This window comes from Labilibaculum euxinicum, assembly GCF_963678175.1.
Classification (GTDB): Bacteria; Bacteroidota; Bacteroidia; order Bacteroidales; family Marinifilaceae; genus Labilibaculum; species Labilibaculum euxinus.
The window spans coordinates 692,056-922,741 of sequence record NZ_OY782756.1; the positions used below are offsets into that span (position 1 = coordinate 692,056).

The following is a 230,686-nucleotide window of genomic DNA, read 5'->3' on the forward strand; positions in this document are numbered from 1 at the left end:
CCGCATTTTTGCCGCCTTAACAAATATGCTCAGGTTTTCAACTGTCTTTTTTTGACCTCGAAAATCACTAAATTCAAGAGGTCGTAATTTCTTTTCATACTCTTTTTCGTTGTCCGAAAAATTATTATCTCTGATATCCAAGTGATCCTCCATTAGAAGCAAAATTTGACTACATTCATTTGTAAACAATGAAGTGATTTATACAAAAAGGGTTACGGAAATTTATTGATAGGTCATCCAGAATAAGATTAAATCCTTTTCAAGGATAAAACTGAAGCTGCAAATTTATTTAAAGATCTAAACTTTTTAGCACTTTAAACAAATTATCAATTTCAAAAGGTTTCGCGATATGACCATTCATACCATTTCTCAGACATTTTTCTTCGTTGGCAATCATGATATCTGCAGTTAAAGCTATAATTGGAATTTTCTGACCATTCTCCAGATTTCGAATTGCTCTCGTTGCATCTAATCCATCCATTTCAGGCATCATGATATCCATTAAAATAAAATCGTAATTGCCTTGTTTAAACATCTCAATTGCCTCTATTCCGTTATTGGCAACATCAATTAAATAACCATATCGTCTTAAAGTAAATTTAACAACGGTTTGATTTAACTTATTATCCTCAACTAATAAAATGGAATAGTTTTTTGTTTCCCAGCTCATATTGTATTTCGTGGATTTTTCAATGCAATGCAAGATAATAAAATCATTACAAAAACCAGATATTTGATCGAACTAATGATTTGAATATATTTCAAGTTTAAAGAACCCAATTAACCCTTATCAACAAGTCTAATATTATTATTTATTTTTTAAAATTTCTTAAAAGAATATAATGATTAATATATCCTGTTAATACTGTTGGTAAGAGTTTCCGTATTTTATTGATTTTTAATTAAAATTAAACCTAGTAACAGGAAATGAACAGGTATTGTTAATTTTATCACATTTGATTTTCAGTGAAATACTAACGTTATTAACAAGTTGTTGATAACGATGAATATTAATAAAAATTTATCTTATTAATATTAACAGTCTGTTGAAAACCTGTTGAGAGATGTAAATCTTCAAATGAAAAATAAACTTGTAATGGAATAATATTTTTTCTATACAATCAGGAAATTGTATGATCCAAAGAAAAGATTGTAAAATTTAGTAAGGAAAAATCAACAGTATGTTAACTGAATGTGAACAAAAATGTTGATAGCTGTGAGATTATAATGTAAGTGTCAGATTTACAGTATTATCATTCATTGTTTTTATTCAGTTGGATGTAGATATATTAAAATCCCATTTTTTCAAGCAAATGAGTAATTTTAATTAGTTTTGTATCCTTAAACAATGAAATATTTTTGTGGATTTTAAAGAATAGATTAAAAATTAAACAATTTTTATTCTACTTTATTTTGAAAAATTACAAATTTGAAACGTCCATGCCAAATCGATTTTGACACACAGAGAGATAATTATTTCTGCATTGAAAGTTCGATATGGTAAATAAAAAAGAAATAACAAGTATATGAAAACACTAAAAATAGCTATTGCATCAGATCATGCAGGTTATCAATTCAAGAATAGGCTTGGAGAATTTTTAAAGAAAAACGGTTATTTGGTGACTGATTTTGGTACCGATTCGGAAGCTAGTATGGATTATCCGGATACAGCTCATCCATTAGCAGAAGCTGTCGCGTCAGAGAAATTTGATTTTGGATTTACTCTTTGTGGTAGTGGCAATGGAATTACCATGACAGCAAATAAGCATCAAAAAATTCGTGCGGCATTGTGTTGGAATTCTGAAATTGCTGAATTAGCAAGGTTGCATAATAATGCAAATGTGTGTGGAATTCCAGCTAGATTTATTTCTTACGAAGAAGTAGAAAAGATTGCAAAAATATTTTTATCAACTGATTTTGAAGGAGGTAGACACCAAACTCGAATAGATAAAATTCCTTTAAAATAGAGTGTTATTTTTTTGATAAACAGAATCTAAATAAGGAATTAAAGAATTAAAGATGCTTTATTAGTAGTAAATATTGTTATATTTGTGCTGATTGTTAGATGAATATGAGAGTAATACTAAATAGAAAGAATGTTATCGAATACCTGTAAATATGCAATTCGTTCAGTAATTTATTTATCGCTGAATGGCACAGAAGGAAAGAAAATTGGAATCAAAAAGATTTCGGAAGATTTAGAAATTCCCACTCCATTTTTGGGCAAAATATTGCAAAGTTTAGCCAGACAAAAATTGCTTACTTCAACAAAAGGGCCTCATGGTGGATTTGGTATGGGCAAAAAGCCATCTGAAATAACATTAATGAATATTGTTGAAATAGTTGATGGATTGGATATGTTCGAGAACTGTTTGATTGGTATGAGACCCTGTAAAACACACACAAATAAACAATCACCTTGTCCGGTTCATAATCAATTTGGAAGTATCCGACAAACCATTTATGATTTATTTAATGGAAAAACGATTGGTGAATTAATAGATGAAATGGGAACAGCCGAAGAATTTATTAGTTTATAATATTTTCTTAAAAAAAGATATCTTATTAAAGGGCTTGTGGTTCAACAGCAAGTCCTTTTGTTTTTTTAGCCAAGGATACATTATTATAGCAAAAACACCTCCTAAAATATCAGCGAATAAATCCCAATAATCGCCGCTTCTATGTACGAAATAGTTTTGCTGAAGGTACTCTATTAAGCCTCCGTAAAAGGCAATTAATAATAGTATAATTACTGCATTATAAATACGTTTTAATTTCGTTTGAATACTTAGCTCTGCAAATAAGAAAATTCCCATTATAAAGAACATTCCGAAATGAACAAGTTTATCGAAGTGTGGTATTGATATTAGTGGAGTGTTGGGAAGATCATCTCCAGGAATTGAGCATAGAATAAAAATGACAACTGCCCAAAGAATGTTTCTCCAAAATAATTTAGTATTCATAAAGTTTTGCTGAATTTTATTCAAAGGTAATACGCATTTTTAAGATTTTTATTTTTTCAGGAGAATACTTTCTTTTCTCTCAAAGGAGAATTTTCACTTTTAGGTGATTATAAAGAGGAAACAATTGATCCGCCACTTGTAAAATAGTGTATATTTATGATATGTAATTTTGAGTGTTTGTAGTTTTATACGGTAATTATTGGATACAAAAAAAGGAATCAATTTGATTCCTTTTTAAGTTAATATGCTGTTTTAATCAGTACTTTTTTAAGCTGCCCAGAAAAGAAATATCACTTGTAATTTTAGGTTCGCCCTTGTATTTAACCGAACCAATTCCTGAGATACTTACCCGAAGATCTTCTTCTACACAAACTTTACCACTTCCAACTCCACTAATATCAATACTGCCTCTTTTTACAATCAGATCGTAGGCGCTTACACTTCCTGCGCCGGAAATATCAATTGAAACTTCGTCGCATTTACCAGCTAATTTAATAGTTGAAGCACCACTATTATCAATTGTTAATCGATTGGCCGAAAGTTCTAAATCAGCAGAAGATGCACCGTTTATTTCAATATCTAGCTCATCAAAACGAAGCATTTGATCACACTTTAAAGAAATTGCACCATTGGCTTTTAATCCGCTAAGATGTTTAAAACCAATGTATAATTTTAATTCTTTTGATTTGTAAATACTCTTTTCGGTTGATATATAAAGTACGTCGCCCTTAACCCTGGTTTTAATAATATCCATAAGATTTTCATCCGCAACTACTTTTAGGCTGTAATCATCATCCTGAGAAAGAATAATAGTAAAGGCACCGTTAACTTTAATGGTTTCGAAGGTGCTTACTTCTCTTTCCTCTGTTTGCACATTTCCATTGCCTTTTACTCCATCTGCCTGAGCAGGAAATATACATATAAGGCTGATAAACAGAATCGATACTAATGAAAATATTTTTCTAATTGGATTCATAACTATTATTTTTAGGTATAAGTTCACTTTAGCTTTGTTGATATAAAGACGTTTTGGGAATATAAGTGTTGCATTTTTTCTTAACTGATTGTTTTAATAGCTAACAAAAGTTAACAAGATTTTTAATTATTCGTTTGTTGAAGAGGAAAATTTGTCAAATGAATTTACCTTGCAGAAAAATAGATTGATATGTCGGGAGTATATTTTCACATTCCATTTTGTAAACAACTTTGCCACTATTGTGCTTTTCACAAAAGTATTTCATTGCAGGCAAAAGATGATATGTTGGAATGCTTAAAGCTTGAATTAAAACTTAGAAAAGGATATTTAGGTGATACAAGTTTAAATACCATATATTTTGGAGGAGGAACACCATCGGTGTATCAACCAAAAGAAATTGAATCGTTGATTGATGAAGTGGCCAAGTATTTTACTATTGATGCTAATGCTGAAATTACATTGGAAGCCAATCCTGATGATCTTACTGAAAAATACCTGCAGGAGCTGAGTAAAACCAGGGTAAACAGACTTAGTGTGGGAATTCAATCGTTTCATGATGAAGATTTGATTCTGATGAACAGAAGACATACCGGTAAAGAGGCTTTTGATGCTATTCGCAGAGCTCAGAGTTTTAGTTTTGACAATATATCGGTTGATCAGATTTATGGTGTTCCCGGCCTGAGTATGGAAAAGTGGAAGGAGAATTTAGAGCTGGTTTTTGACTTGGATATTCAGCATATTTCATCTTATCATTTAATGTATGATCCGAACACAATATTTACAAAAAAGCTGGAAAAAGGACAGCTGGTTGAGATGGATGAAGAAGAGAGTTTTGAGCAGTTTAATTATTTGATTGATGAAGCCAGAAAACATGGTTTTAGTCATTATGAAATTTCCAATTTTTCGAAAGAAGGATATATTTCCAAACACAATTCAAGCTACTGGAAACAGAAAAAATATCTGGGAATCGGCCCATCAGCTCATTCCTACAATTTGGAGCAACGAGAATGGAATATTGCCAACAATTACAAATACATAAAAGCAATTAGGGAAGGTAAGAGTTTTTCTGAAAAGGAAGAATTGAGCGAACATGATCGATTTAATGATTTTGTTTTGACTTCGCTTCGAACTTATTGGGGAATGGATTTGGAATTGGTGCGTAAGGATTTTGGCGAAGATCTTTATCAGCATTGTATCACAAAATCTAAAAAGTATCTTTTATCTGATCATGTAAGACAAGAAAATAATTGTATCATTTTAAATGATAAAGGTGTGTTTGTTTCCAATGATATTATGTCCGATTTTTTTTGGATTGAAGAAGAATAATAGAATGTAAATACAAACGTTGTTAAAGAATATATAAATTACAATTCTATTTTGGATGAAAGCAATTACTTCTTTTTTACTTGTGTTTATTGTATTAGGCATTTCAAATGTTTATTCGCAAAACGATTCAATTCAGGGTTTGAGTCCAAATCATTTTAACAGGGTATTACAGCTAAATCCAGACGTTGTACTAATAGATGTAAGACCAAAGAAGGAATTCAAAAAAGCTCATATTAAAGGCGCTTATTTAGCTCAAAATTCTGAGGTGTTATTTCATTTGATTGATTCTTTGGGAACATCGAAAGTATACTTGCTTTATTGTAAGTATGGTGAGCAAAGTGTTAATGCCGGGAAGATGATTTACGAAAAGTATAAAATGTCTGCTTGTTCCCTGGAAGGAGGATTGGATGCCTGGCTTCAGGAGGGAAAAGAAATTGAGAATTGATATTATTTCTGCAGCAATAGGTTCAAACAGATTTGGTTTGAGTGAAAGGACAAAGTCAGGTCTGTAATTCTTAAATTGTTTTGGTACTATTTCTTAAACAATTGTTCAATTCTAAGTTTAGATTGTAAGAATTTCTGCAGCAATTGGTTCAAACAGATTTGATTTGAGTGACAGGACAGAGTCAGGTTTGTAATTCTTAAATTGTTTTGGTACTATTTCTCAAACAATTGTTCGATTCGAATTTTAAATTGTAAGAATTTCTGCAGTAATTGGTTCAAACAGATTTGATTTGAGTGAAAGGACAGAGTAAGGTCTGTGATTCTAAAACTGTTTTGATACCATTTCTCAAACAATTGTTCAATTCGAATTTTAAATTGTAAGAATTTCTGCAGCAATTGGTTCAAATAGATTTGGTTTGAGTGAAAGGACAGAGTCAGATCTTTAATTCTTAAATTGTTTTGGTACCATTTCTCAAACAATTGTTCAATTCGAATTTTAAATTGTAAGAATTTCTGCAGCAATTGGTTCAAATGGATTTGATTTGAAGGAGTAGGGCTGAGATAGATCTGGCAATTAGAGATGTCTTTCAAAAAATTGGAACATTCTAAACAGAGAAATAGAAACAAAACAAAAGGCAGATCTTCACAGATCTGCCTTTCCTAATTATCTGAATTTATAGTGAACTATTGTACAATAGTAGTTCCGTTGTAAGCTTTGTTCAAAGCATCCGACAACCAAGTTGGTTTTGCAGTACCAGCACCAGCACCTGTTGCATCAGTATTTTCGGTAACAGTTAGACCAGTAATGGCTTTTACATCGTTACCAGTTCCCATATCAACAAATTTAACATTGGTAACAACAATATCGCCAGCATCGATTCTAGCATGTGCGGCAGCATCTTTTGTTGCGTCATCAGCATAGAAATAGGCTTGAGCTTTGTTAGCTGCCAATCCGCCAATTACAATGTTATCAATGTTCATTTTACCAGCACCTTCTTTCAAATAGAATGGTTTTTCGCCCATTCCGTAAACAGTAAGGTTTTTTAAAGTAGCGTTGGTCATAGGAGTTGCAGTACCGTTATCACCATTGTTTGATCCTTCAATTCCTGATTTTGTAGAATTGATTGATAACCAATACTCTCCGGTTCCATTCCATCCGTCAGCGAAATCAATTCCATCATCTTCACTGTCAACAGAAACAAAGTGAGTAGCGTTTACAGTTCCACCAAAGAATTCCATACCATCATCACCACCTTTATAGGATACGATATAATCAAGAACAGTAGCAGAACCAACAGCGAATAAAGAAAGTCCGTTAAACTCTTTAGTATCGGTATATTTATAACCTGTATATTCCAAACGCAGGTAAGTAATGCTTCCTGAATTATCATCAGCAACATCGCCGCCGTAAGTTAAACCGGAAACCTCAGCACCAGCACTTGCATCGGCTTTGTTGGTTGGAGCGTATCCGCACAATACCAATCCACCCCATGCTTCTGCTTCTTCTTTTGCGCAAGTCATAACAACAGGAGCATCAGCAGTACCATTTACAAAGATTTGAGCACCTTGTTCAACAGCGATATAACGAACTGCAGCATTGGCCTGAGTTACTTCCGAAGCGATAATTACAGTTCCTGCAGGGATAGTTAATTTTGCACCTTTTTTAACAATTACAGGACCATCAAGAATATAAGTAGTATTGGCATCTAATGTTTTATCTGATGTGATATCTTCGTTTAACACCAAAGTAGCTTTTACTGCATCACCAAAAACAGTTGTTGTTGCATTAATTGTATTTAATGCGTCCGGCATCCAGTCTGGTTTGTTGATACCATTACCAGCTCCACTAGCAGAAAAGTTTTCTGAAACTGTTAAACCAGCTACTGTCTTAACTGTATTTCCTTCACCCATGTTTACGAATTTAACGTCGGTAACTTTAATATCACCAGCATCAATTCTAGCATGTGCGGCAGCATCTTTTGATGCATCATCAGCATAAAAATAAGCTTGAGCTTTTCCGTCTGCTAAACCACCAATAACGATATTATTGATATTCATTTTACCAGCACCTTCTTTCAAATAGAATGGTTTTTCGCCCATTCCGTAAACAGTAAGGTTTTTTAAAGTAGCATTGGTCATAGGAGTTGCTGCTCCGTTATCGCCGTTGTTTGATCCTTCGATACCTGATTTTGTTGAGTTGATTGAAACCCAGTACTCTCCGGTTCCAGACCATCCGTCAGCAAAATCGATTCCATCATCTTCACTGTCAACAGAAACAAAGTGAGAAGCATTAACGGTTCCACCAAAGAACTCCATACCATCATCACCACCTTTATAAGATACGATATAATCTAAAGTAGTTCCAGAACCAACACCGAATAAAGAAAGTCCGTTGAATTCTTTTGTATCGGTATATTTATAACCTGTATATTCCAAACGCAGGTAAGTAATACTTCCTGAATTATCATCAGCAACATCGCCGCCATAAGTTAAACCGGAAACTTCAGCACCAGCACTTGCATCAGCTTTGTTGGTTGGAGCATATCCGCACAATACCAATCCACCCCAGGCTTCAGCTTCTTTTACATCACTGGTCATTACAACAGGTGAATTAGCAGTACCATCAATATTTATTTTTGCTCCTTGTTCAACAGCGATGTAGCGAACTTCGCTGTTTGCAGAGGTTGGTGTTGTGGCTTCGATTCTTGTTCCCGCAGGAATTGTTAAAGTAGCTCCCGATTTTACAAGAAGTTTTCCTGATAACTTGTAAACTTTGCTGGCATCTAATGTCATGCTTTCGGTAACATCCCCCTTAAAATTTTCAACTGTAAATTTATCAAGCGGGTTGTCAGTCCCATTGTCATCATCTGAACAACTTGATAAAGCAATTATAGAAATCGCTAACATCGATAACAATAAATTTTTCATTTTTTCTTTTTTTTTAATTATAAAATGGAATTTTTTTAAAATGTATAGTTTACTCCCAAACTGAATTTCACTCCTTTTTTATGGTGTTTAACTAACCAGTTTTGGGTTTCGTTTTCCTGAATTCTATCTATATTCTGGTTTAATATATTTTTTACAGAGAGGCTTACACCGAACTTTTTTAATTTTGATTTTACAACAAAATCAAGATTGTGAATTTCCTTGTCTACCTGATTTCCCAGTGATGCATATCCAATTAGATTTAATCGGTCAGAAACATAATTGTAGGAAATGGTAGAGGTTATTGAATTAACAGTGTTCCAAGAATATTTATAACTTAAATTTGCATTTGCAATAAGCGGAGCAGCACCTTGCAATTCTTCTTTATCTTTATTGAAATTTGCATTTACAAGACCTTGAGATTGTTCGTTAATTTTTTCACTATCCAATGTCTGCTCAGTTTTCATTAAGGTAAGATTGGCAGTTGTGTATAATTTTTTAGCAGAATTTCCGGAAGAAATTGTGAAAATATCTTTTTTAGCTTCCAGCTCTACTCCATATACATAAGCCCAATCTCCTGTATTTGCATAGGTAAAATCGTTACTGGCTGATGCCATTACAAATTTGTTGATTGGGTCGACGATGTATTTACCAAAAACAGCAGCAGAAAATAATTCATTTGGTTTCGGGTATACTTCCCATTTCAATTCTCCATTGTAGTTTTTTGAAGGAGTTAAATATGGATTTCCTAATGATTCTTCGTCTTTATCTTGAAATGAGAATAAGGCAGTTTCTTTAAATTGCGGAAGCGTATAAGTTACACCTGCTGCAAATCGCAGGTTCGATTTATCAGTTAAAGCATATCGTAAAGATAGATCCGGTAATACGTTTAATTCCGTAAAATCATTTTTATCGCTTCCTAAAGCCGTATTGTATTCAATTTGCTGATAAACATTTTCAAGTCTGACTCCTAATAAAAGCAACAAGCGGGCAGTAAAGTTGTATTCCAAGGAAGCAAATCCGGCATTGATAGTCTGTTTTCCATCGTAGGTATCAAACACTATAAAATGACTTGATCTAACCCTTAAGTCAAACAGTTTATTTTGGAGACCTTCATTGTTAAAATAGGAATCAATATCATCAACATTAGTAAGTCTATTGTTCAAAATTTTATGATTGAACTGAACGGCTTCAAAGCTTCTTGTTTTGAATTTTCCAGAATAACCTACACTTAATTTTCCTTTATATCCGGCATCTTCAAATCCTTCTCCAAATTTGTAATCCAGATTAAAATTTCCTGCTATTTCATCTTCCACCAAGTCATGATAATATCTGCTGTTATTGGCCGGATCGTTGGTTGCAAATTCTTTTTCTGTATCAGTACCATTTTCCATGGTAATATATCTCCTGTCAGGTACAACGTTGTTTACGTTGTTATAGGTAACTCCCCAATGAATTTCTGTTTTAGAATTCAGTTTATGATCTCCCAGCAACTGATTTACGAGTACGGTGTTTTTTTCATATTCCATTTTACGAACAAGTGCACCCTCTTCAGCCAAATCTTTAATGTATCCTGTGCCGCTTCCAATCCAATCTTCCGAAGTATTTAAGAACATTGAGTTCAAATAAATATTGGAATTGCTCCAATTGTAATTTAAATTGATCATTCCGGTTGTTTGAGTATCGTATTGGTACTCCTCACCGGTTAAATCCTTTCTTAAATCATTACTGCCGTTTATTTTTCTTTCGGCAAGTTCTCCATAGTAGTATTCGTTATCGAATGACAATGTTCCAAAAACATTTAGCTTTGAATTTTCAAAATTGAAAGTTTTTCCTCCCGATAAGGCTAAACCTAAATTCGGATAGATTGTTTTCTCCTGAGGATTCCATTTGTTCTCAAATTTGTAATTTGAAAAATCAGTTGGATAATCTGAGTTATAAAATCCTGTCAAATTAGGTCCGTCACTCATATAGAATTTATCGGCATCCAGTGTGCTTGAGTTCAAACCTGTTTTTACACCTACTTTAAAAAAGTTTTCACCACTATGCTTTTTCGAAACAATATTGATGTTGGCACCGGCAAAATCACCTGATAAATTCGACATTGAAACTTTTTGAACATCAACAAATTCAATAATATCGGTTGAAAATAATTTTAAATCGATATTTTTAAACTGAGAATCGTTGGATGGTAAAGGCAATCCGTTTAGGGTGGTTGAGTTGTAACGATCCCCCAATCCACGAACGTTTAAACCATTAGTTCCTTCTTGTTTTGAAATTCCCGTAATTTTAGCAGCTGCAGCAGCAGCATCGGAAACACCTTGGTTGGCTAATTCCTGAGCCCCAATAGATTGTTTAATTATTGCAGATTTTTTCTGATCCAACAGCAATACAACTTCTGATTCTCGTTTCGCTTTGGCAAACACCTTTACATCATTTAACTCTACTGTTGAAGATCCCAATACAAAATCCACACTCACCGGGTTTCCCTCATTAACGGAGATGTTTTCTTTTGATAAGGTTTCGTAGGAAATAAAGGAACATTTAAGAGTTACAACGCCAGCTGGAATATTTGGCAGTGAATAATTACCGTCAAAATCGGTTACGGTTCCAATAGTAGTACCGTCTACATATACCGATGCTCCAATTAATGCTTCTCCGGTTTTTCCATCCGTCACATTTCCTGTTGCGCTTCCCTTTTGCGCAAATACACTAATTGATGAAATGCTTAGTAATAAAACTAAGATTACTTGTTTAATCATTTTTTGAAAAATAAGTCAATACGTTTTTACTTTCTAATCACATTGCGATGTTAGGGAAGAACTGTGATTAGAATGATAAGTGCGTTTTAAATAAAAATTATCAAATTAAACTGCTGGTGTTAATTTTAAGTTAGGGATTGATTCGTTTGTAAAACAAATGTGAAGTGAATGTAAAGATGATATTTACATTGATAATTGAGCCAGTAGGTAAGTCAAATGTAATTAGTGTGTTATTTATATTTGCTTCGTTATTATTACAATGAGATTGCGAAATTATTACAGTGTTTTTTTAAGACAGTTTTTTTGATTTATTTATTTTTTCGAGTAAAAATGATCGAAAATTTCTCTTGAAATACTTCTCACTTTTTTAAGACGAAATTATCGGGCTTAATTATTTTTATGTCTTAATTATTAAGATTTTATTAATATTTAAACAATTGAACTACAATAAGATTAATGAAAACTTAACATAGATTTCAAAGATTATCTTACTTTTATTTAAATATTTGCTGATCGAAAAAAGAGTGATTCAGTAATCCTTATTTTACGTCATTATTGTTGGTTTACTTACTTTAAATAGCGTTTTAAAATTTATATGAAACGTCTGTGACAAGGATATTTTGACACACGGGGGATAATTATTGGTACATGGCAAGTTCTCCCGATAAATTCGGGACAGGCTATATTGCAATTAAAAAACATATTATTATCATATGAAATTGATTTCATCAAAAAAGGTTACAGTCTATCTAAGTTTATTTACTGCATTGCTAAGTATATTACTATACGGGCTCACCTATTTTTTACCCTTTAATTTGTTGTATCTGATTATATTTACAATTATTACAGGTTTGCTGGTTTATTTCATGACAAAGTATCTCGTTGATCGATTTTTATATTCTAAAATCAGAATACTTTATAAAACAATTCATGATACTCAGTTAATTGATAAGGATTTAGCTGAAAAAGTTCAAAATACTGATGCTTTGCATGCTGTGGAAATGGAAGTGATGGAATGGAGCGAAAACAGGGGATCGCTGGTTTCACAATTAAAAAAACAAGAGAAATACCGAAAAGAATTTATTGGTAACGTCTCTCATGAGCTTAAGACACCTATCTTTAATATTCAAGGTTATGTTCTTACCTTGTTGGATGGAGGTCTGGAAGATCAATCCATAAATAGAATGTATTTGGAGCGAACCGAGAAAAGTATCAATCGTATGATTACAATTGTTAAGGATCTGGAAGTTATTTCAAAACTGGAATCAGGAGAATTAAAATTGTGTTTTGAGCGGTTTAATATCGTCGATTTGATAAATGAGGTGCTGGAGATGCAGGAAATTAGAGCTAAAAAGAATAATATAAAGCTCGTTTTTGCGCAAGAGAATGATAGTTCTAAATTTGTGTATGCAGATAAAAAGGAAATTTTCCAGGTTGTAAATAATCTGCTTGTTAATTCTATTAAATATGGAAAAAACAAAGGAACAACGCATATTGAAGTAATGAGTATGGATAAAACGTTTCTGATTGAAATTCGGGATAATGGTATCGGAATTGAACCTGATAATCTTCCCCGGATTTTTGAACGTTTTTTTAGAGTAGATAAAAGCCGGTCCCGAAATATGGGTGGTTCGGGATTAGGACTTGCAATCGTTAAACACATTATTGATGCTCATAACCAAACTATTAATGTTAGCAGCACGTATGGTGAGGGGGCAAGTTTTACATTTACACTGGACAAAGCAAAATAAACAAAACTAAATAACCAAAAGTATAATGGAAAGCAGTAATTACAAGATTTTATTGGTAGACGATGAATCTGATATTCTTGAGTTTTTGAGTTATAATCTGAAAAAAGAAGGTTTTCAGGTTGCCACAGCTGGAAATGGTGTTGAAGCCATTGAAAAAGCTAAAAAATTTCATCCTCATTTAATTATTTTAGATGTGATGATGCCGGAAATGGATGGAATCGAAACATGCGAAAAAATCCGTTCGATACCCGATTTTCAAGATGTGTTGATTTCTTTCTTAACTGCACGTGGAGAAGATTATTCTCAAATTGCCGGTTTTGAAGCAGGAGCTGATGACTATATCAATAAACCAATTAAACCAAAGGTATTTATAAGCCGGGTAAATGCTCTTCTAAAAAGATCAGGACGAATTTCTGATGATACTTCGAATCCATCAACCCGATTAATTACGATTGGGAATTTATCGATTGACAGGGAGCGTTATCTAATTATTCAAAATGGAAATGAGTTCTCATTGCCAAGAAAAGAATTTGAGTTGTTATTATTGTTGGTCTCGCGTCCGGAAAAAGTATTTACCCGCGATGATATTTATGCGGCCATTTGGGGCGAAAAAATTATTGTGGGAGATCGTACAATAGATGTACATATTCGAAAATTGCGTGAAAAAATTGGCGATCGTTTTATTCAAACGATTAAAGGAGTAGGATATAAATTTGTTGATGTAGATTAGGCATATGCCAGGGTGGCGATACTAACTTTTGCACCCTCGGCTTTTAATAGGGCATGAGCGCACGCCTCAAGGGTTGATCCTGTGGTTACTACATCATCAACCAATAAAATGTGCTTGTTAATTAGATTCGATGGCTCTATCAGCTCAAAGATGTTATCCACATTTTGCCATCGTTCTAATTTGTTCTTTTTAGTTTGTGATTCGGTATGAATCTTTCTGATTAAATTTTTTGAATCAGTAGGTTTCAGCATCGATTTTCCAAGGCCAAGAGCTACTAATTCTGCTTGATTGTATCCTCTTATTTTTTCTTTCTTTGGATGCAGTGGAACAGGAATAATAACATCAATATCTTTAAAAAATTCTGAATTTTTTAGACTTTCACCAAAGTGTTTTCCCAATGCAATTCCAATTTCTTGTTTATTGTGATATTTCAATTTGTGAATTAACTTCTGAAACTGACTTCCTTTACTAAATGTATAATACGAAGCGGCATAATTAATATTTACTCTACCCCAAAACAATATCGAGACAGGATTGTTTTTATTCAGATGAAAATCAGTCTTGGGTAAATGAAATAAACACCTGGTACATATTGTTGTTTCATTTTTAAAAAGATAACTACCGCAAGCCTCGCACAGTCTGGGGTAAAACAAATTGAGGAAATCATTAAACCATGTTGATATAGAAAGTTTTAATGTCATGTTATTTGAGCTGTAATAATTTCTCAATAAAAATTTAACTCTTACTTAATGGTTTGATAAGTTTATTCTAATCTTTTTCAGATTATACTGAGCTATATTTGTTTTGAAAAGAGAATGGTAAATAAAAGAGTTATTAATTACCTTCTAAAATAAGAAAATTAAGTTAATTAAAAAACATTTGAAGATTGAATGTTCATATTAAACTGAAATCAAAAAAAAATGAAAAAATTAGTATTCCTTTTTGCTGCGCTACTTGTTTTAGGTTTTGAAAGTCAAGCTGTAAATGTAGTTACGCCTGTGGGCGATAAAGAAATGGAAGTTGCCGAAATGGCAGCAATGACAACAACGAGTTTAACTGGTGTTGTTTTGGATAATGAAACTGGTGAAGCATTAACAGGAGTTGCTATCCGTTTCGAAGGATCAAATGAAACAGTTTACACAGATTTTGACGGGAATTTTAAAATTGCCAATGTTGTTCCAGGAAATTACAATATTTTATCAAGTTACATTTCTTATAGTGATAATAAATTAAAAGATGTAAATGTGAATGGTGTAAATAATGTTATTCGCCTGGTTCTTAAAAAGGATTAATTTTTATAGATGAGTAGAAAATTACCAATTGTTTTAGGCATTTTATTTTGTCTGATTACAAATCACTCTATTTCCCAGGTGATTAAGGAAGTTGAAGGATTGTATTACAATGCCACCGGAGATTTGTATACGGGAACATATACCGAATTTTACGAAAGCGGTAACAAACGAATAGAAATGAATTTAGTAGAGGGAAAGCGAAATGGAAAAATTACGCTTTACTTCGAAAATGAAAAAATTCAGGAGGTTCGTTCTTATTCGGACGGACTAATGGATGGTACCTGGATTACCTGGAACGATAATTCTGTAAAAATTGCGGAAGCAACTTATAAACGGAATAAAAAACACGGGAAATGGTATATTTGGGATGATAATGGTGTTAAAAGATACGAGATGGAATATAGTGAGGGTGAGAAAGTTGGAACCTGGTATATTTGGGATGAAAATGGAAATCTTCTAAAAGAACGTAAGTTTTAGTAAATTCACAATAATAGTTCTCTGAAGTCGCTTAATGAAAATTAAGCGGCTTTTCTCGTTTATTCTAATTGTTTGTAATGAATACATGAAAATTGTTAATAATTTTGCAATAGAAGCGTTAAACTATAACAATAGTAATCTGAAATAGAATAAAATTTAATGAATTCCTTTTTCCAAATAGTAGTAAATGTTAAAAACCGGCTGGTTCAATTTTTCAGTTTTCTTTATTCTGAATTTGTTGGTTTTTTGAGAAGGAATAAATATGGTGTGATGGGCACACTCGCTTTTCACATGCTTTTGATTATACTGCTTCTGGCCTTTAAACTGAATACAAAGAGAGAATTTTTAGAATCGGAAATTTTAATTGATATTCCTCCCGAAGTGGCCGAACAGTTTCTAAAAGAAGAGAAGGAAAAAATTGAAGAAGCCCTCGAAGAAAAAAAATCTGAAATCTCTAAAAGCGTAGACGAACTTCTTCGGTCAATTGCCGTAAACCAAAACGTTGCAAAATCGAAAACGGATCCAAAACGAAACGTCGATAAAATGATTGAAGAGATTCGAAAGGACTTGGATGATTATGGTTCTGACGATGCTGCAGATGGTTCAGGGGACTTAAAAGAGTTTAAAAAGGATAGTTTGACCGATGCCGAGGCAAAAGAAAAACAGAAGCTTTTAGATTCTTTGGAAAGTATTGAGTACAGTGGTCCAAGCAGTGTTTATTACAGTTTAGAGGGCAGGCATAAAATCTATTTGCCTATTCCGGTATTTAAATGCGAAGGCGAAGGCTTGGTTGTTGTTCAGATTGCTGTTAATCAGGCAGGAAGAGTGATCCAATCCAAAATTTTGAAACAAGAATCAGGAGTGCAGGATAATTGTTTATTTGATGCTGCATTACAAGCTTCCCGAAAAACCAGATTTAATATCAGTACGAGTAGTCCTCAGCAACAAATTGGTACAATTACCTACCAATTTGTAAAGCAATAAAACTGTTGTATTGGTTTACTGATATAGCATAAAAATATATTCTTGATTATTAAGCAATAATATATAAATTGGAAACTCATTTTATAAAAAAAAATAATTTCGCTATGAGCTTTTTTTTAGCATACAAACTTCGCAAAGCTTCTGATACTCTTGGTATTGAAAATAATAGAGATACTCTTAGAAAAGACTTTGAAGACTTTAAATCTTTTTCTGTTTCGGAGGAATTGAAAGATTATTATGATTTGGAAGCCTATATTCAGTCTGAGAAATTCAAATCAAACAGGAAAACAATAGAAAGTAAGTGCTATAAAAAGAGTGATCTTTTTAAGGATGAAAAGGATTTTAAACGTTTTCAGCGATCTAAAAAATTCAAGACTTATTTTCGATTAAAAGGTTCTAATGAATTAGCCACTTTTGAACTAACCAAAGTATCAGATGAAATTGCGCGATTCAAGGAGTTGGATTCTATTGTTCACTCTGCAAATTTTAATAAGAAAGAACAATTGGAAGAATTGAAGGAGTTTAAGCTGATGAAAAGTTCTCAGCATATTAAGGACTTTTTTAAGTTTGAAAAATCGAAATCCTATAAAATTTATAAAGAGCTTGAGGATTCGAAAGAACTGGAAGAGTATTTGAAATTAGAGGAAAAGATTAGTTCTGATGAATTCAGGGAAGAAAAAGCTGATTTGCTGGATAAAAAGAGATTCGAAAAGACCGATGATTATAAGAAGCTTCAGGAATATCTGGCTCTGAAGGAATCCGACAGATATAAAAAGTACTTTGAGCTTAAAAATAAAAATCCGTTTGAAGAATTAAAAAAATGGGAACTTAGCTTTTCTGAAGAATTTGATTCCAAACAATTGGATGAAGAGAAATGGATCAATAAATATTTTTGGGGTGAGGAATTGCTGAATAAGGGATATAGTTTAAATTCAGATTTGCACACTTTCACCGAAGGTAAAAATATAGATCACTCGGCTTCTTCAATTCTGCTGCAGGCGCGAAAAGAAAAACATCAAGGTTTGCTGTGGAACCCAACAATGGGTTTTGTGCCTAAAGAATTTGATTATACATCCGCAATTATCAATACCGGAAAATCATTTCGCCAAAAATACGGTCGGTTCGAAGCCAAAATAAAGCTTACAAATCCAAATCAGGTTATGCATTCATTCTGGATGGTTGCTGATAAAAATTCTCCTCATATAGATGTTTTAAAGATTTCCGGCGATGGAAAATTGTTGATAGGAAACTATTGGGGGAGTGAAAGCCAAATTCATTCAAAACATTTTAAAATAAAGGGAATTGACCTTTCGAAAGGTTATTTTATTTACACCTTGGATTGGAATAAAAATGAATTGGTTTGGAAAATAAATGATGTGGTGGTAAAAACTCAGACCGAAGGTGTTCCGCAAGACCCAATGTATTTAAATTTTAGTATGGGCATTACAAAAGAACAGGCAAACGTAAATGCTTCCCTCGAAATAGATTGGGTACGATGCTACAAAATAAAGGAATAAAAAAAGTGCCCCGGTTGCGGGCACTTTTTTAATTTAATGATGTTCCTACATTAAATACACTAAAGTAGTTATCTATTGAATCGGCAAGTTGAGATTTCAGGTCATCCAATTCTTCTTTTTCCATTTCTTCTTCATCCCAATAGGTAAGGACGATATTAAGGTAGTCTTTAATTAGTTCAGGAGATGTTTCAAGACCCAGGTCGCTTCTTAGCAACAGATTAAACTCGGCAAACCACAATAAGGCTATTTTGTGTTCATGAACAGTCCCTTCAACAAATGAACTTAAAGATTTAAATTCCAAAAATTTCTTGATGGTTCGTTCTGAAGCTAAATAATACAATTTGGTTCCTAATTCCAAAAATTCTTTCTGTAGTTTTTTAAAATTACTTTTACTTTTCTTTTCGCACAATATCTTCATGAAAAATGCATTAATCCGAAGAAATTCCTCACGTTTTTCGTTAGAATTATTTGCAGAAGTATGAGATTTGCTCAATTCATTTTTTATTTCAATCTCACCAGAATCCCTTGTGGTATTTCTCCTTTCCTGAATTAAAAAGGAAATTAAGAAAGCGAGTGCCGCCAAGCTTAAAATCTGTAATATCATTGAAGTGATTTCCATGAGTAGTGTTATTATAAAGATGGTTAATATAGTAGAATGTCTGTAACAAGTTTGTAATGAAAAATTTACGAATTATTATGTTCTTACACAAAACAAGAATGTCCGTTTTTATTTATCTATGTTTTTATTGGACAAACAGGCTGTTTTTCGAGACTAAAAAATGATTTTAAGTTTTTATAAATTTCCCAGTAAAATCAATAGAATCAGGCCTTTTCAGATTATGTTTACAGGTCATAATTTATATCATTTTCCTTTGGTTATTCAATCTTTATTTTGAAGCATAAATGAAATATTAGTTATCTTCAATTAAACAGTACGAGCATATGATATTTTATAAAAAAAAAGCTGACCCTTTGGCCAGCTTTAATTGGATGAATAGAATAAACTATTTTTTAGAAAACATATCGTATAAACGATGTTCAATTTGAGTTGAAAGGCGGAACATGACCGGCGCAATAATTAGTGTTAAAAAAGTTGCAAAACTAAGTCCGAAAATAACAGTCCACGACATAGGTCCCCAAAATGCAGTACTATCGCTGCCGAATGATAATTGCGGATCGAATTCACTAAACAAAGTGAAGAAATCGAAATTCATACCTACGGCAAGAGGGAACAGACCAAGAACTGTTGTGATTGCTGTTAGCATAACCGGACGTAATCTGGTTTTACCTGCTTTTGCGATACAATCAACCTCTTCGGCAGAAGTCAAATATTTGCGTTGGCTTCTGTCAATGGTCTCTATTTTGCGTTTCCGAAGCAAGTCAATGTAATCAACAAGCACAATTCCGTTGTTTACAACAATTCCGGCAAGTGAGATAATACCGATTCCCGTCATTAAGATGACGAATGGCATATTGAAAATACCTAAACCAAGGAATACACCGATTGTACTAAAGAGTACGGTAATCATTATAATTAGCGGCTTAACTGCCGAATTAAATTGTGTAACCAATATAAGGGTAATTAATGCAAGGGCAATTAATAAAGCCTGAGTTAAAAATGCTGATGTTTCATCCTGTTCTTCCTGTTCTCCGGTTAATTTGTGAGTGTATCCTTTTGGCATTTCGGAATCGGCTAAAACTTCCCTTATTTTAGCATTTATTTCATTGGCATTAAACCCTTCTTCTACGTTTGAGTAAATTGTAACAACACGTGTGTTATCAATTCTATTAATTCTTTCGTAGGTTGAACCATAGTTGTAGCTTGTAACAGCCGATATTGGAATCTGAACCATTTGGTTACTTACCGGACTCATTACATTAATTTTCTGGTTCATAAGAGAGGGAACGTCATATCTGTATTTATCTGCCAGACGGAGCATAATGTCATATTCATCTTCACCATCTTTAAATTTGGATACTTCCAAACCATATAAGGAATTACGAAGTGCACGTGCTACCTGATTAGTTGATAAACCAAAGCGTCTCACCTTGTCCCGATCGATATTAATCAGCATTTCTGGTTTTCCCTGGTCCAGATCTAGTTTCAATTCTTCAATACCGGCAATTCTTTCGTCATCTATTTTCTGTTTGATACGATTTGCCTGAACCAACAATTGTTCAAAATCATCACCTGAAACCTCAATATTGATTGGATGTCCAACAGGGGGACCTTCAGAATTTTTTTCAACAAATATTTTAGCACCGACAAAACCTTTAAAATTTGCAGTTAGTTTCTTCATTAATTCGGAAGTACTAACTCCACCTCTTTGTTTGTATTCAACGAACGAAATACTTGTTAATGATTTATTTGCTGAACGGGAACCTTCAAACATGCCGCCTTTACCTGAACCAACATTGGTTGAAATGGAACGAATGATATTTTTATAGGGTTCCATTGTTTTCTTTACAATTTTTTCAACCTCAACGGAAATTTCGTTGGATTTGTGAATATCAGTTCCCAATGGAAGTTCCATAGTAACGTAAACAGACTTGGGATCGTTATCCGGAAAGAAAACGACTAAAGGCTTGGTTCCAAAATAAAACATGATGGATACAATCATTAAAACAAAAGTTCCAAGAAAGAAAAGTAAGGGACGAATACCTTTAAGTGCATACCTCAGGGTTCTTTCATACGAGTTTTCGAGTGCAACCAGAAATTTTAACTGAAACCAACGTGCAAAAGGTTTTAGCACCAATAAATTTGTTACGATTAGTAAGCCTATGCATGCCAAAAGATTTGCCATGATATAAGTATCCAGCATTCCAAATGCTTTTGATACGTAGAATGGAAGTGAGGCAATTAGGAAAGATCCTGAAATAATAAGGAATTTTTTGGCGTCAATCTTTTTCGAAATATTATCGATTTTTACAAAACTAGCTGTAAATACAGGATTTAGAATTAATGCCACAAACAGCGATGATGACAATACGATGATTAAGGTAATAGGCAGATATTTCATAAACTCACCCATGATTCCACCCCAAAGCAATAATGGGAAAAATGCGGCAAGGGTTGTTGCTGTTGATGAAATAATCGGCCCTGCAATTTCACTTACCCCTTTTTTGGTCGCTTCTAGTTTCGAAAGGCCTTCTTCATGCAGACGATATACGTTTTCGACCACAACAATTGCATTATCAACAAGCATTCCCAATGCCAAAATCAAAGAAAACAGAATCATCTGATTTACCGTGTATCCCATTTGATTGAGAATAATAAACGAGATAAACATCGACATAGGAATTGCTAAACCTGAGAAGAGCGCGTTGCGCAATCCCATAAATAAATAAAGGATCAGGATAACCAATAACATTCCCATAATAATGGAATTTTCAAGGTCGCTTACCTGACCACGAACATCTTCAGATGTATCATCGGTAACCGTTACGAGCAATCCTCTTGGTAAATTCCCCAATTCTTTCTCTTTCGAGATAATTTTATAGATTTCATCGGTTGCAGCCAAAAGGTTTTCACCGGATTTTTTAGAAATTGAGAGGGAAACTACGGGATTGTTATTCAATCTTGAAATGGAAGAAAGTTCTTCGTATCCATCTTCAATTTCGGCAACATCCTTAAGATAAACCACTTTACCATTGGTAACTTTTACAATAGTATTTTCGATTTGCTGCATGTTGGTGTAATCGGCACTGGTACGAATGCTTCGCCGGGTGTTATCAGTGATTAAAGTACCTGCACTCACTGTAACATTTTCATCGCTGATGGCAGTCTCAATATCCTGAAAGGAAACACCGTTTGCTTCCATTTTGTGCAAATCGGCATTGATCTTAATTTCTCTTTCATCAACCCCTTTAATATCAGCCTCAGAGACTTCAGGCAAGGCTTCAAACTTATCTTGAAGATCTTCTGCAAATTGTTTTAATTCGTTCAATCCAAAATCGCCCGAAAGGTTAATGTTCAGGATTGGAAAATCAGCAAAATCTATGTCTTCAACAATTGGATCCGTATCCAAATCATCAGGTAATTCGCTTAAAGATTTGTCTACTTTGTCTTTTGTATCCTGAAGAGCTTGTTTTACATTTACATCAGTGTTAAACTCAACAACAATCAAACTCATATCCTGATAGGAGGCAGAAGACATTTTCTTAACTCCTTTTAAGGATTTTAACTCCTTTTCAATGGGTCTGGTTATCAGATTCTCGATATCAACCGGAGAGTTTCCCGGATAAGGAGTTGAAATTAGAATGTTCGGAATCACTACTTCAGGAAAATATTCCCGAGGCATACTTTGGTACGAAAACCAACCAAACATGCAGAGAATTGCAGTTAGAATAAAAATGGAATTCTTATTCTTTAATGCTCCGAATGTTGGTTTAAACTGCCTTTGATTTTCTTCGGCAGCGCCTGTATCTTTGATTTTATCCATTTTATTTGAAATTATTTGGTGCTAATCAGCGATCCGTTCACAACTTGAGAAAACCCATCTGTTATAATTTGGTCTCCTAGCGAAAGACCAGAATCAATCATCGAAACATTGTTGTAGGTTTTGGAAACAGTTACATATGTTTTTCTCGCCACAAGGTTTTTTCCCTCCTTTTTAGCTATGTACAGATAGTTTCCTTCAAAATCTTTTTTAATAATAATTGAAGGAACAACCATGGCATCCTGAACTTCATAATCCTTGATTTTCATTACAGAAATCAAATTTGGCTTGATCATGTGTTTTGGATTGTTAAGGTTGATTCGAATTTTGAAACTTCTGTTTGCAGGATCAATTACATTTGATGTGCGGTAGATATTTGCTTTGGTCTGGTAATTAATAGCCGGGAAATCCAGTTCTACAGCTTCTCCTGCTTTAATAAAATTTAAGAATGTTTCAGATACATCACCTTCAACATAGACTTTATCAATATTAACCAATTGAGCAAATGGAATAGAAGGTCCTGCTAATTCTCCTTTTTTCTGATGTATTTCATCAACAATACCATTAAAGGGAGCCATGATAATTGCCATATCTTTTTGAGCTTCCAAACCTTCCAGTTTGCGTTCGAATCCTTCTTTATTTGCTTTTGCCTGCAAGTATTCTATTTCAGAACCAATCTTTTGGTTCCATAAACGCTCTTGTCTTTCGAAGATTGTTGTGTTTAGTGCAAGATTGGTTTTTACCTCGTCAATTTGTTGCTGAATTTGAGATGTATTTAATTTCCCTAAAATATCACCTTTGTTCACATGCTGTCCTTCAGTTACATCAACAGAAATGATATTTCCGGCAGTTTCCGGAGTTATCGTTATGTTTTTATCGGCTTCCACATTACCGGTTACTTGTATATAATGTTCAAATTTTGATGTCGCTAATTTTTCAACAACCACATTTATCGTTTCTTCTTCGTTACTTGTACTTCGAATTTCATTTTCCAAATCTGCTATTTTGGTTTTCAAAATAGAAAGTTCTGATTTATACTGTTTTAATTGTTCGGATTTGTTCTCATTTTTTTCCGAGTTCTTTGCAGAACAGGCAAAAAGTAATGGAATAATACAGGCTATAAGTAAGTTCTTCATTTTATAATGTTTTTTGTAGGATGTTAGTATTACAATTTACCCAAGGCTTTTTCAAAGGCAATTTTCGAATTTAAAAGCGAGAGCGTTGAATTAATATATGCGGAATGCGAATCCAGGTATTGTTTTTCGTTTTCAGATAATTCTGTACTTGTAGATATTCCTTCCTTAAATTTGATTTGGGTTCTATCGAAAATTCGTTTGGCAATTTTTAAGCCTTCTATATCATTTTCATATTTCTCCTGAGCATTCAACAAGTTGGTAAAAGATAGAGTTACATCCATTTTAAGATTTTGTTGAGTCATCTCCTGTTGATTTTCCAGCTTCATAAAATTGATTTTCTCTTGCTTAATTCTTGAACGCTTTTGGCCTGCCGAAAAAATCGGCATTTTTAATTGAAATCCAAGAACTGATGATTTAAACCAGGGAACATCAGATCTGAATACATTGGTATAATCTGAACTGGTGTTTTTACCATAGTTGTAAAATGCCGAAATGGTCGGTAAATAAGCCGCTTTTTCATTTTTTATAATCAATTCCTGTGCTTTTAATTGGGTCTCAATAATTCTGAAATCAATATGATCAGACATATTAAAATTCGAAATTACCGGCGATTCTGTTCTAATAGGATCAACCAGTTCTTCCAGGCTATTGGTCAACTCAATTTTTTCATCAATTTCTATCCCTAAGCCAAATTTTAATATAATTAGTGAGGTTTGAATAGCTCTTTTGGCATCTGCTAATTGATTTTTATTTGTATTGAGCATCAGTCGAATTTGATCTACATCCAATTCTTCTCTAAAACCATTTTGGTGATACGCATCAGTTTCGGTTAGGAGTTTCTGATTAATTTCGAGATTTTCCTGAATGGTTTTGTAATTTTCTTCGGCAACCAAAACGGTAAAGTAGGCTTGAGACACAGTATTTTTAATCTCAATTTCTGATTTTTCTTTTTGATTCTGAGAAAGTTGTACAAAAACTTTGGCAGCCATTGTTCCAACAATGTAAGATCCGTCGAAAATTTTCTGACTAACACTAACTGAAGCAGAGCTGGTATATCGCTGACCAAATTTAATTGGAGTATAAGTTCCTGGTGTGCCTCCAAAAAATTCAGAAGGAAGCAAGGAAACTGATAAATTTAGATTATTGTTGTAATCAAGTGCTGCGTCAATTTGAGGCAAACCATCGGCAATCGTTTCCCAAACCTTTTTTCTGGCCACTTGCAAATCATATTCAGTTGATTTTATCGAGTACGAATTCTCCAAAGCGTACTGTTGTGCTTCGGCTAAGGTAAGTTTTAAGTTGGATTCAGTTTGTGCTTTTGCGGGAGTACCGAGTCCAATAAAAATCACCATTAATGCTGGTAGGATGTTTTTCATTGTATTATTTAAATTTATTTTTAAAATATTCAATTCCTTTATTTGTACAAATACCATAAAGATGATAGAGGGTCAGTTCTATGTGCATATCTTTATTAAAAACTTCATTGCTTGAAAACACCTGATATTCGGTTGTGTTAAGATTTAAATAAAAACTAACCAGATTTTTACTTATAAACAGAACATCTAATTCCGGCCGATACAGGCCTTCTTTAATTCCTTTTTGCAGATTGTAAATTATCTCTATTTGGAAATTTTTAATTTTCTCCTCTTTAATTTTTAACCATATTTCAGGGTAGTATTTTTTTAGATCATAGTCTAACGAATCACATTTTTTAAGAATCCTCTCGTTAATAAAATTAAAAAATTCAAAATACTGATCGAGTGCGTTTAAATTGATTATTCGATCAGATTTAAAGGAAAACTGAGGGTTTTTGATATCCCATTTACAAGCTTCATTTATTAATTCATTTTTGTTAGTGAAATAATTATATAATGTTTTTTTAGACATGCCCATTTTTGAAGCAATATCATCCATCCTTATACTTTTAATACCATATTGGAAAAATAAAGCCCAACTAGTAGTAATGATATTTGTTTTTTGCTCATTCATGCAGCAAATATAAATCAATAAAGAACTCTGGAAACTATCTTTGTGTTAAAAGTTTCCTTTCTTTGATTAACTCTTCTTAACACTAAAGTCATTTTAATTCTATAGGTTTATATATTGCAACAATAAAAATATAGATCTTGTTTTATTTCAGATCAACTTATTAGGTAACTCTTCATATTTTATCGGTAAAAGGATTGAGACAAGGTATTTTACAGGAAGGAGTCTTTGTGAACTAAATACTAAAACGTGAATTTTGTGGTTATTAAAGGAAAGATGATTTGAATGAAAAATTTATTAGGGCTCTTTTTGTTGTTTGTTGCCGGTAACAGCATCGCACAAGTTTCCTTGGTTGGAGGAGAACGTATTGATTATTTCAGCAGTTGGACTGAACGGGGAGCTAAGGTGGTTCCCTCGGGTGAAATACATCTAAGTGCATTGGCTGTAAGCAGATATGGGAATTATCCCAAAACGGAAATTAATTCTCAGTTATTACTGTTTCCATTTGCTCCTAATATTGGAGTAAAACATGAATGGTTCCGGCAAAACACAATTGTTTCAACCCAACACAGCTTTTATTATCCAACGCTTGGTCTTAAATGGGCAAGAAGTAGTGGATTTCAAGATCAAATCCCCGAGTCGGCAGTAATTCCGCATATTTTCACCTTTAGAAATGAATTGATTGTTAGTCATATAATTAATCCCCAGCCTAAAGATTGTTTTATTAAACTTCCCGATTTAGTACTTACAGGAAGGCTTGGTTTTGATTTTTCGTTAACAACAGGAGACTCTCAGTTACCATTACTGGATTATCATTTTTTATACCACAGAACAGCATCCTGTCATAACAGCCAAAAGCTTTATTTTGCAGGAGTAGAATTGGATGGAAATGTTTACCGGAATTTTAACTTTTCGATCAACGCAGATTATTATTCTATCGATTTTAATGGTGAATGGGCTGCTGAGAGTCAGGGGAAAATTCATTGGCACCGCGACAGTAAATTTTCTGTTTCGGGAGGGTACAAATTATACTACCTGAACACCAATTACGGGTCTCAGTTTTTAGCGATGCCGGTTATCGATTTTGTCTTTAAATTGAATCACACAACCCGCCTTCAGAATGGTTTATTTAAAAAATAGAAATCCATTCTTTAAAGGAATGGATTTCTATTTTTATTCGTGATACAAACTAGTGTACAAATATCTTTTTATATTTCTTTTGGGAGTTTTCTTAAATTCCTCGGGAAATACAATAACCCGTGATATTTTCATATAGGCAGGAAAGCTTTTGTTTAAAATTTGCTTGTCCTTATTAAGAGCTTCTTCAATTTCGTCTTTGTTTAATCCTTCTGCATCACAAGCTTCGTAATCCGGATAGATTAGTGCAATTAACTTATGATCTTTATCATCAGTAACAATTGATTCCTGAATAAACGGCATATTATTTAAGCATGCTTCAATTTCTTCCGGATAAATATTCTGTCCGGATGGACCAAGCAGCATATTCTTACATCTGCCTTTGATGTATATGTTATCGTCTTTATCAATGATTCCAAGATCACCTGTTCCCAACCAACCGTCTTTATCAAGGGCTTCTTTTGTAGCTTCAGGATTTTTGTAGTAGCCCTTCATTACGTTGGAGCCCTTCACCTGAATTTCACCTACAATATTAAACGGGTCGTCAGATTTGATTCTAACCTGCATGCGATCAACTACTTTACCACAGGAATGTGCACGAAATTTACTGTTTGAACTATAACTAATTAATGGACCACACTCCGTCATTCCGTAACCAACAGAAAATGGAAATTCTATTTTTAGAAGAAAATCTTCCACTTCTTTGCTTAAGGCCGCGCCTCCAATAATCACTTCGATAAATTTCCCGCCAAAGGTTTCAGTGAGTGAATTTCGAATCTTTTTGTAAATTTTCTTTTCCAGTAATGGGATCTTCAGCATCAGTTTCACTCTTCTGCTTTCCAATACAGGCAATATTCTTTTTTTATAGATTTTCTCCATTATAAGAGGAACCAAACAGATTAACCGAGGTTGTACTTCCTGAAAGGCTTTGGTAATTATTTGAGGAGTTGGTACTCTCGAGAGAAATATAACATGACAACCACAACAGAATTCGGTGAGGAATTCGAACATACAGCCGAATACATGTGCCAATGGCAAAAATGAAACGATCTTGTCCTGAGGACGAAAATCCATATAATCGAAGCCAATTTGTATATTCGAATACAGTGACTCATAGGCCAGCATTACCCCTTTCGAAAATCCGGATGTACCTGATGTATACGATAGAACTGCAATATCTTCATCTTTAGGATTGGCGTAATTCAGTTTGTTTTTATCTACCTTATTTTTTAGTGATTCTGCATTGGCTTTTTCAACTGCTTTTTTCAATTTGTCGCACGATGAACAAAAAACGTTATAATCCTCCAATGAAATAATACCTTTCAGTTTTTCAATTTTTGAATCATCAATTTTATTGAAAATATTTTCGGTTGTAAAAAGTAATGTAGATTCGGAATGATTAACGATGTGATGAATATCGCTGGAATTAAAATCAGGAAGAATGGGTACAATTACAGCTCCATAAGTTATGGTTCCCAAATAAGTAGCAGCCCAATTGTTTAAATTACGACCAATAACTGCAATTTTGTCTCCTTTTTTTATTCCTAACTCTTTAAAAAGAAGATGCATCCAATGTATTCTTTGAGCAACTTCCTGATAAGTTAAGGTGTCTTTTTGGTAATTGGTAAATGCTGGTTGCTCCCAGTTTTTATGTATGGCTTTTCGAATCTTTTCGATTAACTTATTCTCAATCATATACTTACTGATTATTTGAAGGCCTTAAAGATACTAATCTTGACAAAAAATCATAATCATACTTGTATTAAATTCCTTTGTGATATAAATAAGTATCATTAAATCAATCGTTTGCACTACTGCTTTAATGTTGAAAAAAAAAGGTATTTCAGTTTATTAAGAGAATAAATATCGAATTTGTCTTACGATTTTGGCTGATTATTTACTTAATAAGACCATAATTGAATCCAATTTTATATTTTTGTAAACTTATTATCTCATTAACCAGTAATATAAAATGGAACAGAAAAGAATTAAGATCAAAAAGCTGTTGATTTCAAATGAAGTTGGCAGTGAAGTAAATGTGAAAGGTTGGGTTAGAACCAAGCGTGGAAACAAGCAAATTAATTTTATCGCTTTAAATGATGGTTCTACTATTAATAATCTTCAGATCGTTGTTGATGTTCCAAATTTTAATGAGGATTTATTAAAGAAAATTTCTACAGGTGCAGCGATTTCTGTTGTTGGAGAGGTTATCGCATCGCAGGGAAGCGGACAAAGTGTTGAGATTTCTGCTACAAAAATTGAGGTTTTAGGTGTTGCCGATCCCGAAAAATACCCACTTCAACCAAAGAAACATTCTTTGGAATTTTTGAGAGAAAAAGCGCATTTACGTTTTCGTACCAGTACATTTAGTGCGGTTTTCCGTATTCGCCATGCAATGGCTTTTGCGGTACACGAATTCTTTAATAAAAAAGGTTTTTTCTATATGCATACGCCGCTTATTACAGGTTCGGATGCTGAAGGTGCCGGTGAAATGTTTAGAGTAAGTACTTTGGATGCTAAAAATCCACCTTTAAACGAAGATGGAAGCATTAATTATAAGGAAGATTTCTTCGGGAAGGAAACAAATCTTACAGTTTCCGGTCAGTTGGAAGGTGAATTGGGAGCAATGTCTTTGGGAGAAATTTATACTTTTGGTCCTACATTCCGGGCTGAAAATTCAAATACAACCCGTCATCTGGCAGAGTTCTGGATGATAGAACCTGAAATGGCTTTCTATGATATCACCGATAACATGGATTTGGCCGAAGAGTTTTTAAAGTATATGATTAAATATGCTTTGGATAACTGTATGGAAGATCTTGAATTTTTGAGTAAGAGATTAAAAGAAGAAGAAAAAGGGAAGAAAGCTGATGAACAATCAATGGAATTGATTGAGAAATTGAAATTTGTTTTGGAGAACGACTTTGTTCGTTTAACTTATACTGAGGCAATTGATATTCTTCGTAACTCTCAGCCCAATAAAAAGAAGAAATTTCAATATTTGATTGATGGTTGGGGAGCTGATCTGCAGTCTGAGCATGAGAGATATCTGGTAGAGAAGAAATTCATGAAACCGGTTATCTTGATTGATTATCCAAAGGAGATTAAATCTTTCTATATGAAACAAAATGAGGATGGAAAAACTGTAGCTGCTATGGATATTCTATTCCCGGGAATTGGTGAGATTATTGGAGGATCGCAGCGTGAGGAAGATTTGGATAAATTGGTGACCCGTATGAAAGAAATGAGTATACCTGCTGAAGATATGGATTGGTATTTAGATACCAGAAGATTCGGAACAGCTACTCATAGCGGCTTTGGGTTAGGATTTGAAAGAATGATGTTGTTTGTTACCGGAATGGGTAATATCCGCGACGTAATTCCTTTCCCAAGAACTCCAAAAAATGCTGAGTTTTAAGAGGGTAAAAACCAAATGATATTGAAAACCGTATTGCATATGTAGTACGGTTTTTTTGTGCTCTAAATTATGAATGTTGAAATTGAAATTTGGAGTTTTATTGGATGTTTTATCCTGATAAGCCAAAGCCTGACAGAATTATTTATTAAAAAAACGATAAACTAAGCTACTTATTTTGAGCATGCCTGTTGTGCTTAAGATTTTGATACTTACCACTTATGGCTTGAAAATTGTACTTGAGTGATGATCTTCTTGTAAGTTCACAAGAGAATATGTACCTTGCTTCATTCAAAAAAAAGAACGGAATCAGTATGCTAAAGCAAAGTTTACAGCAAAAGTTATTACAGAAATTATCGCCTCAGCAAATTCAGGTGATAAAATTGTTGGAGCTTCCAACTTTGCAGCTTGAAGAGCGAATTAAAAAGGAGTTGGAAGAGAATCCTGTTCTGGAAGAAGGAAATAATGAAGAGGATTATCAAGATGATAATCAATCTGATGAAGCTCCCGAGAAAGATAAGGATCAGGAAGAATTTTCTTTGGAAGATTATATGAATGATGAAGATACTCCATCTTATAAACTTTCTGCACAAAATTATTCGCAGGATGACAAGCACGAAGAAATCCCTTTTTCGGGAGGAACAACTTTTCATGAATTGTTGATATCACAATTGGGATTGCGCATTCTTACTCCTGAAAAATATGCTTTAACGGAATATCTGATTGGAAATATTGATGAAGACGGATATCTACGAAGAGAGATTGAAAGTATTGTGGATGACTTGGCTTTTTCGATGGGTGTTGAAACTTCTTATGAAGAATTAGTGGAATTGTTACGGGTAATCCAGGATTTTGATCCGGCAGGAGTTGGTGCACGCGACTTGCAGGAGTGCTTGCTTCTCCAGATTGAACGCAAAGGGAAATTTAATCCAGATGTAAAATTAGCTAAGCTGATTCTGAAAAAGAATTTTGAAGAGTTTACCAAAAAGCACTACGATAAAATTCAGAAGAGAGTTGGCGCAAGCGATGAAGATTTTAAATGTGCTGTTGACGAAATTTTAAAGTTAAATCCAAAGCCGGGAAGCACATTTAATAACCCATTAGATAAAGCATCGCCTACTATTATTCCCGATTTTATATTGGAAGAGGAAGATGGCGATTTGTTATTGAGCCTGAATTCACGAAATGTTCCCGAACTGCACATTAGCAGAGCTTATTCTGAGATGCTCGAGGATTATTCCGGTAATAAGAAAAATCAGTCGCGAGAGAATAAAGACGCCGTTATGTTTGTGAAGCAAAAGCTCGATTCTGCAAAATGGTTTATTGATGCAATTAAACAAAGACAAAATACATTGTTGATAAGCATGAACGCGATTATTGATTTTCAGCGGGAATATTTTCTGGAAGGTGATGAACGTAAACTCAGACCAATGATTTTGAAAGATATTGCTGAAATAACAGGGCTGGATATTTCAACCATATCACGGGTATCAAATTCGAAATACATACAAACTCATTTTGGTATTTTTTCCTTAAAATATTTCTTCTCAGAAGGTTTGCAAACCGATTCGGGAGAAGAGGTGTCGACTCGTGAAATAAAGAAGATATTGCAGGAGTGCATTGATAATGAGGACAAGAAGAAGCCATTAACTGATGATAAGTTAGCGGTTATTTTAAAAGAAAAATCGTATCTGATAGCCAGGCGTACTGTAGCTAAATACAGGGAACAATTAAATATTCCTGTGGCCAGATTGAGAAAAGAATTATAAATTTTGTTAAAGAATAAACGAGTTGGTGCAAAGACAATTATCTTTGCACCTTTGTTTTGTTAAAGGGCTTGGATAAATGATGTAATCTTTTTTCACATTTTCTATTCTGCATTTTAAATCTACTATTATGAATTTCGCTCGAATAATATCAGGAGTGGCACACCCAATGTTAATGCCATTAATTTCTGTTTTTGTAATATTTCATTCAGGAACTTATCTTGACTTTGCGCCCCATCAATTGGTACGTGTAATTTATATGATTGTAGTAATTTCAACGGTATTACTTCCATTAAGTATTTTGCCTTTACTGAAGAATCAGAATATCATTTCAGATATTGGTTTGGAAAAACGTCAGGAAAGGCTCATTCCCTTAGTATTAACACTACTATTCTACTTTTTAGGCTATTACATGTTGCTTAAATTTCCAATCACAAGGATCGTTGCTAATTTACAACTGGCTGCTATTATTTCTATCGTTATAGTTACTCTTATCTCAATAAAGTGGAAAATTAGTTTGCATATGGCAGGTATTGGGGGCTTTTTAGGAATGGTAATTGCATTTACCATACTTTATTCCAGTTCTCTAAAACTTGTATTTATGGTGGGGATTATTTTTGCAGGATTAATTGCGTATTCCCGGTTAAAATTAAACCTGCATACTCCATCTCAGGTTTACGCAGGTTTTATAGTTGGTTTAGTAACAATCTGTTCTTGTATGCTGTTAATATAAAATTCTATTATTTATTGGTGCAACAACCACAAATCCGGTGTTTTATTCAACTTCCGTAATCGAATCAGTTCTTTTACTGCAGTTTCTTTTTTATTAAATGATTGCATTACAACACGGAACTTGCCGTTTTGTTCCATTACAATACTTGGATATCCTTTTTGGTACAATTTACCTTTAAAATTTTCAGCCTGACTTAAATTATTGTAGCTGGCGGCTACAATGTGATAATCAAAAGAATTCCTGTTTTCAGCGATTTGCTCACTTGTAAATTTTGGATCTGGCTTGTTTGGTTCAGGTGTTAGTTCGGGAACCAATCGTTTTGCTGTCTGTTCTACAACCTTACCTTTTTCAATCGGAGTTATTGTTTTTTTATCTTTACATCCGGAAAAAAGAAGAAATACAAGAATTAAAAAGAAGTTAAATTTTACCATTTCGATTTCAAGTTTCAAATCATCGTTTAATATAAAGCCAGTTTTCTTTATGCTCTTCAGATGCTCTAGCCGATTTTAGTTCCTGAAAAGCAAGAGTGCGATCTGAAAAAGCTTTGTAAGAAACCCGGTGAAAACCATTTGCAGCTTCAAAAATTTCAGAATTATAACCATCCTTGGTTAATTTTTGCTGCAAACGTTCTGCATTTTTTATATTTTGAAAACTAGCTAAAATTAAAAAATATTTGTTCGGGACCTGTTCAACTACAGGTTTAAGTTTCTTTTTAGCTACTACGGGTCCTGCCTTGGTTTCAGTTTTTGATGATTCTTTTTTTGCCTTCACCTTTTCAGCAACTTCTTTTTTTACAGGAGTCTTTTTTTCATCCTTGCAGGCCGAGACACCAATTGAAAGAATGAGTGAAGCAATAAATACGGTTTTAATATATTTTTTCATAAGTGTAGGATTAATATTATAGTAACAAATTTACAATTTTATTAATGATTTCAATAATACTTCGTTTATTTGTTATTTCATTAGTGTCAGATCAACTTATTCGAATCGGGCTTTGGTTTCTGTCATTTCATAAAAACACGAATATTTTGCCAAAACACGAATGTAAGTATGAATTTTTGATTAAAAAAAGGATTCTTAAGTCATGCTTCGTGAAATATATTAAATTACAAAACAATTAAAAAATAAATGTATGAAGACAATCGCGTTGGTTGCTCACAATGAAAAGAAGAGTGTGATGCTTGCCTGGGTAAAAAGACATAAGGATGAGCTTAAAAAGCATAAATTAATAGGGACTACAAATACATCTGAATTATTGAATTCAGTTTTGGATCTTGAGGTTAAAGGCTTTGGTCATGGTCCTAATGGTGGAGATATTCTTTTAGCTGCTCAGATATTGGAAGGCAAGGTAGATGAAGTAATTTTCTTAATTGATGCCGAAACACCGCACGGACATGAGCATGATATTCAAACTTTAATAAGAACATGCGTAATAAATAATGTGCCAATGGCCTTAAATGTGGCTACTGCAGATTATTTGGTAAAACTTAATCAATCAGAGGCATAAAAGTGTTAACGTTAAATTAACACAAAGATAATGTTTGAGAAATATTAGCGTCTCCATGTGTTTGTATGTTTGCGGGGAATTTACGAACTTATAACATGGAGAACTTTTACTTAATTATTGTAGTAGTGCTTTTTGCACTGGCTATTTCTGACCTTATTGTTGGGGTTAGTAATGATGCCGTTAATTTCTTAAACTCTGCATTTGGCTCCAAGGCAGCCCCGCGTTGGGCGATTTTAGCGATTGCCAGTCTTGGAGTTTTGGTTGGAGCCACTTTTTCCAGTGGAATGATGGAAGTTGCCCGTAAAGGGATATTTCATCCCGACCAATTCTACTTTGCAGAAATCATGATCATCTTTATTGCGGTAATGCTAACGGATATTATTCTGTTGGATTTTTACAATACCGTAGGTTTACCAACGTCGACAACCGTGTCGATTGTATTCGAATTACTGGGTGCCGCTGTGGCTGTGGCCGTTGTAAAGATCATGAACTCTTCTGATCAGACAATACTTGACTTAGGAAGTTACATTAATTCGGCAAAAGCACTGGCGATTATTACAGGTATCCTGTTAAGTGTGGTCATAGCCTTTTTCTCAGGGGCTCTTGTGCAGTATGTTAGCCGTTTGATTTTCACTTATAAATTTGAAAAAACATTTAAGTATTTCGGAGCACTTTTTGGTGGGTTTGCAATTACTGCAATTACCTATTTCATTTTAATAAAAGGAGCCAAGGGATCTTCTTTTATAACGAAAGAAACTCTTAGCTGGATAAAAGAAAACACACTAACAATCATTTTTGTTTGTTTTGTAGGTTGGACAGTAGTTCTGCAGGCTTTGGTGTGGTTTGTCCGTTTAAACATCCTGAAAGTAATTGTTTTGGTCGGAACCTTTGCTTTGGCAATGGCTTTTGCGGGTAACGATTTGGTAAACTTTATTGGTGTTCCGTTGGCGGGTTTCAAATCGTTTCAGGCATTTATCGCAAATCCAGGTACAGATGCTTACGGAATGACAATGGAAATTCTAAACGATAAGGTGAAAACAGAAACTTATCTGTTGATTATTGCCGGTTTAATAATGACAATTACTCTTTGGTTTTCTAAAAAAGCCAGAACAGTTACCGAAACAGAAATAGGATTGAGTAATCAGAATGAAGGCGAGGAAAAATTTGGATCGTCTTTTTTTGCCCGTCTTTTGGTTCGACGTTCTTTGTCTGCAAATAGTAGCTTAAAAAGTATATTACCTGTTAAGTTTCAAGAGGGGATTCAAAAACGATTTGCCAAGCCTTCAGCTCCGGCAGGTATCGATAAAAAGGATGTACCTGCTTTTGATATGATTCGTGCTTCGGTAAACCTTACTGTTGCAAGCATCTTAATCTCTATAGGTACATCTCTAAAATTACCTTTGTCTACAACCTATGTTACATTTATGGTTGCAATGGGTTCTTCACTTTCCGATAGAGCATGGGACAGAGATTCTGCAGTTTACCGAATTACAGGAGTACTTACCGTAATAGGAGGTTGGTTTTTTACAGCATTTTTTGCTTTTACCGCAGCTTTTATTTTCGCAAGTTTAATTAATTGGCTTGGTGGATATGCGATCATTGGTTTATTAGTTGTAGCTGTTGCATTCGTTGTGCGGTCACATGTATTCCATAAACGCAAATCGAAGGGGCAAGACTCAGCCGAAGAAATTGACGAAGAAGATGCTTCTATTATTAGTAAAGGAGAGATTCTTGAACAGCTTACTCATGCAGTGTCGGTTGTAACCACTAAGATTCCTAAGGTTTATGCTAAAATTGTTAACGGTTTGGCTTTTGAAGAACGTGGTACTCTTAAAGAATCTCTAAAAAAAGTAAGGAAGCTCGACAAGGAAGCTAAATCACTGAAAGATCAGGTTCCTTTTGTTGTTCAGAAACTTTCTGAGGACAGTATAACAACAGGACCATTTTACGTTCAATTGCTTGATTACTTAAGAGAAATTGCTCACTCGATTAATTTTATTGCTGAACCTGCTTTCGATTATGTAGATAACAATCATAAATCATTGGTTCCTGAACAAATCAATGAGTTAAATATAATTCAAACAAAGCTTGAGGATTTCTTCAAAACCATAAACCGTTTGTTAAATGACAATGATTATGATTTAAATCAAATCGAAAAAGCTTTTGGAAAGCAAAAAGATTTACTGTTATCTTTAAGTAAGTTTAGAAAAGAGCAAATTAGAAGAATTAAGGCTGAGAAAGTTGGAACCAGAAATTCGGTTCTTTATTTGGGAATTATTAATGAAACCAAAAACCTTGTGCTTTATTCCGGAAATCTTTTGAAAGCATCACGCGATTTTACAACGACAAATGGCGTGATCGATCTAACAAATGACGATTTGTAATTAGACTATTGTTCAAACAATATAGAAAGGGTATCCTATTTTTTTGGATACTCTTTTACTTATTTTATTTTTCGCTCGAGAATGCCTTCCACATCAAAATATTTTTCAAATTCTTTCGTATGTGTTTCAATATACTCTTTAAAGCTTTTCGAGTTGGGAAATACCTTGTTAAACTGATCTTTTGATAAAAAGAAGACTTTGTAGCGATTCCCGGCAATTGGCTTGTAACGATAAATCATAAAACCCTTATCACTGTCTGCACCAACAAATTGCATATTAAAATAAACATTCTCGTTTACTTCCGACGAAAACATTCTAATGTTGATAATCGATTCAATATTCTTCGTTGAGTCTGCAATTTCTTTTAATTGAACAAGGTACTCTGTATCATTAAAAGGAATCACTTCGATATAACCTGATGCTTCTTCTTTTTTATTCTCGGAACTAAGAATCCATTCTCCCAATAAACTTTTTTCGATTACAGAATTACCCGAAGGCGATATTGGTACTTTCGATTCATAATGATTACAAGAAGTCAAAACTAATATTCCCAATAGTAGTAACAGCACTTGTTTTTTCATAACTCAATGGTATTTAATGAAGAAGTTCGAACAGTTTTTCCATTCCAACACTCGCCTTTTCTCTAATATAAGTAATATTTCTGTTTGATTGCATTAATGGCTGATTAGGATCGATAACATAAACAGGTGTTTTATTTGGAATATAGTCGATTAAACCTGCTGCCGGATACACATTTAATGACGTTCCAATAATCACAAAAACATCCGCTTTACTAACAATAGCCACCGCTTCGCTAATTGCCGGAACACTTTCGCCAAACCATACAATATGAGGCCTCAATGGTGAACCTTTTTCACAAGTGTCGTTTAAAGTTAGTTCCCAATGATCCAGATCATAAATTAATTCAGGATCAGCTGTACTTCTAGCCTTCTTTAACTCACCGTGAAGATGTAATACATTTGAACTTCCAGCTCGTTCATGCAAATCATCAACATTCTGAGTAACAATTTCAACCTCATAATGTTTTTCAAGTTCCGCAATAAGCAAATGTCCCTTATTGGGAAAACAATCAAATAACTGTTTACGGCGCTCGTTGTAAAATTGATGCACTAAATGCGGATTTTTTTTCCAGGCATGCGGACTGGCAACTTCCATTACATCGTATTGGTTCCAAAGACCACCCATGTCGCGAAATGTTCGGATACCACTTTCAGCACTCATGCCGGCACCACTTAATACAACCAATTTTTTCATACAATAAATAGATCTTTTCGACTCAATTTAGTCATAAAATAAGGTCGTTCAAAATTTATCAATTCGGGCAATTATCTCTTTAAACAAATTAAAGCAAGTATGAGCATATATTTATTTTGCTAACTTTTTAAAATCACTCCCCAAAAATCTGTCTGTTTGCTTGCCTTTTACCATATGGTAATCGAAATAATAAAACTTTGAGTCGCCGGCACCAACAAGTATTTTAAAACATCTGGCCTTGTTTTTAGTTTTTTCGGGGCCAACTTTATGCAAAAAGATAATATCGTTGTTCTTATTTCGAATGGCTTCCTCAATTTCATTGGCTTCTACCAATTTCACTTTTCCAGGATATATCTTTCGTATTTTAGTTGCGGAATTAACGTCATCATCCATTTCATTCTTTAGCAAATAGAGAGTTTTGTCTTTAGTTTCGGAACTGTTTTTATTGTAGTATTTCAGTATGTTTTCAGATATAATGTCAGGATTTTTAGTTACCAGCGCAATATGATTTTGCATAAACAGAACCAAAGAGGTGAGTTTATAAATGTAACTTTCTTCATCAACCCGCACATACGATAATGGGATTGAACACAGGTCAGGCATATCACCAATAACATTTGCCTGTCCTCCCAAAAGCAGACTTAAAAAATTGTATTTGGCCTTGGTTTTGTCTTTATTAAAAGTAACAATACTTGTTACTAAAAATGAATACTTAGGATTGAATCGTTGTTTTTCGAATTCTGCGTTCGAAATAAATTCATACTTGGTAATGGTCCAGTTTTGTTTAACCGCTTCTTTTATCTTGTCATTAAAATCGGAAAACAGATTATCTTCCAAAACCACAAGTGTTTTTGTGTTGTGAAATCTATTGTAGTCAGATGCGCTTGGCAAGTGTTCTTGTGGGAATGACAGGATTCCTGCCAGACAAATTGCGATTGTTATAATGATTCTATTCATGGTTTTACATCTTGATAATGTGTTGGCTTGCTTGTTTTTTATGGTTTTAATACAATTCAATTATTGAATTTAATCAAATAAATTATGTCCATCAAAATGTAGAACGAATTGTTGTTGGTATTATTTTCGATTCCGGAAGAATTTTCAAGAGAATGATTACATGGTTTTGTGATTGGGTTTAATTTAGAATTTCTAAAATCTGCCGATCTTTCCATTTTTATCAATCTTGTTTCCTATTTTTGTTGCTATGATTGATCAGTCAACTGTTGCACGAATTTTCGACTCTGCCGAAATTACCGAAGTAGTTTCCGATTTCGTGACTCTAAAAAAAAGAGGCGTTAATTTCCTGGGATTGTGTCCTTTTCATAACGAAAAGTCGCCATCCTTTACCGTTTCTCCTGCCAAAGGCATTTACAAGTGTTTTGGTTGTGGAAAAGGTGGAAATTCCGTGAACTTTATTATGGAACATGAGCATCTCGATTATGTAGGTGCATTAAAATATCTGGCGAAAAAATATCACATCGAGGTTGTTGAAAAAGAGCTTTCGCCCGAACAGGAACGACAAAAGAATGATCGGGAGAGTATGATGATTGTGAATTCTTTTGCTCAGAAATCATTTACCCAGAATTTGTATGAGCATGCTCAGGGTATGGCCATAGGAATGGGATATATGCGGGAACGTGGGTTTCGAGATGATATTATCAAGAAGTTTCAGGTTGGCTATTGTTTAGAGGCTTGGGATGCTTTTTCGAATCATGCTCTTGATTGTGGTTATAAAAAGGAATATCTGGTAAAAACCGGATTAAGCATCGAAAAAGAAAACCGATTGCTCGACCGCTTTCGCGGAAGAGTTATTTTTCCGATTCACGGAATTGCAGGCCGGGTTCAGGCATTTGGTGGTAGAATACTTAAAAATGATGCCAAAGCAGCCAAATATTTAAATTCCCCCGAATCAGAAGTATATCACAAAAGCCGGATTTTGTATGGTATTTTTCAAGCCAAGAAATCCATTGTGCAAAACGAAAAGTGTTTTTTAGTTGAAGGGTACACCGATGTACTTTCATTCCATCAGGCAGGAATCGAGAATGTTGTTGCTTCATCGGGAACGGCTCTTACTGCCGACCAAATACGTCTGATTAAAAGATTTACCAATAACATTACCATTATATACGATGGCGATGCCGCAGGTATTAAAGCTTCACTTCGGGGAATCGATTTGGTATTGGAACAGGAAGTGAACGTAAAAGTTTTACTATTGCCTCAAGGCGAAGATCCTGATTCATTTTCCAGAACTATGGGGGCAAGTGAATTAATGGAATACATCGAGAAGAATGAGAGTGATTTTATCGTTTTTAAAACCAATCTGCTTTTAAAAGATGCAAAAGATGATCCGGTAAAAAGAGCCAATCTCATTATTGATATTGTGCGTTCCATAGCCATAATTCCCGACGGTATTGTTCGGGCAGTTTATGTGCGTGAGTGTAGTAATATCCTAAATGTAGATGAAAGAGTATTGTATACCGAAATCAATAAAATAATTCATAGAGTAAAAGAAGATAGCTGGAAGAATGAACAAAGATCCAATTTACCGGAAGATCAGACTACAGATAAGTTGTCGGAGAATTCTGCATTTCTGCGTTCAGCAAATGAATGCGATTTGGAGGAGCGGGCATTGGTTCGAATATTGCTCAATTTTGGAAGTGAAATTCTCTATAGTCAGAAAGACGAAGCAGGAAATGAAGAGCAGTTGCTGGTTGGACAGTATATTATTACAGAGCTCTCCAATGATGAACTGGAATCAGTCAATCCATTGTATCAATTGGTATTCGATCAGTACGGTGAAAATATGGAAAAGGAAGCTTTCAATACAAAAACCTTCTTTCGCGATCTTCCCAACGAAAAAGTAAATCAGTTAGCTGCCGATATTCTTAGTGAACCCCATCAATTAAGTGGTTTGTGGACGCGTAATGAAAGCGTTGTTGAATCAGAGGAAATGAAACTGAAAGAGATCGTTCCTAAATTGGTGAATGAATACAAAGGGAAAAAGGTTCGTTTGTTAATGAAGGAGGTTATGCAGGAAATGCAGAAAGCTCAGGATACCGGTAATGCCGATCGAATGATGGAACTGATGAAGCAAAAAATGGTGCTCGATCAAATAAAAAATGCGATTTCAAAAGAACTGGGAAATCGAACCATATCTTAGAATTTAATAAAACACATATATATGAAGACCATATTTATTGAATCTAAAGAGCAAATCGACGAAATTATCAACTCATGCGATACCTGCTTTTTGGGAGTAGTCGATCCGGAAAACAAACCATATGTTATTCCTATGAACTTTGGCTTTCACGATAATTATATTTATTTACACGGAGCAGGCTTTGGAAAACTAATAGATTGTTTAAAATTGAACCCGGAAGCATGTGTTACTTTTTGCACACCTCCAGTTTTGGCTTATCAGGATGTTCACATGGCATGCAGTTACCGCATGAAAGGAAAAAGTGTTGTGGCACGTGGTCCTATCGAGTTCATTATCGATATGGATCAAAAAGTTGATGCGCTGAACATTACCATGGCTAATTATACAGATCACAAATTCACCTACAACACGCCAGCCGTTCGTAATGTAGAAGTATACCGTATGAAAATTGACGAAATTACCGCTAAGGAATTTGGTGCGTCGCATGGCAACAATTTCCCCTGGCAAATGAAAAGAGACAATAAAGAATCTTAAAAAGACCTATAATACAGCAAGCCTTCTCATCTCGGGGAGGCTTTTTTTTAGTTTAGGGCGTTTCCCTCATAAATTCGGGTCAGGCTTTCCGTTACTACTCCTCGCTTTACTCTTCTCTTATAGCAGCAAGTAAATTAATCAACCTGCCTCTTCCAATTTCTCAAATGATTTTATGCATCGCTGTGGGGTATCCACTTCAATCCTTAACGCAGCATATTTCATGTTTTGTTGTTTTTAATTATCCTTCACACTTCTTAGTACGGCTTTACAAATACCACACATATCTTTATTTCGAAGATTAAAGTAGTTTTATTTATCGGGTTATAAAATGCTTGTAATTTGGAACACGATCAGGAATCATTGGTTAATTTACTTTTTATAAAAAATAATTATTCATGTTATCAGTTAGTTAAGTTAATGTTTGGAAAAACTTTTTAAATGTATTAGGAATTGGGAAAAATAATGGTTTATCTTTGCACCGCTTTCAACGGAAAGTGAGCAGGGTTTTGAGTGATTTGGGGAGTAATTTTTTTATCACCGGAACGGGCTTTATTTTTTTTTGAAATTTTTTCACTTTGGGATTAGGATATAATGAAATAAATGATTTATCTTTGCACCCGCTTTGGGAGCTAACGAGCTCGTGAGACCCTAGGAAACTTGGGGATTACAGCGAAATTGTCCTGAAAAAAAAGTTGAAAAAAGATTTGCAGGTTTGGGATTTATTTCTTTATCTTTGCACTCGCTTTTAGAGACAGTAACGACTGTCTTGTTTAAGAATGAAATTTTAGAACAGGTTGCCTTTTTAAGTAAGGGGTATACAGCCGACAGAAGTTCTTTGAAAATATTGGAAACAACAAGTTAGGTAAATACAGGGAATAAAACCTTGTCAAGTAAGAATTACGATAACTATAAATACATCCAAGAGCAGAATTATAACAAAAGTTTTTATACAACGAAGAGTTTGATCCTGGCTCAGGATGAACGCTAGCGACAGGCCTAACACATGCAAGTCGAGGGGTATAGGCAGCTTGCTGCTTAGAGACCGGCGCACGGGTGAGTAACGCGTATGCAACCTACCTTTTACTGGGGGATAGCCCAAAGAAATTTGGATTAATACCGCATAATATATTTGAATCGCATGGTTTGAATATTAAATCTACGGAGGTAAAAGATGGGCATGCGTAGCATTAGTTAGTTGGTGAGGTAACGGCTCACCAAGACTATGATGCTTAGGGGGTCTGAGAGGATAGTCCCCCACACTGGTACTGAGACACGGACCAGACTCCTACGGGAGGCAGCAGTGAGGAATATTGGTCAATGGGCGCAAGCCTGAACCAGCCATGTCGCGTGCAGGATGACGGCCCTATGGGTTGTAAACTGCTTTTTTACAGGAATAAACTTTGCTACGTGTAGTGAACTGAAGGTACTGTAAGAATAAGGATCGGCTAACTCCGTGCCAGCAGCCGCGGTAATACGGAGGATCCAAGCGTTATCCGGATTTATTGGGTTTAAAGGGTCCGTAGGCGGGCTTTTAAGTCAGTGGTGAAATCCCGGAGCTCAACTCCGGAACTGCCATTGATACTGAAAGCCTTGAATTTAGTTGAGGTGGGCGGAATACGTTATGTAGCGGTGAAATGCATAGATATAACGTAGAACACCGATTGCGAAGGCAGCTCACTAAGCTAACATTGACGCTGATGGACGAAAGCGTGGGGAGCGAACAGGATTAGATACCCTGGTAGTCCACGCCGTAAACGATGATTACTCGTTGTGCACAATACACCGTGCGTGACTGAGCGAAAGCATTAAGTAATCCACCTGGGGAGTACGTTCGCAAGAATGAAACTCAAAGGAATTGACGGGGGCCCGCACAAGCGGAGGAACATGTGGTTTAATTCGATGATACGCGAGGAACCTTACCTGGACTTAAATGTAGATTGACCGGCTTAGAAATAGGCTTTCTCTTCGGAGCAATTTACAAGGTGCTGCATGGTTGTCGTCAGCTCGTGCCGTGAGGTGTCGGGTTAAGTCCCATAACGAGCGCAACCCCTATCGTTAGTTGCTAACAGGTTAAGCTGAGGACTCTAGCGAGACTGCCACCGTAAGGTGAGAGGAAGGTGGGGATGACGTCAAATCAGCACGGCCCTTACGTCCAGGGCTACACACGTGTTACAATGGCCAGTACAAAGGGCAGCTACCAGGTGACTGGATGCTAATCTCAAAAGCTGGTCTCAGTTCGGATCGGAGTCTGCAACTCGACTCCGTGAAGTTGGATTCGCTAGTAATCGTAGATCAGCAACGCTACGGTGAATACGTTCCCGGGCCTTGTACACACCGCCCGTCAAGCCATGGAAGCCGAGGGGACCTGAAGTACGTAACCGCAAGGAGCGTCCTAGGGTAAAATTGGTAACTGGGGCTAAGTCGTAACAAGGTAGCCGTACCGGAAGGTGTGGCTGGAACACCTCCTTTCTAGAGATTGGAAGTATTGTACTATAGGAATTGAGATTCGATAAGAGTTTTAGACTGTATTTCCTGACTGATTGTTTTCATAAATTTATTTATACCATAACCCATAGCGTTAGGGTGTTTTCACCGCTAAGCTGATAGGTAGTAATAGTCCTGTAGCTCAGTTGGTTAGAGCACTACACTGATAATGTAGGGGTCCGCAGTTCAAATCTGCGCAGGACTACTATTTAATTATCCATTAGGAGTTATTGATTACGAATAGAACGTAATTAAATGATTTGTAATTTGTAATTGGAGTGAAACGATTATGGGGGATTAGCTCAGTTGGCTAGAGCGCCTGCCTTGCACGCAGGAGGTCATCGGTTCGACTCCGATATTCTCCACAAAAATACGATGGTGTATTTAAAGTTCTTTGACATATTGAAACAAAATTAAAGTAGAAGTAACAAAAGTAAAGAAACAGGGATGAATTCCGGTAACGGGATTTAATTTTTGTTAACACAATAAGAAGTAATTAAGAGCGTATGGCGGATGCCTTGGCTCTCAGAGGCGATGAAGGACGTGATAAGCTGCGATAAGTCATGGAGAGGTGCAAATAACCTTTGACCCGTGAATTTCCGAATGGGGCAACCCACCTATTTTAATAGGTATCCAGCAATGGAGGCAAACCCGGAGAACTGAAACATCTAAGTACCCGGAGGAGAAGAAAACAAAAGTGATTCCCCTAGTAGTGGCGATCGAACGGGGATCAGCCCAAACCTATATTGTTTCGGCAATGTAGGGGTTGTAGGACTGCAATAAGAGAAATGGCGTGAAGTGGAAGTGTTTGGAAAGACACACCGAAGAGAGTGATAGTCTCGTACACGTAAGCAAAATGCCTCCAGCAGTATCCTGAGTAGCGCGGAACACGAGAAATTCTGTGTGAATCTGCCGGGACCATCCGGTAAGGCTAAATACTCCTGAGAGACCGATAGTGAACAAGTACCGTGAGGGAAAGGTGAAAAGCACCTCGAATAGAGGAGTGAAATAGTACCTGAAACCATACGCTTACAAGCGGTCGGAGCACCTTTTGGTGTGACGGCGTGCCTTTTGCATAATGAGCCTACGAGTTACTCCTCACTAGCGAGATTAAGGGCTTCAGGTCCGTAGTCGAAGCGAAAGCGAGTCTGAATAGGGCGTAAAGTTAGTGGGGGTAGACGCGAAACTTGGTGATCTACCCATGGTCAGGCTGAAGCTCTGTTAATCCAGAGTGGAGGGCCCAACCCGTTGACGTTGAAAAGTCTTGGGATGAACTGTGGGTAGGGGTGAAAGGCCAATCAAACTGAGAAATAGCTCGTACTCCCCGAAATGCATTTAGGTGCAGCGTCAGAGTCGAGAGTTATAGAGGTAGAGCTACTGATTGGATGCGAGGGCTTCACCGCCTATCAAATCCAGACAAACTCCGAATGCTATAACTTATATCTGGCAGTGAGCCCGTGGGTGCTAAGGTCCACGGACGAGAGGGAAAGAACCCAGACCATCAGCTAAGGTCCCCAAATGTATGTTAAGTTGAACTAACGAGGTGAGATTGCATTGACAGCTAGGATGTTGGCTTGGAAGCAGCCATTCATTTAAAGAGTGCGTAACAGCTCACTAGTCGAGCGATCTTGCATGGATGATAATCGGGCATAAAACATACTACCGAAGCTATGGATTTAGAATTTATTCTAACTGGTAGGGGAGCATTCCAGCGGCGCAGAAGCAGTGTGGTAATGCATTGTGGAGCTTCTGGAAAAGCAAATGTAGGCATAAGTAACGATAATGCGGGTGAGAAACCCGCACGCCAATAGACTAAGGTTTCCTGATCAACGCTAATCGGATCAGGGTTAGTCGGGACCTAAGGGGTAGCCGAAAGGCGAACTCGATGGACAACGGGTTAATATTCCCGTACCGGCTTTAACTGCGATGGGGTGACGAAGAGATGAAAGCACCGCGAACTGACGGAATAGTTCGTTGAAGACCGTACGTGATGAGAGATGCAGGTAAATCCGCATTTTGAGCTGAAAGTCGATAGTACTGCAATGCTACGGCAGCGCAGATAGTGTGCCTAATTTTACTTCCAAGAAAAACCTCTAAGCTTCAGGTTAAAGCTGCCCGTACCTCAAACCGACACAGGTAGTCAAGTAGAGTATACTAAGGCGCTCGAGTGATTCATGGCTAAGGAACTCGGCAAAATAGTCCTGTAACTTCGGGAGAAAGGACGCTCTCAGCGATGAGAGCCGCAGTGAAATGGCCCAGGCGACTGTTTATCAAAAACACATGGCTTTGCAAAAACGAAAGTTGAAGTATAAGGCCTGACACCTGCCCGGTGCTGGAAGGTTAAGTGGAGATGTTATTTTCGGAGAAGCATTGAAATGAAGCCCCAGTAAACGGCGGCCGTAACTATAACGGTCCTAAGGTAGCGAAATTCCTTGTCGGGTAAGTTCCGACCTGCACGAATGGTGTAACGATCTGGGCACTGTCTCAGCCATGAGCTCGGTGAAATTGTAGTATCGGTGAAGATGCCGATTACCCGCAACGGGACGGAAAGACCCCGTGCACCTTTACTGCAGCTTCACATTGATTTTGGGTAAGTAATGTGTAGGATAGGACGGAGACTATGAAGCGGGTTCGCCAGGACTTGTGGAGTCAACCTTGAAATACGTCCCTTTGCTTATCTGGAGTCTAACGTCTGACGACGGACAGTGTGTGGTGGGTAGTTTGACTGGGGTGGTCGCCTCCAAAAGAGTAACGGAGGCTTCTAAAGGTACCCTCAACACGTTTGGTAATCGTGTGTAGAGTGCAATGGCACAAGGGTGCTTGACTGTGAGACATACAGGTCGATCAGGTACGAAAGTAGAGCATAGTGATCCGGTGGTTCCGCATGGAAGGGCCATCGCTCAAAGGATAAAAGGTACGCCGGGGATAACAGGCTGATCGCTCCCAAGAGCTCATATCGACGGAGCGGTTTGGCACCTCGATGTCGGCTCGTCACATCCTGGGGCTGGAGAAGGTCCCAAGGGTTGGGCTGTTCGCCCATTAAAGTGGCACGCGAGCTGGGTTCAGAACGTCGTGAGACAGTTCGGTCCCTATCTGTTGTGGGCGTTGGAAATTTGAGAGGATCTGACTCTAGTACGAGAGGACCGGGTTGGACGAACCTCTAGTGCATCTGTTGTGGCGCCAGCTGCATTGCAGAGTAGCTACGTTCGGAAGGGATAAGTGCTGAAAGCATCTAAGCACGAAGCCTACCTCAAGATGAGATTTCCTTTAAGGGTCGTTGGAGACTACGACGTTGATAGGTTGCAGGTGTAAAGGCGGTGACGTCAAAGCCGAGCAATACTAATTACCCTAAAACTTTTGAGTGCGGTGTTCATTTCTGAATTTTTTCGGATGTTATTTTTACTTTGATTTTTTTGATATGTCTATGATATTATCTTGAGGGTGTAAGCTCAATATTAGATGAATGATTTTAGGTGTCTATTGCATCGGGGTTCCACCTCTTCCCATTCCGAACAGAGAAGTTAAGCCCGATAGCGCCGATGGTACTGCCAACAGGTGGGAGAGTAGGTCGACGCCAACTTTTAAAGAGTCTTGTTCCAATGGAATGAGACTCTTTTTTGTTATAAAGTATTTTTGTGCCGGATCGGTTTGGTACGATTAAGGAGTAGATCCCCAAAAAGGATCAAAAGAATTAAGGTGTTTATAGCAGCAGGGTTCCACCTCTTCCCATTCCGAACAGAGAAGTTAAGCTTGTCAGCGCCGATGGTACTGCCAATGGTGGGAGAGTAGGTCAACGCCAACTATTAAAGAGTCTTGTTCCAAAAAGGAATGAGACTCTTTTTTATGTGCTAAGATCATTGAAATTTGTTTTCCATATTGATATAAAGCCAATCGCGTCCTAAACGAATAAAAAAGAGAGAAAGAATTTAAGTATCTCAAAGTATCTTTGAGTTGCACAACAAAAACCACTTTCTCTCATGACAAATTTAAACTTATTCTCACAAATCATATCAAAATTAGTGGAATTGCAACAAAATTTGGTACAAAAAGGATTAGGCTGCCAATTTATAATATGCTCTTAATTCAATTTCTTTTTCTAAAGGTGTTTTATATCCTAAACTAGAGTGTATACTTTTAATATTGTACCAATTTTCAATATAATCGTATACATGGTTATATGCATGAGTAAACGATAAAAAGACACTGTCCCGCAAAGTGTGTAAGTGCTATTTCCAGGGTTAGACTTTAGTTAAGTCTGACCCTTTCTTCGAATATAGCTAAAAACTGATTAAGTATCACTCCCCAGTTTTGGATCGGCATCGTCCATTTTCTGGTCGCTTCCCTTGTGGCCAGATAGGCCGATTTCATTACTGCATCATCAGAAGGAAAGGACAATTTATTCTTTGTATACTTTCTGATTTTACCATTCAGATTCTCGATTAAATTGGTGGTATAAATGATTTTTCTGATCTCCAGAGGAAATTCAAAAAAAGCAGTCAATTCATCCCAATTCTCCCGCCAGCTCTTTACTGCATAGGAATATTTTGAATTCCATTTATTGGCAAAATCCTCTAAGGAAGCCTCTGCTGCATTTTTAGTAGGAGCACCATAAATGAGTTTTAGATCCATTGTAAACTCCTTCTTATCTTTCCATACAACGTATCTGCAGGTGTTTCGGATCTGATGAACCACACAGATTTGAGTTGTTGCCAGTGGGAATACGTTTCGAATGGTATCTGTGAATCCGTTTAAATTATCTGTTGCGGTAATGAGTATATCCTCAAGTCCACGAGCTTTCATATCTGTTAAAACACTCATCCAATAAGCCGAGGATTCATTTTTACCCAGCCATAGTCCCAAGACTTCCTTAAGTCCATCTCTTCGGAGTCCTACGGAAATGTAGATGGTTTTGTTGATGATCTTAGAATTCTCCCTCACCTTAAAGACAATACCATCCATCCAAACGATTAGATAAACCGGTTCCAACGGGCGGTTTTGCCATGCAACAATATCTCCAATTACTTTATCGGTAATACGGGATATCGTGCTGGCAGAAACATCAAAATTGTAGAGTTCCCGAATTTGTCGTTCAATGTCGCTGTTGCTCATTCCTTTGGCATAAAACGATACAATGATATTTTCCAGACCTTCAACCATACTGCCACGCTTGGGTACAATCATTGGGTTAAAACTAGCATCCCTATCGCGGGGTACAATGATTTCAGACTCTCCCAAACTTGTTCGCACTTTCTTGGTACCATAGCCATTTCTAGAATTATGCGCTATTGCCTTTTCGTGCTTCTCATAGCCTAAATGATCATCAAGTTCCCCTTCGAGCATTTTCTCAATGCCTCGCTTTTGAACCTGCATCAGAAAGTCATTTAGCTGTTTTCCTGTTTTGAATTGCTTTAAAATTTCATCGGTCAATAAATCTTTTGGTTCCATAATAAGTGTGCTTTTAATATGAGACTAACGTAAAGTTATTTCCAATTTTTTTCTTGAGCTAGAAAAGGGCTCCGAAAAAATCAGAATAACTTTACTTACACACTTTATGGGATACTGCTGATTTAAAACTCATTTCGGTATATCATTTCCGACTTAATGGTTTTAAAAAAGCTTTCAGCTGCGACATTATCCCAACAATTTCCCTTTCTGCTCATGCTTCTGTTTATCTTATTATTACCCATAAAAAGATCCCTTATTTTATTGCAGGCATATTGAACGCCTCTATCTGAATGAAGTATAAATCAATGTATTATTTGTCGTCGCTTACGTGCAGTATTCCATGCCTTAAGAACCGTGTTTTCATATGTCATATCCTTACTTAATGACCAACCAACAACTTGTCTGTCCGCTAAATCAATCATTGTTGTTAGGTAAATCCACTTGTCATTAACTCTTATATAAGTAATGTCAGACACCCATACTTTACCTAGCTGTTCAACTTTAAATTGTCGATCCAGAGTGTTTTTTTCGATCTTATAATGATGCTTAGAGTAAGTTGTATTAACAAATCGTTTTTTAAGTTTGAATCGAATGTTTTCTGTCTTTATTAGTCTGGCAACATAAGCTTTGGATATTTTATATCCAAGCTTCTCCAATTCAGCCTGAATACGAGGACTTCCATAAGTTTGTCTACTGTCATTAAAAATCCTTTTAATCTCATTTACCAAAACAGTTCTTTTTGAGTATTTCTTTTTAGCAAGTTTAACAGACTTCCAGTGGTAATAAGAATTCCGGCTTACTTTTAAATACTTACACATCTTCCCAACAGAATATGTTTTTTTATGCTTATACATAAAATCATATATTAATTGTCGCTCTTGGAGAAGATGCTTACCGCCTTTTTTAATATATCACGTTCCAATTTAGTTTCTTTTAGTTCTGCCCTTAACTGGGCTATCTCTCTTTGTTCCGGACTTAGTGAAATATTGCCTTTCCCTGTAAAAGATTCTTTGGCGCTCAAATTTTCTCTAAGCCACCTGTGAATCATATTGGCGTTTAATCCTTAATTTTGAGATGCTTGCCGTGCGCTTTGTCCCGATTTAAGTAGATTCACGATCATCAACTTAAAATCTGTTTCATAATGTTTTGCCATAATTTAAATATAAGAATTTCGGGCGTAACCATTGTACCAACAAATGTAGCAGGTCCAGTAATTCTTCATGAGTTAAAATGAATAGGTGATCTCTCTCTCTCTTTTCAATCAAAAATAGTTTGTTCAATAGCAGGATAAGATTTAAAGATACAAGCTTTCATTTTCTTGTTTTATTATTCTCAGGGATAGATAATTTCTAATTGATATTTTTTTAATTAAGATGATGAGTAAGTCCATTCCCAATTTTGTATAAGAAAGAATAGAGAAATTGGTCGGGCTATCCGCTAAATCTTTTACTTCGTTCCTCGTTAAAAGGATATCGCTTCTATCCCTAATGGAGGGATCTCCCGATCATCAGCGAATAATGTTTTACTCAGCACCATCAGGAATCATTGGTTAATTTACTTTTTATAAAAAATAATTATTCATGTTATCAGTTAGTTAAGTTAATGTTTGGAAAAACTTTTTAAATGTATTAGGAATTGGGAAAAATAATGGTTTATCTTTGCACCGCTTTCAACGGAAAGTGAGCAGGGTTTTGAGTGATTTGGGGAGTAATTTTTTTATCACCGGAACGGGCTTTATTTTTTTTTGAAATTTTTTCACTTTGGGATTAGGATATAATGAAATAAATGATTTATCTTTGCACCCGCTTTGGGAGCTAACGAGCTCGTGAGACCCTAGGAAACTTGGGGATTACAGCGAAATTGTCCTGAAAAAAAAGTTGAAAAAAGATTTGCAGGTTTGGGATTTATTTCTTTATCTTTGCACTCGCTTTTAGAGACAGTAACGACTGTCTTGTTTAAGAATGAAATTTTAGAACAGGTTGCCTTTTTAAGTAAGGGGTATACAGCCGACAGAAGTTCTTTGAAAATATTGGAAACAACAAGTTAGGTAAATACAGGGAATAAAACCTTGTCAAGTAAGAATTACGATAACTATAAATACATCCAAGAGCAGAATTATAACAAAAGTTTTTATACAACGAAGAGTTTGATCCTGGCTCAGGATGAACGCTAGCGACAGGCCTAACACATGCAAGTCGAGGGGTATAGGCAGCTTGCTGCTTAGAGACCGGCGCACGGGTGAGTAACGCGTATGCAACCTACCTTTTACTGGGGGATAGCCCAAAGAAATTTGGATTAATACCGCATAATATATTTGAATCGCATGGTTTGAATATTAAATCTACGGAGGTAAAAGATGGGCATGCGTAGCATTAGTTAGTTGGTGAGGTAACGGCTCACCAAGACTATGATGCTTAGGGGGTCTGAGAGGATAGTCCCCCACACTGGTACTGAGACACGGACCAGACTCCTACGGGAGGCAGCAGTGAGGAATATTGGTCAATGGGCGCAAGCCTGAACCAGCCATGTCGCGTGCAGGATGACGGCCCTATGGGTTGTAAACTGCTTTTTTACAGGAATAAACTTTGCTACGTGTAGTGAACTGAAGGTACTGTAAGAATAAGGATCGGCTAACTCCGTGCCAGCAGCCGCGGTAATACGGAGGATCCAAGCGTTATCCGGATTTATTGGGTTTAAAGGGTCCGTAGGCGGGCTTTTAAGTCAGTGGTGAAATCCCGGAGCTCAACTCCGGAACTGCCATTGATACTGAAAGCCTTGAATTTAGTTGAGGTGGGCGGAATACGTTATGTAGCGGTGAAATGCATAGATATAACGTAGAACACCGATTGCGAAGGCAGCTCACTAAGCTAACATTGACGCTGATGGACGAAAGCGTGGGGAGCGAACAGGATTAGATACCCTGGTAGTCCACGCCGTAAACGATGATTACTCGTTGTGCACAATACACCGTGCGTGACTGAGCGAAAGCATTAAGTAATCCACCTGGGGAGTACGTTCGCAAGAATGAAACTCAAAGGAATTGACGGGGGCCCGCACAAGCGGAGGAACATGTGGTTTAATTCGATGATACGCGAGGAACCTTACCTGGACTTAAATGTAGATTGACCGGCTTAGAAATAGGCTTTCTCTTCGGAGCAATTTACAAGGTGCTGCATGGTTGTCGTCAGCTCGTGCCGTGAGGTGTCGGGTTAAGTCCCATAACGAGCGCAACCCCTATCGTTAGTTGCTAACAGGTTAAGCTGAGGACTCTAGCGAGACTGCCACCGTAAGGTGAGAGGAAGGTGGGGATGACGTCAAATCAGCACGGCCCTTACGTCCAGGGCTACACACGTGTTACAATGGCCAGTACAAAGGGCAGCTACCAGGTGACTGGATGCTAATCTCAAAAGCTGGTCTCAGTTCGGATCGGAGTCTGCAACTCGACTCCGTGAAGTTGGATTCGCTAGTAATCGTAGATCAGCAACGCTACGGTGAATACGTTCCCGGGCCTTGTACACACCGCCCGTCAAGCCATGGAAGCCGAGGGGACCTGAAGTACGTAACCGCAAGGAGCGTCCTAGGGTAAAATTGGTAACTGGGGCTAAGTCGTAACAAGGTAGCCGTACCGGAAGGTGTGGCTGGAACACCTCCTTTCTAGAGATTGGAAGTATTGTACTATAGGAATTGAGATTCGATAAGAGTTTTAGACTGTATTTCCTGACTGATTGTTTTCATAAATTTATTTATACCATAACCCATAGCGTTAGGGTGTTTTCACCGCTAAGCTGATAGGTAGTAATAGTCCTGTAGCTCAGTTGGTTAGAGCACTACACTGATAATGTAGGGGTCCGCAGTTCAAATCTGCGCAGGACTACTATTTAATTATCCATTAGGAGTTATTGATTACGAATAGAACGTAATTAAATGATTTGTAATTTGTAATTGGAGTGAAACGATTATGGGGGATTAGCTCAGTTGGCTAGAGCGCCTGCCTTGCACGCAGGAGGTCATCGGTTCGACTCCGATATTCTCCACAAAAATACGATGGTGTATTTAAAGTTCTTTGACATATTGAAACAAAATTAAAGTAGAAGTAACAAAAGTAAAGAAACAGGGATGAATTCCGGTAACGGGATTTAATTTTTGTTAACACAATAAGAAGTAATTAAGAGCGTATGGCGGATGCCTTGGCTCTCAGAGGCGATGAAGGACGTGATAAGCTGCGATAAGTCATGGAGAGGTGCAAATAACCTTTGACCCGTGAATTTCCGAATGGGGCAACCCACCTATTTTAATAGGTATCCAGCAATGGAGGCAAACCCGGAGAACTGAAACATCTAAGTACCCGGAGGAGAAGAAAACAAAAGTGATTCCCCTAGTAGTGGCGATCGAACGGGGATCAGCCCAAACCTATATTGTTTCGGCAATGTAGGGGTTGTAGGACTGCAATAAGAGAAATGGCGTGAAGTGGAAGTGTTTGGAAAGACACACCGAAGAGAGTGATAGTCTCGTACACGTAAGCAAAATGCCTCCAGCAGTATCCTGAGTAGCGCGGAACACGAGAAATTCTGTGTGAATCTGCCGGGACCATCCGGTAAGGCTAAATACTCCTGAGAGACCGATAGTGAACAAGTACCGTGAGGGAAAGGTGAAAAGCACCTCGAATAGAGGAGTGAAATAGTACCTGAAACCATACGCTTACAAGCGGTCGGAGCACCTTTTGGTGTGACGGCGTGCCTTTTGCATAATGAGCCTACGAGTTACTCCTCACTAGCGAGATTAAGGGCTTCAGGTCCGTAGTCGAAGCGAAAGCGAGTCTGAATAGGGCGTAAAGTTAGTGGGGGTAGACGCGAAACTTGGTGATCTACCCATGGTCAGGCTGAAGCTCTGTTAATCCAGAGTGGAGGGCCCAACCCGTTGACGTTGAAAAGTCTTGGGATGAACTGTGGGTAGGGGTGAAAGGCCAATCAAACTGAGAAATAGCTCGTACTCCCCGAAATGCATTTAGGTGCAGCGTCAGAGTCGAGAGTTATAGAGGTAGAGCTACTGATTGGATGCGAGGGCTTCACCGCCTATCAAATCCAGACAAACTCCGAATGCTATAACTTATATCTGGCAGTGAGCCCGTGGGTGCTAAGGTCCACGGACGAGAGGGAAAGAACCCAGACCATCAGCTAAGGTCCCCAAATGTATGTTAAGTTGAACTAACGAGGTGAGATTGCATTGACAGCTAGGATGTTGGCTTGGAAGCAGCCATTCATTTAAAGAGTGCGTAACAGCTCACTAGTCGAGCGATCTTGCATGGATGATAATCGGGCATAAAACATACTACCGAAGCTATGGATTTAGAATTTATTCTAACTGGTAGGGGAGCATTCCAGCGGCGCAGAAGCAGTGTGGTAATGCATTGTGGAGCTTCTGGAAAAGCAAATGTAGGCATAAGTAACGATAATGCGGGTGAGAAACCCGCACGCCAATAGACTAAGGTTTCCTGATCAACGCTAATCGGATCAGGGTTAGTCGGGACCTAAGGGGTAGCCGAAAGGCGAACTCGATGGACAACGGGTTAATATTCCCGTACCGGCTTTAACTGCGATGGGGTGACGAAGAGATGAAAGCACCGCGAACTGACGGAATAGTTCGTTGAAGACCGTACGTGATGAGAGATGCAGGTAAATCCGCATTTTGAGCTGAAAGTCGATAGTACTGCAATGCTACGGCAGCGCAGATAGTGTGCCTAATTTTACTTCCAAGAAAAACCTCTAAGCTTCAGGTTAAAGCTGCCCGTACCTCAAACCGACACAGGTAGTCAAGTAGAGTATACTAAGGCGCTCGAGTGATTCATGGCTAAGGAACTCGGCAAAATAGTCCTGTAACTTCGGGAGAAAGGACGCTCTCAGCGATGAGAGCCGCAGTGAAATGGCCCAGGCGACTGTTTATCAAAAACACATGGCTTTGCAAAAACGAAAGTTGAAGTATAAGGCCTGACACCTGCCCGGTGCTGGAAGGTTAAGTGGAGATGTTATTTTCGGAGAAGCATTGAAATGAAGCCCCAGTAAACGGCGGCCGTAACTATAACGGTCCTAAGGTAGCGAAATTCCTTGTCGGGTAAGTTCCGACCTGCACGAATGGTGTAACGATCTGGGCACTGTCTCAGCCATGAGCTCGGTGAAATTGTAGTATCGGTGAAGATGCCGATTACCCGCAACGGGACGGAAAGACCCCGTGCACCTTTACTGCAGCTTCACATTGATTTTGGGTAAGTAATGTGTAGGATAGGACGGAGACTATGAAGCGGGTTCGCCAGGACTTGTGGAGTCAACCTTGAAATACGTCCCTTTGCTTATCTGGAGTCTAACGTCTGACGACGGACAGTGTGTGGTGGGTAGTTTGACTGGGGTGGTCGCCTCCAAAAGAGTAACGGAGGCTTCTAAAGGTACCCTCAACACGTTTGGTAATCGTGTGTAGAGTGCAATGGCACAAGGGTGCTTGACTGTGAGACATACAGGTCGATCAGGTACGAAAGTAGAGCATAGTGATCCGGTGGTTCCGCATGGAAGGGCCATCGCTCAAAGGATAAAAGGTACGCCGGGGATAACAGGCTGATCGCTCCCAAGAGCTCATATCGACGGAGCGGTTTGGCACCTCGATGTCGGCTCGTCACATCCTGGGGCTGGAGAAGGTCCCAAGGGTTGGGCTGTTCGCCCATTAAAGTGGCACGCGAGCTGGGTTCAGAACGTCGTGAGACAGTTCGGTCCCTATCTGTTGTGGGCGTTGGAAATTTGAGAGGATCTGACTCTAGTACGAGAGGACCGGGTTGGACGAACCTCTAGTGCATCTGTTGTGGCGCCAGCTGCATTGCAGAGTAGCTACGTTCGGAAGGGATAAGTGCTGAAAGCATCTAAGCACGAAGCCTACCTCAAGATGAGATTTCCTTTAAGGGTCGTTGGAGACTACGACGTTGATAGGTTGCAGGTGTAAAGGCGGTGACGTCAAAGCCGAGCAATACTAATTACCCTAAAACTTTTGAGTGCGGTGTTCATTTCTGAATTTTTTCGGATGTTATTTTTACTTTGATTTTTTTGATATGTCTATGATATTATCTTGAGGGTGTAAGCTCAATATTAGATGAATGATTTTAGGTGTCTATTGCATCGGGGTTCCACCTCTTCCCATTCCGAACAGAGAAGTTAAGCCCGATAGCGCCGATGGTACTGCCAACAGGTGGGAGAGTAGGTCGACGCCAACTTTTAAAGAGTCTTGTTCCAATGGAATGAGACTCTTTTTTGTTATAAAGTATTTTTGTGCCGGATCGGTTTGGTACGATTAAGGAGTAGATCCCCAAAAAGGATCAAAAGAATTAAGGTGTTTATAGCAGCAGGGTTCCACCTCTTCCCATTCCGAACAGAGAAGTTAAGCTTGTCAGCGCCGATGGTACTGCCAATGGTGGGAGAGTAGGTCAACGCCAACTATTAAAGAGTCCTGCCCGTGAAGGTGCAGGACTTTTTTTATTATTATATGAAGTCGTATTTCTGATCCAATGATTTGGGATCAATTCAAATATAAGGTGGAGTAAGTTTTTTTATGCATATATTTTAGCTACCCTAAAAAGGAAGAAGTTAATATCTCTCACCCCTCTAAGTGATGCCCTGAATGCTTTCAGTTTTGCATTGAAAGATTCTGCCGAAGCATTCGTATTGTGATTATCAAAGTAGTTTAAAATACCTTGATAATGATCTTGGATAGTGTTTTTAATACTTCTGAATGATTTAAATCCAGTCTCTTCAACCTTTCTAAACCAATGAGCTAATTTTGTATAAGCAATACCTTTTTCTTTGGTTTGTGTAAATATCAATCTCAGGTTATGAGTTAACATGTATGCTTCTTTCATGTCAGGATATTGGGCAAATAAAATTTTTGCACGTTTTTTCTGACTTCTTGTCCAATTGTTTGCAGATTTAAAAAGTAAATACCTGCTTCTTGCCAAAAGTTGCTTTTTAGAATCCCCATTATCAAATACGGCCGGCTGATATTTCTCTTCCCTGTAATTAGCTTCTCTGATCGCTTTAGATTCTTCATTTAGAGCATCCCAACGATGAGCTATCCGCATTTGCTGTAAACCGTCATAAGCCAATTTCTGAACATGAAAACGATCAATTACCCTGCTTGCTTTGGGAAAACTGCTTTGTACGATTTTATTCATGCTTCCCGCCATATCCAGAGTTACTTCTTCGACTAAACCTCTAATACTCTTAGGAGTCTTCTTTAAGATGGAGATGATATTTTCAGATTGAGTCCCTTGAATCATGGCAACCAATGCTCCTTTTCGGCCTTTTGCTGCTTTATTGGTAATTATTGTATAAAGCTCTCCATTGGTTAAGGCTGTTTCATCAATACTTAGCTTAGTACCAATATTTTCAGGAAAAACCATCCACTTGTGAGCATGAGATTTCTGATCCCATTGATTAAAATCACTTAAGTGTTCTTTGTATTGCTGAGAAAATTGATTCCCATTGATATGATAATGTTTTTCAAGGCTTTTACTGCTGATCGGGTATTTGTCCAAATAATTCTTTTAAAAAAGAAGCGAACCCTTTTGTATATCGAGCTCCCTTTGCTATCAAATCCCAATCTCTGCTTACAATCTGACCCGTAGAACAAACGAGCCACTTCCTTTTGCGAACATGCAAGTAAACCATGCGTTCCCGAATAGGGTAATCTTGAATCACCACTGCTGACTGAAAACCTTTTGAAGTCAGCTTTTCTGATGAAAATTCTTCTGGGAATTGATGTAATTCATCCAGATGAACATCCAATCGATTTTCATCAATAATAACTTGAGTGATCTCAAAGTAGGAAAATATCTCTTCTGGTAAAATTGCTTGAAGTAAGAGGGTGTAGTGATCTTTTGTTGAATCCATCGTCTAAATTTTAGACAACAAAATTAAATTATTCCTTTTGAACCACCTGATATTTGAATTGATCCTAAATAATACAAGTCAATTTAAGACATAAAAAAACACCCAATTTTACGATTGGGTGTTTTTGTTGGGGGTGGGCCCACATGGGCTTGAACCATGGACCCCCTGATTATGAGTCAGGTGCTCTAACCAGCTGAGCTATAGGCCCGATGAAAACAAGACGGTAAAAGTATTTTATTTACCTTTGTTTTGCGAGTGCAATGTTACATATTTGTATTGAATTATTCAATATTTGAAACCATTTTTTTATGCAAAAATACAATTCAATCCCAAATATAGTTTTCGATTTTGGAGGTGTGCTCCTTAATATTAATACGGATCAGGCAGTTAAGAGTTTTAAAGAAATTGGACTAACTGATATTGATGTGGTAAAAAAAGAATATCAAACTAATGGTTTGTTTGATCGTTTGGAAAAAGGCATTATAAATGCAGATCAGTTTAGACTTGAAATTCGTGAGCACATTGTTGGGAAAGTTACCGATGAGCAAATTGATGCGGCGTGGAATTCTATGCTTCTAGATCTTCCTTATGAGCGATTAGAGATGCTTGAAAAGCTTAAAAAGAATCATAGGATATTTCTATTGAGCAATACAAATATCATTCATTGGGAAGCTTATATGGGAATGATTAAAAATGTTCATGGTGTCTGTCTTTCCGATTTCTTCGAAAACGATTATTATTCCCATAATATGGGATTGAGAAAGCCAGACCCTCAGATTTATACAACTCTTCTTAAAAAGGAAGGATTAATTGCTTCAGAAACTTTATTTATTGATGATATGATGGTTAATACTGATGCGGCTAAATCTGTAGGTATGAAAGCTCATTATTTAAATTTGGAAAAAGGAGAAACAATTCTTGATTTATTTTAAAGTAAAGGGTAATCATTTCTTGCGGAAACTTCCCATTGTATTGTCATAATTGATGTAATACAATCCATTTTGCAGACCTTCCAATTGTATTTTATTGCCAAAGCCTTTAAACACAATATTTCCGTAGTTATCGTATATTTCGTAAAGAGTTTCATTGGTGAATAGTAATTCATCTTTTACTTTCTCGGGACCAAATGTAATTGCAGGGAAGGTAGATTGATATTTAATATCTGAGGAATAATTAGGTGTTCCAGTGTAATCGACCTGATAAATTCTGAAAATATTTTTTCCCGAGTGAGGGCGAACATTCAGTTGATATTTATTTAATTGAGGGGTTCCAATTCCTTCTACTTCACCAATTGTGATCCATTTGTTCCAACGATATTGTTGCACGATAAATGGCAATGAGCCCCGTTCATCCTTAGTAGCCCAATTCAGGACTCCTTTTTTGTCAATTGCAGCACTTTGCAAACGGAATGAACTTACAGGTTTAATTGCTTCTGGATTAATGATTTTGGGTAAACATCCATTTTTATAGTAAAGTGCGATATTTATCTTTTCACCTATTTGGAAATTAAACTTAGATAAATCGATTTCAAAAGCGCTGCTGTTAATTTCATCAGCAGAGTTTTGACCATTTACAGTTACCTCGAAAACACAAAATCCCACTCCTGAGTCAGAGAAAGGGTTCATTACGTAAACATTTTTGCCTAGAAAAATTCCGCTTAGTTCGAGTTTATCTCCGTAAGCAAAATTAAAAAGGAAAAGAAAAATGAATAGTATGACTTTGTTTTTCACTATGTAAAATAATATTGATATAACTGCAAGATACTAAAACAAAGAGCGATAAAAAAAAGTTTGAAATGGTTTATTTATGAATCCAATCTCCATGAGCTTTAATGATCTCTGTAAGTTCATGAATGGCATTTTCCCTCGGTATATTTTTCTTAATTAATTCGCGTTTTTTGTACAATGATACTTTTCCCGGCCCTGCTCCTACATAACCATAATCTACATCACCCATTTCGCCGGGTCCATTTACAATACATCCCATTACAGCTATTTTCAGATGGGTTAAGTGAGAAAATTGTTTTTTGACTTCTGCAACAACATCATGAAGCTGGAATAGGGTTCTTCCGCAACCAGGACAAGAGACAAATTCCGTTTTGCTTGTTCTTACCCTGGCGGCCTGCAAAATCCCAAATGCTGTTGAGTTGACATCTTCATGGGAGAGATCACCTTTATTATCAAGCCAGATTCCATTTCCAAATCCATCAAAATACAAGCTTCCTAAATCAGCAGAAGCCTTTAAATGAATATCTTCCAAGTTTGATTCTTCAAATGATCTTTTGAAAATTACAGGTGCTTTGCATTTAGATTGAACCAATCGGAAAGCAAAAGCTCTTTGTTCTGCAAATGCATTTTGATGCACTGATGAGCAGACCAAAACGACTTTTGGATTCTTGATTATTTCCTGAATAAACCCGTCTGATAAATCAGAATAGCTACATTCAACAAAAAAGATATCTGTGTGAAAGAAGGAAAGGTTAGTATTTGTAAATTGATTTGCCTGAAACAGAGGATAGGTGTTTTCAGCATAATTATTGGCCATTTCCCAGCATTCCTGATCTACAATTATTCCTAATTCTTTTGGATAGTCGGCAAAAATGGCATCAAAACCATTTACAAACAAATAATCGCTGGCTAACTTGCCTTTTTCCCATTCAAATGTATCTTCATTTAAAATGTAGCCGGCTTTCTCTGGCAGATCAGTTGAAATACATTTTTCATGGCTGGCATCCGTAACCACTACAGGAACTTTTTGGCTTCCAATATTCCCAATCAGAGATGTGGATCTTTTATAAAAATCAAAGAGATTGATGTCTGTATTTTTAACCGGTAAAATTGGCGCATGACCAACTTTTTCAGAAACGTAATCGACTAGTTTTTTTCCTACCGGAGATTCTATTTCCGGATCTTCGGTAAGTGATATCCGAATGGTATCGCCAATTCCATCATTTAATAATGCTCCTGTTCCAACGGCCGATTTTATCCGGCCATCTTCACCTTCACCAGCTTCGGTTACACCCAAATGCAGGGGATAATGCATATTCTCATTTTCCATTTCACAAATCAGCAAACGAACAGTTTTTACCATCATTACTGTATTGCTCGATTTAATCGAGATGGCAACATTCTGAAAATTCTGCTCCTTACAAATACGCAGGAATTCTAAAGTGGCTTCCACCATTCCACGTGGCGTATCTCCGAACCTACTCATAATCCGATCAGATAAAGAGCCATGGTTGGTTCCAATTCTAATTGCGGTATTGTTTTCCTTGCAAATGCGAAGTAAGGGAATGAATTTATCTTTTATTTTTTCAAGGTCTTCCTGATATTTAGTTTCTCCATAGTCAATACTAGTAAAGTCGGCTCGTTTATCAACAAAGTTCCCCGGATTGATACGTACTTTATCAACATATTTTGCGGCAATTAATGCGGCAGCAGGATTAAAATGAATATCAGCAACCAAAGGAGTATTGTATCCTCTTTTTACCAATTCTTCTTTGATGAACTTCAGGCTTTCGGCCTCTTTTGTTCCTTGGGCAGTTAATCGAACGTATTCTGCTCCCGATTCTATCATTCTGATGGATTGTTCAACACTCGCTTCAATATTATTGGTATCGGTGTTGGTCATCGATTGAATTCGAATTGGATTTGTACCACCCAGCGCAGTGTTTCCGATTTTGGATTCTGATGATATGCGTCGAGAGTAGTTAAACAGATCTTTGCAAAAAAGTTGATGTTTCGGGAAACTCATTTTTTAGGTTTTAGTATTGAAATACAAAGGTAAGTGATAAATTTTATAAATTTGGTGAACCTTTGGCACGAAGCTTTGCAAGAAATACAATAATTTGCTTTGAGAAACTTTGTGTTGCATTTGGCGACTCCTTTGTGGTAAAAATGAAACAGATTCTATGTCAGTAAAAGTTCAGGAAGTAAGCAAATTATACGGTAAACAAAAAGCTTTGGACAATTTGAGTTTTGAAATTATTCAAGGCGAGATTGTTGGATTCTTGGGACCAAATGGCGCGGGAAAATCAACAATGATGAAAATTATTACTGGTTATATTCCCCAAACTTCAGGCTTGGTAGAGGTAAACGGACTGGATGTTAGCATGGATTCTCTTGAAATTAGAAGACAAATTGGTTATTTGCCCGAACACAATCCATTGTATTTGGAAATGTATGTGAAAGAATATCTCGGTCATGTGGCATCTATTTATAAATTAGGTAAAAGTAAGGCCAGGCGAATTGCCGAAATGATTGATTTGACTGGATTGGGAACCGAACAGAATAAAAAAATAGCTTCTCTTTCGAAAGGATACCGCCAAAGAGTGGGAATTGCTCAGGCCTTAATTCATGATCCGAAGGTGCTGATATTGGATGAGCCGACTACCGGATTGGATCCAAATCAGTTATTGGAAATCCGAAAATTAATTATTGATATCGGCAGGGAAAAAACCGTGATGCTTTCGACGCATATCATGCAGGAAGTAGAAGCTTGTTGCCAGCGGGTTTTAATTGTAAATAAAGGAAAGTTGGTGGCCGATCGGAATATAGATTTTCTTGCGTCCGCAAAATCATCTCATGTGGTCGAAGTTGAATTTGCTTCTGAAGTATCTTCAGACTTATTGCAGGAAATTAGCGGAGTGAATGAAATTGAAGTCCTTGGCGAAAATCGTTACTGTTTTGTTTCCCTAAGAGATATCCGTAAAGAGGTATTTCAATTTGCCGTATCTAAAAGTCTGGTGATTTTGGAGATGAAAACCCGATCGGAGAATTTAGAGGATATTTTTCATGAACTCACTTTGTGATTTTGTTTGTTTTGATGTAGCTTTAATTTTACAGAAAAAACAATATGAAGGAAAATGAAATTACCGAAAAGATAATTAAGGCTGCAATGAAAGTACATACTGTTCTTGGGCCGGGATTATTAGAATCAGCATATCAAGAATGCCTGTTTTACGAATTACAAAAATCAGGTTTAAAAGTAGAGAAAGAAAAAGCTCTTCCGATAAGTTATGATGGTGTAAAACTGGATTGTGGTTATCGACTTGATTTATTTGTGGAGGATCAGGTTATTGTTGAGTTAAAATCAATTGACTCATTTAAAGATATTCATTTGGCACAAACGCTAACCTATTTAAAACTTGCCAATAGAAGACTTGGGCTGATGATTAATTTCAACGTTGAAATGTTAAAGTATGGGATTAAGAGAGTTGTTAATGGGTATTAATCTTTCTATCCCGGTTTCTATTAGTAGCTATTTGAATTTTAGCTGTTTTTGCCCTCAGTGTCCCTCAGTGCTCTTTGTGGTAAAAAGTTAGTTTGTACTTAGCCACCCTTCCGTAAAAAAAAGACTGACCACAGAGAACACGGAGTATCACAGAGAAAAAAAACGAATTGGTTTAATTCTCATGCTTTTATTTTAAGTCTTGTCTTCCTCTGTGTGTCTTTGTGTTCTCTGTGGCAAAAGGTTAGTTTACACTTAGCTTCACCTTTCCGTAAAAAAAGACTGACCACAGAGAACACGGAGTATCACAGAGAAAAAAAACGAATTGGTTTAATTCTTATGCTTTTTTTTTAAAAGTTTTGTTCTTCCTCTGTGTGTCTTTGTGTTCTCTGTGGCAAAAGGTTAGTTTACACTTAGCTTCACCTTTCCGTAAAAAAAGACTGACCACAGAGAACACGGAGTATCACAGAGAAAAAAAACGAATTGGTTTAATTCTCATACTTTTTATTTAAGTCTTGCTCTTCCTCTGTGTGTCTTTGTGTTCTCTGTGGTGAAAAGTTAGTTTGTACTTAGCTTCACCTTTCTGTAAAAAAAGACTGACCACAGAGAACACGGAGTATCACAGAGAAAAAAAACGAATTGGTTTAATTCTTATGTCTCTGTGGCAAAAATTGAAATCCTCACTATAATTAAGACTTATAGCTCTTTATTGGCTCGGAAGTCCCTGTTTTTCAGTTGAGGCTTTTGTTAAAATGTTGTAAAAGTGGGTCTTTAGTTTTGTTTCTTTCCGAAATAATACTTTCCTTTGCCCCGAAATAAGTGGAAAGATTTGGCTGCTTGCAACCACAGAAAAAAATGCTAAATGGTGAACTATGTGCTTTTCTGCATGTAGACAACCAACCATTGCTTTCCTGTATCGTGTACATCATTATTTAGTTAATGATCTTAAACAACATTGCCTGTCGGTTTCATTCATGCAATTGATGATATCGGCATCACAACTAATTATTATTAAAATATTATGGGATATTTATTCACATCAGAATCAGTTTCTGAAGGACATCCGGATAAGGTTTCTGATCAAATTTCAGATGCATTATTGGATAAGTTTTTGGCTTTCGACCCAAACTCAAAAGTTGCTTTGGAAACCTTGGTTACTACCGGACAGGTGGTTCTTGCCGGTGAAGTAAAAACCAAAACCTATATCGATGCTCAGGAAGTAGCTCGTGAGGTAATTAACCGCATTGGTTATACCAAAAGTGAATATCAGTTCGACGGCACATCATGTGGTGTATTGTCTGCAATTCACGAACAATCAGCTGATATTAACCGTGGTGTAGATCGCGAAGATCCAATGACACAGGGAGCAGGCGACCAGGGAATGATGTTTGGTTATGCATGCAGGGAAACCGACGATTACATGCCTTTGGCTCTTGAGCTTTCGCATCGTTTGCTGATAGAATTAGCAGCTATTCGCCGCGAAGGAAGAGAAATGACCTACCTTCGTCCCGATTCAAAATCGCAGGTTACCATTCAGTACGCCGATGATGATACCATCGAAAGAGTACACACGATTGTGGTTTCTACTCAGCACGATGATTTTGGCCCGAACGATGAGTTGATGCTGGCTAAAATTAAGAAAGACGTTCGCAATATCTTGATACCTCGTGTAATTAAGCAATTGCCGAAGCGTATTCAGGTGATGTTTGATGAAAACTTTATTTTGCACGTAAATCCAACAGGAAAATTCGTAATTGGCGGACCTCATGGTGATACCGGTTTAACTGGCCGTAAGATAATTGTTGATACTTATGGAGGAAAAGGCGCTCACGGGGGTGGTGCATTCTCAGGAAAAGATCCTTCGAAAGTTGACCGTTCAGCAGCTTATGCTGCCCGTCACATTGCCAAAAATTTAGTGGCTGCAGGAGTAGCTGATGAATTGTTGGTTCAGCTTTCATACGCAATTGGTGTTGCCGAGCCTGTAGGGATTTATGTAAATACCTACGGAAAATCGAATCTTAGCCTTACCGATGGTCAAATTGCTGAGAAAGTTACTGAGATTTTTGACTTACGTCCGGCTGCTATTGAGCAACGATTGAAATTACGCAACCCTATTTACGAAGAAACAGCGGCCTATGGTCATATGGGACGCACACCTCGTATGGTAGTGAAAAAATTTGAATCTCCTTACTTTGATGGCGTTGAGCTTGAAGTGGAATTATTCACTTGGGAAAAATTAGACTACATCGAGAAAGTAAAAGAAGCGTTCAATTTGTAAACAACAACAAATACAATATATACAAAGCCATTCCATATTATTTGGAGTGGCTTTTTTTACGCCAACTATTTAAGGAGTAAAATTTATTTGGGGGTTCCCCTGCGGGGCGGGCTTTTCGTTCCAACTCCTCACTCGTTCCTCGTTGCGGGGTTTCCCTTCCCCCGAAAGCTTTCGGGGCCCTAACCCAAAACCCAGTTTCAACATGGCACGAAACATTTTCCCTCCCCATTTAAAGGAAGCTTTGTTAAGTATCTGGTAGTAAAACACCATAAATTAATAAACTAGTGCTAAAGAATAACAATCATCCGATGGCAATTAATAATTTGATATTTTCAAATAATAATTCGAGACCTTCAAATAAGATATTACTACTTTCAAATAACATTTTATCGAAATCAAACCCTATTTTATTCCCAATAAGTAATATTCTGATACTAAAATACAGCAATATCAGTTAATTATTGTTAGCTTTATTCCTGTCACAATAAGAATATTGTGTTGTCAAGCTAATTCATAAATGAATCATTATGAGACGAAAAGTTAAAAATTCAGTTGCTATTAACGAACTAATTAGGTTCGAAATGAAACGACAAGGATTAAGCGCTCCTGAACTTGCACATAAAATGAACATTGGGCTAAACTCCATGTATCATATTCTAAAACGACCAAGCATGCAAATCGATCGTCTTTGGGAAGTTTGTGAAGCACTGCAATTGAATTTCTTTAAAGTTCTGGCTGATGAAATAAACATTACTAATCCTGTCGATCCACAAATGGATCAATTGCAGCAAGAAAATAAAATGCTTCGAGAAGTAATTCAACTTTTGGGTGGTAACAAGTAAATCACAAATTGTATTTAAATGCTTAAAATATGTGGTTGTCTAGTGTGTCTACTTCAAACTTAGATTTGAATATGCTGTGTTGCTATAAAATAATTATTTACAGTTAGAAACAGTAAAGGTAGATCATTCGATCTGGCTTTTTTCATTTGAAAGTATTCTTTACTATAAAATTATTAGTTTTATTGACTAATAAAAATGTCTTTATGAGTCGAATAATTCTTACTAGTTTTTTCCAATTGATTTGCTGTTTTTCTGTCTATTCTCAGGAAATTCGTGACAAAGTTTTAATCAAAAATGATACTATCATCTTAAATCGAGATACGTTGGTTATTGGTATGACAGAGTTGAGTGATATTTTAACAAAGTCACAGATAGATTCCTTAGGTTCGCCTTGTATCGTGCATTGGGATGGAGATTGTGATTCAGGGACAGATTATGAGTACTGGATTGAAACAAATAGTTATGAAATTGTTTGCATACAAGATTCACTGAATAAATATATATTAAAAACAATTTCAATTAAAAACACCAATAATACTTCATTGTTTTTCGAGGATGGATTGAATGCAAATAAGCTTACTAAAAAGGGAATACTAGATTTAGGATTCATAAAAGAAAAGCGATATAAACAGAAAAAAAATGTGGCTGTTTATAAAAAAGTAGGGATTCATTTAACTGTTAAAGAAAACCTCGATAGTCTTTTAATTAAGTCAATTCATTTTCATCCTAAGAGTTGGGATAAACACCTAAAAATAGAAACATTAAAAGGAGAGGTCAGAAATACAGAAGGAGAATCTCTACCAGGAGTATTATTCTTAGCTTATAATCAATTTGATTCTTTAAAATATTACGAAACTACGGATTTTGATGGAAAATATTATTTCGAGATCGATAGTATTAAAAAAATTGATGTCTTCAATTTTAATTATGAACCTCAAATCATAAAAGTCACAGATAATAAAGATCAAACAATCAATTTTAAGCTAAAGAAAAACACATATTATCTACCCGATTTAATTGTTGCTAAAAGCGGTGAAATTCGAATTGATTCAACTTGTTACCTAGATCAATTTCCAAAGGTTAGAGATTCTTCAAAGATTAATGTTTGGCTTGTATGTGAGTTTTCGAATTTTAATCCATTGATTTCTAATTTACCTTCTGCGATTGGAGGTCTGAGAAATTCCTATGTAACATTAGTATCATCTTTAAATAGTAAAAGGAAACTGAGAAAATGTGAAGCAGAAGTGTATTTCGTAATTGATAAATTTGGACAAACTAAGCTCATTGATATTATTTGTGATGACAAGATAAATAAAGAATATTTGGCCAGATATATGGTTGATACGTTTAAATGGACTACTGCAAGATGGCGGGGGAGGCGAATTGATTCTAATTGGAGTCTCAAAATTATTTTTGAATAACCGTTGCTATATTGTTACGACTTTTTGTTTGGGGTAGTGCTTCAACGTATCCTCAATACTCTTCTCAACAGGAATAAACTCAAAATTCAAAGCCTCTTTTATTTTCTGGTTCGAGTAGTATTTTATATTGTGAGATGCCCGGGCAGTTTCTTTTGTAAATCCGGAAGACTTAAAAAGGAATATTCTTTTTAGATAAGCGAGTCTCCAGGCAATTTCGGTTAATTTTTCGTTTGCAAATTTAGCAGGATCTTCAATTCCCAAATATTTAGCAATGGTTTTTAAAATAAATTCATAGCTGCAATTCTCGCTGTTTAGAACAAAGCGTTCATTTGCAATGTCACTTTCCATCAATTCTATCATCGAACGACTTACGTCACGAACATCAACATAACCGGTAATTCCTTTGGTATAGTATTTTAAACCTTTGGCAACGGTTTTAAACAGAAGAGAACTTCCCTTATCCCATTGTCCGGGACCAATAATAATTGACGGGTTCACAATCACAGCATTCAATCCTTCTTCTATTCCTCTCCAAACCTCCAATTCCGATTTAAATTTACTGTTTGAGTAGCCCGATCTTTTTTCTTCCGGACTCCATGGAGTTTTTTCAGAAACGGTATTTTCTCCTTCCTCAGGAGAACCCAAGGCCGCAACGGAACTTACCATGCAAAATTTTCTAATATTTGCATTCAGGCAAGCATTTACAATATTTCGGGTTCCTTCCACATTAATATCCAGCATGTTTTTACCATCTTCCTTCTTAAAAGAGACTAAGGCGGCACAATGGTACACATCTTCAATTCCTTCAAGAGCATCTTCCAGCGAGAAAGGATCCAGCATATCTCCATCGAACCATTCGATGGTATCAAACAGTTTATCAGCATTTTCTGCATAGAAAGAAAAAGTGGTTCGTACCAATCCTGTATTACTGTTTTTTCGTTTTAGTGCACGAACTTTATTGCCTTTCGAAAGTAAATCGAATAGTAAATGCGAACCAACAAGACCAGTTCCACCGGTAACTAAAATCATAGAATATTATTAAGTAAATATCCCCGAAAAATTAGGGGGATGAATTAAAGCATGAAAAATGAAACCTATTTCGGCCAGTTTAATTTAATGGTTTGTGTCAATTGAGAGTGAACACTTAAGGGGACCGGGCTGGTTCCTGCAACGCTTTCAATAATTTGTTTTTCCTCTGCAGTATATTTTTTATTCGGGAAATTGAATTCAACTACAACTTCATCAACTCTTCTCGGATCACTCGCCATAATTTTAGTGATATCCAGCTCGGTTCCGGTAATGTCAATATTGTTATCGCGGGCAACAATTCCCATAATGGTCATAATGCAGGAACCCAGTGAAGCGGCCAGCAAATCGGTAGGCGAAAATGCTTCTCCTTTTCCTTGATTATCAGTTGGTGCATCGGTTAAAATTTTATTGCCCGATTGCAAATGAATGCACTCAGTCCGTAAATCGCCAAGGTATTTTGATTTGATAGTTGTCATGCTGTTTTATATTTAGTGAAGTGTGTAATAAGCAATTTTTGTTCTGTGAATTTAAGAATTTTAAAATAGATAGTAAAACCCTCATAAGAGTTAGATAATAAAATTCACTTTAATTGGAACTTCTAGGATTAGAAGTTAAATTCCTTGTTTATCTTATGTTTTTTCAATTGCATCAGAAAGAATTTTGAGTTCAGTATGTTAGATATTTATGTTTTTTGTCATGTGTTTTATTTTTTTTTATGAAAATAAGCCAAAGGCTTGTCACCCTAATTTCTGATTTTCCTGTTATTATACACAGTGTCGGAAAAATTTATACTAGCAAATGAAAAATATATTTATTTATTATTTAGCGTTCATGATTGGACCAGGTATTTTAATGTATTATTTATTGTCTAATGAAAACAACGTTGGGTTTGTAATAGCTATATTGATCTATGCTTTAATATATAGACCTATCATTGACGGATTACGTTTAATATCTAAGCAGGTAATTACTAAGAGACAATCATGGAAATTATTTATCCCTTTTTGGCATGTTAAATGGATGAAAGAGTTATATCTACCTTAATAGAGGTAGTATAGCTATTTTTGATTACTTCTTAGATAAGACACACATATAATAAAGCTATGGTTAGATGAAGTAAGGCCTGATAAATGGATCTCCTGAACAGCAATGTTTAGGAGATCTTTTTTTTTCCACTTTCAGATTCAAACCGAAAACAGATCTTATAATTTCGAATTATAAGCAATCAGCAAAGTCTCTAAAAAAATCAACTTTTATTGCTGATTAAATAGAGCTTAGTCCCTTGATTCTACAATCACTATGACCATCAATTCTTGTAATTTTTCTATATTTGTAAACTTTTTATAACAGATAAGATAATTTTAGTCGGAATAATGTCGGTAGACATTTGTCAATCAGTATCTAATTTGCACAGATTAATGATGAATACGAATGTGAATCGGTATTAGCGAATACAAGATAAATTTTACAATAAATGAGCACTAAATTCCCAGAGTACAAGAATCTTGATCTATCACAGGTCAACAAGGATATTCTAAAAGATTGGAATGAAAATAATACATTCGAGAAGAGTTTGCAGACTCGCGAAGGCAATCCCACTTTTGTATTTTATGAAGGACCACCTTCGGCAAATGGTATGCCGGGTATCCACCATGTTATGGCTCGCGCTCTTAAAGATATTGTGTGCAGATACAAAACTTTGAAGGGATTTCAGGTGAATCGTAAAGCAGGATGGGATACTCATGGTCTGCCGGTTGAGCTTGGTGTTGAGAAAGAATTGGGAATTACCAAAGAAGATATTGGGACTAAAATCTCGGTTGATGATTACAATCTGGCCTGTCGTACCAATGTAATGAAATATACCCGTGAGTGGGAAGATTTAACCTCAAAAATGGGGTATTGGGTAAATATGGAAGAGCCGTACATTACCTACGATAACCGTTACATTGAAACACTTTGGTGGTTGTTGAAACAACTGTTTGAAAAAGATTTATTATACAAAGGATATACAATCCAACCGTTTTCTCCTGCAGCAGGTACGGGTTTATCAACTCATGAGTTAAATCAACCTGGCTGTTATAAAGATGTGAAAGATACTACAGCTGTTGGTATGTTTAAAGTGACCCGCGATGAGAAAAGCGAATTCCTTTACGAAGGAATAGATTGTGATGCTTATTTTATTGCATGGACAACTACTCCATGGACACTTCCTTCGAATACCGCTTTGGCTGTTGGTCCAAAAATCGAATACATTCGTGTTCGCACTTTTAATCCGTATACAGGAATTCCTTGTGTGGTTATTCTGGCTAAAAATTTGTTCTACAATTTCTTTGATAAAAAATACGAAGGACTTGAATTGGGAGAATATGAAGTTGGCGATAAGCGTTTAACCTACAAAATGCTTTCGGAACATGTAGGAGCCGATTTGGAAGGTCTTCGCTACGAGCAATTAATGCCTTTGGTAAAGCCTGAAGGTGATGCTTTCCGCGTAATTTTAGGTGATTTTGTTACAACAGAAGATGGTACAGGTATTGTTCATATCGCTCCAACTTTTGGTGCGGATGATGACAGGGTTGCCAAAGTGGCTGGTATCTCACCATTAATTCTTCGCGATAAAGAAGGTAAAATGCAGCCAATGGTTGATCGTACCGGTAAGTTCTTCAAAATTGAAGACTTGAGCGAGGAGTTTGTAAAAGAATTTGTGAATGTTGAGGCTTACGGTGAGTATGCCGGTCGTTTTGTGAAAAATGCTTACGATTCAACTTTAACAGATGATGATGTGACTTTAGATATCGACATTGCTGTTGCCTTAAAGAAAGAAAGTCTGGCTTTTAAAGTTGAGAAACATATTCACAACTATCCACATTGCTGGAGAACAGATAAGCCAATTCTTTACTATCCATTGGATTCATGGTTTATTGAAACTACAAAAGTCCGCGATCGTATGATCGAACTAAATAAAACCATTAACTGGAAACCTAAATCAACAGGTGAAGGTCGTTTTGGAAAATGGTTGGAGAATCTGCAGGATTGGAATCTTTCCCGTTCCCGTTATTGGGGAACTCCACTTCCAATTTGGGTAAGTGAGGATCGCGCTGAAATAAAATGTATAGGTTCAGTTGCAGAATTGAAAGCTGAGATTGAAAAATCGATGGCTGCTGGTTTCATGACTGAAAATATTTTGGCTGATTACATTGAAGGTGATAACAGCAAAGAGAATTACGAGAAATTCGATTTACACCGTCCATATGTTGATGGTTTGATTTTGGTGAGTGAGACTGGTCAAAAATTGGTTCGTGAGCTCGATTTGATTGATGTTTGGTTCGATTCAGGAGCTATGCCATATGCGCAGCAACATTATCCTTTCGAAAACAAAGAGAATTTCGACAAGTTGTTCCCAGCTCAGTTTATTGCCGAAGGTGTGGATCAAACACGTGGATGGTTCTTTACTTTGCATGCCATTGCAACCATGTGTTTCGATGGAGTTGCTTTCGAAAATATCATCTCCAACGGTTTGGTGCTGGATGCAAAAGGCAATAAGATGTCTAAACGTCTTGGAAATGCAGTTGATCCATTTTCAACCATTGAAAAATATGGTTCGGATCCATTGCGTTGGTACATGATTACCAATGCTCAGCCTTGGGATAACTTGAAATTTGATTTAGGTGGTGTGGAAGAAGTTCGTCGTAAATTCTTTGGAACACTTTACAATACTTATAGTTTCTTCCAATTGTATGCGAATGTTGATGGATTTACTTATTCTGAAGCTGACGTGCCAATGGAACAGCGTCCTGAAATTGATCGTTGGGTTCTTTCTCTGTTGAACTCCTTAATTAAAGAAGTTGAAGAGTGTTATGAAGCCTACGAGCCAACTCGTGCCGGTCGTGCAATTCAGAATTTTGTAAATGAAAATCTATCAAACTGGTACGTTCGTTTGTGTCGAAAAAGATATTGGGGCGGCGACTATTCTACCGATAAAATTTCTGCTTACCAAACTCTTTACAGATGTTTAGAGACTATTTCTGTATTGGCTTCACCAATTGCTCCTTTCTATATGGATCAATTGTTTAAAGATCTGAATTCAGTTACCGGTCGTTTTACTGAAGAATCGGTTCATTTGGTGAATTTCCCTAAATACGATCCGGAAGTAATTGATTCTGAATTGGAAGAAAGAATGGATATGGCACAGAAGATTTCGTCAATGTCACTTGGATTGCGCCGTAAAGTGAAAATACGTGTTCGTCAGCCTCTGCAAAAGATTATTATTCCAATTCTTGATGATTCTATGGTGCCTCAGTTAGAGGCTATTAAGAATATCGTTCTTTCAGAAATTAATGTGAAGGAAATGGAATTCATTACCGATACAACAGGTGTTTTAGTAAAAAATATCAAGCCTAACTTTAAGACCTTAGGGCCAAAGCATGGTAAGATAATGAAACAAATTGCTGCTGAAATTGGTAAAATGAATCAGGAAGATATTCTTGCTTTCGAAAAGGCAGGTAGTTACACAATTGTGGTAAACAATGAAAATGTCAGCCTGACTCCTGAAGATGTAGAAATTGTTTCTGAAGATATTCCAGGGTGGTTAGTTGCCAATGAAGGGAAACTTACTGTTGCAATGGACGTAAACATAACCGAAGAATTACGTAAAGAAGGAATTGCCCGTGAGTTTATCAATAGAATTCAGAATTTAAGGAAGGACAGTGATTTTGATGTAACCGATAAAATTAAGCTTCAAATTATGATGCATGATTCTATTAATGATGCTGTACTTGCTCATAAAGAATACATTGGAACACAAACTTTAGCAGTAAGTATTGAATTAGTTGAAAAATTAGCTGATAATGAAGCTAAAGCAGTGGAGATTGAGCTGGGTGTAGAGAGCTTTATTAAGATTGAAAAAGTTAGTGAATAATCGATTTTTTGTTATCTTTAAAAAAAATAGAAACAATGGCAGAAAAGAAGCGATATACAGACGAAGAGTTGCAGGAATTCAAAGATTTGATTAATGCTAAACTTGAGAAAGCAAAAAAAGATTATGTGACTTTAAAAGCCGTAATCTCGAATAGTTCTGGAAATGATACTGAAGATACTTCACCCACTTTTAAAGTGTTGGAAGAAGGAGCTTCTGTATTGTCGAAAGAGGAAGCAGGACGTTTAGCTGAACGTCAGGCAAAGTTTATTTCTCATCTTGAAATAGCTTTAATTCGCATTGAAAATAAAACCTATGGTATTTGTCGCGAGACAGGTAATTTAATTGCTAAAGAAAGACTTCGTGCTGTTCCTCATGCTACGTTAAGTATCGAGGCTAAAAACAAACAGTAAGATCTTTTATTGAATATATCTTAATGATTGGAAGAATATTCTTCCAATCATTTTTGTTTACAAATCAAGGTTTCTATTTATTTGGAATCTGAAATAGATTAGCTGTTAACGATTAAATAGTGAATATGTCTTTATTTAAAAAATCGATAGTACTTATTGTGCTACTTCTTGTTTTGGATCAGGTAGTAAAAATTTGGATCAAAACTCATATGATGCTGGGAGAAGAGTATTCGGTATTCGGGGATTGGTTCTTGATTCATTTTATTGAAAACAATGGAATGGCCTTCGGAATGGAATTAGAAGGTCAGTGGGGGAAAATTCTTTTAAGTTTGTTTCGAATATTTGCTGTTTGCGGTATTGGGTGGTATCTGTACGATATCTCGACTAAGAAAGCGCCTTTGGGATTAGTGATTTCAATTGCTTTAATTTTTTCCGGAGCAATGGGTAACATTATTGACAGTGCATTTTATGGATTAATTTTTAATGATAGCTACTATCAGGTTTCAACTTTTATGCCCGAAGGGGGAGGCTATGCATCCTTTTTACATGGCAAAGTAGTTGATATGCTTTATTTCCCTCTTCTGGAAGGAAGATTTCCTGAATGGTTACCCATGTGGGGCGGAGAACATTATATTTTCTTTCGTCCGGTTTTTAATATTGCCGATTCATACATAACAATTGGTGTTACTTTTATCCTTTTGTTTCAGCGAAAATATTTCATGAAAGAGCATAAATAAAAAAATAATTTATATCAATAAAGTAAGTATAAAAGCCCGTTTAGGGCTTTTTGTATTATTAATAAGCAAGTACTCCCTGACAAATTCCTGATTCGTTAAAATTTCCCTGTGACTTTTTTTTTGTACAAAACATAAATTATTATTTGCTGATTGTTTCAGATTGTCTTATATTTATTATTAAACTCATGTTTATGATTACATTTCTTGATTGAATTGTAATTAAAGAGTTTGTGTGTTAATAAAGACTACTACTAACGACTAGCAATTGTAAATTTATGCAAATACCATTCATTTCTATCAAACGGGAAATACTCTCTTAATGGTAGCTTTTTTTAATTTTTATCTGAATGATGTATGTAAGAACACTTCTGTAGCATACTTAAAGTATTCGATATTGCGCAATTGTTATATTAAATTGACTAAAGAGTATGAAAAGTAAGATCCGAATTTTAATAGTTGAGGATGAATATGCCATTGATGAAGGAATTCTGAATTGCTTAAACGATATGGATTACGAGATAGTTAAAACGGTATTTCATTCCAAAGCAGCTCTTGAATTTTTAGTGAGTACCGAAATCGATATTGTTCTGATTGATGTAAATTTGGACGATGATCTTAACGGATGTCAATTAGCAGAAATCATTAAATGTGAATTCAGAATTCCGTTTATATTTCTCATTTCAACTGTTGGGCAAATTAGTATAGAAAAGCTAAAGGAGGCGAATCCAAGTGTAATAGTATTGCAAAATCCGACATTAAATCAAATACATTTTTCATTAACACTTGCAGTGAGTAATAATGAGAAGTTGAATTACTCTTTGGGCGAAAATAAAGAAGAAAATTTAACCTTGGATCATTTAAATAATTGTCTGTTTTTAAAAAAGAACAATCATTTTGACAGGGTCAATTTCGAGGAGATATTTTGGTTAAGAGCTGAGAATAACTATACGGTAATTCATACAACAAAAGGAGACTATCTATACTCAACTGTTCTTAAGAAGTTTACAGCAAAATTGCCGGGAAATCAGTTTATTAGGGTGCATAGATCATATATAATTAATCTCACTAAAATTGATGGTTTTGAAGGGAAAATGATTATAGTTGATGGTGAGCACATTCCTGTTGCAAAAACTTACTGCAATAATGTGTTTGATTTATTACATACCATATAATTATCAGTTCCCAACCAGTAAAACTGATCAAACAGAACAGCAGGAAATGATAGCAGAAATAAGAACGGCAAACAAGTTATAGTTCTTATTGAAACGAATCGAAGAAGAGACATGTAACATTACCGAAACAGTTGGTACAATTAATCTGAAATATCCAGGTATATTCTTAATTATTTTTTGTTGAATTATTGGAACTGGCTGTTAGAAGTATCAAAAGGAGTTTCAGGAATTGAAAAAGAGGCAGTTTCGTAGTTATGAGACAGCCTCCTTTTTAAATTAAGCGATTTACGTAAGTATTTTAGGCTTAGTTTTACTGTGCCGGTCTTGTGTTTATATTATAATATTAAGCCTCGAGCCATTAAAGTTATCCTGTTTCTTTGGACCATCCATAAGATTTTTTAACTTAACATCTACTAATTTCAGAAATCCGGGGAATGTCGTTTATAGGTTGATAAATTTCAATCATTGCAACCGTGGTAGGAGCATTTGGAGAGACTTCTTTAGCATTGCAAATGAATCTGAAGTTGGTTCCGCCAACAATTTGGCAAGCTACAGCGAAAGGACTATATTCAACTCCCACCAGATCCTCAGTGGCTTTTTGAAATATATCTTTAGCTTCTTTTGAAATCTTTGTGCTATACGGAGTATAAGCACCTGTTGTTACTTCTGATTTTTCCATCTTCGTTGTTTATTAATTATTGTATTGCAGGATATAATTCCTAAAAACAAATCACTAGTGTCCCATTAAAATCGGGACGTTATTATTAATTAAACAAATTTGGCTCATTAAACCTAAAACGTTCTTTGTCATTTTGAAATTTAGTTCTCTCAAATAAGTCACGAAGGTGAGTTTTATCTGTTAAAGAAATACTCAGAATCTGCAAAACCTCATATGTACTTCTGTCAAGTTGCATGTCTTTTTGGACGATCGCCACCAAACAGTAAGTGCACATGGCAACGTAGATCTGAATCCGAACAGCATTTTCAGTAGTTCCCCAGAATTTCTTGATTTTCAGATGTTGCTTTAGCCATTTGAAGAAAAGCTCGACTTGCCAGCGGTTCTTGTAAAGTTCAGCAACTTGAAGTGCAGAAATGTGCATTGTATTGGTTAAGAATACAAGCTCACGCTTTTGTTCTTCATCCCAATATCTGACCAATCTAAGATGTTCTGGATAGTATTGCTTGGGATAAAATCCAGTCAATTCAATCGTTACATCTGAAAGCACATTCTTTGGCAATCTTCGTTTCCATTTGATTATCTTATATTGAAGGTTCTTCTTTGCTCTGACAACGAAGAAAGCTCCTATCTGATGAATCTTATACAACATTTTGAAGTGATTATATGCACGGTCAAATATGTAATATGAGCCTGATTCATAAGGAATTTTTTTCATTGCAGTAGAATCGTGCACAGAAGCTTCTGTAATGTGAAAGAAAGCGGGAATCTGTGTCTCTACATCATATAATGTATGCACTTTGATTCCACCTTTTTTCTTGCGAAACTTCGCCCACCAGAATACGGAAAGGCACAAGTCAATTGTCGTTGAATCAAATGCGTAGATATTGCCTTCAAGTTTGAAGATGTCAGAAACTCGTTTTAGTCTGGCTTCATTTACCAGATTGTAAGCATACTCTTCAAAAATGTGATAATCTCTGTCTTGATTGGCTCTGGCCAGAGATGATTTTGAGATATTCTTGCCCATACCCAAATGATAAGATTTGGAATGGTGAGCATCAAGAGCGACAATCAAATCTCTCAGACTTTCACGATTTGATAATTGCCCGAACATCAGAGCAAGCAATTGGTTCCAACAAGTGAAATGTTTCACGTATTTGTCACCTTCATACTTGCGAACGATGTAGTTGAACTTATTCCTATCAAGGAATGATGCTAACTGAGCGAAAACGTATTTATCCTTATGCATTTGCTAATCTCTTTAAGAATAGCAAAAGTGTAAATTGAAATCCGTTTAATCGAAAAAAGCCTGTAACAAACTAAATTTCAAATATTTCAAAGAACATTGTAAGACTTTAATGGGACAGTATTGAAAACAAATATTAAGTTAACAGACTTGTGAAAAAAATTAAATGAGTGGATGGTATGAATGTTTTAGTGAAAAGCCAGTATTTTCGAGTAAAAAAATAATAGTGATTCTAATCGAACCTATAAAAGATATTTTATAAATGAAATTTGGTTTTATTTTTTGAGAACTTGAATCGTATTATAAGCAAAAAAGCCCGTTAGGGCTTTTTTATGATTTAGCTTGATTGGCTTTCCTTTTTCGTTGTGCTTTAAAGTATAATATCTGACTGCGTAAACTCCATATTCCACCAGCTATTATAATGAGGAATATCCATTGTTTTCTGCCCCATCCTGCATCTCCAAAAATACCTTTTGACAGCATCACTAGAGACATGATTATTAACAGGCTTGTTACAAGTGCTGCAACATGTCCAACTGCGGCATTCTCTTTCTGAATGCCTGTGGTGCAAAAGTACAGTATAAGTCCAAAGAAAGTAGGAATCAAGGCTGTAAATTGCCAATCTCCTGCATCAAAGTACCTTGCTGTAATTCCAATTAATCCAACAAGTATTAGGATTATAGAATAAACTTTATTGATTTGATATGCTTCTTTCATGAATATTATTTTTATTTAAATCAAATTAAAACACTAAAATACAAAAACTCATGAACAATCAAAACAGTTTCATCATTTGAATATTGATTACAAAATAGAAAGCATAAGAAAGGCCGCCACTCCTGACAGCCTTTCTTGGACAACCTTAAAACTCAACCATGTATTGACTATCGTACCGCGATTACCAAATACTTTGAAGATTTCCAGAATTCAACCGGATCTAGAATTGTAATGCCTTCAACTGTTTCAACTCCCTCAACCTTATAAGAGTTGCTTGGATGATTTGTTACAAAACTAATCTTCTTCCCGATGACAGGAATAGTAGTAACTTTGGTGATATCAATTTTTTCAAATTCACTTGTATTAAAATCTTTATTAAGAACTGCTGTTTTTCCAATTCCGATAAATCCACCGTCTTTGGTAATTACATTTTTCTCTTGTAATTCTTTGCTGGTTCCAAATATATAGTAAGCTGTATTTAGTTCGTTTGTTGCGTTTTCAATTACTTTTGTTTTGTTTTCGTTTTCAGTATTCAAAGCCAACACAGTTCCATTTAGCTCAGTCACTTGTCCATTTAAGTTATCTACTTCAATGTTCAATTTAGCTACTTTGTCATTCAGAACAATAATTTCACCTTCTTTAGCTTCCAATTCCGTTTTTAAACGATCAGTTAATTTGCGTAGCTTAGAGTTTTGATACCAGCTATTGTTTAATTTTTTGTCTAATTCTTCAATTTTTAATTTGTTTTGTTCTAACAGATTATTGATTGAAGTTAAATCACTTGCAATTTTTTGTTTTTGAGATTGATTAGGATTCTCAGAGTTAACTGCAATAATATTTTCTTTTTGCTTAATCATTTCAAGATTTTCTTCAATTGAATTTAATGATCCAATAAATTCATTAATTGAAGAATCTTTTTCCTGAGCCATTACAGTTAGTTGCTGATTTTGCTCTCTTAATTGTTTTAACTCTTTTTGATTACACGAGATAAACAATGGAACAATTAGCAATGCTATAAGAATACGTTTCATAAATTAGTTTTTAGAGATTAGGTTTCATTATCTTGTTTCTATTACATATATGAATATCATGCCAAGATTGTACACCAAAGGATATTATTCATCTATTCATTGCAACTCACATATTATCAGTATTTAATGTACGGTTTCATTTTTGCGGATAGATTGCTGTTTTAGAGTTGAGGAATCGGAGTTGGGGAATATTTCCCCAGTTCATGGGTATAAAATACCCAAAAGGTTAAGGGTTGTTTAAAGGAATGTGTACCAGTATTTTGAGCACGGACTAAAAATATTCTTATTAACTTTACCTTAAAGAATTTAAACCTTACGGTGATATAAGAAAACAAATAAATTCAAATGGTGTCAGAAAGTAGAAGTAATATAAAGGTAAAAGTAGTTGCAGGGTACATATTTGTATTCCTGGCTATTTTTGCTTCTGTTTTAATTGCTTATCAGTCTTATAATAAACTTTTGGATTCTGTGGATTTCTTATCGAAACCAGATGCTGAGATTGCCAGAATGAATCGAATTCTCACCAATTTATCGGAGGCTGAAAATAAGATCAGAATTTATTCCTTAACAAAGAAGGAACGCTATTTGGCTAAATATGCTGATAATATTATTGAGATACAAAGTGATTTGGATTCGCTGAGATATTATAGTGATGATAGTAGTAAATCGTTTCTTTTAATTGATTCAATGAATTATTTACTAGAGGAACGTGCTGATAAATTAGAGAGGTTTGTTGAATTAAAAAGATCAAAAGAGAAGGAAAATCTTTCTCAAAAAGCGATGGAGCAACTTAGTGAAGTCTCTGATGCCACAAAAACCAAAATTAAGACTACCACAACTACTACAACGTTTTTGGATACAGTTGTTAGTCCTGCTGAGGTGAAGGAAAAAAAGAAGAAAGGATTTGTTGCCAGACTTTTTAGTGGCAAAAAGAGTGAGACCAAAATAGATTCGATTGAGACTGTAATTCAACGAACTCAAATTCAGATTGATACAAGTTATTTGCCACAAGCCGATAGTTTGTTGCGCAGTTTGGAGACTATGTTACTTACTGCTCAGGCCAAAGAGCGATTGAACAGAGAGATTGTTTCGAATGAAGAATTGCGGTTAGTTGAGGAGAATTCTTTAATGTGGGACAAGATTAAAATTTTATTGCATCAGTTGGAAAAGGAAAGATTGCAGCAATTAACTCATGAATCGGATAGCGCAAAAGAGATTGCCAGTAATTCAATATTTATTATTTCTGTGATCATTATTGTTGGATTTATATTGGGTATTTTGTTTATTATTTTCATTCTTACTGATATCACCAAAAGTAATTTTTATAGAAAAGAATTAATTGTAGCTAAAGGGAAAGCGGAAAAGTTGGCAAAAGTGAAAGAAGATTTTTTAGCCATAATGAGTCATGAAATAAGAACTCCTCTTAATGCCATCTTAGGTTTTACAAATCAGCTTGATAAAACAAAATTAGAAGATCAGCAACAGGGATTCGTACGGGTTCTTAAAAACTCTTCGAAACATTTACTTGGCTTGGTCAATGAAATTCTCGATTTGTCGAAAATAGAAGCTGGAAAACTGCATATTGAAAATATTCCGTTTCAGCCGCATTCACTGGTTTTTGACGTATACGATGTTCTGAAAATTAATGCTGAAAACAGGGACATCGATTTTACTTGGGAATACGATGGTGATTCTCAGATTAATTTAGATAGTGATCCGTTTCGAATTAAACAGATTCTATTGAATTTGGGTAGTAATGCCATAAAATTTACTCCCAAGGGGGCTGTTAGAATCAAATCATCGGTTATTCAAATCGATAAGTACTTTATGTTCGAAGTAAATGTAATTGATACCGGAATTGGAATTGATGAGAATAAATTAGAAACAATTTTTGAAGATTTCAGTCAGGCAGATTCGTTTTCGGCAAGGAAGTATGGGGGAACAGGATTGGGTTTGGCAATTAGCAGAAGATTATCACGATTGTTGGGTGGTGATTTGTTCGTAGAGAGTAAGCTGGGTGAAGGATCTTGTTTTACTTTGCGAATACCGTTATTGGAATCGAAAGAAGAGGTGACTGAGCATAAAGGATCAAGAGAGGTTCAAATTCCTGATTTTTTAAGGCAAAAATCCTTTTTGGTTGCAGATGATGATCCGTACAGTTTATTGTTGCTGAAAACCATTTTTGCCAGTTGGGGCTTGCAGGCAGACTTTGTGGAAGATGGATCTAAGGCCTACGATTTGATCAGGCAAAAAGATTACGATCTGATTCTTACAGATATCCACATGCCTGAAATGGGCGGAATTGAGCTGTGTAAAAATATTAGAAAATTGGAGCACACCAAAAAATCTGAAATTCCAATTATTGCTTTAACTGCGAATGTGAGAGAGTCGGATTTAAAACAGTATATACAATCGGGAATGACAGATTGTCTTGTGAAACCATTCGATGAGGCTATTCTGATGGAAATGCTTCGAGATTTATTTGGTAATGCGAAAGAAGAGAGAATTGAATTAAAAGGTTCTGACAAAACAATGTCGGATGATCTTTTCGACTTAACTCAAATTAAGCAATTTACCTCCGATGATCAGGGATTAGTTAATCAGATATTGGAGCAGTTTATTGTTTCTGCACACGAAAATGTCGATTTATTGAATAAAGCTTTGATTGATAAAAATTATCTGGCTATTGGTGAAATTGCTCATAAGATGCTTTCTTCGTTTAACCAGCTTAGGGTTTTAATTGTGGTTCCTATTTTAACGCGATTGGAAACCATTCTTCATAAAAAAGAAAATGCTGAGATAAACCACGAAGAGATAAGAGAGTTGGTTGCAACTGTTACAGCTAACACAAATTTAGTAATATCATCTATTCGTGATGAAATTATTGCCTAAATCTATTTTTATATATCGATTCCGTATTGTTTAATCTTATTGTATAAGGTTTTTCTGTCGATATTAAGCATTCTGGCGGCTTTCGATTTGTTATAGTTCACCTTTCGGAGCGTGGATACAATTAATTCCTTTTCGTTTGCGGCCTGAATTAATTTAAGATTGGAACCTTCCACAACAAAACCACTGTTGGCATTGTCATTTAAGATTTCATTGGGTAAACTGGTTAGTTCTACTTTCTTTTCAGGACTAAGTAAAACAGATCTTCTTATAACATTTCGAAGTTCTCTTAAATTGCCCGGCCATGAATAAGATTTGAATTTTTCCAAAACCTCGGAGCTAAATCCTGTTATTTCTTTATTCAGCTCATTATTGGATAGTTCGAGAAAATAATTCGAAAACAGTTCAATGTCTTCAATTCTGTTTCGCAAGGCAGGAACAGTAATTTTGAATTCGTTTAAACGATGGTAAAGATCTTCTCTAAAGTCTCCATTATTTACTGCTACTGATAAGTCTTCATTGGTAGCAACAACAATCCGGACATCGACATCAATATCTTTATTGCTTCCAATTCTACGAACTTTACGTTCTTGCAAAGCCCTTAACAGCTTCATTTGAATTTCATAGGATAAATTTCCTATTTCGTCCAGAAACAAGGTTCCCCCCTGAGCTGATTCAAATTGACCTTCTTTATCGTTTATTGCCCCTGTAAATGAACCTTTTATATGACCGAACAGTTCGCTTCCTGCTAAATCTGTAGATAAAGCACCACAATCAACGGCAACAAAAGCTTTCTTTTTTCTTTTACTGTCAAAGTGAATTCTTCGGGCCGCAATTTCTTTTCCAGTACCGCTTTCACCTTCAATAATAACTGACATATCTGTGGGTGCCACCAATTTAATGTATTGGTCAATTTGTAAGGAATTTGGACTGTTTCCACTTACAAATTCAAGCCCTTCTTTGTTCTTTTTTTCTTGTGAATTTTTAGAACTTTTAGGTTCTTCTGATTTTGCAAGAGCAGAATTGATTTGCAAGAGTATTTCATCCGGGTTAAGCGGCTTGGTTACATATTCAAACGCACCCATTTTTATTGCACTCACAGCGGTTCTTATATCAGCATAAGAAGTCATAATAATCACAGGAACATGAGGATGCATTGATTTTATTTTTTGGAGAAGTTCCAATCCATCAAAATCCGGCAAACGGAAATCACTTAATACAAGATCAAATTGATTAATCTCCAGCTTTTTTAATGCTTCTCCGGCAGAAAACACAGTATCTGCATCAAAGTTTTTACGCTTTAACAAGCCCTGAAGCATCAGGCAAATAGTTGGATCATCATCAATTATCAATATCTTTTTCATGCGTAACCTTACCTTTATTTAATATGTGCGGGTTTCAATCAAAATTACATAAAAAGAGTGGATGAATGAAATGATGCCTCTCATTTTATCATTTATTAAGAAATGTGTTTTATTAAGTTGATTAACAAAAGAAAAAGGACGGATTTCAAATGGGAGATCCGACCTTGCTTTACGTTTTTTTGAATTATATATTTTTCTCAGAATCAGCTAATACAAAATCAAGTTGCTTGGCAATTAAATTTGCTTTGGCAACCAAAATTTCAACTTTATCTCCTAATTGATAAATTTTACGATGATTGCGTCCAACAATACAATAGTTGTCCTCGTCAAATTCATAGAAATCATCTTCCAACTCACGAATTGAAACCATTCCTTCGCATTTATTTTCATCCAATTCTACGTAAAATCCCCACTCGGTAACACCTGATATAGTTCCTGTAAATTCCTGACCAAGATGTTCCTGCATGAATTCCACCTGTTTGTATTTTATGGATGCACGTTCAGCTTGTGCTGCTTTTTGTTCCATTTCACTGCAATGTTGACAATACTCTTCGTATTTCTCTTTGTTTACCGATTTAGCACCCGAAAAGTATTTCTCCAGTAATCTGTGAGCCATCATATCGGGATATCTTCTAATTGGCGATGTGAAGTGTGAGTAATAATCGAAATGTAATCCATAGTGACCAATATTCACAGTTGAATATTCGGCTTTTGCCATGGAGCGAATCGCTAAAGTTTCTACCAGATTTTGAATGGTTTCACCTTTTACATCGTGTAATAGAGCGTTTAGCGAACTGGATATTGCTCCCGGATTTGTTGTCTTTAAACTGTATCCGAATTTTTGAATAAATTGGTTAAAAGTATTTAGTTTTTCAGGATTTGGCTGGTCATGAGTTCTGTAAACAAATGTTTTAGCAGTTTTGCCTTTTGGTACACGTCCAACAACTTCAGCAACACGTTTGTTGGCCAAAAGCATAAATTCCTCAATCAGCTTGTTCGAATCTTTTGATTCTTTAAAATAAACGCGTGTTGGTTTACCCGTTTCGTCAATTTCGAATTTTACTTCGAAACGATCAAAATCAATTGCTCCTTTTTTAAATCTTCTTTTGCGCAGCAATTTAGCCAGTTTATCCAATTCAAGAACTTCTTCACTAAAATCTCCTTCTCCGGTTTCAATAATATCCTGCGCCTCTTCGTAGGTGAATCGTCGGTTCGAATTAATTACGGTTTTACCAATCCATGTATTGATTACATCTGCGGTATCATCCATTTCGAAGACAGCCGAAAAAGTTAATTTTTCCTCATTGGGTCTCAGGGAACAAATTCCGTTCGATAAACGTTCCGGTAACATTGGAACCACACGGTCTACCAAATAAACAGAGGTTGCTCTGTCAAAAGCTTCTTGTTCAATGATACTCCCTTTTCTTACGTAATGTGTAACATCAGCAATGTGAACACCAATTTCCCAGTTTCCATTCTCTAAAGCCCGAATCGACAACGCATCATCAAAATCTTTCGCATCGTGCGGATCGATGGTGAAGGTTGTGGCCTCTCTGAAGTCTCTGCGAAGAGCAATTTCTTCTTTTGTGATTACATCGGATATTTCCTCCGCTGCTTCGTTTACATTTTCAGGGAAAATATGAGGCAGATCAAACTCAGCCAGAATCGCATGCATCTCGGTGTTGTTATCACCGGGTTTACCCAAAACAGTTGTAATCTGACCAACCGGATTTTTCGATTTTTTAGGCCATTCGGTTATTTGTGCAATTGCCTTATCGCCATTTTGTGCACCATTTAACTTTGCCAAAGGAATAAAAATATCGTATGGCATTTGTTTGCCCGATGAAACCAGGAATGCATAGTTTTTAGAAACATCTACGATTCCTACAAAAGTGGTTTTCTTTCTTTTAACGATTTCAACCACTTCGCCTTCGGGTTGCTTGCTTTTTTTACGTGCATACAAGGAAACTTTAACGATATCGCCATGTAAAGCTCTGTTTAAATTTGCCTGCGATACAAAAACATCTTCTTCAATTTCTTCCGAAACAATAAATGCAGATCCTCGCGCAGTCATGTCTACTTTGCCCGTAATATTGCCGATTTTCGATTTCAATTTGTATTTTCCTGTCGAAATTTCACTTAAAACCTCTAAATCAACCATATCGCAAAGAATTCCGACTACAAGCTGCTTTGTGCCCATGTCTTTAATTCCCAATTCACTTGAAATTTGTTTGTAATTAAGTGTTTTAGTTGGGTTTTGAGCGAATATTCCATCAATTAGTTTTGAAAGACTTTGGCGGTTATGTGCTGGTTTTCCTTTTCTATGTTCTTTTTTATTTTTTTTTGACATTCTTTTAATTTTGTAATACTACTATTGGATTGATCCTGTATGAGCTTATAGTTGAAAGTAATAATAAAAAATATATTTTGATTGTTTAAAACAATATTACATGATTAAGATTTTATAATTAGTCTATAAACTGTATTTATTCTATCCAAATTTGATCAATCTCTATATAATTCTTGTTGTTATTTCCTTTTGTTGATTTTCCTTTACATTCAATGAGGAAGGTGAATGTTTTCAAGTAATCTTGCTGATGACGGTAATCGCAATTTAGGATATTGGATAGAATATTTTATGTCACAAAGATAGTGAAGGAATCTATATAGACAATAAAAAGAGTGGATTATGATTGAACTTACTGTTGTATTGTTGATTTTAAGCCCAAACTTTTGAGTTGAAAGGAGTTTTATTCACGTAGTTTATTCCTTGGTAAAGTTGGGAATCTGGATAAAATGGTGCCTGTCTATCAGAATTCTAAAGTTATTCGCAAGATATTTTATGGCGAGCAATAATTTTTTATAATTTTACACACCCAATAGAATTTCGATTATATTACAGTTATGGAAAATAAGTTGTTCATTTATAATACTCTAAATCGTAAAAAAGAATTGTTTGAACCCATTAATGCTCCCCATGTTGGGCTGTATGTATGTGGTCCTACGGTATATGGTGATGCGCATTTAGGTCATGCCCGGCCAGCAATCACATTCGATTTGGTTTTTCGTTACTTAATGCATCTTGGATACAAAGTACGCTACGTTAGAAACATTACCGATGTAGGGCATTTGGTGAATGATGCAGATGAGGGCGAAGATAAAATTGCCAAAAAGGCTCGTTTGGAACAACTGGAGCCAATGGAAATAGTGCAGTTTTTTACCGATCGCTATCACAATGATATGGATGATCTGAATGTATTGAAGCCAAGTATTGAGCCTCGTGCATCAGGACACATTATTGAGCAAATGGAGGTGATTGATAAACTGCTTGCGAATGGGTTTGCTTACGAGAGTGAAGGTTCTGTCTATTTTGATGTGAAAGCATACAGCGAAAAATATGACTACGGCAAATTATCAGGAAGAAAAATTGAAGAGCTGCTCTCAAATACACGGGATTTAGAAGGACAAAGCGAAAAGAAAAACAGTTTTGACTTTGCTCTTTGGAAAAAAGCGACTCCTGAGCATATTATGCGTTGGCCTTCGAAATGGAGTGATGGATTCCCTGGCTGGCATTTGGAATGTTCTGCAATGAGTCAGAAATATCTGGGCGCTAAATTTGATATTCATGGTGGTGGATTGGATCTGCAGTTTCCGCATCACGAATGTGAAATTGCTCAATCCACAGGAGCTAACGGACACGAAGCCGTAAAATACTGGATGCATAACAACATGATCACCATCAATGGTCAGAAGATGGGTAAATCATTGGGAAATTACGTGAATTTATCTTCTATGTTTTCAGGAGAGAATGATGTACTGGAACAGGCATACAGCCCGATGACAGTTCGCTTTTTCATGTTGCAGGCTCATTACCGCAGTCCGCTGGATTTTTCGAACGATGCGCTTCAGGCAGCAGAAAAAGGTTTTAAACGTTTGATGACAGCTGTTGCAACGATAGATAAAATACAAGCTTCGGCTTCTTCTTCCAATTCGGTTGAGGAATTAAAGACAAAGTGTTACGAGGCATTAAATGATGATTTTAACACACCGATATTAATTGCTCACTTGTTTGATGGAGTGAAGATGATTAATTCATTAGCTGTTGGAAAGGAAACGATTACTGCTTCTGATCTTACTGTTTTAAAGGATTTGTATCACAATTTGGTGTTTGATGTGTTGGGTTTGAAAGATGAAGGTGAATCAGGAGGGAATAACGAGATACTCGATAAGGTTGTCCGTTTGCTGCTTTCGACCCGCGACGAGGCCAAAAAGAATAAAGACTGGGCTACCGCTGATAAAATAAGAGATGAATTGACCAATTTGGGCATTGTTGTAAAAGACACCAAAGACGGTTATGAATGGGAAATCTTAAAATAATACAAACTGTCCTGACTGATCAGGGCAGTTTTTTTATTTTTTAGCTAATTTTAAAGCTTGTAATACTAAAACTAATTGTTGTTTTCACTGATCGTTTTATCCTAAAAGAATTACCATGAATACTCACTCTTTTTTATCGCTTGTTTGTTTTTTGCTGTTAGTCTCGTGTAATGGCAAGAGTGTAAACAATAATAAGTTTGCCGATAAAAGCTTTGATGAGCAGACAGAAAAAATGACAATGATTGTTAATAGTTTGCGCTTAAAACAACCGCATCGGGGTGATTTATATACCATGGGAGGAGATGTTGAAATTGAAATGACTCCCAGAAATAGGGCGGCCGGAATTGATTCTGTTCAGTTTTGGGCTGATGAGACTTTAATTGGAAGTTTGACCGATGAGCCATGGACAATGACTTGGGTTCCTGAGGATCAAAAAATGGGGAAACACGATCTGAAGGTGATGGCTTATCATGAAGACGGGACAATTGGTATTGTTTCTACATTTATATATTTGAAAACGAATATCCCTCCTGTTGAATATTCATATGAAATAATTAATGAGTTTCCCCACGATAGAGGTGCTTATACCCAGGGATTGTTTTATCATGAAGGATTTCTATATGAAGGAACAGGGCAAAGAGGCGAATCTACTTTGCGAAAGGTAAAACTTGAAAATGGTGAGGCCCTGTCGGTTAAGAATTTAGAGCAGGAATATTTTGGCGAAGGCATTACGTTTTCCAAGGGAAAAATTATTCAATTGACATGGAATGCAAAAAAAGTTTTTGTTGTTGATCCTGTAACTTTTGAAAAAGAGGATACTTTTGAACCCAACACGTCCAATAATCAGGGCTGGGGAATTACATCAGCTAACAATGAGTTGATTCTTTCGGATGGGACAAATGTGCTGACAGTTCTTGATGCTGATAATTATAGCAGGAAGAGAATAATTGAAGTGTATGATAATTCGGGAATGGTAACCAATTTAAATGAATTGGAATATATAAATGGAAAAATTTATGCCAATGTTTGGCTTACCGACCGCATTGTAATTATAAATCCGGAAACGGGAAGAGTGGAAGGAAATTTAAATCTAGGTAAGATTTTAAAACTAGCCGATAAGAGAATATTGATAGAGGGAGATGAGGTATTAAATGGAATAGCCTGGGATTCTATTAATAATCGTTTGTTTGTTACAGGGAAAAGATGGCCTAAACTTTTTGAGATTAAAATAGATAAGAAATAAGCTCTTTTTTTCAACCTGTCCCAATAATAGTAAGTTAAAATCCTCCTGATTTAAGCTAACTTACCAATGATGACAAAAATTATTTTAGCTCCGGATAAATTCAAAGGCTCTCTCACCGGAATGGAATTTTGTGATGCTGTTGAGAGAGGGATCAGAAAACACACTTCTGATGTTGAGATCATCAAACTACCGTTGGCCGATGGTGGCGATGGTACAATTGAAGTCCTGAACTTCTATCTGGAAGGAGAAATGAACTCCATCGAGGTTCACGATCCGCTGCATCGAAAAATTACTGCCTTTTATTTGTATTCTGAAAAGAAGAAGACTGCTTACATTGAGATGGCAGAAGCTTCGGGAATTCGTTTACTGAAAGGCGATGAGGCAAATCCGATGCTGACAAGCACTTATGGAACCGGCGAATTAATTAAAGATGCGTTGGACAAAGGTGCAGAACACATTATTTTGGGTATTGGCGGAAGTGCAACCAACGATGCCGGTTTGGGCATGGCTCGGGCATTGGGTTATGTCTTTTTCGATGAAAATAATTGTGAGTTGAAAGGTGCCGGCCAGGATTTAATTCAACTTTATTCTATTGATCATTCAGCCGTACATCCTAGATTAAAAGAGGTGAAATTCGAAGTTGCCTGCGATGTTGATAATCCACTTTACGGAGAGAATGGGGCAGCTTATATCTATTCTCCGCAAAAAGGAGCTGCACCTAAAATGGTACTTGAATTGAATGCCGGGTTACAGCATTTTAACGAAGTAGTTAAAAAACAATTCGAACTCGATTTACAGCTAATAAGTGGTGCCGGCGCAGCAGGCGGATTGGGTGCCGGTTGCATTTTGTTTTTAAATGCAGCCTTGAATCCGGGTATTGATTTAATTAAGAAAGAGGCCAATTTTGATGCACTGATTAAAGGTGCTGGCTGGATAATTACCGGAGAAGGAAAATTGGATGAGCAAACATTCTCGGGAAAAGTAATCCGCGGTGTATTGGATTCCGTTACTGATCAAAAACTGGCAATTTTTTGTGGATTGCTTGATTTGGATGAGGCAAGAGTAAAGGAAATGAATATCGATTGCCTGTTCGAAGTAAGCAAATATGCTGCAAGCACAGATGATTCTATAAAAAACGCAGGTATTTATCTTGAAAAAGCAGCGGAAGCTTTAGCGAAGACATACTTATAAAGAAATTAAAGCAGGTTGGTATAGGTTTTGACAGATTGCACTTTATTTTTATTGTTAAGTGAAGTCTGTTATTTTTTATTTTCAATATTCCAAGCCTGTCATACTCTGACTGGACATGCTACTTTTGTTGGTACAATAGGTTAAGCCCGAAATTCTTATATTTAAATTATGACAAAACATTATGAAACAGGTTTTGTTGTAATTCCAGCACATGTCTGCCTGCGCCTATAATCTTAAAAAACTACTGAAATTCGTGACAAAAAATACTGATATAATGGTTAATAAGGCCATTCCCTGTTTTTCTATTGTAACGAATCAATTTGGCTCGTTTAGCTTCCATCTTATTTTTTAGAAATATTTTTTGGTTGTGCAACGGTTACTTTTGTTATGCCTTGTTTATTCTTAGATTATCAAATCCATGTTATGAGTCCAATTATTCCATTGCTAAAAAGGTAAATTGTAAATGCTAAATTGAAAATAGCTGCTAAGGCAGAATGATAATAGAATAACTTAGACATTTTTACATTTCGATTCTTGAAAATATAATAAACAGACCACAAAGAAGCCAGTGCAAAACCAATAGTCCCAATGAAAATTAATATAGAAAGTGGGCTCATATTTCCTAACAAATTAAAAGCATCTAGTTGGGTTTGTAGGCTAGTAAAGATTGCAATAGCAATTCCTACAATAATAGAGGTACTGACCATAGGCCAAAGGCAAATCCACAGTGCAATTTTGTCTTTTTTCTTACCAAAAAGATAAATAATTAGTCTTAGAAATATAAAAACAAGCACACTTACAGGAACAATTAAAAATGCATAAAACAGAGTAAGTAATGTATACGTATAAATAGGCGATATCTTTTTTAACAAGCCCATATTTCCATTAAGAACTTCTCCTTCTATAGGGTCCTCTGTTTGAAATATTACAAACTTATTTGAGTATTCAGATACAAACTCCTTGTTCCCATCTGAATAAAATTTATTAGTATATTGCTCTCCTAGCATACTTTTCACATACAAAGTATCTTTCTGGTGCCAGAATTTATGAATGCTTTTGATTTTTTTAAAGAACTTGATGCAATCAAATTTAGAATTGACGGATATGTAATAACCCGTAAGATCCTGTGTTGATTTATAAATGTTTCTTTTACATTTAGTAATGTCTTGTGATAAATCCTTTGTTTGGTATTCTTTAATTAAATTAGATATTGAATAAATTACATTCTGATTATTATCGTTTATCATGACAGCAAAGCCCATATTATGTTCTGGTAGATAACAAAAGTCTGCATTACTGCCAGGAACACTTCCTCCGTGTCCACGATAGATAAAATTATTGTAAGGTGAAGCCAGATTTGCTAATCCATTACGTGTTAATAGCTCCGATTTTTCAGTATGTAAGCTTTCATTTTTTTCCATTCTCTGTAGACTACTCTCTGATAGCAGCTGAACACTATCTATTTTTCCTCTATTAATAAAAAAATTGAGCAAGCCAACCAGCTCTTTGGGTGAACCTGTAAGTGCTGCCGAAGGTCGATACAGAGTATGAAAATATGGCAGTGGCACCCCATTATCGTATCCTTTTGCACCTGTTTTTTGATATTGTTCAGACTCACGAAAGGTCATGTTCTTCATACCCATAGGCTTGAAGAAATATTTAGTAATATAATCTTCATACGTCATGCCCGAAACTGTTTCTACAATATAAGCTGCTATGCTAACAGCAAGATTGCTATATTGAATCCGTGTTCCTGGAACAAATTTCACCTCTCTGCCTCTCGGATAATATTCAAGTGATTCTTTCAGTGTTTTAGGTTTGGGGTCGTTATAACCTAACTCGGCCAAACTCCAATCATTTAAGCCTGATGTATGTTCCAAAAGATTCTCAATTCTAATTGGATATTCAGATTCCCAAGGATTTTTTATTTCTAAATTAGGAAGTATATCTCTAACCTTATCTTTTAAATTTAAACGTCCCTCTTCCTGTAATTTTAGAATAGCTATGCCAACAAACAGTTTTGAAACTGAGCCAAGTCGAAACATGGTATTTTCATTAACATCAAGATTTTTCTCAACATCAGCTTTACCAATCCCTTTTAATAAAACTATAGAATCTCCAGAAACCATTGCAACACCTGCTCCTGGAGTATTCGTTTTAATTAATATCTTCTGAATTGATCTTTGTAATTCACTTAGCGTTTGTGGCTTGTCAATATTACTACCATTCTGGGCAAAGCTTAGTGATACACTAATAAAAAGCAGCACTAAAATTGTAAATGTATTTTTTTGGATTTTCATTTTTTTATAGATGTTTTTCTTTAGTTTTTGACGTTTGGATAAATGAGGCCTAACGTCAGTCAGCCTAAAAACTGATCAAACTGCTCATTTAATACTTTTAGCGATACTTCCATTTCACTTATGTCATCTTCTTCAGGAATGTTAATTTCAACCCCTCGTAATTCATTTCTATTTAAAAAAGTAATCCAATAGTCAGGAATTTTGGTCATTTGGTTCTATTTTAAATGTTTGCTGACGTAAAAGTGTATTTACCGACCTATATAGGGCGGTAATGAACACTTATTATATTAAGTATGTGAATCTACAAAACAATAATCCGTATTCAAAGAATATCCAATACTATTTTACAGAGCATTATACACAAGGAGAGCTGGTGTTTGTGAATTTTGACGCTAGGATAGAGTACCTTTTCTTAAAATAACAAGCCAGTTATGCTCAGACTTAATTCAAGATTACAGACACAGCTATTTGTGCTAGTTAGGAGGAATGAACTCCAACACACATCTTTTGGATTGTAATTGCTTATTTCGCATTGCCCCACGAGACCGTTCTACGGATAGATGGCATTCTGCATCGCTACAGTCTATGTTTTAATTTTGAAATGACTACCTGCATAGCTGCAGATACCCTTTTTGCAATAAAATGATCACCTGTATTGTTACAGATGCCCTTTTTACAAATAAACGACTACCTGTAGTAGTTCAGGGTCTCATTTTGCGGTTAAAATGAGCTTGTAAGAAATTAGGGGACGATTTTACGCTTCGGTGGCTGTCTGTACGAGCTTAGAATGCCTTTTTACGGCTCAAAACGAGATCGCAGAGTTTTACCATCTTATAATTTGAATTCACATTCGTTTTCCTTTTTACTCCGCAATATCAAGATTCCCTTTGTTATTCTTGAAGAAGGAATTTTTGGTGTTTCGCAGGCCGTCGTAGCTTTCCAGAATTCCCTTAACGCTGCCAACCAGCACTTTTGCTTCCACCATAATTGGAATTCGGTTGTCGTCGTTGCTTAGCCAAACGGTCATGTCTTCGCCGCCTTTAAACATGGTGCCTTCAACCAAAAGGGGCGAGAATTTGAGGCATTCGAAACGTTCGCCTGAATTTGCCTTGATGGTTTCCAATCCGCGATAGCGAATATAGAGGGAGTGAATTTCGTTATCGATCAGCATCGAAATCGGAATTTTATCTCCTTTCTTGTATTTCGAGAAATCGAGATTCCGAACGTAGTACGCAACCGATAAAATATCGAAAGTGCAGGGCTTGTTTTTCAGCGTATCGTGCTTTACAGGCTTATCTCGTTTCTGAATTTGCGACCTAATCTGATTTTTTTTGTAATCGAACCAATACTCGTGATGAGCATCGTATTTGGCCTCATGAGTTCGTCTGTCGAAGTAGAGTGGAGCAAGAGTTTTAGCGTCGGCATAGCAGGTTAATGTGTCTCTAAGCTTAAAAAACCAGTCAAATGCTTTTGTGTTTCGGCCTTCTCCTTTTATTTTGAATACCTCTTTATTTTGAAACTGGCCTGCTTTAACAGACAGTTCAACTTCACCTGCAGCAACCCAAATAAATCCCCAGTTGTAGTAACCTCTGAAAACTAATTTTTCACCCGATTGAAAAGCGAAATTTTTTACCACACATTGTGCATTCAGACCAAATGTTCCCATTAGCAGAATTAGAACCATAATTGTTCTTCTTGAAAAAATACGGTACTTAAGTGAGGCTAAAAATTTCATTCGTGAATTTTCTTGATACTTAATCCTTGACACTTGTTCCTTACTTATTAACCTTGCCAATCTTATTTTCGATTGCTTCTACTTTGGTTTTTAAGCGATTATGTTTGTTTTTCTGAATATCGATCGTTATAGTAGTATAAACACGTTCTGAATCTTCCGCTAAAAGATCATAACAGCGGTTTACAAGCGCTAAAGCTTCCGGTAACGCATCAGTCTCAATCAGCGTTCCCATTGCTGTTAGCTGGTAGCTAATACCGCTTTCGCGGATCAACTCAATAACCTGACTAACTTGTTTGCTTACGCTATCACCTTTGTCGGTTGGGAAAATAGCAAATTCCAGAAGTACTGACATATCTAATTGTTGTTTTTGGTTCTTGTTTTCTTTTTATTTTTTTCAGCATCTTTCAGTAATGCTTTTTCAAGCTTTTTCTGCCTTTTTTGCTCAAGTTCTATTAAATGCTGATTGAAATTGATTTCCGGACCATTTTCCGGAATATAAATACGATCTTCCACATCGAAATACGAACGGACTTTAATTTCTTTTCTAAAGTAATGAACCATTTCAGGCTGAAGACCTTCTTTGTAATTACCGGTGTCCCATTTACCATTGTCGTTCTCATCAACAATTAATTTAATGATATAGGTGTCAGGAGCTAAATAATCGAATATTACGGTTTGGTCGGAATAAATCCTTTTTGCCTGAACAATCCCTTCACTTTTGTTGTTTTTTAATAGTTGAACAATCAGTGGTTTTTTTACATTGGATACATTCAATAATATTTTTCCGTAATATTCTTCTTCCCGGGTTGTAATTTTCCCATTGTATTTATCGCTGTACAAACCATAAATATTTCGAAATGCGGTTGAATCAAACTCAACCTTATATTGGGTTTCTGCTTTCCAGTCAATTTTAACATGATAGCGAAGAATATCAGCAGAATCCTGCTCTATTTTATAATCAACAGGAATTAGTATTGTGTCCTGAAGTTGATACAAATGAATACTGTCTTTATTGATTTCGGCTAGAGGTTCATTAAAATCAATAATTACATCTTTGTTTAAATCCTGCGAACTACTGGCATTCAATTTAAATCCATAGGTAGGAATTTTAATTTTTGCCTGTTTCTTTTTATTCCTCGAAGCTTTTGCTTTTTTCGGAGCCTTATAATTTAATTTAACTGTATCGGTAAAGCTTACAAGTTTACCCAACGAGTCAGTTTTCAAATATTCCAGTTTCGCCAAAAGAGTATCTCTTTGGTAAATAGTCGAATCGGTTATCCAATAGGAAAGAGTATCGTTTGTTCTATTTTTTTCAAGCAAAAACCAATTTGGATTTTCATCAACATCAACATCAACATCAATAAAATCAATCTTAAGGCTATCAGTTCTTTTCGAGTTAAAATCAAAATAGATTTGTTCTCTGCGATCTCTTTTATAAGTGGTAAGGTATTGAAGAGGATTTTCTTCATCAAACATTCTAAGGTAAATATTTGACGGTTCTGTTTCCATCATTTGTCTTACTACAACGGAGTCGGCATTAATGCTGTCTAATTGTTCGTAAGTATGCATTTTTGGCGTAATAATGTCATTGCTGAAACCAATCATTTCGCCGGGGCCATTGTACAGAAAATCGCGGTTTCCATCAACAATTGCAAATAGCTTGTAGTCTCCGCTGCTTAAATTGTTCAGTTGAAAATAACCTGCCGAATCGGTTTTAGCAACATAACTTGGAATTACTGTAAAGGGTACAGAATCATTCGTATTTAAGTAAGCCATTACCATGGCTTTTTCAACCGGTAATTGATTGAAGGAATTGTCTAATTTTCCTTTAATGCTTAATGAATCCAGTTGGTTACCCGTTGAGAAAACAAATTGATATTCTCCCAAAGGATTCCCTTCATTATTATCGGCAATGCCATTTCCAAAATCGAGAGTATAGGTGGTGTTTTCACGAAGTTTCTCTTCTAACTTCACGTAGATAGAACGACCTTTTAATTTCACCAAAGGTTTCTTTTTTAGTGGTGGAGAAATTGTGAAATTTGAACTTATATCTTTTAGCTGAACAAATTCATCAAAGAAAATTTCTATTTTTCCACCTTTAAAGTTTGTTGAGTAGTTTTGAGGCTTGGTCAATGTAACCTTTGGAGCTGTGTGATCAAGAGGCCCTCCGGTAGGCATTCCTTTTCGTGCACAAGAATATAATAGGGCTGAAATTGCAAATCCCGCAAGGATATAAAAAGCTATCTTTTTCAAATTGATTATTTTTGATTATTAGGCAACAAAATTACAAAGATTCAAAACAAAAATAAGTTAATAAAAGTAAAATGGAGGACTCCTTACAATATTCCGTGTTAAAAAGAGATAAATTTCTTGAAACAGCGGCAAATACTCAATTCGATTTTGTGATACTAAGTGTTGGTATAAAGGAAGTTCTGTTTGCTCTTTTGGCGACTGTTAACGGATATAAATGCGCCATTTTAACCGAAAATGATTTTCAAGAATCTTTGCACCCTATTGTTGATACTTCGGAAAGTACACATCCATTAGTTCTTGCTTTTCGCAACCGCTTTCCTCATTTAATTTTACCCGATGAATATTTAAAAGTAAAACGAAACGCTTCAAAATGGGAAAAAATATTTTCGGGAAGTATTCGCAATAAGGACATTTCAAAATATGAACCGACTCTTACTACAGAAGCAGATGATGCTGTTTACATTAATAAGGAATTTAAGATCTCAACAAATCGCTTGTTACTTTCTTTACTGAAAAGTGCAGTTCAACAAGGAGCTGTAATTCTAAATCATGTTACAACTGAGATTAAAAGCAACTCTGAAATTGTATGCTGCGATAAAGTAGATGCAAATTCTAAAACGTATGCCATTTCCTATCAATCTTTGCTTTCCTTTTCAGCGATAAATAAAACAAAAACCAAGACCGAAATCAGGTTCTGTTTGCATAAAAAAGGCTTATTCTTAAAACGAAGTCTGAAGTTTAGTCTGGATGGGGTTTTGATAAGAATGGTTAGATATCAGGATTATTTTATGATTGTTTGCGATTCACAATCGGATAACAGGCAATTTGTCAGAATGATTCTTCAGGAAATAAACCGAATTGTGAAATGGGAGAATGAATTTAATGAAGATGATATCATCAGCTCAGAATTAGTAGAGACATCATCGAATAATTCTTTGAAAAATCACCTTACGGATTTTGCCAAAGTTGTTGAAAATAAGCTTTCCATTTCTTTGTCTCAATTGCAAAAGCAAATTTCATCAATGCCGGTTATCGATGCACAATTTGAAGGGAAAACAGAAATACAGCAGTTAATCGAATTTGGAGATTACCGTTTTGATGAGGCAAAGCAAACCGGTGTGCACCCGGTTCCTTTTAAAAATATGTTTTACCGGTTTGGTTCAGAAATAGAGGAGCTTACAGAAAAAGCTTACGAATTACGCGCTCAATTTGGACCCGGAAATGATTTGTGGGTTTACGTTCAGTTTTGGTATTTGTATCAGAACGAGATGGTTTGCTCCAAAGAAGATTATATTTCCCGAATCAGAAAATCTAAGCCTGTTTTGGACTCCGATTTGGTTGCTTCTGAAGATGTAATAGAGGAGTATTTCAATCGCCTTAATGAAAAACATGTTAAGTAACATGGTTGGAGTCAATGAATACCAACATATAGGTATTGTTAAACGAATCCCGACTTTCTACTTTTGAGCCGTAATGTTAATGCCAATTTAATTCGGTAATGAACGGTTTTCGAAAAATAAAAATAGCGATTGTAAGTATACTGCTCCCGGCAATGATTTTGTTGGCGGGTAATGCTGTTTTTAATTGGCACGTTCATAGACAAGTTGATGGAACTTTAATTGTTCATGCTCATCCCTATCAAAAACCAGGGAGTTCTAACGGAACAGCAAATCATCATCATTCTTCTCATGAATGTTTTTCACTGCAGCAATTTACGAGTTTCCTGTTCTTGCTCGGTTCAGTTTTATTTATAGCTGCATTAATAGGAAAATCTTATGAAATTAGTAATGTTTACCACCTTTTTATTAAGAAAGGAATTATAAGTTCTCTTCTTGACAACAGGGCTCCGCCTGTTTTCCAGTAACACCTTTATTATTATTACCTGAAAAGGTCCATTTAAAATTTGAGTATGTAACTGTTTCCTGATACTGTTTGATAGTATGAGGGAGTGTTGTGTATATCAATAAATACAAACATCAAAAAAATATACCTTATAATGAGACTACTAACTCATCTAACTATTGGCATTGCTATGCTAATTAGTGTGGCATTTTCTGTTTCTGCCGAAAATATTACTTCAAGTGTAAAAGGCAAAGTGATTGACAGTAACAGCAGCAAACCCATTCCTTATGCCAGTGTTGCTCTTGAAGGATCGAGCATGGGAGCAGTAACAAATTTCGACGGCGAATTTGTAATCGAGAATGTTCCTGTGGGGCATTATCATGTAATTGCTACTTGTGTGGGATACAAATTGGACAAGAAGGAATTGGAACTAAAAGGAGGAAAGAACTCTGTTCTTGAATTTAAAATAGCAGAAGATTTTATTGGCTTGGATCAGGTTGTGGTTACGGCCGATCGAAACAGAATTCAACGTAAAGATGCTCCTGTTGTAGTAAATTCTATATCTACTAAGTTGCTGGAGCAAATATCATCAGCAAACCTGGCTGATGGTTTGGTTTTTTCTCCTGGTTTGCGTGTAGAGAATAATTGTAACAATTGTGGTTTTTCGCAAGTAAGAATGAATGGTTTGGAAGGACCATATACGCAGATATTAATTAACAGCAGAGCTATTTTCAGCGGATTGGCCGGAGTATACGGATTGGAACACATTCCGGCAAGTATGATTCAGCGTGTTGAGATTGTACGTGGAGGTGGTTCAGCTCTTTTTGGAGGGAATGCAATTGCCGGTACAATTAATATCATTACAAAAGATCCTGTTGCCAATACTTTTAAAGCAGGAGTGAAATATGGAGCTGTAGGTATTGGTGTTGATGGTGGTGGAGATGCTGCCAGTGATATGACTGCCGATTTTAATGCGTCAGTTGTTTCTGAAGATCATAAAAGCGGGATGTTTATTTTTGGGATGAACCGTGAGCGCGGTGATTGGGATGCGAATAAGGATGGTTATTCCGATATGGTTAAATTGAAAAATATAAGTGTCGGTTTACGTGCTTATCATCGTCTTTCAGATTTAGCCAAATTGACTTTGGAATATCATGTAGTTGATGAGTACCGAAGGGGCGGAGATCAGCTAAATTTAAAGGCTCATGAAGCTACTGTTGCCGAAGAAGTAAGTCATCGTATTAATTCAGGAAGTTTGGCCTGGGATCAATATCTTAATCAGGATCGAATCAGTAAATTGTCTGTTTATGCTTCGGGACAAAGTATCGATAGGGATAGTTACTATGGAGCTGCCACTATTTATGACGAAAATGGTGCGAAATTATCTACACCAATTCCTGATTATGGTGCTTATGGTCAAACCGATGATTTGGCTGTTTCTGCCGGAGTGCAATTCTTTACAAAGTTTGATAATTTATTTTTCGCTCCTGCAGATATCACTCTTGGATTGGAGAATGTTTACAACAGTCTGAAAGATGATAAATTGGGGTATTATGATTTTACAAATAATGAATTTGTTAAAACAACCAAAATTGCCGATCAAACATCAAATACTATAGGTGCATTTGCTCAAAGTAAATGGGATTTAGGTGCTGTAAAATTTCTATTGGGTGTAAGAATGGATTCCTATGAAATTAAAAATTCTGCGGAAAATTCCAATTATTCAAATACAGTATTTAGTCCCAGAGCTAACGTGTTATTCGATATCTTTAAAGGTTCGCAATTGCGGGTTAGTTATGCAAGAGGTTTTAGAGCTCCGCAAATTTTCGATGAAGATTTACACATTGAAGCTTCAACGGCCAGAAGAATCACACACGAATTGGCTGACGATTTAACAGAAGAGAAATCAAACAGTTATACTGTATCCTGGGATTACACCAAAGCCTTTGGTAAAATGCAGACCTATTTTCTTGCAGAGGGTTTTAATACTCAGTTAATCGATCCTTTCTTTAACGAATTTAGTGAGGTAGATGCGACAGGAAACATGGTTATGCTTCGGAAAAATGCCAATGGAGCGGTTGTTCGGGGGGTAAATTTTGAATGTAAACTGGCTCCATCCTATAAGTTGGATTTCCAAATGGGACTAACATTGCAATCCAGTAAATACGATGATGCTGTTGATCAGGGAGAGGATGAGGATACAGCCAATACTACTACTGATGATATTTTAAGAACACCAGAGCAGTATGGCTATTTTGCAATGAACTGGAAACCTCTTCATGAGTTTACTGCTACATTATCAGGATCATATACCGGACCAATGAATTTGATTCACTTAAGTGGAGGAGATGATAAATATGGAAATGAGATTCAGGAAAGTTTAGTGAAATCAGATCGTTTTATGGATTTGGGAATCAACTTTGCTTACCATTTCGATTTAGGAAGTGATGTGAAGTTACAGTTTGATTTGGGGATGAAGAATATTTTTAATTCTTTTCAGGATGATTTTGATTTTGGCCCGTCCCGTGATGCAGGTTACGTATATGGTCCTTTAAATCCCAGAACAATCTATTTTGGTGTGAAATTGGGTAACATCCTGTAGAAGAAATCTACTTAATAAAAAAAACCACAGGGTTAGTTTGGTAACGGGGCGCATTCTTTAACAGGATGTTAGCTCCGTTATTTTGTTTATAAATTTAGAGTTTCGAAATTTGGTTTGTTTATTGCTCTGGTTCAATTGACAATTGTATTTGGTTTTTACAATGCATTGATTCTATTCATTATTGATGAGCATCATGTACTCAAACAAATATGAATTTGAGAATACTATTAAAAAAAAGATAAGTAAATTTGTTCGAATTAATTAAGTAGAGTTTTTATGGCAGAGATTAAAGGTAAAAGTAAAAAAGACAACATTTATATTGGGGTATTGTCAACTTTAGGGGTAATTCTTGTGATTTTAGCGGTTATGTATTATATGGAACATAGAGATAATAAGCGCTATATCTCCGAAATTACTACCGAGAAAATAAGTTTGGAAAACGAATTGAAATTACTTTCACAGGATTACGATTCTCTGCAAACGAGTAACGATACTTTGAATGTTCAGCTGAAAATGGAACAGGAAAAGATAAATGAACTTTTGGATCGAATGAAAGTATTTCGAAACAATTCTTATTTCGAAATTAATAAATACAAAAAAGAGTTAGGAACTTTAAAAGGAGTATTGAGAGATTATATTGTTCAAATTGACTCTCTAAATACACGCAATCAATTGCTTACAGCTGAAAATGTTAGGGTTAAGAAGCAGATCGATTGGGTTAAAGACCGAAACACCAAGCTCGAGGAATCAACTGAAACAATGAAAGAGGTAATTAGTAAGGCGGCTACTCTTTCATTAGTAGATCTTGCTTGTTCTCCTATAAATAGAAAAGGCAAAGAGGTGAAAAAGATTTCCAAAACGGAAAAACTGGTCACCAATTTTACGATTCAAAAGAATGTAACTGCATCAACCGGGGCTAAAGCAATATTTGTGCGCATTACCCGACCTGATGAAGTTGTTTTGGGTAATCCGGAAAATCTTTTATTCGATTTTGAGAATACTAAACTTAGCTATTCTGCAACGCGAGAGATTGATTACGAAGGGGAACAGCTTGATGTTGCTGTATTCTGGGATAATGATGGAAGTCTTATTGAAGGAGAATATAAAGTGGATGTTTTCGCTGAAGGAAACCATATTGGTTCAGCTAAATTTTTGATGAAATAATTGCTGAAACTACAGAAATGAAAAAAAACCATCCTTTGCGGGATGGTTTTTTTGTTTCGTAGGTTTTGACTCAGAAAATGATCATTTAAAAATGGTTCTCGATCCAAAAGCTCTAAAGCCAACTAAAATTGAAACGCAGCCACTTTCAATCCGCTCCTTTTTTTGATCTTCTGGGACTAGAACACGAATTACAAAATCATCAGTACTCTCAACCATAAAATCCCACAGGTTTGTGTGATCTTCATCAGCATTATCATACAATAAGTTGTAATCAGTATCAAAAAGCTGAAATTGAATTTTACCAAGGCTCTCTTCTCCTTCAACCAGAATTCGATATTCCTGATCCTTATAAAAAGTAAGTTGCAATTCAGCAGTTTCACCTTCCGATAACACCGCATTATTTAATTGCCCGTTAAACGTATAAGGTGTAAGTTTCGGAATGCATTCCTTTTTGGTGTATTCGTTACACTGCGCAAGCACAATATTTGGCAACGCGAATAAGTAAAAAATAAATAATATGGTTTTTATAGTCGTTTTCATCCCAATCGTTTTAGTGCTCCCCAATCCTATAATTCGGTAATCGTTTCTCTTATTTTGCTGTTAATTTCTTTTATTTCTCTGATTGTTTCGTTCGAAGCAGTTAGAGTAACCTGATTTTTTATAACTGTTTTGCCGTCTTTGGTTTTAATGCTCGATGCAGAAGATTTAGTCTGTGATATTTCCTGAAATTTTGCATCAAGTTTCTTTAAATCCGGCAGAATCTGATTTATTTTATAGTTATCTCTATATTGATTTAGTAAACCAATTAAGTTTTTTACAGAATGTTTTTGCTGTGAAATTAAGTTGACCATTTCCTTTTGAGGATTTTTTAAATCAACAATATTTGTTGCCAGATACAGGGTTTCAATCCATCCACCAAAAACAATTAAAGCAGCAACACCACCCCTTTGATTTTCTTTCAGATAACTGTCCGATTTTGTAAAAGTTTCGGTAATAATCTGAAGCAAAGAATCTTGGTTTTCAATATTTTCTTCCATTCTTCGGGCAGTAATTCTCTCCTGCTCTTCAGGAATTCCCAAATCGCGTGTAAATTTCTTGATTACGGCTAAATATCTTGCCGCATCCTGAAACTGTTCATAAATCCGAATGTAACTTAAATCTGCACCGTAAATACCAATGTTGATAGCCACATCTGCTTGTGATAAATAATTATCTGCATTGGAAACCGGATTCATTAAATCGGGTTGATAAGGAAGGTTCATTTTTTTGATAATACCAGTCACTTCAATTGGGCTTGGTACATTGTAAAACAGAGTTTTAACCGATTTAAACTCCTTTTGTTGTGGTGCAGTTATCTCAGGTATTTTATCAGCTGAGGGTTTCTTATTTTGACAACCAAAAGTTAGCACTGATGACATGAAAAAAAGAATGAAACAGCTTATTTTAATAGATGTTTTAAACATAGATTTATTGTTTTCTCTTAGGTTTTATTTTGTAATAAACTTAAAGTTATACTTTTAGAGAGTAATTGCAAATAAAAAAGAGATATAAGCAATTATTGTAAAAAAACTTCTGGAATGGAGAAACAAAAGATATTTGCAGACGTAATAATGAAGTTAAAAATCTTACCTCACAACAACAATAATTCCTTTTCTATTGGGCTTTTGGAGGGTAAAATGTTTTTATGAAATTTACCTCAGCTCCCGTTGAGCATTAAAAATGAATTTCAGGAACCGATAGCACCTCATCGTTTTACGAAGATAAAATATTAACCGCTGATTTGTGTTTTAAATCCGGCATCCTCTACTTTTTGTGCAATTTGCTGCAATTCTTCCATTGATATTTTCTCCAGATTATCACTTGGCGTATCCCTCGAAATGGTATAAATCATCACCTCTTTAGGTTGGATTTTTTGCAGGTGCGTCAACCAGGCTTCTATCTCTTCTTTGGTTGTATTGTCTATAATTTTACCCTCGTATTCTCCTCTGATAAAAAGGGTTTGGATGATTAAATTGCCATCAAATTTTGAAAGAAGTTCAACCGTATTATTTAGATTGAACTTTCCAACCGGCTGATCTAAATTGATTATGGTTTCTTCTGTTCCGCCATCCAGCTTTAAAATGTTATCATCTACCTTATTTAGAGCTTCGAATACCGACTTTTTGTGAATCATCGATGAATTGGAAAGGACAGCGATTCTTGCCTGTGGAAATACTTGATTTCTAATTTCGATTGTGTAATTAATGATTTCGCTAAATTCAGGATGAAGTGTTGGTTCACCATTTCCTGCAAAGGTAATTACATCCAGATCTTCATTATTGGCTTTCATCAGGCTCAATTTCTCGAATAGACTTTCTTTCACCTGATCTTTAGGATGAAAGTTAATTTTCTGTTCAGAGTGATCCGGATTCCAGCCACATTCACAATAAATGCAATTAAAACTGCAGAGTTTGCAATCGTTAGGCAATAAATTAATACCTAATGAAACCCCAAGTCTTCTGCTTTTTACGGGGCCGAAAATAATTTTATCGAAGAGAAAAGTAGCCATTTATACGTTTTTTTTGTTGCCCAAATTTAGATAAATTCCTGAGTTGATCCATTAAAATAAAGAGTTTAAATCGTGGAGTTAATTCGCTTTGATTAAACAAGGACTTTCAGTTCGCTTGCCGTGTTAAATTTCTGATTGGAATAATCAAGATTTGTGAGCAGGTTTAAGCCAGGTTTTTTACCAATTTTAAGACTTCCAAATTTATTTTCAATCTGTAGATGTTTTGCTCCGTTTATGGTTCCCCATTTAATCAATTCCCAAAACGTAAGTGCCGGCAGAATTTCCTGCAAAGCTTTTAATTCCTCAAAAACAGATAGTTTCAAATGCGTTCCAAGTGACCCTGTTCCAATGCAGTATCGGCTCATTTCACTTGCAGCAGGTATAAACCCATTCAATTTTTCTAAGATCATCTGATTCAACAGAATGGATTGGGTTGGATTTAGCTGCTTGTTTGATATTGGGATTTGTAACGAACAGTTTGATTCTGTAGCGTTACTATCAGAAAAATACAATTTAGATTTTCGTTTTTGCTCAGCATGATCATTTACAGTAAAATAGTCTGCCACAGCAACAGTTCCATAAGCTTCTAATTGATTAATCCCTCTTTGTACTGCAGTAGGAGTAGTTTCTTTTTTGAGTAAGCTCTTTTTAAGTGCAGAACCAAAATCATCCTGCAAACATTTTTTGAAATCATTTCTTGAAAAAGAAGAAATACTGAGTAAGGTAAATACATCAATAAATCCGGGAATAATTACACCACTGTAGAATTCAAGATTTTGAATTTCTTTAAATTGTCCCTTCGTATCAATTATATCGACAATATAATTTTTCTCATCAAGTACAATAATTCCATTTTTTAGAGGAGTAGCTGTAACTGGAAAAATATAGTTCGCCGCTATTTTTCTCATCGCACACGCCTAAGGTTTTGTTCCTCATCTTGCTTTAATTCTTTAATCACCTGCAGAGAATCAGGTCTAATCTGCGGATTGAAAATTATGATGTCCTTAATTTCGAAATGCTGAGTAAACTCAACAAGATCATTTTCTCCGGCAAATAAGTTGCCACGTAGCTCTGTGTAGCTCGAATCCGGATAGGACAAACTTAATTCATAAGTGTTAAATTTCATTTCTTTAGCAATTGGCCGTGGCATAAAGCTTACTTTATGTTCTTCGCCCAAACTATCCTGTTTCCAAAAATAAGCCTCCAATTTAGGTTTATCTGTTTGATCATCCTTAAATATTTTAATTGAAGCTTTAATAGTGTAAATACCTTTTTCTTGAACTGGAATCGCAAAGTCAACTTGGTTTTTATCTTTTTCAGGAACTCTCCAATTCTGTTTTTTTGTCCAAAGGTTTACAGTGTCTTGTTCCAGTTTTTTATTTTTAACCTCAATACGATATTGAGTTTCAAGTCGGTTAAGTGAATCTATAATCACATCGTAAATTTGGGTGAATCTTTTCGTATCGTTAGAATAATAGGATACGCAGGAATCAAATTGATCACGGGTGATATTGTATTTCTGAAAAATAGAATTGTAATAGTAGCTGGGGCGATAATTATCTCCAGAGCGATAAATATTCTGGGATTCTAAAGTTCCATCAATAATATGAATATCAATAAGCATCTTAGTGAATTGATCTTCATTTAACTGAGGAGTATTTTTATTATTTTTTTTGCAGGATATCAAAAAGGTGAATGCACAGCAAATAAAGAAAAGTAGTATTTTATTCATGAATTATTTCTTGTTGATCTGAAAGCAAAGATAATAAATCGAATAGAATGTTCGAGTGGGATTTCTACTAGCTTATTTTTTTAATCTTTTTATACAATTCCGAAGCAAAGACAAAATCATTTAAATCCTTATTGTCGGTATTAAATATTTCATCTTTGGAACCTTCCCAAACTTTGTTCCCCTTGCTTATAAAAACAATTTTCTCTCCAATTTCCATTACCGAATTCATATCATGAGTATTAATAATGGTAGTCATATTATACTCTTTTGTAATTTCCTGAATAAGATTATCAATCAAAATAGCAGTTACAGGATCTAAACCGGAATTGGGTTCGTCGCAAAAAAGATATTTTGGATTCAAAGCAATTGCTCTTGCAATGGCAACACGTTTCTGCATACCACCACTAATCTCGGCAGGAAACAGGTGATTTGAATTTTGTATGTTAACACGGTTTAAGCAGAAGTTTGCACGATCTTTTTTTTCTTTTTCATTCATATCCGAAAACATATCCAAAGGAAAAAGTACATTTTCTTCAACACTCATAGAATCGAATAAAGCCCCGCCCTGAAATACCATGCCCATTTCCTTTCGAATCTCTTTTCTTCCCTTCAGATTCATGGATGTAAAATCTCTGTTGTTGTAGAAAATACTACCAGAATCAACCTCATGAAGACCGATGATTGATTTAAGTAAAACTGTTTTACCGGATCCGCTTTGTCCTATAATAAGATTGGTTTTACCAGCCTCAAAATTGATTGATATATCATTCAACACTTTTAAGTCGGCAAAGGATTTATTTACATTACTTACAGTGATCATTTTAAAAGGATTTGTGTGAGAATCACATTAGCAAGAAGAATAAGAATACTGCTGTTTACAACAGCTTTTGTGCTCGCCCTACCTACTTCCAGTGCACCTCCTTTTACGTAATATCCATAGAAGGATGGTATTGCTGTTATTATAAAGGCAAAAACAGCTGTTTTTATTAGGGAATAGGTAATGTAATAAGGAATAAAAGCATATTGCACGCCATCAATATAGTCGGCTAAATTAACTGTACTTGTTAGATAACCAGCAAGTAATCCACCAGTTATTCCTACAAACACGCTTAGCACGTATAGAAATGGATTAATAAAAATTGCCGCTATAATTTTGGGTAAAACCAAATGATTGGCAGAATTGATTCCCATGATTTCCAAAGCATCAATTTGTTCAGTTACCCGCATCGAGCCAATTTCTGAAGCTATGTTTGAACCAACTTTTCCAGCTAATATCAAACCAACTATCGTCGATGAGAATTCAAGAATCATTGATTCTCTTGTTGTATAGCCAACCAAATAATCCGGAAGTAAAGGATTAAGCATATTGTATGCCGTTTGCAAGGTTATAACGGCTCCCATAAATAGTGATATAATAACAACAATCCCAATGGAATTGATTCCGAGTTTATCAATCTCACGGATTATTTGTGAAAATAAAGTCTTGCCTTTTTCTGGTTTTGAAAATACCAATACAAGAAATCTTGAGAATTTTCCTACGTTTTCAAACAAGTTCATAGTTATTTTGTTTACGATAAAATTACAAATTATTTGTTTACCATCTTCCAGGATAAGTGTATCTATTGAAATTTCTATTCTTTTTTGATTTAATAAGGCTTTTCAGTATTTTAGGGTATAATTTTACTACTCTGAATTCCGATTTAATTTGGTATGGATTCAGTTAAATAATTTCCAATGGATAAAAATAATTATTGCGTAATTATGGCTGGGGGCGTAGGCTCACGTTTTTGGCCTTTAAGTAAAAATAATAAACCCAAACAATTTCTTGATATTCTTGGTACAGGTAAGACTCTAATTCAATTGACTTATGAGCGGTTTGCATCCATTTGTCCGGCAGAGAATTTTTTCGTTGTAACCAATGCTAATTACAAGAATCTTGTTCTTCAGCAGCTCCCAAATATAAATGAAGATCAGGTTTTGTTGGAGCCAATAAGAAGAAATACTGCACCTTGTATTGCTTATGCCAATCATAAAATACAAAAGCGAAATCCGAATGCATCAATTATTGTAACACCTGCAGATCATTTAATATTAAATGAGACTAAGTTTTTAGGAGTTTTGTCGGAAGGAATTCAATTCGTACAAGATGGAAATAAATTATTGACATTGGGTATTACTCCCTCAAGACCGGAAACCGGTTATGGTTATATTCAGGTTTCAAATAAAGCAGTTGAGAATTATTCTGATGTGTATCCTGTAAAAACATTTACAGAAAAACCACACCTTGAATTGGCAAAAATATTTCAGGAATCGGGCGAATTCTTTTGGAATTCAGGGATATTTGTTTGGAAACTTTCAACAATACAGGATGCATTCGATAAGTTTTTACCGGATATAAAAAATCTGTTTGAGGCCATATTAGATAAACTTGACACTGGGGAAGAACAAAGTTTTATTGATCAGATTTATCCAAAATGCGAGAATATTTCTATTGATTACGGAATTCTTGAAAAGTCTGAAAGTGTATTTGTGTATTGTTCTGAATTTGGTTGGTCCGACCTAGGAACTTGGGGCTCACTTTACGAGCATACTGCTAAGGATAATAATCAGAATGCAATTCAGGGCGAAAATGTGATGCTTTACGAATCAAAAAATTGTCTGGTAAATGTACCGAATAACAAATTGGTTGTTGTGCAGGGCTTAAAGGATTACATTGTTGTTGAGACTGATAATTCTCTGCTCATATGTCGTAGAAGGGATGAGCAGGAGATAAGGAAAATTGTTAATGATGTGAAAATAACAAAAGGGAAAAAATTTGTATAATAAAAAAAGGACCTTACAGGTCCTTTTTTTATATCAGTATATTTTTTTAGAATTCCCAAAGATCATGTTCAAATGTGAAAATCTCATTCTTAATTCGTTCTGCTTCAAGCATTGAGTTTAAACCAACAGTGTATTCACTAATCTGACGATTGTTGTGAACATTGGAGATTTGTGAAATAAAACTCGAAAAATGTCTTTTTAAGAACAAATCATCGAATGAATAACGAGCGGCATCGTTATTTGGATTAAACACTTCGTGAGAAGCAAGCAAAGGCCGGGCTTCAGGAAAATAGATCCAAAACAGTTTTTTCTGTTGAATACCATCTAACTCTGAATCGCCATCTTTTATGTATTCACGAATTGGACAAATTCCAATGATCCGAACCTGTAGAGTCGATGTTTGTTTGTCGAAGAACCACTGTTCTTTCACCATATATCTTTTTACATCATCTGTATGCATTTCACCGGGAAGAATTTTTTGTTCAAGTTCTCCTGTCAATCTATTGCGTTGCATGATCGTATCATTTTGGGCATCAAACTTCGAACGAATCTGATCAATCGTCATAGGAACCTTAAATTCATCATCGTTTGTCTCGTAAGCAGTTAAGCCTTCATTTTCAATCCCATACATCAATAGATCGATTAAACTGTAGCGGTCATCTTCTGGTGTTGTGGGATAATACATAGGAAGGTTCATTTTTTCCCGTAAATCCACGAATCTCCAAACTAACTTCGACCACATCACATCTGACTCACGTATATTTGAGTAAGGGATAGGTTTTCTGTTTTTGATATGATTTTTTGAATAAACACTTGTTGCATTTGTTTGTGCACTGGAATACGAGGCACAAATCAATACAAGACCAATTATTAGTAATAAGCTTTTCTTCATCATATATAAATTTTATTACTCAATTCTAAATGAAATTGTAGGTAAGTCTCTGGTTACACCATCCGGACCAACCGCCCTAATATCTTCAATATATAGTTTCTGACTTCTTTTTAAATTTTTAAACATTTCAATCTGTTCCTTTGTAAATACATCCGATCTGGATTCCTGATCAACAGTAAAGCCTTTAACGATTGTAGAAACAGTAAAGCCGGTAATCTTAAATTTTAAGTCGAAATCAAAATGATCCATAACCGCATCAACACCTGTTTGTGCCAAGAGCAGATTCTTTTTAATTTTACCTCCGCCTAAATCTGCAACTTTAGCAATAGGATCTGGAATTGGTTTCACTCTAAAATCAACAGTACGTAACGGTCTCCAACCATCCTCAAATTGCGCTTCAACCAATACTTTCGCATTTTTAAATGCTACTTTAGGTCTTGCAACATAAGCATCGCCTTTTTTAACCAAACTACCATTATCCATGCTTGCACGCACTCTGTCTGATGTAAAACCCGGAGCAGAAACGCTTACCGGATTGTCAACACCAACATAGAATACATTCATTTTGGTGGCAGATACAACAACATTAGGTTCTGCTACAATATAACTTGATTTAAACTCGTATTTTTTGTCAATTCCAGACGGACTGGTGTACGTGATAACACCTCCCCATGTTACTTCTCCAACCTTATCTGCTTTTGCAGTATAAACCCCTCGGCCATCTTTAAAGTTCTTAATTGCGCCCTCTCGGTCAATTACTATTTTAGGGTTTTGTGTTGTGTCAATAGCAGCAAGAAAAACCTGAGCTTCGTAGGTGTCACCTTTTAAAATGTAATTTGAGGGTGAAAATACTTCTGCCCTTAATTTATTGAATTTAAAGGATTCTGCTTCAATTTGATTGAATAAATAACTAACAATATCCGATTCGGTACTGCGTATATCTGTCTGAATTTTAGAAAGAAGTGTGACTGCTCCAATTAATGGCGTATGTGAAAATTGTAGAGACTCCCAAGAGTAATTAGGATCACCTTTTGTCATCTTTTTTGGTTTTTCAGTATTCAGAGTTTTCATAATTGCTTTACGCAAAGTAGAATCCTTTCCTGCAATGTGACTTAATACCAAATTACGATAAGAATCAATGGCTTCTCTTAAAATTTTACCCTGTCCTCCAATAATCATAATTTCAGGAGGCACATCCAAATTGTCTCTACTCTCGATGTTATTCATATCGTATTCAGGACCATCTGCAGTTTTAACGATTCTATGTTTCAGAGAATCGATTAAATTTGATAATTTATTTGATTCGGATTTTATCTTGTTAGCATTATCCCAAGCTTCCTGAACTTTAGCCGGGTTTGCTTCCAAGGCAATTAGGAAATCCTTATATTTATTTTCATTTTTTTCTTCGAAGGTTTGAATGGTTTTAGCCAAACCATTATCAATAATCGTGAAAGCATTAAGGACTTCGTTTGATACATTTATCGCTAACATTGCTGTCAGGAATAAATACATCATCCCAATCATTTTTTGCCGTGGCGTTTCTTTACAATTCGTTGCTCCCATTTCAGCTTAGCTTGACAGTTAAATTAATTTTTCTTTCTTACATCCATGGCGCTCAGCATATTACCGTATATGGTATTAAGCGCGGCAAGATTTTCGTTTAACTGTTCGGTTTCTTTTTTGTAAGCTTGTGCATTTTGTAGAGTTACAGTAAGAGTTTCAAGAACTTTACCCAAATCCTGATGTACAGTTTTCGAATTAGTTATTTGCTCGTCACTTTGTTTTAGCTGCAACTCGTAAATCGCGTTCAGTGATGACAGGTTATTATTCAATGTTGACATGGAACCATTATACGTATTGCTGTTTTCAGAAATTTTATCAAATCCGGTTTGCAACGATTTATCCATATTTTGATAGGACTCCAACAATTTATTTCCTGAATCGTTCACATTTTTAGCGAATCCTTCACCTGATGAAGAAACAATATTTGCTGTTTCCTGATAAGAATTACTTAATTTTTGAGCTGAATTAGATATTTCTTCTGTTGATTCAGCGTATCTATTAGAAAATTCTCCAACAGAACTTGATGCTTTCTGTATACTTTCAATGTAACCATTGGTTGCAATAGCTGCTTCTGACAGGTTTGAAAGGTTTTCTGCAACATTGGTTAATTTTGCAAGCCCTTGACTTAAATTCGATATTTTGTCCGGATGAACACTCATTTTCTCTAGGAATGATTGTAATTGTTCCAGTCCTTCAACCTGAACACCGCCTCCGGCACCACCTTCTCTTGGTTCCAATCCAATTAATTCCGGATATACTAAACTCCAGTCTGGTTGCTCGTGCGGTGGTTCAAAAGCTGAGAAGAAAAAGATAATAGCCTCTACAGTCATACCAACGGTAAGAAGTTCTCCTGCATATGGGTAATGTTGTATTTTGAATAGTGCACCAATTAAAACTACGGAAGCACCCCAGCCATATACATAGCCCATAAATTTTTTCCATCTAGGAGATTGAACAAGTTCGGTAATATTCATGATCAGTTAAGTTTGAAAAGGTCTAAAATAAATAGTCTACGGGTAATATTATTTACCTAAATGAGTTCTGACACAACGGAATCCGATATAAGATTTTGCAGTATCCTGATACTCGTATGTTCTGGTTGCACACTGCAAATAGTATCCTATATCTTTCCATGATCCTCCTCTGGTAACTTTTCTTTTTAAAGCTGGTGGATCATCGGGTAATGCATTGTATTCATAATTTGGATTCATATCATGAGTAAATGAATAGGCTGACTCATCGTAAGCTCCTGAAGTCCATTCTGCAACATTACCTGCCATATCATATAATCCAAATTCATTTGGCTCGTAGCTGCCAACAGGCAGGGTTACAAGACCTCCATCGTCTACGTAATTTCCGCGCAGAGGTTTAAAATTGGCAAGAAAACAGCCTTGGTCGTTTCTTGTATAGGGTCCACCCCAAGGATACATATTTAATGCAATGCCTCCTCTGGCAGCATATTCCCATTCCGATTCTGTAGGTAATCGATAATCCTGAACAGGATAATCCCCTTCTGCTTTTAATGCAGAATTGTGAAAACGGGTTCTCCAGATAGAAAATGCAGACGCTTGTTTCCAGGAAACTCCAACTACAGGATAGTCATCATAACCAGGATGCCAAAAATATTGTTTTGTCCAAGGTTCGTTATATGAGTAGGTAAAATCCTGAATCCAGCATAATGTGTCCGGGTAAATATTAAGGGCTTCTTTCATGATAAAAGAAGAGCGGTCTTCAATTTTCTTACGGCCTCCTTTGTAATCATCAACCATTCCTTCATATTCTCCTGTTTCATAATTATAACGGTTCGATTTTTTTGCGGCTTGCTGAAGATCAACCCACTCGTACTGATATTTTAGTTTACGAGAATCAATTTCTTTATTTCTGAAAAATCTTTCGTTAACAGGCAGATACATGTCTTCCAGAATTTCAGTATATTCTTCATTATCCCATTCCAATCTTTCGTCCCAATTAATAAAAGGAGGATCTATTGGATTGCCATTGTCATCTTCAGCAATTAAGAACTCTTCGAATTGTTGTCCTAATAATTCGCGTGCAATAGAATCTCTGACCCAATATACAAACTGACGATACTCATTGTTTGTAATTTCGGTTTCATCCATCCAATAAGATTCAACAGATACGGTTTTAGCCGTAGCATTAAGTGCCCAAGCTACATCCTGATCATTCGGACCTACAGTAAAGCTTCCGCGTGGAATCAATACCATACCATATGGTTTAGGTTCAAACCATTTGCCTCTCTGACCCGCACCGGTAAGTTCTCCGTTCCCAGTGTTTTTACCACAACTGGTTAAGAACAATAAAACAATTACACAAAGTGTTGTAAGTAGTTTATTCATAGTGGTTTTATAAATTATACTGATTGTATAGTTTTTCTAATTAATATTACAAAAATCGAATGCTCTTATATTTTTGATTTCGTTTTTCCAATTTTGTACTGAATCGATAAGCTAATAAAAACTCATGCGATCCTCTTGCAATTTTTGAGGTTGAAATGTCGTATGCATATCCAATTTGAATACCATTATTAAACAAAACTCCCAACATTCCAACAATGGCGTCATCAACCCTATATGAAACGCCTCCCCAAATCTTTTTATTGTATCTGATGTTCGTATTTAAATCAAATTGAGACACTACGGCATCAGTTTTGTAAAAAAACGAAGGTAAAACTTCCCACGATTCATTTAATTCGTATCGATATCCTGCCATTGCATAATAATGACGCGCAAGATAGGTTTCAATATTTTCATTATATCCAATATTGGGTTTGTTCAGATGGCTTACGGAAGTTCCTACATAAAAGTTGTCTGTTTTATAATAAATTCCTAGTCCTAAATCAAAAACCATTTTACTGTCATCTACACTTGAAGAGCCCAAATCGTCATCGGGTGTAGAAAAACCATCTCCGTCGGGAACAAACCATTCTCCTTTAAGGGAATTGTTTTGAAAACCGAAACTGAACCCAATATTTAAAGAACCTTCACCAGTTTTTTTTTGATATGCATAACTAAAACGTATGCCGGTATTCTTTTCGAAACCTAATTTATCGCTTAGTATGGTTAATCCAATACCATGATCTGTTCCCATAAATGTAACTGGTGTGCTTATATTAAACACAGTGGTAACAGGAGCATTTTCGAAACCAACCCATTGTTGACGATTAATTGCCGACACAAATATATCCTTGTCTGCACCAGCAAATGCAGGGTTTACAGAAAGAATATTGAACATGTTTTGACTGAACTGCGGATCTTGCTGAGCCTTTATTGATAAGGTGTTGCAAGACAATAATATGAAGAAAATAATTTTTTTCATGTAATACATTATGGTTCAGTAACGGTCAAAAACTGTGAGGAGTAAAGTAAATAAAAATAAATGTGCCTTACAAGTTTTATCAGAGGTTCAGGTGCATTAATCAATAATTTTTACGGTTCTATTTAAAACTTAATTTTTTTAATTATAACATTAAATTAAATAACAGGAATGGTAATCTACTTGTGTGGATTAGAGTTTCCCATATTTTATTGTAAGTCTTATTTACGAGGGTTTTATTGTTTTGTTAAGAGTTTTTATAAATTTTAATATGAAATTAACAATAAGATAAGATTATAGATTGTTTGAATTTAATTGCATGGCAATAAAAAAGGGCTGTCTGTATAGAAAGACAACCCTTAACTTTTTTTTTATTTTTTTACCTTTTTCGCTGCAACAGTTTTCTTTGTTGCTGCTGCTTTCTTTTTGGGCGGTGCTTTTTTAGTTGTTTTCTTCTTAGGTGCCGATTTAATAATTTTTAAGCAATCCTCATAACTTAGTGTCTTTGGATCCTCTAAATCTTTAGCCAGACGGTAGTTTTCCTTTTGGTAAGAAATATAAGGTCCCCAACGACCGTTAAGAATTTGCAAATCTGCATCTTCATCAAAGGATTTGATGTGTTTCAATCTGTCTTTCTCTTTTTTTTCCTCTATAAGAACGATTGCTCTTTCCAAATCAATTTCCATCGGATCATCTACATCTTTCTTTAAAGAAGCAAATTTTCCATCGTGACGAACGTATGGACCAAACCGACCAATTGCAACGACTACTTTTTTGTCTTCGTATAGACCAAGGTCTCTGGGAAGCTTAAATAAATCGATTGCTTCCTCAAGTGTGATTGTTTCCAGGTGCTGGCCGGTACGAAGGCTTGCAAATTTTGGAGCTTCAGCGTTTTCATCATCAGAGCTTTCTCCTAGTTGTGCCATTGGACCATATCTTCCAATACGTACCAATATTACTTTGCCGGTAGCTGGATCGTTACCAAGAATTCTTTCTCCTGTTTCTCTTTCGGATTCTTCAAGAGTTTTTTCTACGGTGGCATGAAATGGATTGTAGAATTTTCCAATCATTTCGTACCACACAAGTTTCCCAACAGCTATGTCATCGAATTCTTTTTCCACATCTGCTGTGAAATTGTAATTCATGATTGTTGTAAAGTGCTTATTTAAAAAGTCAGTAACTACCATTCCTATATCTGCAGGAAAAAGCTTTTTGTTTTCAGCTCCGGTTATTTGAGTCTTGGTTTCTTCGGATATGTTATTATTTGAAAGCGTTATTATTTCATAGCTTCTTTCTATTCCGTCTCTGGATTCTTTTACAACATATCCACGATTTTGAACTGTGGTAATTGTTGGGGCGTAAGTTGATGGCCGGCCAATTCCAAGTTCTTCTAATTTCTTCACTAAGCTGGCTTCGGTATATCTTGCAGGACGATGGGTAAAGTTCTGAGTGGCATTCATTATTTCTTCGCGAAGTAAATCGCCAACTGCAACTGTAGGCAGAAGTGTTTCTTCTTCTTTCTGATTTTCATCATCCGAAGATTCCATATACACTCTAAAGAATCCATCGAATTTGATCATTTCGCCAGATGCTACCAACTCTTTATTGTTTGTTGAGATGCCAATCTTAATATTCGTTTTTTCAAGCTTTGCATCAGCCATCTGAGACGCAATGGTTCGCTTCCAGATTAAATTGTACAAACGAATTTCATTAGATTCGCCTGAAATTTCTTCTTTGTTTAAATAGGTAGGACGAATTGCCTCGTGAGCTTCCTGCGCTCCTTTGTTTTTTGTTTTATACCTTCTGATTTGAACGTATTCGGAACCATGACGTCTGGTGATTTCTTCCTTAGCTGCTGTAAGTGCAGTTTCTGCAAGATTTACCGAGTCAGTTCTCATGTAGGTAATATTTCCAGCTTCATAAAGGCGCTGAGCAACAGTCATTGTTTGTGCTACTGAAAATCCGAGTTTTCTGCTTGCCTCTTGTTGAAGGGTAGAAGTTGTAAATGGTGCTGCCGGTTTACGGGTAGATGGTTTTTTCTCGATATCATTAACCCGGTACTCTGCATTTTTGCAGCTATTTAAGAATTTAAGAGTTTCCTCTTTTGTCGAAAATCTTTTAGGAAGTTCTGCTTTTAGCGTTTTTTCATCACCATTCTTATCGGTTACGGTAAGAAGAGCAATAATTTTAAAATAGGATTCAGAGGTAAAGTCAATAATTTCCCGTTCTCTTTCAACAATTAACCGTACAGCAACCGATTGTACCCGTCCGGCTGATAATTGTGGTTTAACTTTTTTCCATAAAACAGGAGAAACTTCAAAACCAACCAATCTGTCCAGAATTCGTCTGGCTTGCTGTGCATTTACCAAATTCACATCAATATCACGTGGATTTTCGATTGCATTTAAAATTGCTTCTTTTGTAATTTCATGGAAAACGATACGTTTTGTATTTTCTTTTTTAAGCTTTAATACTTCGTATAAGTGCCATGCAATTGCTTCTCCCTCGCGATCCTCATCAGATGCGATCCAAACCGTAGAAGCTTCTTTCGCTAATTTCTTTAATTCAGCAACTACCTTTTTTTTATCTGTGGAAACAATATAATTGGGGGCGAAATTATTCTTGATGTCAATTCCAAAATCTTTCTTCTCTAAGTCTCTAATGTGCCCAAAGCTAGACTTAACAACAAAGTTTTTGCCTAAAAACTTTTCGATGGTTTTTGCTTTTGCAGGGGACTCGACTATTACTAAATTCTCTACCATACTTGTATCTTTACTTTGGAAAGTTTAGGTTAAAATTTTTGCAAAGTAAAACAATAAGGAAGCTAACTTCAAAATTTAATGATGATTATTTTGAAATTACCTTTTTCATTTATCTAAAATAATTCTAAATCAATAGAAGGTGTACCTCCAATAATTGTTCGAATAATATTTGCTATTTTTACAGCACAAATTAAATTAATTGATTTAAAATGTCAGAAAGAAACACTGAGTTTAACTCGGACAACGAACCAATTTCGAAAATACAAATGTTTAAAAAGCCATTGATTATTTTTTGGTCTGTTTTTTCGATATGTATATTAATTGCAGTACTTTTTTTTGCCGGTGTTTCAAATGGGACATTTGGCTTTATGCCTTCGTTTGAAGAATTGGAAAATCCTAAAAACAGTTTGGCAACAGAAGTGTATACAGTAGATGGAAATTTAATTGGTAAATTCTATTTTGAAAATCGATCTTTTGTTGAATATTCCGAATTGTCTCCATTTTTGGTAGATGCATTAATTGCTACGGAGGATGTGAGATTTAATGACCATTCGGGAATTGATGTGCGTGGTTTAGGTCGGGTAGCAAAGGGATTGATTACTGGTGATAGAAGCGCTGGAGGAGGGAGTACAATTTCTCAGCAATTGGCTAAAATGTTATTTCCGCGAGAGAGTTTCGAGAAGAAAATGGAGATTGTTTTCAGGAAATTTCGTGAATGGGTGATTGCGGTAAAGCTGGAGCGAAGCTATACCAAAGAGGAGATCATGACCATGTATTTTAATAAATTTGATTTCTTAAACCTGGCGGTAGGTGTTAAGTCGGCAGCAAACGTATATTTTAATACAACACCGGATTCTCTTAAGATTGAGCAAGCTGCTATGCTTGTAGGTATGGCAAAAAATCCATCATATTTTAACCCGTTGCGGCGACCTGAATTGACATTGAACCGACGCAATGTTGTTTTATCCCAAATGGTAAGGTATGATTACTTATCGAAAATGGAATTTGATTCATTGAAAAACCTTCCTTTAGGAATCGATTTCCAGAAGGTGGATCACAAAAGAGGAATGGCTCCCTATTTTAGAGAGTATCTGCGTACTTCTTTAACCGCAAACGAGCCATCAAGAGACAGGTATCCATCTTATGCTGATCAACAATTTGTGAAAGATTCGATAGAGTGGAAAACCAATCCTTTTTATGGATGGTGCAATAAAAATGTAAAAGCAGATGGAACTCCATACAATATATATAAGGATGGATTAAAAATATATACAACCCTTGATTCCAGAATGCAGCGATATGCGGAAGAGGCTGTGGTTGAGCATTTAGGATTGGATTTGCAAAAGGCATTTAACCGGGAGAAAGAAAATCACAAATATCCGCCTTTTTCTGATGATTTATCTAAGGAGGATGTAGATCAAAATATCGAAACTTCTATGAGAAGAAGTGAAAGATACCGCGTTTTAAAGAAAAATGGCATGAGTTTGGATTCCATTCGATTGGTATTTAAGAATCCAACGAAAATGAGAATTTTCACATGGAAAGGAGAAAGGGATACCATTATGAGTCCAAATGATTCCATGCTTTATATGAAGGGATTTTTACGTGCTGGATTTATGTCGATGGAACCTCAAACCGGGGAAGTGCGTGCTTATGTTGGAGGACCAAATTATGAACATTTCATGTACGATATGGTTAATGTGGGTAAGCGGCAAGTGGGATCAACTATAAAGCCATTTTTATACACTCTTGCCATGCAGGAAGGCCTGGGGCCTTGCGATAGGGTTCCCAATATCCCTCAGACTTTTATTTTGCCGGATGGAACACCTTGGACATCAAAAAATTCCACTGATGCCAGGAACGGTGAAATGGTGACTTTAAAGTGGGGGTTGGCTAATTCGGTGAACTATATATCTGCTTGGGTTTTGAAACAAACCACACCGGAATCGGTTGTTAAAATGGCTCATGAAATGGGTGTTATCAGTGAAATTGATCCAGTCCCATCTATCTTTTTAGGAACCTCAGAAATTACTGTATATGAAATGGTTGGCGCGTACTCAACTTTTGTAAATAAAGGGGTTTACATTAAACCAAGTTTCATCACTAAAATAGAAGATCACAAAGGAAATGTACTTGCTCAATCGGTTCCTCGAAAACATGAAGTAATGGATGAGCGAACAGCCTATTTAATGACAAATTTATTGCAAGGTGTTGTTCAGAGAGGAACCGGAGTCAGATTGAGATATAAATATGGTTTGATTAATCCGATAGGAGGCAAAACCGGAACGACACAGAATCATTCGGATGGGTGGTTCATGGGAATTACTCCTGAATTAGTTTCCGGTGTATGGGTTGGTGCCGAGGATCGTTCAGTTCATTTTGAGGGAATTTCGCTGGGACAGGGAGCAAACATGGCATTGCCAATTTGGGCTCTTTATATGCAGAAGGTTTATGCTGATAAAAGTTTGGGTATTACTCAGGGGGATTTTGAAAAACCAAGGGGTGTAAGTATAAATCTGGATTGCGATGATGAATCTAATGAATCGAATAACAAAGAATTGATAGAGTCGGAGAATGAAGATTTCTTTTAGATTTTCAGTAAATTTTTAGTTGGAAGATCAATAAAATTTCTTTAAAATTGTAGTGAGATTCAGGTTCCCGAAAGGGAATAATAGGGAATCCTGTTTAAGCAGGAGCTGTCCCCGCAGCTGTAGATTCCGGTTCGTTTTTCGAATCAGTATTTTAAGCAATAAAACCACTGTTCCTGATGGAATGGGAAGGTGTTTAAAATTGGAATAAGCCAGAAGACCTGCCTGAGATCATGGATTTTAGCTTTCGGTGGAAAAAAGCGGAAAGATTCAGTTTATTTCTTTCTTATTCCGACGCTATTCGATTCGAACTGCCATACTCGAATCAACAAAATTCATAGTAACTGTTAAAGGCCGAAACTTGCGTTTCGGCCTTGTTTTTTTATCTGAAAAGGGTCTGGAATACTTCTCCAACCTTGCTTACCAAATGAATTTTTATTTTAAATTTTGAAGTGTCAAGTCCTTTGGAATTGTGCTTTGGAATGAAAATTTGCTTGAATCCCAACTTCTCAGCCTCACTAATTCGTTGATCTATTCTACTAACAGGTCTAATCTCTCCGGATAAACCTATTTCTCCCGAAAAACAGACTTCCTTAGGAATAGAAACATCTGTACTCGATGATAGTACAGCAAGAATTACTGCCAAATCGATAGCAGGATCGTTTACTTTAATTCCTCCTGCAATATTTAAGAATACATCCTTGGTTGAAAGTTTGAATCCGGCTCGCTTTTCCAAAACGGCTAAAAGCATGTTTAAACGACGAAGGTCGAAACCTGTTGATGATCGTTGAGGGGTTCCGTAAGCTGCAGAACTGACCAAAGCTTGTATTTCTATTAGAAACGGACGCATACCTTCTATCGATGCAGAAATAGTTACACCGCTAAGGCTTTCATCTTCATGTGAAAGAAGAAGCTCTGATGGGTTCGAGACTTCGCGGAGTCCGTTGTGCTGCATTTCATAAATTCCCATCTCGGAGGTGGAGCCGAACCGATTTTTTGTAGATCGCAATATTCGATACATGTGGTTTTGATCTCCCTCAAACTGAAGTACAGTATCCACCATGTGCTCTAAAATTTTAGGACCGGCTAAATTTCCATCTTTAGTGATGTGGCCAATTAAAATTACAGGCGTTGACGATTCCTTGGCAAATCTTAATAGTTGAGATGTGCATTCTCTGATTTGTGATACACTGCCAGGTCCTGCTTCTATTGATTCTGTCGCAAGGGTTTGAATGGAATCAATAACTATAATATCCGGAGTGGTATTTTTTACATGAGAAAAGATATTCTCCATGGATGTTTCGCTAACAATCAGACAGTTTTCGTTATCTGAATTAATGCGGTTGCCACGGAGTTTTATTTGTTGGGCACTTTCTTCACCTGACACATATAAGGTCGTATAACTTTTTAAATTCAGGGCAATTTGAAGTGCAAGTGTTGATTTGCCAATTCCTGGCTCCCCACCAATTAATATTAACGATCCGGGAACAAGGCCTCCCCCAAGAACTCTATTTAATTCTCCGTTTTTAGTGTCGAATCGTGATGCTTCCGACGAAGATATTTCAGATATTTTTTGAGGTTTGTTTTTTTTGTTCTGCCCATTGATTCCTGTTATTGTTGTTGATTTTACAACAACTTCCTCAACGAAGGAATTCCATTCTCCGCAAGAGGGACATTTTCCTACCCATTTTGTAGATTCTACTCCACAACTCTGACAAAACCAGGCACTTTTTGTTTTTGCTTTGGTGGCCATGCGTAATCAGTTAGTAATTATTAAGAATTCTTGAGATTGATAATTATTTAAAAAGTCTGGTTTGCTTCTTTTTAATCTCTATCCTTTTTCCTTTATTTTATTAATGATTCCGGTTGAAGAGAATCCTTCAATGAAATCAAGTGTTTTAATTTCTCCTCCTTTGGCTTTTACTATATCGTATCCAACAATGTCTTCCGCATTGTAATCGCTTCCTTTAACCAAGATGTCAGGCTGAACAAAATTAATTAGTTCGTAGGGTGTTTGTTCATCAAAGTAAATTACCATGTCTACAAAGCCTAATGATGCCAATAGAAAAGCTCTTGAATATTCATCAATAATTGGTCGGTCAGGACCTTTTAGTTTTTGAACGGAGGCATCAGTATTTAAACCAATAATCAGTTTATTACCCATAGAGGCTGCCGAAGCTAAATAGTCTAGATGTCCGCGGTGAACCAGATCAAAACAGCCATTGGTGAAAACAATTTTATTTTCCTTGAATCTCCAGGTTTGAAGGAGGTTAAAGGCATTTTTTTTATCAGATATGATTTTATTTTTTACAATATCAAGTTTATTCATTGGGCTGACTTTATTTAAAGCTAATAATTTACAAGTATAGAGTATCGGAAACAAAGTATCAAGAATAGCGATCAAATTGTTCAATCTCTATTCTGTAAGTAAATTTTAATATTTGAATTGTTTTATAGTGGCAAGGCCATAAAAAAAGGGCTGATCGGTTAGAACAGCCCTGTACTTATTAAATACTGTAATTTAAATCAATTTGTTGGTCGCAGTATCAGGAAAAACCAAACTAGGTTCCCATAATTTTGCTTCCTCAAATTCCATAGATGCATAAGAGATGATGATAACAATATCACCAACAGCACATTTTCTGGCGGCAGGGCCATTCAAGCAAATGGTTCCGGAGCCTCTTTCACCACGAATAACATAGGTTTCCAATCGTTCTCCGTTGTTTACGTTAACAATTTGAACTTTCTCATTTTCAATTAGATTGGCTGCATCCATTAAGTCTTCATCAATGGTTACACTTCCAACATACTGAAGATCAGCACCAGTTACTGACGCTTTGTGAATTTTCGATTTACAAACTTCAATGTACATATCGTTTTTTAACTAATTTTAAAAAGTAACGTTATCTATCAGGCGGGTTTTCCCAACCTGAACTGTAATACAACCTATCTTATTATTTGACTCATTCCAGTCGTTAATCACCTCAAGGGTTGTATCGTTAACAATCTCAAAATACTCGACTGAAAGATAATTGTTTTTATTGATTTCTTCAACAACCCATTCTTTCAATTGAGAAACACTTAATTCCGCAGCTAAGTTACGAGCTTTAAATAAAGTTTCAGAGATTTTACAAGCATTTTTTCTCTGATCTTCAGAGAGCAAAACATTCCTTGAGCTCATGGCTAAACCGTCCTTTTCCCTGATAATAGGGCAGGGAACGATATTAACATTTAACTTAAGATCTTTTGTCATCTGCTTAATAACAGCTACTTGTTGGAAATCTTTTTGTCCAAAGTAGGCATTTTCAGGGCTTACGATATCGAAAAGTTTGCTAACAACCTGAGCAACACCATTGAAATGACCCGGACGTTTTTTCCCTTCCATAATCTTATCAAGCACACCGAAATCAAAAATTCTGGTGTCAGGTTCAGGATAAATTTCATTTACTTCCGGAATAAAAATTAGGTCTGGTTTGCAGGCCGAAAGTTTCTCCAAGTCCTCTTCAATAGTTCTTGGGTAAGTCAATAAATCCTCTGGATTATTGAACTGTGTTGGGTTTACAAAAATACTAACAACCGTAATATCATTGTTTTTTACAGATGTATTTACAAGAGACAAATGCCCCTTATGAAGAGCTCCCATTGTAGGAACAAATCCGATTGTCTTTCCTTCTGCCTTCAACTTGCTGATTTTACTTTTAATCTCAGCAACAAGCTTTACTATTTCCATCCCTTGAATTGTGTCGGTAAAATCTAATTGATTTTTATTTGAGACTGCAAATAAAATAAATAAATATAAAATGGAGAAATATTAATTGCATTTAATTGTATTGTAGGAGCTTTAAGCTTCGCTTTCGGACAGGTATGTTAATTATTTTTACTAATTTTGCGCAGATAATCTGTATTATATTATTAGCGACTATATGGAAAAGACAAAAGTATTGTTTGTTTCACAAGAAATTACCCCTTATCTTCCTGAAACTGAAATGTCTGCAATAGGCAGATATCTACCTCAGGGAATCCAGGAAAAAGGAAAAGAGATCAGAACTTTCATGCCCAGATATGGATGTATCAATGAGAGAAGAAACCAACTACATGAAGTTATCCGCCTTTCGGGAATGAATTTAATAATTGATGATACAGATCATCCATTAATTATTAAGGTTGCCTCGATTCAAGCGGCTCGTATGCAAGTTTATTTCATTGACAATGAGGATTATTTTCATAGAAAAGAGATTCTGTTAGATGAAAACGGAGATGCTTTTGAGGATAATGATGAAAGAGCTATTTTCTTTGCAAGAGGGGTACTTGAAACAGTTAAAAAATTGAGATGGGCGCCGGATGTGGTACATTGTCAAGGTTGGTTCACCGGTTTGGTACCTTTGTATTTGAAAAAATCATTTAATGAGGATCCGTTATTTACTGAAACAAAGGTTGTTTTCTCCATGTATGATGATGAGTTCTCAACAAAATTCAGCAGCCGGTTTAGAGAAAAGTCAATTATTGAGGGAGTTAGTCAGGAGGATGTTAGCATTTTAGAAGATGCGAGTTATGTTGCACTTCATAAATTAGCAATTGATCAGTCTGATGCCCTGATTATGGGAAGTCCTCAGATAAACGACGAAGTGATGGCATATGCGGTTGCTTCAGGAAAACCTTTTCTGGAGTATAAGAACAAGGATGAATATGTATTGGCTTACTCAGAACTTTATGACGAATTAGTAGCAGAATAGTTACGATTTACGATATATTCAAAAGGTGTATTTAAGCATTTGCTTACTTACACCTTATTTTTTATTCTTTAATATACTTTAAGAAGTTTGGAGAGCTTTCTAACTTATCGTATTTTTAGCTGGATTTATGATAATTCATTCGGTGATGCCTATTTTGATGCTAACTCATTGATTGCAAGATTATTTGATGAATTGTTTTTTAACAAGTTTCGCGTGGTACCGAAACTGAAATATTTGTATTTATGTGTGGAATAGTTGGTTACATTGGGGATAAGCAGGCTTATCCTATACTCATTAATGGTCTTAAAAGATTAGAATACAGAGGGTATGATTCTGCAGGAGTTGCTCTTCGTACAAATCGGACTCAGGTATTTAAGTGTAAGGGAAAGGTTCAGGATCTGGAAAATCATGCAAAAGGAAATGATGTTTCGGGAACCATTGGAATTGGACATACCCGTTGGGCAACTCACGGAGAACCTAACGATGAAAATGCTCATCCTCATAGTTCGATGAATAAAAAATTTGTAATTATTCATAACGGAATTATTGAAAACTACTCAACCTTAAAGGATAAGCTGATTAAAAGAGGATATGCTTTTCAAAGTGATACAGATACAGAAGTTCTGGCAAATCTGATTGAGTATATCTATTTGAAAGGTGAAGTTTCTGCAGAACTGGCAGTTCGATTGGCTTTAACAAAAGTGGTTGGAGCTTATGGTTTGGTTGTTATTTGTGATGATGAACCAGATAAATTGATTGCGGCCAGAAAAGGAAGTCCATTGGTGGTTGGAGTTGGAAACGGAGAATATTTTCTTGCTTCGGATGCTACACCAATTATTGAATATACTAATAGTGTTATCTATCTGAATGATAATGATGTTGCGATTATAAGCAGAGATGAATTGGTTTTAAAAACCATTCAGAATGACAAATTAACTCCCCATGTTCAACAACTGGATTTGGATATTGAGCAAATTGAAAAAAACGGATACGATCATTTCATGCTAAAAGAAATTTTCGAACAGACCAGCTCTATTCATGATACTATTCGAGGACGAATCTCTACCGCAAATAAAGAAGTGTTTTTAGGTGGAATAAATGATGTTATTCCGCAATTGGTGAATGCCCGCCGAATATTAATTATTGGATGTGGTACATCCTGGCATGCTGGAATGGTAGGTGAATACTTATTTGAAGAATTTGCCAGAATTCCTGTTGAAGTAGAATATGCATCTGAATTCCGTTATAGAAATCCTGTGATTTTTAAGGATGACATCGTTTTGGCGATCAGTCAGAGTGGTGAAACTGCCGATACCCTGGCTGCTATTAAATTAGCTAAAGAGGCTGGAGCAACTGTTCTTGGTATTTGTAATGTAGTTGGATCAAGTATTCCCCGTGAAACTCATGCTGGTGTGTATACTCATGCAGGTCCGGAAATTGGAGTTGCTTCTACAAAGGCATTTACAGCTCAGGTTACTGTGCTAACCATGATGGCAATGCTTGTTGGATACCGCAAAGGAACTCTGGCTAAGGATGCATATGAAGAGCTTATTGCAGAATTTGCAAATCTTCCGGAAAAGATAAAAAGAATCCTGGATAAAGAAGATGACATTAAAGAATTATCCAAACAATACATGAATTCTACCAATGCTCTCTATTTAGGACGAGGTTTCCTGTTTCCGGTAGCTTTGGAGGGAGCTCTAAAATTAAAAGAAATTTCATACATACATGCCGAAGGATATCCTGCTGCAGAAATGAAACACGGACCAATTGCTCTTATAGATGAACAAATGCCGGTTTTTGTTGTTGCAACAAAGGATAAATCTTACGAGAAAATTGTAAGTAATATTCAGGAAGTAAAGGCAAGAAAGGGCCACGTAATTGCTATTGTTACTGAGGGCGATACTGTAATTAGTAAAATGGCTGATTTCGTAGTCGAAATTCCAGAAACCTTGGAACCATTGGCACCATTATTAACGGTTATTCCTTTCCAGCTGATTTCTTATTATATCGCTGTTTACAGAGGCTGTAATGTTGATCAACCAAGAAATTTAGCAAAATCTGTTACTGTAGAGTAACTTAAGGTTTAAGAATTATAAATAGAGCGATGTGATTGTTTCACATCGCTCTTCTTTTTATCGGTTGGTATATTGTTGTTCGTAGAACTTTTCGTAGTCTCCCGACAGAATATTTTCCATCCAGTCGGAATTTTTCAGATACCAGTCAATCGTTTGCTCAAAACCCTCTTCGAATTGGATGCTTGGCTGCCATCCCAATTCTTTTTTAATTTTTGTTGCATCTATAGCATAACGCTGGTCATGACCTGCTCTGTCTTTTACAAAAGTGATTAATTGCTGTGAACTTCCTGTTTCACGATTCAGTTTCTGATCCATAATATCACAAAGTTTTTTCACTAAATCCAGATTGGTCCATTCGTTATCCCCTCCAATATTATAGGTCTCTCCAATTTTCCCATCATGGTAAATGGAATCAATTGCTAAAGCATGATCTTTTACAAACAGCCAGTCTCTTATATTATCTCCTTTACCATAAATAGGCAATGGTTTAGAATTTTTAATGTTGTTTATTACCAACGGAATGAGTTTTTCAGGAAACTGATTTGCACCGTAATTATTAGAGCAATTCGACAATACAACCGGAAGTTTATAGGTGTGAAAGTATGCCCGAACCAAATGGTCTGAGCTTGCTTTTGAAGCAGAATACGGACTTCTCGGATCGTAAGAAGTTGTTTCTGTAAATTTCCCTGTTTTTCCTAAGGAACCGTATACTTCATCAGTAGATATGTGGTAGAATTTTTTGCCATTCATATCATTGGTCCAACATTCTTTAGCTGCATTAAGAAGGTTTACAGTTCCAACAATATTGGTCATAATAAAGGCTAAAGGATCTGAAATTGATCTATCAACATGAGACTCTGCGGCTAAATGCAGAACTCCTTCAAATTTATAATTTTTAAAAAGGTTTGATACAAATGCCAGATCTGTTATGTCACCTTTTATAAAAGTGTAATTTGCTTTGGAGTCGATATCTCTTAAATTTTCAAGATTCCCGGCATATGTAAGTGCGTCAAGGTTAATGATTTGATAGTCTGGATATTTGTTTACAAACAAACGAACCACATGTGAACCAATAAATCCGGCACCTCCTGTAATTAATATATTTTTTTTCACGTTCAGATAATATTTTTAGTTATTTCACTTTAAAATACTCATAATAATCTCAAGGGTAAAAAATATTGGAAACAGTTTATGTATTATTTTTAATGGTATCAAAAATACAATAATTTATTGGAGAGTAACTCTTTCTGAATAGATGCATAATTATTTTTGTGTTGTGAAAAGCTTGGTTTATAGTTGATTACTTTTTTTACGATAAATTCGATTTGAGTGGTATGTAATTTTGATTATATTTGTGTATTATGCTGGAAGTATCAAAATATATTAAAGACCTTTTATTTATTCACGATTGTGTGATATTACCTGGGTTTGGTGGCTTTGTTGCCAACTATAAACCTGCTAATATCGACGATAATTTGAATATTGTTTTTCCTCCGTCCAAAGCTATTGGATTTAACCGTAATTTATCGAAAAATGATGGTTTGCTGATTAATAGATTGGCTGAATCGGAAAATCTGAGTTATTCAGAGGCTGAAAAATCTGTTCAGTTTTTTACTGAAGATATCCGTGTTCGAATTCAGCGTGGAGAAAGAGTTGTGTTGGATCAGGTAGGATGTTTTTACAATGACAGAAGGCATAATATGTTGTTTGAGCCTTCAAAAGAGCTTAATTATTTGGTAGATGCATTTGGTTTGGAGCAAATAGATCTTCCTAAACTATCCTTATCTGCAGAAGAAAAAATTCGTCCGGCAATTATATCTCAAGCTAAAGTAAGGACACTTTTCACGACAAAACGTTTGTGGTATGCCGCAGCAGCTATTCCTTTTGTATTGACAATTGCTTTACTTCCAATGAATTCTGAACGTTCATTCCTTGGTAACGAAGCTTCTATGGGAATGATGGAAGGCAAGAAAGAAATTACCGAGAAGATAGTTCAATTAAAACCGGTAATTTCCCCACCGGAAGAGATGGTGATATTTGAGCCTAAGCTTACAAAAGAAGTGAAACTGGATAAGTTGCGTGAAGGCAGATTTTATTTAATTTCGGGTAGTTTTACTTCAATGAAAAATGCAGAAATATTAAAACAGGAATTGATTTCTAAATCTTATCCTGCTGTGATAATTAAAAATAAAAATTTGTATTCTGTTGCGATCAATCAATTTGATAAGAGAGCAGATGCAGATCAATTTAAAAAGAAGGTAATTGCTAAGAATTCAAAAGCTTACTGCTGGGTTCTGAAAAAATAAAGACCTAAAAAAAACGCTTTCTATCGGAAAGCGTTTTTTTTTATCTTAAAGTTTAAGTCTTGAATTATCTGATTTCAGAACCTGGTTTTATGCTTTGGTCCGGTGAAACAAAAGATAATTTTCCATCGGCATCTTCAGCCATTAAAATCATCCCCTGAGATTCAATTCCTTTTAATTGTTTTGGCTCCAGATTCACTAATATACTAACCTGCTTGCCAATAATTTCTTCAGGTTTGTAGTGTTCTGCAATACCTGAAACAACAGTTCTTTGATCAATTCCGGTATCAACAGTTAGCTTTAAAAGTTTTTTTGTTTTTGCTACCTTTTCAGCAGCTGTAATAGTTCCAACACGAACATCCAGTTTCATGAAATCATCGAAGTTGATATTTTCTTTTGCCGGCGCAACAATCTTTTTTTCTGCTTCGTTAGCTGCTTTTGTAGCCAAAAGTTTGTCTACCTGAGCTTGTATTGTTTCATCTTCAATTTTTTCGAAAAGTAAAGAAGCAGTATTTATTTGATGATGATTTGAAATAACATTAGCACCAATATTTTCCCAGGCCAAAGTCTCGATGTTCAAAAATCCGCGAAGTTTGCTGGCTGTAAATGGCAGAAACGGCTCGATTAAGGTCGATAGATTGGCTGTAATCTGAAGACTAATATTCATGATCGTTTTTACTCTTTCTTCATCAGTCTTCATCAGTTTCCAAGGTTCAGTATCTGCTAAATACTTATTTCCCAGACGAGCTAAATTCATTGCTTCTTTTAATGCTTCACGGAAATGGTAAGTTTCAAGATTCTTTTCAACTTGTTCTTTAAAGACAGGAATCTGAGCTAATGTTTCTTTATCGAAATCGGTTAATTCTCCTTGCGCAGGAATTATTCCATTGTAATATTTATGAGTAAGAACCAAAGCACGATTCACAAAGTTTCCTAGAATTGCAACCAGCTCATTGTTGTTTCTTGCCTGAAAATCTTTCCAGGTAAAGTCATTATCTTTAGTTTCCGGAGCATTTGCGGTCAAAACATATCTTAAAACATCTTGTTTATCAGGGAATTCCTCTAAATATTCGTGCAACCAAACCGCCCAATTTCTACTTGTCGAAATTTTGTCCCCTTCCAGATTTAAGAATTCGTTGGCAGGAACATTATCCGGCAGTATATAAGATCCTTCAGCCTTAAGCATTGCCGGGAAAATGATGCAATGGAATACGATATTGTCTTTTCCAATAAAATGAACCATCTTCGAATCATCAGCTTTCCAGTATTTTTCCCAGTCGGGAGTTAATTCTTTTGTAGCCGAAATATATCCAATTGGAGCATCGAACCAAACGTAAAGTACTTTTCCTTCTGCACCTTCGGCAGGAACAGGAACTCCCCAATTTAAATCACGGGTTACTGCTCTCGGGTGCAATCCGGTATCCAACCATGATTTACATTGTCCGTAAACATTTGGTTTCCATTCTTTATGATCTTCTAAAATCCATTTTTTCAGATCATTCTCATATTTATCTAAAGGCAAATACCAGTGTTTGGTTTCTTTTAATTCTGGCTTATTTCCGGTAATGGATGAAGTAGGATTGATTAAATCTGTTGCATTTAGTGAAGTTCCGCAACTTTCGCATTGATCACCATATGCTCCGTCGTTATTACAATGAGGACAGGTTCCGGTAATGTATCTGTCTGCAAGGAATTGATTCGCAATAGCATCGTAATATTGCTCACTTGTTTTTACGATAAATTCTCCTTTGTTATCTAAGGTCTTAAAAAATTCAGACGCAGTTTCGTGGTGTGTTTTTGAACTTGTTCTGGAATAAATGTCAAAAGTAATTCCGAACTTCTCAAATGAATCTTTGATAATATTGTGATATTTATCCACAACATCCTGCGGGGTAATGCCTTCCTTTTGTGCTTTAATAGTAATAGGTACACCATGTTCGTCTGAACCTCCAATCAGTAGTACATCTTCTCCTTTTATTCTAAGGTATCTTGTGTAGATATCTGCAGGAACATATACTCCAGCCAAATGACCAATATGAACCGGTCCGTTTGCATAAGGTAAAGCCGTGGTTACAAGTGTTCTATTAAATTTCTTCATTTGTGATTATATTTTTTCTTAAGGAATTGCCTTTTATTGTTTTGAGATGAAGGATTCCTCTGTTAATTTTGTTTACTGATTATTGTTTAAAACTTTGACCTTTGGTCGAATTGTTTGCAAAGATAAGATAGAATTGGCAAAAACGTAGTTATCCATTTGTATTTTATTCTTAATTTGTTCTTACTTCAAAAAAACTAAATAGATATGTATCAGCCGGCTGCTTTAGTAAAAGGAGATAAAATTGGAATCATCTCTCCCGCGGGAAAAATTAATCCTGAAAAAGTGGGAATTGCAGTCACTAGATTGGAAGAGGCGGGTTATAAAGTCGTTCTGGGAAATCATGTGTTCGATGTTGAAAATCAATTTGCAGGCAGTGATATGAATCGGTTGCGAGATCTTCAGCTCATGTTAGATGATCCTGAAATAAAAGCTGTTCTTTGTGCCAGAGGTGGATATGGGAGTGTGCGAATATTGGAGCATTTAGATTTTGATCTGTTTATTCGCAATCCAAAATGGATTGTTGGATATAGTGATATCACTGTATTTCACAGCTATTTGAATAATATATTAGGAGTGGAAAGTATACATGCGACTATGCCCGTTAATTTTCCTTCATTGAAGGAGAAGGAAGATAATTCACTATCAACTCTTTTGCATTCATTAGCTGGGGATTTGGAAAATTATGAAATTTCTTCTCACGAATTAAATCGAGATGGTGTTACAGAGGGAGAATTAATCGGGGGGAATTTATCTATTCTTTATAGTTTACGTGGAACTGTAATGGATTTTGAACCGCATGGGAAAATTCTTTTTATTGAAGATGTTGGAGAAGAATTGTATCATTTGGACAGAATGATGAAGAATTTAAAAATGGGTGGTAAATTATCAGAACTTCAGGGATTGATTATTGGAGGTATGAGCGATATGAAGGAAGGAAATCCTGATTTTGGAAAAACTGCTTACGAAATTATTTTAGAGTCCATTGAAAATTATTCTTATCCGGTTGTTTTCGATTTTCCTGCCGGTCATATCAAGGAAAATTGGGCTTTGCCGTTTGGTAGATTTTTAAGGTTGGATGTAAATGAAAAGGGAGCGAAGTTTACATGGGATAAATATAAGGAAATGGAATAATTATGGCTGCACACAATGACTTAGGGAAAATGGGCGAAGACCTTGCTGCGAAGCATCTGCTTCAAAATGGGTATAAAATTCTGGATCGTAATTGGATTTATCAAAAGAAGGAGTTGGATATTGTAGCTGTAAAAGGTGATCTTTTGGTTGTTGTGGAAGTTAAATCGAGATCAACCGAATATTTTGAGCACCCGGCTGATGCCATTACACTCTCAAAAATTAAATTTTTGGTACGTGCAACACAGGGATATGTCGATTCAAAAGAAATAGTACAAGAAGTACGATTCGATGTAATAAGTGTGATAAAACAAGATGCAGAATTTGTAATTGAACACATCGAAGATGCTTTTAGTGCACCTGTTGATTAATCGGCAAGATATTTATCGATAGTTGATAAAAGTTCTTCAAAACGAATTGGTTTTGATAGATAATCGTCACAGCCGGCATCCAATATGCGTTCCTTGTCCCCTTCAAGTGCATATGCAGTTTGAGCAATGATTGGAATTTCTTTGTGATTTTTTTTGATTCTGCGGGTGGCTTCGCAACCGTCCATTATAGGTAATCTGATGTCCATTAAAATGACATCAATATCATCAGATTCTTCAATGATATCAACCGCTTCTTTCCCATTTTTTGCCCACAACAGTTTCGACTCAGTTCTGCTTAAAGCTGCATCGAAAAACATGTTGTTAATCTCTTCATCTTCAACAATGAGAATTCGTTTATTTTTCCAATTGTATTTTTGGGCGTAGCCAGTTTCTTTCATGAGTATATCTATTTCTTACTTTTCTGTGAACTAAATATACAAAATTGAGAGAAGTAAAAAAAAATTCATTTGTTTCTAGGTTAAAAATATTTTTTCAGTGTTTAACAAATGCCTTATTTATACTATAAACAGGTGAATTCTGTTTATAGTAAGGAGGTTTATATTTGTAAACTTACAGAAACTTAAGAACCACATCTTTCTTCATCTTAATACATGAAAATTTAGGCTTTTGTTTAAAAGTATTTATATTTGTTTTCATTGTTTAAGTTGCAATCTAACAAATATATACAGATGAATATTGAGGAATTAAGAGAGTATTGTCTTTCAAAAATTGCTGTAAGTGAGGGATTTCCATTCGATGAAGAAACCTTGGTTTTTAAGGTGCTGGATAAAATGTTTTTGCTCACAAATATAACAGGTGAACTTCAAATGAATGTGAAGTGTGATCCCGAAAAAGCCATTGAATTACGTGAGATGTATTCTTCGGTATTACCTGGATATCATATGAATAAAAAATATTGGAATACTGTAGTTATAGATGGTAGTGTATCAGATCGGCAACTAAAGCAATGGATTGATGATTCGTATGATCAGGTTGTTGCTAAGATGACTAAAAAGAAACAGAATGAATTAATGAATTTGAAATAGACAAATTAATAAGTTCCTTTAGATTATAATATACTAACAACAAATACGTACTAAAACGATGAAGAAAACATTTTTAACAATCATTATTCTTGCCTTTTTTAGTGTTAATCTTACAATGGCGCAAGAAACAACGAAAGAAGAAAAGGTTTATTCTACTGTGGTAGATATTCCAACAACATCGGTTAAAAATCAGCAAAGTACAGGAACCTGCTGGTGCTTTGCAGGAATCTCGTATATCGAAACTGAGTTACTGTGTATGGGAGCACCTGAAATTGATTTATCAGAAATGTATATTGTTCGGTTAGCTTATTCTCAGAAAGCCAAAAGGTATTTTCGTTACCATGGCAAAGGAAACTATAGTGAAGGAGGACAAGCTCATGATGTTCTAAACGTAGTAAAAGAAAATGGATTTGTTCCGGAAAGTGTTTATTCCGGGAATAGGTATGGCAGCGGTTTTCACATTCATAAAGAGATGGTTCAATCGACCAAAGCTATGCTGGATGAGGTTATTAAAAATCCAAATAGAAAAATTACACCTGTTTGGGAGGAATCAGTAAATGCAGTGTTGGATACTTATATGGGAAAAGTACCAAGTAATTTTGAATTGGATGGAGTTGAATACACTCCTGTTTCTTATGCTGAGAAATTAGGTTTTAATGCGGATGATTACATTGAACTGACTTCATATAGTCATCATCCTTTTTATCAGAAGATTAATCTGGAGATTCCGGATAATTGGTCAGATGATTTGTATTATAATGTACCAATGGATGATATGATGGAGGTAATTAACTACGCTCTCAATAATGGCTTTTCAGTTTGCTGGGACGGTGATGTTAGTGAAAAAGGATTTTCTCATCGAAATGGGTATGCTGTTTTGCCAACAGAAAAAACGGTTGATATGACTGATTCTGAAATTGCAAAGTGGGAGAAAGATCTGGCAAAAGATGAAAAGGGAAATAGTAAAAAAGATACTGAGCCCGAAGTAAGCCAAGAGCTTCGTCAGGCCACCTTTGATGATTTTGAAACGACAGATGATCATTTGATGCATTTAACAGGAATTGTTAAGGATCAGTATGGAACGGTTTATTATAAAACAAAAAATTCCTGGGCCGAAAACAGCAATCAATTTGGCGGCTATTTAAACATGAGTGAAGCTTATGTGAAGCTTAAAACTGTGGCTGTAATGGTTCATAAAGATGCGATACCTAAAGAATTGAAAAAGAAATTGGGTTTGTAATAAAGATTGGTAAATAAGTGAAAGGATGTTCTTTGGACATCCTTTTTTTTGTATCAGTAATTTAAAAATTTGAATTTTATTTTGCACGGGAAAAAGTGAATTTTAGAACGTTTAGGGAAAATACTTGGTTGATAATTAGCATTATTTTGAAAATAATTTATAATATTGTTAGCCCTGTTTTAATATTATTAACCACTACTAACTATGAAAACCTTCGATCAAACTTTCCTAAAGTTATTTAGGAATGGTAATCAGGACTCATTTAAAATATTGTACGACAAGTATTTTGATGCGCTGTTTCTGTTTGGTCATAAATATGTTCTGGCACAAGATGTTGTTGAAGATATAATTCAGGAAAGTTTTATTAAAATTTGGGAAAAAAGATCATCTTTTTATCATGAAGGGGCGATGCGAGCATTTTTGTACAAAACAGTTCGTAATTCATGCTTAAATCAAATTGAACATCAAAAAGTCCGTAAATCTTACGAGGGGCAATCCGATAAAAATATCTGTGATGAGGATTACTTTCTTCATAATGTGATTGAAGAAGAAGTGAGTCGAATTATTAAAGAAACGGTTCATAAATTGCCTGAATCTGCCAGATTAATTTACTTATTAAGCCTAAAGGGATTAAAAAATGCTGAAATAGCTGAAGATTTGGATATATCTATCAATACTGTTAAGACACAAAAGCAAAGAGCAAGTAAGTTTTTAAAAGAGAATTTAAAGAATTTGTTCTCGATTCTATACTTCATTTAGAATTGAGTAGAAGCGAAATATTAAAAAGGGTGGTAAAAGTTAAAACTTTTGTCACCCTTTTTTTCATGTTGCCTGTTATAATAAATGTTAATCGCACACAGAAAATTGTAATATGACTAATTTACCATCTGGTTTTAAAATTGCAGATTTGATTGTGAAGAGGCTTGAGGGGAAGCTGAACGCAGAAGAAGAGCAGTTTTTGGAGGAGTGGAAACATGCAGGAGAGGAAAATCTTGTGCTTTTTCATAAACTTGCTCAAAACCCGGAGAAACTGTACTTCAAGAAAGAAGCAAAACTTGAAAGTGCAAATAAAGAAGATGTTTGGAAGCAAATACAAACTAAAGTACGAAGAGACCGGCGAATTCAATTAAAGCAACAGGTAATGAAGATTGCTGTGATGCTGATTGTTGCCGTAGGTGTTGGAGGCTTTTTGTATACTATTAGCAACAATTCTGTTCACGATGAGCCCATCGCGATTTTGCCTGGTAAAAATCAAGCCCTGCTGGTATTAAGTGGTGGTGAGAAATATCAGTTGAGCGAAAAAGTTAATCTGGAAGAAAAAGGGATACAGATATCCAATAATTCGAAAGAGTTGGTTTATAGTAAGGTTGCAGAAAAGGTAAGTGAGGAACGGCTGACATACAATACCATTATTATTCCCAAAGGAGGAGAATACAAGCTGACTCTTGCAGATGGAACTAAGATTTGGTTGAATTCAAATTCTAAATTGAGATATCCTTCTCAGTTTGGCACGGGAGTTCGGAAAGTACAATTGGAAGGGGAAGCCTTTTTTCAGGTGGCAAAAGACAAGGAACATCCATTTGTTGTTGATGTAACTACTGCTGAGGTTAAAGTTTTGGGAACGTCTTTTAATGTAAATGCATATAATGATCAGGATGATATTTTCACGACTTTGGTTGAAGGCAAGGTTGAGGTTAACGATGATTTTCGTGGTACTAGTCAGAAATTATTACCGAATGATCAATTGTGTTTTAATAAATTGAATGGTAAAACTTCAAAAAAAATTGTTGACACAAGATTATATACGGCTTGGAAAGACGGACGTTTTGTTTTCGAAAACAAAAGCTTGGAGGATATAATGATTAGATTGTCACGGTGGTATGATGTTGATGTGTTTTTCTTGAGCAATTCAATAAAACATTTAAAATACACAGGAGATGTTGCCCGCTATGATAATATTAACAGCATTCTTGATATGATAGAAGTAACTGAAAAAGTAAAATTCACAATAAAAGATCGTAGTGTTATGATCGAAGAAAATTGCAAATAAAAAAAACCGGAGTTTGCAGCCACAAACCCCGGCAAAGTCAATAAACATTTCTTTTTGAGGAGAAATGCAGTACTAACCAAATCACATTCAAAATTATGAAAAAAAATCGGGAAAAGTCTTTTATGCAGAAAAGAAAACCATTTCTTGCAAAAAGACTCTTGCTTTTGTTTCTGGTAGTTAATGTCTTTAGTTTTCAGACATTAGCAAACCTTCAGGGCGAAATTCTGGAGTTGGAAATGACAGGAGGTTCTTTAATTGAGGTTTTCGCAAAAGTTAAGGAGAAAACCAATTATACATTTCTTTACAATGTTGATGACATTAAAGAAGTAAATAATGTTACTATAAGCGCTTCACCCAAAAGCGTTCAAACCATATTAACGGATTGCTTAAAAGATACCGGACTTACGTATGAAATTAGAGACGAGGTCATTATCATTAAACCAGCAGCTAAACCTGTAACTCCTGCAAAAGAAGAAAAACCTGTTGTGGAGGAAAAAAAGGTTGGCGGTGTTGTTACTGATAATACAGGTGTCGGGTTACCAGGTGTTTCTGTTTTTATTAAAGGTACCAGTATCGGAACTACCACAAATATTGATGGAAAATACAACATTCAATTGCCGGATGCATCAGAGGCCATTTTGGTTTTCTCATTTATTGGTATGGACACTCAGGAAATCACAGTTACGAATCAAAAAGTAATAGATGTTGTTCTTGTTGCAGGTTCAGAACAAATTGATGAGGTGGTTGTGACAGGATATCAGAAAATTGATAGACGATTGTTTACCGGTTCGGCTGCAAAAATTAGTACTGAAGAAGTTAAGCTAGCTGCTAGTCCTGATGTATCAAGATTCTTGCAAGGAACCGTTGCTGGTGTTTCTGTAGATAATGTGTCGGGTACTTTCGGTGCAGCTCCTGTAGTCCGAATTCGTGGTAATGCATCCATTAATGGTAACAACAAACCACTATGGGTTGTTGATGGTGTGATATTGGAAGATTTGGTTGAAGTAACTGCTGACGATTTAACTTCTGGTAATCTGTCAACGGTTTTAAGTTCAGGTGTTGCAGGTTTAAATCCTGATGACATTGAAGACATTCAGGTTTTGAAAGATGCTTCGGCTACTGCACTGTATGGTGCTCAGGCGATGAATGGTGTTATCGTAATTAACACCAAAAAAGGTAAAATCGGAAAAATGCAAGTGAGTTATGCCGGAAATTTAACTGTTAAGGAGCGTCCCAATTACTCACAGTTCGATATTGCGAATTCGGCTTCTGAAATTTCTTTCTACAAAGAACTCCAAAGAAAAGGATGGATAGACTTAGCTTCATCAGTAAAAGCGAGAGATTATGGAGTATTGGGTAAAATGTATGATCAGATTGATAAGGGCATAATCAACTGGGGGCCCGATGGATCATTAAACGAAGAGTTTTTATCAAAATACGGAAATGCAAATACCGATTGGTTTAAAACCTTATTCAAAAATTCTATTTCGCAACAGCATTCGTTTAGTTTCTCAGGTGGAACTGAAAAAGCAAAATATTACGCGTCGATTAGTTTATATGACGATAGTGGAAGTACAATTGCCGATAATGTAACTAAGTACACTGCCACTATGAAGGGTGATTTTAAGGTCACTGATAAGTTGGATATTGGTATAAAATTGACAACAAATCATAGAGACCAAAAATTACCAGGTTCTAAAGACAGAGACTTTAATGCTATAGATGGAGTTTACCAAAGAGATTTCGATATTAATCCATTTTCTTATGCTCTTAATACGAGCAGAAGTATTCGTGCATACGATGATAAGGGTGATTTGGAATTCTTTAGAAGAGATTACTCTCCTTTTAATATAATCCACGAACTGGATAACAATACTGTGGATCTTGTGGCAACTGATGTTATCGGCCAGCTTAACCTAAATTACGAAATAGCAACAAATTTGAACTTTAGTTCGGTTTTTCAAGCCAGAAGAAACTCAGCTTTAAGAGAGCATAAAATACATGAGTCTTCAAATCAAGCTAATGCCTATCGAGCCATGGACACTCAGTTTATTCGCGATGCCAATCAGTTGTTATTTAGAGATCCTGATAAACCAAATTCGAATCCAATTTCGATTCTACCTACTGGCGGATTCTACAATACAGTAAATAATACACTTGATTTTTACTCTATTCGTAATTCAGTTTCATGGAACCCTACTATTGAAGATACCCATATTATGAGTTTTCTTTTAGGACAAGAGGTTAAATACACTAATCGAAAGGAAATTACCAGTGATGGATGGGGAGTTCAATACGATAGAGGTGGGTTGTTTAATGAACATCCTGATTTATCGAAATATCTTAGCCTGAACAATCAGACTCGTGAAGGAATAGAAGAATATAGAGACCGATATATTGGTTATTTCTTGAATGGAGCATATTCATATAAAGGAAAGTACACATTTAACGGTACTATACGTCGCGATGGCTCTAATAAACTGGGTAAGACAAAAGCTGCTCGCCATTTGAATTCATGGAACTTGAGTGGTAAATGGAATTTGAGCGAAGAGAATTTCTTAGCCGATTCTGAAAAAATAAACCTATTAAGTTTAAAGGCAACTTATGGATTGAACGGTACAATGGGACCTAATGCTAGTGCAATTCAAAAATTAGTGGCTTACCAATCATGGAGACCATACGATAAAGAAACTGGTGTTAAGGTTGAAGATTTAGCCAATGAAGATTTATCTTGGGAGAAAATGTACGAATTCAGTGTAGGTGCTGAAGCTGCATTTTTTAATAATCGAGTGTACACCGATGTAGCTTATTACAAAAGAAATGCCTTTGACCTTGTTGGGGCAGTGCGCACTTCAGGTATTGGAGGTGATGCTCTTAAGTATGGTAACTTTGCAGATATGGAAATCGAGGGTTTTGAAGTAGCCCTAAATACTGTAAATATTACTCATGATAATTTTAAATGGACTACTAGTATTAATGTTGATTATAATACTAGTGAAATTACAAAATTGGAGAACGTCGACAGAATTGGTGATTATGTTAGAAACACGGGAGGTGATTATTTAGGAAAACCACGTAGAGGTTTGTATTCTGTTCGCTTCGATGGTTTAACAAATCAAGGTCTACCAACATTTATTAATAGTGCAGGAAATCCAATTAACGAAAATGTAAACTTTCAAACCTCTGAAAATGTGATGGATTATCTGAAATACGAAGGTGTCTTAGATGCTCCAATATCAGGAGGTATGACCAATACATTTAAATATAAAGATTTCTCGTTAGGGATTGGAATTGTATTCCGTGCAGGTAATAAGGTTAGACTAGACGACTTATTTAAGTTAGGATCAACAGGTTTACGTCAATTTGGATATTCATCTATTTCGAAAGATATGGAAAATCGTTGGTTTTCACCAGGAGATGAGAACTTTACCACTGTGCCAGCTATCTTAAATAGACGATTCGATAAGGATTTGGATACACAAAGCTTAAACCTTTATGAGTTATACAATAAATCAGATGTAAGGGTTGCTGATGGAGGTTTTATTAGACTAAAAACCATTAGCTTGGGATACAATCTCCCAAAATCATTCACTAATAATTTAGGCATCCAACGTGCCAAAATTTCACTACAGGCTCAGAATATCCTATTGCTTTATTCTGATAAAAAATTGAATGGATTAGATCCAGAATTCTACCGTTCTGGTGGTGTTTCTCTTCCAATTCCAAGAACATTCACGTTCTCACTAAATGTAGGATTCTAATTGGAGTAAACCTAAGTGAAATTTCACCAATGAAAATTGGTTTTGTTAATGAAAATTAATTTAAAATAAATGAAAAAAATAAATATAATATCCTCAGTTGTTCTGCTCATGTTTTTTTCGAGTTGTACCGACTATCTCGACGAAACCCCTGATAACAGAATTGAAGCAAACACACTTGAAAAAGCTTCTGAAATATTAGTAGCTGCTTATCCTCAGGGAGATTATTTTTTTACGGATTGGATGACTGATGATTCTGAATATATTGAATCAAATCAACAGCTTACAAAATTGACTGATATCTTTCTATGGAAAGAACTTGATGAGTTGGACGAATCCAATACGCCTACCAATTATTGGAATAATGCCTACGAAGCAATTTCACAAGCAAATGCCACTCTTGACGCTTTAGATAAGATAAAATCTGATGATATAGCTTTTAGAAATGCGATTAAAGGTGAAGCTTTGCTCTGTAGAGCATACGCACATTTCATGCTTGCAAACTTATTCTCTAACAATTACAATGAGGCTACTTCTAAAACTGATTTAGGTATTCCTTATGTTCTTGAATCCGAAAATGTATTAATAAAACAATATGAAAGAAATACATTGTTCGAAACCTATACTCTAATCGAAAAAGATCTTACCGATGGATTAAAACTGTTGTCTAACAAATATTATTCTGGAAGTAAAAAATATCATTTTACAACAACAGCTGCAAAGGCTTTTGCTTGTCGATTTTATATGTATAAAGGTGACTATACCGAGAGTATTAAATACGCTGATATGATATTAGGCGTTAATTCTGTAAATCCTGTTTATCTTAAAGATCTCGCTGCTTTTAGTAGTCAATCTGGTTCAACTGCGAAAAGAAATTTTTTTGTTAAAAATACCGATCCTAGCAATATCCTTATTGTTGAGAAACTTGTTAGTGTTGGTTTGAGAAGTAATTATGGTTATAGAACCTCTATTTCGGTATGGAGAAATTTATATTGGAATTCTAATATTTGGGATGGTACTGATTTAAGAGATAATGGTTATGGCAAATATGCAATTGAAACGGCTAAATTTAAAGAGGAATTTTATAAAGAAAGTTTAACTGCAACGACTGGTTATCCATTTTTCGTACAGCCTGTTTTTCGTGGTGAAGAACTCGTATTCAATAGAATTGAGTGTAATATTGAATTGAATAATTTCACTGCAGCTTTAGCCGATTTTAATATACTAGGTAATTCTAGATACACAGGTGCTAAAACTTTAACAATTGATGATATTCAAACTTATTATACTACAAAAGATGAAGCAGGAAATGATGTACTTCCTGATGAGAAATCTGCTTTAATTAGTTTGCTTCTATCTGAAAAAAGAAAAGAATTTCTTCAAGAAGGAATGCGTTGGTTCGATATTAAAAGACACCATATTGCCATTGAGCACGTAACCAGTGATGGAGATATTATAACGCTTGAAAAAGATGATTTGAGAAAAGTTTTACAAATTCCTCAAAATGCTACTTCAAGAGGAATTGCAAAGAATCCACGCTAAAACACAAATTGAAATGAAAAAATTCACGATATTATTTAGTATCCTATTCTTAGGCTTATTTTCGGCCTGCGATAGTGAAGACGATGCCGTTTACGTGCCCGAAGTGATAGAGGAATCAAACGATCCCATCAGTATTTACTTCAGAGATAACTTCCTTGACGTATATGGGACAGCAGTCCGATGGAAATGGGACGATAATTTAGTAGATGATACTAAAAGAGTAACACCTGCACTCCGAGATTTATGCATCCCTATGGGGGATTTCATCAAAGATTTCTGGCTTGCTCCTTTTAACATGACTGAGGCTGGTAATGAATTTATGAACGAGCATTTTCCACCGGAAATTGTATTTGTTGGTTCTCCTATGTGGGAACCAGATGGTATGTCTAAGATTTTAGGATATGCCGATGCTGGTGCTCGAATTACTTTTACGGAGGTAAATGATTTTGACTTAACTAATACAACATGGCTATTACAGCAATTGAGAACTGCAGAGCATGAATATGGTCATATCATTCATCAGCGACATAATTTGCCAGATGGCTGGAAAGAAGTCAGTCCTGAGAATTATAAGTCGAATAACTGGTTGAATTTAGCAGGTGATGTACAAGCGAGTAATCCAAGAATCTCTCGCGAGGCTATTACATTAGGGATGGTATCAAATTATGGAACATTGGATGTTCAGGAAGATTTTTGTGAGTTGTTATCACTTTATATCACTTCTGATAAGGCAGCTTTCGAAGAAAGATATCTAACTCATGAACCAGAAGCTAAGTATGCACAATTGGATGCAGACGGGAATCCTGTATTAGATAAAGATGGAGATCCTATTCTATTAGATCCTGCTGCTGATGCAACTGAAATAAATGCAGGTAGAGATATTATTGCGGTAAAACTTAAAATGATTAAGGACTATTACATGGAGAAGTTTGAAATAGATCTGGATCAAATTCGCGATGAGATTATGAGAAAAATTGCTGAAATAACTAAATAACGAAAAACCATGAAGAGAATACTATATATACTTATGGCTTCTTTATTCTTATTCTCGTCTTGCGACAACGAACAAGATCCCATATTTGAAGATAGCCCCGAAACACGATTGAATAAGGTACTAAATGAATATAAAACGACACTAACTAAAGATGATGGTTACTGGATTGCATATTATTCAGGATCTGCGATTTTCATGAAATTTAATGAGGACAATACTGTTGAATTTCAATCAACATTTAATGATGGTGCTGATGATAGAACGATTACTTATAGGGTTAGTTCCTCTCAAGTTCCTGAATTGGTTTTCGAAAGCCACTCTGTTTTTCAAGCTATTTACGAAGAAAACTTGACCACTGGAGAATACGAATTCCTTTTTGACAAAGTAGCTGATGACAGAATAGATTTTATTAGTAAAACTGATAGAGGAGCTAATAAAACCAAATTGACATTTTATAAAGGAACGGCTGACGATATCGTTAAAGCCAAGGAACTAACCGATAAGATTGATGTTTTGTCTGTGTTTAAGGAAGTTGTTATTGAAGGCAATACAACTTATAAAATCGAGATAGCATTAAATCCTGGTGGTAAAGCACAGGTTAATACTCTTGTTGATGGTAGAATTAAGACTGAGTTTTACAGCTACGATGTAACGGCTAGTGGAATGATTTTTCAACCTGCTTTAGTTCTTGGCGATGGTGTTGAGGCAGCCGAATTTGTTTTTGATGAGGCTGCAAACACTTTTCAATCTACTGATGAAACCAGTGTAACTATTAAGGTTGTTGAGGAGCCAGTTTTACCTTTATCGCCATATGCTTTTGGATCTAAGGATGCTCTTAATAATTTCATTGAGAGTGGTAAATCAAGCAGGGCATATTTGAATTTTTTCAATGCTTATAAAGCTCAGTTGAATGAAGATTACGGCCTTACTATTAGCAGATATTATTTAAATGCTATTTCGAGTCCAACAGAAGTGCCATATATTTTTATACAAACAAATTTCGGAAATTTTTGGTTTGAATTCACTTATGAAGTAAAAGAGGATGGTAAAGTATACTTTACATCAACAGGAGTGAATAATGCAGGAGCTAATGCTCCAATATTTGAACCGTTAATTCAATTATTGTTTAATACAAATGGTCATTTTATTGAAAATTCAGGAGGGTTGTCTGGTTATACAAATGGTACATTCTCATTAATTAATGCGGATGACCCAGCTTACAAGATTAATTTTATTGATTTATAAGTCGTAACAGTTTAGTATGTAGTTAAAAAGACAGTCCTTGTGGCTGTCTTTTTTTTGTTTAATACTTTTTATTGAATAAATCGACAAGCTCACCAACCAGTACCCAACAGTTGAAAAAATGATTATATTTGTTTTTTCAATTACGATCTAAATATCAATGCAGTATGCCTTCAAATCTCTTTACAGTCTCTAATGAATCAGGAGTTCCAAAATACAAACAATTGATAAATTCTTTGTATCAATCTATTGAAAACGGGGATGTTGCTATTGGCGATCAGTTGCCTTCAATCAATGCGATATGCAAGGAGTTTAATTTATCCCGGGATACTGTACTGGTTGCCTTTAACGAGTTAAAGGCGCGGGGAGTTATTTCATCTGTACCGGGAAAAGGTTACTATTTGGAGAGCAATATTACTCAGTTAAAGCACAAGATTTTCTTGCTTTTCGAGGAGTTTAATACATTTAAAGAAATTTTGTACAATTCCTTTCTGGAGAGTTTGAAGGGGCTGGCTACTGTTGATATTTACTTTCATCATTTTAACGAAAGAGTATTTAAAGAGTTGATTGAGAATAACAATGGGAAATATACGTCCTATGTTATTATGCCGGCAAAATTTACAGATGCCTATTCGGTGCTAAAACAGTTGCCTCAGGATAAAGTGTACATTTTGGATCAAACCAATGCAAATTTAAAGAAGCATTATCCTGCAGTCTATCAGAATTTTGAAAAAGACGTATTCTCTGCGCTTTCCTCAGGATCTGATTTGTTAAAGAAATACAGGAAGTTGTTTTGGGTTTTTCCTGGGGGAAAAGAACCGGTCGGACAGATGAAGGGATTTAAGAAATTCGCAAAAGAGTTTGCAAGTCAATGGGAATTTAAAGTGATTGAAAGTATTCAGGGACATGTAATTAATAAATCTGAGGCGTACATAGTTTCCAATGACAATGACCTGGTCTATTTAGTAAAAGAGGCAAATAGGAAGCAACTTAAAATAGGAGAAGAGCTTGGGATTATTTCCTACAATGATACACCATTGAAAGAAGTTGTTGCCGATGGTATAACAACAATAAGTACTGATTTTAAAGAGATGGGGGAAATATTGGCAGAAATGGTGTTGGGATCGAAAAAAGACTTGATAGAGAATAAATCCCGTTTGATTCGAAGAGGATCTTTGTAGGGAGGTTAAAACAGAAGAATTTCAAATAGTAAAAAGTTTTTTGGGAATTAATTAAAAACATCTATATTTACCGACCAGTACCAACCAGTAAGAAAAAGTTATGCGTGTTGATAATTTGAAAAAAGAGTTTGAAAATTTTTATGGAGCCGGTGATTGTAATGTATATTTCTCGCCGGGCAGGGTGAATTTAATTGGAGAACATACTGATTATAATGGGGGATTTGTTTTCCCATGTGCATTATCATTTGGAACCTATTGTTTGATTCGTAAAACTGAACGAAAGTCTTTCCGTTTTCGCTCTTTGAATCAGGAGATTGTACAGGAAATTGATTTGGATTCTTTATGCAATCCTTTGCCTAAAGGAACATGGGTAAATTATGCAATTGGCGTAATTGCTCAGTTTGTGAAGAACGGACAAAAGCCGGATACAGGTGCCGACATTTTAATTTGGGGAAATGTACCCAATGGTGCAGGATTGTCATCCTCTGCTTCATTAGAGGTAGTAACAGGTGTTGCAATTAATGAGGAATTTCAGTTTGGTCAGGATCGATTGACCATCGTAAAGTACAGTCAGAAAGCAGAGCATGAATTTGCAGGTGTGATGTGCGGAATTATGGATCAATTTGCTTCCGGAATGGGAAAAAAGGATCATGCAATTTATTTGAACTGTGATAGTCTTGAGTACGAATTGGTGCCTGTAAAACTATCTGGAGTTAAAATTATTATAGGAAATACGAACAGTCCGCATAGTTTGGATGCGGGAAAATACAATGAACGGGTTGATGAATGCCGGGCTGCTGTTGATGCAATTACCCCCTCAAAGTTAATTGCCAACTTGGGTGAATTAAGTCCGGCAGAATTCAACTCTTTATCAGTAAATATTGAAAACGATATTGTACGAAAAAGAGCCCGCCACGTGGTTACTGAAATTGAGCGTACTAAAAAGGCAGTGGAAGAATTAAAATTGGGTAACTTGTTGGCTTTTGGGGAATTAATGAACCAGTCGCACAATTCGCTTCGCGATGATTATGAGGTGACAGGAAATGAATTGGATGCAATGGTTACTGCAGCCCGAAAGATTGAAGGAACTATAGGTTCACGGATGACCGGTGGTGGTTTTGGTGGTTCAACAGTAAGTTTGGTAAAAGATGAATTTGTTGATGAATTTATTAAAAAAGTGGGTGCCGAATATTTCGAAAAAACCGGAATTAAAGGAGAGTTTTATGTTGCTGAAATTGGCGATGGAGGCAAACGTGTAGAATAATGAGTGTTGAATTATGAACTAAAGAGAATTGTTTTTAACAGATGAGTAAAAGCTTTCTATTTAGTTCATAACTCATAATCAATAATTGATAATGATGGATAAGTTTGATTATATAGAGAATCCTCACAGAAGGTACAATCCTTTAACCGGAGAATGGATATTGGTTTCTCCTCACAGATCGAAACGACCTTGGCAGGGACAAGTTGAAAAAGTAGTGGAAGATGTTCGTCCGCCTCACGATCCAAATTGTTACCTATGTCCGCGTAATGAGCGTGTTGGGGGTGAGAATAATCCTGATTACAAGGATGTTTACTCTTTTCAGAACGATTTTAGTGCTTTATTGCAGGATACTCCGAAAGGGAAATTTGAAGATGGTGAACTTTTTAAAGCGGAGAGCGAATCAGGAGTATGTAAAGTGCTTTGTTTTAGTCCTGATCATAGTTTAACAGTTCCGGAAATGGAAGTGGATAATATCCGTAAAGTGGTTGATCTTTGGTGTAAAGAATACGACGAACTCGGATCCAGAGAGGATATTGGCTATGTTCAGATATTTGAAAATAAGGGTGCTATTATGGGATGTTCAAATCCGCATCCGCATGGTCAAATATGGGCTTCGGCATTGGTTCCTTTAGAAACATCGAAAGAATCAGAAACTCAGAAAGAATATTTCGATAAGCACGGAAGAACCATGCTGTTCGATTATTTGAATAGTGAATTGGAGAAGAAAGAACGTATTTTAGTTGAAAACAATTCATTTGTTGCTCTGGTTCCGTTTTGGGCAGTATGGCCTTTCGAAACCATGATTATTAGTAAAAGACCAGTTTCGAACTTATTGGAATTAACCGATGAGGAAAAAACTGATTTAGCAGATATATATAAGAAACTGACAATAATGTACGATAACTTATTTGAGGTTTCTTTTGCGTACTCAGCAGGATTGCATCAAGCACCAACCGATGGTGAAGAGCATCCGGAGTGGCACTTGCACATGCATTTCTATCCACCATTATTACGCTCGGCTAGCGTTAAAAAATTTATGGTTGGATACGAAATGTTGGGCACGCCGCAAAGAGATATCACAGCCGAAGGTGCAGCATTGCGATTACGGGAACTTTCTAAAGTACATTATAAATCAAAAACTAATAAACATCCTTAAATATGGAAAATACGTTTTCAACTCTGGATTATATCATCTTTATTTTATATGGATTGGTAATTGTTGGAGTAGGCTTATGGGTATCCCGCGATAAAGAGGGACATCAAAAAAATGCCGATGATTACTTTTTGGCTAGTAAATCCTTGCCATGGTGGGCAATTGGAGCTTCCTTAATTGCTGCAAATATTTCTGCAGAGCAGTTTATTGGAATGTCAGGTTCTGGTTTTGCAATTGGTTTGGCTATTGCTTCCTACGAATGGATGGCTGCTTTAACTTTAATAATTGTAGGTAAATACTTTTTGCCAATTTTTATCGAAAAGGGATTGTATACCATTCCTGAGTTTGTGGAGAAACGATTTTCGACCAATCTGAAAACCATTCTAGCAGTATTTTGGATTGCATTGTACGTATTTGTAAACCTAACTTCTGTTCTTTATTTGGGAGCATTGGCTATGGAAACAATTATGGGGATTCCTATGATGTATGGAATTCTTGGTTTGGCTTTGTTTGCTGCCAGTTATTCTCTTTACGGTGGACTTTCTGCTGTGGCATGGACTGATGTTATTCAGGTTGTATTTTTAATTATGGGAGGTCTGATCACAACCTATTTGGCCTTAAATAATGTATCTGGTGGTGAAGGTGTCATTGCAGGATTTAAACACATTTATGAAGTGGCTCCGGATAGTTTTCAAATGATTTTGGATAAGGCAAACAGTCAGTATGTAAATCTTCCTGGAATTGGAGTAATTGTTGGGGGTTTATGGGTTGCAAATTTATATTATTGGGGATTTAATCAATACATTATTCAAAGAACATTAGCTGCAAAATCGTTGGGCGAAGCTCAAAAAGGAATTGTATTTGCAGGTGTTCTGAAATTGGTCATTCCTTTAATTGTTGTAATTCCAGGTATTGCTGCTTTTGTAATGGTTAACGATCCGGAAATTATGGCACGCTTGGGTGTGGGATCAATGGACAACATTCCAACAATGGATGCCGCAGATAAAGCATATCCATGGTTATTGCAATTTCTACCATCAGGATTGAAAGGGGTAGCTTTTGCTGCTTTGGCAGCGGCTATTGTGTCTTCATTGGCATCTATGTTGAATTCTACTTCAACTATTTTTACAATGGATATTTACAAACCATATATTAATCCGAATGCTACCGATAAGGAAACTGTAAATGTTGGTCGTCTTTCTGCTGCAGGTGCTTTAATAATAGCCGGAATTGTTGCTCCGTTATTGGGAGGTATAGATCAGGCATTTCAGTTTATTCAGGAATATACCGGCGTGGTTAGTCCGGGTATTTTAGCTGTGTTCTTGTTGGGATTGTTCTGGAAAAAGACAACAAATAAAGGTGCTATTATTGGTGTTTTATCATCAATTCCTATTGCTATGTTCTTTAAAATTGCTCCAAAAGGCTGGTTGGCAGGAAGTTCTGTTGAAGGCATTTTCCCGAATGTTCCTTTCCTGGATCAAATGGGATACACTGCTTTGTTATCTGCAGCTGTTATAGTATTGGTTAGTTACATGCAAAACAAAGGGGCAGATGATGAAAAAGGAATTGAAATTAGTAGAAAAACATTTGTAACAGGTAAGGTTTTCAATATTGTATCTTATGCGATCTGCATTGTTCTTGTTGTTTTGTATGCAATGTTTTGGTAGTAAAATTAAGTTGTACATCCGATATTTTTAACAAAAATTGAATGTATACTAATTATAGACGAAAGAAAATAATTCTTTTAGAATTTAGATTATGACGAATAAAGTATTAGTAACAGGGGGAACCGGATATATCGGTTCCCATACTGTAGTCGAACTTCAAAATAGTGGCTGCGAAGTAGTGATTGCAGATAATTTATCAAATTCTAAAATTGAAGTTTTAGATGGTATTGAAGCGATTACCGGTATTCGTCCATTGTTCGAAAAGGTAGATTTAAGTTGTGCAAAAGAATGTACAGAATTCTTCACGAAACATACAGGAATAAATGCAATTATTCATTTTGCAGCCTCGAAGGCGGTAGGGGAATCGGTTGTGAAACCATTGTTGTACTACAGAAACAATTTGAATTCATTGATGAATATTTTGGAAGCAATGAAGGAATTCAATGTTCCCAATTTGGTTTTTTCTTCATCGTGTACTGTTTACGGACAGCCTGATAAATTGCCTGTAACAGAGGCAACGCCTCGTAAAGAGGCAGAATCTCCTTACGGAAATACAAAAACGATTTGTGAAGATATCATCAGAGATACCACGAAAGCAAATCCTGAATTAAAAGGAATTGCCTTGCGTTATTTCAATCCGATCGGAGCTCATCCATCAACAAAAATTGGAGAATTGCCTTTGGGTGTTCCCGGTAATTTAATTCCGTTTTTAACACAAACAGTTGCAGGAATGCGTGCTGAGTTAAGTGTATTTGGAAATGATTACAATACGCCTGATGGTTCTTGTATCCGCGATTATATTAATGTTGTTGATTTGGCTAAAGCTCATGTTGTTGCAATTAATCGTTTGATTGAAGAAAAGCAAAAATCGAATTATGAGTTTTTTAATATTGGAACAGGAAAAGGAGTTTCAGTATTGGAACTTATTGAATCGTTCGAACGGGCAACAGGTGAAAAAGTACCTCATAAAATTGTGGGACGACGTGCCGGTGATATTGAACAAATTTATGCAGATACTACTTTTTCAAATAAAGAATTAGGATGGAAATCTGAAAAAAGTCTTGACGAAACCTTGCTTTCAGCTTGGAACTGGCAGGTAGCTTTAAATAAATAAGCGTTAAAAATCTAATGTTGGGTTCCTTTTGGTAGGGGGATCTATAAGCATCAAATAGAGTTGGTTTACATTCATTAAACTCTATTTGGTGTTTTCTTTTTTTACTCATTTACCAGCAAATTGCAGCCTCTGATATCGGAATGGTCGAAACGACCCAGAATTTCGAAGCTTCCATCTGCATGAATCCGGCCCAAATCCTGTGTTTCGATAAAGGAACAAGAGTGTATGTTAGCCAAATCGATTACATTAATCCCGCCGCTTCGGCCTTGCTGTTCGTAAGAAAAAGGATCGTAAGTATCCCGAATCAATATCTTCATCCAGCTAGGCGTAAAAAACAGACTGTCTCCTTTCGAGTAAGCCTGCGATAAAAGTTCGGTCATTCCATATTCCGAGTGAATTTTTTCGACACCCAATCGTTGGGTCAGAAAAGCATGCAATTCCTCTCGTGTAATTTCTTTTCGGCGCCCTTTCATTCCCCCCGTTTCCATTACTATTACGTCATCTAAATCCAGCTGGAATTTTTCAGCCAGATCGAGCAAAGCGAAACTAACACCTAACAAAAGAATCTTTTGATTCTGTTTTTTCAGATCAGAAATGGTCGCAATCAATTCTTCATGATTGTGCAGGTAAAAGCCGCTTTTTTTATGTTTGCTGTCCTTTATCAACTTCTCCATCATATAAATAAGAGAAGAACCTTCCCGCTCCAAATATGATGGCAATAGAGCCAGAATGCAGTAATCGCTTACCGCACCATAATATTGCTCAAATCCTTTTGTAAAGCTGGCTTCATAAATTTTTAAATCGGGCACATAATGGCGGCTGGTTAAATTTCCTGTTGTTCCGCTGCTGGTGAAAATGGCTTGCTCCTTTTTAGTGGTAGAAACCACTTTGTGCGATTTAAAGAAATCAATGGGAAGAAAGGGAATTTGAGTAAGGGTTTTAACCGTTGAAATATCGAATTTTAAATGCTTCAGATATTCTTTGTAAACTATATTATTCGTTGCCTGATATTGAAAAATCCGTAGTGCTGTTTTTTCAAAATCATTTTCGTTTGTAATGGCAAATATTTCCTCTTCCCAATTCATTTATCTGATAGCTTAATGTTGATTTATTGACAAAGATAATTGAAAAACCTAAAGATGACAGTGTCCTTGCAAGGCTTATCTGTCAACTCCCACCTCATTGGGCTTTAATGTATGTCTGGGAAGTTTTGCCCTTTGTTCCGGGCAAACAACTTTGTGTCTTGGAGGTACTTCCTTCTGTCTTGGAAGACTTGCTTTGGGTCTTGGAAGCACTGGCTGGTGTCTTGGAAATATTTTTGGCTTGTCTTGGAAGCATAGGCTGGTGTCTTGGAAGATTTTCAGCTTGTCTTGGAAGAGTTGCTTTCTGTCTTGGAATGTCTTCTCCTAAAATAGCTTGACAGATTATTACTGTGTTTGGGATTGTTGTATAAAAAAACGCAGCTCCGTTACAGAACTGCGTTTGGTTTCCCGAAGGGAAGTATTTTGGATTTAATTATCCTCTGATAGCTGTTACACCTGGTAATTCTTTTCCTTCGATGTATTCTAGTAAAGCACCGCCACCGGTTGAAACGTAACTTACTTTGTCAGCAAGACCGTATTTGTTGATTGCAGCAACAGAATCACCACCACCAATTAACGAGAAAGCTCCTTTTTCGGTAGCAGTTACAATTGCATCAGCAATTGCTTTGGTACCTTTGGCGAAAGTATCCATTTCGAATACTCCAACAGGACCATTCCAAAGAATAGTTTTTGATTCTTCAATTACTTTTGAGAAGCTGGCGATAGTTGCATCAGCAACATCCAGTCCCATCCATCCTTCAGGAATTGCATTTACATCACACACTTTAGTGTTAGCGTCGTTAGAGAAGGCATCAGCAATTAAAGCATCGGAAGCAAGGTGAAGTTTCACGTTGTTCTCTTTTGCTTTCTGAAGAATTTCTCGGGCCATTTCTAATTTATCATCTTCAACCAATGAGTCTCCAATAGTTCCACCCATTGCTTTCACAAAAGTGTAAGTCATTCCACCACCAATAATCAAATGATCAACTTTTGACATTAATGTTTGGATGATTTCAATTTTTGAAGAAACTTTAGCTCCTCCCATAATGGCAGTTAACGGATGCTTGGTATCTTTCAATACCTTATCAACGCTTGATAATTCGCCTTCCATTACATATCCGAAAAGTTTGGCTTCCGGGAAAAATTTTGCGATAACAGCAGTAGAAGCATGTGCACGGTGAGCCGTTCCAAATGCGTCGTTGATCCAAAGGTCAGCTAAATCAGCTAATTTTTTAGCAAATTCTTCATCACCTTTTTCTTCTTCTTTGTAGTAACGAAGATTCTCCAATAAAAGAACTTCACCAGGCTTTAAATTAGCAGCCATAGTTTTTGCACTTTCACCAATACAATCATCAGCAAACTTTACTTCAACACCAATCGATTTTGTAAGGTGAGCAACAATGTGCTTCAATGAAAATTTCTCATCTACACCTTTTGGACGACCAAGATGTGACATCAGGATAGCAGAACCATTACCATCTAATACTTTTTTGATAGTAGGCAGAGCAGCACGAATTCGTGTGTCGTCAGTAATTTCGAATTGCTCGTTCAAAGGCACATTGAAATCTACTCGGATAATAGCCTTTTTACCTGAAAAATTGTAAGTGTCAATACTTTGCATGATATAATTGTCTTTAGTTTTTTTTTCGTGTATCCAAAGGTAGCTTTTTCTGCAAATGAGTGCAAAAAAGATAGGGTAAACTATTGTATCTGTAATTAATGCAGAGGGTTAGGTGTTATGAGGCATTAGTTTTGAAACGATTGCATAAAAAAATAAATTTGAATAATAGGAGCTAAAACGTCAGATTTGGAGACTTCTTAATTGCAAGATGATTACTTTTAGCAAAGCACTCTGATATTTTTTTAACTTTGGGTAGCCTAATGAGTTTTTGCAGCTAATTTTGCATTTTAGTGATCGCTCAGAAATCAATGTTAAGTGATTGGTAACATTAGGATGCCTGTAACAGAATCGAAATTAATTTCATGCAATTCAAAGATATAATTGGACTTGAATCGGTAAAGAGTCAGTTCATACAAACAGTAAAAGAAAATAGAATTAGTCACGCTCAGCTATTGGTTGGACCGGCCGGAGTTGGAAAATTACCTTTAGCAATTGCTTTTGCGCAATATGTGTCTTGTTTGGATCAAAAGGAGAATGATTCATGTGGTGTTTGTTCATCATGCAAAAAATACCAGAAGTTAATTCATCCCGATTTACATTTTGTGTTCCCGGTAGTAACCGGTAAAGGCTTTACGAATCCGGTGAGCGATAATTTTATTGGCAGCTGGAGATCTCAAATTGAAAGTGATCCGTATTTTGATTTGGGCGAATGGTACCAAACTCTGGGTGTTGACAATTCTCAGGGCTTAATATATTCTTCGGAGAGTAATGAAATTATCCGCAAGTTAAATCTGAAGACTTATGAGTCTGATTACAAAATAATGGTGATTTGGCTGCCGGAAAAGATGCATCGGTCCTGTGCCAACAAATTGCTTAAAATGATCGAAGAACCGCCAAAGAAAACATTGTTTTTAATGGTTTCGGAAGAGCCGGAAAAAATTCTTCAGACAATACTTTCCAGAACACAGATTGTAAAAGTTCCAAAAATTGAATCCAGAGATTTATCGCAGGCGCTTACATCCGAATTTAATTTATCGGGAACCGAGTTAAGCAATGTGGTTCGTTTGGCTGGCGGCAGCTATCGTAAAGCCCGGATATTGATTCAGAATTCAGATGAAAACGCTTTTAATTTCGAGAATTTTGTTGCTATTATGCGATTGAGCTATGCGCGTAAGGTGTTGGAAATAATGGATTGGTCGGAGCAAATTGCAGGGATTGGCCGCGAACGTCAAAAGAGTTTTTTAAACTATTGCGTTCGTATGGTGCGCGAGAATTTCATTTTAAATTTAAAAAAGCCTGAAATGGTATTTTTGAATGGCGAGGAAATGAATTTTTCTCAACGGTTTTCGCCTTTCATTAATGAGGAAAATGTATGGATTCTTGCTGATGAGCTTTCAAAAGCTCATTCGGATATCGGCAGAAATGCCAATGCTAAAATTGTTTTTCTAGATCTAAGCTTGAAACTGGTTAAATTATTAAGGCCATAAGAGGCTATTAATTCGGCGAATTAGTATCTTTAAAAGTTTATAAATTAAAATCATTATTTTTGCGGTCGGTTACCGACTAATAATCAATATACATATGACAGAAAATAAGGAACCAAAAGGGAAGTGCGGAGGTTGTGCTTCCAATAAAAAGGATGATAGACTTCTGTATGGAAAACTAGATGTTTATGATTGGTTGAGTGATGTTCCTGAGAGTGTGTTATGTCCGGATATCGTTGAAGTAAAATTTAAAAATACCCGAAAGGGATTCTTCTCAAACTCGAATCAATTAAGACTGCAAAGAGGCGATGTTGTTGCTTTAGAGGCATCACCGGGACACGATATAGGAATTGTTACACTAACAGGAGATTTGGTTGTAGAGCAAATGCGAAAGCAGAAACTGAATCCGAAAACATACGAGGCGAAAAAAATATACCGTAAGGCTAAGCCGGTGGATATTGAAAAATGGCATGAGGCCATTGCGCTGGAACACAAAACAATGATTAAGGCCCGCCAGCTGTCTGCAGAACTAAAACTCAATATGAAGATTGGTGATGTAGAATATCAGGGCGATAAAACCAAAGCAATTTTTTACTACATCGCTGATGATCGGGTTGATTTTCGTCAATTGATTAAAGTGCTTGCCGAACAGTTTAAAATTCGGATTGAAATGCGTCAGATTGGTGCAAGGCAGGAGGCCGGAAGAATTGGAGGTATTGGTCCTTGCGGAAGAGAACTTTGCTGCTCAACCTGGATTACTAATTTTGTGTCGGTAACTACAAATGCAGCTCGTTATCAGGAGATTTCATTGAATCCACAGAAATTAGCCGGTCAATGTGGTAAGCTTAAATGTTGTTTGAATTTCGAATTGGATTGTTACATCGATGCTCAAAAAGATTTTCCGAATACAAATATTCCGTTGGAAACAAAAGATGGTACAGCTTATCATCAGAAGACAGATATTTTTAAGAGGCTGATGTGGTATTCGTATGATAAATACAACACCATGAATATGGTTCAGCTTTCGGTAGATACCGTTAAGGATATTATCAAACAGAATAAAAAAGGCATTAAGGTCAATAAACTGGTAACAGAATTTGTTGCAGAGCCTAAGAAAACTTTGGAATACGAAAATGTAGTTGGTCAGGATAGTTTGAATCGTTTCGATTCGGTGGAAAAACCGGCAGCGAAAAAACCGAAGCGTAAATTCCGACGTAAACCACGAAAAAATAATCCGTCCTAATCATGAAGATGTTGAGGGTTCTTTGCACATTATTACTGGGAGTCTTAGTACTTTCCTGTGATTCTAACAGAGTGTACGAACAGTATGAGAATATTCCTGATTTTGAATGGAATCAGGATAATATTCTTCGTTTTGAAGTGGAAATATCAGATACAGTTCAGGCAAATAATATTTTCATCAATCTGCGCAATTCCGGAGATTATGCCTACAGTAATTTGTGGGTGTTTGTGAAAGTAATATCACCTGATAATGAGATTGAAGAAGAGAAAGTTGAAATTGAGTTAGCCGATGAAACCGGCGATTGGTATGGAAGCGGGTTTGGTGATATTTTTGATTTACAGGTTCCATTTAAGCAAAAAGTAGTTTTTCCAAAATCGGGAAAATATGTGTTTGAAATTACTCAGGGCATGTACGACCTGAAATTGAAGGGAATTGCGAATGTTGGAATTCGTATTGAGAAGGAAAAATAGATAATATAAGAGGTTTTAAAAGTGGGAAAAAATAAATTACAGCGCTTTGCTGAAATGAAGTCTTTTGATAATGTTTTTCAACCAACCCACAACGAAGTTTGGGAAACAAACTATCAATTTAAGGGAAAGTGGAACAAGGATGTGTTTAAGAATGATAATCCTATAGTTCTTGAAGTTGGTTGTGGAAAGGGTGAGTATACGGTTGGTTTGGCAAAACAATTTCCAAATAAAAATTTCATTGGAATAGACATAAAGGGAGCCCGTATCTATTGTGGTGCAAAAGAAGCTCTCGATACTGGTTTAAGTAATGTTGCTTTCATCAGAACTTATGCAGAGTTGCTTCAATCTATTTTTGAAGCAGGAGAAATCGCCGAAATTTGGATTACTTTTCCTGATCCTCAAATGAAAAAAGTTGGCAAGAGATTGACAGGAACCCGGTTTTTAAAGTTGTACAGTAATCTTCTTTCTAAAGAGGGAATTGTTCATTTAAAAACGGATAGTAACTTTTTGTATGAATACACTAAATATGTTATCAAGGAAAACAATCTAAAAGTTCTTGTTGATACCAACGATTTGTATCATTCCGGCAAAGCTGATGAAATTCTCTCTATTAGAACTTTTTACGAGCAGCAATTTTTGAATCGGGGAATTCCGATTAAGTATCATAAATTTATGCTTGAGGGTAAAACCGGGTTTATTGAACCTGATGTAGAAATTGAATTGGATTGGTACCGAAGCTTTGGCAGGGAGAAAAAAGAATAGCTAATGTCTGATTTGTATTCCCGAATTTACGATGTAGTGCGGTTAATTCCCGCAGGACGAGCAACCAGTTATGGAGCAATTGCCCGATTTGTTGGTTCTCCGCGAGGATCGAGAATGGTAGGTTGGGCTATGAACCAGTGTCATGCTCACAAAGAATACACGCCCGCACATCGGGTGGTGAACCGATTGGGAATGCTGTCAGGAAAACATCACTTTCCGGGTGAAAATGTAATGCAGGAACTTTTGGAAAGTGAAGGCATTGTGGTTATCGACGATCAAATACAAAATTTCGATCGTGTTTTTTGGGATCCATTCAAAGAACTCGGCGGGATAACTATTTAAATAGAATCTAAATACATACATTTGTACGTATTCTTTAAATAATTCAAAGACTTAAAATTTATTATATCATGAGTTATACTCAAAAACAGGTTACGGATGCTTTGCGATTGGTAAAGTTTCCAGGTTCCGATAAGGATATCATGGCCCTGGATATGGTTCGTAACATTAAAATTGAAGGAAAAAAAATTGGTTTTGATCTGGTTTTCCAAAAATCAGACGATCCAAATATTATTACCTTAAAAAAACTTTGTGTTTCTGCCATTTTGAAATTTGTTGATAAAGAGGCTGAAATTAAAGGAAACATCAAGGTGAAAGCGGTTCATATTGTTGATGAGCCTGGAGTTCTTCCCAACGTGAAAAATATCATTGCAATTGCTTCCGGTAAAGGTGGCGTTGGAAAATCAACGGTAGCTTCAAATTTGGCTGTAGCTTTGGCCAATGCCGGTGCTAAGGTTGGTTTGATTGATGCAGATATTTTTGGTCCTTCAGTTCCTAAAATGTTTGGTTCTGAAGCAGCACGTCCGAGTTTAATTAAGATTGACGACAAAGACAGAATTGAGCCTCATGAAAAATTTGGCGTGAAAATGTTGTCGATTGGATTCTTTGTAGATCCTGCTCAGGCAACCGTTTGGCGAGGACCAATGGCTTCGAATGCATTAAAACAAATGATTGAAGAAGGAAACTGGGGCGAGCTTGATTTTGTATTGATCGATTTGCCACCGGGAACAAGTGATATTCACCTAACTTTGGTTCAAACAGTTCCGGTTACAGGTGCTGTTATTGTTAGTACACCTCAGGAAGTAGCTTTGGCTGATGCAGTTAAAGCAATCAGCATGTTCGAAGGAGCGGGTGTGAATGTTCCTGTTTTGGGAATGGTTGAAAATATGGCTTGGTTTACTCCTGCTGAATTGCCAGAGAATAAATACTACATTTTTGGTAAAGATGGTTGTAAAAATCTTGCGGAAGAAAAAGGCATTGATTTATTGGGACAAATTCCATTGGTTCAGAGTATTAGAGAGGGCGGCGACAACGGAACTCCGGCTGCTGTTAATACAGATACAGTTACGGGGATGGCTTTCGCCGATTTGGCTGCAAAACTGATGTCAGTTGTTGATCAAAGAAACGCAGACAAAGACCCAACAAAGCGTGTAGAAATTACTCGATAAAGTATTAGATATTATGATTTAAAAGGGAGCATCTGATGCTCCTTTTTTATTTTCGCTTAAATAAGCTTATATTCAGAAAGTTTTAATAATTTTCGAGAGTATTACTATTTATAATCAGATTTAGATTAACTGTTTGATTCATATGGTTTATGAAGAAGTTGTAAATGAAATTTTACTTTTTATTGTTCCTTTGTATACTAATTTCTCAATTTTAACGGTTATCTAACAAAACGATAAGTCTTGGCTAGTAAATTTTTTCAAAAAGCGTATGTTGGAGTTTGTTGTTTACTTTTTGTGTTTGGTTGTTCCAATCAGAAAAACACATTTGTAAGCAGACAATATCATGCATTAACCACACATTACAATGTTTATTTTAATGGGAAAGAAAGCCTGAAGAAAGGTGAAAAGAAAATTGAAGACGGAATTACCGAGAATTATTCTTTGCTTCTTCCTGTTTTTGAGTATCAGGATCCAACTGCCAGAGCATTGTCTTTTTCCGATATGGACAGAGCCCTCGAGAAGGCAGCCAAGGCCATAAAAATACATTCGATTACGCGCAATCCTAAACGTAAAAAAGGCAATCAATCGGAGAAATACAAAGAGTTTAGAAAAAAGAAGGAATACAATGATTGGATAGATGATTGTTACCTGCTAATTGGGAAAGCAAAATTCTACAAGGGAGAGCACCATGTATCTGAAAAGGCATTTGAGTTTATTTTAAAGGAATATCCTGAATCGGATTTAATTCCGGAAGCAAAACTGGGTTTGGCCCGTAGTTTAATTGATAGAGGTGAGTTGATAGCGGGAAATGAAATTCTTGACCGATTAACCAATGATCCTAAACTTCCTAAAGATTTTATTCTTCACATATCAACTTTGCGTGCAAGTACTGCAATTCAGCAAAAAAAGTATGAAAGTGCAATTGACGAACTGGGAAGAGCAATTATTCTTGTAGGTTCTAAATCTAAAAAAGCAAGATACTACTATTTAACTGCACAGCTTTATCAAAAGTTGGGGGATGCCGATGCTTCGCTGCGTACTTTGCAAAAACTGATTGACTTAAATGCATCTTATGAGATGACATTTAATGCCAAAATCAGCAGTGCATTGTCATACACTGGAAATGAGAATGGCGAAGAAATCCGTAAGAGTTTACGAAAAATGCTTCGCGATGAAAAGAATACAGAATATCAGGATCAGATTTACTACGCTCTTGCGGAAATGGACGTGAAGGACGGAAATATGGATGCTGCGGTTTCAAACTATTGGGAATCAACGAAACGAACTGTTTATAATGAAAATCAGAAGGCAATATCATTCTTAAAATTAGGAGATTACTATTTTGAAGATCTGAATTATCCAAAGTCTCAAATGTGTTATGATAGTTCCATGACATATCTGGGCAAAGATTATCCCAATTATTCTGAAATATCAGTTCGAATAGGAAATTTGACAGAATTGGTGAACAATCTTAATTTGGTTGAAAGAGAAGATAGTCTGCAGCGGGTGGCTTCCATGAGTTCTGCTGATAGAGACAAACTGATTCAGGGAATCATTCAGAAAATCAACGATAAGGAAAGAGAACGAAAGCAAAAAGAAGCAGAAGCGGTTTCCAACAGAGCCTTTTTTAGTCAGAATAATATGTTGGGAAACTCCAATAGAGCCACTGCAAGTCAAGGCAACTGGTATTTCTACAATCCTACCAATATTGGTCTGGGCAAATCAGATTTCCAGCGAAAGTGGGGACGACGAAAATTGGAAGATAACTGGAGAAGGAAAAATAAATCGACTTTTAGTATTGAGGATGTTGAACTTGCATTAGAAGATAATACAGGAACTGATTCTGTGGATCCATCATTTAAAAAGGATCCTAAATCGAAAGATTATTACCTGGTTGATTTGCCGGTTACAAAAGGGGGAATGGAAAAGTCCAATGAACGAATCATGTTGGGTTTGTATCAGGCCGCATTGGTGTATGAGGAAAAATTGAATAATCCTGAAAAGGCTTTGGAGACAATGGAAATACTCATTCAGAGATTTCCGGATAATCCATATCTGTTATCAGCATATTACCATATTTATTCATTAAATAAGGAGATTGGAAATTCTTCGAAAGCTGATGTTTATAAGAATAAGATATTAACTGAGTTCAAGGGAAGTGATTATGCGAAAGCACTCAGCGATCCTAATTTCTTTGCTAAAATTGAAGCGGAAGTTCAAAAGGCGAATCAATTGTATGCTGCAGCCTATGAGGACTATCAGAATTTCTACTACCTAAGAGTTATAAAAAGCTGTAACGAAGGTTTGTTGAGATATCCGGAAAGTGAATTACGCCCACGTTTTTTATTTTTACGGGCTTTGTGCATCGGAAGAACAAAAAGTGTATCACAGTTTAGACAATCATTGGATCAGTTGCTTGAGTCGAAACCTACACCCGAAATAGCGAATACTGCCAAAGCCATTTTAAAAGGACTTGATAATGGTGCCGTTCCGATGCCGTATACCGAATTGGATATGGAACAGGCCCGGCAAAATCGTTTGCTTAGAAATTGGCGGATTGAAGGTGATCAGGCTGTTGTTACTCTTGCCCGAAAAGAGAAAGAAGTAAAAGAAAAGCCGATTTATAAATTTGCTGAAACAGAAGAGCATTACTTTATATTGCTGTTTGATAAGAAGGATGCTGATCCTAACCGAATGCTGTTTAATATTGCCAAATACAATTCAGAGGCATACAATAGCCGCGTATTTAAAGTAGATAGACTCTCTTTAAACAAAGAGCAGATCATGATTATGGTGAAAGGTCTTGAGAATAAAGAAGATGCTTTGAATTATTTTAATGGAGTTATCACGAATGATAATGCTTTTGCAGGTTTAGAGAATGTGGATTATCGGAATTTTGTGATTTCTGTCTCTAATTTTAACGTCTTTAAGAAGAATCAGGATGTTGAAGGTTATCTGGATTTTTATACCAAGAGCTATTTTAATATCAGCAGAACAGACAGAAAAACAACCGTTAGGCGGAATGATAAATTGGTTTCTGTGAATTCGAATTTGGATTCAACAAAGTTTGCAGTTAATGCCAACGACAATCATAAGTTTATTCTTTTGGTACCGGCACGAAAAGTAAATATTGGCAAATTAAGGACTGATATTTTTAATCATGACAAAGATTTTACCGTATTAAGAGATCAGTACGATGATGATTTAAATATGATTGTTGTGAATAATGTTGGCTCCAAGGCCGAGGCAATGAGTTATTTTAGGAATCTGATAAAAGATGAGTCGGTGTATGCACAACTGGCAAATGTAGAATATCGAAACTTTGTGATCACCGAAGAGAATTTTAATAAATTCTACATTAGTAAAACCTTGTTCCCGTATCTTGATTTTTTTAAAGAAAACTACCTGAATAATGAAAAAACCGAGGTGGTTAAACCAAAAGAGAAATTAGTTCAGGAAGGGATATATACCTACAAAGAAGAAGTGCCGCACTATTTTGCATTGGTTTATTCTACAGATAATGTAAATAAAAAACAACTCGTAAACGGAATTAAGAAATACAATACAAAAAGTTTAAAAGTGGAAGTTCGTGCTTTGGATGAGAATCGGGAAATTCTTTTAGTTACCAATATGCGTAATAAAAAGCAGGCCATGATGTATTTCAGGGCAATTGTCACGAATCGTATGCTTTTTGAACCCGTTGAGAAAGTTAATTACCGAAACTTTGTTATTTCTGATGAAAATTTAGATGTTTTCATGAAGGATGGCGATCCTGCTATTTACCTGGAATTCTTTAAAAAGTGGTACCTTAAGTAAACTCTGCGAAATAAAAGGTTCCATATTTCGTTACCTCTAGTACTAAGCCTGGTTATTTCCCGGTTGAACTAAAAATGAACGTTTGTGAAAGATATTACGATACTTTGGGTGGATGATGAGATTGAGCTGTTGAAGCCTCACATTATTTTTTTAGAAGGAAAAGGATACAATGTAAAATCATGCAATAACGCTCATGATGCAATAGATATGGTTCGCGAGGATCATTTCGATTTGGTTTTACTGGATGAAAACATGCCTGGCATGAGTGGTTTGGAAGCTTTAGGTGAAATTAAATCCATCGATTCGGCGCTGCCGGTTGTCATGATTACCAAGAGTGAGGAAGAGGACATTATGGATGAGGCAATTGGAAAACAAATTTCTGATTACCTGATAAAACCAGTAAATCCGAACCAGATATTACTTACCATTAAGAAACACATCGATAAAAAAAGATTGGTTTCTGAAAAAACAACGATCGCTTACCAGTCGCGGTTCGGACAATTGGGAATGGAGATCAACGATTGCCGCGATTTTACCGATTGGATGAAAATGTATCGGAAGCTGGTGTTCTGGGAATTGGAACTTGCCAATATTGAAGAATCGGGAATGGATGAAATTCTGCGTATGCAGAAGAATGAAGCCAATAATTTGTTTGCCCGTTTTATAAAAAAGAATTATTTGGAGTGGTTGGAGCCTGGCAATACGGATAAACCGTTACTAACTCCCGCTGTGTTTAAAGAAAAGGTTTATCCTTTGCTTGATAAAGGACAAAAGGTAGCTTTTATTCTCATTGATAACCTGCGCTACGATCAGTGGCAAACCTTATATCCTGTAATTAACAATTACTATTCGGTGGTGGATGATGATATGTATTATTCCATTTTACCAACGGCAACCCAGTATGCCCGAAATTCAATGTTTTCAGGCTTAATGCCTTTGGACATTCAAAAGAAACATCCCGGTCACTGGATTCACGAGGATGAAGAATCAAGTAAGAACATTCACGAAGAGGAGTTTATCGGATTTCAGTTTAAACGCGATTACAAGGATGTAAGCTACCATTACGAGAAAATCAATAACGAAAAAATGGGTGCAAAAGTAATGGAGAATATCAGCTCCATTCTGGAATCTCAGTTGAGTGTTTTTGTCTATAATTTTGTGGATATGCTCTCGCATGCCCGCACCGAAAGTGATATGATTCGTGATTTGGCTCCCGATGAGTCTGCATATCGCTCTTTGACTCTTTCCTGGTTCGAACACTCCATGTTGTTGGAATTAATTAAGAAGCTGGCCGAAAAGAATGTAAAGCTGATTATTACAACCGATCATGGTTCCATTCGGGTTCAAAATGCGGTAAAGGTGATTGGCGACAGACAAACAAATACCAATTTGCGGTATAAAATGGGTAAGAACCTAAACTACAATCCAAAGCATGTTTTTGAGGTGACCGATCCACGAAAAGCACTTCTGCCTCAGGTAAATGTAAGTTCTTCTTATATCTTTGCATTTGGCGAGGATTTTTTGGCTTACCCAAATAACTTTAACTACTACAGTTCCTATTACCGAAATACTTTTCAGCATGGAGGAATTTCGCTCGAGGAAATTTTAGTTCCATTAATAACACTAAATCCGCGCTAGAAGTTAGATTTCAATTGTTTTCGAAAATGAGTGTATTAAAAATTAACTCGCTGAAAGAGATTAATGCAGCAGCAAAAGAATTTCTTTCCTTAGTGGGAAAAAAGCGTGTATTTGCTCTTTATGGAGCAATGGGTGTTGGAAAAACCACCTTTGTAAAAGCAATTTGTGATGAAATGGGCGTTGAGGATACCATCAATAGTCCTACGTTTTCTATTGTGAACGAATATCATACACCGAAAGATGACATTATTTACCATTTCGATTTCTATCGGATTGAGGATGTAAAAGAGGCTTATGATTTTGGTTATGAGGATTATTTTTACGGTAACGCAATGTGTTTTATCGAGTGGCCCGAAAAAATTGAATCTATTTTGCCTAACGATACAGTAGAGGTTCTTTTTAAGGAAGAAGAGGATGGCAGTCGGTCAATTACCATTCGGTAATTAGGAATATGCATAATAGTAAAAAATTGTTTAAATTGTAGATTCATTATACTTGTTATAATCTTCTTTAATATTACAATTTTTATATGGCGCCACTAAGTGAAAGATCGAGGAATTTTCCGATTGGGCAGAAATTTTACCAGCCTAAAGAAGAAATGTTGGAAGTTGAACGTCGACGTAAACAATTAGCCATTGGGATTCCAAGAGAGGAAGGTAAAGGTGAAAACCGTATTTGTTTAACTCCTCAGTCTGTAGAAGTTCTGGTGAACAATGGCCACGATGTTATGATTGAACGTGGTGCAGGACTGGCATCCAATTATACCGATAAGGAATACAGCGAAAACGGTGCACAGATAGTCAGTAATAAAAGTGAGATTTATCAATGTGATGTGATCATTCAGGTTTCACCCTTGTCGTCTTCAGAAATTGATATGCTTCGGGGAAATCAGATTCTGTTTTCTGCTCTTCAAATTAAAAGTCAGTGTGGAGAGAACATCCGCAAATTAATGCAAAAAAAAGTGACGGCTATTGCGCTGGAATTGGTGAAGGATGAGAATGATTTTTTCCCGGTTGTTCGTTCCATGTCCGAGATTGCCGGGATTTCTGCTGTAATGATTGCCGGTGAATATTTAAGCAAGGCTCATGGAGGAAAAGGGGTTATGCTGGGAGGAATTACCGGAATTACGCCAACCGAAGTGATTGTTTTGGGTGCAGGAACAGCTGCTGAATATGCCACAAGATCTGCCACAGGATTGGGTGCGATGGTTAAAGTGTTCGACGATTCAATTTATCGACTGCGCAGATTGGAAGATCATTTGGGACATCGTGTATTCACATCAATTTTTCATCCTCATGTTTTGGAAAAAGCCTTGGCCTCGGCCGATGTCGTAATTGGTGCATTACGTTACGAAAAAAATGTAAGCGGTTTTATTGTTACCGAAGATATGGTTTCAAAAATGAAGCCGGGATCTATCATTATCGATCTGAGTATCGATCAGGGTGGTTGTTTCGAAACCTCAATGATGACCACACATAAAGATCCGGTATTTAAAAAGTTTGGGGTTTTGCATTATTGTGTCCCCAACGTACCTTCCCATGTAGCCAGAACGGCTTCTCTTGCCTTAAGCAATATCTGCTCGCCATTGTTATTGCAAATTGGAAACAACGGAGGCGTGCATCAGTTTATTAAACATGATGTTGGCTTGCGGCATGGAACGTATATTTACAGAGGAATTCTAACCAATCGTCGCTTGGGCGATTCGTTTGGTATTTTGGCTAAAGACATCGATTTGCTGCTTGCTGCGATGTAGTTTGCTTCCCGAGTGTACATTCTACAGCTTTGGAAAAACCATCATCAGTAACACTATCAGTTACCTGATATTTTAACCGCAGTTCTTTGGGCGCATTGGCTACCACAAAACTGTGTTCACCCCAATCCAACAGATCAAAATCATTGTAATCATTCCCTATGGCAATCGATTCGCTTGCTTTAATTTGTAATTTGCTGCAAAGCCATTGGCATCCACGCCCTTTCGAAATGTGCTCGGGGAAAATCTCCATCCAAATCGATTCATGATCGAGTGGCGATGTTGCCCGAATGATTTTAATATCCGTAAATTTTGTCTTTAATTCCTCAAACCAATCTACCTTATTGGGCAGTATGGCCAAAATCTGGCAGGCATCCCGTTTGGTATCCTCCAGTTTACCCACAGGCGTCGCAAATTGCTTGTAAAGCGCCAGTCTTCGCTCAAAATCTAAATTTTTATTTCCACTTTGATAGTACCAAAATTGATGATTTAAAGGAATAGGATCCTGAATCATAAAATCAATTTCGTGATCGATTAAAATCTTAGCTAATTCAAATACTTCTTCTGCTTCAATCTGTTGTGAGTAGATGAGTTCTTTCGTATTCCACTGCATTATTCCCGCTCCCGACGAAAAAATAAGGTAATCAATTGGAAAATCTTCGGGCAATACTGCCAAAGCTGAGTAAAGGGTTCTTCCCGTGGCAATTACTCTAATAATTTCTTGTTCTTTTAGCTTGTAAAGAGTGTCGTAATTTTTTTTGCTGATATTACCCAGCGAAGGAAGCAAAGTGCCGTCTAAATCAGTAACTACGATTTTTATTTTTGGAGTCATAAAAGAGAGTTTTGGAAGAACTCTAAATTTACCAATTTAGAATGACAATTCTATGACAGATGATATTTAGTCTGTAATATCTGTTGATATAAGTCTACTTGTCGTAATCTGCTCGTAATGATAAGCAAGACATAATAATCTCAATGACACAAATTCTTATTACATTCGGTTCTCTTACTTGCAAAATAGTTCTGGGTCGCATTATTACAAATGTAGCAGTTCAAAAAATAATGCAGGAGAAGACAAAGAACAATACTACTATCATAAATTAAGTAATAATCTGTCAAGCTATTTCAAGAGAAGACAGTTTGGTACAAGTTTGAAGTTTTCCGGCACAAGTCTAATCTTTTCCGCCACAAGTTTGAAGTGTTCCGCCACAAGTCTAAGGCTTTCCGGCGCAAGTTTGCAATTGTGCGCCACCGGTAATCCCAAAACTGATGTTGAAAGCGGATAAACCGGGCATAACAAGGGAGAAAGTGAGAAGGAACAAGGATAAAGAAACAAGTATCAGGTACAAAGCAGCAAGGAACAAGGATAAAAGGAGTACTTACAAGCAAGGCTCCATCTCCTGAAAATCTGCAACTTGTGGTAATTTGCAAGACATAAATTCGGTATTTTGGCACAAGCCCTAAAAATAAGCCCTCACTTCCATACTGCCACATGAATGGTTTTGCCACCTTCGCTGTTGCGGCCATTGTACGAAACGCTCAATTGAAATAGTTTGCTTAGTTGTTGTTGTTGTGGGATTGTATGTTATCCTTATTTATTTTGAAATATATTAAAATATTCCGCAAATATAAATTTACGATTTCGTTTATATCCAGTTAATTCTGAGAGTATCTCCAAATCGATTAGATCTTTAATTAATCTATTGGCCGTGGATGGTGAGATCTGTAATAGTTCAGAAACTTGTTTTGAATCGATTATTGGTATTTGAAAAAGTTGTTTCATTAGTTGTTGTCCTTTTTCAATTTTACTTCCAAGCTTTGGGAGTTTTTCTGTTTCAATTTTATTTTTAAGTGTAATAATATCTTTAAATACTTGAATTGATCCATTTGAAGTTTCGATGACACCAACTAAGAAAAATTTTATCCATTGTATTAAGTTACTGTTCGTTCGAACTGTCATTAGATTATCGTAATAGTAACCTTTATTCTTTTCAAAAAAGTCAGATAAGTATAAAGATGGTTTCTTTAATACATTGCTGCTCACTAAATAAAGAGTAATGATAAGTCTTCCTAACCTGCCATTCCCATCTAAAAAAGGGTGAATCGTTTCAAATTGGTAATGTGCTATTGCGATTTTAATTAAATGTGGTATGTGATTTTCTTCATCATTCAGAAACTTTTCAAAATCACTCATTAATTCAATTATCTCAGAATGATGAGGAGGAATGAATATGGCATCTTTAAGTGTTGCTCCAATCCAGTTTTGACTGGTTCTGAACTCACCGGGTATTTTGTGTTTTCCGCGAACACCGGATAATATTATTTTATGGGTGTTTTTTATTAATCGGTTAGAAATAGGAAGTTTTTCTAATTCTTTAATAGATGTATTTATTGCTTTTATATAATTCTGAACTTCAGACCAATCATCTCTTTTTTCTGGATTAATGTCTTCCTCTTTAATTAAAGCTTCCTCCATGTTCGTTTTTGTTCCTTCAATCCGACTAGAGGTTGTTGCTTCTTTTAGTATATGCATGCTAATAAAGAAGTCTACATCAGGAATAATTTGGGAAAAGGCATTTAATTCACCAATTAGCCTATTCGCTTCTGCCAAAAGTTTATTTACTTCAGGAGTTGATATTATCCATTCATGGTTAATTTTTTCTGGAGAAAATGATTTGTATTCTATTTGTTTTATGTGTTTACCAGAAATGAAATTACTTAAATCCATATTCTTATTTTTTTGTATATATGCAAATATACAATTTTATATTTTCAAAAAACACAGTAAATGAAAATACAGGATTCTGTGTTTTTATTTTTACACTGAATCTATACTTTTGAGTATAATTTAACCACTACTTTCAATCCTGATTGATAGGTAAAGAAATATCCTCTAAAAATAAGCTCTCACTTCCATACTGCCCACATGAATGGTTTTGCCACCCTCGCTGTTGCGTCCATTGTACGAAACGCTCAATTGAAATAGTTTGCTTAGTTGTTGGTTGTAGCTCAGACTCCAGGTTGTGTTGTTGCCGGGCAAAAATCCTTCGAGCATTTCGTAGGCTATCGAGCTGTTCGAATCGGCATTAAAATCGACTAGTAAATAGTTGATTGTAGCCATTAATTTACCTGTTTTAACCAAAGAATACTGGCAGTCGGCACCTATGTTGTGTGTGTTCGATTTTTCGGCAGCCAATTTATTCTCCTTGCTGTTGTAGGTGTAGTTCAATCCGAACTGAAAGGCCAGTGTTGGCTGAAACTGAAGCTTTAATTCGTTTTTAATTTCCTGCAAAGAGTAATTTTTATCGGCGAACGATTCATTGTTTAAATTCTTCTCACCAAAATCGGTCCGGTTGCTCAACTGGTTCGAGTTGCCAATTTTCCATTGAAAACGAAAGCCGTTCTGCATGTATTTTCGGCGTTCGAAACCTTGGGTAAGCAATTGTTTGCCATTGCTGCTTAAGTGAATAAGATCCCAATTGGTTTTCGATTTGGGTTTACGGTACGAAAAGGTATTCTGAAAACTCGAATTGATGGTGATGAGGTTTTCGTTCGCAGCATGAGCCAGAAAAGGATTCGCATACAGATTAAAATCATTTGCCAAACTCTTTTTCGAAATACGGTAGGCAAAGCGGTTGTTGAATCGTTTCAAAAAAGAGACGAACTTCTGTTTCGATTTAATTTGACTCAGTCGCAAATTGAATGTCTGCCGGAATTCGCTGGTAAACACCTTTTGATAATTGTTGGTATTGGTGCCCACACGAATGTAATTGGCCTCGTCTTTAAAACTGGCAACCTCAAATTCGTTAATCTCTTTCACTTCGTTTCCGTTGTAATCCGTCCAGCGATAAATTCCCTGTCCTTCGTTTACCTCAACAAACGAAAATTCTTTTTCGCTTTCCAAACCCGATCCCAGTTCGTAGTAGGTCGAAGTTTGCAGCAATCCTTTTTTAATTCGTGCCTGATGTTCCAGTTTTCCTAAAAAAGTATTTTCGGGCTTTTCATCGGTGTAGCTGTTGTCCAGAATGGATAGTTTCCGGTAAATCGTTTCTATTTTCAACTGATTTTTCCGGTTTTTCTTCAGCCAGACTTGTGCCCCAAAGTCCTGCGATTCACTTTGTGCCTTCAGGTCATTTGCCTTGGGCAGAAAATCTTTTCTTTTCTGGTAGTAGGTCTGAAATTGATTTTCAGATGAATCACGGTTGGTAATGTATACCTTATAGGAATGAAAAGATGCACTGTTTGCCAACAGATCATGACTGGTTTTATTTTCCCACTGATTGTTTTCGCTTTCGGTTTGCACACCAATTTTGGCAAAGCCTATTGCATAAGATGTGTTAAGCTGGTGCCGGTAGAATTTGGTTTCAATATTTTCCTGATTGGTAGCCAAAGCATTTCCTGTAAAATTGATTGCCAGATTCTTTTTTGAAAACTGTAAACCCAAAGAATGTTTGTTTCCCTGGTAATCGCTGCCTTTTTTCAATACAGAGAATTCGTATCCGGCCTGTCCCCAGTTTTGGTTCGAAAAAACGTTGTTAAGCGAATAAAAATTCTCATCAGAATCCGTAAAGTCATTTTGTAAATTCCAGTCCCGTTTAAATTCTGCCGATCGGAATGGCTCAATTTCCGAAAAGTTTTGGTTGATATGGTGAAAACTCAGTTTCGTTTTCAGAAGTGTAAGAGTATCCGTAAAGTTGGAATTTTTCTCCAGCGAAAAATCCACAGCAATGCCTTGATTGTCGCCATCGTCAAGCGACGAAAAGGTGTTCAGGTCACGATTGCTAAGCGCAAATTCGAATTTCGAATTCAGCTTTTCAGTCAGGTTTACATCGCCGCCAAAGGAATACAGCTGTTGTTTTTGTGGAGCTATCAATTGAACAACGGGCTCAAATTCTCCTTGCGGAACACCGTTTACCGGATCAATCCATTGGTAAACCCGACCATTGGCAGTACCATTTACTTGCTGATAGTTTCCGTTATTTGCTCCCGTAAAAGAAAAGTTGGCGCGGTAAAGGGCACTGTCGGCATTGGTGGAGTATTGATAAACGTCGTATTCAATGTTCTCAATGCTTCGCTTGATTTTTTTGTACAAAACAAAATCGTTCGAGTAGTCAACTTCTTCAACATTGGGAACCTTGGCTAATTCCAGATTGTCTCCAATAGTACTAAGCAGTAGTTTGTTTTCATCGCTTAACGACTGATCGATAGACTGACTTTTGCTGTCCTGTTCGTGATAGAAATTGAACCAGAATTTTCCTGTTCTGGTTTTCAGCTCATTGCTGTTAAAAAGCAAATACCTCGAATAGTTTTCTTCCGAGTATTCAAATTCGATAATGATTCGGGAGTTTCGGGTGATTGGCTGTTTTGTTGTAAAAGTAAGTTCTGCAGTATTGTAATTAATCACGTAATCGTTTTGTTCTCCACGGCTCAGGAGCTTTCCATCCACAAAAACTTTTTCGGTTCCTGCCAACACAATAATATAGCTTTCGTTGTTGGCGCCAATCATTCGGTAAGGTCCTTGAATTCCTTCCGAACCTTGCACTTCCATTCTGTTGAATTTGCCCTTTGCAATGGAAGCACTAATGGTCGATCGAAATTCGGTTTTGCTCTTTTTTCTTTTTGCCAGCACACCGGAGAATTTTCCTCCCTGCACTTTTTTATTGAAACGCATGAATTTCCCAGTTGGAGACTGCACCTCATAATCGCCCAAAGTGAGTTCTTTGGTATCATCGTACAATTGAATGTAGATCCGGTCAAAATCATTAATGGTTTGCGTGTTCCCATCGGGTTGTATCGGGATGTTGTTGTCGGATATTGCAGCCAAAATACTTACTTCATTGGTTAGTTTTCCCGATAGCTGCAGATTCAGGTTCGAGTTTACTACCACATCCTGATTGTTGCCGTAAGAGATACCGCGGGTATAATTGCCTTGTTTTTCCAGTTGACCGCCCGAAAAGGCTTCTCTCCTTGTATAGGACGGATCAATTGCAAAGGGTTTTTGGCGGTTATTTCCCGATAGCTTTAGCTGCGATAAATCCCGGTTGTATCTTGGTTTTGTTATGTTGTAATCGAATACGCGGTATTCTATTTTTACCGATTCGCTTTTTTGTTTCAGTTCCTGCGAAGGAATAAAAGTTCCTTTGCCAACAATAATCTGATACCAATCTTTGTTTACCAGTTCATTTTGCTGATGCACTTTTACGGTTCCCGGCAATATCAACATCGAATCCAATTGAATCGTATCTTGGGTAAGATGTACGATCTTGCTTCTTAAATTGCTTTGAGTTTGACCAAGCATTTTAAAACCAGATAAAATCAGCAATATAAAGACTAATTGGAATCTCAAATGAGTATATCTATTTTAGTAATGGGTTCCGATCTGTAAAAATGAAATCGCTTGGTGTTAAAACGAAATCCTACACCTAAAATTATTAGTTTTGCAGAGAATAAATATAAGGAAGCTATTCCGGTTAACAGTAACAAATTTCAATTATGGTTCTCTTTTACAACCTTTCGATACAATTCTATGTTTTAATAGTGCGAATTGCCGCTTTTTTTAATCCAAAAGCAAAGCAATGGGTGGATGGCAGAAAGAATCTGCTGCCTAAAATTGCAGAGGCGGTTAAAGGAGAAGAGAATTTGGTTTGGTTTCATTCTGCGTCATTGGGCGAGTTTGAGCAGGGCCGGCCGGTCATCGAAAAATTCAAAGAGGAGCATCCGGAATATAAAATAGTACTCACCTTTTTTTCTCCTTCGGGTTACGAGGTTCGTAAGAATTACGCTGGCGCGGATTTTATTTTCTACCTGCCACCTGATTTTCCTTCTCATGCAAGACAGTTTGTCGATTTAGTAAACCCTAAAATGGCTTTCTTTATTAAGTATGAATTTTGGCATCATTACCTGAAGGAGCTGAAAAAAAGAAATATTCCAACCTATATATTCTCTACTATTTTCAGACCCAACCAATTGTTTTTTAAGCCTTGGGGCGGATTTTACCGAAGAATGCTATCCGCTTTCACTCATTTTTTTGTGCAGAATAAGGAGTCGGAAGATTTATTGAAAGGTATTGGTTTTAAGAATGTTTCCATAGCAGGAGATACACGGTTCGATAGAGTGTATTCAATAGCAACCGGATCGAAAACATTGCCTAAAGTGGAAGGTTTTAGTCAAGGGAGACTGGTTTTGATTGCAGGCAGTACCTGGCCAAAAGATGAGGAGTTCCTGATTAATTATATAAATACCTCTAAGAACAACTACAAATACATTATTGCCGCTCATGAGGTAGATGAGAACCATATAAAGAATATTGTTGATCAAATTCAAAAACCTTGGGTTCGATACACGAATGCCTCAAAAGAGGAAATTGAAGCGGCCGAGGTTTTGGTGATTGATTGTATTGGAGTTCTTTCATCTTTGTACCGATATGGTGATGTTTCATATATCGGAGGTGGTTTCGGTCGTGGAATTCATAATACTTTAGAGGCAGCTACCTTTGGTTTGCCTATTATTTTTGGTCCCAATTACCACAAATTTCAAGAGGCAAAAGATTTGATAGAATTGGGCGCCTCGTTTTATTATGAAAAATATAAAGAGTTGCAGATTCTTTTAGATAACTATTTTGAAAATGAAAAAGAGCGACTGTTTTCCGGTGATAAATCGAAAAAATACGTTGATTCAAAAAGAGGAGCAAGTGCTCAAATTCTTTCCGTAATTTAATCCTAACTGAACCAAATTATTAGTTTGATTTTAAAAAACTCAATGTTTGTTGAGGGTGCCGCGTTTTGTAAACCTGTTTTTATTAAATGTGTTTTTTTTGTGACGAAGATGCTTGTGAATGCCAATTGATTTTTTAAGTAAATTTTATTATATATTTTCTTTTTTGAAAACTTTTCACTTTTTTATTAAAATTATATGTCTGAAAATAAATTTATTAACATGTTTTTGTGGATAACTTTATTTTAAAGTTGTGTGATAATATTGCTCGGTGTTATCAAGTTGTGTACCTTGCATACTACAAAATTTGCCCTGTTGAAAAGAGGCAAATTATTGATAATAAACAAAGAAACTTATATAATTAACCACACTTTTTTACGATTCTTAATGGAAGTACAGGAGAAGAAGCAACAAGCAACGGAAATGAACGAAACTTTCAATCCCGAAGAAGCATTTCAGGCAACATTTCAATATTTCAATGGAGATGAGCTGGCAGCACGTGTTTGGTTGAACAAGTACGCGTTGAAGGACTCTTATGGAAATATTTATGAAAAGACGCCGGATGATATGCATCGACGAATTGCATCAGAAATTGCAAGAGTTGAGAAAAACTACCCAAACCCACTTAGCGAAGAAGAAATTTTCGCGGTACTAAAAGATTTTAAATACATCGTACCTCAGGGAAGTCCTATGTCGGGAATTGGAAACCGATACCAGATTGCATCCTTGTCGAACTGTTTTGTAATTGGAAATGATGGAGATTCTGATTCTTATGGTGGAATTATGAAGATTGATCAGGAACAAGTGCAGCTGATGAAACGAAGAGGTGGTGTAGGACACGATCTTTCTCATATTCGTCCTAAAGGCTCACCTGTTAAGAATTCTGCTTTGACTTCGACAGGAATTGTTCCTTTTATGGAGCGTTATTCCAATTCAACCCGTGAGGTTGCGCAAGATGGTCGTCGTGGAGCGTTAATGTTGAGTGTTTCTGTTCGTCATCCCGATTCGGAAGATTTTATTGATGCGAAAATGGAGCAGGGTAAAGTTACCGGAGCCAATGTTTCTGTAAAAATGCACGATGAGTTTATGCAGGCCGTTGTTGATGGAACCGAATTCACACAGCAATACCCAATTAACTCAAAGAATCCTACCTACAGTAAAAGTATTGATGCGGCTAAGCTTTGGAAGAAAATTGTTCACAATGCCTGGAAATCAGCAGAACCGGGAATTTTATTTTGGGATACTATCGAAAGAGAATCGGTTCCCGACTGTTATGCAGATTTAGGATACAAAACGGTTTCTACGAATCCTTGCGGCGAAATTCCATTGTGTCCGTACGATAGCTGCCGTTTGCTGGCTATCAATTTGTATAGTTACGTTGAAAATCCATTTACAGAGAAGGCTGAATTTAATTTCGGACTGTTCCGTAAGCATGTGGCCATGGCTCAAAGAATGATGGATGACATCATTGATTTGGAGCTGGAGAAAATTGATGCAATAATTGACAAGATTGAAGAAGATCCTGAAGATAAAGAGATTAAGAGAGTAGAGCGTAATCTTTGGAAAAATATACGGACTAAAGCAGAAGAGGGAAGAAGAACCGGAGTGGGAATTACTGCTGAAGGAGATATGCTTGCCGGTTTAAACCTGCGTTACGGAACAGATGAAGCAATTGATTTTTCTGTTGAAGTTCACAAAACAATTGCTGTAGAAGCTTATCGTTCTTCAGTACATATGGCTAAAGACCGGGGAGCATTTAAAATCTACGACAAAGAGCGTGAAAGCAAAAATCCATTTATTTTGCGTTTAAAGGAAGCAGATGAAAGCCTTTATAAAGAAATGGCTAAATACGGTCGGCGTAACATTGCTTGTTTAACGATTGCTCCAACAGGAACAACCAGTTTAATGACTCAGACCACTTCAGGTATCGAGCCTGTGTTTATGCCTGTTTACAAACGAAGAAGAAAAGTAAACCCTAATGATAAAAATGTTCGTGTCGATTTTGTTGATGAGATTGGCGATAGCTGGGAAGAATTTGTGGTGTTTCATCACAAATTTGTAAGCTGGATGGAAGCCAATGGTATCAATGCCGCGCAACATTTTACGAATGAAGAGATTGAAGATTTGGTGAAACAATCTCCTTACTACAAAGCAACTTCTAATGATGTGGACTGGCTGCAGAAAGTCCGCATGCAGGGGAAAGTGCAAAAGTGGGTTGATCACTCGATTAGTGTAACAGTTAATCTTCCAAATGATGTGCCTGAATCTCTTGTAGGAGAATTGTATATCGAAGCTTGGAAAAGTGGATGTAAAGGTTGTACGGTTTACCGTGATGGTTCCCGTTCGGGTGTTTTGCTTTCCAATGATGCTAAAAAAGAGGAAGACACAGGAATGCCGGAAAAACGCCCTGAAGTATTGGAAGCTGAAGTTGTTCGTTTCCAAAATAACAAGGAAAAGTGGATTGCTTTTATTGGATTGTATAACGGACAACCATATGAAGTATTTACTGGTATTGTTGACGATGAGGAAGGTATTTTATTGCCTAAATCAGTAAGCAAGGGAGTAATTATCAAAAGAAAAGAAGAGGACGGAAGTTCTCGTTATGACTTTCAATTTTGCAATAAACGTGGTTTTAAAACAACATTCGAAGGATTATCTTACAAATTTGATAAGGAGTTTTGGAACTATGCCAAATTAATATCAGGCGTACTTCGTCATGGAATGCCAATTGAAGGTGTAGTAAATTTAGTTGCAGGTTTGCAATTGGATAGTGAGAACATCAACACATGGAAAAACGGTGTTGAGCGTGCCCTTAAAAAATACATTCCAAACGGAACAAAAGTTAAGGGAGGAATATGCGCCAGTTGCGGGTCAGAGCACATCATCTATCAGGAAGGATGTCTGATTTGTCAATCGTGCGGTACTTCAAAATGTGGATAACCAATCTATTATAACAACTCTAAAAAAGGGAAACTTCAACTGAAGTTTCCCTTTTTTAAATTGTAACATAGTATAGTAAATTACATAGTTACTGGTTAAAGCTACGTGGTCACTCATCTTTTGAACAAAACGGTCAGATCTTTGGAATTTGATTTTTGTGTTACTGATAATTGAATTAACTTAGAGTTAGAGAACAGTTAGACGAATACAGTTGTCAGTTATGAATTTTTCCACAAACTATAATTGGGAAGGCAAAGTACTACTGGTTGCGGAAGATGAGGATTTTAATTTCATATTTTTGGAGGAAATACTCATTGATACCAAAGCCAGGATTATTCGTGCCAGAGATGGGCAGGAAGCACTTGATTTCATTAAGTCGGTTCCAGAGATAGATTTGGTACTAATGGACATGCAAATGCCTGTTATGAATGGTTATGATGCAACCAGAAATATCAAAAAAATAAATAAAAATATGCCAATAATTGCTCAAACGGCATATCATTACGGTGAAGCTTATGAGGAAATAATGGCTGCTGGCTGCGATGATTTTGTATCCAAACCAATTGATATTGGTGGTTTAAAAGATATGATTGACCGATTTCTATTTTAAGTTAATTTTCTGGTTTTATCTCCCCTTTACTTTTGCTCTTATTTCTTATCTTTGTTGCCTAATTAACGGATATAACAATGAACGATAAGAAAGTACGGGTTCGATTTGCTCCTAGTCCTACGGGGCCTCTTCATATGGGAGGTGTTAGAACAGCCCTTTTCAACTATTTATTTGCGAGAAAACACAATGGTGATTTTCTATTGCGTATTGAAGATACTGACCAAACAAGATATGTTCCCGGTGCGGAAGAGTATATTGCAGAATCGTTAAAATGGTGCGGAATTCAAATTGATGAAGGAGCAACTGTGGGTGGAGAATACGGGCCTTACCGCCAGTCGGAGCGCAAGCCAATGTATCGTGAGTATGCCGATCAGCTGATCGCTTCGGGGAATGCATATTATGCTTTTGACACTCCTGAAGAGTTGGATGCAATCCGCAATAAGCATGAAGAAGAGAAAAAGACTTTTACCTACAATTATGCAACCCGTGAAAATTTAAATAACTCTTTGACTTTATCTGCGGAAGAAGTTCAAAATAAAATTGAGGCCGGCGAAGCTTATGTCGTGCGGTTTAAAATGCCGGTTGGCGAAGAATTGCAATTGGATGATGAAATAAGAGGTCGTGTAGTATTTAATACTTCCGCTTTAGACGATAAGGTGTTGTTTAAATCAGACGGAATGCCGACTTATCACTTAGCAAATGTGGTAGATGATTATTTAATGAAGATAACCCATGTAATTCGCGGGGAGGAATGGTTGCCGTCGATGCCGCTGCATGTGTTGTTGTACAGATCGTTTGGGTGGAAAGATGATATGCCTAAATTTGCTCACCTTCCATTAATTTTGAAACCGGTTGGTAAAGGAAAATTAAGCAAGCGGGATGGAGATAAGTTAGGATTTCCGGTATTTCCATTGGAATGGACAGATCCTAAGACAAACGAAGTTTCATCGGGATACCGTGAAGGCGGATATTTTCCTGAAGCTTTCATAAATATGCTGGCTTTTTTAGGTTGGAATCCTGGAACAGAGCAGGAGATTTTCTCAATGGAAGAGCTTTCTCAGGCATTTTCTTTGGAACGTGTGGGCAAATCGGGTTCTAAGTTCGATCCAGAGAAGACCAAATGGTTCAATCGTCAGTATCTGATGACTAAATCGGATGAAGAGATTGGAATCTTGTTTGCAGAACAAATTTTAAAGGCAAAAGGAATTGATGCTGATCAGGAAACTGTGAATAGGGTGTGTGGCATGGTGAAAGATCGTGTAGACTTTGTTTCGGAACTTTGGGAGCATGTAAATTACTTTTTTGAAGCACCTGTTGAATTCGATGCCAAAACTGTTAAAAAGGGCTGGAAAGAGGATACCCCAGCTTTGGTAACTGAATTAAAAGGCATTTTGGAAGGTATTGAAGATTTTTCATCTGCTAATTCTGAAGAGATTGTAAAAGAATGGATCACTGCGAAGGAAATTGGTTTTGGAAAAGTAATGAATCCTTTTCGTTTGGCTGTGGTAGGTGCCGGTAAAGGCCCTCACATGTTCGATATTATCGAAATACTTGGAAAAAAGGAAACCATTGCCCGTTTGGATTATGCAATGGAGAACATTAAAAAATAATTGAGATTTTTTCTCAATGAAATGAACCACTTCCTTCGGGGAGTGGTTTTTTTGTTTTAATACCAAATTAACATCATAACATGCCTTATAAAATGTTTCTTTTCAGCTATATCTTGGTTAAAAATTAATTCATTTTAATTAAAGTATATCTTGAAACAATATTGTCCTAATTGATTTTAACAATTGGGCTTTCCGCCCAAACCCGACATCATTTCTTGTCTTGAAACAAGAAACGAAGCAAAGAAATTCAAGGCTGCTTTTAAAAAAACTTCCTTATTTAATTCAAACCTAAGTGCGTACGGGCGATCTTCGAACAAGTTCTCAGCTTCCCGGTCTTACTAAAGGTTTGAACTAAAACGAAAGCTCTTTAAAAAAGATGCCAATCAAATATCTAACTTAAATTGTACCCCTTAAGATTATCACGAGCTGTAAGTTTTTATAAAAGAAGAAATTAATACTTATTCTCAAAAAACGTTTAGGACGCAATTGATCTTGAAATTAAATTAGTATAAGAAAGCCAAGAAAGGTTTTGAAGGGTTGAAAAGTTAAATGGTCAAACAGTCGGAGTCTTAAACTGAGAGTCTTATTTTAAGTGGGGTCCTCAGTGATTTAGTAGTTATTTGTACTGTTGAAAATAAAAAACCTGATAGGATTCTGTCCTATCAGGTTTAATTATATTCTAAAACTGAAAGTTTCACTTAAAGCAATCCCTTCAGTGGTTTAGTTGTTACTTCTTTTGGGTTTTAGTCCAGGAATCTTTTAAAGAAACCGTACGGTTGAAAACTAATTTTTCTGTATTAGAATCTTTATCCGCTGAGAAATAGCCCAATCGGGTAAACTGAAAATGATCTTCAGCCTTAGCTTCTTTTAAGCTTGGTTCAACGTAACACTCGCTCAAAATTTGCAGAGAATCAGGATTAATAAATTCCTTAAAGTCTGTTTCTTTCTGAGCATCAGGTGCTTCGTGATTAAAAAGACGATCGTAGATACGAACTTCGGCTTTAGCAGCATGCTTAGCAGAAACCCAGTGAAGTGTTCCTTTTACCTTGCGCTTGCTTTCTTCCGATCCGCTGCCACTCTTAGATTTTGCATCGTAAGTACAGTGAATTTCAGTGATGTTTCCATCAGCATCTTTAACTGCTTTTTCGCACATTACAATGTAAGCAGCTTTTAATCGTACTTCCTGTCCCGGAGTCATTCTAAAGAATTTTTTAGGAGCATCTTCCATAAAATCTTCTCTCTCGATATACAATTCGCGGGAAAAAGGAATATCACGATTTCCGCTTTCCGGATCTTCCGGATTGTTTTCAATGCTTAAAAATTCTTCCTGATTTTCAGGATAATTGGTAATGATCAACTTTACAGGATTCAAAACAGCCATTACACGTGGCGCAGTTTTGTTCAAATCTTCACGAACACAATGCTCTAAAAGTGAAACATCAATTACATTGTTTCGTTTTGCAACACCAATTATATCGGCAAAATTACGAATTGACGCAGGAGTAAATCCTCTTCTTCGCAATCCCGAAACAGTAGGCATACGTGGATCATCCCATCCATTAACATGGTTATCTTTTACCAATTCCAGTAACTTACGCTTACTCATTACTGTGTAGCTTAAGTTTAAACGAGCAAATTCACGCTGTTTTGGTCTGTAATCTGTATCTGTTAAATTATTAACAAACCACTCGTATAGCGGACGGTGAACTTCAAATTCCAACGTACAAATAGAGTGTGTAATGCCTTCAATATAATCCGACTCACCGTGAGCATAATCATACATTGGGTAAATACACCACTGGTCGCCGGTGCGATGATGATGTGCATGCATGATACGGTACATCAATGGATCGCGCATGTGCATATTTGATGAAGTCATGTCAATTTTTGCACGAAGAACTTTTTCTCCATCCTTAAATTCACCATTCTTCATTCTTTCGAATAAATCAAGATTTTCCTCTACGCTTCGGTTGCGATACGGACTTTCGATACCTGGCTCGGTTGGTGATTTTTTCTGCTCAGCAATTTGCGCTGCTGTCTGATCATCCACATATGCTTTGCCATCAGTAATCAACTTCACTGCCCAATCATACAATTGCTGGAAATAATCAGAAGTGTACATTGGTTCACCATCCCATTGAAAACCTAACCATTTGATGTCATCCATAATGGAATTTACATACTCTGTGTCTTCTTTTACAGGATTGGTATCGTCGAAACGTAAATTACATTTTCCCTGATATTGCTGGGCAAGGCTAAAGTTTAGGCATATCGACTTAGCGTGTCCGATGTGTAAGTACCCGTTTGGTTCCGGAGGGAATCGTGTGTGTACTCTACCATCATTCACATTGTTTTTCAGATCTTCTTCGATAATCTGCTGGATAAAATTAAGAGATTTACTTTCGTTAACATTCTCTTCTTTTACATTTTTGTTATCCATACTACTCAATTTAAAATGATACATGTATTTGCCTGAGATTCGGAACCGAATCCTGCCTTGCTTTTCGAATCGAAATGCGATCTATTAAATGTACAATAATTTGATTGATCAGCTACATTATGAAACGAAAAACAAAAGTATGGAAATTCCAGCAAAATCAATTACGAATTTGGAATTACGAATTACTAAATTGGTTAATACTGGTTCATAAATTGCAATTCATCATTTGGAATTCGTAATTTCTAAATTTATCTCTTATTTTCGCCAATGAATATCATATCAAAAAAAGATGGGAATTATTGAATTAGAGGGCATGGAATTTTATGCCTATCACGGTTGTTTTAAGGAAGAGCAAATTGTCGGGAATAAATTTACCATTTATGTTCGCATGGAATATAATGCCGAAAAGGCGGTGAAATCTGATTCTATAGGTGATGCTCTGAATTATCAGCGCGCTTACGAAATGATAAAGGAGCAATTGCAAATAAAATCTCATTTGCTTGAACATGTAGGCGAGAGAATTTTGGATGTTTTGTATCAAAATTTCCCGGAATTGGAGCATGCAACAGTAAAAGTATCTAAAATGAACCCTCCGATGGGTGGACAAATAGAAAAAGTAAGCTTAACTTTAAGTCGCTAATTCTTTGATTGAGCTTGTTTTGCAGAAATACCTTGAGATTTTTGTTACAAAAGCTGAAAAAAGTTTGCACGAGTAAATCAGAAATTTATATCTTTGCAACGCCTTTACGGAAGATAGGGTCTCTTGGCCGAGTGGCTAGGCACCGGTCTGCAAAACCGTCTACGGCGGTTCGAATCCGCCAGAGACCTCTATAAAAACGCTTAACTTGCTAAAAGTTAAGCGTTTTGTTTTTTACACCTGATGGAATACCTGACGTTTCTTTATAAGATCTATAATTCAAGAATCTTGACATTCTAATTTTAATGAAATGAATCTTTCGCTTTGACCTTTAAAAGGATTCCTAATCCTGTTATTGCCACCACTAAAATAATAATTGAATACTTACAGTTATTTTTAGATTCTTTTATATTCCTTATTCTTGTATCATACTCTTCGGAAAGGAAACTATTTACGGATTTGTTATATTCCTCAAGAAATGCATTGTATAATTTGAGACTGTTTATGGAAACATATGTAGCAGTGTAGGGCTTTATGTCTTTCAGATATTTATCTCTTTCAGAGCGACTCATATCAAGATTCACCATGTTATTCTCAAAGGATTTGAACAGTGAGTTAACGGAAGTTGCTAATAAGTTATTATTCTTTTCAACTCTATATACCGTCTTAGTTAGTAAACTCTCATTTGTTGCAATATCATAACGCATACCAGCAATTTCAAGGTTAAAAAGTTGAGAGTTTAAGCTATCATACCAAGAAAAAGTTAAAATGAACAGGAAGAATGTTAATGTTCCACCTATTACCTCTAATGTAATCCATCGTTTAAAAGTCATATTATTTAATTTAAAGACTTTTTAACGGAAACATAAGTACAATATTGTAGGTTTACTTAATATACTTATCTAGTAATTCAAGATTCCTAAAGTCATCTTTATTTTTATCCTTCCAAAACTCTACAACTCCTACTCCCATACCTTTTACTAAATATGGCATGATAGGAGGATAAATCACAAGAGTAAGGGCGTTGCACATTTCTGTCATCAATACAACATCTTCTTTCTGATCACAAATAGTCTTATTGTCCAAAGTTATATTCTGAAATAAAGCTTCCAGTTTGTTTAATTTATTTACGATTAACACCACTTTTTCATAGAGTTTTAACTCTTGAATATAGTCCTTGCTTTTAAATAAAGCATCATCTCCATGGTTTTCTTCACTTTGTCTCATCACAGTTACTAGGACATCTAAGCCCATAGTAAAGGGTTTTAAAATGTTCCATATGTTTTTTGAACTTTGTAGCATCTCTCGATATATTTCTGGACTATTTTCATTCGTCGCAGATCCATCACCTTTACCAAACAATAACCAATCAGCCGAAACATTAAATTTATTTTTTAATGATTCTAGTATTTTGGTGTTAATATCTCTCTTGCCCTGTTCTATCAACTGATATCCTGAAAGAGATACCCCAATTTCTTTGGCAAATTCTTCTTGAGAATAATTTTCACTAAATCTGATTTCTTTAAGCCTTTGGTTTGCAGTTTGTTTCATTCTATGCGAATAAATAAGTCCTCCAATACGCACGAATAAGTTGCAAAAGATGTATTAAGCACCTACATTTGTGTGTATAGAAAAGTTCTAAAAGAACTATGTGACGATTACTAATCGATTATTTAATAAGTTATGCGAAAGATAGACAAAATATTAGAATTAGGGAAAAATCTACCACGTGGAGCAAAAAAACGAATAGCAGAAAAAAGTAATTGTTCAAGATCATTGATTGTTCACTTCTTTTTAGGTACAAAAAAACCTACGAATAAAACTATTAAGAAAATATTGACTGCTACAGAAGAAGTTTTAGAGGAATATCGCAAAGAATCACAGGATATTGACTCTATGATTGATAATATTAAGTTGTAACGACTCCGAATTATAAAAATATCCATAAATGACTGAAAAAATATTACAAGTATCAGAAATGAGTTCAGCCGATATAATTAAACAGTTTACGGCTATGAATCAAAAATTATCAGAATTGGCACAGTATGTTAAGCCTAATAATTCGGCGACACTATTAAGCCCAAGAGAAGTAATGGATTGGTTGAGTATATCACCTCCAACATTAAATGATTGGGCTAAAAAAGGGATTCTTATTCGTTACAAACTTGGAAACCGAGCTTTTTATAAAAAGGAAGAAATCATGTCAAGTCTTGACGGTACAAAATACGCTGATAGGCTATGAGAAAGTGCAAGTTGAAATTACCTAAAACGCCTTAATATACAGACTGTACAGAATAATTAACGCAAATAAAAGTGTTACGAATACACAGGTTTTTTCAAGCCTGTTTTTTTTCGAAAATTGCTCAAATGAGTAATGGAAACGCACGTATTTGTGTTACGCATACACCACTATTTTAAGACAATTAACTCACTATTTTTTTTAGCCCTTTACTCCCTTGATTGACGGTATCAACATAGAACTTACGGATTTGGATTTTAACCTTTGGGAAAAACACCCAGAGTTAAAATTTGCCGTACTTGTTGATGAAGACTCAGGCACAAAACTAGGCAGTCGGAAAGCCAGTTACAAAGGTTTGGACTTTATCATCGAACCCAGAGGGAAAGCAAAGATCAAAGGTTCTATCCACAAGTTCTTTAATGATGGAGCTCATAATGCAAACCGCTTTACCTATGATAATTTTCAGGAAGCCGTTAAGCGTTTATCTGAATTCGGGGTTAATCCACAAATGGCACTGTTAAGAGGGTTTGAAATCGGTTTGAATCTGGATACAACTGCCACTAAAATTGATAACAACACCTTTTTAGATAGTATTCTGTATTGTCGTGGTGTTGAGCGTTCCGATATGGAAATCAACGGGAAAGCGGGTTACGGCTATGCTTACAAAAGCACGAATGCAAAATACAAGTTCTACAACAAATCCGAACAATCGACTACCCAAGTACAGCTACTTCGCATTGAAACCAAGTTTACCCGAATGCGGGCGGTTGAAAACTACGGAATGATCAGTTTAGCAGACCTTCTGGACAGAACAAAGCTTGCCAAGCTGATTGCCGATAAGTATTTGAAATTCATTGATGAGACCATCTATTTTGAGTGGGATCAAATCAAAACATCCCGAAGACTTCCAGCCAAATACAAAAGCAAGTTTAAGGACTTACGGAATCCCAATTGGTGGATTAAAGACCAAAGAAGTAACACAAACCGCCAACGAAATAAGGAACAACTTGAAAAGCTGATAAAAACCTACGCAAAACGGGACATTAAAAGCATCCTGAAAGGCTTGGTTTCATTGGAATTATCAGCCTTTACACGCACAAAAAACTGTTACGAATACACCGAATTTGAACCCTTAAAAAAGTGGAACTGCTTAGAAAAAAACGCACAAAAAGATGTTACGGATACACCACGTATTGTACGGTGCGATAATCACGACCAGAGGGAGGGAAAAGAGAAAAAGAAATACTGTTTGACCTGCGGTAAAGAGATAACCCATCAGAAAAGCGATTCCAAGTACTGCAACGATCAAAGAAAATGCAGGGATAAAGCCTACAACCTGAAAGTATCCGAAAAAAGACAAGCCAAACGAAGCCAAAAGGAAAAAGAGATTATCAACCTGATTAAAGATTTAGGAAATGAATTCAACCTGATTAGAACCACCAACCCAAACCGGAAAAAGAGAAAAGGTGTTCCGACTCGAAAAACATCGGTCATCGCAACCATCGGAGGAAAGAAAAGATATTACCACGGTGCTGATGCCCGTTTCTTCCTCAATGAATTTGATAAGAGAACCAAAACCGAATTATTAACCCAATGCCCTGATGATACAAGGCTTGAACATGCACAATGATAAAATGAGTACGAAAAAAGAAAACATCATTATTGATCTGATAGAAGATTCTGTAATCGCTTCCCGAATTTTTGACAACATTGAAAAGATTCTGGATTGTAACGGTCTTATTATAAACAGCTGGTATCCCATCGTGTATTTAATGGGTATTGATCTTGACAAGATTATTACTAAAAATCACCACCTGCAAGATGAATATCTTGAAACATTTGAGATGTACATCAAGAAAGAAAATTCCAACAGGGATACTGCGGTTTTAGTCTATAAAAAGTTTGATGATATGGTCAAAGAACACTTAAAACAGTTTCCATCCTTAAGAGTTTCATAGGTTTAATATTTAAAGTAATAGTTTGTTTAAGAGCAGTAAATTAATAAATAGATAAGTATAGATGGAATATAAAACAATGAACAGAAAAGAGCTTGCAATGGAATTGGAAATTTCCGGATCAACTCTTTGGCGAAGAATGAAAGATTTAGACCCACAATTTAAAGAGCAGATCAAAGGACGTTACGTATTGCTTGAAAACGAAGTAAAATACATTCATGAGCAAATTTCAGGAATGCAAAAATGGCCTACACTATGAGCACTGAAAAAAAAGCAACCTACGTACGTGTTTCAACCGAAGGACAGAACACAGGCAGACAGGAAGAAATCATACAGGGCAAAGCCTACATTGAGAAGATAAGCGGACGAATCCCCTTTGCCGAAAGAAAACAAGGCTCTAAGCTTCTTGCGGATGCCAAAAACAAGGTGATCAATTACGTTGTTGTTGAAGATGTAAACAGGCTTGGCAGAAACACCTTTGATATTCTTGAAACGATCAACACTCTTTTAAAACAAGATTGCACCATTGAGATTGTCAGGCACAATCTGATCAGTAAAACTGACGGAAAAGACAATTTCTTTTTCACTTTAATGACAGGTATTATGGCTTCGCTGGCTGAAATGGATTACATGAGTAACAGAGAAGCCCAGAGACAAGGAATAGCAGTTGCAAAAGCAAAAGGCATTTATCTGCAACATGCCGGAAAAGGAAAAATGAGTGATGAAAAATACAGAGAGCAACATTCCGACATCATTGAACTTTTAAACGATGGGAAGTCAATTCGAAATATCTCAAAATTGGTCAAGAAATCGGTTTCCACAGTTCAGCGGGTAAAAAAGTTCGTAGAGCTTGAAATATAGTATTCATTTAAGGGTGTCGCAATGAATACAGCAAATCAAGGCAAAAAAGATGCTTTTAGTATGAGCCTGACAGGGTACACTCTAAAAAGAATACAAACACGAAAAAAACAGAATTCAGAAATAAGCGAACTGCAAAAATTAAAAAATGGAATACAAAACAATGAACAGAAAAGAGCTTGCCATGAAATTAGATATTTCCATTTCAACTCTTGGTCGAAGAATGAAAAAACTTAACCCTGCCTTTTTGGAATACATCAAAAACAGATCACTGCTTTTCGAAAATGAAATACATTCATGATAATATCGAATGGAGAACTCCGTGGGAAATTGAGCAAGGATACCCCAACAAAAGATGCCCACGAGAAAACCGGTTTGGTGACTAACAAGCAAAGATTTTCAAACACAGTAAACCCGATAACAAATTGTAAAAATTTAAAAAGAATCAACAACTTAAAAAATCAGAAAATGAAATGTGAAGTATGCAATGAACCAATAAGAGGAAAGCGATCTGACAGTCGTTATTGTTCCACTGCCTGTAGAAATAAGGCATATAAAATTAGAACCACTGAAAAACATCTAGATGAACTGGATGGCACTTATCCGCTCATCGACATAGATAGCAGGGAAAATCAGCAAATGAACCAAAACGCTTCGGCAGAATTAAGAACCGTAGAAAGGGAACATTTTAATACAATCCTAAGCTTAAGAACTGAGTACGGGGATAAGATCAGAACTTTGGAGGACACAAATCTAAAGCATGAATTTACAATTGAAAAGCTAACCGATAAATTAAGTGATCTAAGGGATAAACACACTAAGGATATTGCGGAGGCCAGTACAAGCACAACCAAGGATACGGTTCAGGCAATTAGCCAAATGCCCGCGATTCAATCCGTATTAGGGGCTTTTGCCAACAATTTAATTCCAAGTAAACCTGATGCGTTGGGTGGTGTAGAAGATCAATTCAATGTTCAGGAAAAACAGATTATTGATGCCATTCGAAGAATGCAACCCGATTCACAAGGCTATCTGGTTCAAATGCTCTATGTTCTGTTTGCAAAACCACATGAAGAGCAATTGGAAATATTCAACACCTTACAAGCCTACTTGATGCAATCTGAGGAAAGCGAAGATGTTTAATTACCTGACTATTTTAGTCAGTATTTGTAATCGAGCCAACTGATATTTTAGACTTCGGGCAATTGAGACCTGAGCCGATAATATTGATTGGCTCTTTATCCGCCTAGCCGTCTATTACCCGTCTTACAAGTAGCTTACAGTCGGGTATGATTATCTGGAAAGCCCCTGTTTTAATTATATAAGAGCCTTATCACCAATAGTGATTACTCATTTATCCGTCTAGCTGTTTATTAGCCGTCTTATAAGGAGCTTATGGTCGGGCATGATTATCTGGAAAACCCCTGTTTTAAGGGTACAAAAGCCTTTTTACCAATGGAAACTACATATTTATCCGTCTAGCCGTTTATTAGTCATCTAGCTAACATTCATCAATATTGTAATATTCTCTGTATGGCTTGTTTTTCTAACTATCTCATAATATATGCCAAATAAAAAAACCTCTCTTAGCTCAAGATTTTACTTACCTCATTATTGATATAAGTATCTCATATAAAGTGGAATCTATCTAAATTAAGTCAAATTGAATGTTTTACAGTATGAATTTTAGTTTAAATTTAATACTTTAGTATGAATATTAATGTCGTTTTATAGATGATGTTTAAGATTATCATCATAATATGTTTGAATTACCGCCCTATATGGGTAGAATAAATACACTTTTTTAAAAATATAAACGATATATAGTGCAGAGTCTTTATTTAGAAGTTATGGCACATTAACTAGCAAAGAATGGAAAACTATTTTTTAGAAAAAGCCATAGGAATTGCTTTAGAAGCTCATAAACATCAAATCGACAAGAGTGGAGAACCATATATTGCACATTTGTTTAGGGTAATGAATATGTGTAAAAGCAATAATGAAAAAATCTGTGCAATACTTCATGATTTAATCGAAGATACAGAATGGACAATTGAAAAACTTGAAGCGTTTGGTTTTCCAAAAGAAATAATTAAGGCTATAACTTGTTTAACTAAGAATGATGATGAAGATTACTACAACTATATAATACGTATTAGTAAAAATAGATTGGCAACAAATGTGAAAATCAACGACCTAAGTGATAATTTAGATGTTAAGAGACTCGCAGAAATTGATAATGATGCAATTATTAGATTAAGAAAATACTTAAAAGCATATAAATCACTTTTAAATTTAGAACATAATGAAAGTAATTAGTCCTAATCTTAAAAAGATCACAACAGTATCAGTTATTTTAGTTGTTATTCTCTACTTTGTCGGTGAATATTTTCTGAAAATTGAATCCGAAAAAATGCCACTCAAGGCGGGTTTAATTATGAGTATTGTTGGATTATACTGGGTGTTTTTTGATAAAATTGGTTGGAAATATGATTTTTTTAGGTTTTGGGGATGGTTAACAGAAATACCTAATTTGAATGGACGTTTTGAAGGGTTTGTTGACAGAATCGATGAAAATAATCCTCACACATTTGTCATAGAAATCAAGCAAACTTTCACAAGTATAGTTGTTTATACTTATTCCAAGAATTCAAAAGGGCATTCAATTACAGCTAAATTTGCAACAGATGAATTAAGTGCAAAATTCTATTTTTTCTTAAACTGGCAGTGTCGTACTAAAAGCTTAAAGAAAGAAAATGAAAAGGATGATTTTTTCGGAACGTCAATAATTGAGGTTATTAGAGACAAAGGTATTTATAAACTTAGTGATGAGTATTATACAAGGAGAAACCCACCAACAAAAGGAGTAACAGAATTGGAATGGGTAGGTAAGAAATTAAAAAATGAGTTGTAAAATGATTTTTCCATACAAATTCAATATTCACTTTGCTTTAACTGGGAAGTTAAAAGAAGAAATAATAGCACTTAATAAAGAATTAGTTAAGAATAATCATAGTGCAATTAATTTTGCTGCCAATGCTATGATGATACCACACATTACACTTATAATGGGGGAGATTAAGTCTGAAACAGAATACAAGCAAATAATTGAATTATTATCCAAGGCAAATTTTAGTTCCTTTTCTTTTAAACTTTCTAGAAGTGTATTTGCCTCGGAGGATAGAGATTATTTATTCATGTATCCTGATAGAATTGAAAAATTCCTTTGCTTGAAAAAAGAAGTTTTCCAAATAATTAAAGGGGAGATAAAACCGAGCAAATATGGAGGTGTTGAAAATAAACCACATCTTACTTTAGCATACTTTGAAAATTATTACGAAAATTTCCCAATTAATCAGGAACCTATTAGTATGGGTGTAGTTAATAATATAAGTATAGGTCAAGTTGGTAAACATGGAACTTGTTTAAACTCTAAGATCATAAGAAACGTGCCATACACGCGCTCATAAATAATTGCCGTATATTATAAATTCAAAGTTTACAGTCTTGTTGTGGCTACTATATAGCTTTCAATAACAATTTTTAGAATTGTGATTATCATTATGTCGTGAGCTTTTTTTATCCGCCTAGCCGTCTATTACCCGTCTTACAAGTAGTTTACAGTCGGGTATGATTATCTGGAAAATCCCTGTTTTAAGGACACACAAGCCTTTTTACCAACAGAGACTACCTATTTATCCGTCTAAACGTTTATTAGCCGTCTTATAAGTAGCTTAAAGTCGGGTGTAATTATCTATGAAACCCCTGTTTTAAGGGCATAATAGCCTTTTTACTAACAGAGACTACCTATTTATCCGTCTAGCCGTTTATTAGCCGTCTTATAAGGAGCTTATAGTCGGGTATGATTATCTGTAAATCCCCTGTTTTAAAGGTGAACAAGCGTATTACCAATAGAGACTACTTTAAATACCTGATTTATCCTCCTAGACGGCTAATTAGCCGTTTAATAAGCCTTCAGTATTGTAGAGTTACTTTTATAAAGCTTAAAGAGGGATGATGATGTTTATGATCTAATTAAAATTTATTCATTCTAGTGAATTTGAATTATACATTGAACTAATCCGATGAATGAATTTTGAAGCAAAAGAATTTAACCAGTGGCTCTTTTTCTTCTTTTTGAAGAATTTATTTTTCAATTTGTTATCATTTTTTCTTCCTCCTTCAATTTCATAATTGTTCCATTTTCGACATGTAATAACCTTACTCTCTTCTATCCAGTAATGTGATTGACATTTAAAATTCCAGTTTCCTATCGATGGATCAAATGTTACAGTTTCTCCATTAAACTTCACACTCCAATCTGTTGGGGACAATGGTGTTACGACTTCATTTCCACAACCGCACACACATTTGTGTACGGCGGTAGAATATTGAAGAGAAATGTAAATCGTATCTGATTTTATTTCATCAGGTATGTAATCTACAAACTTATGCTTCAGTCTTGTCTTCATTAAGCAATTGTGATACGTTTATTGAATAGATCGAATTATGTTCCTGTTCTAGGTCTTGATAGAAGCCTGACATTTTTTTCCATTTAATGACGGCTTGAGTTGCATTGAGCGCATTCAACTCTACAATTTGAATATTTGTTGAGTAATCGTTCTCAGTATTTGTGGATTTTGGAATTCGTTGATCCAAATGATCTTTTTTGTCCTTTGTTCCACAGGTTACTCGTATTGATCCAATTAGACAATCGTCTAAAGCATTAACACCTAATCCAACATCAATAAAAGAAATCCCATTTTCACACAGAAACTCAATGCAAGAAGTTCTAACTTGATTATCATCTATGCAGAGAAATACATAATCCATGCCTAGCAGTAAGTCTATATTTGACATACTCAAATAGTAATCATGAGGAATAATATTTCGTCTTAATTTTGAATAAACACTATCGTAATAACCGACTTTGGAAGGTTTTTTTACTAACTCAGTAATACTAATCGCACCAGGTGATCGAAAAGCATTGTGATTTAACATGACATCTCCATCAAAAATATGAATCTCTCTAACACAACTCTTTGCAACAAGATCTAGAATATACGAACCTGTACCGCCTAATCCAACTATCGCAATGCATTGATTCGCAATCTTATTGTTGATGTGGTCAATATTCGCCCGACTTGAATTTGTGTCGTGATAGTTAAAAACTGATTCTTCATTTTCTATTTCAATCGGAAGAAAAGGTTTTTCTGTCACATCCTTGTTTAAGGATTTCGCTGGAGCTGAGATTATATCTGCATATCGCTTTACTTTTTCATAATAATTGGGATAGCCAGCAGGAGGTTTATTTGAAAATGAGAAGTTCAGTACAACTTCATTCCCAAGTCTTTGGTTGATACTTCCGTGCTGAATACCCGTTATCACTTTGCCATCTTTGTCGCAAGGGTGCTCTCCTGAAAACATCATAACATGATTCTGAGGTTTCACGGTTTGTTTACCACTTAGAGTTAAATCGCACACTAAAATGCCATGTTTAACTTCTCTATTGTTAGTGACGTAAGGTATATGGTGGGCTAATAAATGCCCACCATAAATTTCTATTTGATATCCTTCGTCACGTAATTGTTTTAAATCCGGATTAAGATTTATCAGTTGCTGAGACATTGAATATCATTTTAGATTTAACTTTTACTTCTTCACCTTTAACCATGGATCCCTCTGGTTTAGAGCCGTGTCCTCTGCTATATGTTACTGTGTAACACGTATTAGGATTATCATTAAAACTTTCAAATGCAAGTTTTACTAATTCATTGAAGGAAATGAATTTTTTACACCAAATCTTTTCACGACCATTAACAATAATAGATCGTTCATGTTTCATTTCATCATCATCAGTTAGGTCGTGTACTTTTTTGGTCTTTCCATTCTCCATAACTGAATCGATTCCATTTTCCATCGAACTAGAAGAGCTGTACATTTCACTTTTACCAATAATTTCACCATTAGAAGCTTTAAGTACGAAATATGGCTGATCTTTCTTTGAATTTCGAATTTCAAAGTTCTTTCTATTTTGTGAATTAACTTGAACAGATTCAATACCTTTTATTGCTCCTGCTTTATTTTGATAACCTTCGCTTTGTAAAATTATCTCGTGATTTCCAGCTTTCAGATTAAAGTAAAACTGATCATCTTTACCAACTATAATTGTATAATAACTATTCATGATTTCTTCAAATTTTGATTATTAATATTTTCTTTTCTAACACCTTTGAAAGGTTTGTCATCAGATTTACCATCCATAAAACGACCTGTGTCCGTATTTCGCTTGACCCATTTGTCAGTTTTAGGATTTAGAACCTGTGATCTATCTTTCACGGCACCGTGTCTACGGTTGTCGCCACTTTTTCCATTTGTCGCCATCTTATATATTTTTGACGTTAAACAATATGCTCATTCAGTTTCCTCAGTCTTAAACTGAATAGATTTATTGAGGAAAAAAAGCGCTAAATAATTACCTGTGAGCTTAGAGTGGTAATTTGAACAATCGAATTTGCTCATTTGTAGATTACAGAAAACATTGTATATTTGAAGTGCAAGTAAAACTATACGGAGAGATCTGTATTTATAAAAAGTTCAATTTCGATTGGGCTTTTTTTTATTTTAGATTTTTATGTCATTTGTCAATTTCGTTTAAATTTATATTCGTTTACACAAAGATACATAAAAATCTAAATATAACAAGCAAAAGATAACTATGTCAAGAATATATTTAGATTTTTGTTCGGTATATCAAGCAGAATGTATTATATTTGTCAAAAAAAATGGTTATGGAAACATTAGGAAACACTCTGAGAAATGGAAGAAAGACCATGGGGTTAACATTACGACAGGTCGAAGAATCTACAAAAATCTCTAATGCTTATTTAAGTCAACTGGAAAATGATAAAATTAAAAGTCCATCAGCAAATATTCTCTACAAGTTGTCTTCATTATATAAAATCCCATTAAATGAGTTATTGGCGAATGCAGGAATAATAGAACCAAAACCAAAACTAGAATCAGAATCGAGTGATCATGAGGATTTCATTAGCGATATTGCATCTTCTTCAGAAGGTATGTCAACAGAGGAGCGAAAAGAAGTTCTGGATTATTTAAAGTATATTAAATCCAAGAATAAAAGTTCATGATTGATGAAATGTCAAAGGGGGATATCGAGAAAATATCTCATGACATTTTAAGGTAAAGCAAAACTCTTGATATTTTTCCTACACACGGTTATAAAATTTTGAATTCACGAATGATACAGGTATCGATTTTAGAAAAGTTCTGATACAAGTGGGATTTTGCTAAATATTTTAAATTTGGCGATGAAGGCTCTATTCTTTTAAATACTTTGGATAATGAGATTTTAAATTCAAATTTTTATTACTTTAATAATGGGTATAATGGCTTTGTGTTTATTTTCCCAAAGGGGGAGACCAATAAATTACAAAAAATTATTCTTAATAATTTTTAATATTATCAGTAAATTCAAAACTAATTTTACCTTTATTAGGCTGATATGATAATTTTTTAATGAAAGTATTGTTGTATTTAAATGATTTCTTATTAAATTAAGGAATGATATCTATTATCAGATATTTAACACAATAAATAATTTTTTTTACCTATATTCGCCAACCATACTATAAATTTGTAAAATATATTGAAGTGGAAAACAAAAAGAAAATTCTTGATAAAATTGAATTTCATTATGAAAAAAACCCACAGTATAGAACTATTAATGCTGATGGAGCCTATGGAGGTGTAACTCCTACAAATCATATAAACATATCTTTTTACTCAACACGAAATTGTATTCCTACATCGGTGACTCATAAAGTAAATGAGAATGGAAGTTTAAGTGAACAACCTATAGAGGTAAATCCAAACTCAAAAACAGGGGTAGTACGAGAAATAGAATTTGGTGTTTATATGAATAGACAGACTGCTCAAGATTTATTAAAGTTTTTGAAAACTATATTTGAAACTGATATAAAATAACATGAATTCAGCAACAACTATAACAATAAATGTTTACGAGACGAGTTCAATTAATATTGGACAACCGTATGAGTTAGCTTATTTATATAGCCGTCTGTATAAATTTGAGGATAAAATGCGTTATAAAAATAAATTTTTACTTCAATTTTTGCATGGTTGGATTCGCTCAAGCCAAATAGAACTTTTAAATAGATATCTTAACGATGAAGCTATTCATCACTTTCACCCGTCATTACAAAAAAGTTCATTGATTATTTGTAATAAAGTTGAAGGGGTGGATAGAAAAGCGCTTTCTTCAATAGAAGAAAGCTTAAAAATAAGATTGCAATCCTAATATGGAATACGTTAAAGATCGTGATGAAATACTTAGATCTGATCAGAGAGGTATTGGCATAGCTGCATTATACGTTCCTCCTCCTCGGAACAGTGTGCATGTTGGTGTTTTTTGCAATTGGGATGATTTTCAAAATGTAGTCCATTTCAAAAATACTAATGATATTGAAATAGCTAATCTTAATTTAGCTAAATTTGATATCTATAAATACTCTTGGCTATCAGATTTTCCTGAACTGCTTATTGATTCTTTATTGGCCACGGTTGAATTAATAAATGAAAATGAAGATAATACACTCGTGCTTGATTTAAAAAGCATAGTTTATAATGGTGGTGTATTTGAAATTGCAACAGGAAAATACATTATTCAAACAACTCCTGAATGTCAGATGAACTGCGGAGTTTTCGTAATGGCTTTACTGGAGACGTATGATTATCAGCTCATTAACTGGGAGTCGTGGCCTGCTGTAACTATACAAAACAGGAATGATTATTTAGAGGGGTGGTTGACCGACTTAAATATTCCTTCAGATACTAGAGAGGAATTCTATCATTTCAATAGAGAGATTAGAGGTAGACATATTATGGCGAGTTCGCAATTTGGAAATATATCTTCTGAATATAATGTTGTTGAAGCTTCATCTCAACAATTAATGGATTATTTCACGCAACAATATAATTAATCCTTAGCTATAAGAGCTTACTATACAAAACCCCGCAAGAGATTACTCATTACGCATTGCATTTCTTGTCGTGAATTATGTTGGGACTACAACCTAAATTCTCGTAAGTTTTATCTTACGGGGATTCATTTTTTAGCTTAAAAAGGTTTGATCAGATCGATTAAGTAATCGGTTTAGAAGCGGAAGTGATCGGGGTAGAAACTAGATAAGAACGAGATTGAAACCCCTTAAGACACCCTTTATTATAGTTCCATCATTAAGCTTTGTGTTCTTTATGTATCTATTGACGTAATGTTTTATCTTTTTATTCCAAATAAAGTTCCCAGCCCTGAAACCACTACTTTCTCAATTTTATCATTTCTTAAGTTCTTTTTTTTTTCGTATTCTGCTAACGTTGCTACTTCATTAAAAAAATATTCATTTAGAGTTGCCTTTAATCCCTTGTCGTTGATAAATGTATATTGCCCTTTCTGACCAATAGATAGAATTTCATAGATCTGTCCTGTCCACCATTTGTAAATAGTTTTACTATCTCCATTGACGTATGCGTTCTCTATACCTGAATAATCACATATTGCGAATATGCGTTTGGAAGGTGTTTCTTTAATTCTATTCATTGTTACCTTATTAAGTTTTGGTTTAATTCAAGTTGTGAGTTCGATAGTAATATACCTTATTTTTGAAAAAAAAATTTGATTTTGGATATTTCTAATTTCTTATAACTGCATTTGGAACCTATTGAAGACTGACATATTCCATTTCATTGATATTACAATCTTATATTGCCTTATCCGTAAAAAACGGGTGTTGTGCCATTCTATCGGCTTGTTGCTCCTTTGTTACTTTTATGTATCTCATAAATGAGCTCTCTGTAGTGTGAGTACTAATTGCCATTATATCAATAACGGGAACACCAGCTAAATAAGCATTAGTACAAAAACTACGTCTTGCTGTGTGTGTTTTAATAAGCATGTATTTGGGTAAGTGTTTACTCACTTTTAAGCCACCTTTTGATTTGCTAGTGCTTTCTATATCATCAAGCTCTGCAAGTTCTCCTACGTCTTTAATTTTATAGTTAATCGTTTGGTCAGGCATGTTTTTTGGAGGTTTTCCTCCGTTCTTTTCTAAAATTTCAACTACAATGGGATGCAAAGGAATAATTACTTTTTGTCCAGTTTTCTTTGTGTCAACTCTTAATCTGTAGCCATCAATCCGTTTAATAATATTTTCAGGTTTTAAATCGTTGAAGTCGGAAACCCGTAAGCCAGTAAAAGCACCAATCAAAAATAAATCCCTAGCTCTCTCATGTTGGGGTTTTGTGGACAAATCAAGATTGTACATTTTCTTTAGTTCGTTAATTGTTAGGTAGATGTTATCTACCTCCTCTTTAAGGACTACAAAGCGTTTACTTCTAAAAGCCATGTTATTGGTGAATTCCTGTTCAACAGCTTCACCCATAAACATTTTTAAATTTTTCAGGTGTTTACCCGTATTGTTAGTGGCATAGTTTTTAGTGTTGCACCATGCAATAAAATCATAATAAAAGTCTAGGGTAATGACTTCAAATGAAAGGTGATATTTTGCAGTTTCAAACAGTTCTAAAACTGCCTTTGTTCCTTTTAAACTCTTGATTGTTCCTTTGGTAATTGGTCTTCCAGTACTCGGATTTATCTTCCCCTCATAGCTTGTAATAAGCTTGTCGATAAAACCAAAAAAGCTTTTTTCTTTTTCGTTGACAGGAGCAAAGAATTCATCAAGGAATTTTTTTAGGCTAATCTTCGATAATGGCAATCCAGCAACAATGCTGTTGTCAATAAAAGCGACTACTTTATTTTCAAGATCGTTCAGTAAAGTGTTTATTGAAAGTTTATCTTTTGCACCAGCTTTATTCTTTATCCTTTGTCTCGCCTTATCCCAAAATTCGGGATGGATCTTAACGGGTAAGTAATAAACCAGTCTGGTATTATGAAATCGGGAAATCAATAATATTTTGGTCTCCATATCCTTCATGGGATATTCTAATACGAAACGGACATTGGCCATAGTGCAAAGTTTTTGTTTGCACTAAAGATAAGGATAATTTAAAACCTGACGGAATACCTGACGGAATTTCTTTATTGGTATTAATTTACCTTTATTTACCCTTTATGTGTTCATGTGTTGTATTTACTGTGTTTATTAATGTTTGTGTGCTATTTCGTGATGATATCAATGTTTTAGGAAATGATTAAATTAAGTATTTTAGAGTCCGCCAGAGACCTCAAAGTAAATTTATAAAGCCCCAATTCTCAATGAGTTGGGGCTTTGTTGTTTTAATGTGTTGCCGGTTTTGTTGCCGATTTAATCTAATTGATTATGAATATCTAACTTATTGAGACAAGTTTACAGTTTAGGCTAATTCAAAAATTTTTCAATTAAAGTGATGTCCCTAGTAATTTCAAAATCTAATTGAACACTTTCAATATTTGATGGATTCTTTTTGCCAATCAGTTTTTCATTTTGGTATATTCCAATCCAACAGTCGAAACCATCTTCGCATTTTGCCTCTGATGCAAAATGATTAAAAATAAGGTATTCTTCTTTACTAATTTGTTTGTAATAAAGAGGTGATGGATCAGAACTGTAACTAGAAATTTTATCGATAGTTTTTTTAAACCCCCAATCCAATAACTTTTTTATGAATTCGTTTATTTGAAATCTGTGTTCGTATGAATGATTAGTTTGCATGCGAAGTGAATGTATTTCTGTGTTCGAAAGCTCATCTTCTAGAATATGTTTTAATAATGAATTTTCTTTAATTGGGTTTTTTAAATAATACCATTCAAGGATATCATTTTGATTGATATTTTCTGGTAGGTTCTTGTAGTTCCCATTCTGAAGAAAGTCACTAAATGCAGTTTTAATTTTTAAAAAATTGGTTTGTTTGACTTCACCATCATGTTCTCGATAGTAAATAACTCTATTATCTAATTTAGATTTGCGATATCCAAACTCTCGGAGCCATTTATATATGTTGACTTGATTTTCAAAATCATATTGTATTTTTATTTTTCCATTCTTCTGGTGAATAATCCGGATAAACTTATTAATGTCTTCGGTCATAATGATGTGATTGAATAATTTCATTAAACGTAATTTTTCTAATAGTATTAAGTTTATCGAAATAAGTCAATCTTAAAATATTCATCTTCGTTAAAATCATCTTCAATTAAGTCAAGTTCAATATTATTTATTTTTAAATCTTCAGTCACGTCCTGCTTTATTTCATTTTCAAATTGTTTTCGTTTCGCTTTTAATTCATTGTCAAAGTAAGAAATATCTAGACTTAATTTGGAATGTAAGTTTTCCTCAGCAGAGGAAAGCTTTTTACTCAAATTATCTACTGCATGTATATTTCTGGTTATTTCAATGTCTTTTTTAATAGCAGATTCAATTTTTGCCTTTATCGATTCTTTGTTAATTTCTAACAACTCATCATACTTACCAGAATCGATATTTCTTAGAGAAAGAAAATTGCTTACGTTCTCAAACCAACTAATATTGCTAACAATTTTAGAAAAAATTAATGCAGTATCTGGCTTAATAATTTTTTTAAATTCCTCTGTGAATTTTATATATTCTTTTTCATCAAGGCTATAAAGCTTTGAAATATCGACTTGTTTATACTTTTCTATAAGGCTTTTAAGACATTCCTTATTTTCTGAATTTTTCACAAATGATTTAAGTTCCTTAACCTTAGTCATTAAAGATGTCGTTATATGGTATTCTTCTCCTGATAATAGCCATGTATTGGTCGGAATAGTATCAAGTTTAGTTTGAATAATTGAATTGGAAATAAATATAACTTCTCTATCAGTTGCTAATTTATCCACTAAATAGTTTAAAGTATATGATAGTTGATTAAAAAAGAGTAAAGAGTCTAGTATCATTATTATTAACTCTTTGTTATCTTTTACCAAGCCTAACATGAAGTCCTTAATGGATGGGTTTTGAAAAGTTAAATAATGATTGCCTTTTGTTGAGATATTTAATTTAATAAAACTGTCTTCTAATTCACGGAGGTAATTTTTGATATCTAATGGTCGAAACTCAAGATTATACTTTCGAGTATTTGTATTATGAAAGCTTATTATTATTTCTTGAAACTCAGTAAGTAATACTGGTTCGCCTACAGATAAAAGAATATGGAGAGTATACTTTGCCCCATCTGAAATTTGACTATTAAATGCTCTTTTCCAAATTCCTAGAGGATTATTCAGGTTGTTAATAAACTCATCTGGATATTTTTCTACAGATACATTATTTAGTTTAAGTGTCATTTGCTCAACAATCCGAGGGCTATAATTCTCATGGTTAATTATCTTTTTATAAGCCTTGCTATCAATTAAAACTTTTATATAATCTATTGATAAACCTGAGTAATACAGATGATTATATAATATTAAAGCACGAATTCTCTTACCATAATTGGTCAAGTCAAGTGTATATTTGTAAATGTCCAGTTCATTGGAATCTAATTTTTCATATTTTTCTTTCGCTTGTTTAAGAATATATTCTCGAGTTGTCATAATCAATGCTTTATGTTTGTTTTTCATAATGCGATTAATTAATTGAATTAAATCTGAAGAACGCCCTTCTATTGCATCATATTTTAAAAAATTCTCCCCAAGAAAATCATCAAAATAAAAAACTTGTTTTTTATTTGAATCTTCTTCTAGTAATTGTTCTCCTTCAATAATTCTTCTAATCTCAACTACTTCGTACTCTTTTTGGAGATATTCCCATAAAATTAATTTTGCTAATGTTGTTTTACCAATACCAGGAATGCCACTTATTATTATGAATTGATTTTTATTTAAAATTTTTATTGCTTGTTGTAGACTCTCATTTTTAACATAGAATTTATAATCACGTTTTAAATCATTTATTAATGATTTTGCTCTTTCAAATAAAGGCTTATTGATTATAGCACTAAACATCTCAGAGCTATTTATCCATAGTTTATAATTACTTTGATGTATCTCAGGATATATATCTAATAATTTATTTAGACGGCTTTTTGTATAAATATTGTTATCACTTGTCATCCAATCTTGGAAGTTCGTTTTTATAAAATCAAATTTTGCTACACTAGGCTCATTTGAAGTCGCAAAATAATATTTCTCAGGATTCAGTTTTCTTACATTATCACATTCTTTTTCAATCATCGATTTTGAGATTGACTTTACTCTTTTGCACTGAACTACAATATTGTTTTTATCGTCTTCAGAGTACCTTAAGTCTACCCCTTTATCCTTTCCTTCTGCAAAAGCTGTCAGTTCGACACCTAAATCTCTAGATAGTAGATCTTTAATTAGATATTCAAAATCCAATGGTGACAGTAAATCTTCGAAAGTATAATTTGCCATTATTTTAGAATTAAATTAGAATACGGAAATTGTAATCTGTACCTTTTTGCTACCATCTCCATCTTATTACGTGTATCAATCCAAATTTTATTTTAAATTGCCAGAATATTTCAGGAGAATCTTTGTTAAATTCAAATCCTGTATTTTTTTTATCAACGCCATTTTTTGATGAAACACCTTTTATGCTTATTGGTATTCTTTGTTTAGAAAAGATTAAATGAATAGAACCCATCTTTCCTTGAGTTAAGCAAGGAACTCCAACCTCTTCTTCTCCTTCATTAAATGAATTAATTAAACCATAGGTAAGTACCCAAGAAATTTCTTTCCCTTTTCGAAGAGGCTTGTCGAGGTCACAAATTATTTTCTTTGCTCCACCATCATCTGTTTGTACAGTAATTCGGCCAATGTTAGTTTTGAAATTTTTATAATCCCCAGTAGATGTTAATCCGGATGCAATTAGTTGGGTGATATTGGGTTTATTGATTTTGAAAACTGTAATTTTTTTTCCTTTGACTAAACCTTTTTTATTTTCAGAAAAGTCGTAGATGTAGCTAAAATATTTATTGACAATAGATGGTCTCAATTCAATATAAATGAAATAAAGAATTAGAATTATTCCTATTCCAAGAATACCCCAACTTAGATTCATCTTTTCGATTGTAGTTACACCTATTATCGAAATTATTAATCCAATTATGCCTATTCCTCGATCAATTTTCATGGTTATTTTTTGTGAAGTCTGCAAGCCTTAATTTTACAACAGAATCGATAGTTAGCTTTAGAACTTGTCGGTCTGTCATTACTAATTTAAGTTCTTAATTGTTTCTAACCACAATTTCATATCATCCAATCCATTACGTTGTTCTAATCTTTCAATTGTCATCTTACGAACTGCCTTCGAGTTTAGTAATTTTTTCACATGAGATTCCTTTCTTTTCTGTTTGGACTCCTCTAATTCATCCCATATTTTCTCGGCTGATGTTTCATATAAAGTCCTTGCAACTGTTTTTGGGACATCCATTTCATCTTCTATTTCAGGTAGTGAAATTATTGTTCCATTCTCGGCATAAGCTTCTTCTATAGCCTCTTTGGATAAATAATTTTCAAGTTCAAGTTTCGTGGTATTGAATGCTTTTTTACTTTGATTTCCTTCTTCATTTATTTTTCTTACATATTCTCTATAATCTTCGATATCATTATCATAGATATGTACTTCTGGTTTACCTAGGCCGTCCAGATACTTATTATCAATGTAAAACTTTAAGCTCGAACCACCAGAAATGACGATCCCTATGCTATCATTGTTATTTAGATTAAGAATTTCGGGATTATTTGCATGTAAGATTTCACTATATATTTTCAAAGCATTTATATCGTGATTTCCCTCAACAAATAATAATGTTCTAACACTATCCTTTGGGTTTGGTAGCACTCCTAAAGTATTTATAATCTTATCAAGAGTAGCTTCATTTATTGAATTGTCATCAGATAAGCCATATTCGATATTAATTCCTTCATTAGTTTTGTGAATATAGTTTAAAGATTCAATAGGTATTTCTTTAACCAAGTTGGAACTGTGAGTTGTAAATAGAACTTGAATATTATCTTGTGCACTAAGTTCAATAAGTGAGTTTATAAGAATTTTCTGATGATTTGGATGCTGGGAAGTTTCTGGTTCTTCAATTGCATAGATTATTGCAGGAGAATTATCCTCCATTTTTTTCTTTTCTGCTTGAGCTTGAAAGAAACTTAATAGCACTAATCTTTTAACTCCGCTTCCTCTTTTGTTTAAAGGGATATTATCTTCATTAAGGAGCGTTAAATCAAATACTTTATCCCAAGCAGGTATTTTACTAAAATCAGATTTCATCTTCTCGGCTAGACTCTCATCAATATCTCTAAGCTTTTCTAATGTTCTTTCTGCCACTTCGGATGATTTATTTCTAACTTCAACCTCAATTCGTTCTAGTAGTTCTTTAATTTCAGGAATCGCTAATGATTCTCTAACAGCCTGCTTCATTGGGTCTTGGACATCTTTGTCTTTGTCATCGATATTTTTATCAACTTTGAATATAGAATAAATTGGCAGAAAACTTTTCAGTTTGATCCACAATGCTTTTAAGTTATTTTCACTATCCAGACTTCCATCAACTTTTATAGCTATTTCTGCCTCTTCAGATTTGACAGCAGCTCTTATTGCTCTACGAAGTGATGGATTCTTAGTTTTTGCTACACCAGTCAAATCTGCATCTACTTCCTCTGCTAATACTTTTAAATGAGAATTCTTTAAACTAAGAATATTAATTAGCTTTACATGTGTGGGGTGTTTTGCAATTAGATATGTTGATTTTCCAATTGACTTAGCAATTTTAAATTCCTTTTTAATTTCAAGTTGTCCCTTAGAATTCAGTATCTTTTCTTCAATGGGACTAGTCTCAATGGATGAATCTAAGACTATTGTTTTAGGTAATTCTTCAAAAACGCAAGTAATTTCAATCGTATCGTTTCCATAGCCAGCAGTTAAGTCTCCTTTGTCTATGTTTTCATTAAAAAAACAGTCTAATGCTTCAAGAATAGTAGATTTACCAATGTCATTCTTACCGATAATACAAGTCAAATCATTAATCTTAAAATTGATTTCATCCTTGTAGCATCTAAAATTTTTTAATTTAAGTTCAGTTAATTTCATAATTGATGTATTTCTGGAAGGGAGTTAAGGCAGGTAAAAAATGAATTAATGGTGTTACAACAATGTACTATATTAAATAAGATGCATTGTTGGCAATGTAAATTATCAGTCCGTTAATTCATATTTAATATTGTGTTTGTCTAAGAAAAACTTTATTGTTTCTGCATGAACGCCAATCCCGACATTTAAAAACTGATTTTCCTCTATGGTTTTCCCCTTGACTTTGACACTGCCTGTGAATCCTAAAGGTAAGGTCACATTCTTCGATTGTACAGCATATATATTTCCATGTTTGTCAAAAATGGGACCACCACTTTGTCCTTTTAGTCCGGGAGATGATGTTTCCAAATATTGCACATTTATTTCTCCTTCAACTTCATTCGTAAGCAGATTTCTAGTGTAAAGTCCTTCTATTGGGAAAAGTGGAAGAGGTAATAAATTTTGGGGTAATTCAAATTGACCAGTTGCATCATTAAAAGTTGGACTAAATTCAACAAATGGAAAACCAAGCTTGCATAAGCTTGTTCCAGATTTAATATTTTTAGGGTTGATAATTTTTGGAAATACTTTTTGGTCATTAATTGCAGATTTATCAACCCTAAAAAAAGCTAAGTCGTGTTTGCCATAAATATAATATTCTTCAATTTGTATCGACTTTCCGCTTAAAAGAATTGAAAAATCAGTCACCCATTTTTTATTTGGTTTAATGGCTCGAATCAAAGCTTTTTTTTGTCCCTCTTTTATTTGCTTATTATTAATTTTTTGAATTTTTTCTTGGTATTCTTTAATTTCATTTTGATGTTGATTAAAAGCAAAGGAAGCTCCTAGGTTATGAGCCGCAGTCATTAGCCATCCATCATCATTTAATATTATAAAACTTCCAAGTCCTCCTTCAATTGTTTTATCAAAAAATCTTAATGTTACTACCAAAGGGAAAGTGTATTTTTTTGCTATTTCATAAGCATCTTTGAACATATCTTTAGGTTTTTAATGGTTACTAATGGATTGCGCTATGGGAGATCTGAGTACTTATTATCTGATGTTTTTATTTTACCCCAATGTTTTATAAAATTTTTTTGTTTTATCCACGTCAACTAGTAGTTCCAAATATTCAATAGTATCTTTTCTGATTTCAGGCTTGTTCAGTAAAATATCACCGAGTGTTCTTAAACGATTTAATTGAGCAGATGTCCGTATTCTACTTTTTAATGTTTTGTTTGTTTTTATTGTTTCAATAAATGAATCAGCAGAAGAATTATCGAATTTCTCAAACATCTCTGAAATCCTAGGAGCCGCGGCATTTGAATAAAATGCTGTACGTGAGTATTGATTACTGCCTCCTCTGTATCCAACATATGATAGTGTTATAGCAGCTACAAATCTGTCAATTAATTCAGGTGGAATTGTTGAACCTAATCGTTGTAATTTCTGTACTATTCGACCTTCTTCGCTCCAGTTATCTAGGTTTTCTTCCAGCTCTCGAATTACTGGATCAAAGAGGATATTTCTACTAGCCTTAGACACGTATCTAAGTCCCTCAACCAATGTGAGTAAGTTGTTAGCTTCAGAGATAATATCACTATTGCCTTCAACTAATAATTTATCATATCTTTTCCCGATTTGTTGTCTTATCTCTTTCGGTATTACTTTCCATAATATCGGGTAACTATATTCAATATTACTTTTTAATCTAGTTGAAGCATTGTCTCCTATATAAAGAGTGAATAACCGATTTGTCATTTCATTTTTATAGATTAGAGGCAAATCTGTAAAAGCCTGTTCAACAGCAATCTCATGCTTGTTGTAGGAGTCTGAGTCCATTGTCAGAATATATTGATTTACATCAATAATAGTTAAAGGATAATCTTGAGATAATATATAGCGATTACAATCTGCTATTAGATTAAATACTTTAAATAAAGTCGGGTCTGAACTATCTGGATGACCATCAAATATATTTCTCGTTTCGCGAGCCTGATGCAAAAGCTTATGAGCTTCCCAACTCAGAACGCCAATTTTATAAGCACCATCAATTAAATCATAGTCAGTTACATAGTTTTGAAAATCTTCATATGTCTTAATTTCTCTTTTAGGGTTAATTTCCTTATTAAAAAGGTCAATACTGCGATGTATAACTTTTTGTCTCAAATCATCAACAACAGCATTCCAATAAGATCCAATTGTACTTCTTAATCCCCCTGCTGCAAGTACAGTAATCGCTTCTTGAACGTATTTATTATCAATGAAATCTTCGCGAACATTGGTTAATTCCTTTTGTAAATACTCAAGCTTATCAGCTGGAATTACAATGTCTTTTATTTCCTTTTTTGCGAGTTTATTCATACTGGTGCTTTTTTTTAGGTTGAAGGTACCGTTTTGGGAAACGGTACGATTATGTGTATGGCTTCTATAATTGTAGATCTTTGTGCGTTTCCAGACCTATTTATACTTGAAAACGTACAAAAGAATATCTTTTCTAATCTTTGATTAAGTTAATTGTTGAAACGACCCTTATACAGTAATACATAATACCAAGTAAAGCTACAAGTTTTCATTTAAGATTCATACTGTCAAACCTGCCAACTTTTTTAATTCGGAATATTTTAATGAGATCATTACCTCAATAACGTGATAAGCAAAATTAATAAGCTAAGAGAAGTGAATTTTCATTCGCCATAAATTAATGTTGGTAATAAAATCAGCCTATACAGGGAATTGCACCACATTAAGGATACTATTTTGCCAGCTAATTAACCGTTTAGACGGATAAATAGGTAGTCTCTGTTGGTAAAAAGCCTCGTTCTGGCTAAACCGGTTTACGGTATTTTTAAGTAAAAAATCAGCTTTTTCTCTTAAATGCTTAAATATTAATATGATATATTAAATATATTTATTAAATTGGAATGCATAATACATTATTATTTTAATTAAATCAAATAAAATGAAAAAATTATTAGGATTAGTATTTGTTTTTTTTATTAGTATTTCGGCTTTCTCACAGCAGACTGGGAAATATGTTCCAGGAGACCAAGGCGGAGGCAGCACAGGATCAGGAAATTTTACCTCAATTGATAAGGCTGGTGATTGTACGTCTGGGTATTTAAGATTTACTTACCAAGGATATTTAACTATTGCGTTGGATTACAGTAACAATACTGTTTCAAATTTTACTGTCACAGCTTCTGGTTCTGGCTCAATTATGACCAATACTATTACATCAAAAAATGCAACAGTTTCTAATGGTAAAATATCAATTATTGTTTCTGTTTTAAATAAGACAACTGACGGATCCCAAGAAAATCCTTATTTTACTCACATAACAGAGTCTTTCATTTTTAACATATGTACTCAAGAATTGAATTAAGAATCTTGATTCTTCTTAAAGACCTATAAATTGAATATTTATAGGTCCTTATCTTGCGCTATTTGTAAGTTCTCTAATCCTATTGCATTTTGAAGAGATGTTTAAACCTGTAACTGATTAATGTTATTCTCAAAACCAGAAGTCCTCTTATTAAAACCAATATTTTAAATTGGTATTAGTTATTTTTGTTAAACCAACATTCATGGAATATTTTTGCTAAAGTCAAATTGATTGAGTAGTGGCAGATTGCATGGCAATTTCCTATCAACCAATGATGAAGTTTTAGCGAGAAACAAACCTCAATATGTGCCATTCTGCAATTAATTGCACAAAATGTTGTGCCGTCGTATTTAATTTTATACATCAACACTCCACCAAAACCCTTTATTATCTGTATCTACAAAAGATGTGATTTTACCATCTTTGTGCTTTACCTTTTGGAGTTTCTTTAATTTTTCGATTAATTCTTTAGAAGACCACTGCTTTATCTCCTGAATATTTTTATTGCTTTTTTTAGATTCTTCAGAAATTTTCTTATTTATATTTTCGAGTATTTTCTCGTCAGATACTTTTTTAAGTTTTTGATTCTTTTCTAATAATCTTAGTATTAATAATGTTAAGAATTCATCATCTCCTAATATTGCTCCCTTTTTCTTCGCATTTAAAAAGAAATTTATCAGTAATATTGAGACACCTATGATTTGTGTAGGGATTGCCCATTGCTGAATAAAAATCATAGAGACAAATGGTAGAAGAGAAAGACTTTTATCTATAAACTTTAAGTCATCATCATGTATAACCCAGTTGTATTTTCTTACCAATCGATTTGCAACTCTTTTTACATGAATTTTCCCATTTTCGTCTTTTGTTATATTTGTAGAACATTTATTTTTTGCATTCTCAAAATAAATGTCAAAGCTGTCTTCCTTGAATAGACTCATCGCTTCATCTTTATTCTGCAATTCTATATTATTATCTTTTATAATTTTTATGAATTGTTCCTCTAATAATTCATTTGCTTCATCAAGTCTATAAGTTTTATTATCCATAGTGTTAATTTTTATAGGTTCTTCTTATATGTGGCATAACATGTTATAATGTATATTATACTATGAAAGTTACATAAGCTAATTAATGAATCATAAAATAATTATTACTCTGGCGCAATATAGAATACATCTAGATAGTGCTATTGGGAGGAGAAACAACCGTCAATTTTCAACATACTCTTTTCTGATTCTCTTTACTGTTATCAATTGCGCCTACTTTTTTTACTAACCATTTGAAATGGTATGTCGGGAACAGCCAAGCATATTCTGAATGTAATTGTAGCTTTTGCCATCAATGAGCATACTCTCAATTATTGCATGGTACATTTTATGTAGTTCTTTAATTGTGTTGCATTAAACATTGATTTTTGTCCTTAATGCATCATTTCATAAATGAACTTTTGGGAGTATGTGCTAATTGCCATTATATCGATAACTGGAACATAAATCTTATTTTTAACAAACTTTAAGTCTCTGCCCGATCATATTTTTATTTTAAAATGATTGATAGTGGCTTATTTTTTTATATTTGTTAGACCTAATGTTGATAATATCTACATTGATATTTCATCGACACGATAAACATTTAATTTAAAATTTAAGCATATGTTCTTTTTTAAAAATAATGATAACGGCCCTAAAACAAGTTACACTGCTCTTGAGCTAATGAACGAGATGGAAAAGCGAAATGATATTTTGCTTATCGATGTTCGCGAGCCTCATGAATTGGCGAAGGAGGGTATTAAAAATGCCATGCATATTCCTGTAAATCAGATACCGGATAAGCTTCCTCTTTTGCCGAAGGACAAAGACATGGTGATTTTTTGTCATGTAGGATTTAGAAGCAAGCAAGTAAGAAACTACCTGCATAAACTGGGTTATCACCGAGCCGCGCATTTAAAAGGCGGATTGAACAGTTGGAATAAAGAGCTGAAACAGAAAGCCAGTCAGCTTAGCGAGGTTGAATAGTTTGCAGATAAAATAGAAAAAGGCTCAATAATTTAGTGTATTGAGCCTTTTTTCTTTGTGTTCATAGTGGATTGGTATCCTATACAAATCGTTCCCGCTTTTGCATATTAATTAAACTCCATAAAATTGATATGACCGCACCAACTACCAGCATCATTCGGTTTTGAGAAAGCACGTTTTGCCATATGCTGTAACTCATATCACCCGGAACATTGAAGGGGTTTAGGAATATATTCCATTTGCTGGATGCAAGAGGTTCTGCAAGGATCAGAAATGCCAGACCAATAATTACCATAACTACTGCGGCTCCACTCGCATTTTTGATTAGAGTGGCCAAAAGGAATGCAAGACTGGCTAAAAACAGCAGACAATACATCAGTTGGTAAACCATATGAAAAACGGATATGCGGATAATTGCAAATACCGTTATCCACGACATCAAACACATCATTAAGAGCAAAAGTAATAAGCTAAGTGCAAAGCGCACCAAATACACTTTATATCTGTAATTGGGGATTCCAAACAGAATTTCGAGCATTCGGGTATCTTTATCGCTTTGTATGTTGTAGATAACAGGGTAGAATAAGATCAGGACTCCCGGAAAAATCAAGCTCCTATAAATATCTGCTTCATCGGGACTCGAATCCGAGAACAACATGATACCGGTTACCATCAGGAAAAAGGCGAAAGCTGCAATCAGAAAATAGATAAATTTATTCGCAAATATAATCTTGATGTTGTAGCGTATAAAATCGGCTGTGAGTATCAGTTTTTCTTTCATGTGTCTAAGTTTGTTTTTTATTGCTACATGGAACTTACCATGCTGGAATAATCATCCCCTTGTGTGTCAAAATTGCTTTGGCATGGATGTTTCATATGATTATTGTTTTTTACCGTAAAGTGCACCTTCCATTTTCTTTGTGATCTTCGTGGTTAAATCTTTTTTATTTATTCCTTCATTTCCCTTTTGGGTTAATCCCTTTCTTCCTTTTCGTTCAGCAAACACAAATAAGCATCTTCTAAATTTGCTTTTGTATTTACCGCTCCGTAACCCGGATTTTCATCGGCCAAACAGCGAACCCGAATCTGATCTTTGTCGCGCATATGATGAATAATAACATGTTTGGTTTTTAAATTTTCAAACTCTTCGGTTGATACCGTCAGCATCCACACTTTTTTGTCGGCGATACCTGCCATGTGAATCGGTTCGCCCAAGTATTTTAGTTCTCCTTTTTTCATCACAGCAACCCGGTTACACGAACTGGCTACATCTTCAATAATGTGAGTGGAGAAAATCACGATTCTGTCCTGACTTAGTTCTACCAACAAGTTTCTGAATCGAATTCGCTCGCGTGGATCAAGTCCGGCGGTTGGCTCATCAACCACCAAAATTCTTGGTAAGTGAAGCAGAATCTGTGCAATCCCGATTCTTTGTTTCATTCCTCCTGAAAAGGAACCGATCTTATTGTCTTTTTGATCGAGCATGTGAACGGCTTTAAGCACATATTCCACACGTTCCATTCGTTCTTTATTGTTATTCAGTTTTTTCAGAATTCCCATGTAGTTCAGGAAATCCCATGCGCTCATGTTTTCGTACATACCGAATTCCTGTGGCAGGTATCCAATTAAACCTTGCAGTTCTTCACGCTTTTCGCGAACATCAATGCCGTTAATGGTGATTTGCCCGTAACTCTGTTCCAGAATACCGCAAATAATTCTCATCAAGGTTGATTTACCGGCACCATTGGGTCCCAGTAATCCGAACATCCCGTTTTTAATATCAAAGGAAACACCTTTAACGGCTTTAAACGGAATTTTCTTTTTCCCGATTATTGGGATGATTAAAACAAATCGGTAGAAGAATTTGCGGATGCTGCTAAATCGGCCTTTCACCCGGTTGATGTTTATTTTTTCATGATAAATTTTATCAGAAGACACTTTGATCAGTAAAGCCAAATACCAGAAAAAGGCCAAAGGAGCAATGAGTCCGATTAGTTCGTATTGCTGATAAAAATATACGAACACAGGTACCGGGAACAACCAGTATATGATTTTATGCAGTGCATAAATAAATCGGGGCATCCATTTTTTACTGCTTTCTTTTTTTAGATGATTACGGTATTCCATAACGGGAGCCATAAAATTCAAAATCAGAATTTGGAATAGTATGGACAAGCCAAGTAACCAGTATTTGTTTTCGAGATGGATGTAAATGAAAAAGAACAGGAAAGCAAGCAAAGGCAATTGCCAGATTAAGGTCACAAAATCGCGGATAGATGAATAGGATTCCTTTAAACCCAATCGCTCTCTAATTTTAAGTCCCGATTTCCATTCCCTGATAAATCGACCATCCCATTCGTAAATTTTTACCAAATTTCTAATTTCGATGTGTAAAGCGTCATCAGGAGCAATTAGCTTTTCGTTGGCTTTTCTTAAACTGGACTGAATAAAATAGATGCATGCCGGTACCGATAACAGCAAAATCAGGAATGTGATGATCTGCCAAATTTTGCTGTCTACTTCCATGTAAATGAAGTAGGTTCCTATCATCCAAATAGCAATTTGAATAGTTTTTACCCAAACAGGCTGATTTTGTATCCAGTTTAAGCTGGTTCGCAATCCGGCATATAGTGTTGGAATAAAAACCAAGGTAAGAATTGTACTGAGGCTTAGCCCGCCAATTACGGTTATGGCGAAAGGAACTCCAATAGTTGTTACATATTCGGCACGACCAAGAGCAAGTGGCATTAAGGCAATAATGGTAGTGATAGCTGTGATCAGGATAGGGCGGATACGTGCCAGGCCGGCCATAATAAGAGCTCTGGATTCTCTGTAGCCGCGTTTCTGCAATACGTTTGAATAATCGATCATGATGATTCCGTTGTTTACAACGATCCCCAGAAGAATAATTAGTCCGGTAAATACATTGGCGTTCATTAGAGAGGTTCCGGTAAGGATCAAGGCAATCAGCGATCCGATTGCAGCCATAGGAATGGAAAACATCATTACAATAGGCATGGTGAACGATTCAAAAACCGAAGCCAGAATCATAAATATCAGAATGATGGCCATCAGAAACAGAAAGCCAAATTCAGCCAGATTGTCTTCTTCATGAACAATTTCCAGTGCTATTCCCGATGGAATATTCATTCGTTCAACCAGTTCATCAACTTCTACCCTCGATGCAGTTAAGAGGTCTTTCTCATCGTTCACTTCATCAATAAACTGATATTCAACTTCGAGTTGTTTTTCCTGATTCGTTCTTTTGATCGTTGATAATCCGTCGGTGAAATTTAGATTGCTGATGTTTTGCAATTCGAATTCAGCGCCTTGTGTACCTCTTACGGTAAGCTTACGCAGATCTTTTGCATCTCTTGTTTGCTGCTCGGTATTGTCACCAAGTGTTTTAATAATAATATCGTACTCTTCGGTGCCTTGTTTGAACTTTACACCACTCGAAAATTCTTTCTGAAAGGAATTTAATTCCGACAATACCGATGTAACAGGAATATCGTATACTGCCATGATTTGTTTGTCTAATTCCATGACCATTTCGGGACGTTTGGCAGGAATTCGAACCGATATATTTTTAATGGAAGTCAATTGATTTAGGTAGTATTCCAAATCTTCCGATACGTCGAGCATCTTATTAAAATCCTGACCTTTAATAATCAGTTTTTCTTTTTGACTGCCCATGCCCAACATTTCCATAAATGGATTGTCGCCGCCAAAATCTCCGCCACCGCCAAAACGACGACCTGTAGCCGGAGGATCCCAGCTGAAAGATGCACGTGGCAAATCATCCAAACGTTCCAGAATATTTTTCTTAATGCCGGGAATGGAAAGGTTTTGCTTCTCGCGATAATCATCAAGTAGTGTGATTGTTAAAACAGCTTCTTCTTCATAAACCTGACTGGTGATGTCTTTTTTCTCCTGAACAGAATCTAGTTTTTGCTCTACTTCCCGAATGAATAAATCGGTGTTTTCGAGTGTTGTTCCGCCCGGAAGAGTCACATAAAGATTTAAATCTTTCGTTTCGGTTTCTTCTGTCGAAATCATGCTTAGTCCCAAACTAATCAGTAAGGTGATGAAAAATAGTCCTAAGGCACCAAGAATAGTTCTTCCCGGAAACCGCATACATGATTTAAGTGTTACCAGATAAATCTGTACCAATCGGTTATGGAGGGAAATATTCTGGAAATTAACGGCGCGGGCGGCATTTTTTCGTTTCAGAAAAGTGTGGGTAATCATGGGAATTAATAGCAGGGCAACAACCAGCGATACCAATAAGGTGGAGATAATGGAAACACCAATGTGCTTGCCCAATAATCCGATAAAGAAATTGGATGTAAACAGAAAAGGCAGGAATACGGTGATTGTTGTTAGTGTGGCAGCAAAAATGGATCGCCATACTTCTTTGGTTCCCTGAATAACTGCCGTGTCCGGATCTTTCTTTTGGGCAGCCAGACGGTAAATATTTTCGAGCACCACAATACTGTTATCGAGAAGCATCCCAATGGCAAGTGCCATCCCCAAAAGGGTGAGTGTGTTGATGCTGATATCGTAAGCATAGAAAAAATTGAACGCTGTGTAAACCGAAATGGGTATTGCCAGTGCAATTGCGGTGACCAAACGAAGGTTTTTCAGGAATATCCAGAGAACGAAAATTGCCAGAAGGCCTCCAATTAATGCCAGTTCAATAATTAAATCGATATTGGTTTTCATGGTTTCGGCAGTGTTGGTTTGCACCACCACAGCAATATCTTTGCTTGCCAGTTCCTGATTGATTTCTTCAATTTTCGCAATTACATTGTCGGCCAGTTCAATGATGTTCGATTGAGAATCGCGGGTTAGCTGAAGGGTTACTGCTTCTTTTCCGTTTACACGGCTGTATGAGGTTTCTTCCTTTACTCCAAAACGAATGCCTGCGATATCTTTCAGTTTTATATTGCCTGCTTCTTTAACAACAAGCTCGTTTAATTCTGATATATCAGTAAATTCGGAGACAACATTCACAAAGTGCATTTTGTTATTTTCAATCACTTTCCCGGCAAAACTTCGCATGTTGCTGTTCTTGCTTAGAACGGAACGAACATCCGACGGACTGATGCCATAACTCTTGCAAACATCATCTCTTAGCAGAATATCAATGGATTTTTCGCGCCCGCCAAAAAGAGCCACATTGGCTATGCCATCGATATTTTTAATTTTATCGACGATTTCATTCTCAGTAATTTGCCGAACCCGGTCAACACCTCCACTACCACGAACCTGAATATTCATGAACATGTTGTTGAGTTGTTCCATATCGAATTTAAATACCTGAACCCTGAACTCTTTTGGAAGATCTTTTTTCTTTTCTTCTACTTTTTCAGCAAGTTTTAAATAAGCATATTTAAGATTGGTTCCCTGTTCGAAAGAAATCTCAATACTTCCTCGTTGCTGTCCGGCAGTAGAGACTATCTTTTCAACGCCTTCCATTCCTCCTGCAATTCCTTCCAGAGGAATGATTGCTTCACTTTCCATATAGCGGGGATCTACTTCCATAGTAGTTCCTACCTCTACAAACAACATAGGAAGCTGTGCATTTGGAATCAGTTCGACCGGTAATTGTTTGTAGGAGAAAAATCCCAACATGCTAAGTCCGGTGAAGAGCATTGCTATTAAAACCTTTCTTTTTATAATGAAGTTCATATAATCTAAGCTTAATTAGCTGTTAGCTTGTTCCTGTTTATTGATGTTCTGTCAGATTATTATTTAAATCTGTTTATTTCACTGTATTGTTTGATGTTCTATTTTCCTGATTTCGAAAAATAGCTTTGCATGTTATCGAAAATATAGTACACACAAGGAATAACGACCAGTGTTAAAAGGGTTGAGGTGATCAAACCTGAAATTACAGCTATTGCCATTGGAGCCCGTAAAGCTGCACTTTCACCAAATCCAATGGTTAGTGGAAGTAAGGCTAAAATGGTTGTGATACTGGTCATTACAATTGGGCGAATTCTGTTTTCACCTGCCATAATTATCGAATCGCGCAAGGAATTCCCCTGCTCTTTAAATTGATTAATTGCATCAACCAGAATAATGGAATCATTCACCGCTATTCCTCCCAGCATAATAATACCAATGTAGGCCATGATGTTCATAGGCATTCCCAAAAGGAAAAATGCCCAAATGGCACCAACTCCAGCCAATGGAATAGTGAGCAGAATGGTGAAAGGATGAATGAGTGATTCGAATTGAGAAGCCAAAACCATATATACCAATATGATCGAAAGAATCAAAGCAAAGCTTAAATTGGAAAGTGCTTCCTGACGTTTCTGTTCTTCGCCAATCAGATTTATCTGATAACCCTGCGGCAATTCAATATTGGCGAGTTTGGTGTTTATTTTATCGACAACCTGATCGAAAGCCACTTCTCCGCGAATATCGGCACTGATTTTTCCAATTCTGGTCTGATTTCTTCTTAGCATTTGTTTTGGAGAAGAGGATTTTTCGATGTGTGCTACTTCGTAGAGTGGAATTTTCTGGTCTCCGCTTTTTAACAGAAGTGTATTTAATTCAGACAGACTTGTTTCGGGCATCTGAATGGTAATGTCATTCATCTCTCCGCCTTGTTCGAATTTGCCGGCATCTTTTCCCATCAAAATGTCTTTTAGCTGACTGGTAATTCCTTCTGTACTTAGGTTAAAAAGACCTGCTTTGTAACGATCAATCACCACATTAACTTCCGGGGCTCCTTCTTCGATGTTGGTTTTTACATTTGTCAAATCGGGAACCTGAGTCAGGAGTTCTTTAATTTCTGCAGAAAGCTGTTCCAGAACTTTCGTTTCTTTTCCTTTTACCTCAACTTCAATGGGAGCACTTTCTGTTCCAATGGTCGATTGTAAAGCCGTTTCATCATGGATAATGGATATCTCGGTATCGGGAATATCACCAACCAATTGACTTACGTTTTCGAGTATTGCTTCCGATTGAGCAGTGTATTCGCTTTTTAAACGAATTTTTATGCTGGCGGTATTTTCATTTTTAAATACGGCTTTGTCGGCAGCAGAACTGCTTCCCGGACCAATTTGAGTGTATATTGTTTCGAAATAATCTCCCATAGATTGTTTCAGCATGGATTCGATGGCTTCAACTGTTTGAGAGGTTCTTTCCAGTTGAGTTCCTTCTTTCAATTGAATATCCAGACTGAATTCGCCGACTCCGCTTTTGGGTAAGTATTCATTTCCAACATAGGGCAAAATAAGTCCTGTCAGTACAATTAACAAACTTGCGGATCCAATTACCAGGCTTCGTTTGTTTAGTAAATTGGCCAGTAAAGTTCCGTACCAGCCTATTTTAACCGATTTGAATTTTACATTTTTTCCTTTTCCCTTGTAGGCATAATGAAACAACATGGGAATCATTAAAATTGCAACAAAAAGAGAGGCTATCAGCGAAAAAGCAACCGTCCAGGCCTGATCTTTAAAAAGTGCGCCGGATGCTCCGTGCATATATACAATAGGAAGAAACACAACAATTGTGGTAAGAGTGGAAGCTACAATTGCACCTCCAACTTCCGAAGTTCCTTCTATGGCAGCATCTTTCACCGAGAGCCCAAGCTCCATTTTCCGAAAGATATTTTCGATTACTACAATGGCATTGTCGACCAACATTCCGGCTCCTAATGCCAAACCGCCCAGTGTCATTACATTCAAACTTAATCCATTAAAATACATTAGATTAAAGGTGGCGATGATGGAGACAGGAATTGCAAAACTTACAATTGCGGTCACCTTTATTCTTCGCAAAAAGACAAAAAGAACCAAAATGGCGATGAGGACGCCAATTAAAGCGGTTTCTTCTACTTCATCAATTGCTTTTTGAATGAACTGACCTTGGTTTTGAACCACGATAAACTGATATCCAGGCAAGGCTTTACGGATAGAAACCATTGTTTTTTCGAAATCTTCAACTGCCTGAACTGTATTCGATCCCGTTTCTTTGTAAATAGACAAACCGATACATCTTTGGCCATTGATACGGACAATATTTTGTGCTTTTTTTGCCACAAAACTTACTTTAGCTACGTCTTTTAAAAGAATTGGGACTTTGTCTTTCACTAAAACTTGAGTGCCAGTATTTACAGGAGCAGACGATGAGGCCGAGGATTGTTTGGTTCCGACAATTATATTTTCAATTTCCTGAATGTTTCGGATTAAACCGGCACCTTTAATAATGTACTTGGTTCCCATCTCAACAATGCTTCCACCTGAAACATTTTGATTCAGACTTTTTATTTTCTGTACAATCTGATCGATGGTTATTTTGTGGGCATCCAAAAGGTATTGGCTGGTTTCGATGCGCACTTCCTTTTCCTGTGTTCCGGTCAATTCTACCTCAGCGATTCCTTCCAAACGAATCAATTCGTTACGAATGTAATTTTCAGCCACTTTTCGCAGCTCATCCATGTCTTTAATTTCCGGATGAAGCATTCCGATAATTAGAATGGGAGATGCATTGGGATCGTGCTGCGTAATGGTGAATTCATCAATTTCGGCATTCTGACTGTAAGCTGTTAGTGCTTTTTGCAATTCCAGAAAAGCTTCATCCATATCACTCCCCCAGGAATATTCCACGGTTACCCGTGCCGACCCAACCATACAAACTGATGAAACCTGACTCACCCCTTTTTGTCGTATGGATTGTGCTTCGATGCTTTCAATAAATTGCTTTTCGATCTCTTCCGGAGGACGTTCGCCGGCTTTAATTTCCACAAATATGCGGGGAGCGTTCATTTCCGGGAACAGGTCAACATTTAATTTGCCGAGCGACACGTATCCCAAAAGTAATATTGCCATTACAATCATGGAAACTGTTACCGGATAATTGACCGAAAATTGAGTTATTTTCTTCATTTTGAAAGCAATTTATAATTGAATGGCATAGCTTGCCATCAGGTATTGGATGTGAATTGAAATTTGTAGATCGATTATTTTACCACCTTTATTTTTGATCGGTTCCGAAGAGTTTCAAAGCCTTTTACTACCAGTCGGTCTTTTTTCTCTAATCCGGAAATCACCTGTACTTCGTTAGGATTTTCCAATCCAAATTCAATCACACGCTCTTCTGCCAAACCTTTGTTTACAACAAAAACGGTGTTTCCTTTTTGTTTGTTTAGAATTACATCTTTTGGAATCACAATGGTAGAATCGGCTTTTGCAACTACAATTTCAGCTTTCGCAAACATGCCGGGGCGCAGCAAAAGTTTAGAGTTGTTAATATTAATAACAGCTTTAAAAGATCTGGTTTCAGAATCGATAGCCGGCGATAATTGAGCCAGAACGCCGTTTAGTGTATCACCGGGAATCGTATAGTTGATAATGTTTACCGGTTGTCCTTTTTTGATCGAAGTCATGTTTTTTTCAGCCAAATTAATTTCCATATGCAGTTTGCTGTAATCCATGATGCTTAGCATGTCCGATGATGCTTCAACCCGTGTATTGTCAGTATAGTAGTTTAGATTGGTAATGATTCCTGAAAATGGAGCTTTCACCTTTAGTTTAGCCAATCGAAATATGGCATCTTCGTAAGAATATTTGGCATTCATCAGATCTATTTCTGCGTTTTTCACTTCCGAAAGGGTAACGCCGCCTTTTTCATATAGCGATTGTTGCTTTTCGGATACTTGCTGAGATATCTCCAGACGAAGTTCCAAGGACTTGATTTTAATGTTGTTCTCGTATTCCTTGTCTTCCAGAACGATTACATTGGTTCCCTCCTTAACGAAATCGCCCAAGGCAAATTGGCGACCTGTTGCAGGATTGATTTGCAAGTGGTATTTGCCGGCCACTTCGCTTTTTATAGCAACTGTTTTTATAGGATTTACAGTTCCTGTGGTGCTAATGAATTTTTCGATGCTTTTGGATGTAATTTCCTGAACGGATACCTGAACTGCGATGTCTTTGTTTAGATCAGTTTCCCTGTCGTTACAAGCGGAAAATATTGCAATGCTTAGAAGGTAGAATGCGATTCGTTTCATGTTTGTGGACTTAGTATGGTATATCATGATTGAGTTTTTTTTATTCAATGATCAAATTTTCCTGCAATTCCTGTGGCACAAAGGATCTGTCGTTTTCAAAATCCCAAAGTGATTGTATTTTTAAATTCAACAATTCCAACTTATAGTTGATTAAAGAGTTAGCCAGATTCATTTTCTTTTCGGACAACTGATTTTGAAAGCGCTCCAAATCGATACTGGTTAAATCACCGTTTCGGTATCTTTCTAAATTGATATCATAAGTTAGTTCTGCATTTTTTTGGTTTTGCTTGGAGATTTCGATTTGCTGAATCAAATTTTGAAGATTGCGATATATTTTTCTAATGTTGATGGTGATGTCATCGCGCAGGCTGTTTTTATCTATTTCGCGGCTTTCTATTTCCAATTCGGCTGCTCTGATTCGTGCTTTTCTTTCTCCCCAATCAAATATTGGAACAGAAAAAGTAATTCCAACCCGTGGACTTCTGGTGGGTTTGTCGTATACATCGGCCAGATTTTCATTGTTTCCCATGATTCCAATCGAAAGACTCACATTTCCTTTAAATTCGTTGGTTGCTGAAGTTTGAATCAAATCAAATTTGGCATTGTTTAAGTCTATTTCTTTTTGTGTTAATTCCAATCTTTGTGTCAACCCGTTTTCAATGGCTTTCTCAAGATTTACAATTACAGGAACGTATTGGATATCTGTACTTACAGTTACGTCATCGTATAGGGAGATTCCCAACAAAAATTTAAATTCATCTTTGGCATTCTCCAATTCTACACGATTATTATCGAGACTCGATTTACTGGTTGCATAGTTTAATTCAGCTTGATAAAGTTCTTCTTTCGCAGACAAGCCACCTTCAACTTTACTTTCAATGATTTCTTTACTTACTTTCTGGTTTTCAAACTCTTCCTCCGATATTTTCAAGGCCATTTGTTTCTGATAAATGGAATAAAATGCCTGATTTACCCGCCTTTCCATATTTAGTAATTGTATGGAGTAGGCCAAAGTTGCATTTTCAAGATTTAACTCGTTTCGGGTCAAATCCATTTTGGTTTTATTAAAAGTGAACAGTGGCTGATCGTATTGCAAGTAAAGCGAGTTGTTGTATCCCGCATAATTTGAACTGCTGGCTTCAGAGTAATTGTCCTGATAGCCAAACTCATTTTGCAGGGACAATCTACCATCAGTTAATTTAATTGGCTGAGAAACGGTAAATGTTCCACTTGCTTTTTTATTTTCAGAAGTATTCCAGGTGGAAAAATATTCATTGTACGATTCTGTTTTGTCGTACGATAAAGGAGTAACATCAAAAGAAAAACGAGAGCGTAAAGAGGCCAGTTGGGCATTCAGCTGTTCTTTGTTTTGCTGCATGTTTATTCTCGATTTTTTAATGTCCGGACTATTTTCAAAGGCTATGAGCAGAGCCTCATCCAGAGTGATATTCTTCTGTGCCTGCGAGTATAAAGAACTGAATAGAATTGCTCCGGCACAGATAAAGATTCGTAACAATTTTTGTTGTGGTATAGTTGTGATCATGCCTTATATAATTAGTATATTTTATTTGTTTTCAACCCATTTAATTGCATCTGCAAAGAGAAAAGAGCCCGCCGATTTGTTGTTCAGTTCTACTTTTGCATTTTCAGGTGTGATAAAGAAAGTGCCCAGATAATTCCAACCGTTTTCCAGTTCCTGATCACTTTTATTGATTTCTTCAACTCCTGATTCATGATATACTTTAAAATTATAATCCGTTTTTTTCTGTTGTCCTCTTCGTCTTCCCCATTGTTCAATTTTTTCGATATGACAGTAAACATCGTATTGTGCGCTGTTTTTTAGTTCCGCAGTCCAAATTGCCGAACGTTCACCTTGTCCGGATTTTGTGAAGAATGCAGATCGTACATATTTTCCGAAAAAGCCGGAACGTAAAACATTTTTCCATTCATTGGGCGGATTCCACGTGCGCAATCTCGAATATTCATGCTCAGTAATTCGTTTGTCATCCATCCATTGTTTTAAATAACTTTTGTTCGAAACCTGTACATATTCAAAGCCTTTATCCTCGTTATCAACTACAAATTCATTCGTGGCTAAAATCCCGTCAAAGGCTTCGCAGGCTTTTATATCATTAAAGAAATTGCCTTTTTTAGTCTCGTCAAACGAACTGAAATCATAAACTAAACTATTGGGAAGATTCTCTGAGATATGTGTTGATACATTCATTCTGCTTGGTTGCGAAGGGAATACAAATCCCACATCGAGAGCTGAATTCGCCGGCACAAGAATTGTTTTTGTAAAAGCCGGTTTGTCTTCCCCCGGGTTTCTTCGGTTTCGTCTTCGGTTTTGATCATTTAATTCGATACTAACCGAAATAATTCCATCTACCGATTCGGGGTTGGAGATTTTGTATCGAATCTGGTATTTAATGTGATCGCCTTCTTTCACCTTGTAGGTTTGCAGATCTTTAATTAAAAAGCCTGGTAATTTGTTCGTTGTATACCAGTTTTTCACATCGGCTTGAATTGATTCGCCGTTGTTCGCGATAAGCAGACTATCAAAACTGGTAAAGCTAAATTTCCGATGTTGGTTTTCTGCGATATAATTTTTTAGCAGGGAATTAAACTTGTCTTCCCCGTATCTGGCTTTAAAAATTGAGAAGAGATGAATTCCTTTTTCTCTGAAAATATCATTTAAGTAGATCTGTTCGTCATCGTCTTTGGATGCTTTAATACCCGATTTTGTGATGTCTGTTAATGATGCTTTCTTTAGTTCAAGATTAATGCGCTCTTCTTTACTGATTCCATCAAATTGCCAACGGTTTTGTGATTGAGAACCGGCATTTTTTTCTTTCAGATAAACTCCCAATGCAATATTCAGAACCGGAAATTCCTGCGAATACATCTGGGTTGAGTAGCCATAATAGTTGGGGAAAGGAGAATAGGTATTTCTATCAACATTATCGAACTGATACCATTCTGTTGCAGGAGGCATAAAATTTGCACGTACAAATCTTTTAAAAATGCGAGCCTGCAGTTCTTCGTCCGAGACTTCTTCATTATCCCGCTTCATTCTTTTTTCGAATCGGTTCTTTCGCTTTTTAAAATCAGTTTCTTCCATCGCAACTCCCTTTTCAGGATAAAAAATAATTTCGGGCTGTACGGCATCACTGCTTATCGACCAAATGTGTTTGTCCAAAGCAAATTGAATCGGCACTTCGGCTAAAGCGAATCGTTTGAACGGATATTCCAGATCTATTTGGGTTTCGTACTCATTTTTTAATCCCCTGATTAGTGAAGGCAAACTATCCTGTATTACATCAAAATGCTTCAGGAAAAATTCATTTCCCCGAATGCTGTAAATTGAATATTCAACGGAATCAACTTGAATGCTGTGTTGAAGATAATCACCAATCAGCAGACTGATTTTGGGTAAGGCTGATTCCGGATGAAATGCAAAAACACCATCTTTAATTTTTGTTACCTCTCCCTGCGAAACGGGAATCAGATTATTCGATGTTTTAACTTTTAAAGTAAAATTTGTGAAATCTGGCGAATGTAATGCTGGATTACCGGAGGCATATCCAACTCCTGCGATAGGATACCATAAAGCATCACTGGTGAGACATACAAAATCATCTTTCAGGTAAGAGAATCGCTTTCGAATGCGAAACATTTCTGCTGTAAAATTGTTTTTGGTTAATTCAGGATTTAAATCCAAAAAATGAGTTCGTTCATCTATCGATCCGCTGTAAATAACATCTAATTTTGTGCTTTCATTTTTTAGCAAATGTTGGCCCGGAACAATTTTCAGCAGATGAGTTTGTCTTGTAAAATTCAGATTCTTACCATTCTGAAGAACAGCTCTTACTTTTAAATCAGGATTTAAACTGAAAAGAAGGGTGTCTAAATCTGAAGCGGAATGATTACAAATTTCAAGCTTGACTTGTACAGCTATTTCTTCATTGGTATGTGTAAGATCTATATTGCAGGAGGTAACTTCAGGTTTCGGAAATGCTGCATATTTGTTATTCAGAGCAATCATTTCGTTTTTAAACTTCTGATTGTTGATGTTAATATCGATGTATTTCTTCGCTAATAAACCCCCGATCAGAAAACTGAATAAAGCCAAATAAATGGGAAGTGAAACCAATCTTTTCGATTGAGGCAAGCGATTTAATTTGGATATGGTAAAGAGGATAAAGCCGATTCCCAGGAAAAAATAAATTCCCCGGTGAATAGCTACTTCTTTTAAATTTCCAAATCCACCAATGGTCGAATTCATCATTGGCACCTGGTAGGCAATGTAATCGAACAGATGATAGAATTTGGTATTTAAGTAGAAGATACTTAGAGCAATGTATCCTAACAGAATGATGAAAGTAATGGCTTGGTTTTTTAAAATGATCATTAAAAAGAACGCAAGACCGAGAATGTAAACGAGGGTAGGTATTGATATTAAAAGTGGATAGTAAAATACTACCCATGCACTTTGTGAAGAATCCTTACTTAAAAAGGAGAATCCTATTCCCATTAATAAAATGATAAAATTGAGGATGACGAAAACGCTTATAATTCCGAGGGTTTTTCCTAGAATATATTCACTGTTGGTCATCGATCGCGCATAGATTACTTCTACGGTATCGTTTTTACTGTCTTGTTTCAGAAATTCAGAGGCTAAAAATACGGCAACAATTGCCTGACCCAAATTTAGAATGATCAGATTGGCATAAGGAATTGCTGCAGGGAGTGCACGGTAGATCCAAGGCGCTCCGCTATTTTCTACAAATGCTGCAACATTAAAAATACCAATAAACAGGACGGAGAGTCCGGCAAATATTCTAAAAAACCAGGATCGAAGAAGAGTTCTGGTTTCGTACTTGGCTACGGTGCGTATGGTGTTGGGAGAGATCATTTTTAAATTGCTAGATTAGTGCCGAAGACATTTCCATGAAATAAACGTATGCATGTTCCAGATTTGGTTCCAGCTCAATTGCATTGGTAAATTGACTGCCGTCTCCAATTAATTGAACTTCCCAACCTTCTTGAGTTGGAATTGTGGAAACTACAGGATATTTATCTTTTATCAGATCGTATTCATAGCCAGAAGTATTTACCTGCCAAACATGTCCACGTGCTTTTTCAATGAGAGCTTCAGGTGTTCCTTTAAAAGCAACCTGTCCGTTGTTAAGTAAAGCCAGATTGTTACAAACGCTTGAAATATCTCCAACAATGTGGGTTGATAAAATAATGATCACATCTTGCTGGCTTAGCTCTGATAAAATATTTCGAAACCGAATTCTTTCTTCCGGATCAAGACCGGTTGTTGGTTCATCAACCACGATAATTTTTGGATTCCCAATCAAGGTTTGGGCAATTCCCAATCTTCGTTTCATACCTCCGGAGAGTTTATTAGCATCTCGTTCCCGAACATCAAATAATCCAACCTTGTCAAGCCATTCATCAACTTTATCTCTTCTTATGTTTTTGTTTTTTATTCCGGAAAGTGAGGCCGCATAATCTAAAAACTCCCATGTTTTCAGTTTTGAGAAAAAACGAAAGTCCTGTGGCAGATAGCCCAACATACTTCTGATTTCTTTTCGGTTTTTTTCCAAATCAAACGAATCAATGGAAACAGAACCCATGCTTGGTTTCATTAAAGTCACTAAAATTCTCATTAAACTTGATTTCCCCGCACCATTTGGACCCAGTAGTCCAAACATTCCAGTACCAATTTCCAGATTTACATTGTCCAGTGCTTTTTTTCCGTTTGGATAAATTTTACTTAGTTCCTGAATATTGATTTGCATCTGTTTGTTGGTTTCAAAGTAAATAAGCTAGAATAATCTTAGACAATAAATAGTAGATAAGGTTTAAATAAATTTTTGTCTATCGATCAAATTTACAATTTATGCTTAGTAATGCTTTCTCATCCATTCGTTTTTCGATAAACAGGATAGTTTACCTGTTCTACACAAAGTATGAGACAAGAAATGCGAACAATAGGTTACAGATTTTATTAATTTAATCCTCTTTCAATTAAAAGATAGAATAAGACATAGTATCGATTTAAGCGGAATTGAATTCAGCTATTCTAAATAACTGGCAGGAAATGATTTTTTTTGATTGATATATTATGATTATAATGTCAAGAGTGGGAAGTGTTCATAAACAAATATTGTTATTTGAAGGATAAAAGAATATATTCTGTGTTATATTGTTTTTTTTTGTAATGTGGTTGTGGTGTATATATCTAATTTAGAATTGATTACCTCATTGACTTTCAGTGAGTAAAGTTGTAAATTTAATCTTATTAAAAATAAGGAGGAAATCATGAAGAGGAGAAAGATTTATGACGAAATTGAGCAAATGTTCGGTTTAGTGCCAACAATGTTCAAATCAATTCCTGATTCAACACTGGAATTGGAATGGGAGTTATTTAAAAGACTTCAACTGGAAGATGGTGCAATTGGTGTTAAAAATCGTGAGTTAATAGGATTGTCAATCGCAGCAGTTTCAAAATGTCGTTATTGTGCATATTTCCATACTGAAATGGCCAGATTAAATGGAGCAACAGATGAGGAAATTGAGGAAGCCATTCATTTTGCAAAAGCATCAGCAGGTTGGAGTGCTTATGTTAATGGAATGCAGTTGGATTTTAATGATTTTAAAAAGGAAATTGATCTTGCTTGTGATCATGTCCGTGATTTGCATCTACAGCATTAATACAATAATTAATTTGGAGTAATTGATTATTGATTGTGAAAATAATAGAAGGAGATCTTTTTAATAGATTTCCTTCTTTTTGTTTATTATACTTATCTTTATTAAGATTAATAATAAACAACAGGAACGACAATGAGAGTTTTTTTTAATAATGATTCATCGGATAAGCTGGAATATACACCCTTGGAATTGGCACAGGAAATGGAAAAAAGGCAGGATCTTCTGATGCTTGATGTGCGTGAGCATACAGAGATAAAAATTTGTCATTTGAAAGATGCAATGCACGTTCCTATGGGACAAATTCCTAATAAACTGGAAGATTTGCCTAAAAATAAGGATTTGGTTGTATTTTGTCACATGGGAGTGCGCAGTAAACAGGTGATGAATTATTTGCGAAAAAATGGGTTTTCCCGTGTATTTAATTTAAAAGGAGGTATTGATCGTTGGTCGGTTGAGGTGGATCCAAAGGTTCAGAGATATCGATAAAGTATACATTTTGAGGAGCCTCATTCATAATTGAAATGAGGCTCTTTTATATGCTGTGGTTTCTATTTTATAAATATGCTTTGTTTGAGAACAATGGGTTCACCATTTTCAGAAATTCCTTCAACAATTAATTCATACTCACCTTTCACATCACTTGCTGTAAATTCTAACTTAAAATCCTGTTCTTTGCCCAGTGTAATATTTGGCTCCCAGAGTAAATCAGTCCTGAAATCGGGCATAAATTTATCAGAAGAACTTGGTTTGTTAGCTAAAGAATAGCTTGATGTGAATAAAGGCAGATAATATCGTTCTGTGTTTATTGGCAATTGGTCTATCTTACAATCTTTATCTTTGGAAATGACATGTATGATTCCGTAAAAATGGGATTTCCCATAAAAATATTCATATGGCATCACCTCAATCCTGTCAATTTCCGAGGGTCTTTTATTTAGAATAATTCTGGGATTAGATACTATTAGTCCATCGTAAAGAATTAATGGAGCAGGCTTCATAACTTTTAATTGATCAGGACTATATACATTGAAAAAGGTTTCTTTTTTTCGGTAACTAATTTTAACGGGAGAAATAAATTCATGGAAGTATTCCTCCAAAGAGTCCAAACGAATAAAGTTGTCGATTTTTGTTGAAGAATACGGTTTCCCAAAGAAGTTACTCTCTCCGCGATACAAGCATGTATCTTTTAATTCTGTATAAGTTTTCTGATTATAGATGGTTCGGATTCTATAATTTTCATAAAGTTTTTTTAGAAAGTCTATTTGGTCTTGATTTAAATCAGATTTTTTCCATTGTACAGATGCAAAACCTTTTTGGTTGAATTTTTCTTTTAGCTGGATAGAGCATTCTTCGAAGTTATTATCGTTAAGTTGAATGGAAATATCATGCAATCCTTTTTTTAATGGAAGCTGAAAGAAAAATTTACCATCTTGATGTGTTCTAAATGTGCTTATATCAGCATATTCGCCAATTTTTGACAGGTAAATATTTTTATTGGCAATAGCTTCTTTTGTTTTTCGACTTTTTATTTGTCCTTCCAAAATATAGGTTTCCTCTTCAGGATACTGACTTGAATTAACGAAATAATTGGGGTTACTACGTAAGTATAAGGATTTAAGTCCATCTTTTGAAATCCAATCTTGTTCCGGTATTTTACTGAGTTGTTCAAAATAGCTATTCATTGAAGCACCAAAATTACTGTAGATATTGAAGAATTCAATAATATTAGCCGATGTATGAAAAGGTTCTTTTAATTTGATACTTGCTGAGAGATATAATAATTCAGCTTTTTTTGTAAAATCCTTACTTGTAAGATTCAATTGAACTTTCTCTCGGGGGGAAACAGTAATACGTGGATTTTCAAAAAATACTCCTTTGTTATTACTTGCTAAATGAAAGACAGCTTCTGTTAAAATTTCTCCATCTGGATTTTTAACACAGATTCCATAACTTGGAGAGTTTAATTCCTTTTTATGAACTCGAAACTCCCAATTGTTATTAGTTAACTTAAATGATTGATCTACAACATTTCCTTTGTTCGAAAAGATTTGAAATTTGAGTCCTTTATCAGGAACCGATGATGCATTGTTTGATGAAACTGTAAAACGGATGTATCGATCCAGATCTTCAACTGAAGAAGTAATCGTATATGGTTTCTCCTCATTCGTATTGCTTTTAGTTCGCAACACAGTTCGGTCATTATCTTTCAAATCATAGAATTGAGTTGATCCGTTTGTAATTTTTTGGTTGTCGATACTATTTTCTGAAAGCTTGTAATTATTAAAAACAAAAATTGGTGTTACACTTGTTAATTCTTTTGAAGTAGAGTTCATCCAATGCGTATAGGCATTAATGGCGTAGTTTCCTGTTGATAATTGATCCGTTATTAGAAAACCACCAGCCCCCATTCCTTGATTCAGGATTATCTTTTCCTGAGCAACAGCATAGCCATTTTCGTCAATTAATTCCAGATAGGCGACTTTACTTAAATCGGACAGCTTCTGTGTGACAGAATTGATGCAATACAATTTTAATAGGACTGATTCTCCGGCAAGAAATATATTCTTTTGAATGTGAACATGAATTCTTTCACTTTCATGGCTAATATTTTCTCCCTTGCCTGCAAAGTTAATAGCTAGTGAAACAGTCAAAATAAGCAATATGTATATATAGTTTTTATTTTTCATAGCTTTAAAATTCAATGTTATATGAAACTGTAG

Annotated in this window: 178 protein-coding genes, 6 tRNA genes, 8 rRNA genes and 1 riboswitch (2 of these 193 running past the window's edge); of the genes, 103 read left to right on the forward strand and 89 right to left on the reverse strand. The window is 35.6% G+C overall.

The window, feature by feature from the left end:
• Both ruvB and ACY0M5_RS03120 read right to left on the reverse strand, forming a co-directional pair.
• Positions 1-153, reverse strand: the 5' end (the start) of a protein-coding gene (gene ruvB, locus ACY0M5_RS03115) for a Holliday junction branch migration DNA helicase RuvB (RefSeq protein ID WP_461630781.1). Its footprint begins 870 nt before the window's first position; 153 of the gene's 1,023 nt are visible here — the first part of the coding sequence; it begins with the start codon at positions 151-153; its stop codon lies beyond the left edge, outside the window.
• Between the two features lie 136 nt (positions 154-289).
• Positions 290-670: a response regulator gene (locus ACY0M5_RS03120; RefSeq protein ID WP_124994527.1), complete on the reverse strand. Its 381-nt coding sequence runs from the start codon at positions 668-670 to the stop codon at positions 290-292.
• A gap of 856 nt (positions 671-1,526) precedes the next feature.
• Here ACY0M5_RS03120 and rpiB point away from each other — a divergent pair.
• Positions 1,527-1,967 carry a ribose 5-phosphate isomerase B gene (gene rpiB / locus ACY0M5_RS03125; protein WP_101311149.1) on the forward strand — a complete coding sequence of 147 codons (441 nt, stop codon included), beginning with the start codon at positions 1,527-1,529 and terminating at the stop codon, positions 1,965-1,967.
• A gap of 129 nt (positions 1,968-2,096) precedes the next feature.
• Positions 2,097-2,540, forward strand: coding sequence for an RrF2 family transcriptional regulator (locus ACY0M5_RS03130; protein ID WP_101311150.1), 444 nt, complete (start codon positions 2,097-2,099; stop codon positions 2,538-2,540).
• On the opposite strand, the gene ACY0M5_RS03135 is transcribed toward ACY0M5_RS03130, so the two are convergent.
• Together ACY0M5_RS03135 and ACY0M5_RS03140 are read right to left on the reverse strand one after the other, a co-directional pair.
• The gene (locus ACY0M5_RS03135) at positions 2,535-2,963 is read right to left on the reverse strand and encodes a VanZ family protein (protein WP_461630782.1); all 429 of its coding nucleotides are present in this window, start codon (positions 2,961-2,963) and stop codon (positions 2,535-2,537) included. The two genes, ACY0M5_RS03130 and ACY0M5_RS03135, sit on opposite strands and share 6 nt — an antisense overlap.
• A 256-nt stretch (positions 2,964-3,219) precedes the next feature.
• A complete protein-coding gene (locus ACY0M5_RS03140) occupies positions 3,220-3,939 on the reverse strand; it encodes a head GIN domain-containing protein (RefSeq protein WP_461630783.1) in 720 nt (239 codons plus the stop codon).
• 189 nt (positions 3,940-4,128) lie between these two features.
• On the opposite strand from ACY0M5_RS03140, the gene hemW reads away from it, so the two are divergent.
• Both hemW and ACY0M5_RS03150 read left to right on the forward strand, forming a co-directional pair.
• Positions 4,129-5,265 (forward strand): radical SAM family heme chaperone HemW, encoded by a 1,137-nt coding sequence (gene hemW / locus ACY0M5_RS03145; protein WP_461630784.1) that lies wholly within the window; start codon positions 4,129-4,131, stop codon positions 5,263-5,265.
• Between the two features lie 55 nt (positions 5,266-5,320).
• Complete coding sequence (locus tag ACY0M5_RS03150) at positions 5,321-5,710, forward strand: rhodanese-like domain-containing protein (RefSeq protein ID WP_461630785.1); 390 nt, start codon at positions 5,321-5,323, stop codon at positions 5,708-5,710.
• Between the two features lie 683 nt (positions 5,711-6,393).
• Here the strand turns inward: ACY0M5_RS03150 and ACY0M5_RS03155 are convergent.
• Together ACY0M5_RS03155 and ACY0M5_RS03160 are read right to left on the reverse strand one after the other, a co-directional pair.
• Complete coding sequence (locus ACY0M5_RS03155; RefSeq protein WP_461630786.1) at positions 6,394-8,637, reverse strand: hypothetical protein; 2,244 nt, start codon at positions 8,635-8,637, stop codon at positions 6,394-6,396.
• A 35-nt stretch (positions 8,638-8,672) separates the two neighbouring features.
• On the reverse strand, positions 8,673-11,396 hold the full coding sequence (locus ACY0M5_RS03160; RefSeq protein ID WP_461630787.1) for a TonB-dependent receptor: 2,724 nt from the start codon (positions 11,394-11,396) through the stop codon (positions 8,673-8,675).
• A gap of 713 nt (positions 11,397-12,109) precedes the next feature.
• On the opposite strand from ACY0M5_RS03160, the gene ACY0M5_RS03165 reads away from it, so the two are divergent.
• Together ACY0M5_RS03165 and ACY0M5_RS03170 are read left to right on the forward strand one after the other, a co-directional pair.
• The gene (locus ACY0M5_RS03165; protein WP_124994521.1) at positions 12,110-13,147 is read left to right on the forward strand and encodes a sensor histidine kinase; all 1,038 of its coding nucleotides are present in this window, start codon (positions 12,110-12,112) and stop codon (positions 13,145-13,147) included.
• Between the two features lie 25 nt (positions 13,148-13,172).
• Positions 13,173-13,877 (forward strand): response regulator transcription factor, encoded by a 705-nt coding sequence (locus ACY0M5_RS03170; protein ID WP_124994520.1) that lies wholly within the window; start codon positions 13,173-13,175, stop codon positions 13,875-13,877.
• Here the strand turns inward: ACY0M5_RS03170 and ACY0M5_RS03175 are convergent.
• The gene (locus ACY0M5_RS03175; RefSeq protein WP_156194755.1) at positions 13,874-14,578 is read right to left on the reverse strand and encodes a ComF family protein; all 705 of its coding nucleotides are present in this window, start codon (positions 14,576-14,578) and stop codon (positions 13,874-13,876) included. The genes ACY0M5_RS03170 and ACY0M5_RS03175 overlap by 4 nt on opposite strands.
• A gap of 219 nt (positions 14,579-14,797) precedes the next feature.
• Here ACY0M5_RS03175 and ACY0M5_RS03180 point away from each other — a divergent pair, with 219 nt between their 5' ends.
• From ACY0M5_RS03180 to ACY0M5_RS03195, 4 genes are all read left to right on the forward strand, one after another.
• Complete coding sequence (locus tag ACY0M5_RS03180; protein ID WP_461630788.1) at positions 14,798-15,169, forward strand: carboxypeptidase-like regulatory domain-containing protein; 372 nt, start codon at positions 14,798-14,800, stop codon at positions 15,167-15,169.
• A gap of 9 nt (positions 15,170-15,178) precedes the next feature.
• Complete coding sequence (locus tag ACY0M5_RS03185) at positions 15,179-15,646, forward strand: toxin-antitoxin system YwqK family antitoxin (protein WP_124994517.1); 468 nt, start codon at positions 15,179-15,181, stop codon at positions 15,644-15,646.
• A 159-nt stretch (positions 15,647-15,805) separates the two neighbouring features.
• Positions 15,806-16,630, forward strand: a complete 825-nt coding sequence (locus ACY0M5_RS03190; protein WP_461630789.1) for an energy transducer TonB family protein — start codon at positions 15,806-15,808, stop codon at positions 16,628-16,630.
• 104 nt (positions 16,631-16,734) lie between these two features.
• Positions 16,735-18,147, forward strand: a complete 1,413-nt coding sequence (locus tag ACY0M5_RS03195; RefSeq protein WP_461630790.1) for a glycoside hydrolase family 16 protein — start codon at positions 16,735-16,737, stop codon at positions 18,145-18,147.
• A gap of 28 nt (positions 18,148-18,175) precedes the next feature.
• Here ACY0M5_RS03195 and ACY0M5_RS03200 read toward each other — a convergent pair whose 3' ends face one another.
• The 5 genes from ACY0M5_RS03200 to ACY0M5_RS03220 all read right to left on the reverse strand — a co-directional run bounded on the left by ACY0M5_RS03200 (position 18,176) and on the right by ACY0M5_RS03220 (position 25,711).
• Complete coding sequence (locus ACY0M5_RS03200) at positions 18,176-18,766, reverse strand: hypothetical protein (RefSeq protein WP_124994514.1); 591 nt, start codon at positions 18,764-18,766, stop codon at positions 18,176-18,178.
• A gap of 385 nt (positions 18,767-19,151) precedes the next feature.
• The gene (locus ACY0M5_RS03205; RefSeq protein WP_461630791.1) at positions 19,152-22,589 is read right to left on the reverse strand and encodes an efflux RND transporter permease subunit; all 3,438 of its coding nucleotides are present in this window, start codon (positions 22,587-22,589) and stop codon (positions 19,152-19,154) included.
• Positions 22,590-22,600: 11 nt separating this feature from the next.
• Positions 22,601-23,722, reverse strand: a complete 1,122-nt coding sequence (locus ACY0M5_RS03210) for an efflux RND transporter periplasmic adaptor subunit (protein WP_461630792.1) — start codon at positions 23,720-23,722, stop codon at positions 22,601-22,603.
• A gap of 29 nt (positions 23,723-23,751) precedes the next feature.
• Complete coding sequence (locus tag ACY0M5_RS03215; protein ID WP_160463531.1) at positions 23,752-25,098, reverse strand: TolC family protein; 1,347 nt, start codon at positions 25,096-25,098, stop codon at positions 23,752-23,754.
• A gap of 4 nt (positions 25,099-25,102) precedes the next feature.
• Entirely contained in the window at positions 25,103-25,711 is a 609-nt protein-coding gene (locus ACY0M5_RS03220; protein ID WP_461630793.1) for a TetR/AcrR family transcriptional regulator, read from the reverse strand.
• Between the two features lie 282 nt (positions 25,712-25,993).
• Between ACY0M5_RS03220 and ACY0M5_RS03225 the strand changes: the two genes are divergently transcribed.
• Complete coding sequence (locus ACY0M5_RS03225) at positions 25,994-26,848, forward strand: hypothetical protein (RefSeq protein ID WP_461630794.1); 855 nt, start codon at positions 25,994-25,996, stop codon at positions 26,846-26,848.
• 33 nt (positions 26,849-26,881) lie between these two features.
• Here ACY0M5_RS03225 and ACY0M5_RS03230 read toward each other — a convergent pair whose 3' ends face one another.
• On the reverse strand, positions 26,882-28,540 hold the full coding sequence (locus ACY0M5_RS03230) for an AMP-binding protein (protein ID WP_461630795.1): 1,659 nt from the start codon (positions 28,538-28,540) through the stop codon (positions 26,882-26,884).
• Positions 28,541-28,817: 277 nt separating this feature from the next.
• Here ACY0M5_RS03230 and asnS point away from each other — a divergent pair, with 277 nt between their 5' ends.
• From asnS to ACY0M5_RS03245, 3 genes are all read left to right on the forward strand, one after another.
• Positions 28,818-30,263, forward strand: coding sequence for an asparagine--tRNA ligase (asnS, locus tag ACY0M5_RS03235; RefSeq protein WP_156194744.1), 1,446 nt, complete (start codon positions 28,818-28,820; stop codon positions 30,261-30,263).
• A 311-nt stretch (positions 30,264-30,574) separates the two neighbouring features.
• Positions 30,575-32,029, forward strand: a complete 1,455-nt coding sequence (rpoN, locus tag ACY0M5_RS03240) for an RNA polymerase factor sigma-54 (RefSeq protein WP_101311186.1) — start codon at positions 30,575-30,577, stop codon at positions 32,027-32,029.
• 127 nt (positions 32,030-32,156) lie between these two features.
• Entirely contained in the window at positions 32,157-32,759 is a 603-nt protein-coding gene (locus ACY0M5_RS03245; protein WP_461630796.1) for a phosphatase PAP2 family protein, read from the forward strand.
• 11 nt (positions 32,760-32,770) lie between these two features.
• On the opposite strand, the gene ACY0M5_RS03250 is transcribed toward ACY0M5_RS03245, so the two are convergent.
• Both ACY0M5_RS03250 and ACY0M5_RS03255 read right to left on the reverse strand, forming a co-directional pair.
• Positions 32,771-33,190 (reverse strand): SPOR domain-containing protein, encoded by a 420-nt coding sequence (locus ACY0M5_RS03250; RefSeq protein ID WP_124994505.1) that lies wholly within the window; start codon positions 33,188-33,190, stop codon positions 32,771-32,773.
• 19 nt (positions 33,191-33,209) lie between these two features.
• Positions 33,210-33,641 carry an SPOR domain-containing protein gene (locus ACY0M5_RS03255; RefSeq protein WP_461630797.1) on the reverse strand — a complete coding sequence of 144 codons (432 nt, stop codon included), beginning with the start codon at positions 33,639-33,641 and terminating at the stop codon, positions 33,210-33,212.
• Between the two features lie 250 nt (positions 33,642-33,891).
• Between ACY0M5_RS03255 and ACY0M5_RS03260 the strand changes: the two genes are divergently transcribed.
• Together ACY0M5_RS03260 and ACY0M5_RS03265 are read left to right on the forward strand one after the other, a co-directional pair.
• On the forward strand, positions 33,892-34,266 hold the full coding sequence (locus tag ACY0M5_RS03260; RefSeq protein ID WP_101311175.1) for a methylglyoxal synthase: 375 nt from the start codon (positions 33,892-33,894) through the stop codon (positions 34,264-34,266).
• Between the two features lie 95 nt (positions 34,267-34,361).
• Positions 34,362-36,650 carry an inorganic phosphate transporter gene (locus ACY0M5_RS03265; protein WP_461630798.1) on the forward strand — a complete coding sequence of 763 codons (2,289 nt, stop codon included), beginning with the start codon at positions 34,362-34,364 and terminating at the stop codon, positions 36,648-36,650.
• A gap of 59 nt (positions 36,651-36,709) precedes the next feature.
• Here ACY0M5_RS03265 and ACY0M5_RS03270 read toward each other — a convergent pair whose 3' ends face one another.
• The 3 genes from ACY0M5_RS03270 to ACY0M5_RS03280 form a co-directional block, all read right to left on the reverse strand.
• Complete coding sequence (locus ACY0M5_RS03270) at positions 36,710-37,231, reverse strand: hypothetical protein (RefSeq protein ID WP_124994502.1); 522 nt, start codon at positions 37,229-37,231, stop codon at positions 36,710-36,712.
• 13 nt (positions 37,232-37,244) lie between these two features.
• Entirely contained in the window at positions 37,245-37,925 is a 681-nt protein-coding gene (locus tag ACY0M5_RS03275) for an SIR2 family NAD-dependent protein deacylase (protein WP_461630799.1), read from the reverse strand.
• 111 nt (positions 37,926-38,036) lie between these two features.
• Positions 38,037-38,882 (reverse strand): hypothetical protein, encoded by an 846-nt coding sequence (locus tag ACY0M5_RS03280; protein WP_461630800.1) that lies wholly within the window; start codon positions 38,880-38,882, stop codon positions 38,037-38,039.
• 247 nt (positions 38,883-39,129) lie between these two features.
• On the opposite strand from ACY0M5_RS03280, the gene dnaG reads away from it, so the two are divergent.
• The 8 genes from dnaG to rrf (ACY0M5_RS03320) all read left to right on the forward strand — a co-directional run bounded on the left by dnaG (position 39,130) and on the right by rrf (ACY0M5_RS03320) (position 47,905).
• A complete protein-coding gene (gene dnaG, locus ACY0M5_RS03285; protein WP_124994499.1) occupies positions 39,130-41,085 on the forward strand; it encodes a DNA primase in 1,956 nt (651 codons plus the stop codon).
• Positions 41,086-41,106: 21 nt separating this feature from the next.
• Positions 41,107-41,619, forward strand: coding sequence for a pyridoxamine 5'-phosphate oxidase family protein (locus ACY0M5_RS03290; RefSeq protein WP_461630801.1), 513 nt, complete (start codon positions 41,107-41,109; stop codon positions 41,617-41,619).
• A 949-nt stretch (positions 41,620-42,568) separates the two neighbouring features.
• Positions 42,569-44,088 (forward strand): 16S ribosomal RNA (locus ACY0M5_RS03295).
• Positions 44,089-44,234: 146 nt separating this feature from the next.
• A tRNA-Ile gene (locus ACY0M5_RS03300) sits at positions 44,235-44,308 on the forward strand.
• An 86-nt stretch (positions 44,309-44,394) separates the two neighbouring features.
• Positions 44,395-44,468 (forward strand) — tRNA-Ala (locus tag ACY0M5_RS03305).
• Positions 44,469-44,589: 121 nt separating this feature from the next.
• Positions 44,590-47,466: ribosomal RNA gene (locus tag ACY0M5_RS03310) — 23S ribosomal RNA — on the forward strand.
• A 106-nt stretch (positions 47,467-47,572) separates the two neighbouring features.
• Positions 47,573-47,683, forward strand: a 5S ribosomal RNA gene (gene rrf / locus ACY0M5_RS03315).
• Positions 47,684-47,795: 112 nt separating this feature from the next.
• Positions 47,796-47,905: ribosomal RNA gene (gene rrf, locus ACY0M5_RS03320) — 5S ribosomal RNA — on the forward strand.
• Together the 16S, 23S and 5S rRNA genes with 2 tRNA genes alongside form the textbook arrangement of a ribosomal RNA operon.
• Before the next feature lie 443 nt (positions 47,906-48,348).
• On the opposite strand, the gene ACY0M5_RS03325 is transcribed toward rrf (ACY0M5_RS03320), so the two are convergent.
• The 3 genes from ACY0M5_RS03325 to ACY0M5_RS03335 form a co-directional block, all read right to left on the reverse strand.
• Positions 48,349-49,548, reverse strand: a complete 1,200-nt coding sequence (locus tag ACY0M5_RS03325; protein ID WP_461630561.1) for an IS256 family transposase — start codon at positions 49,546-49,548, stop codon at positions 48,349-48,351.
• 302 nt (positions 49,549-49,850) lie between these two features.
• The gene (locus tag ACY0M5_RS03330; protein WP_461630802.1) at positions 49,851-50,402 is read right to left on the reverse strand and encodes an IS3 family transposase; all 552 of its coding nucleotides are present in this window, start codon (positions 50,400-50,402) and stop codon (positions 49,851-49,853) included.
• Between the two features lie 11 nt (positions 50,403-50,413).
• Positions 50,414-50,596 (reverse strand): hypothetical protein, encoded by a 183-nt coding sequence (locus ACY0M5_RS03335; protein WP_461630803.1) that lies wholly within the window; start codon positions 50,594-50,596, stop codon positions 50,414-50,416.
• 1,086 nt (positions 50,597-51,682) lie between these two features.
• Between ACY0M5_RS03335 and ACY0M5_RS03340 the strand changes: the two genes are divergently transcribed.
• From ACY0M5_RS03340 to rrf (ACY0M5_RS03365), 6 genes are all read left to right on the forward strand, one after another.
• Positions 51,683-53,202 (forward strand): 16S ribosomal RNA (locus ACY0M5_RS03340).
• 146 nt (positions 53,203-53,348) lie between these two features.
• Positions 53,349-53,422, forward strand: a tRNA-Ile gene (locus ACY0M5_RS03345).
• An 86-nt stretch (positions 53,423-53,508) separates the two neighbouring features.
• A tRNA-Ala gene (locus tag ACY0M5_RS03350) sits at positions 53,509-53,582 on the forward strand.
• Positions 53,583-53,703: 121 nt separating this feature from the next.
• Positions 53,704-56,580, forward strand: a 23S ribosomal RNA gene (locus tag ACY0M5_RS03355).
• A 106-nt stretch (positions 56,581-56,686) separates the two neighbouring features.
• Positions 56,687-56,797: ribosomal RNA gene (gene rrf / locus ACY0M5_RS03360) — 5S ribosomal RNA — on the forward strand.
• 112 nt (positions 56,798-56,909) lie between these two features.
• Positions 56,910-57,019, forward strand: a 5S ribosomal RNA gene (rrf, locus tag ACY0M5_RS03365).
• 111 nt (positions 57,020-57,130) lie between these two features.
• Here the strand turns inward: rrf (ACY0M5_RS03365) and ACY0M5_RS03370 are convergent.
• The 3 genes from ACY0M5_RS03370 to ACY0M5_RS03380 all read right to left on the reverse strand — a co-directional run bounded on the left by ACY0M5_RS03370 (position 57,131) and on the right by ACY0M5_RS03380 (position 58,677).
• Complete coding sequence (locus ACY0M5_RS03370; protein WP_461630804.1) at positions 57,131-58,114, reverse strand: ISAon1 family transposase; 984 nt, start codon at positions 58,112-58,114, stop codon at positions 57,131-57,133.
• Positions 58,089-58,469, reverse strand: coding sequence for an ISAon1 family transposase N-terminal region protein (locus ACY0M5_RS03375; protein WP_156197417.1), 381 nt, complete (start codon positions 58,467-58,469; stop codon positions 58,089-58,091). Before ACY0M5_RS03375 ends, ACY0M5_RS03370 begins: the two co-directional genes overlap by 26 nt.
• Positions 58,470-58,603: 134 nt before the next feature.
• A tRNA-Ile gene (locus tag ACY0M5_RS03380) sits at positions 58,604-58,677 on the reverse strand.
• Positions 58,678-58,777: 100 nt separating this feature from the next.
• Between ACY0M5_RS03380 and ACY0M5_RS03385 the strand changes: the two genes are divergently transcribed.
• On the forward strand, positions 58,778-59,401 hold the full coding sequence (locus ACY0M5_RS03385; protein WP_461630805.1) for an HAD family hydrolase: 624 nt from the start codon (positions 58,778-58,780) through the stop codon (positions 59,399-59,401).
• A 12-nt stretch (positions 59,402-59,413) separates the two neighbouring features.
• Here ACY0M5_RS03385 and ACY0M5_RS03390 read toward each other — a convergent pair whose 3' ends face one another.
• A complete protein-coding gene (locus ACY0M5_RS03390; RefSeq protein ID WP_461630806.1) occupies positions 59,414-60,094 on the reverse strand; it encodes a hypothetical protein in 681 nt (226 codons plus the stop codon).
• Positions 60,095-60,269: 175 nt separating this feature from the next.
• Positions 60,270-62,222 carry a (E)-4-hydroxy-3-methylbut-2-enyl-diphosphate synthase gene (ispG, locus tag ACY0M5_RS03395; protein WP_124994183.1) on the reverse strand — a complete coding sequence of 651 codons (1,953 nt, stop codon included), beginning with the start codon at positions 62,220-62,222 and terminating at the stop codon, positions 60,270-60,272.
• Positions 62,223-62,379: 157 nt separating this feature from the next.
• Here ispG and gldA point away from each other — a divergent pair, with 157 nt between their 5' ends.
• From gldA to ACY0M5_RS03420, 5 genes are all read left to right on the forward strand, one after another.
• Positions 62,380-63,279: a gliding motility-associated ABC transporter ATP-binding subunit GldA gene (gene gldA, locus ACY0M5_RS03400; RefSeq protein ID WP_461630807.1), complete on the forward strand. Its 900-nt coding sequence runs from the start codon at positions 62,380-62,382 to the stop codon at positions 63,277-63,279.
• Positions 63,280-63,323: 44 nt separating this feature from the next.
• Positions 63,324-63,701 (forward strand): GxxExxY protein, encoded by a 378-nt coding sequence (locus ACY0M5_RS03405; protein WP_124994181.1) that lies wholly within the window; start codon positions 63,324-63,326, stop codon positions 63,699-63,701.
• 1,018 nt (positions 63,702-64,719) lie between these two features.
• Positions 64,720-65,976 carry a methionine adenosyltransferase gene (gene metK / locus ACY0M5_RS03410; protein ID WP_461630808.1) on the forward strand — a complete coding sequence of 419 codons (1,257 nt, stop codon included), beginning with the start codon at positions 64,720-64,722 and terminating at the stop codon, positions 65,974-65,976.
• Between the two features lie 527 nt (positions 65,977-66,503).
• Positions 66,504-66,818: a hypothetical protein gene (locus tag ACY0M5_RS03415; protein WP_124994179.1), complete on the forward strand. Its 315-nt coding sequence runs from the start codon at positions 66,504-66,506 to the stop codon at positions 66,816-66,818.
• Between the two features lie 203 nt (positions 66,819-67,021).
• Positions 67,022-68,239 (forward strand): carboxypeptidase-like regulatory domain-containing protein, encoded by a 1,218-nt coding sequence (locus ACY0M5_RS03420; RefSeq protein ID WP_124994178.1) that lies wholly within the window; start codon positions 67,022-67,024, stop codon positions 68,237-68,239.
• 6 nt (positions 68,240-68,245) lie between these two features.
• Here ACY0M5_RS03420 and ACY0M5_RS03425 read toward each other — a convergent pair whose 3' ends face one another.
• The gene (locus tag ACY0M5_RS03425; protein WP_461630809.1) at positions 68,246-69,268 is read right to left on the reverse strand and encodes an NAD-dependent epimerase/dehydratase family protein; all 1,023 of its coding nucleotides are present in this window, start codon (positions 69,266-69,268) and stop codon (positions 68,246-68,248) included.
• A gap of 65 nt (positions 69,269-69,333) precedes the next feature.
• Positions 69,334-69,744 carry an OsmC family protein gene (locus tag ACY0M5_RS03430; RefSeq protein WP_124994176.1) on the reverse strand — a complete coding sequence of 137 codons (411 nt, stop codon included), beginning with the start codon at positions 69,742-69,744 and terminating at the stop codon, positions 69,334-69,336.
• Positions 69,745-70,742: 998 nt separating this feature from the next.
• Here ACY0M5_RS03430 and ileS point away from each other — a divergent pair.
• The 4 genes from ileS to ACY0M5_RS03450 all read left to right on the forward strand — a co-directional run bounded on the left by ileS (position 70,743) and on the right by ACY0M5_RS03450 (position 76,502).
• Entirely contained in the window at positions 70,743-74,183 is a 3,441-nt protein-coding gene (gene ileS, locus ACY0M5_RS03435; protein ID WP_461630810.1) for an isoleucine--tRNA ligase, read from the forward strand.
• A gap of 35 nt (positions 74,184-74,218) precedes the next feature.
• Positions 74,219-74,593: a TraR/DksA family transcriptional regulator gene (locus ACY0M5_RS03440; RefSeq protein WP_101310971.1), complete on the forward strand. Its 375-nt coding sequence runs from the start codon at positions 74,219-74,221 to the stop codon at positions 74,591-74,593.
• 125 nt (positions 74,594-74,718) lie between these two features.
• On the forward strand, positions 74,719-75,330 hold the full coding sequence (locus tag ACY0M5_RS03445; protein ID WP_124994174.1) for a lipoprotein signal peptidase: 612 nt from the start codon (positions 74,719-74,721) through the stop codon (positions 75,328-75,330).
• A 428-nt stretch (positions 75,331-75,758) separates the two neighbouring features.
• Complete coding sequence (locus ACY0M5_RS03450) at positions 75,759-76,502, forward strand: LytR/AlgR family response regulator transcription factor (protein WP_124994173.1); 744 nt, start codon at positions 75,759-75,761, stop codon at positions 76,500-76,502.
• Positions 76,503-76,905: 403 nt separating this feature from the next.
• Here the strand turns inward: ACY0M5_RS03450 and ACY0M5_RS03455 are convergent, their stop codons facing one another.
• The 4 genes from ACY0M5_RS03455 to ACY0M5_RS03470 all read right to left on the reverse strand — a co-directional run bounded on the left by ACY0M5_RS03455 (position 76,906) and on the right by ACY0M5_RS03470 (position 80,172).
• Positions 76,906-77,181, reverse strand: a complete 276-nt coding sequence (locus ACY0M5_RS03455) for a hypothetical protein (RefSeq protein WP_124994172.1) — start codon at positions 77,179-77,181, stop codon at positions 76,906-76,908.
• Positions 77,182-77,266: 85 nt separating this feature from the next.
• Entirely contained in the window at positions 77,267-78,427 is a 1,161-nt protein-coding gene (locus tag ACY0M5_RS03460; protein ID WP_461629731.1) for an IS4 family transposase, read from the reverse strand.
• A 327-nt stretch (positions 78,428-78,754) separates the two neighbouring features.
• On the reverse strand, positions 78,755-79,141 hold the full coding sequence (locus ACY0M5_RS03465) for a hypothetical protein (protein ID WP_124994171.1): 387 nt from the start codon (positions 79,139-79,141) through the stop codon (positions 78,755-78,757).
• Between the two features lie 167 nt (positions 79,142-79,308).
• Entirely contained in the window at positions 79,309-80,172 is an 864-nt protein-coding gene (locus ACY0M5_RS03470) for a Cbp1 family collagen-binding glycoprotein adhesin (protein ID WP_124994170.1), read from the reverse strand.
• A 345-nt stretch (positions 80,173-80,517) separates the two neighbouring features.
• On the opposite strand from ACY0M5_RS03470, the gene ACY0M5_RS03475 reads away from it, so the two are divergent.
• Positions 80,518-83,064: a response regulator gene (locus tag ACY0M5_RS03475; protein ID WP_461630811.1), complete on the forward strand. Its 2,547-nt coding sequence runs from the start codon at positions 80,518-80,520 to the stop codon at positions 83,062-83,064.
• 8 nt (positions 83,065-83,072) lie between these two features.
• Here ACY0M5_RS03475 and ACY0M5_RS03480 read toward each other — a convergent pair whose 3' ends face one another.
• Positions 83,073-84,425, reverse strand: a complete 1,353-nt coding sequence (locus tag ACY0M5_RS03480; protein ID WP_124994168.1) for a sigma-54-dependent transcriptional regulator — start codon at positions 84,423-84,425, stop codon at positions 83,073-83,075.
• Positions 84,426-84,609: 184 nt separating this feature from the next.
• Positions 84,610-86,775, reverse strand: a complete 2,166-nt coding sequence (rnr, locus tag ACY0M5_RS03485; protein WP_461630812.1) for a ribonuclease R — start codon at positions 86,773-86,775, stop codon at positions 84,610-84,612.
• Positions 86,776-87,329: 554 nt separating this feature from the next.
• Here rnr and cysS point away from each other — a divergent pair.
• From cysS to ACY0M5_RS03500, 3 genes are all read left to right on the forward strand, one after another.
• Positions 87,330-88,802, forward strand: a complete 1,473-nt coding sequence (gene cysS / locus ACY0M5_RS03490; RefSeq protein WP_461630813.1) for a cysteine--tRNA ligase — start codon at positions 87,330-87,332, stop codon at positions 88,800-88,802.
• A gap of 115 nt (positions 88,803-88,917) precedes the next feature.
• Entirely contained in the window at positions 88,918-90,045 is a 1,128-nt protein-coding gene (locus ACY0M5_RS03495) for a glutaminyl-peptide cyclotransferase (RefSeq protein WP_461630814.1), read from the forward strand.
• A gap of 66 nt (positions 90,046-90,111) precedes the next feature.
• On the forward strand, positions 90,112-91,236 hold the full coding sequence (locus tag ACY0M5_RS03500; protein ID WP_461630815.1) for a glycerate kinase: 1,125 nt from the start codon (positions 90,112-90,114) through the stop codon (positions 91,234-91,236).
• Between the two features lie 410 nt (positions 91,237-91,646).
• Here ACY0M5_RS03500 and ACY0M5_RS03505 read toward each other — a convergent pair whose 3' ends face one another.
• From ACY0M5_RS03505 to ACY0M5_RS03525, 5 genes are all read right to left on the reverse strand, one after another.
• On the reverse strand, positions 91,647-93,536 hold the full coding sequence (locus ACY0M5_RS03505; RefSeq protein WP_461630816.1) for a serine hydrolase domain-containing protein: 1,890 nt from the start codon (positions 93,534-93,536) through the stop codon (positions 91,647-91,649).
• A 59-nt stretch (positions 93,537-93,595) separates the two neighbouring features.
• Positions 93,596-93,745 (reverse strand): hypothetical protein, encoded by a 150-nt coding sequence (locus ACY0M5_RS03510; RefSeq protein WP_461630817.1) that lies wholly within the window; start codon positions 93,743-93,745, stop codon positions 93,596-93,598.
• A gap of 653 nt (positions 93,746-94,398) precedes the next feature.
• A complete protein-coding gene (locus ACY0M5_RS03515) occupies positions 94,399-95,271 on the reverse strand; it encodes a DUF3108 domain-containing protein (RefSeq protein ID WP_461630818.1) in 873 nt (290 codons plus the stop codon).
• Between the two features lie 40 nt (positions 95,272-95,311).
• Positions 95,312-95,623: an MTH1187 family thiamine-binding protein gene (locus ACY0M5_RS03520; protein WP_124994163.1), complete on the reverse strand. Its 312-nt coding sequence runs from the start codon at positions 95,621-95,623 to the stop codon at positions 95,312-95,314.
• 2 nt (positions 95,624-95,625) lie between these two features.
• Positions 95,626-97,524, reverse strand: a complete 1,899-nt coding sequence (locus ACY0M5_RS03525; protein WP_461630819.1) for an Ig-like domain-containing domain — start codon at positions 97,522-97,524, stop codon at positions 95,626-95,628.
• 71 nt (positions 97,525-97,595) lie between these two features.
• On the opposite strand from ACY0M5_RS03525, the gene ACY0M5_RS03530 reads away from it, so the two are divergent.
• From ACY0M5_RS03530 to ACY0M5_RS03545, 4 genes are all read left to right on the forward strand, one after another.
• Positions 97,596-98,924 (forward strand): hypothetical protein, encoded by a 1,329-nt coding sequence (locus ACY0M5_RS03530; protein WP_461630820.1) that lies wholly within the window; start codon positions 97,596-97,598, stop codon positions 98,922-98,924.
• A 98-nt stretch (positions 98,925-99,022) separates the two neighbouring features.
• On the forward strand, positions 99,023-99,388 hold the full coding sequence (locus ACY0M5_RS03535) for a hypothetical protein (protein WP_124994160.1): 366 nt from the start codon (positions 99,023-99,025) through the stop codon (positions 99,386-99,388).
• A gap of 132 nt (positions 99,389-99,520) precedes the next feature.
• Positions 99,521-101,968 carry a TonB-dependent receptor gene (locus ACY0M5_RS03540; protein WP_124994159.1) on the forward strand — a complete coding sequence of 816 codons (2,448 nt, stop codon included), beginning with the start codon at positions 99,521-99,523 and terminating at the stop codon, positions 101,966-101,968.
• 276 nt (positions 101,969-102,244) lie between these two features.
• Positions 102,245-103,132: a coiled-coil domain-containing protein gene (locus ACY0M5_RS03545; RefSeq protein ID WP_124994158.1), complete on the forward strand. Its 888-nt coding sequence runs from the start codon at positions 102,245-102,247 to the stop codon at positions 103,130-103,132.
• An 81-nt stretch (positions 103,133-103,213) separates the two neighbouring features.
• On the opposite strand, the gene ACY0M5_RS03550 is transcribed toward ACY0M5_RS03545, so the two are convergent.
• From ACY0M5_RS03550 to ACY0M5_RS03580, 7 genes are all read right to left on the reverse strand, one after another.
• Positions 103,214-103,672: a hypothetical protein gene (locus ACY0M5_RS03550; RefSeq protein ID WP_101310479.1), complete on the reverse strand. Its 459-nt coding sequence runs from the start codon at positions 103,670-103,672 to the stop codon at positions 103,214-103,216.
• A gap of 26 nt (positions 103,673-103,698) precedes the next feature.
• A complete protein-coding gene (locus tag ACY0M5_RS03555) occupies positions 103,699-104,550 on the reverse strand; it encodes a hypothetical protein (RefSeq protein ID WP_124994157.1) in 852 nt (283 codons plus the stop codon).
• 350 nt (positions 104,551-104,900) lie between these two features.
• Positions 104,901-105,680: a radical SAM protein gene (locus tag ACY0M5_RS03560; protein WP_461630821.1), complete on the reverse strand. Its 780-nt coding sequence runs from the start codon at positions 105,678-105,680 to the stop codon at positions 104,901-104,903.
• Positions 105,681-105,772: 92 nt separating this feature from the next.
• The gene (locus tag ACY0M5_RS03565; protein ID WP_461630822.1) at positions 105,773-106,588 is read right to left on the reverse strand and encodes an amidohydrolase family protein; all 816 of its coding nucleotides are present in this window, start codon (positions 106,586-106,588) and stop codon (positions 105,773-105,775) included.
• Positions 106,585-107,412, reverse strand: coding sequence for a DUF4296 domain-containing protein (locus ACY0M5_RS03570; protein ID WP_461630823.1), 828 nt, complete (start codon positions 107,410-107,412; stop codon positions 106,585-106,587). Before ACY0M5_RS03570 ends, ACY0M5_RS03565 begins: the two co-directional genes overlap by 4 nt.
• 67 nt (positions 107,413-107,479) lie before the next feature.
• A complete protein-coding gene (locus ACY0M5_RS03575; RefSeq protein ID WP_461630824.1) occupies positions 107,480-108,232 on the reverse strand; it encodes an ABC transporter ATP-binding protein in 753 nt (250 codons plus the stop codon).
• On the reverse strand, positions 108,229-108,969 hold the full coding sequence (locus ACY0M5_RS03580; RefSeq protein ID WP_124994152.1) for an MlaE family ABC transporter permease: 741 nt from the start codon (positions 108,967-108,969) through the stop codon (positions 108,229-108,231). Before ACY0M5_RS03580 ends, ACY0M5_RS03575 begins: the two co-directional genes overlap by 4 nt.
• A 177-nt stretch (positions 108,970-109,146) precedes the next feature.
• On the opposite strand from ACY0M5_RS03580, the gene ACY0M5_RS03585 reads away from it, so the two are divergent.
• Positions 109,147-110,235: a mannose-1-phosphate guanylyltransferase gene (locus ACY0M5_RS03585; protein WP_124994151.1), complete on the forward strand. Its 1,089-nt coding sequence runs from the start codon at positions 109,147-109,149 to the stop codon at positions 110,233-110,235.
• Between the two features lie 46 nt (positions 110,236-110,281).
• Here the strand turns inward: ACY0M5_RS03585 and porN are convergent, their stop codons facing one another.
• From porN to topA, 6 genes are all read right to left on the reverse strand, one after another.
• The gene (porN, locus tag ACY0M5_RS03590) at positions 110,282-111,127 is read right to left on the reverse strand and encodes a type IX secretion system ring subunit PorN/GldN (protein ID WP_156195186.1); all 846 of its coding nucleotides are present in this window, start codon (positions 111,125-111,127) and stop codon (positions 110,282-110,284) included.
• A 15-nt stretch (positions 111,128-111,142) separates the two neighbouring features.
• A complete protein-coding gene (gene porM / locus ACY0M5_RS03595; protein WP_461630825.1) occupies positions 111,143-112,690 on the reverse strand; it encodes a type IX secretion system motor protein PorM/GldM in 1,548 nt (515 codons plus the stop codon).
• 23 nt (positions 112,691-112,713) lie between these two features.
• The gene (gene porL / locus ACY0M5_RS03600; protein ID WP_461630826.1) at positions 112,714-113,664 is read right to left on the reverse strand and encodes a type IX secretion system motor protein PorL/GldL; all 951 of its coding nucleotides are present in this window, start codon (positions 113,662-113,664) and stop codon (positions 112,714-112,716) included.
• A gap of 48 nt (positions 113,665-113,712) precedes the next feature.
• Positions 113,713-115,047: a T9SS ring complex lipoprotein PorK/GldK gene (porK, locus tag ACY0M5_RS03605; RefSeq protein ID WP_101310490.1), complete on the reverse strand. Its 1,335-nt coding sequence runs from the start codon at positions 115,045-115,047 to the stop codon at positions 113,713-113,715.
• A gap of 46 nt (positions 115,048-115,093) precedes the next feature.
• Positions 115,094-116,026 carry a PorP/SprF family type IX secretion system membrane protein gene (locus tag ACY0M5_RS03610; protein ID WP_461630827.1) on the reverse strand — a complete coding sequence of 311 codons (933 nt, stop codon included), beginning with the start codon at positions 116,024-116,026 and terminating at the stop codon, positions 115,094-115,096.
• A 368-nt stretch (positions 116,027-116,394) separates the two neighbouring features.
• Positions 116,395-118,785, reverse strand: a complete 2,391-nt coding sequence (gene topA, locus ACY0M5_RS03615) for a type I DNA topoisomerase (protein ID WP_461630828.1) — start codon at positions 118,783-118,785, stop codon at positions 116,395-116,397.
• A 209-nt stretch (positions 118,786-118,994) separates the two neighbouring features.
• On the opposite strand from topA, the gene ACY0M5_RS03620 reads away from it, so the two are divergent.
• A complete protein-coding gene (locus ACY0M5_RS03620; protein ID WP_461630829.1) occupies positions 118,995-121,376 on the forward strand; it encodes a penicillin-binding protein 1A in 2,382 nt (793 codons plus the stop codon).
• 44 nt (positions 121,377-121,420) lie between these two features.
• A riboswitch (cobalamin riboswitch) is annotated at positions 121,421-121,615 on the forward strand.
• 140 nt (positions 121,616-121,755) lie between these two features.
• On the opposite strand, the gene radA is transcribed toward ACY0M5_RS03620, so the two are convergent.
• From radA to panC, 4 genes are all read right to left on the reverse strand, one after another.
• Entirely contained in the window at positions 121,756-123,126 is a 1,371-nt protein-coding gene (gene radA / locus ACY0M5_RS03625; protein WP_461630830.1) for a DNA repair protein RadA, read from the reverse strand.
• Between the two features lie 78 nt (positions 123,127-123,204).
• Positions 123,205-123,702: a D-glycero-beta-D-manno-heptose 1-phosphate adenylyltransferase gene (rfaE2, locus tag ACY0M5_RS03630; protein WP_101310494.1), complete on the reverse strand. Its 498-nt coding sequence runs from the start codon at positions 123,700-123,702 to the stop codon at positions 123,205-123,207.
• 192 nt (positions 123,703-123,894) lie between these two features.
• Positions 123,895-124,245: an aspartate 1-decarboxylase gene (gene panD / locus ACY0M5_RS03635; protein WP_101310495.1), complete on the reverse strand. Its 351-nt coding sequence runs from the start codon at positions 124,243-124,245 to the stop codon at positions 123,895-123,897.
• 18 nt (positions 124,246-124,263) lie between these two features.
• Positions 124,264-125,103 (reverse strand): pantoate--beta-alanine ligase, encoded by an 840-nt coding sequence (panC, locus tag ACY0M5_RS03640; protein ID WP_461630831.1) that lies wholly within the window; start codon positions 125,101-125,103, stop codon positions 124,264-124,266.
• A gap of 193 nt (positions 125,104-125,296) precedes the next feature.
• Between panC and ACY0M5_RS03645 the strand changes: the two genes are divergently transcribed.
• Both ACY0M5_RS03645 and glmS read left to right on the forward strand, forming a co-directional pair.
• On the forward strand, positions 125,297-126,106 hold the full coding sequence (locus tag ACY0M5_RS03645; protein WP_124994143.1) for a glycogen/starch synthase: 810 nt from the start codon (positions 125,297-125,299) through the stop codon (positions 126,104-126,106).
• A 242-nt stretch (positions 126,107-126,348) separates the two neighbouring features.
• A complete protein-coding gene (gene glmS, locus ACY0M5_RS03650) occupies positions 126,349-128,184 on the forward strand; it encodes a glutamine--fructose-6-phosphate transaminase (isomerizing) (protein WP_124994142.1) in 1,836 nt (611 codons plus the stop codon).
• A 57-nt stretch (positions 128,185-128,241) separates the two neighbouring features.
• On the opposite strand, the gene rfbB is transcribed toward glmS, so the two are convergent.
• On the reverse strand, positions 128,242-129,297 hold the full coding sequence (rfbB, locus tag ACY0M5_RS03655) for a dTDP-glucose 4,6-dehydratase (RefSeq protein WP_124994141.1): 1,056 nt from the start codon (positions 129,295-129,297) through the stop codon (positions 128,242-128,244).
• 248 nt (positions 129,298-129,545) lie between these two features.
• Between rfbB and ACY0M5_RS03660 the strand changes: the two genes are divergently transcribed.
• Positions 129,546-130,490 carry an HU domain-containing protein gene (locus tag ACY0M5_RS03660; protein ID WP_461630832.1) on the forward strand — a complete coding sequence of 315 codons (945 nt, stop codon included), beginning with the start codon at positions 129,546-129,548 and terminating at the stop codon, positions 130,488-130,490.
• A 64-nt stretch (positions 130,491-130,554) separates the two neighbouring features.
• Here the strand turns inward: ACY0M5_RS03660 and metG are convergent, their stop codons facing one another.
• The gene (gene metG / locus ACY0M5_RS03665) at positions 130,555-132,585 is read right to left on the reverse strand and encodes a methionine--tRNA ligase (protein ID WP_461630833.1); all 2,031 of its coding nucleotides are present in this window, start codon (positions 132,583-132,585) and stop codon (positions 130,555-130,557) included.
• Positions 132,586-132,789: 204 nt separating this feature from the next.
• Between metG and ACY0M5_RS03670 the strand changes: the two genes are divergently transcribed.
• Both ACY0M5_RS03670 and ACY0M5_RS03675 read left to right on the forward strand, forming a co-directional pair.
• Positions 132,790-133,716 (forward strand): S66 peptidase family protein, encoded by a 927-nt coding sequence (locus ACY0M5_RS03670; RefSeq protein WP_461630834.1) that lies wholly within the window; start codon positions 132,790-132,792, stop codon positions 133,714-133,716.
• A gap of 2 nt (positions 133,717-133,718) precedes the next feature.
• On the forward strand, positions 133,719-134,084 hold the full coding sequence (locus tag ACY0M5_RS03675) for a YraN family protein (RefSeq protein ID WP_461630835.1): 366 nt from the start codon (positions 133,719-133,721) through the stop codon (positions 134,082-134,084).
• On the opposite strand, the gene ACY0M5_RS03680 is transcribed toward ACY0M5_RS03675, so the two are convergent.
• The gene (locus ACY0M5_RS03680; RefSeq protein WP_124994136.1) at positions 134,081-134,482 is read right to left on the reverse strand and encodes a response regulator; all 402 of its coding nucleotides are present in this window, start codon (positions 134,480-134,482) and stop codon (positions 134,081-134,083) included. The two genes, ACY0M5_RS03675 and ACY0M5_RS03680, sit on opposite strands and share 4 nt — an antisense overlap.
• Before the next feature lie 291 nt (positions 134,483-134,773).
• On the opposite strand from ACY0M5_RS03680, the gene ACY0M5_RS03685 reads away from it, so the two are divergent.
• From ACY0M5_RS03685 to galE, 13 genes are all read left to right on the forward strand, one after another.
• Positions 134,774-135,130, forward strand: coding sequence for an MmcQ/YjbR family DNA-binding protein (locus ACY0M5_RS03685; RefSeq protein WP_461630836.1), 357 nt, complete (start codon positions 134,774-134,776; stop codon positions 135,128-135,130).
• 58 nt (positions 135,131-135,188) lie between these two features.
• Complete coding sequence (locus ACY0M5_RS03690) at positions 135,189-136,370, forward strand: C1 family peptidase (protein WP_461630837.1); 1,182 nt, start codon at positions 135,189-135,191, stop codon at positions 136,368-136,370.
• Positions 136,371-136,574: 204 nt separating this feature from the next.
• Positions 136,575-137,129 (forward strand): RNA polymerase sigma factor, encoded by a 555-nt coding sequence (locus ACY0M5_RS03695; protein WP_461630838.1) that lies wholly within the window; start codon positions 136,575-136,577, stop codon positions 137,127-137,129.
• Between the two features lie 112 nt (positions 137,130-137,241).
• Entirely contained in the window at positions 137,242-138,420 is a 1,179-nt protein-coding gene (locus tag ACY0M5_RS03700; RefSeq protein ID WP_461630839.1) for a FecR family protein, read from the forward strand.
• A gap of 95 nt (positions 138,421-138,515) precedes the next feature.
• Positions 138,516-142,181, forward strand: coding sequence for a SusC/RagA family TonB-linked outer membrane protein (locus ACY0M5_RS03705; protein ID WP_461630840.1), 3,666 nt, complete (start codon positions 138,516-138,518; stop codon positions 142,179-142,181).
• Between the two features lie 69 nt (positions 142,182-142,250).
• A complete protein-coding gene (locus ACY0M5_RS03710) occupies positions 142,251-143,720 on the forward strand; it encodes a RagB/SusD family nutrient uptake outer membrane protein (protein WP_461630841.1) in 1,470 nt (489 codons plus the stop codon).
• A 13-nt stretch (positions 143,721-143,733) separates the two neighbouring features.
• On the forward strand, positions 143,734-144,714 hold the full coding sequence (locus ACY0M5_RS03715) for a substrate import-associated zinc metallohydrolase lipoprotein (RefSeq protein ID WP_461630842.1): 981 nt from the start codon (positions 143,734-143,736) through the stop codon (positions 144,712-144,714).
• 9 nt (positions 144,715-144,723) lie between these two features.
• Complete coding sequence (locus ACY0M5_RS03720; protein ID WP_461630843.1) at positions 144,724-145,959, forward strand: DUF4302 domain-containing protein; 1,236 nt, start codon at positions 144,724-144,726, stop codon at positions 145,957-145,959.
• Positions 145,960-146,123: 164 nt separating this feature from the next.
• Positions 146,124-147,137 (forward strand): substrate-binding domain-containing protein, encoded by a 1,014-nt coding sequence (locus tag ACY0M5_RS03725; protein WP_461630844.1) that lies wholly within the window; start codon positions 146,124-146,126, stop codon positions 147,135-147,137.
• Between the two features lie 100 nt (positions 147,138-147,237).
• On the forward strand, positions 147,238-148,401 hold the full coding sequence (locus ACY0M5_RS03730) for a galactokinase (RefSeq protein WP_461630845.1): 1,164 nt from the start codon (positions 147,238-147,240) through the stop codon (positions 148,399-148,401).
• Positions 148,402-148,492: 91 nt separating this feature from the next.
• Complete coding sequence (locus ACY0M5_RS03735; RefSeq protein WP_321319791.1) at positions 148,493-149,557, forward strand: UDP-glucose--hexose-1-phosphate uridylyltransferase; 1,065 nt, start codon at positions 148,493-148,495, stop codon at positions 149,555-149,557.
• A gap of 2 nt (positions 149,558-149,559) precedes the next feature.
• Positions 149,560-151,221 carry a sodium/sugar symporter gene (locus ACY0M5_RS03740; RefSeq protein ID WP_461630846.1) on the forward strand — a complete coding sequence of 554 codons (1,662 nt, stop codon included), beginning with the start codon at positions 149,560-149,562 and terminating at the stop codon, positions 151,219-151,221.
• A 91-nt stretch (positions 151,222-151,312) separates the two neighbouring features.
• Positions 151,313-152,335: a UDP-glucose 4-epimerase GalE gene (galE, locus tag ACY0M5_RS03745; RefSeq protein ID WP_124994124.1), complete on the forward strand. Its 1,023-nt coding sequence runs from the start codon at positions 151,313-151,315 to the stop codon at positions 152,333-152,335.
• A gap of 101 nt (positions 152,336-152,436) precedes the next feature.
• Here galE and ACY0M5_RS03750 read toward each other — a convergent pair whose 3' ends face one another.
• Both ACY0M5_RS03750 and ACY0M5_RS03755 read right to left on the reverse strand, forming a co-directional pair.
• A complete protein-coding gene (locus ACY0M5_RS03750) occupies positions 152,437-153,420 on the reverse strand; it encodes a LuxE/PaaK family acyltransferase (RefSeq protein ID WP_461630847.1) in 984 nt (327 codons plus the stop codon).
• Positions 153,421-153,850: 430 nt separating this feature from the next.
• Positions 153,851-155,038, reverse strand: a complete 1,188-nt coding sequence (locus ACY0M5_RS03755; protein ID WP_101310533.1) for a phosphoglycerate kinase — start codon at positions 155,036-155,038, stop codon at positions 153,851-153,853.
• 362 nt (positions 155,039-155,400) lie between these two features.
• Between ACY0M5_RS03755 and ACY0M5_RS03760 the strand changes: the two genes are divergently transcribed.
• The 10 genes from ACY0M5_RS03760 (at position 155,401) to ACY0M5_RS03805 (ending at position 167,712) form a co-directional block, all read left to right on the forward strand.
• A complete protein-coding gene (locus tag ACY0M5_RS03760; RefSeq protein ID WP_461630848.1) occupies positions 155,401-156,525 on the forward strand; it encodes a DNA polymerase III subunit in 1,125 nt (374 codons plus the stop codon).
• Between the two features lie 94 nt (positions 156,526-156,619).
• Complete coding sequence (locus tag ACY0M5_RS03765; protein WP_124994113.1) at positions 156,620-157,765, forward strand: PSP1 domain-containing protein; 1,146 nt, start codon at positions 156,620-156,622, stop codon at positions 157,763-157,765.
• Positions 157,766-157,767: 2 nt separating this feature from the next.
• Entirely contained in the window at positions 157,768-158,235 is a 468-nt protein-coding gene (locus ACY0M5_RS03770; RefSeq protein ID WP_124994114.1) for a gliding motility lipoprotein GldH, read from the forward strand.
• Between the two features lie 21 nt (positions 158,236-158,256).
• Positions 158,257-158,997 carry a tRNA (guanosine(46)-N7)-methyltransferase TrmB gene (gene trmB / locus ACY0M5_RS03775; RefSeq protein ID WP_124994115.1) on the forward strand — a complete coding sequence of 247 codons (741 nt, stop codon included), beginning with the start codon at positions 158,257-158,259 and terminating at the stop codon, positions 158,995-158,997.
• A 3-nt stretch (positions 158,998-159,000) separates the two neighbouring features.
• The gene (locus ACY0M5_RS03780) at positions 159,001-159,339 is read left to right on the forward strand and encodes an MGMT family protein (protein ID WP_156195152.1); all 339 of its coding nucleotides are present in this window, start codon (positions 159,001-159,003) and stop codon (positions 159,337-159,339) included.
• Positions 159,340-159,407: 68 nt separating this feature from the next.
• Positions 159,408-160,505: an Mrp/NBP35 family ATP-binding protein gene (locus ACY0M5_RS03785; protein WP_124994117.1), complete on the forward strand. Its 1,098-nt coding sequence runs from the start codon at positions 159,408-159,410 to the stop codon at positions 160,503-160,505.
• 240 nt (positions 160,506-160,745) lie between these two features.
• On the forward strand, positions 160,746-164,321 hold the full coding sequence (gene porW / locus ACY0M5_RS03790; protein WP_461630849.1) for a type IX secretion system periplasmic lipoprotein PorW/SprE: 3,576 nt from the start codon (positions 160,746-160,748) through the stop codon (positions 164,319-164,321).
• An 84-nt stretch (positions 164,322-164,405) separates the two neighbouring features.
• Positions 164,406-165,959, forward strand: a complete 1,554-nt coding sequence (gene porX, locus ACY0M5_RS03795) for a T9SS response regulator signal transducer PorX (protein ID WP_317163314.1) — start codon at positions 164,406-164,408, stop codon at positions 165,957-165,959.
• Between the two features lie 26 nt (positions 165,960-165,985).
• Positions 165,986-166,402 carry a tRNA (adenosine(37)-N6)-threonylcarbamoyltransferase complex ATPase subunit type 1 TsaE gene (tsaE, locus tag ACY0M5_RS03800; RefSeq protein WP_124994120.1) on the forward strand — a complete coding sequence of 139 codons (417 nt, stop codon included), beginning with the start codon at positions 165,986-165,988 and terminating at the stop codon, positions 166,400-166,402.
• An 86-nt stretch (positions 166,403-166,488) separates the two neighbouring features.
• Positions 166,489-167,712, forward strand: a complete 1,224-nt coding sequence (locus ACY0M5_RS03805; protein WP_124994121.1) for an alanine dehydrogenase — start codon at positions 166,489-166,491, stop codon at positions 167,710-167,712.
• On the opposite strand, the gene ACY0M5_RS03810 is transcribed toward ACY0M5_RS03805, so the two are convergent.
• The 3 genes from ACY0M5_RS03810 to ACY0M5_RS03820 all read right to left on the reverse strand — a co-directional run bounded on the left by ACY0M5_RS03810 (position 167,678) and on the right by ACY0M5_RS03820 (position 174,055).
• Entirely contained in the window at positions 167,678-168,541 is an 864-nt protein-coding gene (locus ACY0M5_RS03810) for an HAD family hydrolase (protein ID WP_461630850.1), read from the reverse strand. The two genes, ACY0M5_RS03805 and ACY0M5_RS03810, sit on opposite strands and share 35 nt — an antisense overlap.
• Before the next feature lie 759 nt (positions 168,542-169,300).
• Positions 169,301-170,437, reverse strand: a complete 1,137-nt coding sequence (locus ACY0M5_RS03815) for a Fic family protein (protein WP_124994111.1) — start codon at positions 170,435-170,437, stop codon at positions 169,301-169,303.
• A 165-nt stretch (positions 170,438-170,602) separates the two neighbouring features.
• Positions 170,603-174,055: a hypothetical protein gene (locus ACY0M5_RS03820; RefSeq protein ID WP_461630851.1), complete on the reverse strand. Its 3,453-nt coding sequence runs from the start codon at positions 174,053-174,055 to the stop codon at positions 170,603-170,605.
• A gap of 146 nt (positions 174,056-174,201) precedes the next feature.
• On the opposite strand from ACY0M5_RS03820, the gene ACY0M5_RS03825 reads away from it, so the two are divergent.
• From ACY0M5_RS03825 to gltX, 4 genes are all read left to right on the forward strand, one after another.
• Positions 174,202-175,425 (forward strand): 3-deoxy-D-manno-octulosonic acid transferase, encoded by a 1,224-nt coding sequence (locus tag ACY0M5_RS03825; RefSeq protein ID WP_461630852.1) that lies wholly within the window; start codon positions 174,202-174,204, stop codon positions 175,423-175,425.
• Positions 175,426-175,737: 312 nt separating this feature from the next.
• Positions 175,738-178,362 carry an adenosylcobalamin-dependent ribonucleoside-diphosphate reductase gene (locus ACY0M5_RS03830; protein ID WP_461630853.1) on the forward strand — a complete coding sequence of 875 codons (2,625 nt, stop codon included), beginning with the start codon at positions 175,738-175,740 and terminating at the stop codon, positions 178,360-178,362.
• 220 nt (positions 178,363-178,582) lie between these two features.
• A complete protein-coding gene (locus tag ACY0M5_RS03835) occupies positions 178,583-178,972 on the forward strand; it encodes a response regulator (protein ID WP_124994108.1) in 390 nt (129 codons plus the stop codon).
• Positions 178,973-179,049: 77 nt separating this feature from the next.
• Positions 179,050-180,582, forward strand: coding sequence for a glutamate--tRNA ligase (gene gltX / locus ACY0M5_RS03840; RefSeq protein WP_461630854.1), 1,533 nt, complete (start codon positions 179,050-179,052; stop codon positions 180,580-180,582).
• A 727-nt stretch (positions 180,583-181,309) separates the two neighbouring features.
• Here the strand turns inward: gltX and ACY0M5_RS03845 are convergent.
• Positions 181,310-183,022: a glutamine--tRNA ligase/YqeY domain fusion protein gene (locus ACY0M5_RS03845; protein WP_461630855.1), complete on the reverse strand. Its 1,713-nt coding sequence runs from the start codon at positions 183,020-183,022 to the stop codon at positions 181,310-181,312.
• 289 nt (positions 183,023-183,311) lie between these two features.
• On the opposite strand from ACY0M5_RS03845, the gene folB reads away from it, so the two are divergent.
• Together folB and ACY0M5_RS03855 are read left to right on the forward strand one after the other, a co-directional pair.
• Positions 183,312-183,662 (forward strand): dihydroneopterin aldolase, encoded by a 351-nt coding sequence (gene folB / locus ACY0M5_RS03850; RefSeq protein ID WP_124994105.1) that lies wholly within the window; start codon positions 183,312-183,314, stop codon positions 183,660-183,662.
• Positions 183,663-183,779: 117 nt separating this feature from the next.
• A tRNA-Cys gene (locus ACY0M5_RS03855) sits at positions 183,780-183,850 on the forward strand.
• A gap of 111 nt (positions 183,851-183,961) precedes the next feature.
• On the opposite strand, the gene ACY0M5_RS03860 is transcribed toward ACY0M5_RS03855, so the two are convergent.
• Both ACY0M5_RS03860 and ACY0M5_RS03865 read right to left on the reverse strand, forming a co-directional pair.
• On the reverse strand, positions 183,962-184,492 hold the full coding sequence (locus ACY0M5_RS03860) for a hypothetical protein (RefSeq protein WP_156197244.1): 531 nt from the start codon (positions 184,490-184,492) through the stop codon (positions 183,962-183,964).
• Positions 184,493-184,544: 52 nt separating this feature from the next.
• A complete protein-coding gene (locus ACY0M5_RS03865) occupies positions 184,545-185,210 on the reverse strand; it encodes a helix-turn-helix domain-containing protein (protein WP_156197243.1) in 666 nt (221 codons plus the stop codon).
• Between the two features lie 132 nt (positions 185,211-185,342).
• On the opposite strand from ACY0M5_RS03865, the gene ACY0M5_RS03870 reads away from it, so the two are divergent.
• The 11 genes from ACY0M5_RS03870 to ACY0M5_RS03920 all read left to right on the forward strand — a co-directional run bounded on the left by ACY0M5_RS03870 (position 185,343) and on the right by ACY0M5_RS03920 (position 192,181).
• Positions 185,343-185,579: a hypothetical protein gene (locus tag ACY0M5_RS03870; RefSeq protein ID WP_156197242.1), complete on the forward strand. Its 237-nt coding sequence runs from the start codon at positions 185,343-185,345 to the stop codon at positions 185,577-185,579.
• 28 nt (positions 185,580-185,607) lie between these two features.
• A complete protein-coding gene (locus ACY0M5_RS03875; protein ID WP_156197241.1) occupies positions 185,608-185,901 on the forward strand; it encodes a helix-turn-helix domain-containing protein in 294 nt (97 codons plus the stop codon).
• Positions 185,902-186,148: 247 nt separating this feature from the next.
• Complete coding sequence (locus ACY0M5_RS03880; protein WP_461630713.1) at positions 186,149-187,528, forward strand: hypothetical protein; 1,380 nt, start codon at positions 186,149-186,151, stop codon at positions 187,526-187,528.
• A gap of 4 nt (positions 187,529-187,532) precedes the next feature.
• Positions 187,533-187,856, forward strand: a complete 324-nt coding sequence (locus tag ACY0M5_RS03885; protein ID WP_461630712.1) for a hypothetical protein — start codon at positions 187,533-187,535, stop codon at positions 187,854-187,856.
• Between the two features lie 61 nt (positions 187,857-187,917).
• Positions 187,918-188,112 (forward strand): hypothetical protein, encoded by a 195-nt coding sequence (locus ACY0M5_RS03890; RefSeq protein WP_156197238.1) that lies wholly within the window; start codon positions 187,918-187,920, stop codon positions 188,110-188,112.
• The gene (locus ACY0M5_RS03895; protein WP_197092866.1) at positions 188,109-188,714 is read left to right on the forward strand and encodes a recombinase family protein; all 606 of its coding nucleotides are present in this window, start codon (positions 188,109-188,111) and stop codon (positions 188,712-188,714) included. The genes ACY0M5_RS03890 and ACY0M5_RS03895 overlap by 4 nt, the downstream gene beginning before the upstream one ends.
• Before the next feature lie 145 nt (positions 188,715-188,859).
• A complete protein-coding gene (locus tag ACY0M5_RS03900; RefSeq protein ID WP_461630856.1) occupies positions 188,860-189,012 on the forward strand; it encodes a helix-turn-helix domain-containing protein in 153 nt (50 codons plus the stop codon).
• Positions 189,013-189,179: 167 nt separating this feature from the next.
• Positions 189,180-189,854, forward strand: coding sequence for a hypothetical protein (locus ACY0M5_RS03905; protein ID WP_461630857.1), 675 nt, complete (start codon positions 189,180-189,182; stop codon positions 189,852-189,854).
• 729 nt (positions 189,855-190,583) lie between these two features.
• Complete coding sequence (locus tag ACY0M5_RS03910; protein WP_461630858.1) at positions 190,584-191,030, forward strand: hypothetical protein; 447 nt, start codon at positions 190,584-190,586, stop codon at positions 191,028-191,030.
• On the forward strand, positions 191,017-191,625 hold the full coding sequence (locus tag ACY0M5_RS03915; protein WP_461630859.1) for a Cap15 family cyclic dinucleotide receptor domain-containing protein: 609 nt from the start codon (positions 191,017-191,019) through the stop codon (positions 191,623-191,625). Before ACY0M5_RS03910 ends, ACY0M5_RS03915 begins: the two co-directional genes overlap by 14 nt.
• 1 nt (position 191,626) lies before the next feature.
• Positions 191,627-192,181 (forward strand): 2'-5' RNA ligase family protein, encoded by a 555-nt coding sequence (locus ACY0M5_RS03920; protein ID WP_461630860.1) that lies wholly within the window; start codon positions 191,627-191,629, stop codon positions 192,179-192,181.
• Between the two features lie 576 nt (positions 192,182-192,757).
• Here ACY0M5_RS03920 and ACY0M5_RS03925 read toward each other — a convergent pair.
• The 4 genes from ACY0M5_RS03925 to ACY0M5_RS03940 are packed head-to-tail and all read right to left on the reverse strand — an operon-like array spanning position 192,758 to position 195,095.
• Positions 192,758-193,183, reverse strand: a complete 426-nt coding sequence (locus ACY0M5_RS03925) for a DUF6527 family protein (RefSeq protein ID WP_461630861.1) — start codon at positions 193,181-193,183, stop codon at positions 192,758-192,760.
• Entirely contained in the window at positions 193,161-194,339 is a 1,179-nt protein-coding gene (locus ACY0M5_RS03930) for a ThiF family adenylyltransferase (protein WP_461630862.1), read from the reverse strand. Before ACY0M5_RS03930 ends, ACY0M5_RS03925 begins: the two co-directional genes overlap by 23 nt.
• A complete protein-coding gene (locus tag ACY0M5_RS03935) occupies positions 194,314-194,898 on the reverse strand; it encodes a multiubiquitin domain-containing protein (RefSeq protein WP_461630863.1) in 585 nt (194 codons plus the stop codon). Before ACY0M5_RS03935 ends, ACY0M5_RS03930 begins: the two co-directional genes overlap by 26 nt.
• The gene (locus ACY0M5_RS03940; RefSeq protein WP_461630864.1) at positions 194,895-195,095 is read right to left on the reverse strand and encodes a hypothetical protein; all 201 of its coding nucleotides are present in this window, start codon (positions 195,093-195,095) and stop codon (positions 194,895-194,897) included. Before ACY0M5_RS03940 ends, ACY0M5_RS03935 begins: the two co-directional genes overlap by 4 nt.
• Before the next feature lie 407 nt (positions 195,096-195,502).
• On the opposite strand from ACY0M5_RS03940, the gene ACY0M5_RS03945 reads away from it, so the two are divergent.
• From ACY0M5_RS03945 to ACY0M5_RS03960, 4 genes are all read left to right on the forward strand, one after another.
• Positions 195,503-195,862, forward strand: a complete 360-nt coding sequence (locus ACY0M5_RS03945; RefSeq protein ID WP_461630865.1) for a helix-turn-helix domain-containing protein — start codon at positions 195,503-195,505, stop codon at positions 195,860-195,862.
• A gap of 523 nt (positions 195,863-196,385) precedes the next feature.
• The gene (locus ACY0M5_RS03950; RefSeq protein ID WP_461630866.1) at positions 196,386-196,718 is read left to right on the forward strand and encodes a hypothetical protein; all 333 of its coding nucleotides are present in this window, start codon (positions 196,386-196,388) and stop codon (positions 196,716-196,718) included.
• 1 nt (position 196,719) lies between these two features.
• Positions 196,720-197,052 (forward strand): hypothetical protein, encoded by a 333-nt coding sequence (locus ACY0M5_RS03955; RefSeq protein ID WP_461630867.1) that lies wholly within the window; start codon positions 196,720-196,722, stop codon positions 197,050-197,052.
• A 1-nt stretch (position 197,053) separates the two neighbouring features.
• A complete protein-coding gene (locus ACY0M5_RS03960) occupies positions 197,054-197,734 on the forward strand; it encodes a hypothetical protein (RefSeq protein WP_461630868.1) in 681 nt (226 codons plus the stop codon).
• A 296-nt stretch (positions 197,735-198,030) separates the two neighbouring features.
• On the opposite strand, the gene ACY0M5_RS03965 is transcribed toward ACY0M5_RS03960, so the two are convergent.
• From ACY0M5_RS03965 to ACY0M5_RS04000, 8 genes are all read right to left on the reverse strand, one after another.
• Positions 198,031-198,351, reverse strand: a complete 321-nt coding sequence (locus ACY0M5_RS03965) for a hypothetical protein (protein WP_461630869.1) — start codon at positions 198,349-198,351, stop codon at positions 198,031-198,033.
• A gap of 160 nt (positions 198,352-198,511) precedes the next feature.
• Entirely contained in the window at positions 198,512-199,777 is a 1,266-nt protein-coding gene (locus ACY0M5_RS03970; protein WP_461630870.1) for a tyrosine-type recombinase/integrase, read from the reverse strand.
• Between the two features lie 351 nt (positions 199,778-200,128).
• The gene (locus ACY0M5_RS03975) at positions 200,129-200,860 is read right to left on the reverse strand and encodes a hypothetical protein (protein WP_461630871.1); all 732 of its coding nucleotides are present in this window, start codon (positions 200,858-200,860) and stop codon (positions 200,129-200,131) included.
• A 29-nt stretch (positions 200,861-200,889) separates the two neighbouring features.
• Positions 200,890-203,142 carry an nSTAND3 domain-containing NTPase gene (locus ACY0M5_RS03980; protein WP_461630872.1) on the reverse strand — a complete coding sequence of 751 codons (2,253 nt, stop codon included), beginning with the start codon at positions 203,140-203,142 and terminating at the stop codon, positions 200,890-200,892.
• A gap of 49 nt (positions 203,143-203,191) precedes the next feature.
• Positions 203,192-203,863, reverse strand: coding sequence for a hypothetical protein (locus tag ACY0M5_RS03985; protein ID WP_461630873.1), 672 nt, complete (start codon positions 203,861-203,863; stop codon positions 203,192-203,194).
• A gap of 81 nt (positions 203,864-203,944) precedes the next feature.
• A complete protein-coding gene (locus ACY0M5_RS03990; protein ID WP_461630874.1) occupies positions 203,945-205,831 on the reverse strand; it encodes an ATP-binding protein in 1,887 nt (628 codons plus the stop codon).
• Between the two features lie 105 nt (positions 205,832-205,936).
• Entirely contained in the window at positions 205,937-206,806 is an 870-nt protein-coding gene (locus ACY0M5_RS03995) for a trypsin-like peptidase domain-containing protein (RefSeq protein ID WP_461630875.1), read from the reverse strand.
• A gap of 75 nt (positions 206,807-206,881) precedes the next feature.
• Positions 206,882-208,174 carry a hypothetical protein gene (locus tag ACY0M5_RS04000; RefSeq protein ID WP_461630876.1) on the reverse strand — a complete coding sequence of 431 codons (1,293 nt, stop codon included), beginning with the start codon at positions 208,172-208,174 and terminating at the stop codon, positions 206,882-206,884.
• A 598-nt stretch (positions 208,175-208,772) separates the two neighbouring features.
• On the opposite strand from ACY0M5_RS04000, the gene ACY0M5_RS04005 reads away from it, so the two are divergent.
• Positions 208,773-209,195, forward strand: coding sequence for a hypothetical protein (locus tag ACY0M5_RS04005; protein ID WP_124994581.1), 423 nt, complete (start codon positions 208,773-208,775; stop codon positions 209,193-209,195).
• 356 nt (positions 209,196-209,551) lie between these two features.
• Here the strand turns inward: ACY0M5_RS04005 and ACY0M5_RS04010 are convergent, their stop codons facing one another.
• A complete protein-coding gene (locus ACY0M5_RS04010) occupies positions 209,552-210,244 on the reverse strand; it encodes a hypothetical protein (RefSeq protein ID WP_124994580.1) in 693 nt (230 codons plus the stop codon).
• Between the two features lie 606 nt (positions 210,245-210,850).
• Between ACY0M5_RS04010 and ACY0M5_RS04015 the strand changes: the two genes are divergently transcribed.
• The gene (locus ACY0M5_RS04015; protein ID WP_101309960.1) at positions 210,851-211,213 is read left to right on the forward strand and encodes a rhodanese-like domain-containing protein; all 363 of its coding nucleotides are present in this window, start codon (positions 210,851-210,853) and stop codon (positions 211,211-211,213) included.
• 79 nt (positions 211,214-211,292) lie between these two features.
• Here ACY0M5_RS04015 and ACY0M5_RS04020 read toward each other — a convergent pair whose 3' ends face one another.
• The 7 genes from ACY0M5_RS04020 to ACY0M5_RS04050 all read right to left on the reverse strand — a co-directional run bounded on the left by ACY0M5_RS04020 (position 211,293) and on the right by ACY0M5_RS04050 (position 227,050).
• Positions 211,293-211,994 carry a hypothetical protein gene (locus tag ACY0M5_RS04020; RefSeq protein WP_461630877.1) on the reverse strand — a complete coding sequence of 234 codons (702 nt, stop codon included), beginning with the start codon at positions 211,992-211,994 and terminating at the stop codon, positions 211,293-211,295.
• Between the two features lie 191 nt (positions 211,995-212,185).
• Positions 212,186-216,907: an efflux RND transporter permease subunit gene (locus tag ACY0M5_RS04025; protein ID WP_461630878.1), complete on the reverse strand. Its 4,722-nt coding sequence runs from the start codon at positions 216,905-216,907 to the stop codon at positions 212,186-212,188.
• Between the two features lie 98 nt (positions 216,908-217,005).
• Positions 217,006-220,116, reverse strand: a complete 3,111-nt coding sequence (locus tag ACY0M5_RS04030; RefSeq protein ID WP_461630879.1) for an efflux RND transporter permease subunit — start codon at positions 220,114-220,116, stop codon at positions 217,006-217,008.
• 74 nt (positions 220,117-220,190) lie between these two features.
• Complete coding sequence (locus tag ACY0M5_RS04035) at positions 220,191-221,240, reverse strand: efflux RND transporter periplasmic adaptor subunit (protein ID WP_461630880.1); 1,050 nt, start codon at positions 221,238-221,240, stop codon at positions 220,191-220,193.
• 40 nt (positions 221,241-221,280) lie between these two features.
• The gene (locus tag ACY0M5_RS04040; RefSeq protein WP_461630881.1) at positions 221,281-222,783 is read right to left on the reverse strand and encodes a TolC family protein; all 1,503 of its coding nucleotides are present in this window, start codon (positions 222,781-222,783) and stop codon (positions 221,281-221,283) included.
• Positions 222,784-222,804: 21 nt separating this feature from the next.
• Positions 222,805-226,155 (reverse strand): golvesin C-terminal-like domain-containing protein, encoded by a 3,351-nt coding sequence (locus tag ACY0M5_RS04045; protein WP_461630882.1) that lies wholly within the window; start codon positions 226,153-226,155, stop codon positions 222,805-222,807.
• Between the two features lie 10 nt (positions 226,156-226,165).
• The gene (locus ACY0M5_RS04050; protein ID WP_461630883.1) at positions 226,166-227,050 is read right to left on the reverse strand and encodes an ABC transporter ATP-binding protein; all 885 of its coding nucleotides are present in this window, start codon (positions 227,048-227,050) and stop codon (positions 226,166-226,168) included.
• 523 nt (positions 227,051-227,573) lie between these two features.
• Here ACY0M5_RS04050 and ACY0M5_RS04055 point away from each other — a divergent pair.
• Positions 227,574-227,966: a carboxymuconolactone decarboxylase family protein gene (locus ACY0M5_RS04055; protein WP_124994572.1), complete on the forward strand. Its 393-nt coding sequence runs from the start codon at positions 227,574-227,576 to the stop codon at positions 227,964-227,966.
• Positions 227,967-228,098: 132 nt separating this feature from the next.
• Positions 228,099-228,452, forward strand: coding sequence for a rhodanese-like domain-containing protein (locus tag ACY0M5_RS04060; protein ID WP_461630884.1), 354 nt, complete (start codon positions 228,099-228,101; stop codon positions 228,450-228,452).
• Between the two features lie 62 nt (positions 228,453-228,514).
• On the opposite strand, the gene ACY0M5_RS04065 is transcribed toward ACY0M5_RS04060, so the two are convergent.
• Complete coding sequence (locus ACY0M5_RS04065) at positions 228,515-230,653, reverse strand: hypothetical protein (protein WP_461630885.1); 2,139 nt, start codon at positions 230,651-230,653, stop codon at positions 228,515-228,517.
• Between the two features lie 4 nt (positions 230,654-230,657).
• Positions 230,658-230,686: the final stretch of a TonB-dependent receptor gene (locus ACY0M5_RS04070; protein WP_461630886.1), read on the reverse strand. 2,689 nt of this gene lie beyond the right edge of the window; the window shows 29 of its 2,718 coding nt (coding positions 2,690-2,718); its start codon lies off the right edge, out of view — the gene reads right to left on this strand; its stop codon occupies positions 230,658-230,660.

Coding starts and splice junctions, on each gene's coding strand:
- ACY0M5_RS04050 (WP_461630883.1), bottom strand. CDS start 227,050: ATGCAAATCAATATTCAGGAACTAAGTAAAATTTATCCAAACGGAAAA.
- ACY0M5_RS03760 (WP_461630848.1), top strand. CDS start 155,401: ATGCAATTCAAAGATATAATTGGACTTGAATCGGTAAAGAGTCAGTTC.
- ACY0M5_RS03725 (WP_461630844.1), top strand. CDS start 146,124: ATGCCTTCAAATCTCTTTACAGTCTCTAATGAATCAGGAGTTCCAAAA.
- ACY0M5_RS03225 (WP_461630794.1), top strand. CDS start 25,994: ATGAAAAATTTATTAGGGCTCTTTTTGTTGTTTGTTGCCGGTAACAGC.
- ACY0M5_RS03140 (WP_461630783.1), bottom strand. CDS start 3,939: ATGAATCCAATTAGAAAAATATTTTCATTAGTATCGATTCTGTTTATC.
- ACY0M5_RS03455 (WP_124994172.1), bottom strand. CDS start 77,181: ATGGAAAAATCAGAAGTAACAACAGGTGCTTATACTCCGTATAGCACA.
- ACY0M5_RS03675 (WP_461630835.1), top strand. CDS start 133,719: ATGGCTGCACACAATGACTTAGGGAAAATGGGCGAAGACCTTGCTGCG.
- ACY0M5_RS03660 (WP_461630832.1), top strand. CDS start 129,546: ATGCTGGAAGTATCAAAATATATTAAAGACCTTTTATTTATTCACGAT.
- ACY0M5_RS04045 (WP_461630882.1), bottom strand. CDS start 226,155: ATGATCTCTCCCAACACCATACGCACCGTAGCCAAGTACGAAACCAGA.
- ACY0M5_RS03155 (WP_461630786.1), bottom strand. CDS start 8,637: ATGAAAAATTTATTGTTATCGATGTTAGCGATTTCTATAATTGCTTTA.
- ACY0M5_RS03805 (WP_124994121.1), top strand. CDS start 166,489: ATGGCGCCACTAAGTGAAAGATCGAGGAATTTTCCGATTGGGCAGAAA.
- ACY0M5_RS03565 (WP_461630822.1), bottom strand. CDS start 106,588: ATGAGAAAAATAGCGGCGAACTATATTTTTCCAGTTACAGCTACTCCT.
- ACY0M5_RS03510 (WP_461630817.1), bottom strand. CDS start 93,745: ATGACCAAAATTCCTGACTATTGGATTACTTTTTTAAATAGAAATGAA.
- ACY0M5_RS03780 (WP_156195152.1), top strand. CDS start 159,001: ATGTCTGATTTGTATTCCCGAATTTACGATGTAGTGCGGTTAATTCCC.
- dnaG (WP_124994499.1), top strand. CDS start 39,130: ATGATTGATCAGTCAACTGTTGCACGAATTTTCGACTCTGCCGAAATT.
- ACY0M5_RS03905 (WP_461630857.1), top strand. CDS start 189,180: ATGAAATGTGAAGTATGCAATGAACCAATAAGAGGAAAGCGATCTGAC.
- ACY0M5_RS03550 (WP_101310479.1), bottom strand. CDS start 103,672: ATGAAAACGACTATAAAAACCATATTATTTATTTTTTACTTATTCGCG.
- rnr (WP_461630812.1), bottom strand. CDS start 86,775: ATGTCAAAAAAAAATAAAAAAGAACATAGAAAAGGAAAACCAGCACAT.
- ACY0M5_RS03575 (WP_461630824.1), bottom strand. CDS start 108,232: ATGATCACTGTAAGTAATGTAAATAAATCCTTTGCCGACTTAAAAGTG.
- asnS (WP_156194744.1), top strand. CDS start 28,818: ATGGAACAGAAAAGAATTAAGATCAAAAAGCTGTTGATTTCAAATGAA.
- ACY0M5_RS03560 (WP_461630821.1), bottom strand. CDS start 105,680: ATGGCTACTTTTCTCTTCGATAAAATTATTTTCGGCCCCGTAAAAAGC.
- ACY0M5_RS03170 (WP_124994520.1), top strand. CDS start 13,173: ATGGAAAGCAGTAATTACAAGATTTTATTGGTAGACGATGAATCTGAT.
- ACY0M5_RS04030 (WP_461630879.1), bottom strand. CDS start 220,116: ATGAAGAAAATAACTCAATTTTCGGTCAATTATCCGGTAACAGTTTCC.
- porM (WP_461630825.1), bottom strand. CDS start 112,690: ATGGGAGCAACGAATTGTAAAGAAACGCCACGGCAAAAAATGATTGGG.
- ACY0M5_RS03715 (WP_461630842.1), top strand. CDS start 143,734: ATGAAAAAATTCACGATATTATTTAGTATCCTATTCTTAGGCTTATTT.
- ACY0M5_RS03130 (WP_101311150.1), top strand. CDS start 2,097: ATGTTATCGAATACCTGTAAATATGCAATTCGTTCAGTAATTTATTTA.
- ACY0M5_RS03890 (WP_156197238.1), top strand. CDS start 187,918: ATGGAATATAAAACAATGAACAGAAAAGAGCTTGCAATGGAATTGGAA.
- ACY0M5_RS03530 (WP_461630820.1), top strand. CDS start 97,596: ATGGAGGACTCCTTACAATATTCCGTGTTAAAAAGAGATAAATTTCTT.
- ACY0M5_RS03255 (WP_461630797.1), bottom strand. CDS start 33,641: ATGAAAAAATATATTAAAACCGTATTTATTGCTTCACTCATTCTTTCA.
- ACY0M5_RS03260 (WP_101311175.1), top strand. CDS start 33,892: ATGAAGACAATCGCGTTGGTTGCTCACAATGAAAAGAAGAGTGTGATG.
- ACY0M5_RS03930 (WP_461630862.1), bottom strand. CDS start 194,339: ATGTCTCAGCAACTGATAAATCTTAATCCGGATTTAAAACAATTACGT.
- ACY0M5_RS03690 (WP_461630837.1), top strand. CDS start 135,189: ATGAAGAAAACATTTTTAACAATCATTATTCTTGCCTTTTTTAGTGTT.
- metK (WP_461630808.1), top strand. CDS start 64,720: ATGGGATATTTATTCACATCAGAATCAGTTTCTGAAGGACATCCGGAT.
- ACY0M5_RS03910 (WP_461630858.1), top strand. CDS start 190,584: ATGGAAAACTATTTTTTAGAAAAAGCCATAGGAATTGCTTTAGAAGCT.
- ACY0M5_RS03970 (WP_461630870.1), bottom strand. CDS start 199,777: ATGGCCAATGTCCGTTTCGTATTAGAATATCCCATGAAGGATATGGAG.
- ACY0M5_RS03955 (WP_461630867.1), top strand. CDS start 196,720: ATGAATTCAGCAACAACTATAACAATAAATGTTTACGAGACGAGTTCA.
- ACY0M5_RS03415 (WP_124994179.1), top strand. CDS start 66,504: ATGAGACGAAAAGTTAAAAATTCAGTTGCTATTAACGAACTAATTAGG.
- ACY0M5_RS03815 (WP_124994111.1), bottom strand. CDS start 170,437: ATGGATTTAAGTAATTTCATTTCTGGTAAACACATAAAACAAATAGAA.
- ACY0M5_RS03430 (WP_124994176.1), bottom strand. CDS start 69,744: ATGACAACTATCAAATCAAAATACCTTGGCGATTTACGGACTGAGTGC.
- glmS (WP_124994142.1), top strand. CDS start 126,349: ATGTGTGGAATAGTTGGTTACATTGGGGATAAGCAGGCTTATCCTATA.
- ACY0M5_RS03520 (WP_124994163.1), bottom strand. CDS start 95,623: ATGTCAGTACTTCTGGAATTTGCTATTTTCCCAACCGACAAAGGTGAT.
- rpiB (WP_101311149.1), top strand. CDS start 1,527: ATGAAAACACTAAAAATAGCTATTGCATCAGATCATGCAGGTTATCAA.
- folB (WP_124994105.1), top strand. CDS start 183,312: ATGGGAATTATTGAATTAGAGGGCATGGAATTTTATGCCTATCACGGT.
- ACY0M5_RS03980 (WP_461630872.1), bottom strand. CDS start 203,142: ATGGCAAATTATACTTTCGAAGATTTACTGTCACCATTGGATTTTGAA.
- ACY0M5_RS03135 (WP_461630782.1), bottom strand. CDS start 2,963: ATGAATACTAAATTATTTTGGAGAAACATTCTTTGGGCAGTTGTCATT.
- cysS (WP_461630813.1), top strand. CDS start 87,330: ATGGAAAATAAGTTGTTCATTTATAATACTCTAAATCGTAAAAAAGAA.
- ACY0M5_RS03720 (WP_461630843.1), top strand. CDS start 144,724: ATGAAGAGAATACTATATATACTTATGGCTTCTTTATTCTTATTCTCG.
- ACY0M5_RS03740 (WP_461630846.1), top strand. CDS start 149,560: ATGGAAAATACGTTTTCAACTCTGGATTATATCATCTTTATTTTATAT.
- rpoN (WP_101311186.1), top strand. CDS start 30,575: ATGCTAAAGCAAAGTTTACAGCAAAAGTTATTACAGAAATTATCGCCT.
- ACY0M5_RS03405 (WP_124994181.1), top strand. CDS start 63,324: ATGAAGGAAAATGAAATTACCGAAAAGATAATTAAGGCTGCAATGAAA.
- ACY0M5_RS03620 (WP_461630829.1), top strand. CDS start 118,995: ATGTCAGAAAGAAACACTGAGTTTAACTCGGACAACGAACCAATTTCG.
- ACY0M5_RS03200 (WP_124994514.1), bottom strand. CDS start 18,766: ATGGAAATCACTTCAATGATATTACAGATTTTAAGCTTGGCGGCACTC.
- ACY0M5_RS03845 (WP_461630855.1), bottom strand. CDS start 183,022: ATGGATAACAAAAATGTAAAAGAAGAGAATGTTAACGAAAGTAAATCT.
- hemW (WP_461630784.1), top strand. CDS start 4,129: ATGTCGGGAGTATATTTTCACATTCCATTTTGTAAACAACTTTGCCAC.
- ACY0M5_RS03925 (WP_461630861.1), bottom strand. CDS start 193,183: ATGAAGACAAGACTGAAGCATAAGTTTGTAGATTACATACCTGATGAA.
- porN (WP_156195186.1), bottom strand. CDS start 111,127: ATGAAGAAAAGCTTATTACTAATAATTGGTCTTGTATTGATTTGTGCC.
- ACY0M5_RS03335 (WP_461630803.1), bottom strand. CDS start 50,596: ATGATTCACAGGTGGCTTAGAGAAAATTTGAGCGCCAAAGAATCTTTT.
- ACY0M5_RS03580 (WP_124994152.1), bottom strand. CDS start 108,969: ATGAACTTGTTTGAAAACGTAGGAAAATTCTCAAGATTTCTTGTATTG.
- ACY0M5_RS03245 (WP_461630796.1), top strand. CDS start 32,157: ATGAATTTCGCTCGAATAATATCAGGAGTGGCACACCCAATGTTAATG.
- ACY0M5_RS03555 (WP_124994157.1), bottom strand. CDS start 104,550: ATGTCATCAGTGCTAACTTTTGGTTGTCAAAATAAGAAACCCTCAGCT.
- panC (WP_461630831.1), bottom strand. CDS start 125,103: ATGGAAATAGTAAAGCTTGTTGCTGAGATTAAAAGTAAAATCAGCAAG.
- ACY0M5_RS03495 (WP_461630814.1), top strand. CDS start 88,918: ATGAATACTCACTCTTTTTTATCGCTTGTTTGTTTTTTGCTGTTAGTC.
- ACY0M5_RS03180 (WP_461630788.1), top strand. CDS start 14,798: ATGAAAAAATTAGTATTCCTTTTTGCTGCGCTACTTGTTTTAGGTTTT.
- ACY0M5_RS03390 (WP_461630806.1), bottom strand. CDS start 60,094: ATGAACCCTTTCTCTGACTCAGGAGTGGGATTTTGTGTTTTCGAGGTA.
- ACY0M5_RS03680 (WP_124994136.1), bottom strand. CDS start 134,482: ATGAAAGAAACTGGCTACGCCCAAAAATACAATTGGAAAAATAAACGA.
- ACY0M5_RS03120 (WP_124994527.1), bottom strand. CDS start 670: ATGAGCTGGGAAACAAAAAACTATTCCATTTTATTAGTTGAGGATAAT.
- ACY0M5_RS03220 (WP_461630793.1), bottom strand. CDS start 25,711: ATGAATGAGCAAAAAACAAATATCATTACTACTAGTTGGGCTTTATTT.
- ACY0M5_RS03175 (WP_156194755.1), bottom strand. CDS start 14,578: ATGACATTAAAACTTTCTATATCAACATGGTTTAATGATTTCCTCAAT.
- ACY0M5_RS03535 (WP_124994160.1), top strand. CDS start 99,023: ATGAACGGTTTTCGAAAAATAAAAATAGCGATTGTAAGTATACTGCTC.
- ACY0M5_RS03480 (WP_124994168.1), bottom strand. CDS start 84,425: ATGAAAAAGATATTGATAATTGATGATGATCCAACTATTTGCCTGATG.
- ACY0M5_RS03150 (WP_461630785.1), top strand. CDS start 5,321: ATGAAAGCAATTACTTCTTTTTTACTTGTGTTTATTGTATTAGGCATT.
- ACY0M5_RS03865 (WP_156197243.1), bottom strand. CDS start 185,210: ATGAAACAAACTGCAAACCAAAGGCTTAAAGAAATCAGATTTAGTGAA.
- ACY0M5_RS03900 (WP_461630856.1), top strand. CDS start 188,860: ATGGAATACAAAACAATGAACAGAAAAGAGCTTGCCATGAAATTAGAT.
- ACY0M5_RS03505 (WP_461630816.1), bottom strand. CDS start 93,536: ATGAAAATCCAAAAAAATACATTTACAATTTTAGTGCTGCTTTTTATT.
- ACY0M5_RS03445 (WP_124994174.1), top strand. CDS start 74,719: ATGTCTTTATTTAAAAAATCGATAGTACTTATTGTGCTACTTCTTGTT.
- ACY0M5_RS04005 (WP_124994581.1), top strand. CDS start 208,773: ATGAAAAAATTATTAGGATTAGTATTTGTTTTTTTTATTAGTATTTCG.
- ACY0M5_RS03190 (WP_461630789.1), top strand. CDS start 15,806: ATGAATTCCTTTTTCCAAATAGTAGTAAATGTTAAAAACCGGCTGGTT.
- ileS (WP_461630810.1), top strand. CDS start 70,743: ATGAGCACTAAATTCCCAGAGTACAAGAATCTTGATCTATCACAGGTC.
- ACY0M5_RS03920 (WP_461630860.1), top strand. CDS start 191,627: ATGATTTTTCCATACAAATTCAATATTCACTTTGCTTTAACTGGGAAG.
- ACY0M5_RS03810 (WP_461630850.1), bottom strand. CDS start 168,541: ATGACTCCAAAAATAAAAATCGTAGTTACTGATTTAGACGGCACTTTG.
- ACY0M5_RS03695 (WP_461630838.1), top strand. CDS start 136,575: ATGAAAACCTTCGATCAAACTTTCCTAAAGTTATTTAGGAATGGTAAT.
- ACY0M5_RS03670 (WP_461630834.1), top strand. CDS start 132,790: ATGTATCAGCCGGCTGCTTTAGTAAAAGGAGATAAAATTGGAATCATC.
- ACY0M5_RS04065 (WP_461630885.1), bottom strand. CDS start 230,653: ATGAAAAATAAAAACTATATATACATATTGCTTATTTTGACTGTTTCA.
- ACY0M5_RS03965 (WP_461630869.1), bottom strand. CDS start 198,351: ATGAATAGAATTAAAGAAACACCTTCCAAACGCATATTCGCAATATGT.
- ACY0M5_RS03230 (WP_461630795.1), bottom strand. CDS start 28,540: ATGATTGAGAATAAGTTAATCGAAAAGATTCGAAAAGCCATACATAAA.
- gldA (WP_461630807.1), top strand. CDS start 62,380: ATGTCAGTAAAAGTTCAGGAAGTAAGCAAATTATACGGTAAACAAAAA.
- ACY0M5_RS03960 (WP_461630868.1), top strand. CDS start 197,054: ATGGAATACGTTAAAGATCGTGATGAAATACTTAGATCTGATCAGAGA.
- ACY0M5_RS03985 (WP_461630873.1), bottom strand. CDS start 203,863: ATGAAAATTGATCGAGGAATAGGCATAATTGGATTAATAATTTCGATA.
- ACY0M5_RS03935 (WP_461630863.1), bottom strand. CDS start 194,898: ATGAATAGTTATTATACAATTATAGTTGGTAAAGATGATCAGTTTTAC.
- ACY0M5_RS03885 (WP_461630712.1), top strand. CDS start 187,533: ATGAGTACGAAAAAAGAAAACATCATTATTGATCTGATAGAAGATTCT.
- ACY0M5_RS04025 (WP_461630878.1), bottom strand. CDS start 216,907: ATGAACTTCATTATAAAAAGAAAGGTTTTAATAGCAATGCTCTTCACC.
- rfaE2 (WP_101310494.1), bottom strand. CDS start 123,702: ATGAATAAACTTGATATTGTAAAAAATAAAATCATATCTGATAAAAAA.
- ACY0M5_RS03440 (WP_101310971.1), top strand. CDS start 74,219: ATGGCAGAAAAGAAGCGATATACAGACGAAGAGTTGCAGGAATTCAAA.
- ACY0M5_RS04035 (WP_461630880.1), bottom strand. CDS start 221,240: ATGAAACGAATCGCATTCTACCTTCTAAGCATTGCAATATTTTCCGCT.
- porK (WP_101310490.1), bottom strand. CDS start 115,047: ATGAATAAACTACTTACAACACTTTGTGTAATTGTTTTATTGTTCTTA.
- ACY0M5_RS03545 (WP_124994158.1), top strand. CDS start 102,245: ATGGCAGAGATTAAAGGTAAAAGTAAAAAAGACAACATTTATATTGGG.
- ACY0M5_RS03610 (WP_461630827.1), bottom strand. CDS start 116,026: ATGAAAAAAATTATTTTCTTCATATTATTGTCTTGCAACACCTTATCA.
- ACY0M5_RS03570 (WP_461630823.1), bottom strand. CDS start 107,412: ATGAATAAAATACTACTTTTCTTTATTTGCTGTGCATTCACCTTTTTG.
- ACY0M5_RS03160 (WP_461630787.1), bottom strand. CDS start 11,396: ATGATTAAACAAGTAATCTTAGTTTTATTACTAAGCATTTCATCAATT.
- ACY0M5_RS04040 (WP_461630881.1), bottom strand. CDS start 222,783: ATGATCACAACTATACCACAACAAAAATTGTTACGAATCTTTATCTGT.
- ACY0M5_RS03375 (WP_156197417.1), bottom strand. CDS start 58,469: ATGGATTCAACAAAAGATCACTACACCCTCTTACTTCAAGCAATTTTA.
- ACY0M5_RS03470 (WP_124994170.1), bottom strand. CDS start 80,172: ATGAAACGTATTCTTATAGCATTGCTAATTGTTCCATTGTTTATCTCG.
- ACY0M5_RS03420 (WP_124994178.1), top strand. CDS start 67,022: ATGAGTCGAATAATTCTTACTAGTTTTTTCCAATTGATTTGCTGTTTT.
- ACY0M5_RS03290 (WP_461630801.1), top strand. CDS start 41,107: ATGAAGACCATATTTATTGAATCTAAAGAGCAAATCGACGAAATTATC.
- ACY0M5_RS03165 (WP_124994521.1), top strand. CDS start 12,110: ATGAAATTGATTTCATCAAAAAAGGTTACAGTCTATCTAAGTTTATTT.
- radA (WP_461630830.1), bottom strand. CDS start 123,126: ATGGCCACCAAAGCAAAAACAAAAAGTGCCTGGTTTTGTCAGAGTTGT.
- ACY0M5_RS03870 (WP_156197242.1), top strand. CDS start 185,343: ATGCGAAAGATAGACAAAATATTAGAATTAGGGAAAAATCTACCACGT.
- ACY0M5_RS03385 (WP_461630805.1), top strand. CDS start 58,778: ATGCAAAAATACAATTCAATCCCAAATATAGTTTTCGATTTTGGAGGT.
- ACY0M5_RS03645 (WP_124994143.1), top strand. CDS start 125,297: ATGGAAAAGACAAAAGTATTGTTTGTTTCACAAGAAATTACCCCTTAT.
- ACY0M5_RS03475 (WP_461630811.1), top strand. CDS start 80,518: ATGGTGTCAGAAAGTAGAAGTAATATAAAGGTAAAAGTAGTTGCAGGG.
- ACY0M5_RS03945 (WP_461630865.1), top strand. CDS start 195,503: ATGGAAACATTAGGAAACACTCTGAGAAATGGAAGAAAGACCATGGGG.
- metG (WP_461630833.1), bottom strand. CDS start 132,585: ATGAAGAAATTTAATAGAACACTTGTAACCACGGCTTTACCTTATGCA.
- ACY0M5_RS03215 (WP_160463531.1), bottom strand. CDS start 25,098: ATGAAAAACATCCTACCAGCATTAATGGTGATTTTTATTGGACTCGGT.
- ACY0M5_RS03995 (WP_461630875.1), bottom strand. CDS start 206,806: ATGTTCAAAGATGCTTATGAAATAGCAAAAAAATACACTTTCCCTTTG.
- ispG (WP_124994183.1), bottom strand. CDS start 62,222: ATGAGTTTCCCGAAACATCAACTTTTTTGCAAAGATCTGTTTAACTAC.
- ACY0M5_RS04010 (WP_124994580.1), bottom strand. CDS start 210,244: ATGGATAATAAAACTTATAGACTTGATGAAGCAAATGAATTATTAGAG.
- ACY0M5_RS03825 (WP_461630852.1), top strand. CDS start 174,202: ATGGTTCTCTTTTACAACCTTTCGATACAATTCTATGTTTTAATAGTG.
- ACY0M5_RS03515 (WP_461630818.1), bottom strand. CDS start 95,271: ATGAAATTTTTAGCCTCACTTAAGTACCGTATTTTTTCAAGAAGAACA.
- ACY0M5_RS03710 (WP_461630841.1), top strand. CDS start 142,251: ATGAAAAAAATAAATATAATATCCTCAGTTGTTCTGCTCATGTTTTTT.
- ACY0M5_RS04015 (WP_101309960.1), top strand. CDS start 210,851: ATGTTCTTTTTTAAAAATAATGATAACGGCCCTAAAACAAGTTACACT.
- ACY0M5_RS03990 (WP_461630874.1), bottom strand. CDS start 205,831: ATGAAATTAACTGAACTTAAATTAAAAAATTTTAGATGCTACAAGGAT.
- tsaE (WP_124994120.1), top strand. CDS start 165,986: ATGAGTGTATTAAAAATTAACTCGCTGAAAGAGATTAATGCAGCAGCA.
- ACY0M5_RS03205 (WP_461630791.1), bottom strand. CDS start 22,589: ATGGATAAAATCAAAGATACAGGCGCTGCCGAAGAAAATCAAAGGCAG.
- ACY0M5_RS03325 (WP_461630561.1), bottom strand. CDS start 49,548: ATGGAACCAAAAGATTTATTGACCGATGAAATTTTAAAGCAATTCAAA.
- galE (WP_124994124.1), top strand. CDS start 151,313: ATGACGAATAAAGTATTAGTAACAGGGGGAACCGGATATATCGGTTCC.
- topA (WP_461630828.1), bottom strand. CDS start 118,785: ATGGTAGAGAATTTAGTAATAGTCGAGTCCCCTGCAAAAGCAAAAACC.
- ACY0M5_RS03685 (WP_461630836.1), top strand. CDS start 134,774: ATGAATATTGAGGAATTAAGAGAGTATTGTCTTTCAAAAATTGCTGTA.
- ACY0M5_RS03705 (WP_461630840.1), top strand. CDS start 138,516: ATGAAAAAAAATCGGGAAAAGTCTTTTATGCAGAAAAGAAAACCATTT.
- ACY0M5_RS03700 (WP_461630839.1), top strand. CDS start 137,242: ATGACTAATTTACCATCTGGTTTTAAAATTGCAGATTTGATTGTGAAG.
- ACY0M5_RS03895 (WP_197092866.1), top strand. CDS start 188,109: ATGAGCACTGAAAAAAAAGCAACCTACGTACGTGTTTCAACCGAAGGA.
- ACY0M5_RS03210 (WP_461630792.1), bottom strand. CDS start 23,722: ATGAAGAACTTACTTATAGCCTGTATTATTCCATTACTTTTTGCCTGT.
- ACY0M5_RS03465 (WP_124994171.1), bottom strand. CDS start 79,141: ATGAAAGAAGCATATCAAATCAATAAAGTTTATTCTATAATCCTAATA.
- ACY0M5_RS03265 (WP_461630798.1), top strand. CDS start 34,362: ATGGAGAACTTTTACTTAATTATTGTAGTAGTGCTTTTTGCACTGGCT.
- panD (WP_101310495.1), bottom strand. CDS start 124,245: ATGTACATTGAAGTTTGTAAATCGAAAATTCACAAAGCGTCAGTAACT.
- ACY0M5_RS03750 (WP_461630847.1), bottom strand. CDS start 153,420: ATGAATTGGGAAGAGGAAATATTTGCCATTACAAACGAAAATGATTTT.
- ACY0M5_RS03425 (WP_461630809.1), bottom strand. CDS start 69,268: ATGATTTTAGTTACCGGTGGAACTGGTCTTGTTGGTTCGCATTTACTA.
- ACY0M5_RS03835 (WP_124994108.1), top strand. CDS start 178,583: ATGAATTTTTCCACAAACTATAATTGGGAAGGCAAAGTACTACTGGTT.
- ACY0M5_RS03755 (WP_101310533.1), bottom strand. CDS start 155,038: ATGCAAAGTATTGACACTTACAATTTTTCAGGTAAAAAGGCTATTATC.
- ACY0M5_RS03735 (WP_321319791.1), top strand. CDS start 148,493: ATGATGGATAAGTTTGATTATATAGAGAATCCTCACAGAAGGTACAAT.
- ACY0M5_RS03185 (WP_124994517.1), top strand. CDS start 15,179: ATGAGTAGAAAATTACCAATTGTTTTAGGCATTTTATTTTGTCTGATT.
- gltX (WP_461630854.1), top strand. CDS start 179,050: ATGAACGATAAGAAAGTACGGGTTCGATTTGCTCCTAGTCCTACGGGG.
- ACY0M5_RS03330 (WP_461630802.1), bottom strand. CDS start 50,402: ATGTATAAGCATAAAAAAACATATTCTGTTGGGAAGATGTGTAAGTAT.
- ACY0M5_RS04020 (WP_461630877.1), bottom strand. CDS start 211,994: ATGAAAGAAAAACTGATACTCACAGCCGATTTTATACGCTACAACATC.
- ACY0M5_RS04000 (WP_461630876.1), bottom strand. CDS start 208,174: ATGAATAAACTCGCAAAAAAGGAAATAAAAGACATTGTAATTCCAGCT.
- ACY0M5_RS03915 (WP_461630859.1), top strand. CDS start 191,017: ATGAAAGTAATTAGTCCTAATCTTAAAAAGATCACAACAGTATCAGTT.
- ACY0M5_RS03940 (WP_461630864.1), bottom strand. CDS start 195,095: ATGGCGACAAATGGAAAAAGTGGCGACAACCGTAGACACGGTGCCGTG.
- ACY0M5_RS03500 (WP_461630815.1), top strand. CDS start 90,112: ATGATGACAAAAATTATTTTAGCTCCGGATAAATTCAAAGGCTCTCTC.
- ACY0M5_RS03860 (WP_156197244.1), bottom strand. CDS start 184,492: ATGACTTTTAAACGATGGATTACATTAGAGGTAATAGGTGGAACATTA.
- ACY0M5_RS04060 (WP_461630884.1), top strand. CDS start 228,099: ATGAGAGTTTTTTTTAATAATGATTCATCGGATAAGCTGGAATATACA.
- ACY0M5_RS03450 (WP_124994173.1), top strand. CDS start 75,759: ATGAAAAGTAAGATCCGAATTTTAATAGTTGAGGATGAATATGCCATT.
- ACY0M5_RS03280 (WP_461630800.1), bottom strand. CDS start 38,882: ATGAATAGAATCATTATAACAATCGCAATTTGTCTGGCAGGAATCCTG.
- ACY0M5_RS03975 (WP_461630871.1), bottom strand. CDS start 200,860: ATGAAATTATTCAATCACATCATTATGACCGAAGACATTAATAAGTTT.
- ACY0M5_RS03875 (WP_156197241.1), top strand. CDS start 185,608: ATGACTGAAAAAATATTACAAGTATCAGAAATGAGTTCAGCCGATATA.
- ACY0M5_RS03275 (WP_461630799.1), bottom strand. CDS start 37,925: ATGAAAAAATTGGTTGTATTAAGTGGTGCCGGCATGAGTGCTGAAAGT.
- ACY0M5_RS03195 (WP_461630790.1), top strand. CDS start 16,735: ATGAGCTTTTTTTTAGCATACAAACTTCGCAAAGCTTCTGATACTCTT.
- porL (WP_461630826.1), bottom strand. CDS start 113,664: ATGAATATTACCGAACTTGTTCAATCTCCTAGATGGAAAAAATTTATG.
- ACY0M5_RS03765 (WP_124994113.1), top strand. CDS start 156,620: ATGACAGAAAATAAGGAACCAAAAGGGAAGTGCGGAGGTTGTGCTTCC.
- ACY0M5_RS03785 (WP_124994117.1), top strand. CDS start 159,408: ATGAGTTATACTCAAAAACAGGTTACGGATGCTTTGCGATTGGTAAAG.
- ACY0M5_RS03585 (WP_124994151.1), top strand. CDS start 109,147: ATGGATAAAAATAATTATTGCGTAATTATGGCTGGGGGCGTAGGCTCA.
- ACY0M5_RS04055 (WP_124994572.1), top strand. CDS start 227,574: ATGAAGAGGAGAAAGATTTATGACGAAATTGAGCAAATGTTCGGTTTA.
- ACY0M5_RS03250 (WP_124994505.1), bottom strand. CDS start 33,190: ATGGTAAAATTTAACTTCTTTTTAATTCTTGTATTTCTTCTTTTTTCC.
- ACY0M5_RS03730 (WP_461630845.1), top strand. CDS start 147,238: ATGCGTGTTGATAATTTGAAAAAAGAGTTTGAAAATTTTTATGGAGCC.
- ACY0M5_RS03270 (WP_124994502.1), bottom strand. CDS start 37,231: ATGAAAAAACAAGTGCTGTTACTACTATTGGGAATATTAGTTTTGACT.
- ACY0M5_RS03770 (WP_124994114.1), top strand. CDS start 157,768: ATGAAGATGTTGAGGGTTCTTTGCACATTATTACTGGGAGTCTTAGTA.
- ACY0M5_RS03540 (WP_124994159.1), top strand. CDS start 99,521: ATGAGACTACTAACTCATCTAACTATTGGCATTGCTATGCTAATTAGT.
- ACY0M5_RS03460 (WP_461629731.1), bottom strand. CDS start 78,427: ATGCATAAGGATAAATACGTTTTCGCTCAGTTAGCATCATTCCTTGAT.